Origin of the sequence: Methylobacterium sp. Leaf87 (genome assembly GCF_001422775.1) — a bacterium.
Taxonomy (GTDB): Bacteria; Pseudomonadota; Alphaproteobacteria; order Rhizobiales; family Beijerinckiaceae; genus Methylobacterium.
Window position 1 is genome coordinate 1 of the sequence record NZ_LMMI01000060.1, and the last position, 214,518, is coordinate 214,518.

At 70.3% G+C, this 214,518-nt stretch carries 169 protein-coding genes, 1 tRNA gene and 8 pseudogenes; 104 read left to right on the forward strand and 74 right to left on the reverse strand.

Features of this window, described 5'->3' with window-relative positions; all coding sequences use genetic code 11:
* Positions 1 to 112: 112 nt before the first annotated feature.
* The 3 genes and pseudogenes from ASF22_RS25095 to tnpB all read right to left on the reverse strand — a co-directional run.
* Positions 113 to 891: IS66 family transposase (locus ASF22_RS25095; protein ID WP_244474369.1), on the reverse strand; the 779-nt coding region annotated here is incomplete at its 5' end.
* Position 892: 1 nt separating this feature from the next.
* Positions 893 to 1,736: pseudogene (locus tag ASF22_RS25100) on the reverse strand (IS66 family transposase); the annotation flags it as partial.
* A gap of 28 nt (positions 1,737 to 1,764) precedes the next feature.
* On the reverse strand, positions 1,765 to 2,112 hold the full coding sequence (gene tnpB, locus ASF22_RS20940) for an IS66 family insertion sequence element accessory protein TnpB (RefSeq protein ID WP_056267967.1): 348 nt from the start codon (positions 2,110 to 2,112) through the stop codon (positions 1,765 to 1,767).
* 545 nt (positions 2,113 to 2,657) lie between these two features.
* Between tnpB and ASF22_RS25105 the strand changes: the two genes are divergently transcribed.
* The gene (locus tag ASF22_RS25105) at positions 2,658 to 2,822 is read left to right on the forward strand and encodes a hypothetical protein (protein ID WP_244474370.1); all 165 of its coding nucleotides are present in this window, start codon (positions 2,658 to 2,660) and stop codon (positions 2,820 to 2,822) included.
* 530 nt (positions 2,823 to 3,352) lie between these two features.
* Here the strand turns inward: ASF22_RS25105 and ASF22_RS20950 are convergent.
* Both ASF22_RS20950 and ASF22_RS20955 read right to left on the reverse strand, forming a co-directional pair.
* Positions 3,353 to 3,580: a diguanylate cyclase gene (locus tag ASF22_RS20950; protein WP_244474371.1), complete on the reverse strand. Its 228-nt coding sequence runs from the start codon at positions 3,578 to 3,580 to the stop codon at positions 3,353 to 3,355.
* Positions 3,581 to 3,624: 44 nt separating this feature from the next.
* Positions 3,625 to 4,813: pseudogene (locus ASF22_RS20955) on the reverse strand (IS3 family transposase).
* 168 nt (positions 4,814 to 4,981) lie between these two features.
* On the opposite strand from ASF22_RS20955, the gene ASF22_RS20965 reads away from it, so the two are divergent.
* On the forward strand, positions 4,982 to 5,947 hold the full coding sequence (locus ASF22_RS20965) for a hypothetical protein (RefSeq protein ID WP_244474381.1): 966 nt from the start codon (positions 4,982 to 4,984) through the stop codon (positions 5,945 to 5,947).
* A 229-nt stretch (positions 5,948 to 6,176) separates the two neighbouring features.
* Here ASF22_RS20965 and ASF22_RS20970 read toward each other — a convergent pair whose 3' ends face one another.
* Positions 6,177 to 6,563 (reverse strand): helix-turn-helix domain-containing protein, encoded by a 387-nt coding sequence (locus tag ASF22_RS20970; RefSeq protein ID WP_056176495.1) that lies wholly within the window; start codon positions 6,561 to 6,563, stop codon positions 6,177 to 6,179.
* A gap of 105 nt (positions 6,564 to 6,668) precedes the next feature.
* On the opposite strand from ASF22_RS20970, the gene ASF22_RS20975 reads away from it, so the two are divergent.
* The 4 genes and pseudogenes from ASF22_RS20975 to ASF22_RS20985 all read left to right on the forward strand — a co-directional run bounded on the left by ASF22_RS20975 (position 6,669) and on the right by ASF22_RS20985 (position 9,681).
* The gene (locus tag ASF22_RS20975; RefSeq protein ID WP_056267973.1) at positions 6,669 to 7,415 is read left to right on the forward strand and encodes an NAD(P)-binding domain-containing protein; all 747 of its coding nucleotides are present in this window, start codon (positions 6,669 to 6,671) and stop codon (positions 7,413 to 7,415) included.
* A 36-nt stretch (positions 7,416 to 7,451) separates the two neighbouring features.
* Complete coding sequence (locus ASF22_RS20980) at positions 7,452 to 8,444, forward strand: zinc-dependent alcohol dehydrogenase family protein (RefSeq protein WP_056267975.1); 993 nt, start codon at positions 7,452 to 7,454, stop codon at positions 8,442 to 8,444.
* 53 nt (positions 8,445 to 8,497) lie between these two features.
* Positions 8,498 to 8,644: pseudogene (locus tag ASF22_RS25110) on the forward strand (IS5/IS1182 family transposase); the annotation flags it as partial.
* A 422-nt stretch (positions 8,645 to 9,066) separates the two neighbouring features.
* Entirely contained in the window at positions 9,067 to 9,681 is a 615-nt protein-coding gene (locus tag ASF22_RS20985; protein ID WP_056267978.1) for an LpxA family transferase, read from the forward strand.
* A 59-nt stretch (positions 9,682 to 9,740) separates the two neighbouring features.
* Here ASF22_RS20985 and ASF22_RS20990 read toward each other — a convergent pair whose 3' ends face one another.
* From ASF22_RS20990 to ASF22_RS21000, 3 genes are all read right to left on the reverse strand, one after another.
* Positions 9,741 to 10,064: a YnfA family protein gene (locus ASF22_RS20990; RefSeq protein ID WP_056267980.1), complete on the reverse strand. Its 324-nt coding sequence runs from the start codon at positions 10,062 to 10,064 to the stop codon at positions 9,741 to 9,743.
* Between the two features lie 187 nt (positions 10,065 to 10,251).
* Entirely contained in the window at positions 10,252 to 10,986 is a 735-nt protein-coding gene (locus tag ASF22_RS20995) for an SDR family oxidoreductase (protein ID WP_056267983.1), read from the reverse strand.
* A gap of 83 nt (positions 10,987 to 11,069) precedes the next feature.
* Positions 11,070 to 12,308 (reverse strand): MFS transporter, encoded by a 1,239-nt coding sequence (locus ASF22_RS21000; RefSeq protein ID WP_056267986.1) that lies wholly within the window; start codon positions 12,306 to 12,308, stop codon positions 11,070 to 11,072.
* Positions 12,309 to 12,451: 143 nt separating this feature from the next.
* Here ASF22_RS21000 and ASF22_RS21005 point away from each other — a divergent pair, with 143 nt between their 5' ends.
* From ASF22_RS21005 to addA, 8 genes are all read left to right on the forward strand, one after another.
* Positions 12,452 to 13,351: a LysR substrate-binding domain-containing protein gene (locus ASF22_RS21005; RefSeq protein ID WP_056267988.1), complete on the forward strand. Its 900-nt coding sequence runs from the start codon at positions 12,452 to 12,454 to the stop codon at positions 13,349 to 13,351.
* Positions 13,352 to 13,797: 446 nt separating this feature from the next.
* Positions 13,798 to 15,198 carry an adenosylhomocysteinase gene (gene ahcY / locus ASF22_RS21010; protein WP_056176521.1) on the forward strand — a complete coding sequence of 467 codons (1,401 nt, stop codon included), beginning with the start codon at positions 13,798 to 13,800 and terminating at the stop codon, positions 15,196 to 15,198.
* A 322-nt stretch (positions 15,199 to 15,520) separates the two neighbouring features.
* Positions 15,521 to 18,016, forward strand: coding sequence for a PAS domain-containing sensor histidine kinase (locus ASF22_RS21015; protein ID WP_056267991.1), 2,496 nt, complete (start codon positions 15,521 to 15,523; stop codon positions 18,014 to 18,016).
* A gap of 189 nt (positions 18,017 to 18,205) precedes the next feature.
* Entirely contained in the window at positions 18,206 to 19,735 is a 1,530-nt protein-coding gene (gene tsaE, locus ASF22_RS21020; protein WP_056176965.1) for a tRNA (adenosine(37)-N6)-threonylcarbamoyltransferase complex ATPase subunit type 1 TsaE, read from the forward strand.
* Positions 19,736 to 19,739: 4 nt separating this feature from the next.
* Positions 19,740 to 20,165 (forward strand): VOC family protein, encoded by a 426-nt coding sequence (locus ASF22_RS21025; protein WP_056176527.1) that lies wholly within the window; start codon positions 19,740 to 19,742, stop codon positions 20,163 to 20,165.
* Positions 20,166 to 20,233: 68 nt separating this feature from the next.
* A complete protein-coding gene (locus ASF22_RS21030) occupies positions 20,234 to 20,971 on the forward strand; it encodes a nucleotidyltransferase family protein (RefSeq protein ID WP_056267992.1) in 738 nt (245 codons plus the stop codon).
* A gap of 119 nt (positions 20,972 to 21,090) precedes the next feature.
* Positions 21,091 to 24,258 (forward strand): double-strand break repair protein AddB, encoded by a 3,168-nt coding sequence (gene addB / locus ASF22_RS21035; RefSeq protein ID WP_244474372.1) that lies wholly within the window; start codon positions 21,091 to 21,093, stop codon positions 24,256 to 24,258.
* Positions 24,258 to 27,707 (forward strand): double-strand break repair helicase AddA, encoded by a 3,450-nt coding sequence (gene addA, locus ASF22_RS21040; protein ID WP_056267995.1) that lies wholly within the window; start codon positions 24,258 to 24,260, stop codon positions 27,705 to 27,707. Before addB ends, addA begins: the two co-directional genes overlap by 1 nt.
* 63 nt (positions 27,708 to 27,770) lie before the next feature.
* Here addA and ASF22_RS21045 read toward each other — a convergent pair whose 3' ends face one another.
* Positions 27,771 to 28,172, reverse strand: coding sequence for a hypothetical protein (locus ASF22_RS21045; protein WP_056176534.1), 402 nt, complete (start codon positions 28,170 to 28,172; stop codon positions 27,771 to 27,773).
* A 273-nt stretch (positions 28,173 to 28,445) separates the two neighbouring features.
* Between ASF22_RS21045 and argJ the strand changes: the two genes are divergently transcribed.
* The 4 genes from argJ (at position 28,446) to ASF22_RS21065 (ending at position 32,435) form a co-directional block, all read left to right on the forward strand.
* The gene (gene argJ, locus ASF22_RS21050) at positions 28,446 to 29,696 is read left to right on the forward strand and encodes a bifunctional glutamate N-acetyltransferase/amino-acid acetyltransferase ArgJ (RefSeq protein WP_056267998.1); all 1,251 of its coding nucleotides are present in this window, start codon (positions 28,446 to 28,448) and stop codon (positions 29,694 to 29,696) included.
* Positions 29,693 to 30,430, forward strand: a complete 738-nt coding sequence (locus tag ASF22_RS21055; RefSeq protein ID WP_244474373.1) for an SIMPL domain-containing protein — start codon at positions 29,693 to 29,695, stop codon at positions 30,428 to 30,430. Before argJ ends, ASF22_RS21055 begins: the two co-directional genes overlap by 4 nt.
* Positions 30,427 to 30,855, forward strand: coding sequence for a (deoxy)nucleoside triphosphate pyrophosphohydrolase (locus ASF22_RS21060; protein ID WP_056176544.1), 429 nt, complete (start codon positions 30,427 to 30,429; stop codon positions 30,853 to 30,855). Before ASF22_RS21055 ends, ASF22_RS21060 begins: the two co-directional genes overlap by 4 nt.
* A 74-nt stretch (positions 30,856 to 30,929) precedes the next feature.
* Positions 30,930 to 32,435, forward strand: coding sequence for a DUF6880 family protein (locus tag ASF22_RS21065; RefSeq protein ID WP_056267999.1), 1,506 nt, complete (start codon positions 30,930 to 30,932; stop codon positions 32,433 to 32,435).
* Between the two features lie 90 nt (positions 32,436 to 32,525).
* Here ASF22_RS21065 and ASF22_RS21070 read toward each other — a convergent pair whose 3' ends face one another.
* Together ASF22_RS21070 and ASF22_RS21075 are read right to left on the reverse strand one after the other, a co-directional pair.
* Complete coding sequence (locus tag ASF22_RS21070; RefSeq protein ID WP_056268002.1) at positions 32,526 to 32,888, reverse strand: DUF427 domain-containing protein; 363 nt, start codon at positions 32,886 to 32,888, stop codon at positions 32,526 to 32,528.
* On the reverse strand, positions 32,885 to 33,778 hold the full coding sequence (locus ASF22_RS21075) for a methyltransferase domain-containing protein (protein WP_056176560.1): 894 nt from the start codon (positions 33,776 to 33,778) through the stop codon (positions 32,885 to 32,887). The genes ASF22_RS21070 and ASF22_RS21075 overlap by 4 nt, the downstream gene beginning before the upstream one ends.
* A gap of 135 nt (positions 33,779 to 33,913) precedes the next feature.
* Between ASF22_RS21075 and ASF22_RS21080 the strand changes: the two genes are divergently transcribed.
* On the forward strand, positions 33,914 to 34,132 hold the full coding sequence (locus ASF22_RS21080) for a hypothetical protein (protein WP_056176563.1): 219 nt from the start codon (positions 33,914 to 33,916) through the stop codon (positions 34,130 to 34,132).
* 64 nt (positions 34,133 to 34,196) lie between these two features.
* Positions 34,197 to 34,961 (forward strand): ComF family protein, encoded by a 765-nt coding sequence (locus ASF22_RS21085; protein ID WP_056268005.1) that lies wholly within the window; start codon positions 34,197 to 34,199, stop codon positions 34,959 to 34,961.
* Positions 34,962 to 35,016: 55 nt separating this feature from the next.
* Here ASF22_RS21085 and ASF22_RS21090 read toward each other — a convergent pair whose 3' ends face one another.
* The 4 genes from ASF22_RS21090 to ASF22_RS21105 all read right to left on the reverse strand — a co-directional run bounded on the left by ASF22_RS21090 (position 35,017) and on the right by ASF22_RS21105 (position 44,727).
* The gene (locus tag ASF22_RS21090; RefSeq protein ID WP_056268009.1) at positions 35,017 to 36,273 is read right to left on the reverse strand and encodes an MFS transporter; all 1,257 of its coding nucleotides are present in this window, start codon (positions 36,271 to 36,273) and stop codon (positions 35,017 to 35,019) included.
* A gap of 245 nt (positions 36,274 to 36,518) precedes the next feature.
* Positions 36,519 to 40,265, reverse strand: coding sequence for an AAA family ATPase (locus ASF22_RS21095; protein WP_056268012.1), 3,747 nt, complete (start codon positions 40,263 to 40,265; stop codon positions 36,519 to 36,521).
* A 113-nt stretch (positions 40,266 to 40,378) separates the two neighbouring features.
* Entirely contained in the window at positions 40,379 to 43,270 is a 2,892-nt protein-coding gene (locus ASF22_RS21100; protein WP_056268015.1) for a PAS domain S-box protein, read from the reverse strand.
* Positions 43,271 to 43,461: 191 nt separating this feature from the next.
* Positions 43,462 to 44,727, reverse strand: coding sequence for an exonuclease SbcCD subunit D (locus tag ASF22_RS21105; RefSeq protein WP_056176576.1), 1,266 nt, complete (start codon positions 44,725 to 44,727; stop codon positions 43,462 to 43,464).
* Between the two features lie 793 nt (positions 44,728 to 45,520).
* Between ASF22_RS21105 and ASF22_RS21115 the strand changes: the two genes are divergently transcribed.
* The gene (locus ASF22_RS21115) at positions 45,521 to 46,438 is read left to right on the forward strand and encodes a L,D-transpeptidase (protein ID WP_056176585.1); all 918 of its coding nucleotides are present in this window, start codon (positions 45,521 to 45,523) and stop codon (positions 46,436 to 46,438) included.
* Between the two features lie 20 nt (positions 46,439 to 46,458).
* Here the strand turns inward: ASF22_RS21115 and ASF22_RS21120 are convergent, their stop codons facing one another.
* Positions 46,459 to 47,469 carry an alpha/beta fold hydrolase gene (locus ASF22_RS21120; RefSeq protein WP_056268017.1) on the reverse strand — a complete coding sequence of 337 codons (1,011 nt, stop codon included), beginning with the start codon at positions 47,467 to 47,469 and terminating at the stop codon, positions 46,459 to 46,461.
* Between the two features lie 106 nt (positions 47,470 to 47,575).
* Here ASF22_RS21120 and ASF22_RS21125 point away from each other — a divergent pair, with 106 nt between their 5' ends.
* Complete coding sequence (locus tag ASF22_RS21125; protein ID WP_056268020.1) at positions 47,576 to 48,982, forward strand: MFS transporter; 1,407 nt, start codon at positions 47,576 to 47,578, stop codon at positions 48,980 to 48,982.
* A gap of 144 nt (positions 48,983 to 49,126) precedes the next feature.
* Complete coding sequence (locus tag ASF22_RS21130; protein ID WP_056268023.1) at positions 49,127 to 49,924, forward strand: SDR family NAD(P)-dependent oxidoreductase; 798 nt, start codon at positions 49,127 to 49,129, stop codon at positions 49,922 to 49,924.
* Between the two features lie 13 nt (positions 49,925 to 49,937).
* On the opposite strand, the gene ASF22_RS21135 is transcribed toward ASF22_RS21130, so the two are convergent.
* From ASF22_RS21135 to ASF22_RS21160, 6 genes are all read right to left on the reverse strand, one after another.
* Positions 49,938 to 50,603: a TenA family protein gene (locus tag ASF22_RS21135; protein ID WP_056268026.1), complete on the reverse strand. Its 666-nt coding sequence runs from the start codon at positions 50,601 to 50,603 to the stop codon at positions 49,938 to 49,940.
* Positions 50,600 to 51,484 (reverse strand): aldose 1-epimerase family protein, encoded by an 885-nt coding sequence (locus ASF22_RS21140; RefSeq protein WP_056268028.1) that lies wholly within the window; start codon positions 51,482 to 51,484, stop codon positions 50,600 to 50,602. Before ASF22_RS21140 ends, ASF22_RS21135 begins: the two co-directional genes overlap by 4 nt.
* 20 nt (positions 51,485 to 51,504) lie before the next feature.
* Entirely contained in the window at positions 51,505 to 53,436 is a 1,932-nt protein-coding gene (gene asnB / locus ASF22_RS21145) for an asparagine synthase (glutamine-hydrolyzing) (RefSeq protein WP_056268031.1), read from the reverse strand.
* 21 nt (positions 53,437 to 53,457) lie between these two features.
* Positions 53,458 to 54,786 (reverse strand): UDP-glucose/GDP-mannose dehydrogenase family protein, encoded by a 1,329-nt coding sequence (locus ASF22_RS21150; RefSeq protein WP_056176613.1) that lies wholly within the window; start codon positions 54,784 to 54,786, stop codon positions 53,458 to 53,460.
* Positions 54,783 to 57,716: a glycosyltransferase gene (locus tag ASF22_RS21155; protein WP_056268035.1), complete on the reverse strand. Its 2,934-nt coding sequence runs from the start codon at positions 57,714 to 57,716 to the stop codon at positions 54,783 to 54,785. Before ASF22_RS21155 ends, ASF22_RS21150 begins: the two co-directional genes overlap by 4 nt.
* Before the next feature lie 82 nt (positions 57,717 to 57,798).
* Positions 57,799 to 58,863, reverse strand: a complete 1,065-nt coding sequence (locus tag ASF22_RS21160; protein ID WP_056268037.1) for an HD domain-containing phosphohydrolase — start codon at positions 58,861 to 58,863, stop codon at positions 57,799 to 57,801.
* 265 nt (positions 58,864 to 59,128) lie between these two features.
* Here ASF22_RS21160 and ASF22_RS21165 point away from each other — a divergent pair, with 265 nt between their 5' ends.
* The 5 genes from ASF22_RS21165 (at position 59,129) to ASF22_RS21185 (ending at position 62,671) form a co-directional block, all read left to right on the forward strand.
* Positions 59,129 to 59,632 carry a TIGR00645 family protein gene (locus tag ASF22_RS21165; protein WP_056268040.1) on the forward strand — a complete coding sequence of 168 codons (504 nt, stop codon included), beginning with the start codon at positions 59,129 to 59,131 and terminating at the stop codon, positions 59,630 to 59,632.
* Positions 59,633 to 59,672: 40 nt separating this feature from the next.
* Complete coding sequence (locus ASF22_RS21170; protein WP_056268043.1) at positions 59,673 to 60,008, forward strand: DUF2293 domain-containing protein; 336 nt, start codon at positions 59,673 to 59,675, stop codon at positions 60,006 to 60,008.
* A gap of 188 nt (positions 60,009 to 60,196) precedes the next feature.
* Positions 60,197 to 60,736, forward strand: a complete 540-nt coding sequence (locus tag ASF22_RS21175) for a hypothetical protein (RefSeq protein WP_056268046.1) — start codon at positions 60,197 to 60,199, stop codon at positions 60,734 to 60,736.
* A 180-nt stretch (positions 60,737 to 60,916) separates the two neighbouring features.
* Complete coding sequence (gene mepA, locus ASF22_RS21180) at positions 60,917 to 61,825, forward strand: penicillin-insensitive murein endopeptidase (protein WP_156467525.1); 909 nt, start codon at positions 60,917 to 60,919, stop codon at positions 61,823 to 61,825.
* Positions 61,826 to 61,954: 129 nt separating this feature from the next.
* Entirely contained in the window at positions 61,955 to 62,671 is a 717-nt protein-coding gene (locus ASF22_RS21185) for an endonuclease/exonuclease/phosphatase family protein (protein WP_156467524.1), read from the forward strand.
* A 10-nt stretch (positions 62,672 to 62,681) separates the two neighbouring features.
* Here the strand turns inward: ASF22_RS21185 and ASF22_RS21190 are convergent, their stop codons facing one another.
* From ASF22_RS21190 to ASF22_RS21220, 7 genes are all read right to left on the reverse strand, one after another.
* The gene (locus ASF22_RS21190) at positions 62,682 to 64,133 is read right to left on the reverse strand and encodes a phospholipase D-like domain-containing protein (protein WP_056268048.1); all 1,452 of its coding nucleotides are present in this window, start codon (positions 64,131 to 64,133) and stop codon (positions 62,682 to 62,684) included.
* 65 nt (positions 64,134 to 64,198) lie between these two features.
* Positions 64,199 to 69,055: an NAD-glutamate dehydrogenase gene (locus ASF22_RS21195; protein WP_056268051.1), complete on the reverse strand. Its 4,857-nt coding sequence runs from the start codon at positions 69,053 to 69,055 to the stop codon at positions 64,199 to 64,201.
* A gap of 177 nt (positions 69,056 to 69,232) precedes the next feature.
* Positions 69,233 to 69,799, reverse strand: a complete 567-nt coding sequence (locus ASF22_RS21200) for a DNA-3-methyladenine glycosylase (RefSeq protein WP_056268249.1) — start codon at positions 69,797 to 69,799, stop codon at positions 69,233 to 69,235.
* An 11-nt stretch (positions 69,800 to 69,810) separates the two neighbouring features.
* Positions 69,811 to 70,554 carry a ribonuclease HI gene (gene rnhA / locus ASF22_RS21205; protein WP_056268053.1) on the reverse strand — a complete coding sequence of 248 codons (744 nt, stop codon included), beginning with the start codon at positions 70,552 to 70,554 and terminating at the stop codon, positions 69,811 to 69,813.
* An 88-nt stretch (positions 70,555 to 70,642) separates the two neighbouring features.
* Positions 70,643 to 71,026 carry a hypothetical protein gene (locus ASF22_RS24275; RefSeq protein WP_156647884.1) on the reverse strand — a complete coding sequence of 128 codons (384 nt, stop codon included), beginning with the start codon at positions 71,024 to 71,026 and terminating at the stop codon, positions 70,643 to 70,645.
* Between the two features lie 197 nt (positions 71,027 to 71,223).
* On the reverse strand, positions 71,224 to 71,484 hold the full coding sequence (locus ASF22_RS21215; protein WP_244474374.1) for a hypothetical protein: 261 nt from the start codon (positions 71,482 to 71,484) through the stop codon (positions 71,224 to 71,226).
* Between the two features lie 52 nt (positions 71,485 to 71,536).
* Positions 71,537 to 72,535 (reverse strand): GTP-binding protein, encoded by a 999-nt coding sequence (locus ASF22_RS21220; RefSeq protein WP_056268056.1) that lies wholly within the window; start codon positions 72,533 to 72,535, stop codon positions 71,537 to 71,539.
* 577 nt (positions 72,536 to 73,112) lie between these two features.
* Here ASF22_RS21220 and ASF22_RS21225 point away from each other — a divergent pair.
* Together ASF22_RS21225 and ASF22_RS21230 are read left to right on the forward strand one after the other, a co-directional pair.
* Positions 73,113 to 73,799 (forward strand): YoaK family protein, encoded by a 687-nt coding sequence (locus ASF22_RS21225; protein WP_056268057.1) that lies wholly within the window; start codon positions 73,113 to 73,115, stop codon positions 73,797 to 73,799.
* Between the two features lie 279 nt (positions 73,800 to 74,078).
* Positions 74,079 to 74,453, forward strand: a complete 375-nt coding sequence (locus ASF22_RS21230; RefSeq protein WP_056176662.1) for a VOC family protein — start codon at positions 74,079 to 74,081, stop codon at positions 74,451 to 74,453.
* 175 nt (positions 74,454 to 74,628) lie between these two features.
* Here the strand turns inward: ASF22_RS21230 and ASF22_RS21235 are convergent, their stop codons facing one another.
* Positions 74,629 to 75,219, reverse strand: a complete 591-nt coding sequence (locus tag ASF22_RS21235) for a TetR/AcrR family transcriptional regulator (RefSeq protein WP_056268060.1) — start codon at positions 75,217 to 75,219, stop codon at positions 74,629 to 74,631.
* A gap of 225 nt (positions 75,220 to 75,444) precedes the next feature.
* Here ASF22_RS21235 and ASF22_RS21240 point away from each other — a divergent pair, with 225 nt between their 5' ends.
* From ASF22_RS21240 to ASF22_RS21265, 6 genes are all read left to right on the forward strand, one after another.
* Complete coding sequence (locus ASF22_RS21240; protein WP_082483907.1) at positions 75,445 to 76,437, forward strand: quinoprotein relay system zinc metallohydrolase 2; 993 nt, start codon at positions 75,445 to 75,447, stop codon at positions 76,435 to 76,437.
* A 35-nt stretch (positions 76,438 to 76,472) separates the two neighbouring features.
* On the forward strand, positions 76,473 to 77,303 hold the full coding sequence (locus ASF22_RS21245; protein WP_056268061.1) for a quinoprotein dehydrogenase-associated SoxYZ-like carrier: 831 nt from the start codon (positions 76,473 to 76,475) through the stop codon (positions 77,301 to 77,303).
* 14 nt (positions 77,304 to 77,317) lie between these two features.
* Positions 77,318 to 77,905, forward strand: coding sequence for a rhodanese-like domain-containing protein (locus ASF22_RS21250; protein ID WP_056268064.1), 588 nt, complete (start codon positions 77,318 to 77,320; stop codon positions 77,903 to 77,905).
* 96 nt (positions 77,906 to 78,001) lie between these two features.
* Positions 78,002 to 78,187 (forward strand): hypothetical protein, encoded by a 186-nt coding sequence (locus ASF22_RS21255; protein WP_056176674.1) that lies wholly within the window; start codon positions 78,002 to 78,004, stop codon positions 78,185 to 78,187.
* A 405-nt stretch (positions 78,188 to 78,592) separates the two neighbouring features.
* Complete coding sequence (gene panB / locus ASF22_RS21260; RefSeq protein ID WP_056268067.1) at positions 78,593 to 79,417, forward strand: 3-methyl-2-oxobutanoate hydroxymethyltransferase; 825 nt, start codon at positions 78,593 to 78,595, stop codon at positions 79,415 to 79,417.
* A gap of 157 nt (positions 79,418 to 79,574) precedes the next feature.
* The gene (locus tag ASF22_RS21265) at positions 79,575 to 79,874 is read left to right on the forward strand and encodes a hypothetical protein (RefSeq protein WP_056176681.1); all 300 of its coding nucleotides are present in this window, start codon (positions 79,575 to 79,577) and stop codon (positions 79,872 to 79,874) included.
* A 194-nt stretch (positions 79,875 to 80,068) separates the two neighbouring features.
* Here ASF22_RS21265 and ASF22_RS21270 read toward each other — a convergent pair whose 3' ends face one another.
* Both ASF22_RS21270 and ASF22_RS21275 read right to left on the reverse strand, forming a co-directional pair.
* On the reverse strand, positions 80,069 to 82,285 hold the full coding sequence (locus ASF22_RS21270) for a TonB-dependent siderophore receptor (RefSeq protein ID WP_056268069.1): 2,217 nt from the start codon (positions 82,283 to 82,285) through the stop codon (positions 80,069 to 80,071).
* Positions 82,286 to 82,508: 223 nt separating this feature from the next.
* Positions 82,509 to 85,793 (reverse strand): DEAD/DEAH box helicase, encoded by a 3,285-nt coding sequence (locus ASF22_RS21275; protein ID WP_056268071.1) that lies wholly within the window; start codon positions 85,791 to 85,793, stop codon positions 82,509 to 82,511.
* A 211-nt stretch (positions 85,794 to 86,004) separates the two neighbouring features.
* On the opposite strand from ASF22_RS21275, the gene ASF22_RS21280 reads away from it, so the two are divergent.
* Together ASF22_RS21280 and ASF22_RS21285 are read left to right on the forward strand one after the other, a co-directional pair.
* Positions 86,005 to 87,636 carry an alpha-D-glucose phosphate-specific phosphoglucomutase gene (locus ASF22_RS21280; RefSeq protein WP_056268261.1) on the forward strand — a complete coding sequence of 544 codons (1,632 nt, stop codon included), beginning with the start codon at positions 86,005 to 86,007 and terminating at the stop codon, positions 87,634 to 87,636.
* Between the two features lie 101 nt (positions 87,637 to 87,737).
* Positions 87,738 to 88,625, forward strand: coding sequence for a DMT family transporter (locus ASF22_RS21285; RefSeq protein ID WP_056268074.1), 888 nt, complete (start codon positions 87,738 to 87,740; stop codon positions 88,623 to 88,625).
* Here the strand turns inward: ASF22_RS21285 and ASF22_RS21290 are convergent.
* On the reverse strand, positions 88,616 to 88,876 hold the full coding sequence (locus ASF22_RS21290) for a hypothetical protein (RefSeq protein ID WP_056176693.1): 261 nt from the start codon (positions 88,874 to 88,876) through the stop codon (positions 88,616 to 88,618). The genes ASF22_RS21285 and ASF22_RS21290 overlap by 10 nt on opposite strands.
* A gap of 328 nt (positions 88,877 to 89,204) precedes the next feature.
* On the opposite strand from ASF22_RS21290, the gene ileS reads away from it, so the two are divergent.
* The 11 genes from ileS (at position 89,205) to ASF22_RS21345 (ending at position 103,589) form a co-directional block, all read left to right on the forward strand.
* Positions 89,205 to 92,180 carry an isoleucine--tRNA ligase gene (gene ileS / locus ASF22_RS21295; protein ID WP_056268076.1) on the forward strand — a complete coding sequence of 992 codons (2,976 nt, stop codon included), beginning with the start codon at positions 89,205 to 89,207 and terminating at the stop codon, positions 92,178 to 92,180.
* A 64-nt stretch (positions 92,181 to 92,244) separates the two neighbouring features.
* Positions 92,245 to 92,805: a signal peptidase II gene (lspA, locus tag ASF22_RS21300; RefSeq protein ID WP_082483930.1), complete on the forward strand. Its 561-nt coding sequence runs from the start codon at positions 92,245 to 92,247 to the stop codon at positions 92,803 to 92,805.
* Positions 92,806 to 93,034: 229 nt separating this feature from the next.
* Complete coding sequence (locus tag ASF22_RS21305) at positions 93,035 to 93,682, forward strand: hypothetical protein (protein WP_056268079.1); 648 nt, start codon at positions 93,035 to 93,037, stop codon at positions 93,680 to 93,682.
* A gap of 127 nt (positions 93,683 to 93,809) precedes the next feature.
* Positions 93,810 to 95,201 carry a pitrilysin family protein gene (locus tag ASF22_RS21310; RefSeq protein WP_056268082.1) on the forward strand — a complete coding sequence of 464 codons (1,392 nt, stop codon included), beginning with the start codon at positions 93,810 to 93,812 and terminating at the stop codon, positions 95,199 to 95,201.
* A 76-nt stretch (positions 95,202 to 95,277) separates the two neighbouring features.
* Positions 95,278 to 96,573, forward strand: a complete 1,296-nt coding sequence (locus tag ASF22_RS21315; protein ID WP_082483910.1) for a pitrilysin family protein — start codon at positions 95,278 to 95,280, stop codon at positions 96,571 to 96,573.
* A gap of 64 nt (positions 96,574 to 96,637) precedes the next feature.
* Positions 96,638 to 97,237 (forward strand): HupE/UreJ family protein, encoded by a 600-nt coding sequence (locus tag ASF22_RS21320; protein ID WP_056176706.1) that lies wholly within the window; start codon positions 96,638 to 96,640, stop codon positions 97,235 to 97,237.
* 392 nt (positions 97,238 to 97,629) lie between these two features.
* Entirely contained in the window at positions 97,630 to 98,565 is a 936-nt protein-coding gene (locus ASF22_RS21325; protein WP_056176709.1) for a ring-cleaving dioxygenase, read from the forward strand.
* Positions 98,566 to 98,743: 178 nt separating this feature from the next.
* Positions 98,744 to 99,517 (forward strand): ferredoxin--NADP reductase, encoded by a 774-nt coding sequence (locus ASF22_RS21330; protein ID WP_056176712.1) that lies wholly within the window; start codon positions 98,744 to 98,746, stop codon positions 99,515 to 99,517.
* Entirely contained in the window at positions 99,514 to 100,203 is a 690-nt protein-coding gene (gene bioD / locus ASF22_RS21335; RefSeq protein ID WP_056268085.1) for a dethiobiotin synthase, read from the forward strand. The genes ASF22_RS21330 and bioD overlap by 4 nt, the downstream gene beginning before the upstream one ends.
* Positions 100,204 to 100,326: 123 nt before the next feature.
* Positions 100,327 to 102,249, forward strand: a complete 1,923-nt coding sequence (locus tag ASF22_RS21340; RefSeq protein ID WP_056268088.1) for a KUP/HAK/KT family potassium transporter — start codon at positions 100,327 to 100,329, stop codon at positions 102,247 to 102,249.
* Between the two features lie 167 nt (positions 102,250 to 102,416).
* Positions 102,417 to 103,589, forward strand: coding sequence for a histidine kinase dimerization/phosphoacceptor domain -containing protein (locus ASF22_RS21345; protein WP_056268091.1), 1,173 nt, complete (start codon positions 102,417 to 102,419; stop codon positions 103,587 to 103,589).
* Positions 103,590 to 103,656: 67 nt separating this feature from the next.
* Here ASF22_RS21345 and ASF22_RS21350 read toward each other — a convergent pair whose 3' ends face one another.
* The 7 genes from ASF22_RS21350 to ASF22_RS21380 all read right to left on the reverse strand — a co-directional run bounded on the left by ASF22_RS21350 (position 103,657) and on the right by ASF22_RS21380 (position 114,332).
* The gene (locus ASF22_RS21350) at positions 103,657 to 105,897 is read right to left on the reverse strand and encodes an NADP-dependent malic enzyme (protein WP_082483911.1); all 2,241 of its coding nucleotides are present in this window, start codon (positions 105,895 to 105,897) and stop codon (positions 103,657 to 103,659) included.
* A 177-nt stretch (positions 105,898 to 106,074) separates the two neighbouring features.
* Positions 106,075 to 107,904 (reverse strand): dihydrolipoyl dehydrogenase, encoded by a 1,830-nt coding sequence (gene lpdA, locus ASF22_RS21355; RefSeq protein ID WP_056268092.1) that lies wholly within the window; start codon positions 107,902 to 107,904, stop codon positions 106,075 to 106,077.
* A 38-nt stretch (positions 107,905 to 107,942) separates the two neighbouring features.
* Positions 107,943 to 109,316, reverse strand: a complete 1,374-nt coding sequence (gene aceF, locus ASF22_RS21360) for a dihydrolipoyllysine-residue acetyltransferase (protein ID WP_082483913.1) — start codon at positions 109,314 to 109,316, stop codon at positions 107,943 to 107,945.
* A 62-nt stretch (positions 109,317 to 109,378) separates the two neighbouring features.
* Positions 109,379 to 112,042: a pyruvate dehydrogenase (acetyl-transferring), homodimeric type gene (gene aceE / locus ASF22_RS21365; protein ID WP_056176730.1), complete on the reverse strand. Its 2,664-nt coding sequence runs from the start codon at positions 112,040 to 112,042 to the stop codon at positions 109,379 to 109,381.
* Positions 112,043 to 112,382: 340 nt separating this feature from the next.
* Positions 112,383 to 112,754, reverse strand: a complete 372-nt coding sequence (locus ASF22_RS21370) for a response regulator (protein ID WP_056176733.1) — start codon at positions 112,752 to 112,754, stop codon at positions 112,383 to 112,385.
* Between the two features lie 159 nt (positions 112,755 to 112,913).
* Entirely contained in the window at positions 112,914 to 113,483 is a 570-nt protein-coding gene (hpt, locus tag ASF22_RS21375) for a hypoxanthine phosphoribosyltransferase (protein WP_056176735.1), read from the reverse strand.
* A gap of 12 nt (positions 113,484 to 113,495) precedes the next feature.
* Positions 113,496 to 114,332: a zinc-ribbon domain-containing protein gene (locus tag ASF22_RS21380; protein ID WP_056176738.1), complete on the reverse strand. Its 837-nt coding sequence runs from the start codon at positions 114,330 to 114,332 to the stop codon at positions 113,496 to 113,498.
* Between the two features lie 214 nt (positions 114,333 to 114,546).
* On the opposite strand from ASF22_RS21380, the gene ftsE reads away from it, so the two are divergent.
* From ftsE to ASF22_RS21395, 3 genes are all read left to right on the forward strand, one after another.
* A complete protein-coding gene (gene ftsE / locus ASF22_RS21385) occupies positions 114,547 to 115,248 on the forward strand; it encodes a cell division ATP-binding protein FtsE (protein ID WP_200918837.1) in 702 nt (233 codons plus the stop codon).
* Positions 115,245 to 116,225 carry an ABC transporter permease gene (locus tag ASF22_RS21390; RefSeq protein ID WP_056176745.1) on the forward strand — a complete coding sequence of 327 codons (981 nt, stop codon included), beginning with the start codon at positions 115,245 to 115,247 and terminating at the stop codon, positions 116,223 to 116,225. Before ftsE ends, ASF22_RS21390 begins: the two co-directional genes overlap by 4 nt.
* A 232-nt stretch (positions 116,226 to 116,457) precedes the next feature.
* Positions 116,458 to 117,123 (forward strand): YdcF family protein, encoded by a 666-nt coding sequence (locus ASF22_RS21395; RefSeq protein WP_244473041.1) that lies wholly within the window; start codon positions 116,458 to 116,460, stop codon positions 117,121 to 117,123.
* Positions 117,124 to 117,186: 63 nt separating this feature from the next.
* On the opposite strand, the gene ASF22_RS21400 is transcribed toward ASF22_RS21395, so the two are convergent.
* The 3 genes from ASF22_RS21400 to raiA form a co-directional block, all read right to left on the reverse strand.
* Positions 117,187 to 117,525 (reverse strand): hypothetical protein, encoded by a 339-nt coding sequence (locus ASF22_RS21400; protein WP_056268103.1) that lies wholly within the window; start codon positions 117,523 to 117,525, stop codon positions 117,187 to 117,189.
* A 5-nt stretch (positions 117,526 to 117,530) separates the two neighbouring features.
* Entirely contained in the window at positions 117,531 to 117,998 is a 468-nt protein-coding gene (gene ptsN / locus ASF22_RS21405; RefSeq protein ID WP_056268106.1) for a PTS IIA-like nitrogen regulatory protein PtsN, read from the reverse strand.
* A 125-nt stretch (positions 117,999 to 118,123) separates the two neighbouring features.
* Complete coding sequence (gene raiA, locus ASF22_RS21410; protein WP_056176758.1) at positions 118,124 to 118,759, reverse strand: ribosome-associated translation inhibitor RaiA; 636 nt, start codon at positions 118,757 to 118,759, stop codon at positions 118,124 to 118,126.
* A 412-nt stretch (positions 118,760 to 119,171) separates the two neighbouring features.
* Here raiA and ASF22_RS21415 point away from each other — a divergent pair, with 412 nt between their 5' ends.
* The 4 genes from ASF22_RS21415 to ASF22_RS24280 all read left to right on the forward strand — a co-directional run bounded on the left by ASF22_RS21415 (position 119,172) and on the right by ASF22_RS24280 (position 122,059).
* Positions 119,172 to 119,945: a lysophospholipid acyltransferase family protein gene (locus ASF22_RS21415; protein WP_056268108.1), complete on the forward strand. Its 774-nt coding sequence runs from the start codon at positions 119,172 to 119,174 to the stop codon at positions 119,943 to 119,945.
* A 233-nt stretch (positions 119,946 to 120,178) separates the two neighbouring features.
* The gene (locus tag ASF22_RS21420; protein ID WP_056268111.1) at positions 120,179 to 120,544 is read left to right on the forward strand and encodes a hypothetical protein; all 366 of its coding nucleotides are present in this window, start codon (positions 120,179 to 120,181) and stop codon (positions 120,542 to 120,544) included.
* A 108-nt stretch (positions 120,545 to 120,652) separates the two neighbouring features.
* Positions 120,653 to 121,750: a DUF2125 domain-containing protein gene (locus tag ASF22_RS21425; RefSeq protein ID WP_056268267.1), complete on the forward strand. Its 1,098-nt coding sequence runs from the start codon at positions 120,653 to 120,655 to the stop codon at positions 121,748 to 121,750.
* 153 nt (positions 121,751 to 121,903) lie between these two features.
* The gene (locus ASF22_RS24280; protein WP_156369003.1) at positions 121,904 to 122,059 is read left to right on the forward strand and encodes a DUF3309 domain-containing protein; all 156 of its coding nucleotides are present in this window, start codon (positions 121,904 to 121,906) and stop codon (positions 122,057 to 122,059) included.
* Between the two features lie 98 nt (positions 122,060 to 122,157).
* On the opposite strand, the gene ASF22_RS21430 is transcribed toward ASF22_RS24280, so the two are convergent.
* On the reverse strand, positions 122,158 to 123,537 hold the full coding sequence (locus ASF22_RS21430; RefSeq protein ID WP_056268113.1) for a hypothetical protein: 1,380 nt from the start codon (positions 123,535 to 123,537) through the stop codon (positions 122,158 to 122,160).
* Positions 123,538 to 123,686: 149 nt separating this feature from the next.
* Between ASF22_RS21430 and ASF22_RS21435 the strand changes: the two genes are divergently transcribed.
* Together ASF22_RS21435 and pbpC are read left to right on the forward strand one after the other, a co-directional pair.
* Positions 123,687 to 128,981, forward strand: a complete 5,295-nt coding sequence (locus ASF22_RS21435) for an alpha-2-macroglobulin (protein ID WP_056268115.1) — start codon at positions 123,687 to 123,689, stop codon at positions 128,979 to 128,981.
* A 154-nt stretch (positions 128,982 to 129,135) separates the two neighbouring features.
* Positions 129,136 to 131,316: a penicillin-binding protein 1C gene (gene pbpC, locus ASF22_RS21440; protein ID WP_082483916.1), complete on the forward strand. Its 2,181-nt coding sequence runs from the start codon at positions 129,136 to 129,138 to the stop codon at positions 131,314 to 131,316.
* Between the two features lie 54 nt (positions 131,317 to 131,370).
* Here pbpC and ASF22_RS25350 read toward each other — a convergent pair.
* From ASF22_RS25350 to ASF22_RS21460, 4 genes and pseudogenes are all read right to left on the reverse strand, one after another.
* Positions 131,371 to 132,483: pseudogene (locus tag ASF22_RS25350) on the reverse strand (GGDEF domain-containing protein); the annotation flags it as partial.
* A gap of 227 nt (positions 132,484 to 132,710) precedes the next feature.
* Positions 132,711 to 135,644: a PAS domain S-box protein gene (locus tag ASF22_RS21450; protein WP_056268117.1), complete on the reverse strand. Its 2,934-nt coding sequence runs from the start codon at positions 135,642 to 135,644 to the stop codon at positions 132,711 to 132,713.
* 4 nt (positions 135,645 to 135,648) lie between these two features.
* Positions 135,649 to 136,767: a 3-dehydroquinate synthase gene (gene aroB, locus ASF22_RS21455; protein ID WP_056268120.1), complete on the reverse strand. Its 1,119-nt coding sequence runs from the start codon at positions 136,765 to 136,767 to the stop codon at positions 135,649 to 135,651.
* Positions 136,764 to 137,396, reverse strand: a complete 633-nt coding sequence (locus ASF22_RS21460; RefSeq protein ID WP_056176774.1) for a shikimate kinase — start codon at positions 137,394 to 137,396, stop codon at positions 136,764 to 136,766. Before ASF22_RS21460 ends, aroB begins: the two co-directional genes overlap by 4 nt.
* A gap of 249 nt (positions 137,397 to 137,645) precedes the next feature.
* Here ASF22_RS21460 and ASF22_RS25120 point away from each other — a divergent pair, with 249 nt between their 5' ends.
* Positions 137,646 to 137,798, forward strand: coding sequence for a hypothetical protein (locus ASF22_RS25120; protein ID WP_056089629.1), 153 nt, complete (start codon positions 137,646 to 137,648; stop codon positions 137,796 to 137,798).
* Between the two features lie 53 nt (positions 137,799 to 137,851).
* The gene (locus tag ASF22_RS21470; protein WP_056268272.1) at positions 137,852 to 138,748 is read left to right on the forward strand and encodes a site-specific tyrosine recombinase XerD; all 897 of its coding nucleotides are present in this window, start codon (positions 137,852 to 137,854) and stop codon (positions 138,746 to 138,748) included.
* A 52-nt stretch (positions 138,749 to 138,800) separates the two neighbouring features.
* Here the strand turns inward: ASF22_RS21470 and ASF22_RS21475 are convergent, their stop codons facing one another.
* Positions 138,801 to 139,982: an AI-2E family transporter gene (locus ASF22_RS21475; RefSeq protein ID WP_056268122.1), complete on the reverse strand. Its 1,182-nt coding sequence runs from the start codon at positions 139,980 to 139,982 to the stop codon at positions 138,801 to 138,803.
* Between the two features lie 142 nt (positions 139,983 to 140,124).
* Positions 140,125 to 140,592 (reverse strand): molybdenum cofactor biosynthesis protein MoaE, encoded by a 468-nt coding sequence (locus ASF22_RS21480; protein WP_056176780.1) that lies wholly within the window; start codon positions 140,590 to 140,592, stop codon positions 140,125 to 140,127.
* A 192-nt stretch (positions 140,593 to 140,784) separates the two neighbouring features.
* Here ASF22_RS21480 and ASF22_RS21485 point away from each other — a divergent pair, with 192 nt between their 5' ends.
* On the forward strand, positions 140,785 to 141,804 hold the full coding sequence (locus ASF22_RS21485; protein ID WP_056268125.1) for a gamma carbonic anhydrase family protein: 1,020 nt from the start codon (positions 140,785 to 140,787) through the stop codon (positions 141,802 to 141,804).
* A 101-nt stretch (positions 141,805 to 141,905) separates the two neighbouring features.
* On the opposite strand, the pseudogene ASF22_RS21490 reads toward ASF22_RS21485, so the two are convergent.
* Positions 141,906 to 142,412 (reverse strand): annotated as a pseudogene (locus tag ASF22_RS21490) (MarR family transcriptional regulator); the annotation flags it as partial.
* 445 nt (positions 142,413 to 142,857) lie between these two features.
* Here ASF22_RS21490 and rfbF point away from each other — a divergent pair.
* Genes rfbF through ASF22_RS21515 form a run of 5 tightly spaced genes read left to right on the forward strand, consistent with a single transcriptional unit; the run spans position 142,858 to position 147,470 of the window.
* Positions 142,858 to 143,625: a glucose-1-phosphate cytidylyltransferase gene (gene rfbF, locus ASF22_RS21495; RefSeq protein ID WP_056176789.1), complete on the forward strand. Its 768-nt coding sequence runs from the start codon at positions 142,858 to 142,860 to the stop codon at positions 143,623 to 143,625.
* Between the two features lie 60 nt (positions 143,626 to 143,685).
* A complete protein-coding gene (gene rfbG / locus ASF22_RS21500; protein WP_244474375.1) occupies positions 143,686 to 144,792 on the forward strand; it encodes a CDP-glucose 4,6-dehydratase in 1,107 nt (368 codons plus the stop codon).
* Between the two features lie 5 nt (positions 144,793 to 144,797).
* A complete protein-coding gene (locus ASF22_RS21505) occupies positions 144,798 to 146,027 on the forward strand; it encodes a class I SAM-dependent methyltransferase (RefSeq protein ID WP_056268278.1) in 1,230 nt (409 codons plus the stop codon).
* 4 nt (positions 146,028 to 146,031) lie between these two features.
* Positions 146,032 to 146,562 carry a dTDP-4-dehydrorhamnose 3,5-epimerase family protein gene (locus ASF22_RS21510; protein WP_056268132.1) on the forward strand — a complete coding sequence of 177 codons (531 nt, stop codon included), beginning with the start codon at positions 146,032 to 146,034 and terminating at the stop codon, positions 146,560 to 146,562.
* Complete coding sequence (locus ASF22_RS21515) at positions 146,559 to 147,470, forward strand: NAD(P)-dependent oxidoreductase (protein ID WP_056268136.1); 912 nt, start codon at positions 146,559 to 146,561, stop codon at positions 147,468 to 147,470. Before ASF22_RS21510 ends, ASF22_RS21515 begins: the two co-directional genes overlap by 4 nt.
* Here ASF22_RS21515 and ASF22_RS21520 read toward each other — a convergent pair.
* From ASF22_RS21520 to ASF22_RS21540, 5 genes are all read right to left on the reverse strand, one after another.
* Positions 147,456 to 147,848 (reverse strand): response regulator, encoded by a 393-nt coding sequence (locus tag ASF22_RS21520; RefSeq protein WP_056268281.1) that lies wholly within the window; start codon positions 147,846 to 147,848, stop codon positions 147,456 to 147,458. The two genes, ASF22_RS21515 and ASF22_RS21520, sit on opposite strands and share 15 nt — an antisense overlap.
* 104 nt (positions 147,849 to 147,952) lie before the next feature.
* Entirely contained in the window at positions 147,953 to 149,209 is a 1,257-nt protein-coding gene (locus ASF22_RS21525; RefSeq protein WP_056268139.1) for an adenosylmethionine--8-amino-7-oxononanoate transaminase, read from the reverse strand.
* A 166-nt stretch (positions 149,210 to 149,375) separates the two neighbouring features.
* Positions 149,376 to 150,641: a cytochrome P450 gene (locus ASF22_RS21530; protein WP_056268142.1), complete on the reverse strand. Its 1,266-nt coding sequence runs from the start codon at positions 150,639 to 150,641 to the stop codon at positions 149,376 to 149,378.
* Between the two features lie 75 nt (positions 150,642 to 150,716).
* On the reverse strand, positions 150,717 to 150,986 hold the full coding sequence (locus tag ASF22_RS21535; RefSeq protein ID WP_056176802.1) for a hypothetical protein: 270 nt from the start codon (positions 150,984 to 150,986) through the stop codon (positions 150,717 to 150,719).
* A gap of 1 nt (position 150,987) precedes the next feature.
* Positions 150,988 to 151,701 carry a Crp/Fnr family transcriptional regulator gene (locus tag ASF22_RS21540; protein WP_056176805.1) on the reverse strand — a complete coding sequence of 238 codons (714 nt, stop codon included), beginning with the start codon at positions 151,699 to 151,701 and terminating at the stop codon, positions 150,988 to 150,990.
* 312 nt (positions 151,702 to 152,013) lie between these two features.
* Between ASF22_RS21540 and ASF22_RS21545 the strand changes: the two genes are divergently transcribed.
* Together ASF22_RS21545 and ASF22_RS21550 are read left to right on the forward strand one after the other, a co-directional pair.
* Positions 152,014 to 153,162 (forward strand): helix-turn-helix domain-containing protein, encoded by a 1,149-nt coding sequence (locus ASF22_RS21545; RefSeq protein WP_056176808.1) that lies wholly within the window; start codon positions 152,014 to 152,016, stop codon positions 153,160 to 153,162.
* On the forward strand, positions 153,159 to 153,410 hold the full coding sequence (locus ASF22_RS21550) for a hypothetical protein (RefSeq protein ID WP_056268145.1): 252 nt from the start codon (positions 153,159 to 153,161) through the stop codon (positions 153,408 to 153,410). Before ASF22_RS21545 ends, ASF22_RS21550 begins: the two co-directional genes overlap by 4 nt.
* A gap of 82 nt (positions 153,411 to 153,492) precedes the next feature.
* On the opposite strand, the gene ASF22_RS21555 is transcribed toward ASF22_RS21550, so the two are convergent.
* On the reverse strand, positions 153,493 to 153,732 hold the full coding sequence (locus ASF22_RS21555; RefSeq protein WP_056176813.1) for a hypothetical protein: 240 nt from the start codon (positions 153,730 to 153,732) through the stop codon (positions 153,493 to 153,495).
* Positions 153,733 to 153,873: 141 nt separating this feature from the next.
* On the opposite strand from ASF22_RS21555, the gene ASF22_RS21560 reads away from it, so the two are divergent.
* From ASF22_RS21560 to ASF22_RS21570, 3 genes are all read left to right on the forward strand, one after another.
* Positions 153,874 to 154,824, forward strand: coding sequence for an NAD(P)H-dependent oxidoreductase (locus tag ASF22_RS21560; protein WP_056268148.1), 951 nt, complete (start codon positions 153,874 to 153,876; stop codon positions 154,822 to 154,824).
* A gap of 259 nt (positions 154,825 to 155,083) precedes the next feature.
* Positions 155,084 to 156,178: a DUF535 family protein gene (locus ASF22_RS21565; RefSeq protein ID WP_056268151.1), complete on the forward strand. Its 1,095-nt coding sequence runs from the start codon at positions 155,084 to 155,086 to the stop codon at positions 156,176 to 156,178.
* Between the two features lie 58 nt (positions 156,179 to 156,236).
* On the forward strand, positions 156,237 to 157,406 hold the full coding sequence (locus ASF22_RS21570) for an aminotransferase class I/II-fold pyridoxal phosphate-dependent enzyme (protein WP_056176822.1): 1,170 nt from the start codon (positions 156,237 to 156,239) through the stop codon (positions 157,404 to 157,406).
* Positions 157,407 to 157,831: 425 nt separating this feature from the next.
* Here ASF22_RS21570 and ASF22_RS21575 read toward each other — a convergent pair whose 3' ends face one another.
* Together ASF22_RS21575 and ASF22_RS21580 are read right to left on the reverse strand one after the other, a co-directional pair.
* A complete protein-coding gene (locus ASF22_RS21575; protein ID WP_056268154.1) occupies positions 157,832 to 158,233 on the reverse strand; it encodes a nuclear transport factor 2 family protein in 402 nt (133 codons plus the stop codon).
* A gap of 426 nt (positions 158,234 to 158,659) precedes the next feature.
* Positions 158,660 to 158,923, reverse strand: coding sequence for a hypothetical protein (locus ASF22_RS21580; RefSeq protein WP_056177019.1), 264 nt, complete (start codon positions 158,921 to 158,923; stop codon positions 158,660 to 158,662).
* Between the two features lie 299 nt (positions 158,924 to 159,222).
* Between ASF22_RS21580 and ASF22_RS21585 the strand changes: the two genes are divergently transcribed.
* From ASF22_RS21585 to ASF22_RS21610, 6 genes are all read left to right on the forward strand, one after another.
* Complete coding sequence (locus ASF22_RS21585) at positions 159,223 to 159,753, forward strand: sigma-70 family RNA polymerase sigma factor (protein WP_056176827.1); 531 nt, start codon at positions 159,223 to 159,225, stop codon at positions 159,751 to 159,753.
* On the forward strand, positions 159,750 to 160,526 hold the full coding sequence (locus ASF22_RS21590; protein ID WP_056268157.1) for an anti-sigma factor: 777 nt from the start codon (positions 159,750 to 159,752) through the stop codon (positions 160,524 to 160,526). The genes ASF22_RS21585 and ASF22_RS21590 overlap by 4 nt, the downstream gene beginning before the upstream one ends.
* Positions 160,527 to 160,535: 9 nt before the next feature.
* The gene (locus tag ASF22_RS21595; protein WP_056268160.1) at positions 160,536 to 161,648 is read left to right on the forward strand and encodes a catalase family peroxidase; all 1,113 of its coding nucleotides are present in this window, start codon (positions 160,536 to 160,538) and stop codon (positions 161,646 to 161,648) included.
* Positions 161,645 to 162,190: a cytochrome b gene (locus tag ASF22_RS21600; RefSeq protein WP_056176837.1), complete on the forward strand. Its 546-nt coding sequence runs from the start codon at positions 161,645 to 161,647 to the stop codon at positions 162,188 to 162,190. The genes ASF22_RS21595 and ASF22_RS21600 overlap by 4 nt, the downstream gene beginning before the upstream one ends.
* A gap of 32 nt (positions 162,191 to 162,222) precedes the next feature.
* Positions 162,223 to 163,356, forward strand: a complete 1,134-nt coding sequence (locus tag ASF22_RS21605) for an NAD(P)/FAD-dependent oxidoreductase (RefSeq protein ID WP_056268163.1) — start codon at positions 162,223 to 162,225, stop codon at positions 163,354 to 163,356.
* 325 nt (positions 163,357 to 163,681) lie between these two features.
* Positions 163,682 to 164,974: an MFS transporter gene (locus tag ASF22_RS21610; RefSeq protein ID WP_082483919.1), complete on the forward strand. Its 1,293-nt coding sequence runs from the start codon at positions 163,682 to 163,684 to the stop codon at positions 164,972 to 164,974.
* A 56-nt stretch (positions 164,975 to 165,030) separates the two neighbouring features.
* On the opposite strand, the gene ASF22_RS21615 is transcribed toward ASF22_RS21610, so the two are convergent.
* Complete coding sequence (locus tag ASF22_RS21615; protein ID WP_056176846.1) at positions 165,031 to 165,474, reverse strand: DMT family transporter; 444 nt, start codon at positions 165,472 to 165,474, stop codon at positions 165,031 to 165,033.
* Positions 165,475 to 166,043: 569 nt separating this feature from the next.
* Here ASF22_RS21615 and ASF22_RS21620 point away from each other — a divergent pair.
* The 5 genes from ASF22_RS21620 to ASF22_RS21640 all read left to right on the forward strand — a co-directional run bounded on the left by ASF22_RS21620 (position 166,044) and on the right by ASF22_RS21640 (position 172,604).
* The gene (locus ASF22_RS21620; RefSeq protein ID WP_056268168.1) at positions 166,044 to 166,427 is read left to right on the forward strand and encodes a nuclear transport factor 2 family protein; all 384 of its coding nucleotides are present in this window, start codon (positions 166,044 to 166,046) and stop codon (positions 166,425 to 166,427) included.
* Between the two features lie 564 nt (positions 166,428 to 166,991).
* The gene (locus ASF22_RS21625) at positions 166,992 to 167,807 is read left to right on the forward strand and encodes an FAD binding domain-containing protein (RefSeq protein ID WP_056268171.1); all 816 of its coding nucleotides are present in this window, start codon (positions 166,992 to 166,994) and stop codon (positions 167,805 to 167,807) included.
* The gene (locus ASF22_RS21630) at positions 167,804 to 170,506 is read left to right on the forward strand and encodes a molybdopterin cofactor-binding domain-containing protein (RefSeq protein ID WP_056268174.1); all 2,703 of its coding nucleotides are present in this window, start codon (positions 167,804 to 167,806) and stop codon (positions 170,504 to 170,506) included. The genes ASF22_RS21625 and ASF22_RS21630 overlap by 4 nt, the downstream gene beginning before the upstream one ends.
* Positions 170,503 to 171,459, forward strand: coding sequence for an antibiotic biosynthesis monooxygenase (locus tag ASF22_RS21635; protein WP_056268177.1), 957 nt, complete (start codon positions 170,503 to 170,505; stop codon positions 171,457 to 171,459). The genes ASF22_RS21630 and ASF22_RS21635 overlap by 4 nt, the downstream gene beginning before the upstream one ends.
* 122 nt (positions 171,460 to 171,581) lie before the next feature.
* On the forward strand, positions 171,582 to 172,604 hold the full coding sequence (locus ASF22_RS21640) for a hypothetical protein (protein WP_156647886.1): 1,023 nt from the start codon (positions 171,582 to 171,584) through the stop codon (positions 172,602 to 172,604).
* 41 nt (positions 172,605 to 172,645) lie between these two features.
* On the opposite strand, the gene ASF22_RS21645 is transcribed toward ASF22_RS21640, so the two are convergent.
* On the reverse strand, positions 172,646 to 173,602 hold the full coding sequence (locus tag ASF22_RS21645; protein WP_056176863.1) for a helix-turn-helix domain-containing protein: 957 nt from the start codon (positions 173,600 to 173,602) through the stop codon (positions 172,646 to 172,648).
* Between the two features lie 264 nt (positions 173,603 to 173,866).
* Here ASF22_RS21645 and ASF22_RS21650 point away from each other — a divergent pair, with 264 nt between their 5' ends.
* Together ASF22_RS21650 and ASF22_RS21655 are read left to right on the forward strand one after the other, a co-directional pair.
* Positions 173,867 to 174,196, forward strand: coding sequence for a multidrug efflux SMR transporter (locus ASF22_RS21650; protein WP_056176867.1), 330 nt, complete (start codon positions 173,867 to 173,869; stop codon positions 174,194 to 174,196).
* Positions 174,197 to 174,342: 146 nt separating this feature from the next.
* The gene (locus ASF22_RS21655; RefSeq protein WP_244474377.1) at positions 174,343 to 175,611 is read left to right on the forward strand and encodes a serine hydrolase; all 1,269 of its coding nucleotides are present in this window, start codon (positions 174,343 to 174,345) and stop codon (positions 175,609 to 175,611) included.
* A 155-nt stretch (positions 175,612 to 175,766) separates the two neighbouring features.
* On the opposite strand, the gene ASF22_RS21660 is transcribed toward ASF22_RS21655, so the two are convergent.
* On the reverse strand, positions 175,767 to 176,279 hold the full coding sequence (locus ASF22_RS21660) for a TetR-like C-terminal domain-containing protein (RefSeq protein WP_056268289.1): 513 nt from the start codon (positions 176,277 to 176,279) through the stop codon (positions 175,767 to 175,769).
* Positions 176,280 to 176,670: 391 nt separating this feature from the next.
* Between ASF22_RS21660 and ASF22_RS21665 the strand changes: the two genes are divergently transcribed.
* The 4 genes from ASF22_RS21665 to ASF22_RS21680 all read left to right on the forward strand — a co-directional run bounded on the left by ASF22_RS21665 (position 176,671) and on the right by ASF22_RS21680 (position 184,340).
* Entirely contained in the window at positions 176,671 to 180,084 is a 3,414-nt protein-coding gene (locus ASF22_RS21665) for an acyl-[ACP]--phospholipid O-acyltransferase (protein WP_056268179.1), read from the forward strand.
* Positions 180,085 to 180,160: 76 nt separating this feature from the next.
* Positions 180,161 to 181,561 (forward strand): MFS transporter, encoded by a 1,401-nt coding sequence (locus ASF22_RS21670; protein WP_244474378.1) that lies wholly within the window; start codon positions 180,161 to 180,163, stop codon positions 181,559 to 181,561.
* 144 nt (positions 181,562 to 181,705) lie between these two features.
* Positions 181,706 to 182,563, forward strand: a complete 858-nt coding sequence (locus tag ASF22_RS21675) for a DUF4239 domain-containing protein (protein WP_082483938.1) — start codon at positions 181,706 to 181,708, stop codon at positions 182,561 to 182,563.
* A 283-nt stretch (positions 182,564 to 182,846) separates the two neighbouring features.
* The gene (locus ASF22_RS21680; RefSeq protein ID WP_244474379.1) at positions 182,847 to 184,340 is read left to right on the forward strand and encodes a DUF4105 domain-containing protein; all 1,494 of its coding nucleotides are present in this window, start codon (positions 182,847 to 182,849) and stop codon (positions 184,338 to 184,340) included.
* Positions 184,341 to 184,415: 75 nt separating this feature from the next.
* On the opposite strand, the gene ASF22_RS21685 is transcribed toward ASF22_RS21680, so the two are convergent.
* Both ASF22_RS21685 and ASF22_RS21690 read right to left on the reverse strand, forming a co-directional pair.
* Positions 184,416 to 185,660, reverse strand: coding sequence for a CaiB/BaiF CoA-transferase family protein (locus ASF22_RS21685; RefSeq protein ID WP_056268182.1), 1,245 nt, complete (start codon positions 185,658 to 185,660; stop codon positions 184,416 to 184,418).
* Between the two features lie 156 nt (positions 185,661 to 185,816).
* Positions 185,817 to 186,818, reverse strand: coding sequence for a catalase family peroxidase (locus ASF22_RS21690; protein ID WP_082483920.1), 1,002 nt, complete (start codon positions 186,816 to 186,818; stop codon positions 185,817 to 185,819).
* 344 nt (positions 186,819 to 187,162) lie between these two features.
* On the opposite strand from ASF22_RS21690, the gene ASF22_RS21695 reads away from it, so the two are divergent.
* The 8 genes from ASF22_RS21695 (at position 187,163) to ASF22_RS21730 (ending at position 195,435) form a co-directional block, all read left to right on the forward strand.
* A complete protein-coding gene (locus tag ASF22_RS21695; RefSeq protein WP_056268185.1) occupies positions 187,163 to 187,366 on the forward strand; it encodes a hemin uptake protein HemP in 204 nt (67 codons plus the stop codon).
* Positions 187,363 to 188,250 (forward strand): ABC transporter substrate-binding protein, encoded by an 888-nt coding sequence (locus ASF22_RS21700; protein WP_056268188.1) that lies wholly within the window; start codon positions 187,363 to 187,365, stop codon positions 188,248 to 188,250. The genes ASF22_RS21695 and ASF22_RS21700 overlap by 4 nt, the downstream gene beginning before the upstream one ends.
* Positions 188,243 to 189,292 carry an iron ABC transporter permease gene (locus ASF22_RS21705; protein WP_244474380.1) on the forward strand — a complete coding sequence of 350 codons (1,050 nt, stop codon included), beginning with the start codon at positions 188,243 to 188,245 and terminating at the stop codon, positions 189,290 to 189,292. The genes ASF22_RS21700 and ASF22_RS21705 overlap by 8 nt, the downstream gene beginning before the upstream one ends.
* Positions 189,279 to 190,115 (forward strand): heme ABC transporter ATP-binding protein, encoded by an 837-nt coding sequence (locus ASF22_RS21710; RefSeq protein WP_056268195.1) that lies wholly within the window; start codon positions 189,279 to 189,281, stop codon positions 190,113 to 190,115. Before ASF22_RS21705 ends, ASF22_RS21710 begins: the two co-directional genes overlap by 14 nt.
* A 196-nt stretch (positions 190,116 to 190,311) precedes the next feature.
* Positions 190,312 to 192,465: a TonB-dependent hemoglobin/transferrin/lactoferrin family receptor gene (locus ASF22_RS21715; protein ID WP_056268199.1), complete on the forward strand. Its 2,154-nt coding sequence runs from the start codon at positions 190,312 to 190,314 to the stop codon at positions 192,463 to 192,465.
* 280 nt (positions 192,466 to 192,745) lie between these two features.
* The gene (locus tag ASF22_RS21720) at positions 192,746 to 194,068 is read left to right on the forward strand and encodes a dicarboxylate/amino acid:cation symporter (RefSeq protein WP_056176892.1); all 1,323 of its coding nucleotides are present in this window, start codon (positions 192,746 to 192,748) and stop codon (positions 194,066 to 194,068) included.
* A gap of 33 nt (positions 194,069 to 194,101) precedes the next feature.
* Entirely contained in the window at positions 194,102 to 194,938 is an 837-nt protein-coding gene (locus ASF22_RS21725; RefSeq protein WP_056268202.1) for a bifunctional allantoicase/(S)-ureidoglycine aminohydrolase, read from the forward strand.
* Positions 194,935 to 195,435, forward strand: coding sequence for an ureidoglycolate lyase (locus ASF22_RS21730; RefSeq protein ID WP_056268206.1), 501 nt, complete (start codon positions 194,935 to 194,937; stop codon positions 195,433 to 195,435). The genes ASF22_RS21725 and ASF22_RS21730 overlap by 4 nt, the downstream gene beginning before the upstream one ends.
* A 98-nt stretch (positions 195,436 to 195,533) precedes the next feature.
* On the opposite strand, the gene ASF22_RS21735 is transcribed toward ASF22_RS21730, so the two are convergent.
* Complete coding sequence (locus ASF22_RS21735; RefSeq protein WP_056268209.1) at positions 195,534 to 196,103, reverse strand: AraC family transcriptional regulator; 570 nt, start codon at positions 196,101 to 196,103, stop codon at positions 195,534 to 195,536.
* Positions 196,104 to 196,120: 17 nt separating this feature from the next.
* On the opposite strand from ASF22_RS21735, the pseudogene ASF22_RS25125 reads away from it, so the two are divergent.
* Positions 196,121 to 199,054: pseudogene (locus ASF22_RS25125) on the forward strand (efflux RND transporter permease subunit).
* A gap of 263 nt (positions 199,055 to 199,317) precedes the next feature.
* Here ASF22_RS25125 and ASF22_RS21750 read toward each other — a convergent pair.
* From ASF22_RS21750 to ASF22_RS21765, 4 genes are all read right to left on the reverse strand, one after another.
* Positions 199,318 to 199,548, reverse strand: coding sequence for a SlyX family protein (locus ASF22_RS21750; RefSeq protein ID WP_056268299.1), 231 nt, complete (start codon positions 199,546 to 199,548; stop codon positions 199,318 to 199,320).
* A gap of 41 nt (positions 199,549 to 199,589) precedes the next feature.
* The gene (locus ASF22_RS21755) at positions 199,590 to 200,339 is read right to left on the reverse strand and encodes a rhodanese-like domain-containing protein (RefSeq protein WP_056268217.1); all 750 of its coding nucleotides are present in this window, start codon (positions 200,337 to 200,339) and stop codon (positions 199,590 to 199,592) included.
* A 90-nt stretch (positions 200,340 to 200,429) separates the two neighbouring features.
* On the reverse strand, positions 200,430 to 201,383 hold the full coding sequence (locus tag ASF22_RS21760; RefSeq protein WP_082483922.1) for an AprI/Inh family metalloprotease inhibitor: 954 nt from the start codon (positions 201,381 to 201,383) through the stop codon (positions 200,430 to 200,432).
* Positions 201,380 to 202,375 carry a 2-hydroxyacid dehydrogenase gene (locus tag ASF22_RS21765; RefSeq protein WP_056268219.1) on the reverse strand — a complete coding sequence of 332 codons (996 nt, stop codon included), beginning with the start codon at positions 202,373 to 202,375 and terminating at the stop codon, positions 201,380 to 201,382. The genes ASF22_RS21760 and ASF22_RS21765 overlap by 4 nt, the downstream gene beginning before the upstream one ends.
* Before the next feature lie 297 nt (positions 202,376 to 202,672).
* On the opposite strand from ASF22_RS21765, the gene leuC reads away from it, so the two are divergent.
* From leuC to ASF22_RS21780, 3 genes are all read left to right on the forward strand, one after another.
* Complete coding sequence (gene leuC, locus ASF22_RS21770) at positions 202,673 to 204,085, forward strand: 3-isopropylmalate dehydratase large subunit (RefSeq protein ID WP_056268222.1); 1,413 nt, start codon at positions 202,673 to 202,675, stop codon at positions 204,083 to 204,085.
* Between the two features lie 151 nt (positions 204,086 to 204,236).
* Positions 204,237 to 204,321 (forward strand) — tRNA-Leu (locus tag ASF22_RS21775).
* A 479-nt stretch (positions 204,322 to 204,800) separates the two neighbouring features.
* Complete coding sequence (locus ASF22_RS21780; RefSeq protein ID WP_082483923.1) at positions 204,801 to 205,949, forward strand: IS3 family transposase; 1,149 nt, start codon at positions 204,801 to 204,803, stop codon at positions 205,947 to 205,949.
* A 510-nt stretch (positions 205,950 to 206,459) separates the two neighbouring features.
* On the opposite strand, the pseudogene ASF22_RS24285 reads toward ASF22_RS21780, so the two are convergent.
* Both ASF22_RS24285 and ASF22_RS21790 read right to left on the reverse strand, forming a co-directional pair.
* A pseudogene (locus ASF22_RS24285) lies at positions 206,460 to 207,107 on the reverse strand (IS5 family transposase).
* A 120-nt stretch (positions 207,108 to 207,227) separates the two neighbouring features.
* A complete protein-coding gene (locus ASF22_RS21790; protein ID WP_056268225.1) occupies positions 207,228 to 207,884 on the reverse strand; it encodes a glutathione S-transferase family protein in 657 nt (218 codons plus the stop codon).
* Positions 207,885 to 208,396: 512 nt separating this feature from the next.
* On the opposite strand from ASF22_RS21790, the gene phaZ reads away from it, so the two are divergent.
* Together phaZ and rpsU are read left to right on the forward strand one after the other, a co-directional pair.
* Positions 208,397 to 209,611: a polyhydroxyalkanoate depolymerase gene (gene phaZ, locus ASF22_RS21795; RefSeq protein ID WP_056171112.1), complete on the forward strand. Its 1,215-nt coding sequence runs from the start codon at positions 208,397 to 208,399 to the stop codon at positions 209,609 to 209,611.
* Between the two features lie 229 nt (positions 209,612 to 209,840).
* The gene (gene rpsU / locus ASF22_RS21800) at positions 209,841 to 210,161 is read left to right on the forward strand and encodes a 30S ribosomal protein S21 (RefSeq protein ID WP_056171108.1); all 321 of its coding nucleotides are present in this window, start codon (positions 209,841 to 209,843) and stop codon (positions 210,159 to 210,161) included.
* Positions 210,162 to 210,285: 124 nt separating this feature from the next.
* On the opposite strand, the gene ASF22_RS21805 is transcribed toward rpsU, so the two are convergent.
* A complete protein-coding gene (locus tag ASF22_RS21805) occupies positions 210,286 to 210,678 on the reverse strand; it encodes a response regulator (RefSeq protein ID WP_056171103.1) in 393 nt (130 codons plus the stop codon).
* Between the two features lie 472 nt (positions 210,679 to 211,150).
* Between ASF22_RS21805 and ASF22_RS21810 the strand changes: the two genes are divergently transcribed.
* Positions 211,151 to 211,945: a class II glutamine amidotransferase gene (locus ASF22_RS21810; protein WP_056171100.1), complete on the forward strand. Its 795-nt coding sequence runs from the start codon at positions 211,151 to 211,153 to the stop codon at positions 211,943 to 211,945.
* 83 nt (positions 211,946 to 212,028) lie between these two features.
* Entirely contained in the window at positions 212,029 to 213,471 is a 1,443-nt protein-coding gene (locus ASF22_RS21815; protein ID WP_056268227.1) for an NAD-dependent succinate-semialdehyde dehydrogenase, read from the forward strand.
* A gap of 341 nt (positions 213,472 to 213,812) precedes the next feature.
* Here ASF22_RS21815 and ASF22_RS23530 read toward each other — a convergent pair.
* Positions 213,813 to 214,518: pseudogene (locus ASF22_RS23530) on the reverse strand (IS630 family transposase); the annotation flags it as partial.

The window sequence follows — 214,518 nt, forward strand, 5'->3', positions numbered from 1 at the left end:
ACGAAGCTTCAAGCGCGACATGCCCCGACGCGGCAACTGTATCCAGCGTGTCGCACGGTCGGTGGTAGCGTACGCCTTCGGTGAAGGCCGCGTTCGTGGTCCCGGCGGGGTGTCAGGCGGCGATCTGCCGGCGCTGAGGCTGGGTCCAGTTCCACGGCAGCAGATCGTCGATACGCCTGGCGGGATGGTCGGGTAGCCGCGTGAGTACGTCGGCGAGCCAGGCCTGGGGGTCGATGCGATTGAGCTTGGCGGTTTCGATCAGCGTGTAGAGGGCAGCGGTACGATGACCGCCCGCATCCGATCCGGCGAAGGTCCAGTTGCGGCGGCCCACCGCGATGGGACGGATGGAGCGTTCGGCAGCATTGTTCGACAGGCAGATCCGTCCGTCGTCGAGGAACCGGGCGAAGGCGGTCCAGCGCTTGAGCAGGTAGTCGATCGCCGCTGCCGTGGGAGCCTTGGCCGAGAGCTTGGCGCGGTTCTCCCGCAGCCACGCCTCCAGGTCGGCAACGAGGGCGGCCGAGCGAATGCTTCGGTGCGCGCGGCGTTCATCGGGGGCAAGACCGTTGGCGGCGCGCTCGATGGCGAAGATCGCATCGATCCGCGTCACGGCCTCGATGGCGATCGGAGCCTTCTTTAGATCGGCCAGCTCGAAGAACTTGCGTCGGGCATGGGCCCAGCAGGCCGCCTCGCGGATCGGACCCGGCTTGCGGCCTGGGTCGTACAGCCGGCCGAACCCCGAGAAGGCGTCCGCCTGCACGATGCCGTGGAAGTCGCCGAGCCAAGTCTCGGCATGCGCGCCGGAGCGGTCGGGGGAGTAGAAGTAGGCCGCGGCCGGCGGCTCGGGTCCACCGAAGGGGCGGTCGTCGCGCACCACCGTCCAGAGCCGGCCGGNGCGCGCCGGAGCGGTCGGGGGAGTAGAAGTAGGCCGCGGCCGGCGGCTCGGGTCCACCGAAGGGGCGGTCGTCGCGCACCACCGTCCAGAGCCGGCCGGTGCGGGTCTTCCCCTTGGCCAGGACCGGCACCGGCGTATCGTCGAGATGGAGGCGGTCGGCCGCCCGGACATGGGCTTCGATCCGGGCGACCAGGGGCGACAGAGCGGTGGTGACGGCCCCGACCCAACCGGCCAGAGTCGAGACTTCGATTGGCACGCCTTCATGGGCGAAGCGCTGGCTCTGGCGATGCAGCGGCAGATGCAGGCCGAACTTGGCCATCATCACCTCGGCCAGGAGGTTCGGCCCGGCCCGCCCCCGCGGGATCGGATGGAAGGGGGCCGGGTTCTGCGCGATGGTCTCGCAGTCGCGGCAGGAGAAGCGCTCGCGCACGTGCTGGATCACGACCCAGCGCGCCGGAATCCGCTCCAGAGTCTCGGTGACGTCTTCGCCGAGAGGGCGTAGGCGTGCCCCGCCACAGCAGGCGCAGGTCGTCGGGCCGGGATGGAGAATGCGCTCGCGCGGCAGATGCTCGGGCAAGGGCCTACGAGCGGGCTTGCGCTGGGAAGAGGTCGGGGTGGTATGCGGCTCGGGCTCAGCCGCTTGCGCCTCCGTCTCGGCGAGCGTCTCCTCCAGATCCTCCAACGTCAGTTCGAGCTGGTCGATCCGGGCGCTGCGTTCCGAGGAGGCCCCGAAGCGCTCCCGTCGCAGCCGGGCGACCTCCAGCTTGAGCCGTTCGACCGGGCAGCGAGATCGGTGGGAAGCGGCGGGGGCTCAGGCGCGTTCGGCACACACTGAGAAGAGCATATTCCTCAGCCTCTGTAACGCGTTATCCTCAGCCGACGGCGCTCGGACGCCAGCTCTCCTGCGGCATCCGCCAGTCGATGCCCGAGAGCAGGTAGCCGAGCTGCGCCGTCGAGATCGTCACGGCTCCGTCCGCCACCGACGGCCACAGGAAGCGGCCGCGGTCGAGCCGCTTGGTGTACAGGCACGCGCCCTGGCCATCGTGCCAGATCACCTTGATCAGGTCACCGCGCCGGCCGCGGAAGACGAACAGGTGTCCGGAGTGGGGATCGCGCTTGAGCGTTTCCTGGACGATCATCCCCAAGCTGGAAAAGCCCTTGCGCATGTCGGTGTGGCCGGTCGCCAGCCAGACCCGAACGTTGGCCGGCAGCGGGATCATCGGCCCTCCAGGGCATCGAGCACCCGACGCAGTGCCGCGGCATCGACGTCCCGGTCGACCTTGAGACGCCGACCACCCCCGAGATCGATCTCCATGATCCCGGTCTTACGCCGCGCTCGACGGGGCTGGGCCGCAACATCAAGATCATCCGACCGCAGAACTGGAACCGCCGGCGACGGCTCCGGGGTGATCGCGACGGGCACGAAGACCGGGGCCTGCTCGTCCCCGCCCAAACGGCCTTCCCGAGCCTGGCGTCGCCACGTGAACAGCAGGCCCTGGGCGATCCCGTGCCGGCGCGCCACCGAACCCGACGCAGTGCCGCGGCATCGACGTCCCGGTCGACCTTGAGACGCCGACCACCCCCGAGATCGATCTCCATGATCCCGGTCTTRCGCCGCGCTCGACGGGGCTGGGCCGCAACATCAAGATCATCCGACCGCAGAACTGGAACCGCCGGCGACGGCTCCGGGGTGATCGCGACGGGCACGAAGACCGGGGCCTGCTCGTCCCCGCCCAAACGGCCTTCCCGAGCCTGGCGTCGCCACGTGAACAGCAGGCCCTGGGCGATCCCGTGCCGGCGCGCCACCGAACACACCGACACCCCGGCCTCGTACGAGGCTTCGACGATCCGCACCTTGTCCTCGAACGACCAGCGCCGCCGTCGTTCGGCCCCCTCAAGCACCTCGACCCGCATCGCCCCGACCCGCTGACCTTAACGCCAGCATTAAGGTCAGGCCGCCGTCGTTCGGCCCCCTCAAGCACCTCGACCCGCATCGCCCCGACCCGCTGACCTTAACGCCAGCATTAAGGTCAGGCTTCAGCCGAGTGCGCGATGCCGTCGACCGCGGCCATCACCGGACGCGTACAGACTACACACCGGTGGGTTTTCTCAATAAGGCACAAGCAACTGTCCGATAGGACAGATTCCGGAGCCCCGGAATCCGTTTGAGCTTTCGGGCTATGTCTGGGAGCGTGGTGCGACCGGTCTCATGGGCACTCTCCGGGCTCTCATAGATCGGCCGCGAGCGCACGAGCAGAAAATCCCCATCGTGGATCGACCACGACCACAGAGGAGGGTCCGTGTCCGTTCGGGTGAGGCTGACATGGAGCGGTTGGGCCTGCTGGGATGACACGCTGGCCTCTTGGTTGTCGTCGATTGCAGAAGCGCGGAGGCGAGAATCTCCGTCGGCGGCGCTGGCCACCTCGGGCGGCCCGTCGTCGGACGTATGCCGCCGACGAGTCAGCTCACGATCTCGGTCGTCATGTTGCTAAACGTGAAGGCGACGCGGTTTCGCCTGACCGTCTTGGCTGCGTAGAGTGCGCTATCGCCTCGCTTGAGCAATGTGCCGATGGTATCCCCCCTTGCCCATACGCTCAGGCCTATGCTGACCGTGAACTGCAAGGGATTGGCACGGTCGAGCATCTTATGTGCCGCGCAGATCCGCCGGATGTTCTGCGCCACCGCCATGCCAGCCATCTGGCCTGCCCCCATGCGGTGGCCCAAGTTCGAAGTTAGCGCATCGTCGGTCGCGTGACGATGGCGGGGTGAGCGAGCGGCGCTGAGCCACTTGGTTCCGTTGGCCAGATGACGACCTCTGGTGCAGGTGGCTGGTAGCCCAGCGACGAGTGCGGTCGGATAGTATTGTAGTCTTTCCGCCACTGCTCGATGACGACACTGGCCTCCTTCAGTGTGTAGAACACCTCGCCGTTGAGGAGTTCATCCCGCAGCTTCGCGTTGAAGCTCTCGCAGTACCCGTTCTCCCATGGACTGCCCGGCTCGATGTAGGCGGTCACTGATCCAACCGCCGCGATCCAGTCCTGAACGGCCTTGGCGATGAACTCCGGCCCGTTGTCCGAGCGGATGTGACCGGGCCCCCGCGCAAACTGAACAGATCCGAGAGCACGTCGATCACGTCCAGCGCCTTCAGCTTACGGGCGACCCGGATGGCCAGGCACTCGCGGGTGAACTCGTCGATCACGTTCAGCATTCGGTACTTGCGCCCGTTGTGCGTGCGGTGCTCGACGAAGTCGTAGGACCAGACGTGGTCGGGGTGCTCCGGCCGTAGTCGCAGGCAGGAACCGTCGTTGAGCCAGAGACGCGCTCGCTTCGGTTGCCGAGCCGGGACCTTCAGCCCCTCACGGCGCCAAATGCGTTCGACGCGCTTCACGTTCACCGTCCAGCCGTCACGCCGGAGCAAAGCCGTGATCCGACGGTAGCCGTAGCGCCCATACTGCAGAGCCAGGGCGATGATGGCGGCTGTCAGAGTGGCCTCGTCCTCGACCATCACAGCACACTTGCGCTGGGTCGAACGATGCTGACCCAGGACACGGCAGGCAAAGCGTTGCGACACACCATGCTCGGCAACGACGGAGTCGACACAAGCCCGACGGCGAGCCGGGCTCAGAAGTTTTGCTGGCGCTGCCCTTCGGGTCCCGAAGCTGCCTCCTTCAGGATCAGCTTCTCCAAGGTCAGGTCGGAGATCGCCCGGCGGAGGCGCTGGTTCTCTGTCTCCAGGGCCTTCAGCCGCTTGACCTGGTCACCTTTCAGGCCGCCGTACTCAGAGCGCCAGCGGTAATACGTCACCTCGGTGACCTCGATGGACCGGATTGCTTCGGCAACCTTGCGACCTTGCGAGACCAAGACATCTACCTGCCGCAGCTTGGCGACAATCTCTTCAGCCGTATGCTTCTTCCGTCCCATGATGACATCCTCCACATGACTCAAAGCCATACCTCAGGGAGGACCACTTTTCAGGGGGCAGGCCAGTTTCGCGTCAGTGTTAAACGCCACGACCGGGTAGCCTGCGGACGGTCCACTATAAATCGGCTCAGATCGTAAAGCGGAACTTTGCAGCCTAGATGTCGCTTGGTGCCTGTTGCGGCAGCGCGGCGTGACCTGTACCCTGTGGTCATGTTATCCACGCCGCTGAAAGCCTACGACATCGAGATCCTGACCGATCCGTTCGACCGAGTCGTACATGACGGTTGGTGCTTCGGCCTGCCGCCCGGCATAGATCCCGAGCAATGGCCCATCGATCCCGCCAACGGTTATCCGCTACAGCACGGGTTCACATTGCTGCTTCCCGAAGACTGGCGCTGCCACGGGTCCGAGATCGTAGCCATCTCGTTCTTCGCGTCCGCAGTCGACCTTAACGACGGCGGGGCCATCGTCAAAGCACCTAAGATCGCGGAGGCAATGAAGTCCGCGAAGGCCGGCGAGCCCGAGCCGGAAGATCCCGAACTCGCGGTCTTCTGGCGAGCTGAGCGGTTGGCGCACTCACGCCTCCAGCGTTTTGAAGACGACATAGGGATGGCCTATGCCGCTATGCTGCTCACCAGGGCCGAGTTCGAGGGGCAAGCTTGCTCGCCACCGGATCTTGTTCCCAACCAGTATCGCGACCTGATCGAGTCGCCGGAATGGCTGGAGGTCGGTGCTGCCAAGAGCTACTGGAATCACGAAGGTAAATACAGATGGGTTGGCTCGCCGCCTAACGGGGGGCTATGCGAGCGTCGTGCACTGCGACTGACGACGCGGACGGGCGATCAAAACGCCGGACGAGTGCCTTGCGACAGGTTCGACAGCGAACAGACGGACTACGTCCACCCGCTTTATGAGGCACCCGATGCCCCGGACGGATCGGGTTACCGTTGGCACACTTGGGCGGAGAACAGGCCCGCCAACCATCTTGGGGGAACGATGCGACCGTCGCAGAGCGTGCCGCGGTTCAGTCCTTACTTCATCGAGTTCGAGGAAGAGCTCGGCGGCTACAATTTCGGTGGCGGCAACGCGCAGCTCGACGTGCGGGAGCTGAAGTTCGATTGGGCGTGTGGTTGACGTTAGACCGCTCCAATGCCTCGGTGACCATCCACCTAGTGCACCGACGCACTCGAAAGGTGCACGTCAGGTCAAGAATTTCTTCGCTCTGGCAGCGTGTTAGCGATGATCGGTTTGGTTCGTTAGTCGGTGTCAGTGCACTACCATCGGGCAACTTCGGCTTGGGGGTGGGAGCCGGACCCTGGCCCTTCGCCCGGAAGCGGACGTTCCGCCTACAACCCCGAATGCATCAGCCGGCGACGTCTGCGGACGCGAGGCCCATCGCCTCCCGGCGGGCGAAAGCCCAGTCGATCAGCGCCTCGATGGATGGCCCGAGCGCAACCCCCATTGCGCTGAGAGCATACTCAACCTTCGGCGGCACCTGAGGGTAGACCGTCCGGGTGACGATGCCGTCCTTCTCCAACTCCTTGAGCTGCTGGATCAGCATCTTCTGGTTCACGCCCTCGATCCGCTTCTCCAGCTCCGAGAACCGTAGCGGCACCTTTGCGGCAAAGAGCTGGACGATGATGACGATCTTCCACTTGCCCTCCAGCACCCGCAGGGTCTCGCTGGTCGCCGCCGCCCACACGAGCTGCTGCTTCGGGTCCTCGCAGAACCAATCGCGCCCCGCATTCATACTAACCTCCAGGTGGGCTACCCACCTTTTGGTAGGTTCTTGCTGATCCCTCTACCTACCCATAGTTCCTGCTGCATCGCAACCGACGCGTTCAGGGAACAGGGCATGAAGATCGGCATCATCGGTATCGGACATATCGGCAAGTCCCTGGTCACGAAGCTCAGCGCGGCCGGGCACGATGTGAAGGTGGCCAACTCACGCGGTCCCGAGACCATCGGGGCCGACATACTTTCGTCGGGCGCCCGCGCCGTCACGGCACAGGATGCCGTCGCGGATGTCGACGTCGTCATCCTCTCCATCCCGCCGACCGGTATCCGGAAGATCACCCCTCTGATCCGGGCGATACCCGACAAGACCGTCGTCATCGACACCTCGAACTACTACCCGATGCGCGACGGGGCCATCGACGCCATAGAGGCGGGCCAGGTCGAGAGCCTGTGGGTCTCCGAGCAACTCGGACGGCCCATCGTCAAGGCCTGGAACGCCATCGGTTCGGGCTCGCTGGCCGAGAAGGGTTCACCCTCCGGAACGCCGGGACGCATCGCCATCCCGGTCGCGGCCGACCGCGAGGAAGACCGCCGCGTCGGCCTGCGTCTCGTTGAGGAGACCGGCTTCGACGCCTTCGACGCGGGGTCCCTGGCGGAGTCGTGGCGCCAGCAACCCGGGGCGCCGGGCTACTGCACGGATCTGACGCGTGACGAGATGCCGGGCGCGCTCGCGGCAGCCGAAAGGGCCCGCCTGCCCAAGCGGCGCGACCTCGTGGTGGCGGTGGTCCAGGAGCGCGTCGGCGACGGCCGGACCAACCCGGATGCCGAGTTCGGCGTTCGCGTCGCGCGTGCGATCTGCCTCTGACATCTGACCGGTGCACGCAAGATAAGGAAACGACCCATGACCCGCGTTGTACGTTTTCACGAATACGGTTCCGCAGATGTGCTGCGCATCGAGGACATCGAGGTTCCCGGGCCTGCCGCCGATGAGGTGCAGATTGCGGTTCGCGCAATCGGCCTCAACCGTGCGGAGGTGATGTTCCGCAAGGGCGCCTACCTGCAGGAAGCGAACTTCCCCTCGCAGCTCGGCTACGAAGCCGCCGGTACGGTCAAGGCGACGGGCCGCGACGTGTCCGGGTTCGCCGAGGGCGATGCCGTCAGCGTCATCCCGACCCTCGATATGTCGCGTTGGCCCACCTACGGCGAGGTCATCAACATTCCCGCGTGTTCCGTCGTGAAGCATCCGGCCGCCCTTTCGTTCGAGCAGGCCGCCGCGTCCTGGATGCAGTACGTCACCGCCTGGGGCGCGCTCATCGATCAGGCGAAACTCACCGCCGGCGATGTCGTCATCGTATCGGCGGCGTCGAGCAGCGTCGGCATCGCGGCGTTCCAGATCGCCCGCAGCGTCGGGGCGACGGTGATCGCGACCACCCGCACGAACGCCAAGGCGCAGGCGCTGCTCGATGCCGGCGCGCACCATGTGATCGCCACGGACGGGGGCGATCTGGCGGCGCGCGTGAAGGACATCACCGGGGGCAAGGGGGCCCGCGTGGTGTTCGATCCGATCGGTGGCCCTGCCATCGCGCAGTTTGCCGAAGTCATGGCCGTGGGCGGCATTCTCTTGGAGTACGGTGCCCTGAGCCCGGACGAGGGTCCGTTCCCGCAGTTCTCCGTGCTCGGCAAGAGCCTGACCCTGAAGGGATACCTCTACACCGAGATCGTCGGCGACGACGCGGCGCTTGCCCGTGCGAAGGCCTTCATCCTGGCGGGACTGGAAAGCGGCAAGCTCGATCCGCTGGTGTCGCGGACCTTCCCGTTCGACCGGATCCGGGAGGCGACCCAATTCCTCGAATCCAACGAGCAGATCGGCAAGATCGTCCTCACGCTCGATTGATGGCGCGGATGCCGGGTTCCCCGGAGTTCGGCATCGCATCCCTCGCCAGCGTTCGGCTGTCCCACCGCTGCATCACGGTGGAGAATGGCCTGACGCTGCATCGGTACTGGACGAATGCACGCGCTGCCTGCCCGAAGAAGGCGTCCTGCACGACGTGCAAGGAGCGGCGGGTGACGCGGTGGGAGCATGAAGACGTGCTATGGCGCTTCAGGTCCTGGCCTAAAATTTGACGCGCGGTCTCAACATTCTGGGAAGCCGCAAACTCTCGGCGGACGATCCCCCACCTGAGCGCGGGCTTCGATCGTCCGCCGAATAGGCCGGGAAGCCGTCCAGGGGAGCTCGAACCAAAACCAGCCGTTTCCCGACCGTAGGAACCCGTTCGACGCGATGAACACCCCCTGCTCGCCAGACCGGGACGTCACCCAACCGCAAAAGCCCTCACCTCCGGAATTTGACACGGCCTTGGACCCAACCCGGACGTTCAACAATGCCGTCGCATCGCCCGGAGCCTGCCATCCGAACTCGTGGCGAACGATTGACCGAGGCTGGCACGCCGTAGACGGTACGGCACTCTCCGAGTTGTAAGGACCACGGAGCTGTAAGGAAAACGCGTGCGTGCCGAATGAACATTGTTGATGCGCATATCGCATCCTGGCGTAGTTCGCCCCTTGGCGAGCGGGCGACGGGAGAGGCGTGGGATATCGTGGCCAACGCGGCAGGTTTGGTCACAGGAATTCTGGCGACACTCGACGCGGATTACGAGATCGAGGGCGACATCGCCGTTCATCGCACGACCACGGTCGAGACCGGTGCCGTGATGAAGGGCCCCCTGATCGTCGGGCCAAATTGCCTTGTTGCAGCGGCATGCTTGATCAGGGGCGGATGCTGGATCGACAGCGACTGCATCGTTGGGCCCGGAGCTGAACTCAAGACGACCCTCATGTTCCGAGGGTCGAAGCTCGCTCATTTCAACTTCGTTGGGGACAGCATTCTCGGCAGTGATATCAATCTCGAAGCCGGCTCGATTATCGCGAATTACCGGAACGATTTGGCCGATCCTCGCCTCCGGATCAACTATAGCGGCAAGACAATAGAGTCGGACACGCTGAAGTTCGGCGCGCTCGTCGGAGATGGGTGCCGCATCGGCGCGAACGCGGTTATCGCCCCTGGTGCCATCCTTGCTCCCCGGACGGTCGTACCCCGCCTCGGATTGATCGATCAGCGCACACGCTCATGAGCGTCCCGAAAGCCAGCCGACGACGATCCAACCTCGGCGGACTCTGGCGTACGGAACGCTCATCCCCTTGGGCCGAAGAGGATCACGGCCATGCCTGCGACGCAGATAGCCCCGCCGCTCAAGTCCCAGCGGTCGGGCTGATGTCCCTCGGCAAGCCAGAGCCACAAGATCGAGGCTGCGATGTAGACGCCGCCGTAGGCGGCGTAAGTGCGCCCGGCCGCCTCGCTATCGACCAGTGTCAGCAAGTAGGCGAACAGCCCGAGCGAGACCATTCCCGGCGCGATCCACCACACCGACTTGTCGAGGCGCAGCCAAGCCCAGAAGGCGAAGCACCCGGCGATTTCAGCGAGCGCTGCGCCCGCGTAAGCGAAGAACGTGACCATACCGCCTTCTCACAGATCGTCCCGGTACGCGGTAGGTCCGCTTTCCACCCGACCCGGTCGCAGAGTGGACGGACGGGTCCCGACCCGACCCAGTCGTTCGGGTTATCTGACCCGACGCCCGGGAGCGGACGCTGAGCGAGACACCGCCTGTCCGCCATGGATCGCGGCGCTCCACAAGCGGTCGCGCTTACTTGCCGCCCGTCACGTCGAGGAAGGTACCGGTGACGAACGAGGCCTCTGGGCCGGCCAGCCAGAGGATCGCTCGCGCGACCTCCTCGGGCTCGCCACCCCCTCCCATTGGAATGCTGTCCTTCACGCGATCCACGCGCCCGGCTTCGCCGCCGCTCGCGTGCATCTTGGTGTAGATGTGGCCGGGCCGCACGCAGTTCCTCCGAATGCCATCGCGCACGACCTCCTTTGCGAAGACGATCGCCATGGTCTCGACTGCGCCCTTTGAGGACGCGTAGTCCACGGACTCGCTGGGACTGCCGAGGCGAGCGGAGGCCGAGGAGACATTGACCACCGCGCCCCCACGCCCGCCATGGCGATGCGACATGCGCTTCACGGCTTGCCGCGCGCAGAGGATCGGGCCGATTGCATTCACCGAGAAGACGCGCCGCAGGCGCTCATGGTCCAGGTCTTCGAAGCGAGATGGTCGTGCGATCATGGCGGAATTGTCGACGAGGACATCGAGCCCACCGAACCGGCGGTCGACGCGGTCGAACATCCGCGAGACCTCGGCGGGATCGGCGCTGTCGGCTCGTACGGCGATCGCGCCTCGACCCTCCATCTCGATCGCAGCGCTCAGGTCCTCAGCCGCCGCGTCGTTCGACAGGTAGCTGAAGGCGACGTCGTAGCCGCGCCGTGCCGCAAGACGCACGGTCGCGGCCCCGATGCCACGGCGGCCGCCGGTGATCGGCATCACGGGTGCAGTTCGTGCGGCGTCAGGTGCGTCAGAGGCATCCGAGCGGTCGCCATCGGTGGCATCGGGGTTTTGAACGGAGTTCATGGTTGCCGCGCGAGGTGCGGCGACAGAACGAGCATGATCGGGACGACGGCGAAGGCCGTGGCCGCGGCCGCGACGGCGGCCCAGCGCGGTCCGACCGCATCGCCCAGCGGGCCGTAGAGCAGGGGCGTCGCGACCGCGCTGCCGCCGAGCGTCCAGGTGTAGAACACCGCGAAGGCGCGCTCGACGCGACCGTGCGGCGCGAGTTCCGGCACGGTGCCGTAGAGCACGGAGGACGTTCCGTTCAGCATCAGGCCGAGGAGGGGCAGCACCGCGAGGGTTGGGGCGAGCGGGAGCGCGACGACCAGCAGGATCGCCACCGCCGTGCCCGCCTCGGAGAGGATCACGCAGCGCGTCACCCCGAAGCGCTCCCCGAGCCGGCCGAAGATCGCCTTGCCCAGCGCACCGCCGACGGCCGCGAGGCCGAACGCGACGCCCACCGTCGCCAGGACCGCCCCCTTCTCCTGCAGCAGGAACGGCAGGTAGAGGAGAAAAGCCGGGCGGGCGGCATTGTCGAGCATGCCGACGGCGACGAGGAGCCCGAAGCCGGTCCGGTCCGTCGAGCCGGCGCCGGGCACGGCCGCGTGCGGGCGCGCCGGCGCTTCCTCGCGCGGGACGGGCTCGCGGGGCAGCAGGGTGGCGACCCCGAATGCGACGACGACCCCGAGGCCGGCGGCGAGCCAGAGCACGAGGCGCCAGTCGAGGTGGGTGAGGAGAAGCCCGGCGAGTGCGGGCAGCGCCGCCTTTCCGAGATCGCCGGCGAAGTTGTAGGTGCCGAGCGGCCCCCTCGCCCCCGGCCCATAGGTCCGGGCGATCACCGCCGAGGCGAGGGGATGCTGGGTGCTGCTGCCCGCGCCGGAGAGCGCCAGGGCGACGCAGAGGCCGGTGACACCGCCCGAGGCGCCGGCCAGCGCGTAGCCGCCCGCACCCAGCAACGTGCCGAGAACCAGAACCGCGCGTGCCCCGAGCGTCCGGGCCAGGGCCGTGGCGGGAATCTGCAGGCCGGCCAGCGCGCCGACATAGAGCGAGCGCACCAGCGCAAGGGCGACGTAGCCGAGGCCGAACTCCACCTGCCAGACCGGCAGCAGCACGTAGATCAGGTCCGTGTAGCCGTCGTGCAGGGCGTGGTTGACGCCGATCGTCGCGAGGGTGCGCGTCCGCCGGGGCGCGCGGGTGTCGCCCGCCCCATCCGTCGCGCCCGTGGCCCGCCCGTCCGGTTCCGCCGTGGTCGTCGTCATCGCTCATCCTTCCACGGCCGCCCGCTTCCACGGCCGCCCGCCGCCGACGCCGTAACGGCTACACCCGTGAGGATCCGGCGATGAGGACCGTTCGACTCACGCGACCCGTGCGCTAAGCTCACGGATGCGAGCCCGGAGGTCCGATGCGCCGTCTTCCACCCCTCCATGCGCTGCGCGTCTTCGAGGTCGCCGCCCGGGCCGGCAGCCACGCCGCCGCGGCGGCCGAACTCGGGCTGACCCACGGGGCCGTCAGCCGTCAGGTCGCCGTGCTCGAGGCGTGGTTCGGCCAGCGTCTGTTCGTGCGGGTCGGGCGCAGAAGCGTCCCGACGCCCGCGGCCCGGGCCTTCGCGGAAGCGGTCAGCCTCACCTTCGATAGGCTCGACGCGGCGGCCGAGATCTGCGGCCGGCCCCTCGCCCCGCGGACCCTGCGGGTGAACACGCCCACGACCTTCGCCATGCGTTGGCTGATCCCGCGCCTGGACGGCTTCCACGCGGCGCGGCCGGAGGCGGAGGTGGTCGTCACGACGACCACGACCCTGCACAACGCCCTGCGCGGCGGCTTCGACCTCGCGGTCCGGCGCGAGCCGCGCCTCGGAACGGGAGCGCACCATCCCTGGGGCGCCTACCGTGCGGTCCCCTTCCTGCGGGAGGCCAACACCCTGGTGGCGAGCCCCACCCTGCTCGCGGCCCGCCCCCTGCGCACACCGCACGACCTCGAAGGCGCCACGCTGCTGACGAGCGAGACGCGTCCGGGTGACTGGAGCGACTGGCTCGCCGCCGCCGGCCTCTCCCCCGATACGGGCAGCCGCCGGACGTTCGACCATTATTTCGTCGCCCTGCAGGCGACGGCGGACGGGCTCGGCTACGGCCTCGGGCCCCTGCCCGTCCTGTCCGGCGACCTGGCGACCGGACGGCTCGTCGCCCCGTTTCCGGAGATCGTCGTCCCGCGCCCAGGCTACGTGGCCCTCGTTCCGAACGACGCGGACAAGACGTCGACCCTTTCGGCATTCGTCGACTGGCTCGTCGCCACGGGCGCGCAATGAGATCGGACAACCATCGGGCCGAGCCGGAGACGGCTTCTCTCCTTGCAAAAAGGGCATCTGCGTTCGGCACACTAACCGATCGGTGCGTGAAGTAGCCCCCTCGCGTTCCCTGAGCGAACGCCCGTTCCTGCGACACAGCCTCTCGAGAGCGGACCGACAAGAATCCGCCCGAATTGGTCGTGGAGCGGACGGACAGGCCCGTCCCGAAGCTGGCGTCGGCGTCCCTGAAAGGCGGCACTGACCGATCGTCGGGTGGAGCGGTGCTGGCCCGCGCCGGATCGGCGGGCGCAGCCCGGGCGGAAGGGGATACGGCGCGCCGACCGCGCGCGGCCCCGACACCGCCACCTTGGAATGCCTCGCATAAAGACATCTTTATGTCTTGATTGCCTCGCATCCCGTCCCCTGCTATAGCCCCCGCCAACACGCAGCAGAGAGACGGAACCCCCATGGCCCAGGATTACATCGTCAAGGACATCGCGCTGGCCGAGTACGGCCGCAAGGAGATCTCCATCGCCGAGACCGAAATGCCCGGCCTCATGGCGACGCGCGAGGAGTACGGCGCGAGCCAGCCCCTGAAGGGCGCCAAGATCGCCGGCTCGCTCCATATGACGATCCAGACGGCCGTGCTCATCGAGACCCTGGCGGCGCTCGGCGCCGACATCCGCTGGGTCTCGTGCAACATCTACTCGACCCAGGACCACGCCGCCGCCGCCATCGCGGCCGCCGGCATCCCGGTCTTCGCCATCAAGGGCGAGACCCTGGAGGAGTACTGGGACTACACGTCGAAGCTGTTCGACTGGCACGGCGGCGGCATGCCGAACATGATCCTCGACGACGGCGGCGACGCCACCATGTTCGTGCACCTCGGCCTGCGCGCCGAGAACGGCGACACCGCCTTCCTCGACAAGCCCGAATCGGAAGAGGAAGAGATCTTCTTCGCCCTGCTGAAGAAGAAGCTCGCCGAGAAGCCCAAGGGCTGGTTCGCCGGCCTCGCCGATTCGATCAAGGGCGTCTCGGAAGAGACCACCACGGGCGTGCACCGCCTCTACAACCTCGCCAAGGAGGGCAAGCTGCTCTTCCCGGCCATCAACGTGAACGACGCCGTCACCAAGTCGAAGTTCGACAACCTCTACGGCTGCCGCGAGTCGCTGGTGGACGGCATCCGCCGCGGCACCGACGTGATGATGGCCGGCAAGGTCGCCATGGTCGCGGGCTTCGGCGACGTCGGCAAGGGCTCGGCCTCGTCGCTCCGTCACGCCGGCTGTCGCGTGCTGGTGTCGGAGGTCGATCCGATCTGCGCCCTCCAGGCCGCCATGGAAGGCTACGAGGTCGTCACCATGGAAGACGCCGCGCCCCGCGCCGACATCTTCGTGACGGCGACGGGCAACAAGGACATCATCACCCTCGACCACATGCGGGCGATGAAGGACCGGGCCATCGTCTGCAACATCGGCCACTTCGACAACGAGATCCAGGTCGCGGGTCTCAAGAACCTCAAGTGGTCCAACATCAAGCCGCAGGTGGACGAGATCACCTTCGCGGACGGCCACCGCATCATCCTCCTGTCGGAGGGCCGCCTGGTGAACCTCGGCAACGCCACCGGCCACCCGTCCTTCGTGATGTCGGCCTCGTTCACCAACCAGACGCTCGCCCAGATCGAGCTCTGGACCAACCCGGGCAAGTACGACAAGCAGGTCTACACCCTGCCGAAAGCCCTCGACGAGAAGGTGGCGCTCCTCCACCTCGAGAAGATCGGCGTGAAGCTCTCGAAGCTCAGCCCCGAGCAGGCCGCCTATATCGGCGTCGCCGAGACCGGCCCGTTCAAGCCCGACCACTACCGCTACTGAGTCGGACGGCGCCCCCGTGCGGGGGCGCCCCCATCCCTCGCGGTTTCGTGAAAAAGCCCGGCTTTCCGCCGGGCTTTTTTCATGCCCGCCCCTCCGCGCCCGGCCGCCCGAGCTTGACCGTACTGTGACTTTTCTGCGGCCTCGGCGGCCCGCGTGCCCGAAACCGGATAAGTCCGGCTTAACCCTCTTCCGGGAGGATTCCGCCTCGCGCTAGTGTGGGGTCGATTCCTCAGGTGGGGTGATCCGCCGACGCCCTTCGGGGCCGGCGGGGAAGCGGTCGCGATGCGCGGCGCGTCAGGGATTCTTGGGGGCGGACCGGATCATGAGGGTCGATCGAACGGCGCGCGCCGTGGTGTGCGCCGGTGCTGTCGTCGTCGCAACCGCCGGTGGAACGGCGCAGGCCGCCGGTCCCGGAACGGACCCGTCCGCCTGGACGAGCGGCCTCGGACCGCATACCCACAACGCCGCCGGCCTCGCGATCCTCATCGGGCTGACGGTGTTCTCCACCATCCTCGCCCTGCTCCACATGCGCGAGCGCGCCCGCTGGAGCGCCCGGGAGGCCGAGCTCACCCACGAACTCACCCACCTGCGCGGCGCCCACGATCGCGCCGAAATGCTGCTGAATTCCGAGCGCCAGGTCATCGTCACCTGGACCGGGCGCGGCCCCGGACTCGTCGAGGGCGACACCGGCCTCGCCCTCGACGGACGGCGCGTCGCGGCCGACGATCCGGCGTACCTGCTCCAGTTCGGCACCTGGCTCCAGCCCTCCGACGCCCGCGACCTCGCCGCCGCCATCGAGGGCCTGCGCGCCCGCGGCACCGGCTTTCGCCTCAGCCTGCGCACCCAGGACGGCCGCTTCGTCGAGGCGCAGGGTCAGGCGCTCGCCGGCCGCGCCCTCCTGCGGTTGCGCGAGACCACGGAAGAACGCCGTGAACTCATAGACTTGCGCCTCACCCTCGAGGAGGCGCGGCGCGGCCTCTCGGCGCTGGGCGGCCTCCTCGACGCGATTCCCCAGCCCCTGTGGCGGCGCAACCGCGACGGGGCGCTGGCCTGGGTCAACACCGCCTACGTGGCGGCCGTGGAAGCGGACAGCCGCGAGGCGGCGCTCGGCCTCGAACTCCTCGACCGGCAGGCCCGCGACCTCATCGCCCGCGACGACGGAGCCCGGACCCCCACCGGCGCCCGCCCCGCCCTGCGCCTCTCCGCCGTGGTGGCCGGCGGCCTGCGCATCCTCGACGTGACCGAGAGCGCGGTGGAGGCCGGGCGCGTCGGCATCGCCGTCGACGTGTCCGAACTGGAGAGCGTGCGCGCCGACCTCCAGCGCCAGATGGACGCCAACGTCCGCACCCTCGACCAGCTGCCCACGGCGGTGGCGATGTTCGACGCCCGCCAGCGCCTGATCTTCCACAACGCCGCCTACCGCCAGCTCTGGGACCTCGACCAGGCCTTCCTCGAGGCCCGGCCCCTCGACGGCGAGATCCTCGACCGCCTGCGCGCGTCGCGAAAACTGCCCGAGCAGGCCGATTTCAAGTCGTGGAAGGCCGACGTGCTCGCCGCCTACCGCGCCGTGGAGGCCAGCGAGGCGTGGTGGTACCTGCCCGACGGCCGGTCCCTGCGCGTTGTCGCCGATCCCAATCCGCAGGGCGGCCTGACCTACCTGTTCGACGACGTCTCGGAGAACATGAAGCTCGAATCGCGCTACAACGCGCTCATGCGGGTCCAGGCCGAGACCCTCGACACCCTGAAGGAGCCCGTGGCGGTGTTCGGCGCCGACGGCCGCCTCACCTTCGCCAACCGCGCCTTCGCCACCCTGTGGCGCCTCGACGCCGCGACCCTGTCCGAGCGCCCCCGCGTCGATGCGGTGATCGAGGCCTGCCGCGCCCTCTCGCCCGACGAGGAGCCCTGGCTCGACATCCGCGGTGCCATCACGGGCCTGGAGAGCCGCTCCGGCCTGACCTGTCGCCTGGAAGTGGTGGACGGCACCGTCCTCGATTGCGCCGCCCAGCCCCTGCCCGAGGGCGCCACCCTGCTCACCCTCATCGACGTCACCGCGAGCGTGAACGTCGAGCGGGCGTTGACCGACAAGAACGACGCCCTGGAGCGCACCTCGCAACTGCGCGACACCTTCGTGAACCACGTCTCCTACGAGCTGCGCTCCCCGCTCACCAACATCATCGGCTTCACCCAGCTTCTCGGCGACGAGACGGTGGGCGCCCTCAACGAGCGCCAGCGCGAGTATTCCGGCCACATCATGCGCTCCTCGGGCGCGCTCCTGGTGATGATCAACGACATCCTCGATCTCGCCTCCATCGATGCCGGCTCCCTGGAGCTGTCGCGCGAGGTGGTCGATGTCCGCGCCACCGTCGAGGCGGCCGTGCGCGGTCTCGAGGATCGCCTCGCCGAGGCCGCCATCGTCCTCGACCTCGACGTACCCGAGGACATCGGCAGCTTCGTCGCCGACGGCAAGCGCGTGCGCCAGATCCTGTTCAACCTGCTGTCCAACGCGGTCGGTTTCTCCGCGCCGGGCCAGCCCGTCCGCGTCGAGGTCCGCCGCAGCGCCACCGAGCTGACCCTGGCCGTCGTCGATCACGGTCCGGGGATCCCCGAGGAGGTCGCCGCCCGGGTGTTCGACCGGTTCGAGAGCAACACCCTGGGGACGCGTCACCGCGGCGTCGGCCTCGGACTGTCCATCGTGCGCTCGTTCGTGGAGCTGCACGGCGGACGCGTCGCCCTCGAATCCGCCCCGGGCGTCGGCACCCGCGTCACCTGTACCTTCCCGATCGCCACCGGCACGACCCGCCGGGCGGCCGCCGAGTAGCGGGCACATCCGATTCGTAAGCCTTCCACGGGACCCTTCGGCCGTCCCGGGGTTTTGGTTAAGGATGCGCGTCTATGATGTTGGACGTCGTGCGGCCCCGCGACGGATCGCGGCCACGGTAGGAGTTGGGTGTTGAACGAGGACGGTGCGGACACGCTTCAGCGTGAGGCGAGATCGGCCTGGGAGATCATGCTTCCCGACGAGGGCGCCACCGAGGATCTCGGCCGCTTCCTGGCCGAACTGCTGGAGCCCGGCGACCTCGTCGCCCTGTCCGGGGGGCTCGGGGGCGGCAAGACCACCCTGGCACGCGCCCTCATTCGCGAGCTCGCCGGTACGCCCGACCTCGACGTGCCGAGCCCGACCTTCACCCTGATCCAGCCCTACGAGGCTGCGGGCGGACGCCAGATCGTCCATGCCGACCTCTACCGCCTGCGCAGCCCCGACGAACTCGTCGAACTCGGTTTCGACGAGATGACCGAGACGGCCATCACCCTGGTGGAATGGCCCGAGCGTCTGGGCCACCGTGAGGGACCGATCCTCACCGTGGATCTCTCCCTGCGGGCCGAGTTCGGCGACGGCGCGCGCTTTGCCCGGATCGACGGCTCAGGCGGCATGGCCGCCCGGCTGAAGCGGGCGCGGGCCCTGCGCATCCTGCTCGTGCGCAGCGGCTGGGACGAGGCCGTGCGCACCCCGATGCAGGGAGATGCCTCGTCGCGCGCCTACGAGCGGCTGATGAAGCCCGACGGGAGCCGCGCGGTGCTGATGGTGTCGCCGCCTCGCAGCGACGGCCCCCCCGTGCGCAACGGCAAACCCTACAGCGCCATCGTCAAGCTCGCCGAGAGCGTCCACGCATTCGTGGGCGTCGATCGCGGATTGCGGGCCCTCGGTTTTTCGGCCCCGCGCATCTACGGCGAGGATCTCGCCGAGGGCCTCCTCATCATCGAGGATCTCGGCTCCGAGCCGGTCACGGATGCGAGCGGCCCACGCCCCGAGCGCTACGCCGAAGCCGTCCGGCTCCTTGCCAAACTCCATGCCACGGAACTGCCCGGCGTGCTGCCGGTGGCGGACGGGATCGACCACGTCCTGCCGCCCTACGACCTCGAAGCCCTGGTGTTCGAGACCGAATTGCTGCCCGACTGGTACTGCCCGGCGATCCGGGGCGCGGACCTGCCCGGCCCGGCCCGCTCGGAATTCGTCGCGCTCTGGGCGGAGGTCCTGGGCAGCGTCATCCCTGAGCGGCCGACCTGGACCCTGCGTGATTATCACTCCCCGAATCTGATCTGGCTGCCCCAGCGTGAAGGTCTGGAGCGCATCGGCCTCATCGATTTCCAGGATGCCGTGCTCGGTCACCCGGCCTACGATCTCGCCTCCCTGCTCCAGGACGCCCGGGTCGACGCCACCGCCGAGTTCGAACTGCGCCTGCTCGGCCTCTACGTCCGCGAGCGCCGCAATCGCGAGCCGGACTTCGATATGCAGGGCTTCGCCCGCGCCTACGCGGTGCTGGCGGCGCAGCGCGCCACCAAGATCCTCGGCATCTTCGCCCGCCTCGACCGCCGCGACGGCAAGCCGGGCTATCTCGCCCACCTTCCGCGGATCGAAGGCTACCTCACCCGCAACCTCGCCCACCCGGCCCTGACCCGCTTGCGCCTCTGGCACATCGAGCACCTGCCCGATCTCGTACCGAAGGCCGCACCGGAGCCGGCGCCCGAGGAGGCCTGAGCCGATGGATCCGCGCCTCACCCTCGTCACCCTCGGCGTCGCGGATCTCGCCCGCGCGGTGAACTTCTACGAAGCGTTGGGCTGGACGCGCTCGGCCTACGCGTCGGAGGGTGTCGCCTTCTTCCAGCTCGGCGGCCTCGTCCTGTCCCTCTACCCCCGCGCGGCCCTGGCCGAGGATGCCGGCGTACCGCCGGACGGCAGCGGCTTTCGTGGCTTTGCGCTCGCCCACAACACCGCGAGTCGGGACGACGCCGACGCGGTGCTGGCGCATGCCGTGCGTGCCGGCGCCAGGTTGGTGAAGCCGGCTCAGGACACGTTCTGGGGCGGCTATTCGGGCTATTTCGCCGATCCCGACGGGGCGCTCTGGGAGGTGGCCTGGAACCCCGGCCTGCTTCCCCTGGCCGACGGCACGGTCCGACTGCCACCTTGACCCGGGGGACCGGATCGTCCTCATCGATTCCTCCCGCGCCCAGACGCGCCATGCGAGACCCCGCTGGAATGTCCGAAACGCCTCCCATCACCCGCGCCTTCGTCCTGGCCGCAGGCCTCGGCAAGCGCATGCGCCCGATCACCGCGACGGTGCCCAAACCCCTCGTCGAAGTGGCCGGGCGCGCCCTCCTCGACCATGCCCTCGACCGCGCGGCGGAAGGCGGGATCACCCAGGCCGTGGTCAACGTCCACTACCTCGCCGACCTCATCGAGGGGCATGTCGGCAAGCGCCGGACCGCGCCCGAGATCGTCGTCTCCGACGAGCGCGACCGGTTGCTGGAAACAGGCGGCGGCGTGAAGAAGGCCCTGCCGCTGCTCGGCGGCGATCCGTTCGTGGTCTTCAACGCGGATTCATTCTGGCTCGAAGGGCCTGACTCGAACCTCGGTCGCCTCGTCGCCGCGTGGTCGCCGCAGACCATGGACATCCTTCTCCTCGTCGCCCCCACGGCCACCAGCCTCGGCTACGAGGGGGCGGGCGATTTCGCCATGGGTTCGGGCGGTCGCCTCGAGCGGCGGGCCGAGCGCGAGGTTGCGCCCTTCATCTATGCCGGCGTCGCGATCCTGAAGCCCGGCTTGTTCGCGGACACGCCCGACGGCGCCTTCTCCCTCAACCTCCTGTTCGATCGCGCCATCGCGGCCGGCCGCCTCTACGGTCTGCGCCTCGATGGCCAATGGCTCCATGTCGGCACACCCGAGGCCATCGTCGCGGCCGAAGCCCGGGTGAAGGCCAGCGCGCCGGTGCCGTAGCGGGCTTCACGCCGCCGCATTGCAAGGGCCGGCCCCGGGTCTATGGTGACCGACGGTTTGCTGAGCGTTCCAACCGGTTGGAACGCGGAGCGAACGAGCCCGCGGCGTGAAGATCGACGGTGAATGACCTGACCCCCGTGCACGACGACGAATCGGCCGCGCCGTCCCACGTCTTCACGATTCCGCCCGGTGCGCCGTTCCTGCCGACGCTTGCCGACGCCCTGCTGTCGGGGCGGCTGGTGGGCGATCTCGGCGACGACCCCTTCGCGCTCGCCGCCGTGACTCTCTACCTGCCGACGCGCCGGGCGACGAAGGCACTCTCGGCGCTTCTGGCCCAGCGCCTGGGGCAGGCCGCCCTCCTGCCCCGGTTGATCCCGCTCGGAGAGGCCGACGAGGCCGAACTCGATCTCGCCACAACGCCGCTCCTCGAGAATGGACCGGATGTGCTCGCGCCCGCCATGCCGGCCCTGGAGCGCAGGCTGATCCTCGCCCGCCTCGTTCAGCAATGGGCGGAGGCCGTGGATCGCACCCTCCTGCCCATGGACGACGACGTGCCCTTCCTGGTGCCGTCCTCGCCCTCCGACGCCGTGGCGCTTGCGGCCGATCTCGAACGGTTGATGGATGCGCTCACCGTCGAGGGGCTGCCCTGGGAGGAGATCGCCGGCGCCGTCGAGGTCGAGTACTCGCGCTATTTCGGCCTGACCCTGAATTTCGTGAAGATCGCCGCCGAGCACTGGCCGAAGATCCTGGCCGATCGGCACATGAGCGACCCCGTGGCGCGTTCGCGCAGGCTCGTCGTCGCCGAGGCCGATCGCCTGCGCCGCGACCGCCCGTCCGACCCGGTGATCATCGCCGGGTCCACCGGCTCGGTCCCGGCGACCACCCGGCTCATCGCGGCGGTGGCCGGCCTGCCTCGCGGCGCCGTGGTGCTGCCGGGCCTCGACACCGACCTCGACGCGGCCGGGTGGGACGCCATCGAGACCGGCGCGGGGTTCTCGAAGACCATCGCCCACGGCCATCCGCAAGCGATCCTGCATCGGCTCCTCGGTCCCACCGGCCTCGACATGCCCCGCACTGCGGTCGTGGTCCTGGGCGAGCCCGGCACGGCGGCGCGCGCCCGCGCGGCGCTCCTCTCGCAGGCCCTGCGCCCGGCCGAGACCACGGAGGCGTGGGCCGACCTCGACGCGGACGCACGCCTGGCGCTGGGCGAGGCCGGCATGGCGGGCCTCGTCGTGATCGAGACCAACGACGAGCGCGAGGAGGCCCTGAGCATCGCCATCGCCCTGCGGGAAACCCTCAAGACGCCCGGCGCCACCGCCGCCCTCGTCACGCCCGATCGGAACCTCGCCGTCCGGGTCGCCGCCGAGCTCGCCCGCTGGGGTATCGTCGCCGAGGATTCCGCCGGCGAAGCCCTGTCGTGCAGCCGGGCCGGGCGCCTCGCGCGCCTCGCCGCCGAGTGCGCCGCCGATCTATGCCCGCGCCGGATCATCACCCTCCTGGCCCATCCCTTCGTCCGGCTCGGCCTGCCCCGGGGCGACGTGGTGCGGGCCGCCGCCGCCCTCGAGATCGGTGCCCTGCGCGGCCCCGCCCCCGCGCCGGGCTTCGCCGGCCTGCACCGCGCGGTCGCCGATCAGCGGAGCGCCACCGGACGCCGCCCCCGGGCCAAGCGCCGCCTCGTCGATCAGGACTGGGACCTGGCGTCGGACATCCTCACCCGCCTGGAGGCCGCCTTCGCGGGCTTCCTACCGACCGACCACGACGGCGTCGGCAACCTCGTCGCCTACGCCGCCTGTCACCGTGCCACCGTCGAGGCACTGTTGGCCCAGCCGCCCGACGGGGCGCCCGAGCCCCTCGATGATGCGTCCCTCGACGTCCTGGACACCCTGTTCGACGATCTTGGAATGGCGGAGCCCGGCGACATGCCGGGCCACTTCACCGATTATCCGGCGTTCTTCACCGCACTGGCCGGCGAGCGGCCGGTGGCCTGCGGCGACGGACGTCCACACCCACGCCTGCGCATCCTCGGCCTCCTGGAGGCCCGCCTCATGAGCGTCGACCGCATCGTGCTCGGTGGCCTCGACGAAGGCGTGTGGCCGATGAAGACCGTCACCGACGCCTTCCTCAACCGGCCCATGCGCGAGCGCGTCGGCCTCAATCCGCCCGAGCGCCGCATCGGCCAGAGCGCCCACGACTTCGTCCAGGCTTTGGGCCATCGCGACGCCGTCATCACCCGGGCGGCCAAACGCGAAGGCGCGCCGACGGTGCCGTCGCGCTTCCTCCAGCGCCTGGCAGCCTTCGTCGGGGACGCGGGCTGGGAACGGGCGGTTGCGGGCGGCAGGCGGTTCACGGCCTACGCCGCCCACCTCGACCGCGGCGGCGGTCCCGTACCGCGCCTCGGACAGCCCAAGCCACGGCCGGACCCGGCCCTCTTCCCCCGGACCCTCAGCGTCACCGAGATCGAGACCCTGGTACGCGACCCCTACGTCATCTTCGCGCGGCACGTGCTCGGCCTCGACCCCCTGGAACCCGTGGCGGCGCAGCCCGGTGCGAGCGAGCGCGGTACCCTGGTCCACGAGATCTTGGGAAAGTTCGCGCAGGCGTATCCGGAGGCCTTGCCCGAGCCCGACATCGCCCGTGATCGGCTCGGAGCCATCGCCAGGGATGAGTTCGCGACGATCTCCAAGACCTATCCGGCGCTCTATGCCGAATGGTGGCCGCGCTACGAGCGGCTCTCGACGCGGTTCCTCGATTGGGAGACCGCGCGCCGAGGCGGCCTCACCCGGGTGTACGGCGAGGTCTCGGGCAAGTGGCTGATTCCGCTGGGCAACGAGACCTTCACCCTGCGTGCCCGCGCCGACCGGATCGAACTCGGCCGCGACGGCACCGCCTGCATTGTCGACTACAAGACCGGCCAGCCGCCGAGCAACAAGGAGGTCTTCGCCGGGTTCTCGCCCCAGCTCACCCTGGAGGCGGCCATGCTCATGCACGGCGCCTTCGACGGGCTGCCCCGGACGCCCGTCACGCCGGACCTCATCTACGTGTACGCGTCCGGCGGGCGCAAACCGTTCGAGCCGCTCCCCGTGAAGCCCCCGAAGGGCGAGGACCGCGAGGTCGCCGCCATCGTGGCCGAGCACGAGGGCCGCCTGCGCGGTCTCCTCGCCCGCTTCCTCACCGGCGAGGCGGCCTACACCTCGCGCCCCTACCCGAAATTCGCCAAGTCCTACGGCGATTACGACCATCTCGCTCGGGTGCTCGAATGGTCGCTCGGTGGGGAAGAGGAAGCCTGATGACGGCGCATTCGCAAAGATCCTTCGTCGTCGACGATCTCACCCAGGCGTCGCAGCGCCGTGCCGCCGATCCGCGGGCGTCGGCCTGGGTCTCGGCCAATGCGGGGGCGGGCAAGACCAAGGTGCTCACCGACCGGGTGGTGCGCCTGCTGCTCGACGGCGCTCCTCCGGCGCGCATCCTGTGCCTCACCTTCACCAAGGCGGCGGCCGCCAACATGTCGATCCGGGTGTTCCGGGTGCTTGGCCGCTGGGTCACCCTCGATGCGGCCACCCTGACCCGTGAGCTGACGGCGCTCACCGGCGCGCCACCCTCGCGCGAGACGCTGCAGGTGGCACGCCGCCTGTTCGCCCGCGCCGTGGAGACGCCGGGCGGCCTCAAGATCGAAACCCTGCACGCCCTGTGCGAGCGCCTGCTGCACATGTTCCCGTTCGAGGCCAACGTACCGGCCCGCTTCGAGGTGTTGGACGACGATCACGCGGATGCGGCCTTCGCGGCGGCTGTGGATGCGGTCTACGCCGCGGCGATCTCGGCGCGCGCGGACCACGCCCTTTCGGCCGCATGGGCCATCGTCAGCGCCGAGGCGACGGGCGACACCCTCCGCCGCACCCTCCGCACCGCCATGCGTGCACGCGGCGTGCTCGCCGAACGCGGTGGGCTCGAACGGTCGTTCTCGGCGCTCGCCGGTGCCCTCGACCTGAAGGCGGGCGAGACCGTGGTGGATGTCGAAGCCCGCATTCTCGCGGGCGGCCTCGGCGATCTGACGGACTTCGCCGCCCGCCTGCGCACTGGCAAGTCCACGGACGAGGGACTGGCCGACAAGCTCCGCGAAGCCGAGGCGGCGGAGGGATCCGAGCGGCTCGGTGCGTACCGCGCCGTATTTTTCACCAAGGACGGCAGTCCGAAGGCCGACCGGAGCCTGGGCACCAAGGCGGTGCCGGAGGAGGTTCGACAGGCTCTCATCGAGGAGCGCGACCGGATCGCCCCCCTCGACGATGCCCTGCGCAGCGCGCGCGCGCTGGAGCGCACGCGCGCGCTGTTCACCCTGGCGGTCGAGATCCACCGCCGGGTCGAGGCCGAGAAGGCGCGCCTCGGGGCCCTCGATTTCGACGACCTGATCCACAAGACCCTCGACCTCCTGGCCCGGGTCGATTCCGCCTGGGTGCTGTACAAGCTCGATCGCGGTGTCGATCACGTCCTCGTCGACGAGGCCCAGGACACCAATCCGCTTCAGTGGGAGATCCTGCGCCGGATCACCGCCGAGTTCGCCGCCGGCGAAGGCGCCCGCGACGTGGTGCGGACGCGTTTCGCCGTGGGCGATCCCAAACAGTCGATCTACAGCTTCCAGGGCGCCGAGCCCCGTGAGTTCGAGACCACCCGCAAGGAATGGATCAAGGCGGCGGCCGCCGCCGACCTACCCTTCGAGGACGTGCATCTCACCCTGTCGTTCCGCTCGACGCGCGGCGTCCTCGGAGCCGTCGACGCCACCTTCAAGATCCCCGAGCATTATGACGGGCTGTCCTTCGAGGACGCGGCCGTGGGCACCGTCCACTCGACGGCACGGGCCACCGCGCCCGGCGCCCTGGAACTCTGGCCGGTCGCCGAACCACAGCCCGAGGTCGAACCCGATGCCTGGGCCGCGCCCGTCGATGCGCCCGAAGCCAGCGCTCCGGCGGTGGTCACCGCGCGTCGCGTTGCGCGGGCGGCCGCGACATGGACCACCGCGGGCGACGAGACCGGGCGGGTTTGGCGTCCCGGCGACATCCTCATCCTCGTGCGCAAGCGCTCCGTCGCCTTCGAGGAGGTGATCCGCGCCATGAAGGCGCTGGGCGTGCCCGTGGCCGGCCAGGATCGCCTCGACATCGCCGCCCACATCGCCGTCAACGACCTCGTGGCGGTGGGCCGCGCCGGACTGCTGCCCGCCGACGACCTGACGCTGGCGGGCGCCCTCAAGACACCTCTGGTCGGCTTCGACGACGACGATCTCGTGCGGATCGCCGCGCGGCGCGCCGAATCCGAGACCCTGGAGGACGCGCTGGCCCGCCATGCCGCCGCGGGCGACCCCGCGGCGATTCGGGGGCAGGACGCCTTGCGCCTGTGGATTCGCCTGGCCGGCTGCGAAGGCCCGTTCGGCTTCTACGCCGCCATCCTCGGTGCCCATGGGGGGCGCCGCGCCCTGGTCTCGCGGCTGGGCGGCGAGGCGGGCGACGCCATCGATGTGTTCCTTACGACCGCCGCCCAGGCGGAGCAGGCCGGCGAGGCGGCGTCGCTCGGCGGGTTCCTCGCCCGCTACGCCACGGTGCCGGGGCGGGGAGAGGCCGGACACACCGTGAAGCGCGACCTCGAATCGGGACGCGACGAGGTCCGGGTGATGACCGTTCACGGCGCCAAGGGCCTGGAAGCACCCTTGGTGGTGATCATCGACGGCAGCGAGCCGCTGGGCCGCAACGATCCCCCGCTTCTCACCCTCGCGGGGGGCCTGCCGCCGGTGTGGTCGAGCGCCAAGACCTACGACAGCGAACCCATCGGCGCGGCCCGGGCCGGCCTCCAGGCCCGGGCCCGCGAAGAGCATCATCGCCTTCTCTACGTCGCCATGACCCGGGCGGCGGACCGCCTCGTCGTCGCGCCCTATCGCGGCCATGATTCCGGGACCGAGACCCCCTGGTGCGAGATGATCCGGCGGGGCGTCGAGGCGGATATCGGACCAGGCACCACACTGGAACGGCCTTACGGCCCCGTCACCGTCTGGCACGAAGGCAGCACCGCTGTATCCCAGGCGGCGGTCGCGATCGTAGGGCCCCAGGCCGAGTCCGTACCCTCCTGGCTCGAAACCCCCGTCCCCGACGAGGCCGAGGCTCCTCCCCCCGTGAGCCCGTCCGGAGCCCTTGCGGCAGCCGATCCGAGGCGTGAGCCCGGACGGCGTCTCGGCGATGCGCAAGCGCGGCGCCGGGGCGTACTCATCCACTCGCTGATCGAGCATCTGCCGCGTCTCGATCCACGCAAACGCCGGGCCGCCGCGACCCGGTTCGTACATGCGCGTGCGCCGACCCTCGACGATGCGACGCGCAAAGCGATCGTCACCGCCACGATGCGGCTCTTCGATCATCCCGATCTGGAACCGCTCTTCGCCCACGGTGCCCGGGCGGAGGTGACCCTGTCCGGGCGCGTCGTGGTGCACGGGGTCGAGCGCCCGGTCTTCGGCCGGGTCGACCGCCTCGCCATTGGTCCCGATGCGGTGGTGGTGGCCGATTTCAAGACCGGTCGTGCCCCGGCCGAGGATGCACCCTTGCCGGAGGCCGAAACCCGCCAGATCGCCCTCTATGCCGCGCTTCTCGCCCAGATCTTTCCGGGGCGCCGCATTGTGCCGATGCTGGTCTGGACTTCGGGACCGACCCTGCGTCACCTGTCCGCGGATGAACAGGCCATGGCCCTCGGCAAGATCGCGGCTTGAAGCCGAGGCCGCTTGGACGCGACCGTCGATCGTCACGAGATCGTGGAGGTGGGGCCGACCGACTCAGGTCCGGGCCGCCAGGGCCTCGCGCACGGTGATGGCGACCGCATCGGTGCGTTCGGCAGCGACCACGTAGAGATCATCCGTATCGAGACCGGTCGTTTCCACATCGACATGCGGGGCATCGCTGGCGAAGACGATGCGCAGGTCGGGGCGCAGGGCACGCGCCTCCAGGGCGAGCTGCACGCAGCCGAGTTCGCCCGTGAGGCTGAGATCCGTGACGAGGACATCCACCGGCAGGCCGAGTGCCAGAACGGTCATGGCGTCCACACCGCAATCCACCGTCGTGGTTGCGTAGCCGGCACGGCGGATCTGAGCAGCAACGTCATCGCGCCAATGCTTCTGGCGCCCCGCTATCAGGACTTGGACGCCGTAGGCGCCACCGGATGAGGCGGCCTGTTCCATGGTCGAGACTCCCCATGCGCGCCTGGCCATACCGTGATCGACACCTCGAATGGGTTGCATTGCAACATGCTAAGCCACGCCGGGCGGGCGACACAAGCCCAACTCGCGCTTTCCAGCTGGTCACCGATGAGGCAATCCGCCAGCCGGTCGACTCGTTCCCCCAGGTACGCCGTTGACGGCGAGAGCCCCGTCGGGGCAACACCGCCCGGCCGCTCGATTCGACGCCCGGGATCACCCGCGCTCGAAGCGGCCGACAGCCGGAGACCGACCCCGATGGCATCCGCCAAGACCGTTCCCGTCTCGCCGCTGGCGCCCAAGCATCAGCCGGATCTCCCGGCCATCGCGGGCGTCGGTCTCGCCACGGCGCAGGCCGGCATCCGCTATTCCGGACGCACGGACGTGCTCTACGTCGCTCTTTCCGAGGGGACTGAGGCCGCCGGCGTGTTCACCCGCTCGCGCTGCCCCTCCGCTCCCGTGGATTGGTGCCGGCACGCCCTGGGGAGCCAAGGCGCACGCGCCCTCGTGGTGAATTCCGGCAACGCCAACGCCTTCACGGGCGCACGGGGCCGCGAGGCCGTGGAGCTGACCGCCGCCATCGCGGCGCGCGCGGCGGACTGCGCCTCCGAGGCGGTGTTCATCGCCTCGACGGGCGTCATCGGCGAGCCCCTCGACGCCACGAAGTTCGAGGGCGTGCTCGCCGATTGCGCCACCCGCACGGAGGGCGGTGCCGCCGCCTGGAGCGCGGCGGCCCAGGCGATCATGACCACCGATACGTTCCCGAAGCTCGCCACGCGCCAGGCCAGCATCGACGGCACGACGGTGACCCTCAACGGGATCGCCAAGGGCGCCGGCATGATCGCCCCCGACATGGCGACGATGCTGAGCTTCGCCTTCACCGACGCCGCCCTGCCGCAAGTGGTGCTGCAGGCGCTGCTCACCGCTGGAACCGTGAAAAGCTTCAACTGCGTGACGGTGGACGGCGACACCTCCACCTCCGACACCCTGATGCTGTTCGCGACGGGTGCTGCGGGCAACGCTGCCATCACCGACGCGGCCGACCCGCGCCTCGCCGACTTCCGGGACAAGCTCGACGATCTCCTGGTGGAACTGGCCCAGCTCGTGGCCAAGGACGGCGAGGGCGCGCGCAAGTTCGTCACCGTGCAGGTGGAAGGCGCCACCAGCGACGCCTCGGCCCATCGCATCGCCCTATCCATCGCCAACTCGCCCCTGGTGAAGACGGCGGTGGCCGGCGAGGACGCCAATTGGGGCCGGGTCGTCATGGCGGTGGGCAAGGCCGGCGAGCCGGCCGACCGCGACCGCCTCGCCATCTGGTTCGGCGATGTCCGGGTCGCCCGCGAGGGCGCCCGCGACCCGGATTACAGCGAGGATGCGGCGAGCGCCGTGATGCGCGAATCCGACATCGAGATCCGGGTCGAACTCGGCCTCGGCGACGGTACGGCCCGTGTGTGGACCTGCGATCTGACGCAGGGCTACATCGCCATCAACGGAGATTACCGCTCGTGAGCGCCCGCGTCGGCACCTTGGCGCTCGCCGCCCTCGCCGTTGCCTGGATCGCCCCTGCGGGCGCCGAGGAGGCGCCCACCCTGAAGGACGGTCGCATCCATGTCGTCGGGCGGGCCAGGGCCGAGACCGCGCCGGACTTCGCCTCCGTGGAGATCGGCGTCGAGGCCAAGGGCGCGACGCCAGCCGTCGCCCTCGATGCAGCGAGTTCCGCCGCCAAGGGGCTCGGCGCGCTCGCCGAAACGTTCAAGGTGCCGGAGGCCGATATCGGCACCACGGCGGTGACCCTCCAGCCCGTGACCCGGAGCGTGCGCCAGCCCGACGGCAGCGTCAGCGAGCGGGCCGACGGCTACCGCGCCTCCAACACCATCCGCCTGCGGCTCGCCGACATGGGCCGCCTCGGCGATCTCATGCGCCGCGCCCTCGAGACCGGGGCCAACCGGATCGAGGGCGTCAGCTTTGGCCTGCGCGATCCCGACGCCGCCGAGGCGGCCGTGCGGGTCGCCGCCATGAAGGACGCGACCATGCAGGCGACGCGTCTGGCCGAGGCCGCCGGTGTCACCCTCGGGCGCGTCGTCGCCATCCGCTCGCCGGCCGAGGCCGGTTCGTCCCCCTATGCCCCGATGCCCGCCCCGATGGCGGTGCGCTCCAAAGGCCGGGGCGCCCCCGTGCCCCTCGTCGCCGGCACCATCGAGACGGCGGCCGACGTGTCGGCCACCTTCGCCATCGCGCCATGAGCGCCCCCGCACCCACGCCGTTGCGCATCCTCCTCGTCGTCGCCGTGGCCCTCGTCGATACGGACGGCCGGGTGCTCCTGGCCCAGCGCCCGCCGGGCAAGCAGCTCGCCGGCCTGTGGGAGTTCCCCGGCGGCAAGGTCGATCCCGGCGAACGTCCGGAGGAGACCCTGATCCGCGAACTGCACGAGGAACTCGGCATCGCCGTGAAGGAGGCCTGCCTCGCGCCGCTCACCTTCGCCAGCCACGCCTATCCCGACTTCCACCTCCTCATGCCCCTCTACGTCTGCCGGCGCTGGGACGGGATCCCGCGCTCCATGGAGGGGCAGGCCCTGAAATGGGTGCGCCCGCGCGACCTGAAGGACCAGCCGATGCCGCCCGCCGACGCGCCGCTGATCCCGTTCCTCGTCGATCTCCTGGGCCCCTGAAAGGGTCCCCGGGGCCTTGATGTCACAGGCATCCCGCGACATCGTGCGGGCCTGACCGGGAGGGCGATGCGAGTATGGCGCGCAAGGCGGCGACGAAGCAGGCGGCGCCCGAGTCGGCCGTAAAGCCGGCGGCCAGACCCAAGCGCGCCGCGCGAAAGACCGCGCCCAGTTCCGAGACCCTGACCGAGCTCGGCCTGGACCGGCTGATCCGCCTCGTCCTCGACGAGACCGGGCGCAACCCGGCCTTCAAGAAGCTGGTCACGGCGGCCGTGGCCGGGCTCCAGGGACCCGAAGCGGTGGCGGCCCTCATCGACCGGCGCCTCACCGCCCTGGAGCGGGCCGCCGGCTATATCGACTGGCAGAAGCGCCGCGCCTTCGCGGCCGACCTCGACGCCACGCTGACCACCATGGTGACCGAACTCGCCCCCCTCGACGCACGGGCCGGCCTCGACCGGCTGCTGCGCTTCCTCGCCGCCGCGCCCGGCGTGCTGGAGCGGGTCGACGATTCGAACGGGCAGGTCCACGGCGTCTTCGACCGCGCAGCCGAGGCGGCGGCCGCCCTGGGCAAGAGCCTCGATCCCGCCGAAGCGGCGGCCTTCGCCCTGCGCCTCGTGCCGATGCTGGAGGCGGACGGCTACGGCCTTGTCGAGGATCTGCTCCATGGCCTGATCCCGGGGCTGCCCGAGACCGCCTGCGCCCGGCTCGACGCGGGTCTGGCCGAAGCCGTGCCGCCGCGCCAGGCCAAGGCGAAAGGCGCCCAGGCCTGGGGACAGCAGGTGGCGCGCGGCCGGACCTTACGCCTGCGCCAGATGCTGGCCGACCGGCGCGGCGACGTCGATGCCTTCGTCGCTCTGGAACGCGAAGTCGCGCCCGAGCGCCCCGATCGGACGGAGATCGCCGAACGCCTCCTCGGGGCCGGGCGCCTCGACGAGGCCCTCGACTGGGTGCGTCGCCCGCAGAAGCGCGGTCTCGTCGTCGTCACCCGCGAGCAGATCGTCACCGGCCAATTCGACCCGGAAGCGCCCGACCGCGCCCGGATCGAACTCGAAATCCGCATCCTCGACGCCCTCGGGCGGGGCGCGGAGGCGCAAGGCCTGCGCTGGGGGCAGTTCGAGCGCAGTTTGGATGCCGGGATGCTCAGGGCGCACCTCGCCAAGCTGCCGGATTTCGAGGACGAGGAGGCCCTGGAGCGCGCCTTCGCCCACGCCGCCGCCCATCCCGACCCCTACCGCGCCCTGCACTTCTTCACCCATTGGCCCAAACCCGACCGGGCTGCGCGCCTCGTGGCCGCGCACACCTGGGACGGGTGCCGCTATGAAATCCTGGTGCCGGCGGCCGAGGCCCTGGAGGCCAGCGAGCCCCTGGCCGCCGCTCGGCTCTACCGCCTCCTCGTCGACGATATCCTGGAGCGCGGGCGCTCGGCCGCCTACGGGCACGGCGCGCGCCACCTCGCGACCCTGGACGCCCTCGACGCCCGCCTCGACCCCGGCGCCCTGGTGCCGGACCACGCGGCGTATCGCGCCGCCCTGCGCAAGACCCATGGCCGCAAGGCCGCGTTCTGGTCGCAGGTGCGCGAGTGATGGTGCGCGAGTGATCCTGCGGCCGCTTGATCGAAGCCCGAATCCGCAATCCCGAAGGGATCACCCGGATTTGCTCGGAGCCGCCGGCCCTTACGGCACGACTTCGATGGCATCGACCCGGTCGGGATAGAAGGCGAGGTGATCGCGGATTGCCGCGACCGCCGGATACGGGGCCTCGTAGCTCCACACGGCGTCGGGCCGTTCGGTGCCATCGACGGACAGGCTGAAATAGCTGGCGTCGCCCTTGTACGGGCAATGGCTCCGGCGAGAACTCGGCACGAAATGGCTCCAGATCGCGTCGCCGCGCGGGATGTACAGCACAGGCGGATAGGAGGCCTCGGTCAGGACCAGGGCGGCCCCGGTCTCGGCCACGGTCACGCCGGCGACCCGCACGCGGACCCGTCCGGCATGGGGCGCGAGGGTGATGGGATGCTCGGGGCTCGGCTGCTTCATGATGGACTTCCCATGGGATCGTGTTCCGTGGTGCCGAGCGCCTCGGCCAGCCGGGTGCGCGCACTGCCGGGCTTGAGCGGCACCTGCTGGCTCGCATGCGGTGCCCAGCCGGAGAGCCACAGGATCTCGAAGGTGGCGCGCACGCGCCCGTCCGGATCCGAGAAGCGCTCGGCGTAGAGTGCCGCCGCCCGCATCAGGGTGGCCCGACGCAGGGGGGTACGACGGCGCTCGGTGAGCACGTTGGTCAGCCCCATGGCACGCAGGTCCCGCATGAGGGCGAAGGGATCACTGTAGCGCACCGTGAGCGTCTCGACGTCGGTCACCGGCAGGGCGAAGCCCGCCCGTTGCAGGAGGCTGCCCATCTCGCGCACCTCGGCGAAGGGCGCGACCCGGGGGCTGACCCCACCTTCGATCTCGCTCTCCGCTTGCCCGAAGGCTTGGCGCAGTTCCGTGAGGCTGCGCCCACCGAGGAGGCAGCCGACGAACAGCCCGTCCGGCTTCAAGGTCCGGCGCAACTGCGCCAGGGCGCCCGGCAAGTCGTTGACGTGCTGGAGGGCGAGCAGCGACACGGCGAGATCGAACGAGCCCGGCGCGAACGGCAAAGCCTCGGGATCACCCATCGAGAGCCCGACGCCCGGCACCGTCTCCGGACCGGGTGCGAGACGCAGAACCGTTTGACATCGTCCGCTCGTCCGCAAGCGCAGGGCGGCGTCCGGTGTCGGGGATCCGAGATCGAGAGCCCGGTCGAACCGGCGCAGCACCGCGCCCAGGCGGTCGTCCAAGTCGTCGATGGTTCGGGCAAGGAGGAAATCGGCGTAGCCGGCCCGTCGCGCGCGGGCGAGGCGCGTCCGGGCGAGGGCGGTGTCGAACAGGGGCGGCGGTCGCGTCATCGTATCCCGAGCATCAGGGTGATGTGCCCGAACATGGCGCTTCACCCGCCCGGGGACCAGCGCTCGCGGCGACGGAACGCCGAGGCCGCCCCGGATGTTCTCAGTCTCACACGTTCACCGGAAGGCAGTATCGCCATGAGATCCATTCTGTTCGGGACAGTTCTGACCGTCGCTGCCCTGGTCGGCACCTCCGGCGCAGAGGCGAAGGGCTGCCTCAAGGGCGCCGTCGTCGGTGGTGTCGCCGGTCATGTCGCCGGCCACGGCGTCCTTGGCGCGGCCGCCGGTTGCGCCGTCGGTCGCCATCAGGCGAACAAGCGCGACCGTCAGCAGCAGACCCCGCCGCCCGCCCGCTGAAGACCGGCCGCGACCGCCCACAAGGCGGTCGCCCTGAAAGGGAGGACGGCGTAGGCTGCACGGCATGGTTGCCGTCCTCCGCCGCGTCCTCGCTGGCCTGCGTGCCGCTCGGGGCATCGCCTTGGGCCTCGTCTATCCACCGATCTGCCCGGGTTGCGGAGCCGCCACAGCCCAGCCTCACGCCCTTTGCCCCGCTTGCTGGTCGCAGCTGAGGCTCATCGAACGGCCCTATTGCCAGCGTCTCGGCACACCTTTCGCCGTCGATCACGGGACAGGGCCGCTGCTCTCGCCCCGCGCCATGGCGGACCCACCGGTCTTCGGCCGGGTCCGGGCGGCGGTGCTCTACGATGGTATCGCCCGCGATCTCGTCCATCGCCTCAAGTACGACGACCGCCTCGATCTTGCGCCGACGCTCGCCCGGATGATGGCAGGTGCCGGCGCCGAACTCGTCCGTGAGGCCGATTGCCTCGTGCCGGTGCCGCTGCACCGCTGGCGCCTCTGGCGCCGCCGCTTCAATCAGGCGGCTCTTCTCGCCCAGGGGCTCTCCACGCTCACGGGGCTACCCGTCGAAGTGCAGGCCCTCGCCCGCGTGAAGGCGACGCGCTCTCAGGTCGGTCTCTCCCGGGCCGCCCGGGCGCGCAATCTCCAGGGTGCCTTCCGGGTGCCGGAGGCCGCCCGGCCGAGGCTCCAGGGCCGGCGCGTGCTTCTCATCGACGATGTCACCACCACCGGAGCCACGGCCAACGCCGCCTCGCGCGTGCTCCTGCGCGCCGGAGCGGCCAAGGTCGACGTGCTCACCTTCGCCCTGGTGGCGGGCGAAGCCCTCTGATCGTGAGACGAAAACGGAGGCCCGAAGGCCCCCGAATCGTGCTTCCGCCTCTGCTTCAGGCGGTGACGGGATCGAGACGCCCCGCCTTGGCGGCCTCGGGCGACGCCGGCTCCAGCACCTTGCCGCGCGGACCGACCCAGGCGCCGACCCACTTGCGCTGCCACAGGAGCAGGCAGCCGAGCACCACCGCGGCGAAGGCGGCGTAGCCGACGAAGCCGTAGGCGAACGAGCCGGTATACTGCTTCGACAGGCCCATGACGTTGGGCAGGATCGCGCCGCCGAGAGCGCCCACTTCGCCGATCATCGAGCCGGCCACGGCGGTGTTGGCCGGCCAGCGCAGGGGCACGAGCTGGAACAGGGCGCCGTTGCCGGCCCCGAGGGCGGCAAAGCACAGCATGAACAGGAGCGTGGTGACGACGAGGGACGGCGTCGCGGTCAGCAGCAGGAACGACGCGACGGCGGCGAGCAGCACCACGGACAGGACGAGGATGCCGCCCATGCGATCGGCGTAGTAGCCGCCCACCACCCGGATACCCGAGCCCATCAGGGCGGCCAGCATGGTCAGGCGCCCGGCCTCGACCTTGGTGACGCCGAACTGCTCGTAGAAGAACGTCGGTAGGAAGTTCGACAGGCCGATGAAGCCGCCGAAGGTGATGATGTAGATGAGGTTGAACGACCAGCCGTCCTTTTGGAACAGGCAGGCGATGTGCTCCTTGAACGACTGGTGCTCGGCATCCGGCGGCTCCTTGGCGAAAAGGATCATCACCACGAGGGGGATCGCCATGACGCAGCCGGCAAATCCGTAGACCGTCTGCCAGCCATAGGCCTGGGCCAGCGGCGGCGCGAACAGCACGGCGAGCACGGTGCCGGAATTGCCGGCCCCCGCGATGCCCATGGCCAAGCCCTTGTGTTCCTTGGGGAACCAGCCCGACCCCAGCGACAGGGCGACGCCGAACGAGGCGCCGGCGATGCCGAGGAGCACGCCCATGGCGAGCACGTCGTTGTAGGTGTGGACGAAGAAGAACCCGTAGGCCATCGCCGCCATGATGATCGACATCTCGGTCACCGCGGCGTTCTTGCGGCCGATATACTGGGCGAGGATGCCCAGCGGAAAACGCATGATCGCGCCGGCCAGGATCGGCAGCGAGATCATGAACCCGGTCTGGGCCGGGCTGAGCCCGTAGGTTTCGGTGATGAACGGCCCCATGGCGCCGTTCAGGACCCAGATCGCGAAGCAGAAATCGAAGTATAGGAACGCGGCGAACAGGGTCGGGGGGTGACCGGATTTCATCACGGTCTTGAAACTGGCCATGGAGTGCTCGTCTCGAGGTTCGCGGGTCCGCGCGGCGCGCGGTCACTGATGCCAAGGGATTCGGACTCGCGCCGTCCGCCTCGCGGGGCGCCGTTGCCCTGCCTGCCGCCGTGACGGCAACGGGAACGAGAAAGCATCGGCCGTGCCAGACTTGAGACGAGCGGTCGAGCGTCCACCGCGAGGGCCTCGGCCGCGCCGACCACCGGCCGCGAAGCGTTGGCGATGCGGTCCAACCCGCAGGCTGCCTAGTTCGTGGGCATCCCGCCATCCACGATCCGCACGACACTGCGGCCGTTGCCCCGCTTCTCGACCCGCACCTGCACGGCGATGCGCTCGATCATCGCCGCCACGTGGGTGATGACGCCGACCTTGCGGCCCCGTCCCTGCAGCGTTTCGAGGGCATCGACGGCGAGATCCAAGGTCTCGGCATCGAGGGAGCCGAAGCCTTCGTCGATGAACAGGGTGTCGACGAACGAATCCCGACCCTCCAGGCCCGACAGGGCGAGCGCCAGGGCGAGGGAGACGAGGAAGCGCTCGCCGCCCGACAGGCTGCGGGTGGCCCGCAGGTGGTCGCCCATGTCGCGGTCGAGGACATGGAGCGCCAGATCCGACGTGGTGCCGCGCGCAAGGCGGTAGCGTGGACTCAAGGCCGCGAGCTGCGCGTTGGCGAGGTGGACGAGGTGCTCCAGGGTCACGCCCTGAGCGAAACGCCGGAACTTGTCGCCGCCCGCGGAGCCGACGGCGTCGTTCACCGCGTCCCAGGTCTCGAAGACGGCCCGCGCCGCGCTGATCTCCTCGCCCAGGCCGGCGGCCTGGGCGCGCGCCGCGTCGTCGCGGGCGAGATCCGCCGCGATGGCGCCGAGACGCTGCTGGTGCTGCGCGATGGCTTCCGCGCCCGCTTCCGCTTCGGCCCGGGTCGCGGCGACATCGATCTCCGGCGTCGCGCCATGCGCGTCGCGGTCGGCGCGGCGGGTGGCGAGGGCGGTGGTGGCGGCCTCGACGTCCCGGTCGCGTTGATCCGCATCCCGCCGCAGGCCAGCTCGAATCGCAGGGTCCTGCGTGAGCAGGGCGACGACTGCCTCGGGCATCCGCGTCCCGCATGCCGTGGCGAAGGCGGCGCGGGCCGCCGTGTGGCGGGCGATGGCGGTCTCCCTCCGGGCGGTCACGTGTTCGGCGGAGCTGCGCGCGCCGGCAAGGTCCGCGAGGGCCGACGCATGGGCCTCCGCCGCGGCCTTGAGAGCATTCTGCGCTGCGAGCCGGTCGTTGTTGATCCGGCTGCGATGGACGCTCGTGTCCTCGCCATCGAGGAGAGGCGCGCGCCGTGCCCGGGCCTCGGCGAGGGCTGCCATCCGGCCGGTGAGGGCGGCTCGCGCGGTCTCGCGGATCGACTGGGCGCCGACGAGGGCCGATACGGCGCTGGCTTTCTTTTCCGAGAGGGTGCGGACTTTGGCCTCGAGCGCGAGGCGGCGTTCGCCGAGAGCCCGGTGCTGCGCGACCGCCGCCGCCACCCGGCGCACGGCCGCCGCGCCGTCGCGGTCGAGATCGGCCAAGGTCAAGTCGGCCGCTGCGAGGGCCGAGGCGGCCTCGCGCCCGAGGGATTCGATGCGCTCTGCCAAGCCCTCGGCACGGGTCCGCGCCCCCTCGGCGGCGAGTTCGGCCGCCTGGACGATGGTGCGCGCTTCGGTGACCGACGCCCCCGCCGTTTCCATCGACGCTCCGGCCGCCTCGGCGGCCCGGCCGAGAGTCTCGATGTCGCCGCGCAGACTTTCCGCCGCATCCAACGTCCCCCTCGACGCCTCGCGGGCTTGGCGCGCCGCCGCCGCCAGGGCCGTAAGGGCGTCCGTGGCGAGCCGCACCGGAACCGGTAGGGCGATTCCGGCGCCGGTGCTGCCTGCCACCAGGGCCGGACGCAGCACCTCGTAGGCGCTGGCGATGCCGTCGAGGTTGGTCCGCGCGGTCGCCCCCGCCCGGAGGGCTTCAGCGTGGCGGGCCGCCGCCGCCGCCGCGGCCCCGGCCGCACGCGCACGCGCAGCGCCGGCTCGCGCGAGGGCTTCCTCGAGTTCGGCACGGCGGGCGCGCAATGTTTCCGCATGTCGGCTCAAGGCATCGTCCGAATGGGCGTGCGGATGGTCGATGCCGCCGCAGACCGGGCAGGGTTCGCCCGCGGTGAGGAGACTGCGCAGCTGGGCCGCCCGCTCCGACACGCTGGCCTCGGCGCGCTCGGCCATGGCGGCGACTTCACGGCGCCCGCCCATGGCTTCGGCCTCGTCCCGTTGGGCCGAGGCTCCCTCGGTCTCCGCCATCCGCGCCGCCTGCCGGGCCGCCTCGGCCTCGGCCTCCGCCGCCGCCGCCTCTCGGACCGCTTCGGCATGGCGTCGGGCCAGGGGCAGCGCCTCGCGCAGGGCGTCCGAAACCTCGTCGAGCACGGCCGACCGCCGGCGGGCGGCCGGCTCGTCGAGGGCCGCGAGACCGGCCAAACGCTCCGCGCGCTGCGCCAGGGTCCGGGTGCGCGCCTCCCGAGCGTCGCGGATCTGCACTTCGGCTTCGGCGATCACGCGGGCTCCGCGTTCCGCCTCGGCTTTCGCCCGCTCCCGCTCCGAGATCGTCGTGGCGAGCTGTGACCGCAGGGCGGCGCGCTTCGCGAACAGGCCCGTGACCTCCTCGGCCCGGCCAGCGAGATACGCACCACCCCGATCCGCGTCGTGCCGGGCCGCCACCTCGGCGCGGGCGGCCTCCGCCGCATCGTGGCGCTGACGCAGATCGGACAGTTCGGCCTCGACGGCCTCCGCCCTACCGGTGGCGGCCTCGGCCCCGGTCTCGGCCTGCGCGGCCTCGCGGGTCGATTCGACGATCACGACGTCGAGCTGTGCCGCCTCGGTCCAGACGGGTGCGAACGCCTTGAACAAAGTCTCGGCCGCTTCGTCCGCCATCCGCGCCCGGCCTTGGACCTCCGTCGCCGCCGCGGCACGGGTCTCGGCTTCGGCGAGCCGCGCGCGCGTCATCGTCAGGGCGATGTCGGCGGCCTCCACCTCGGCCCGCGTGGTGGCGACGGCATCGGAGACCGTGCGCAAGGGCTCGACGGCATCGAGCTCCGTCAGCTGCCGCCTGTCGGCCACCGCCGCCGCCTCGGCGGCCTGGGCCTCGCTGAGCCGGGTTTCCGCGGCGGCGACCTGAAGCCGGGCCTCGGCGAGTCGGGCGGCGCCGTCGAGGGCGGCCCGGAGCGCGGCCTGGTGGTCCGACAGGTTCGCGAGGGTTTTCGCGATGGCGGCACGCTCTGTGCCGATCCGTTCCCGCGCTTCGGTGTCGAGGAGCCCGACGGCGTCGCGGCGGGTCTCAAGGATCTTCAGGGCGGCGCGCTCGGCCTCGGCGCCTGCGTGAACCCGCTTCGAGATCTCCGTGTAAATGCCCGTGCCGGTGATCTTTTCGAGGAGTTCGCCACGCTCGCCCTCGGCCGCCAGCAGGAAGGCGTCGAACTCGCCCTGCGCCAGGAGCACGGTCCGGCGGAACTGGTCGAAGGTGAGGTCCGTCAACGCCTCGACGGCGGCCGTCACGGCGGTCTTCTTGCCCCCCTCCACGGCACTGCCGTCGGCGAGGCGGTGCAGGGTGCGCCGGTCGGCCTGGAGGCGCCCGTCCGCCTTGCCCCGGGCGCGGATCGTTTCCCAGCGCACCCGATAGGCGACGCCGTCCTGGCCGACGAAATCCACTTCCGCCCAGCCCTGCGCCGCCCCGCGCCGCAGGATGGCGCGTCCATCGCTCGAACTGACGGCTTCGCCGCTGGGGTCCGGTGTATCCTCCCGCCGTCCCGAGGCGACCCGCGGATAGCGCCCGTAGAGCGCGAGGCACAGGGCGTCGAGGATGGTCGACTTGCCCGCGCCGGTCTCGCCCGTGATGGCGAAGATGCCTGTGGCGGCGATGGGGCCGCTCGCGAGATCGATGTCGAAGGGAGCCGCGAGGCTCGCGAGGTTCTCGCCCCGGATCGCGAGGATACGCAAACGCTGTCACCTGAAGCGGGGGATGGACGGCCGCTGTTCTAGGCCGCCGCGTGCGGCGTGTCCCCCCGGCGGGTCCTGCGGGCTGAGGATAACCGGGGCCGGCGGCCCCGCGTTCAGCCGTCGGCCTGGAACGCCGCCAGGGGGGCGGTGATGCCGCAGGTCACGCCGGTGGGCGGGTAGGCCAGGGCGATGGTGCCGCCGACCTGCCCGGCCAGACCCCGCTCGATGAAGCGCGAGCCGAAGCCCTTGCGGGCCGGTGGCGTCACTGCCGGTCCGCCGATCTCCTGCCAGGAAAAGGTGAGCTGGTCCGCGTCGTCCGCATACTCCACCGACCAGCGGATCGCGACATGGCCGGTCTCGCGGGAGAGGGCACCGTACTTGGCCGCGTTGGTGGCGAGTTCGTGCAGCATCAGGGCCAGCGACAGGGCGGGCTTCGCCCCGATCTCGAGGTCGGGACCGTCGAGCCGGAAGCGTCCCGGCCGGTCCTCGTGCAGTTTGAGGGCGCCGCGGACCACGGGGCCGATGAGGGTCGAGCCGAGGGCTCCGCCCATGAGCAGGTCGTGGGCCTGTCCGAGGGCGATGAGGCGGCCGGCCAGCACCTCCTTGGCCGTGTCCACGTCGACGGCCGAGCGCATGGTCTGGGTGGCGATGGACTGCACCATCGCGAGCAGGTTCTTCATCCGGTGGCTGAGTTCGCGGTTGAGGAGTTCCTGCTCCTCCTCCGCCCGCAGGCGCGCCAGTGCCACGCGGGTCCGGTCGACGATGTTGCGGGCGAAATCGACGAGATCCGCTGTCCACGCCCGGACCCGGTCGTCCTGCAGGCAGAACACCGCCACCATGCGCCCGCGCTCCATCAGCGGGATGTTGATCATGCTTCGGACGCCGAGGCTGGCCAACACGTCCGTGTGCCCCGCCGTGCGCGGGTCCGTCGTCACGTCCGTGATGACGACGTCCTGCCCGCCCTGCAGCTCCGCGAGATAGGTGCCGTAATCGGAAAAGCGATACCGGCCCTCGCGTCCGACGACGCCCGGCCGGCTCCAGTCCCGGGCGATGTCGAGGTGTTCCTGGGTCGGATCGATGGACCCGTAGGCTGCCCGGGCAAGGCCCAGGGTCCGCCCGGCGATCTCGGCGGCCGTGTACGCGATGGCGACGGGATCCTGCACGTCGCGGAGGCGGTCGCCGAGTTCGACGAAGGCGGATTGGCGCTCCTCAGCGCGCTTGCGCTCGGTGATGTCGATGGAGGCGCCCGGCAGCCGCAGGGGCGTGCCGTCGGTGTCGCGCACGAGGCGCCCGCGCGCCAGCAGCCAGCGATGCCCGCCATCGGCTTGGACGATACGATACTCGCAGGCGAAGTCGTCTCCCTGCGTGCCGGCTCCTTCGGTCGCGGATCCCCCAGCCGCGAGTCCCCCAGTCGTGAGTGCCTCACTCCCACTCGCAAGTCCCTCACGCTGAAGTCCCGCCGTATCGAGCCGCCCGGTTCCCGTGCCGGCGAGCATCCGGTCCAGTTCCGCCTGGAACGCCGGCAGGTCGTCGGGGTGGAAATTGCGTACGTAATCCTCGATCGGCGCGCCCCGAGCGGCCCGTTCCTCGTCGACGGCGTAGATGCGTGCGAAATTCGCGTCGGCGTAGACCGTGTCGGTGGCGAGATCCCAGTCCCAGGTGCCGATCAGGCCGGCGGCGTCGAGGGCGAGTGCGAGGCGCTCCTCGCTGCGGCGCAGGCGCAGGCCGGTGGCCTTGTGCTCGGTGATGTCGGTGACGGTGAGGACGGCACCACCGACCACGCCGTCCTCGACGATCGGTGCGTTGGAGGTGATCACGTCGAGGGGCGTGCCGTCGCGGCGGAAGAACACCGTCTCGCGGTGGCGCAGGGCCACGCCCGCCTCCAGGGCCTGCACCACGGCGCAATCCCCGCGGGGAAAAGGGCGGCCGTCGGCGTGGTGGTGATGGGCGGTCGCGTGGAGGTTGCGCCCGATCAGGGTGCCGGCCGGCCAGCCGAGCATCGCCTCGGCGGCCGGGTTGGCGAAGGTGATGGTGTCGTCGGCCGAGAGGCGGAACACCGCTTCGCTGAGATGATCGGTCACGGTCTGGAGCAGGGCGGTCTGCTGGCGCAGGGCCTCGTCGGCCCGGCGCTGCGCGGTGCGGTCCCGCAGGATCTTGACGTAGCCCTCGTGGGCACCGTCCTCGCCCTTGAGCGGCATCATCTCGCCCATGGCCCAGAAGCGCGAACCGTCCTTGCGCAGGTGCCAGCGCTCGTCGCTGGCCCGGCCCATCTCCCGGGCCAGACGCATCTCGCGCGCCGGCGTGTCCCTGGCCCGATCCTCGGGCACGAAGATGCGATCGGCGGCCACGCCCCGCATCTCGGCCTCGCTCCAGCCGAGGATGCGCTGCGCTCCGATGTTCCAGCTCGTGACGCGGCCGTCGAGGTCCGTGGCGAGGATGCCGTAATCGACGGCGCTCTCGATGATCGCCGCGTTGAGACGCTCCCGCGCGCGGCGTTCCTTGAGGGCCCGGCGCAATTCGAGCTGCGCCATCACTTGGCGCGCCAGGGTGGTGAGGAGGAAGCCTTGGGCCTCCGTGAGGCTGCGCGGTTGCGTATCGAGGACGCACAGGGTGCCGATGGCGACGCCCTCCGCCGTGATGAGCGGCATCCCGGCATAGAACCGCACGAAGGGCGCGCCGGTCACGAGGGGGTTTCCCGCCGTTCGCGGATCGCGCGCGGTGTCGGGAACGACGAAGAGGTCGCGCTGGCGTACGGCGTGGGCGCAGATGGATTGGGCCAGGGGCGGCTCTGGACCGTCGAAGCCGACGGCGGCCTTGAACCATTGCCGATCGGCCTCGAGCAGGACGATCAGCGAGACCGGCATGCCGAGGGCCAGGGAAGCGGCCTTGACGAGGTCGTCGAAGGCCTCCTCGGTGGGAGTGTCGAGGATGTCGTATTGAGCGAGGGCGTTGCGGCGGGCCTCGACCTCGTGCTGCTGTGCGGCCTCGTCGTTGGGCGAACTCATCGGGCTCTCATTCGCGGGCGGCAGACCGAATCAGGCATTGCCCGCATCACTCGGCGCTGGCCGATGGCGCCTTGTGCTGTCTTCCTACGCGAAAACGGTCCGTGCATGCTACCGCGCGGGGCGTGCCGCGAAAGACAATTCGGCGGCCCCTCGTCTCCTGCGAGCGCCGATGAAGCGCTCATACTCCCGTCTCAGCCGGCCGTCGCCATGCCTTCCGCCTCGGCCCGGGCGCGGTGGAACACGGCGAGATGTTCCGGGCCGGGTGCTTCGCCCCGGGTGCGGGCGAAGGCGAGGCGGAACAGTTCCTCCGGGTCGCGTTCGGCGAGACGCACGAGGTTCGGGCCCGCCGTCGCTTGAGTCTCGAGGCCCTCGGGCAGGGGCGCCACCCGCACGTCGACCACGCGAACGGGGAAGCCGTCGGCGATGCGGTCGATCTCGGCGCGGTAGCCGGCGCCGAGGCCGTGCCGCGCGAGGCGAACTTGAACGAAGGGCCGTTCATCCAAGGGGTGATCCGCCGGGAGACCGAGGTCCCGCACGAGGATGGTGAGGTGGTCGCTGAGGTCCCCGAGGCGCATGTCTCCCGAGGCCGGCACGCGTAGGAAGGGCAGGGGGCGCGGGATCGGGATGAGTTCGATGTGGGCCGGCCCGTCGCCCAAGGTCACAAGGGTGACCGCGTGGGCATAGGGCTGCTCGGCGGCCGAGAGCGGGATCAGGGAACCGGAATAGCGAACGCTGTCGCGCCCGATCCGCTGCGCCTTGTGCAGGTGCCCGAGGGCGACGTAGCGCGCGTCCTCCGGGAATACGTCGGCCGGCACGGCATGCTCGCCGCCCACGAGGATGCGCCGCTCGGCCCCTTCCGATTCGAGGCCGCCGGCCACGTGCAGATGCCCGGTGACCACGAGCGGCAGACCCGACAGGTGGGGGCGGGCCGCCGAGAACAGGTGTTCGTAGAGGGTCCGAACGGCCCCGACGATGGGCGAGCCGCCACCCTCCGTCGCCCTCTGGAGCGGGGGCAGGCAGGCCGCCGTGGGATAGGAGACCGCGAGCACCTGCGCGGCGATCTCGCCGCCGCGCCGCAGGGGTACGAGATGGTGCTGCAGGTCGACCACGCCGTCGCGGCGGCGCACGTTGCCGACCACGTGGACCCCGATGGCCTCCAGGAGCGGACGCGGCGCCTCCAAACGGCCGGCGGCATCGTGGTTGCCCGCCGTGATCACGATGGTCATCCCTGGCCGCGCCCGGTTCAGGCGCATGAGGACCTCGTAGAACAGGCGTTGGGATTCGCCCGACGGATTCTGGCTGTCGAACACGTCGCCGGCCACCACGAGGGCATCGACTTCGCGTTCGGCGACGATCCGTTCGAGATGGGCGAACGCGAGGGTATGCTCGCGCATGCGGCCGTAGCCGCGCAGGGTCTGCCCGATATGCCAGTCGCCCGTATGCAGGACGCGGATCACGCGCGAACTCCGGGGCGGGTCAGCCCACCCGATCGAGGATGGCGAGCCTACGCCCGCCGAACCGAAGGGAGGCTTGTAGCGGCACGCGCGCCCGGTTTCGAGGGGTGGGCCCGGCGTCGTCCCCACCTCGCCGCTGTTCGATGAACCCGGCGTAGCCTCAGGGGCTTCGGTGCACGCTCACCGGCACGTGGTGACGGTCCGCACCGTCCAGCCTTCGCCCGCCCGCCACAGCTTACGCCGGGCCTGGGTGCAGGCCAGGGGTTCCGGCTCGGCCGAGGTCCATGCGGTGCTCGGCCCATCCGGGCGGGCGGGGCCTGCCGGGGGATCATTTCGGCCCGGCCCAGCCGCCTCGGCCGGCAAGGTGCCGAGGAGGACGCCAAAGAGAGCGAGGAAGGAGAGCAGAAGGCGCGCAAAGGCCGGCACGGGGAGTGATCCATCATGGGAGACGGCCCGTCGCGCGAGGGTCCGGAGGGACCGCGTCGGGGATGGCCTTCCACGTCTATGTCGCAACGGCCAAGCTCGTGGCAATGGCAAAGCTCTGGGCAATCGCCGGATCCGGCGATTTGCATCGATATGGTGAAGACTGCGCTCAGAACGGTATTCGTCCGCCGGTCGAAACTTGCCCGAACGCGGGACGCAGAGCTGATAAGTCATCTGCACGGCGTGACGTGGGCGTCCGGTCTTGCTAGGCCCACGCCCAAGCCTTTCGAAGTCAGGCCTGACCCCGGGGCGAGCCAAAGCCTCGCGGTCGGCCGGCCTCCCCCAAACCCAAGAAGACGGCCCGAGCGACCCGATGTCCCGTACAGCCCCTCCGACCCGCCGCATCCTTCTCACGGGTGCCGCCACGAGCCTCGCCCTCCTCGCGGGGCCGGGCGGTGCCCTCGCGCAGGGACGTGGGCGGTTCTTCGACGACGGAATCGATGGGGATCTCCCCTTCGACGACGAGCGCCTCTACCGCGACGAGGACGGACGTCTCTACCGGCGCCGCGGCGGACGATACGAGCCCTATTCGGAGCGCGGGGTGGACCCGCGCGCCGCGCGCCGCGAGCCCGTCGATCCGGCTTACGAGGAGCCCGACCTGCGCCGTCGTCCGGCGCCGGGCCAGCCGACGCAGCCGACCCAGGCCAGCCGCCCCGTGGATGACGGTCCCATCGACCACGCCCGCGCCTACGCGGCGATCACCGACGAGCCGTTCCCGGTCAACGCCTTCAACTGGCGCAAGGCCAACCCGGCCTTTCTGCGCCAGGAGATCGCCTATACGGGCCGCGAGCCTGCCGGCACCATCGTGGTCGATCCGCGCGCCCATCACCTCACCCTGGTCCAGGCCAACGGCCGCGCCCGACGCTACGGCGTCGGTGTGGGCAAGCAGGGCTTCTCGTGGTCGGGCGTCTCGACGGTGAACTCCAAGCAGATGTGGCCGGACTGGTATCCCCCGAAGGAGATGATCGCCCGCACGCCCAAGCTCGCCCGGCAGGTGAGCCAGCTCCAGAGCGGGCTCGGCGTTCCCGGTGGCTCGCGCAATCCCTTGGGCGCCCGGGCGCATTACCTGTGGCAGGACAACAAGGACACGCTCTACCGCATCCACGGCACCCTCGAGCCGGAATCCATCGGTCGCAGCGTGTCGTCGGGCTGCATCCGCATGATCAACCAGGACGTGATCGACCTCTACGGCCGCGTCGAGATCGGCAGCCGCGTGGTGGTGCTGACCTGAGGGTCGGCACCCGGCGAGGCTCAGTGCCCGTCGAGGAAGTCCAGCACCGTCGCGTTGAAGCGCGACGGGGCTTCCATGTGGACGAGATGCCCGATGCCCGGAAAGACTTCGGCTCGGCCGTCGGGCATCCGCACCGCGAGTGCCTGAGCGTGCGCGGCGTTGTCGCCCATGCTGGCGCGCAGGGGTTCCGGTGCGAAGGCGCGGCCCGGCGCGTTTCGGTCCCTCTCGCCCATCACGAACAGGGTCGGCGCCCGCACCAATGGAATCTCGTGGACCACGGGTTGGCCCCAGATCATCTGGTAGGAATTCACGAACGACCGCAGCCAGCGCGGATATTCGCCCGAGCCCTTCACCCGCTCGCGTAGGGAGACGAACGGCTCGATGGCCGCCTCCGGCAGGGACAGGCTGTAGCTCGCCATGAGTTGGCGGCGATAGACATCAGCGGTCACATCGGCCTCGATGCGCAGGAGGCGCTCGGTCGGCACCGGCGGAACGGTGAAGCGATAATCTTCCAGGCCGATGGGCGCCTCCAGCACGAGGCTGTTGACGCGTTCGGGCGCGGTGCGGGCGAGACGCACGGCGAGCATTCCGCCCATGGAGTGGGCCACCACATCGACACGGGGCAGGCCGAGGGCATCGAGGAGCGCCGTCGTGTCGGCCGCCAGGGTATCGAACGTGAACGGGCCGACCGGCTTCGACGACTTGCCGAATCCGAGCTGGTCCGGTGCCACCACGCGGTAGCCCGCCGCCGTCAGGGCCGCGATCACGGTCTCCCAATAGCTCGACGGAAAGTTGCGCCCGTGCAGCAACAGGACCGTGCGCCCGTTGGGCGTGCCGCCCGCCGGCACGTCCATGTAGGCGAGACGCTGCGCTTCGCCGTCCCGAGTCAGGGCGAGGTAGAAGACCGGGTAGGGATAGGCGAAGCCTTCCAGGGCGATCCCGAGGGGCTCGTCGGCGGCAAGCGCAGGCAGGGGCGTGCCCGCGAGGCCGAGGGCGAGTCCGCAGGCGACGAGGAACGTGGACGCGCGCATTCGGCTGACCTCTGAGGCGACCGGGACGAATGTCATCCGCGGCGGGATCGTTGCGAGGTGACATAGAGCACTTGTCACCGGATGGGGAACCGTCACGGGTGCGCACATGACCGAGCCGGCTCCGAATCCCGTCCTCGTGGCGCTTCCCCCGGATCCGACCCAAGACGGTTTGCCCGTGCGCGCGCGCATGCTGGCACTCCTCGCCATCGGGCTCGCCATGACCATGGCGGTGCTCGACGGCGCCATCGTCAACGTCGCGCTGCCGGTGATGGCCCGGGATCTCAAGGTCGACCCTTCGGCGGCGATCTTCGTGGTCAACGCCTTCCAGATCGCGGTCACGGCCGCGCTGCTGCCCCTGGCGTCCCTCGGCGACATCCTCGGGTATCGCCGGGTCTACCTGTCGGGGCTGGTGGTGTTCACCCTCGCATCCGTCGCCTGCGCCTTCGCGCCATCCCTGCCGCTGCTGGTCGCCGCCCGGATCACCCAGGGACTGGGTGCAGCCGGGATCATGAGCGTCAACATCGCGCTGGTCCGGTTCATCTATCCGCACAAGCTCATCGGGCGCGGCGTCGGCAACGTCGCCCTCGTGGTGGCGATGGCGTCCGCCGCCGGGCCGACGGTCGGCGCCGCCATCCTGTCCGTGGCGAGCTGGCCGTGGCTGTTCCTCGTCAACCTGCCGGTGGGTCTCGTCGCCCTGGCGGTGGGGGCCCGCACCCTGCCGGCGACGCCGCGCAGTGGCGCGCGGTTCGATTATCGCAGCGCGGTACTCAACGCGCTCACCTTCGGCCTCCTGATCATCGGCGTCGACGGGCTCGGTGAGCCGGGCGGGCATTGGCTCGCCCTGGCCGAGATCGCCGCCGCCCTGGCGATTGGAGCCGTGTTCGTCCGCCACCAGCTGCGTCTCCCGGCACCGCTCCTGCCCGTCGACCTCCTGCGCATTCCGGCCTTTGCCCTGTCGATGGCGACCTCCATCGCGGCGTTCGGAGCGCAGATGATGGCCTACGTCGCCCTGCCGTTCTACTTTCAGGATGTGATGCGCTTCTCGGAAACCACGACCGGCTTCCTGATGACGCCCTGGCCCATTGCGATCGCGATCGTGGCGCCGCTGTCGGGCCGCCTGTCCGATCGCTACGCGCCCGGCCTGTTGGGAGGGATCGGTCTCGCGATCCTGGCCGCCGGCCTCGTCGCCGTCGCCCTGTTGCCGGCCGATCCCAGCGCCCTCGATATCGGTTGGCGCCTCACCCTGTGCGGTCTCGGTTTTGGTCTGTTCCAGTCACCCAACAACCGCATCATCATCACCAGCGCTCCACGCGATCGCAGCGGAGGCGCCAGCGGCATGCAATCGACGGCGCGCTTGACCGGGCAATCCCTGGGCGCGGCCGGTGTCGCTGTGGTCTTCGGCGTGTTTCATGGTGGAGCCGCGGATGCCGTGACGACGGCCCTCTGGTGTGCGGCCGGACTGGCTGCCTTCGGGGCCATCGCGAGCGTTCTGAGGCGCCAACGCAGCGAGTGAAGCCCGTATGGTCAACAGAGTGTTTCATGTGAAACACTCCCGTCCCCGATCCGTGCATGGCCGCCGTGCCGATGACGCCCACTCCCGCACACACCACCACCTTCGTGCGTTGACCCGGCATCCTCCTAAGCAAGGACACCTGCCATGAACTTGGATCTGACCGGAAAGCGCGCACTCGTCACCGGCTCGACCGGTGGCATCGGCTACGCCATCGCCAAGGCCCTCGCGGAACTCGGTGCCACTGTCGCCATCAACGGGCGGGCCCAGGACCGCGTCGCTGCCGCGATCACGCGTCTGAAGGCCGAGACCGGAACCCACGCCTTCATCGCGGCCCCGGGCGACATTTCGACGGCGGATGGAGCCAACCGCCTCGTCGCGGGCCTCCCGGATGTGGACATCCTCGTCAACAACACCGGCATCTTCGAGCCGAAGCCGTTCTTCGAGATACCGGACGAGGATTGGCAACGCTTCTTCGACACCAACGTGATGAGTGGCGTTCGCCTGTCGCGCGCCTATACCCCCCGCATGGTGACCCGCGGCTGGGGGCGGGTGGTGTTCATCGCCTCCGAATCCGCTCTGAACATCCCCGTGGAAATGGTCCATTACGGGATGACGAAGACGGCCCAGCTCGCGATTTCGCGAGGCTTGGCCGAGACCGTCTCCGGCACCGGTGTCACGGTGAACAGTGTCCTGCCCGGCCCGACCCTGTCGGAAGGCGTCGCCGACTTCATGAAGGCGATGGCGCCGGGCTCAGGCGAAGCAGACCTCGATGCGCTGGGCCGTGCTTTCGTCAGGGAGCATCGCCCGACCTCCCTCATCGGCCGCCTCGCCACGGTGGACGAAGTCGCCAACATGGTTGCGTACGTCTGCAGCCCGGCGGCGAGCGCCACGAGCGGTGCCGCCCTGCGGGTCGATGGCGGCGTGCTGCGCTCCATCGCCTGAGATACGATTCGGTTCAGACCGGCCAGACCGCCTCGCGGTAGGCCCCGTCCCAGAACAGCCATTCGAGGCGGGTCGCCTGGGCGTAGGCGTGGTGCATGCGGGCCAGGATCTTCGGCGAGGCGTCGACCGCCGCCTCGTCGGTGGCGGCGATCATCGCGGCCACCGCCTCGCCGAACTCCTCGCCCGCATAAGTATCGATCCAGGCCCGATACGGGTTGTCGGCCCCGGCCCGGGAAAAGATATCCTTGCCGACCTCGGCATAGATCCAGAAGCACGGCAGGAGCGCGCCGAGCACCACTTCGTAGGGTTCGGCGTAAGCGGTGGCGAGCAGGTAGGAGACGTAGTGATCGCAGGGCGGCGACAGGGGCGTCGCCGCGAAGGTCTCGGGTTGGATGCCGTAATCGCGAAAGAACCCGCCATGCAGGGCACGCTCGACCACGATGGCGGTCTCGGCGGCGCGGGCGAACTGGACGATGCGGTCGGGATGCGGCGCCTTGGCGGCGGCGAGGGCGAGAGCCCGACCGAAACCCATGAGATAATGCGCGTCCTGGACGATGTAATGGGTGAACCGGGCCCGGCTCAAGGTTCCGGCGGCGAGCTCGGCGTTGAACGGCATGGTGCGGATCGTCTCGTAGGCCGTCGCATTGGCGGCCCAGGCCTCTGTGGAGAACGGGGTCATGCGGTGGCCTCGCGGGTCAGGGTGACGCCGTGCCGGGTCCGGCCCTTCGGTGCCAGGAGGCGCTGGGAGTCGCGGCGCGCCAGTTCTCCGGCATAGCCGGCCCAATCGGCATGACCGGTCCAGCATTCGAGGGACAGGAACGGCGCGGTCGGTTTCGTCCACACGGCGAGATGCGGGAAATCCGAGACTTCCATACGGATTGCGCTGCCGTCGGGCGCGCTGAACCGCATCCATTCGCTGGCGGCGTCGCGCAGCACCAGGGCCTCGGTGAACAGGTCAGGGGCGAGGGGCAGGGTCGCGGCCTGGAGGGGGATCGCCCGCTCCTTGCGCAGGAGCAGGCCGCCCGCGCCGACCTCCGGCACCAGGGGGCGCTCGGGATTCTGGAAATCGACGCGGTAGCCACCGTCCGCCGCCCGCTCGCCGCCGGCGAAGGGCCACGGAAAGGCCGGGTGGAAGCCGAGTGCGTAGGGCATCGGTGCCGGGCCGGTGTTCTCGATCCAGATCTCGAAGTCGAGGATGCCGGGGCCGACCCGGGCGGTGATGTCCAGGCGAAACGGGAACGGATAATGCGTGAGCGTCGCCGCGCTCTCCTCGAGGCGCAGGGTCACGCTGTCGTCCGTGCGCTCCAGAACCGTGAAGGGCAGATCGCGGGCAAAGCCGTGCTGGGCCATGGGGTAGGATTGGCCCGCCACCGTCACCGCCCCGTTGGTCGAGGCGCCGACCACGGGAAAGAGCCAGGGGGCGTGGCGATCCCAGTGGGCCGGGTCGCCGCTCCAGAGGTACTCGGTGCCGCCGACATGCCAGGAGACCGGCTCGGCGCCGTGTGTGGCGATGACCGCCTGCGTGCCGTCCCCGGCCGTGATGGTGATCCGCTCGCCCATGGCGATCCCCGCTCGTTCCGCTATCCGTCCTTGTGGGCCGGGCGCGCGCCCGACGCCAGCCGCCATGCCTCGAAGGCGAGGATCGGCCAGAGGCCGACGGCATGGTTGCGGGTGCCCGTCTGATGCTCCGCGAACAGGGCGCGCACCCGTGCTCGGTCGAGAAGTCCGCCGCCGAGGTCGGGACTCAGCAGAAGGTCTCCGGCATAGGCCCGCAAGGGGCCGCGCAGCCAGGAGGCCAGCGGCGGAGCGAAGCCCTGCTTCGGCCGCTCGAAAAGGATGCGGGGCACGTGCCGGGCGAGCACCTCGCGCAAGAGCCATTTGCGGCGGCCATCGCGCACGAGGAGGTGCGGCGGCAGGCGCCACGCGAATTCGACCACCGAACGGTCGAGGAGGGGCACCCGGGCCTCGAGCCCCGCCGCCATGCTGGCGCGGTCGACCTTGGTCAGCACATCGTCGGGCAGGTAGGCGAGGGTGTCGAGGCGGCGCATCCGGTCGAGGAGCGAGCCCGCGCCGGGCCAGTCCATCGGACTCGGGACACCGGACACGCCATTCGCCAGAGTGCGGGCGTCCGGATCGAGGGTGAGAAGCCGGCTATAGAAGGCGAAGCCGTCGCCGGGCAGCTGTGCGGCGGCCTTGCGCAGGCGGTCGGGGGCGTCGGGGCCGCCCCACGGAGGGGGAAGGGCGCGCGCGGCGAGGGCCAGGGCGGCCTGCGGTATCCGCCCGGCGGCCCCGGCCGCCGCTCGCCGCAGGAACCTCGGAATTGGTTCGATGCGATCGGCGAAGCGGGTGGCCAGGGCGTAGCGGTCATAGCCGGCGAACAGCTCGTCGCCGCCATCCCCCGATAGGGCGACGGTGAGGCCCGCTCGCCGGGTCGCGGCGCAGAGGAGGGCGGTGGGCAGGCCCGAGGGATCGGCCAGGGGCTCGTCGTAGATCTCCGGCAGGCGGGCGACGAGGGCGAGGGCGTCGGCCTCGCGCACCGGGATGGTGGTGTGGTCCGTACCGAGATGGCGGGCGACGGCCGCCGCGTGGCCGCTCTCGTCGAAACGGGGATCGTCGGTAAAGCCCGCCGCGAAGGTTCTGGGCGCCCCTCGGGCGCCGACCATGAGGGCGGCGACGAGGGAGGAATCGATGCCCCCCGACAGGAAGGCACCGAGCGGCACGTCGCTGGCCATCTGGCGACGCACGGCACCGGTGAGCAGGCCTTCGAGTGTCTCGATGGCGTCGGCGTCCGAGCCCGCGAACGGATCGGCGCGACCGGCCGCGATGACCGCGTCGAGGCTCCAATAGGGAGCGACGGAGGGCCCCTCGCCGGGACGCCATGAGAGCAGGTGACCGGGTTCGAGCTTCCTGACGCCGAGATAGATCGACCCCGGTGCCGGCACGTAGCCGTGGCGCAGCAGGCTCGACACGGCCGCTGGATCGATGGTGAAATCCGCAGCCTCGCAGGCCGTCAGGGCCGCCAGGGTCGAGCCGAACAGCAGGCGCTCGCCCGTGGCCGCGTAGAACAGCGGCTTCACCCCCATCCGGTCGCGGGCGAGCCAGAGGCAGCCCTCCGCCCGGTCGTAGGCCGCGAAGGCGAAGATGCCCTCGACCCCGGCGAGGGCTCCGGCGACGCCGTGCCGGGCGATGAGTTCGACGAGGATCTCGGTGTCGGATTGCCCGGCGAAGGCATGTCCGGCCGAGGCCAGCGCGGCACGCGCGTCGTGCGTTCCGTAGAGTTCGCCATTGTAGGTCAGCACCCAGCGACCGTCGCGCGAGGGCATGGGCTGGGCCCCGGCGGGGCTGAGATCGCGGATGGCGAGGCGCCGATGGCCGAGCGCGACGCCACCCTCGCCCCACACACCCCGTCCGTCCGGCCCACGATGGCTGAGCGCATCGGCCATGCGGCCGGCTTCATCCGCGAGGCGGCCGGGCGAGAGGCGTGGATCGGCGATCCCGGCGATGCCGCACATGGGGTATTGTCCGAAAGACCGTCAGGGACCGGTGGCGGCCTCGGCGCCGGGCACGCCAATCCCGACGTAGCGGAAACCGTGCCGAGCGACATCGTCCGGTCGGTAGACGTTGCGCAGATCGACCACCGTGCGGCCGGGCATGCGCTCGGAGAGCAGGGCCCAGTCGAGGGCGCGAAACGCGTTCCACTCCGTCACGATGACGAGGGCGTCCGCTCCGGCCGCGCAAGCGTAGGGATCCTCGGCGTAGGCGATGTCGGGCATCAGCGCGCGGGCGCCCGCCATGCCTTCCGGATCGTAGGCCCTGACCCTGGCGCCGCCATCCTGCAACCCGGCGACGATGGCGAGGGAGGGCGCGTCGCGCATGTCGTCGGTATTGGGCTTGAAGGTCAGCCCGAGGAGCGCGATGGTCTTGCCGCGCACGGAACCGCCGCAGGCGGTCGCGATCTTGCGGGCCATGGCGCGCTTGCGCTGGTCGTTGACGGACACGACGGCTTCGACGAGGCGCAGGGGGGTGCCGCAATCCTGCGCGGTCTTGACCAGCGCCAGGGTATCCTTCGGGAAGCACGAGCCGCCGTAGCCCGGCCCGGCATGCAGGAATTTGCCGCCGATGCGGTTGTCGAGACCGATGCCGCGCGCGACCTCCTGCACATTGGCGCCCACCTGCTCGCAGAGATCCGCGATCTCGTTGATGAAGGTGATCTTGGTGGCCAGGAACGCGTTGGCGGCGTATTTCGTCAGCTCGGCTGTCCGCCGGCCGGTGACGAGGATCGGGGCCTGGTTGAGGTAGAGCGGCCGGTAGACTTCGCGCATCACCGATGCCGCGCGTTCGTCCTCGGCGCCGATGACGATGCGGTCGGGCCGCTTGAAATCCGAGATCGCCGCGCCCTCGCGGAGGAATTCCGGGTTGGAGACAACGGCGAACGCGGCGTCGGGCCGAGCTTCGCGGATGATGCGTTCGACCTCGTCGCCGGTTCCCACTGGCACCGTCGATTTCGTCACCACCACGGTGTAGCCGGAGAGCGAGCCGGCGATGTCGCGGGCGGCGGCGTGAACGTAGGACAGATCGGCGAAACCGTCGCCGCGCCGGGACGGCGTGCCGACGGCGATGAACACCACCTCTGCCTGGGCCACGGCCTGCGCGACATCCGTTGCGAAGGTCAGCCGGTTGTGGCGGACGTTGTCGGCCACGAGGGCGTCGAGGCCCGGCTCGAAGATCGGGATGCGCCCGGCCTCGAGGGCGAGGATCTTGGCCGGATCGGTGTCGACGCAGCACACGGTATGGCCGAAATCGGCAAAACAGGCCCCGGAGACGAGCCCGACATATCCGGCGCCGATCATGGCGATCTTCATGCGGTGATGTCCTTCGCCCTCGGCGGTGGCGCAGCCTTATCGTCCCCGGTGACCGAATAATAGTCCCGCAGCAGGGACCGATAGCTGGCAAATCTGATGTTGGTCGGCACTTTTGCCGACGAAGTATCGGAGAGATCGAGGGACAGCAGGCAATCGTTGAGCCGGCCTGGATCGTTGGCGAGGGCGGGATCGAGGCAATGGCCGGCGCCCGCGGCGCGCAGGCGGTCGGCCGGCGCACCAAGGTCGAACACCGCTACGGGAAGTCCCGAGACCAAGGCGATGGACAGGGTGTAGCAGTAGGTTTCCGGCCAGATCGATGGGATCAGGATCAGGTCGATCTCGTGCTGGGCGAGAAGGGCCAGGGCTTCCTCGCTGCCCGCGTAGCGCCCCGTCTCGGCGATGCCGATGGCGTCCATCTTCTGCGGAATGTCGGAATAGCCGACGATGGTGAAGTCGATGGCGAGACCTCGCCGTCTGGCGTCGCGGGCCAGAGCATGGATCACGTTCGATCCCTTGTGCGCGCCGATGGCGCCGAGCACCCCGATCCGGCGGACGGAACCACCGCGCGGTGCCGCGCGCGGGGCAGGCGTGGGCAGATCTTCCTCATGGGGGGCGACCGTGATGGCGAGCGGCCCGAAGATCGCTTCGATACGGGTCGCGACATCCTGCGACGGGGCGAGGAGACGGTTGGCCGCTCGGTAGAACGCGCCGTAGCGTGCCATCCGGTCCTGGCCCGGTCTGGCTTCGGCGCAATCGCAATCGGCGCAGGGGCGCCCGCCCGGCAATCCGCAATACAGCCCCTCGCGGGTCACGAGATGGTTGCGCAGGCAGACGCTGGAGTAATCGTGCAGGGTGACGACGGTCTGCCCGGGGGCGGCCTCGATCAGGTCCATCAGGACGGGTACGGCCGTCCCGTCGAGGCCGTAGAACGAGTGAACCTGAATGAAGAGCGGGCCAAGCCAGGAAAGGAATCGCGCAAGGATGCGGTAGTCGTCGTGCACCGACAAGGCGCGCAGGGATGGGGTGTAGGGGCCTTCCGCGCCGAAAAGCCCGACCTCGACGTAGGCTCCCTCGGTCACCGTGAGGGTGACGACGCGGACCCCCTCGTCGGCGAGGCGCCCGGCGAGGTGATCGGCATGGACCGAGGCGCCCCCACCCTTGGCGTGGACGACGAACACCGCGGCGCGCGGTCCCGCCGCCCGCGCTAGACGGTAGAGATCCAGGTTGAGACGCACGTCGGCGGCCGGATCGGTGGCGACGAAGCGCTCGATGCGCAGGGTATAATCGGGGTGCTTGGCAAGCAGCGCGGCCTGGCCCTGCGTATACTCGGAATCGTAGACCTCCGAGAACGACACCTTGCCCGAATGATAGACGAACACGTCCGCCGCGAGGATGTTGCGTCGGCCCGCCTTGAGGACGCGCATGCAGTAATCGTTCTCTTCGCCGTAGCCCTTGCCGAAGGCGTCCGCGTCGAGGGGGCCGAGCTGCACGATGAGCGATCCGCGCATGTAGAAGCAGAAGCCGACACCCGTCGGCACCTCGACCCAGCGGCCCGCATTGGCGGCCGCCGCCCCTGCGTCGAGGGCCCGGGGCGAGAGTTCAAGGGCAACCGTGTTGTTGCGGTCGGAATCGGGATAGCTGCAGATCGTCGCGTTGTTGGAAAACGGCGTGATCGTGCCGACCCGTGGATCGCGCGCCGCATGGGCGAGCAGGCGGTCGATCCAGTCGCCGAACACGATGGTATCGCTGTTGAGCAGGATCACGTCCCGCGCGCCCGTCATGTCGAGGGCGCGGTTGATGGTGCCGACGAAGCCGAGGTTGGTTGGGTTCTCGTAGTAGGTGAACAGGCCCCGCGCAGCGAGCGCCCGCAAGGCATCCGTCAGGGGCGCATCGGGACTGCGGTCGTTGAGCACGAGGAGAGCGAAGGGCGCCGCCTGCGGCTCCGCCAGCACCGCGTGGAGCGCGCGCAAGGTCTCGTCGTAGCCCTTGTAGACCGGCACCACCACGACGACCCGGGCGGCGTCGAGGGCGGCGGCGGCCGGGACCGCATCCCATTCGGCGGCACTGGGTGCCCGGGTCGGTGGCCACTTGGTGTTGCCGAGGGGGTTGGGCTTGCGCCCCTCCGCCCGGCCGAAGCGCAGGTAGTGGAAGAACGGATTGGTGCCGCTGAGGATCAGATCGGGATTGGTCCTGACGTAGTACGATGTCCAGAACAGCTCCGTCGGATCGCGGCCCTCCTTCCAGCCGTGGCTGGCATAGTGGGTCGCGGGGTCCATCCCCGAGGCCGCCACGTCGGCGTAGCTCGCCCGGTAATGGGCGGCATCGAACTCCGGTCGAATGGCCGCGACGATGTCGGAGAGGGGGGTCCGGTCGCCATGGGCCTGCCCGAAGGCCGGTGCCGTATTCGTCGAGACGTAATGATAGAAGGGACTGACGTTCAGCAGGCGGACCTGCGGGTGGGCGTGGAGATAGGCGGTCCCGTCGAAATCCGGGCGCGGGTCGAGGCCCCGCCGCCACCCCGCCGCCAGATAATCGAGGAGGGCCGTTTCGGGATCGACGATACCCGTGAGCGAGCCGTAGTACCGCGCGTCGAAATAGGGGCGGACCACATCGGCTTGCACGGCGTGGAACGCCTCGGGCGTTGCCGGCCAGGTCTGTCGGCCGGCACGGGCCGCCCCCGACTCGACATGGGCTTCGAGGGGGTTCCGCTCGATCCCGGCGGTCTTGAGGTACCTGTCCTTGTAGTACAGGGTCGAGAAGTTCGGCGCCGGGTCGCGGCCCTCGCGGAATCCGTGCCGGAGATAATGATCCAGCGGGCCACCGCCGTAATCGCTGACATCAGGGTACTGGGCAGTATAATAGCCGGGATCGAACAGCTTTTGAATACGTCGCGAGCGTATCGAGAAGAATGAATACGCTTTCTGCCTCATGGCTTACTGTGATCCTCCCACGGCAGCGTGTTCCGTACGCGCTCGCGGTCCGATCGGTCAACCCGCGCGAGGGCGCGGCCCCTCACGTGGCCGGCACTTTCGCGAGGGGCGCGACGACGGCGCTGCGGAAGGCGCGCAGGAGGTCGACGTCGAGTTTCGGACCCATGTCCCGCATGATCTCGTGCGCCTCCTCGTGAGGCAGCGGATCGCGGTAGGCCCGCCGCTCCGTCAGGGCGGAATGGATGTCGCAGATGGTGACGAGGCGCACGAGGTCGGGAATCTCGTGCGCCGACAGGCCGTCCGGATACCCGCTGCCGTCGAGCATCTCGTGGTGGTGTCGCACCACGGCGAGCATGTTCGCGTCGAACCCCCCCTGCGCTTCCAGGAGATTGGCGCCGACGGAGGGATGGGTGCGCATCACCGCCATCTCGTCGGGGCTGAGCCGGCCGGGCTTGTTGAGGATCGCCAGGGGGATCCGTGATTTTCCGATATCGTGCAGCAGGGCGGCGCGGGCCAGACGCATCTGGTCGGCCCGGGCGAGCTTCAACCCGCCCGCGAAGGCGGCGGCATAGCCGGCCACGCTCAGGGAGTGCTGGTAGAGTTGCTGGTCGTAACTGCCGATGACCTCGAGCCAGGTCCGGATGCCGCATTCGGAGATCGTTTCGAGGATCACCTCGGTGCCGGCATCGACGGCGGCAGGGGAGACGGCTTCACCGCGGCGTGCCGCATCGAAGGCCTCGCCCACGGCGCGATTGGCCAGATCGGCCTTGGCGGTAAAGCGGGCCGTGCGGTCGAAAGCCCGTGTCCGGGCGGTCTGGACGACATCCATGAGACTGAAGACCGCCGCGAGCACGGTCTTGCGCGGCGTGTCGGTGGGCAGGAACCGCGTCGGGGCCGGGCGCGTCGTCATGGGCTGGAGGGCGAGTTGCAGGCTCGGGATACGCAGGCCATGCAGGCGGGCGACCCAGGCCTCGGCCGCCGCCTCATCGCGGCTGACGTCCACCACCGCGAGCAGGGGGCGCTGCGCCGGCATTCCCGCCCCGGCCGCGATCTGCCGGCAGGCGACGACGGTGTCGATCGCCTGCACGAGGAGACCCGCCTGCTCCGGGCGGTCCGAGATGACGAGAACGGAGGATTCCTGTGTCACGCGTGCGTCCGCTCGCAATGGCGCACGTTCCAGTCCCGAAACGGGCGAACTGTCACCTCTATCAATATCATTATCGAACACTTCACTACAAAATGTTTCACGCGCCCGGGTTTTCGCGTTGGGGCAAGCGAAGGCCGGGCCAGGGCTTGTGCTGGCCCGGTCCGCTTCCCACGGCCCCCGGCGATCCGCTGCCGGCGCGGCAGGCTTGCCGGGTCCTTACCCCCATGCCACATGCCCGGCTCGATCGCGGCGGGGACGAGCACGGATGGTGGAGCGGATCTTCGAGCGGGTGCGGTTCGCGAGCCGGTGGCTTCTCGCCCCGTTCTACGCGGCCCTCGGCATCGGCATCGTGGTGTTGCTGGTCAAGCTCCTCCAGGAGCTGGCCCATTTCGTCCTGCACATGTGGGACGCCACCGAATCGCAGGTGGTGCTCGGCGTCCCGACCATGGTCGACCTCTCGCTGACGGCCTCGCTGCTCATCATCGTCATGTTCTCCGGCTACGAGAACTTCGTCTCGAAGCTCGACCATGCGGACCACAAGGACTGGCCCGCCTGGATGGGCACCATCGACTTCACCGGGCTCAAGCTGAAGCTCGTCTCCTCCATCGTGGCCATCTCGGCGATCTCGCTGCTGAAGGCGTTCATGGACCTGAAGGCGATGAGCGATCGCGACTTGTACTGGCTGGTGGGCATTCACATGGTCTTCGTGGTCTCGGGTCTGCTCATGGCCCTCACCGACCGAACCATCGCCGGGCACCACGAGTGGTGAACCGGGCGAGCGCCCCACGGACTGGTTCCTGGAGTACTTCATGGACCGGCACTTGAACCGGCGCGAGGCGGTGGCGGCCGCCCTGCTGCGCCTCGCGCCCCGCCTGCCCGAATTCGAGGCCGGCGCGATCCTCGACCGGGCACTGGCGAGTCCCGGTCTGCGCGGGGCGGCTCCGGAGACGGCCGCTTGGCTCTGCCTCTTGGCCTATGGCCGGCACGTCTTCACCGACTACGATGCCCTCCTGGACGACGGCTACGATCGCGACAGCGCGCGCCACTTCGTGCTCGACGATCTCAATGCGGCCCTGGGAGCCTGGGGCGTGCGCCGGCTGATCTCCGAGGAGGAAACCGAACGGGAAACGGACGGCGAGGGCTGACGTCGGTCGCGGGCTTGTGCCGTGCCGGCCCTCGCGGCAGTCTCGCGTGGGCAGGCGGTCTCGCGTGGGAAACGTCGGACCTGGGCCGGCGGGCGGAGGCCGGGATTCATGGGGCTTGGTGAATGCGATATTCCGGAGAACCAGATCGGCACCCGGACGAATCTGTCCGTGGCGTCGGTTTGAGGCGGATGCGCATCGCCGCCGCCGTCCTGCTCCTCGCAGCGGGCACCGCCGAGGCACAGGAGCCGGCCCGGTCCGCCGAAGTACCACCCGGCGCCTCGGCCGATTCGGCGGCCTGCACGGGCTTCGACTGGGCGCTCCTGCGCGAGCAGGCGTGGTTCGCGGCGCCCGGCCTGCCGCAGGTGGCGAGCGGCGGCACCCTGCCGGTGGGGATGCCGGGCGCCCTGCTCGGTCTGAAGCCGCAGGCGGAGGTCGTACCGCCGTTTCCGCCCTCCCGCGAAGCGAAGCCCGGGACCTATGGCGGCGTGCTGACCGTTCCGGCTCCGGTCACGCCGGGCCTGTATCAGGTCACCTTGTCCGACCGCGCCTGGATCGATGTCAGCCAGGATGGCAAGACCCCGCGGTCTCCGGTGGCCCACACCATGCGACCGGGTTGCGCGGTCCTCGCCAAGAGCGTTCGCTTCCAGCTCGGCGCCGTGCCCATCACCATCGTGGTGAGCGGGGCCGAGGCCGATACGATCCGCATCGCCGTCGCGCCCGCCGAGTGAACGTCCCGCGCCGCCCCTCGGTCGGATGTCGGTTTCCGGCCCGCGTGCCGCGGCGCGCCGAAGGTTTTGTCGCGCACACGCGGTCGCGCCGCCGCCGCCGATGGGCTAGCCTCGCGAACCCACCCTTCATTCCCGTGCCTGGAGCGTAAGCCCCTGTCCCTTCGCCGGTCCCTTCGTCCGATCCGCCTCGCGACCCTCGCGATCCTCGCCCTCGGCACGGCCGCGCAGGCTCAGGATCGGGGAACCCTCGACCCGAAGCCCCTGCCGCCCCTCGCCGATCCCGACGCGCCCGGCACCCCCGCCAAGGCCCTGTTCGGCCGGGCGACATCGCCGGCGCCCGGCCCCGCGCATGCGTACGGCTCCTATGCCAAGGGCTGTTTCTCGGGTGGCGAAGCCCTGGCGGTGGACGGGCCGACCTGGCAGGTGATGCGCCTGTCGCGCAATCGCATGTGGGGCACCCCGCCCCTGGTGGACTTCCTGGAGCGGCTGGCCGCCAAGGCGCCGCGGGTCGGCTGGCCCGGCCTCCTCGTCGGCGACATGTCGCAGCCGCGCGGCGGCCCGATGCTGACCGGCCACGCCTCGCACCAGCTCGGTCTCGATGCCGACATCTGGCTGACCCCGATGCCGGACCACCGCATGAGCCGGCGCGAGCGCGAAGAGACCTCCGCCACCAACGTCGTCCGGGCCGACCGCCTCGACATCGACCCAGGGGTGTGGGCGCCCGAGCACCTAAAGCTCATCCGCCTCACGGCGCAGCAGCCCGAGGTGGCGCGCCTGTTCGTCAATCCGGCGATCAAGAAGGCCCTGTGCCGCGAGGCCGGTGGCGACCGTGCCTGGCTGTCCAAGGTGCGGCCCATGTACGGGCACAACTACCACTACCACATCCGCCTCGCCTGCCCGGCGGGGCAGGACCAGTGCGGCGACCAGGCCCCACCGCCCGGCGGCGACGGCTGCGGCGAGGAGCTCGCCTACTGGTTCAGCGACGCAGTGCTGAACCCGCCGAAATCGACGAAGCCCGGTAAGCCCAGGCCGCCGATGACCATGGCGGCGCTGCCGGCGGCGTGCCGGGCTGTGCTCAAGGCACGCTGAGGCCTCGGTGTGGCCGTCGAACCGGCGCGCCACCTTCCCAAAGTCACGCCCCGGTCCAGTTAAGGCGCCATGCTCAACGATCGTCGCCTCGCGCAGCGCGCCCTGCGCCGCCCCGACCATCCCAGTCCGATGGTCGATCGGCCCGGCTTGCGTAAGATCCTGAGCTGGAATCTCCTGCGGCGCACGGGGGCCAACGTCGCCGTGCTCGCCACCCTGATCGAGCGCGAGAAACCCGACCTCGTGCTCATGCAGGAGGCTACGAAGGAGATCGCCGGGCTGAAGGACCGGCTGGGGGGGGATTATGCTTGGGCACCCCTGCCGGGCCGAATCCATGGACCGGCTCTTTGGAGCCCGACGCCGTTCCTCGCTCCACCGACCATCGTCGAACTGCCGTCGGGGGCGATGTTCGACCGGGTCTGCCAGATCCTCGACCTCGGCGGGTTCGGCGTCGCCAATGTGCACCTCTCCCACGGACAGATGCTGAACCGGCGTCAGTTGCGCCGGATCGCCGAGAACCTACCGGATTGCGCGGCGGTGATCGGCGACTACAACCTCGTCGGCCCGCCCATGCTGGCCGGGTTCCGGGATGTCGGGCCGCGCCTTCCGACCCATGCGATGGCTCGACTGGTTCCCTTGCGACTCGACCGCTGCCTCGTGCGTGGGCTCACCTGCCACGCCTCGGCGGTCCTGCCGCGCGGCCCCTCGGACCACCGCCCCATCATCGTCCACCTGTCGCCCACCCCCCTGCAGGCGCGGCGGCCGGACCGCGACGCCGCACGGAGCTCGTTCGATCGTTTCGCGATGCGGATCTCGGCGTCCCTCAGGGGCCGCGCGCGCCGGCCCTAGCCAGGCTGGATCACAGGTACGGCAGGGCCAACCGGACGCCCGCATCCCGCAGCCGCACGGGCAAGGCGCGCGCAGCCAGATGCTCGCGCGTGAGGCGGACCTCCATCTTGGCGCGCATGATGGCGTCGAGGGCCTCCGCGAGATCGGGATCGTACAGCTCGACGTTCACCTCGAAGTTGAGGCGAAAGCTGCGCATGTCCCAGTTGGCCGAGCCGATGAAGCACCACGTCCCGTCCACGACGAGGAGCTTCGAATGGTCGAAGGGCGGTGCGTCGAGCCAGATCCGGACCCCGCTGCGCAAGAGCGGATCGACATGCGCCCGCGTCGCCCAATCCACGAAGCGGTGGTCGCTGACCTTCGGGATGACGATGTCGACGCGGATGCCCCGGTTGGCCGCGAGGCAGAGGGCGCTGGTCAGGATCTCGTTCGGTAGGAAGTAGGGTGTCGAGAGGCGGATGCTGCGTGTGGCGCAGGCCACGGCCTGGAGGATCACGAGCTCGATCTTGCGCAGGTCCGCGTCCGGTCCCGAGGTGACGACCCGCGCCGGGATGGTACCGGCCGGTGCGAGGCGTGGGAACCATGCCTCGCCGGTCAGGTCCTCGCCCGCCACGAAGATCCAGTCGCTGGCGAACGCCGCCGCCAGCTGGTCGACCACCGGCCCTTCGAGACGGAAATGCGTGTCGCGGATCGGATGGGGCGGGGCCTGCGAAACCCGGTTGCCGTCGGCGATGTTGAGGCCGCCGGTGAAGGCGGTCCGGCCATCGAGGATGAGGAGCTTCTTGTGGGTCCGCATGTTGAGGAACGGCATGCGCCAAGGCAGGGCCGAGTGCATGAATCGGCCCGCCGGCACGCCGGCCCGTTGCAGGCGCCGGGTGATGCCGGGTGGAAAGTAGCCGCCGCCGATGCCGTCGATGATCACCCGAACGGCGATGCCGCGTCCATGCGCCTCGATGAGGGCGTCGCAGAAGGCCCGGCCCGTCGCGTCGTCGCGGAAGATGTAGCTCGAGAGCGCCACCGAGGCCCGAGCCGCGGCGATCTCCGCCAGCATGACCGGATAGGCGGCGTCGCCGTTGCGCAGCACGGTGACGGAATTGCCAGGCCGCAGGGGCAGCCGGGTGATCAGCCGTACGGCGTGGTCGAGGGGCCGGAAGGCTTGGGGCAGAGGCGGCGGTGTCGGATCGTCGTCGGACGAGACGGCGGACCCGGCGGCTTGTGTGGGCCGGATGCGCAGCTTGTGCGCCCGGCGGGTCACCCGGTTGACGCCGAACAGGACGTAGAGCCCGGCCCCGAACATCGGTGAGAGCCAGGCGAGGCCGATCCAGCCGATGGCGCCCCCGACCTCGCGCTTGCGCAGCAGCACATGCATGGTCACGACGACGGACAGGCCGAGCCCGAGGACGGCGAAGACTTCGGACCGGATCGACAGCATGTCGCCGATCCATCTCAGTAGGGCCTGTTCCAACGCCGTTCCTCATCCCACGATCGGAGGTGGGATACGAGAAACGTCCGGCCGCTCCAAACGCCCCGTCAGGGCCGGGCGAGATCGGCGAGCAGGCTCGATGCCACCGTCGCCTTGGACACCGTGAGGCCCGAGGCCGCGATGGCTTCGACGGCGCTGCGGATGCGGGTGAGGGCGGGGCCACGCGCGGCGCTCCAGGCCTCGACGGCCTCCGGCCCCGTTCCGACATCGGCCACCACCTCGGCCGTGAGGCGGCGGTGGGCGGTGGAGAGTCCGGAGATCGCCCGCTCCAGGGCGACCCGGTCGAAGGTGTCGTCCACGGGGACCTTCCGCGCGGCGGCCACGAGATCGTCGAGGCTGAAATGCCGGGCGAGGGCGAAATGCGTCGCCGCGATGCCGGCCACCGGCTGCCCGCCATCCTCTGCCACCCGGACGATGTCCGGGCCGGCGGCCATCGCTGCCAGGGAGGCGAGGCGTCGGGCGGCCTCGGGAGGTAGGCCGTGTCCGACGAGTTCCGCCTGCCGGGCGTCGAGGGCGCCCTTCGCCTCCGGGCCGAGAATCTCGGGAAGCGCGGCCATCACGGCGGCGATGCCTTCACGGTAGCGTGCCACCAGGGGGGCGACGCTGCCCGAGAGGTCGAGGTTGCGGATGAACCAGACGATGCGGCCCGTCAGCAGATCCTGCACATCGGCGTAGAGGTCGAGTTGGGCCTGTCCCGGCACGGCGCCGGCGAGACCGTCGATGGCGAGATTCAGCTCCATCAGGCCGAAGGCGTCGCGGGTCACCGCGTAGGCCTTGGCGATGGTGGCCGCGTCGGCCCCGGTCTCGTCGATGAGGCGGGTGATGAGGGAGGGACCGCCCCGGTTGACGATGATGTTCGACAGCGCCGTGGCGATGATCTCGCGGCGCAGGCGGTGGCCCTTCACCGCGTCGGGGAACTGCCGGCGCAGGGCTTGCGGGAAGTAGCGCTGCAATTCGCGGTCGAAATACGGGTCGTTCGGCACCGGGCTCGCCAGGATCGCGTCGTAGAGCGACAGCTTGGCGTAGGCCAGAATCACGGCGTATTCCGGCCGCGTCAGACCCTCGCCCCGGCGCATGCGCTCGGCGATGGCGGCATCGTCGGGCAGGAACTCCACGGCCCGGTCGAGGCGACCTTCGGCCTCCAGGGACTGGAGGGTGCGAACCGCGAAGCCGGTCTCGCCGACGCCGCGGCGCAGGGCAAGCGACAAGGCCAGGGTCTGGAGCTCGTTGTTGCGCAGGACCAGGGCCGCGACCTCGTCGGTCATGCCGACGAGGAGCGCGTTGCGGGCGGCCGCGTCGAGGCGTCCGTCGCGCTCCGGCATCATCAGGGCGATCTTGATGTTCACCTCGACGTCGGAGGTGTTCACCCCGGCCGAATTGTCGATGGCGTCGGTGTTGAGGCGGATTCCGGCCCGCGCCGCCTCGATCCGCCCGCGCTGGGTCAGGCCGAGATTGGCGCCCTCGCCGACGACCCTGGCGCGCAGGACCGAACCGGTGATGCGCACGGCGTCGTTGGCCCGGTCGCCGGCCTCCTCGTCGGTCTCGGAGCCGGCGCGGACATAGGTGCCAATGCCGCCGAACCACAGGAGGTCGACGGGGGCCTTGAGGATCGCCTGCATCACCTCGGCCGGCGTCGCCTCGGCGCGTTCGAACCCCAGCACGGCCTGGATCTCGGGCGAGAGGGGGATCGTCTTCAGGCTGCGGGAAAACACGCCGCCGCCGGTCGAGATCAGCCCGGTGTCGTAGTCGCGCCAGCTCGAACGCCCGAGGTCGAACAGACGCTGGCGCTCGGCGAAGCTCGCGGCCGGATCGGGCGCGGGGTCGAGGAAGATGTCGCGGTGGTCGAAGGCCGCGACGAGCCGGAGGCTCCGCGACAGCAGCATGCCATTGCCGAACACGTCGCCCGACATGTCGCCGACGCCCACGACGGTGACCGGGTCGGCCTGGACGTCGACATCCATCTCGCGGAAGTGGCGCTTGACCGCTTCCCAGGCGCCCCGCGCGGTGATGCCCATGCGCTTGTGGTCGTAGCCCTGGCTGCCGCCCGAGGCGAAGGCGTCGCCGAGCCAGTGGCCGCGCTCCAGGGAGAGGGCGTTGGCGATGTCCGAGAAGGTGGCGGTGCCCTTGTCGGCCGCCACCACGAGGTAGGCGTCGTCGGAATCGTGGCGTACCGTGTCGGCCGGCGGCCGGATCGCATCGTCGACGATGTTGTCGGTGAGCTCCAGCAGGGTCCGGATGAAGACGCGGTAGCTCTCGGTGCCTTCCGCGAGCCAGGCTTCGCGGTCGGAGGCCGGCGGCAGGCGCTTGGGGAAGAAGCCGCCCTTGGCGCCCACCGGCACGATGACGGCGTTCTTGACCTGCTGGGCCTTCACCAAGCCCAGGATCTCGGTCCGAAAATCCTCCGGCCGGTCGGACCAGCGCAGGCCGCCGCGGGCCACGTAGCCGTAGCGCAGGTGCACGCCCTCCAGGCGCGGCGCGTAGACGAAGATCTCGAAGAACGGGCGTGGCAGGGGCATGCCGTTCACCTTGGCGCAGGCGAACTTGAACGCGATGGTTTCGCGCATCCCGCCGTCGTCGTGGCGTTGGAAGAAGTTCGTCCGTACGGCGGCTTCGACCAGATTGACGAAGCGGCGCAGGATTCGGTCTTCGTCCAGACTGGTGACCTCGCCCAGCGCCGTCTCGATCTCCGCCCGGATGGCGGCTTCGCGTGCCGTGCGGTCCTTCCCGGCCTCCTCTTGTCCCGCCGGATCGAACCGGGCGTGGAACAGGGCGACGATCCGGCCGGCGATGGCCGGATGCAGGCTGAGGGTCGCGGCGAGGTAATCCTGCCCGTAGCGGATTCGCAGCTGGCGCAGGTAGCGCCCGAGGCCGCGCAGGAGGGCGACATCGCGCCAGCCGAGGTCGCCCTCCAGCACGAGGCGGTTGTAGCCGTCTGAGTCCGCTTCGCCCGCCGCGATGGCGAGGAGTGCGGCTTCCAGGGGGGCTTCCAGCCGGTCCCGGTCGATGGGCGCCCCGGTTGCCCGCTCCAGCAGCATGTCGTGGAGCCAGACCTGTCCACCGTCCGGCCCGTCCCCGGTGCGGACGCGGTAGGTGCGCTCGTTGATCACCCGGAAGCCGAGATTCTCCAGAGCCGGCACCCGGTCGGACAGGGAGAGCGATGCCCCCCGCGAAAACACCTTGAGGCGTATCTGGTGAGCCGGGTCGGTGTCGCGCCGGCCGATATCGACGGCGCGCGGGCGCGCTTCGCTCAGGGCTTCGAGGATGGCGATGTCGGCGATGGCGACGGCGGGCGCGAAGTTTTCGCGATACGCGGCCGAGAACGCGTCTGTGTAGCGGGCGGCCAGCGCCCGGGCCTGCCGGCCGGGCATCGCCTCCGCGAGGGCGAGACGCAGGTCGTCGCTCCAGGTTCGCACCAGGGCGCCGATCCCCGCCTCCAGGGTGGCGGGGTCGCGCTCGGCCGCGCCGTCCTCGGGCAGGCCGATGATGTAGTGGGTCCGGGCGAGCGGGCCTTCGGGGAAGTCCGGATAGGCCGCCGAGAGCCGGCCGCCGTATTCCCTGGCGAGGTAGGCGCCGACGCGCAGGCGGACTTGTGAATCGTAGCGGTCCTTCGGCACGTAGACGAGGAGCGAGACGAAGCGGCCGAAGCGGTCGGGCCGGGACAGGACGCGGATGCGCGGCCCTTCCGCGAGGCTGCCGATGGCGAGTGTGAAGCGGTGGAGGCGATCGACGGTGATCTGGAACAGGTCGTCGCGGGGATAGGTCTCCAGTACGTTGAGCAGGCTGCGTCCGGCGTGGCTCGTCGGGTCGAGGCCGGCCTTCGCGACCACGGCGGCGACCTTTTCGCGGAGGTAGGGGACTTCGCGTGCCAGGGCGGTGTAGGCGGCGGCCGTGAACAGGCCGACGAGGCGGACTTCGCCGGACAAGGTCCCGTCCGGGGAAAACAGCTTGACTCCGACATAGTCGAGATGGGCGGCGCGGTGGACCCGCGACTTCACGCTTGCCTTGGTGACGAGGAGCGCCTGCGGTTCTTCGAGGAAGGCGCGGATCTCGGGCGTGTCGTCGGCGAGCGTCCGTCCGCGCCGCAGGACTTCGACGGCGGGGTCGCGCAGGACGCCCCGGTTGGCCTCCGGCACCACCGCATGGGTGCCGCCGGTGAGGTCGTACTCGCGCAGGCCCAGCAGCGTGAAGTGGCCATCGCGCAGCCATTCGAGGAAGGCGTGCGCCTCCCGGACTTCAGCCCCCGGCAGGGATGTCCGTCCCGTCGCGTAATCCTGTGCCAGGGCGGCGAGGCGCGCCAGCATGGCGTCTCCATCGTCCGTCGCGCGGGCGACATCGCGGAACACGGCCGTGAGGCCGGCCTCGAGGCGGTCGCGGGCCTCGCCGGCATCGAGACGGTCGAGGTGGAGATGGATGAAGCTCTCGCGCGTGAAGGCCGCGTGGGCGTCCGCCGTGGTCTCGCCGACCACCCGCACGAGGTCGCCGTCCGCGTCGCGCTCCACGCCGAGGATCGGGTGGGCGACGAGGTGCGGTGTCAGCCCCTGTTCGGTCAACTCGGCGAGCGTCGAATCGAGGAGGAACGGCCGGTTGTCGTTGACCACTTCGACGACGGTGAGTTCACGTGGCCGGCCGTCCCGGTCGACGGTCAGATCGGACAGGCGCAGGTCCGACGGGGCGCCGGCCCTGCGGGGCGCGGCCAGATGCTGACGGGCGGCCAGCGCCAGATCGGCCAGGGCGTCCGGTGTATAGGGCGCCAGATCCTCCGGCGAGGTGCGCCCGAACAGGTCGCGCACGAAGCCGCCCGGACCGTCGCGGCGATCGACGATATCCGCCGCCGCGTTGAGAAGGTCATCGCGGATCGAGCGCGCCTGGGCACTGGCCAGGGCCGTGGCTGCTTCGCTGCCCATGATCGTCGATCCTTTCACGCGCTCGAACCATCCTCGCACCTCCGCGTGACAGGCGGACGGGCGTCGAGTTGCGGTCAACCGGGCCGATCTTGGCCGGAGGCGGCGGATCATGCGCAGGGTCGGCAGCCGGTATCAATCGGTCCCGGTGGGCGCCCGCATGACGTTGGGGCTACGGTGTCAGTCCCCCTGCCGGGGCCGGGGGCGGACGGGCCGGCTGACGAAGCGCGATCCCGCGACGAGGAAGCGCCAGGGCGTCTCGACGGCGCGGGTGAGGCCGATGCGGCCGCAGGCCACCACCGTGCCGTCCGGCGCGCCGAAGGCGAGGTGGAACGGCGCACGGTCCAGTGGAACGCCGTCCTGCGCGTCCGTCACGCCGAGCGCCTGGCACAAACGGCCCGGTCCGGCGCAGAGCCGGCGCGGATCGTCGAGGCCGCGCCGTGCCGCCATCGTCGCCGGATCGTACCGCGGCTCAAGGGCGCGCAGGAGCACGGCGCTGCCCGGTTCGCAGACGAGGTTGAGGCACCAGTGCAGGCCGTAGGAGCGGTAGACGTAGGCGTGGCCGGCGGGGCCGAACATGCTGGCGTTGCGCCGCGTCGGGCCGGCGAAGCTGTGCGAGGCCGGGTCGGTCCGGTCGTAGGCCTCGGTCTCCACGATGGGCCCGCCGACCCCGTCGACCCGCAACACGCAGCCGACGAGGTCGCGCGCGACCTGCACCGCCGGCCGCGCGAAGAAGGCCGCCGGCAGCGCCGCTGCGGTCACGGGAGCTTCGCGCCCTTGGCCGCTTCGCGGGCGCGGGCGAAGGCCTCGGGGCCGAGATGGAGGGCGACGCGGATCGCTTCCTCGACGAAGGCCGGCGCCGTGAGGCCGGCGGCCTTGGCGGCGCGGGAGACGTCGAGGCCGAGCGCCAGATCGACGGGAATCAGCGTGGTGCGGGGCGGGGCCGCCATGGCGGCGGCCAGCGCCGCCGTCCCGGTGAGGCGGGCCGGGGCGGGCGGGCTCGGGATCGGCGCGGCCGAAGCCGAGGCCGGAAGCGTGGTCGTGGTCGTCCCGGCGGCCGATCCGGCGGGGGCCGCCAGGGCCTGCCGACGTCCTTGCGCGGCGAGGCGGTCCGCCCGCTCGTTGCCGGCCTCGCCGGTGTGGCCGCGCACCCAGGTCCAGCGCACGTCGCGCCGGGCCGCCAGGGTGTCGAGGGTCTGCATGAGATCGACGTTCTTGACCGGGCCGGTGCTCGTGCGCCAGCCCTTGGCCTTCCAGCCCTTCATCCATTCCGTCACCGACTTGATGACGTACTGGCTGTCGCAGCGCATCTCGAGGGCGGCCCCCTCGGGGAAGTGGGAGAGCGCGCTGATGGCGGCCGTCAATTCCATGCGGTTGTTGGTGGTGGAACGCTCGCCGCCGCACAGCTCGATGGTGCCGGTCTCGGCCTGGATCACCACGCCCCAGCCGCCGGGGCCGGGATTGGGGTCGCATCCGCCGTCGGCGTAGACGATGGTTCGCATGGGGGCTCGATCCGTTGGGCGGATGGGATTGGGGCGCCGCCCATAGCACGGGCCGCCCCCGCTCCGGCACCCCCGCCGGGCGGTTCGCTCAGCGCGGATTCTGCCAGGTGGTGGCGGGCTGGGTGGTGGCGGGCTGGCGCGGGGCCGTCACCGATCCCGTGGTCGCCGCGGCCGGGATCGGCCGGCGGGTCTCCTCGCCACGCTCGGCGACGTTCACGGGCCGGGCCTGCGCCGCCTGGCGCCGTGTGCGCACGGCCTTGGCCCGGCGGACGCGGCGGGGCCGAGCCCGCTCGGAATTGGAGCCGACGACGCCGCCCACCACCGCGCCGACCACGGCCCCGATGGGACCGCCGACCACGGCACCCGCGACGGCGCCCGTGCCGACGCCGACTACTGTGTTGCTCGCCGCCTGCACGGTCGCCGGCACCGCCAGCAGGCTGAGGAGCATCCCGCCCAAAACACGTTTCTTCATTGCTCGGACCTCTCCGACGGGGGCTGCCAGCGTCCGCCCCGGGGGGCGAGGCGGCGCGAAGAGGGCGCGTCGCCGGATGTGTCCCGATGTGGGACATCGGGTTCGAGAGGCTCGTGTGGCGCCTCACCGTGACCAAATCGGGGCCGGGTTCGGATGGGCGTCACGCTCGAATCCCTCCCGAAGCGTCGCCGGGTCGCTCAGTCGCCCATGCGCTGGAAGCTACAGGTGCCCAGGCCGGTATCGCGATAGCCCGCCGGGCAGTCCCGGACGCAGGTGCCGGCCGCGAACTTGAGCGGCGGCTCGCACAGATGGGCGAAGCCGTCGTTCCGCCGCGCGGCCGGCGCCGAGTCCCGGTGCGCGCCCTGCGCGGGCGTGCCGGCCGGCAACGCCGCCGCCAGTGTCAGGAGGGACGCGAGGGCGAGGCGACGGGTCAGCGGGCGCTCCCTCCGGTCGGGCAACCGGCCGCGGTGCGTGGGCGGAGCCCTCCGACTTCGCCCGGCCCATGGTGCCTCAGGCGGCGCAGTCGAGGAAGCCGGCGCGGATCGCCTCCGGGTCGAGCTTGCGCCCGATGAACACCACCCGCGACACGCGGGCCTCGCCGTCCTTCCACGGACCCTGGAGGTCGCCGTCGAGGATCTGGTGGACGCCCTGGAATACGAAGCGCTGGGGCTCCTCCGGGAACGCGACGATGCCCTTGCAGCGCAGGATGTCCGGCCCCTGCACCTGGGTCAGGGTCGAGATCCACGGCATGAACTTTTCGGGGTCCACCGGGCCGTCGATGCGGGCGGAGACCGACTGCATCTCGTCGTCGTGGTGGTGATGGTGGCCCTCCTCGAGGAAGTCGGGCTCGATGTCGAGGATGCGCGACAGGTCGAAGGCGTTGCGGTCCAGCACCTGATCGAGGGGCACGTCGCAGCGGCTGGTGCGGTGAACCTTGGCGTAGGGGTTGATCGACCGGATCAGCCCCTCGACGCGGTCGAGGTCGGCCGGCTCGACGAGATCGGCCTTGTTCAACAGGATCACGTCCGCGAAGGCGATCTGGTTCTTGGCCTCGGGGGCGTCCTTGAGCCGGTCGGCGAGCCATTTGGCGTCCGCCACCGTCACCACGGCGTCGAGGCGGGCGGCGCCGCCGACATCCTCGTCGATGAAGAAGGTCTGGGCCACGGGGGCTGGGTCGGCGAGGCCCGTGGTCTCGACGATGATCGCGTCGAACTTGCCGCGCCGCTTCACCAGGCCGTCCATGATGCGGATGAGGTCGCCGCGCACGGTGCAGCAGACGCAGCCGTTGTTCATCTCGAACACTTCCTCGTCGGCGCCGATGACGAGGTCGTTGTCGATGCCGATCTCGCCGAACTCGTTGACGATCACCGCGTAGCGCTTGCCGTGGTTCTCCGTGAGGATGCGGTTGAGGAGCGTGGTCTTGCCGGCCCCGAGATAGCCCGTGAGCACGGTCACGGGGATTTTTTGGGCGCCGGCGTTCGGGCTGTCGGAGTTCGGGCTTTCGGACATGGCGGCTCTTTTCGGGTTTCCGGGGACGGCTTTGGCCGGGTGTCGGGGTGTTATATTGTATCATCGCCTTGCGATGGAAGGCCGTCCCGGCTCGGCCGGCGCATTACTCCAGCCTTCGCTTCCTCGCTGCGGGCTGGTGGATCCATACATCGGCGAGAGCGTCGATCGCTCCGAGCGAGGTACGGGCTCCTCCTTCTCCCTTGTGGAGCGGGGGCGATGGGGTTCCGCCGGCCTCCGCCGGGAGACAGGCACACGCGGTCGCTCCCCACCGGCGAGGAGGGCCGCGTCACGTTGGAATCAAGGAATGCGATCGTCTGCGAGGAGGTGAGGGAGCGCGCGAGGGCGGTATCCCGCCGTGCGAGGTCCGTAGCCTGGAGGAGGGACTGGAGGTGGAGCCCGCACTGTCGACGCGCCGTGTGGCGACGTTCGTCGCGGACATCCGAGGCTCGCTACTCCGCTGCCGAGGCCGCATGCGACCCGTGTCAGGCATGCTGAAGTTCGCTAGCATTCCTTCGAAGCCGACATTTACCGGTCGCTGTTCGACGTTGGCTCGGAGCGGCGAGGGGACCGAAGCACCATGCCCATTCGTGCCGGGAAAGACGCTTTGATTGGGGTCGGGCTCGCGTTCACCGCGGGGTTCGTGGACGCTGCCGCCTTCATCGCCCTGACCGGCCTCTTCACGGCTCATGTGACAGGCAACTTCGTTCTGATCGGTGCGGAATTGGTCTCCACCTCGACGGGCGTCCTCGCCAAGCTGCTCGCCCTACCGATGTTCATCCTCGCCGTGGCTGTGACGCGCCTGATCGCCTTGGCCCTGGAGAGAAGAGGATCGCCGCCGCTGCGCCCCTTGCTGGCGCTCGAAGCCACCGTCCTGATCGCCTTCGCCATCGCGGGCGTGGCCATGTCGCCGCTCGGCTCACCGGATGGCGCGAAGGCGATCGGCGTCGGCATGCTCGGTGTTGCCGCGATGGGCATTCAGAACGGCATCGGGCGTCTCGTGATCGGCCACCTGGCGGCGACGACGGTGATGACCGTGAACGTCACGCAGGCCGTGATCGACGTGACCGACCGCCTGTGCGGGGCGAAGCTCGATGAGCAGGTCAGCAGCCGCCTGCGGCGTACGCTGTCCGCCGTGGCGGCCTTCGCGGCGGGCGCACTGGCGGGGGCCTTCGGGATCGCCGCCTTGTCCTTCTGGTGCGTGCTCGTGCCGGCCTTCGTCCTCATCGGGCTGCTGATGGTTCCCGACCGAAAATCAGGTTCGTGAGCAGATGTTTCGGGGCCGGACGTGTCGAACGGCCTTCGGCATGGCGCCCATCCGGGCATTTCAGATGACGTTCCATGCACCGCGGATGGCGGGTCGCCCGCGCGAACCGGGGGGCTGGAAAACCCTTTCCCACCCTATGACGACCTCGAGGTTTCCACACAGCCCGGATCGGGAAGTACTGGTTCGGCAGACCCATAGGGGTGCATCGGCACGCGGCGAACGTTCGTCTCGGCCATTCGAGCACAGCGATCGCGTGCCGCCCCTTCCCGGAGAGAACGTATGTTCACGCACGTCATGATCGGCAGCAACGATCTGGAGCAGGCCCGTCGCTTCTACGACGCCACATTCGCCGCGCTGGGAGGCAAGCCCGGCGAGATGGATGCCAGGGGCAGGCTGATCTACGCCCATGAGGGGGGTCGACTGATGATCACGAAACCCATCGACGGCAAGCCGGCGACCGCGGCCAATGGCGGGACGATCGGTCTCGCCGCAGCGAGCCGCGAGCATGTTCTCGCGTGGCACCGGGCCGGCACCGAGCATGGCGGTGCCGCGATCGAGAGCCCGCCCGCAGAGCGCCCGAACGGGGCGTTCGTCGCTTACCTTCGCGATCCGGACGGAAACAAGCTCACTGCACGGACCCGGCGGGTGACGTGACGGAAACCGCGGTCATCCTTGCCCGTTTCGGCCTAGGGGCGGGGGCTGACGTTGCGCCTCCGACAAGGGTCGGCAGTCGGTGCGGCGACCTCGGCTGCTGCTTCCCTCCCCTCTCGCTCGGGCCCGGACAGTCACGACCCCGCCCGTCTCGAACGCTTCGAGCGCGTGCCATCCGTCAGGTTCGCGCCACTCGACCGGCACGGGGCGGCCGCAAGGCGTCGCACAGGGCGCCGAGGGTTTCCCGGAATCCCGTCGTGCCGGCGAGCACGCGTTCCAGGAGAAGCGCGCCCTCCAGGGTCGCCACCACCAGCCGGGCCGATGAGGCGGGGATCACGTCCGCCCGCACGCCGCCGTCGCGGAGCCCGTCGGCGAGGACAGCCTCCAGCCAAGCGATGTGCTTGTCGAAGAACCGGGTGACGGCGATGCGGACGGGCTCCGGCAGGGTGTCGCGCTCCACCGCCAGCACGGCGCACAGGCAGCCGAGGTCATCTTCGACGCCCCCGAGATAGAGCCGGCCATAGGCCTCGATCCGCGCGACCCCGTCGGTCGTCTGGGCCAGGATCGCCGCGAGGGCCGCATCGTAGCGGGCGTCGTAGGCCCCCACCAGGGCGAGGGCGAGATCGGCCTTGGTCGGGAAATGGTGGTGGATGCTCGCCTTGCGGATACCCACCACCGCGGCCAGGTCGGCGTAGCTGAAGCCAGAATACCCCCGGCCCCGGATCAGGGACTCGGCCTGAAGCAGCAGTTCCGCACGCGTGTCTCTCATGGACGGGGCAAATCTCCTGGGCGAGCCGAATTTCCTGAGCGAGCCAAGTTCCAGCGCGGCTCGAATTCCAGCGCGGCAATGGGACGAGGAATAATTCCGGTTTCGGGGGTGCGTGAGGAACGTATTCGCAGGCAGGAAAGGAAAGGTCGCGAAAATGTGCCATTGACGGCAGAATAAATCTACCTACTAAATGGTAGTCAAGAAAACAAGCGGAGGACGTCTCGTATGCCGGCCCAGGATGGCCTCGTGGATCCGCGCCCCATTGCGCGAAGCCTTCGATCGAACCGGCGCCAGGCCCTGCGCGGCGGGCTGGCCCTGTTCGGCGGCCTGTGCCTGTGCTGCCTGCCGACCCTCGGGCGCTCGGCGGAGGGGTTCGCCCTGGACGAGGTCGGTCCCGGCATCTTCATCCGGCGCGGGCCCGACGCCGAGGCCTCGCCCGACAACGACGACGCCATCGCCAATATCGGTTTCATCGTCGGCGAGACCTCCGTGCTGGTCACCGAATCCGGCGGGAGTCTCGCCGACGGGCAGTGGCTGCGCGGGCAGATCAGAGCCTGCACGGACAAGCCCATCAGCCACGTGGTGCTCACCCACGTCCATCCCGACCATTGCTTCGGGGCCGAGGCGTTTGCGGCGGACAAGCCGGTCTTCATCGGCCATCATGCCCTGCGCGCGGCCCTGGATGCGCGCGGCGACTATTACCGCACCCGCCTCGTCGAGATTCTGGGGCCCGAGAAGGCCGGGCGAGTGGTGTATCCGACCCTCGAAGTCGCGGGTCGCGCCGAGATCGATCTCGGCGGGCGCCGGCTCACCTTCCACGCCCACGGGGTGGCGCACACCAATTGCGACCTCTCCATGCGGGATTCGGCCTCCGGCATCCTGTTTCCCGCCGACCTCCTGTTCGTCACCCGCATTCCGTCCCTCGACGGCAGCCTCGTCGGCTGGCTGAAGGAGGCGGAGGTGCTCAAAGCCATGGGGGCGACGAAGGCGGTGCCGGGCCACGGCCCGACCCTGGTGGAGTTCGCGCCCGCCCTGGCCGACCTGACCCGCTACCTCGCCACCCTGCGCGACGAGACCCGCAAGGCGCTGGCCGGCGACATACCCATCGAGAAGGCGGTGGCCACCATCGGCCGGTCTGAGGCCGACAAGTGGGCGCTGTTCGACCTCTACAACGGCCGCAACGTGACCCAGGCCTTCAAGGAACTCGAATGGGAGTGATCCCACCCCATGTTACCCTCAAGAGGAGACACGCCATGAAGCCGTGCACCGCCGCCCTCGCCCTGTCGCTCGCCGCGTCGCTCCCGGCCGCCGCCCTGTTGACCGGTCCCGTTCTCGCCGCCGGCGCCTCGGACACGGACGCCGAGCGTCAAGCGCGCTGGAACGAGATCCGCACCTCGATCTTCGGCGACAAGGCCGTGCAGCACACCGACACCCTGGTGAAAGTCGACGCCCCGGTCCGGGCGTTGGACGCCGCCCTGGTGCCCATCACCCTGACCATGCCGGAGAAGGACAAGGTCGCGGGCGTGTCCCTGGTGATCGACGACAACCCGTCGCCCTACGCGGCCAACATCACCTTCGGCCCCGCCGCCGATCCGGGCGAGATTAAGCTCCGGGTGCGGGTGAACAACTACACCAACGTCCACGCCGTGGTGCGGACCAAGGATGGCGGGCTGTTCGAGACGACGAAGTTCGTCAAAGCCTCCGGCGGCTGCTCGGCCCCCATGGGGATGAGCGACGAGGAGGCGATGAAGGGCATGGGCGACATGCGGATGAAGTTCGCCGAAGGGGCTCCCGGGGCCAAATCCACGGAGGCGACGCTGATGATCCGCCATCCGAACTTTTCCGGCATGCAGATGAACCAGGTGACCCGCGACTACACTCCGGCGCGCTACATCCAGAAGGTCGTGGTCTCGCAGGGCGGGCGCAACATCCTGACCCTGGACGGCGACATCTCCATCGCGTCGAACCCGGTGATCAACTTCGCGTTCCTGCCCGAGGGCCAAGCGCCCGTGACGGTGGTCGCCTCCGACAACCAGGACGGTCGCTGGGAGCACAGCTTCCCCGTGCCGGCCCCGAGCAACTGAGCGGGAGGCCCGGCATGATGTTCCTTCCTCGCCTCGCCGCCGCTGCCTTCCTCGCCCTCGGGACCATGGCGGCGGCCCCGGCCGATTCGCCCGTCAACGTGCCCGAGCCCGAGGGCTTCCACACCGGGCCGCAGCAGGGCTACACGCCGCCGACCCTGAAGGGCGCGGTGGTGCTCGACATCGACGGCCTCGACCGGGTGGTGGCCGAGGCCAAGCCCGTGCTGATCGACGTGGCCCTGGCGGACCGGCGCCCCGACGGCATGGCCGCCGACAAGCCGTGGCTCCCGGCCCATCGCAGCATCCCCGGCGCCGTATGGATGCCCAGCGCCGGGGCCGCCCCCCTCGACCCCGCGCACGAAGCCCTGTTCCTCGCCCGCGTCGCGGAGCTGACGGGGGGCGACAAGGCAAAGGCCATCGTCACCTTCTGCCGCCCCGATTGCTGGGGCAGCTGGAACGCCGGCAAGCGCCTCGTCCAGGCCGGCTACACCGGCGTGCACTGGTTCCCCACGGGGATCGAGGGCTGGCAGGAGACGCACGAGACGACCGTGGTGAAGGAGGACCCGGCCTGGGCGGCGCGGGGCCGCGGCGAGGCCCAGCGCTAGGGCCTCGGCCCGTTCGACGGCGGGGGATCGTTCAGGCCGCTCGTGCGATGCCGCCGGCTGGCGTATGCTGCGCGCCAGGCACACGGGAGACCGGATTTGTACAAGGTCAAGGCGAACGATCACCTCGGACGGAGCGCGACCTTCGCGTGCGGCACCGCCGATCAGGCCCTCGAGAAGACATGGGAACTGGCCCGGCGCGGCTTCAAGGACATCCTCGTCATCGATCCCAAGGGACAGGAATCGAGCGCCAGCGCCTTCGAGCGGACCATGGACCTCGATTGAGGGCCCACCGTCTTGAAGCGGTCCAGGGCTTCCGGACGTGGGTCATGGCTTCGAACGGACGGATTTCAAGCCGGGACCCTGTTCGCAGTTGACACCGGCCGGGTTGTGGCGGAAGAAAGGCGCGCACACGGCGCCCCAAGTCTAGGGAGGGAACGCCCACCGAAGAGTGCGGGACGGCGACGCCATCGCCCGTCACCGCAGCGGGTGAGGCTCAGTGTTGTCCAAGTAATTTACATCACAAAGACCTTTCAAACTCTGCGCTTCGTTCGCGCGGGAGCGCGCGTTTCGTGCCGCGCGGGTGTATGACTCGTTCCACCTGTGCCCGCTTCCTTCTGGCGGGTGCCCTGCACCCGCGAGGGGTGCCCTGCGCCCGCCCTGCGGGGGCCGTGAGCCCGGTGGAGTCCGATGTCCCAAGTTGTCCAGTCGCGCCGCATCCGTGCCGTCGATCTCGCCAAGCGCAAGGCGGCGGGCGTCAAGATCATCGCGCTCACGGCCTATCACGCCCACACCGCCGGCATCCTCGATCCGCATTGCGACTTCATCCTGGTCGGCGATTCCCTCGGCATGGTGATGCACGGGATGGAATCGACCCTGCCGGTGACCCTGGAGATGATGATCGTCCAGGCCCAAGCCGTGATCCGGGGGACGTCGCGCGCCCTCGTGGTGGTGGACATGCCGTTCGGCTCCTACGAGGCGAGCCGCGAGCAGGCCTTCCTCAACGCCGCCCGCGTGCTGAAGGAGACGGGCGCCGGCGCCATCAAGATGGAAGGCGGCGCCAAGTTCGCCGACACGGTGGCCTTCCTGGTCGAGCGCGGCGTGCCCGTCATGGGCCATATCGGCCTCACGCCCCAATCGGTGAACACCATGGGGGGCTTCAAGGTGCAGGGCCGCGAGGCCGACGGCGAGCAGCGCCTCCTGGCGGATGCCCGGGCCATCAGCGAGGCCGGCGCCTTCGCCATCGTTCTCGAAGGCATCGTCGAGCCCGTGGCCCGCGCCATCGCCACGGCGCCCGGCATCACGGCGGCCACCATCGGCATCGGCGCCAGCACGGCCTGCGACGGTCAGATCCTGGTGCTGGAGGACATGCTGGGCCTGAGCGACCGCGTCCCGAAATTCGTCAAGCAGTTCGGCTCCCTGCGCGCCCAGATCGAGGGCGCCGTGGCGGCCTATGCCGAGGAGGTCCGCGCCGGGCGCTTCCCCGCCGACGAGCACACCTACCCGCCAGCGTGACTCTACCCGCTTGCATGCCTCCGCCCGCGTGTCCCCGTTGCGACACCGCACGGGATCACCCCCGGGCGGACGCCGCGCGCTTACCATTCATCAACCGTTCGGTGTCCAGATTTCACCCTGACGCCCGATGCTTGAGAATCACGAAGGACACGACGTCATGAAGCGGACCCTCCTCGGCGTGGCCATGGCCGGCACGCTCCTCGTCACGATGACGCCCGGGGCGCAGGCCCGTGACGGCATCGGCCCCGGCGGCGCCGCGGCCCTCGGCGTGCTCGGCGGTCTCGCCATCGGGGGCGCCATCGCCTCCTCGCAGAACAACGGCTACTACCCCGGCCGCCCGGTCTACCGCGAGCCGCGCCCGGTCTATGTCGAGGAAGAGGTCTGCCACACGGAACGCCGTGGCTACATCGACGCCTACGGCGACGAGCACATCCGCCGCGTCCGCGTCTGCGAATGATTTTTGCGGGGCGGCGGGACCGGGGGTGAGCCCGGTCCACGCCCCGAACGGCTCATGCGACAGCCGCGAAAGCGGGCTCCGGCGTTCCCATCGGGGAAATCCGGCGCCCGCCTTCGCGGCTGTCGTCGTTTGGCGCCCTGTCTCAGGAAGACTGCGGAAGGGGCGAAGGCCCGTGCCTTCGCCCGCGGCCCCCTCTACCAGCGGTAGCCGAGGCTGGCGACGACCCGGCGCTGGGTGCCGTAGAAGCACGAATTCGCGTTCGAGCACGAGGCGACGAAGCGTTTGTCGCCCGCGTTCTGGATGTTGACCGCCGCGCGCCAGCCGTCGCGCTCGTAATGAACGGCCGCGTCGAAGGTGACGTATTCGGGCACCGTGAGATTGTTGGCGACGTCAGCGTAGGAGCGGCCGACGTAGTTCACGCCGCCACCGAATCCGAAGCCCTTCCAGTCGCCGACGGGGATCGTGTAGTCGGCCCAGAGCGAGGCGAAGGTCTCGGGGATGCCCACCGGCACCCGGCCGACGCCTTCGCCCGTGCCCTCGATCGTGCGCAGGCCGTAGACGGTATAGGACGCGATGAGGTTGAGGCCCTCGGCGAGGCTGGTCGTGGCCGAGGCCTCGAAGCCCTGCGAGCGGACCTTGCCGAGCTGAACGTTCTGGAAGGCGAAGTTTGGGTCGGGCGTCAGCACGTTGGCGCGCACGAGGTCGAAGGCCGCCACCGTGAAGAAGGTGTTCCAGCCCACCGGCTGCCACTTGGCGCCGACCTCGATCTGCTCGCCCCTGTCGGCCTTGAACGGCCGGTTGGCCGCATCGACGCCCGGCGTCGGGTTGAACGAGGTGCCGTAAGTGACGTAGGGCGCCAGCCCGTTGTCGAAGTTGTAGATCAGTCCCAGGCGCCCGGTGAAGGCGCTCTCGTTCTGGGTCGTGGAATTGCCCGGCACGAGCTTGTCCTGGAGATCGCTGGTCACGAAGTCCTGGCGGCCGCCGATGAGGAACGTCAGCCGCTCCGTGAGCGCCACTTGATCCTGGGCGTAGAGGCCGACCTGCTGGAGTTGCTGGTCGATGACGCGGTAGGGCAGGGGCCGCGCGCTGGCCTGGAAGTAGCGCGGCGACAGGATGTTCAGGGAGGCGACCGGGAAGGTGGTCCCCTGATTGTCCGACAGGCTGTAGCGCTTGTAGTCGACGCCCATCAGCACGGTGTGGCCGAAAGTTCCATCGTTGAACCGGGCCTCGGCCTGGTTGTCGACGGTGAACAGCCCGGCGCGCGGCGTGGTGAGGAAGCCGTAGCGGGCGAGTTCGGTCTGGGCGGTGTCGGCGTAGCCGTTGCCGACGTAGCGCTGGTCGCGCACCTCCGTGAACGAGAACCGGAAGTTCTGGCGCACGGTCCACACGTCGTCGACGTGGTGCTCGAACTCGTAGCCGAGATTGGCCTGGTTGCGGGTGTATCCGTCGATCAGGGGATCGCTGGCGTTGAGCTTGCGGTTGATGCGCAGGCCGGACGCATTGGGGCGCACCGTGCCGGAATACGGCAGGAACTGGCCTGCGCCGCCGGTCTCGTCGCGCTGGAAGCTCGTCAGCACCGTGAAGGTGGTGGCCCCGTCCGGCTTATAAGTGAAGCTCGGCGCGATGTAGTAGCGATCCTCGGGCGCGAACCGGACCTGGGCGTCGCTGTTCTGCAGCTTGCCCGTCAGGCGGTAGAACCAGTGGCCGGAACTGTCGGCCGGGCCGCCGACGTCGAAGGCGGCGTAGCGCTGGTTGAACGAGCCGCCGCCGAGTTCGACGTAGCGGAACGGCTCCGCCGTGGGACGCTTCGACACGATGTTGACGAGGCCACCCACCGGCGAGCCGCCGAACAGGGTCGCGGCCGGACCGCGCAGGACTTCGATGCGCTCGGCGCCGAACGGATCGACGCGGTAATTCGCGAACGACGTCTGGAACAGCTGCAGCCCATCGCGGAACAGGCCCGTCTCCGTGGCCGAGAAGCCCCGGATGAGGAACCAGTCGAGGCGGGTGTCGGGACCGAACTGGTTGGCGTAGATGCCCGGCGTGTAGCGCACGGCCTCCGAGATCGTCTGCGAGCGCTGCGCCTCTATCTGCTGGGCGCCGATGACGCTGATGGATTGCGGCGTGCGGATGAGGGGCGTGTCGGTCTTCGTCGCCGTGGCGCTTCGGCTGGCGACGTAGCCGGGCACGGGGCCCCGCGCGGTCTCGGGCTGGCTCCGCCCGGGCGCGCCGCCGCCACCGGGGCCGGCGCCGCTGCCCTCGACGCTCAGAGTCTCGAGGGTGACGGCGGTCTGTTGGGCCTCGGCCACGCCGGCGAGGGCGAGGAGCGAGACACCCGCGAGGGCGAGGCGGGCGATGGCGGAGGCCGCAGGGGCAAAGGCTATAAGGGCAGGTGTCACGAGGGCGGACATGGCGAACTCTCCGTCGCGCAGGCACGCGTCATCGCGTGCGCCTTAGGGCGCGCGGGAGGGCACAGCGTGTTGTTTAGAATTATGATAAACTGTTGTTTTTCAACGGCTTATCGAGCACCGCTAAGCCCCGGCCTGCCGCCATGCAAGACCTCCCCGATCGTCTTTCGACAACCGTGGCGGTGGGATCACAGGCAATCGCCCGGCTGACGCAACCGTTGGGTATTCAACCGCGCTGACGCGTCTCTCCAAGGCGTTCGAGGAAGCCGATGGCGAGGCGACCGCGCTCGGCTGCGCATTCGCTCCCGCGACGCAGCAGAACCCGGCGATCCTTGCGCATCAAGTCATCGGCCACGGGCACGAGCAGGGCTGGGGCATCCGCATGGAGGTCGGCCGCCAGTCCCTGGGGGCCGCCGCTGAGCCGCGCGATCCCGAGGGCGCAGCAGCCGACCCGCAGCCGGGCGAGGGTGAAGAGATCGTCCACCGCCGCGGGCAGGGGGCCGAACCGGTCCTCGACCTCGCCGCGCAGGGCCTCCACCTCTTCGAGGGACCGCAGGCGCAGGAGCCGAGTGTAGAGGCTTAGGCGCAGCTCGGGTTCCGGCACGTAGTCGGCCGGCACGCTGCCGGTGAGTCCGAGGCGGATCTCGGGCGTCCAATCCTCGGCGGTTTCGCCTTTGGCGGCCCGCAGGGCGAGCTGGAGCAGATGCTGGTAGAGGCCGAGTCCGATGAGCTTCACGTGCCCGGCCTGGTTCTCGCCGACGAGGTCGCCGGCCCCGCGCAGATCGAGGTCTCGGGCGCTGATGGCGAAGCCCGCTCCCAGGCGGTCGAGGGCCTCCAGGGTGCGCAGGCGCTTCTCCGTCGCCGGGGTCAGGGGCTTCTCGGGCCGGCTCAGAAGGTAGGCCACCCCGCGCCGCTGCCCGCGCCCGACCCGGCCGCGGAGCTGATGGAGCTGGGCCAGCCCGAAGCGTTCGGCCTCCCACACCAGCATCGTGTTGGCGCGCGGAACGTCGAGGCCGCTCTCGATGATGCTGGTGGCGAGCAGCACGTCGCCTTCGCCGTCGGCGAAACGGACCATGACGTCGTCCATCTCGGCGGCCTTGAGGTCGCCGTGGGCGACCAGGGTCTCGAGTTCGGGCACCAGGGCAGCGAGACGCCTGGCCATGGGGGCGATGTCCTCGACGCGCGGGCACACGACGAAGCTCTGGCCGCCGCGCCGATGCTCGCGCATCAGCGCGGCCCGCACGGCGCCGTCGTCGAACGGCATGAGCACGGTGCGGATGGGCTGGCGCACGCTCGGCGGGGTCGCGATGACGCTCAGCGATTGCAGGCCGACGAGGGCCGATTGCAGGGTGCGGGGGATCGGGGTCGCCGTGAGGGTCATCACGTGGCCGTCGCCGGCCGCCTGGCGCAGGCTCTGCTTGAGCTTGGCCCCGAAGCGCTGCTCCTCGTCGATGACCATGAGGCCGAGATCGGCGAAGGCGACGCCCTTGGCGGCCAGACCCTGCGTGCCGACGACGAGGCGGATGGCGCCGGAGGCGAGCCCCGCCTTCACCCGCTTGGCCTCCGCCGGGGAGACGAGCCGCGACAGATGGGCGACCTCGATGCCGAAGCGAGCGAAGCGGCGCTGGAAGGTCTGGACGTGCTGGCGCACCAACACGGTGGTGGGGGCCACGACGGCGACCTGCTTGCCGGCAAACAGGGCGGCCGCCACGGCGCGCAACGCGACCTCGGTCTTGCCGAAACCGACATCGCCGCAAACGAGCCGATCCATGGGGCGGCCCGAGGCGAGGTCGGCGAGCGCGCCCTCGACGGCGCTGGCCTGGTCGGCCGTGAGATTAAAGCCGAAGCCGGCGGCGAAGCGCTCCATCTCGCGCTCGGGTGGGGCCAGCACCGGAGCCGTGACGGCGCTCCGCGCCTCGGCATCCTTCAGCATCTGGCGCGCGGCCTTGGCGAGGGTCGCCTCGGTTTCGAGGCGCCGGCGTCCCCACGAGCCGCCGTCGAGGCGGTCGAGGGTCACGGCGTCGGGCTCGGAGCCATAGCGCCAGATGCGGTCGGCCTGGCTCACCGGCACCATCAGGACGGTGTCGCCCGCGAATCGCAGGCGCAGGGCGTCCTCCGTGCCCTCGCCCGTGCCGACGGATTCCAGACCCTCGAACACGCACAGGCCATTGTCCCGGTCGACGGCGACGTCGCCCACCCGCAGATCGACCTCGCCCATGGGGAGGATCGCGGCCTGCCCGCCGCTCGCCGCGGCCGCCCGGCTGCCGAAGAGATCGGCCGCCGCGATCACCACGATGCCCTGGTCGGGTACGCGGAATCCCGCTTCGATGGGCGCGGCGAGGACGAGCAGGTCGCCGGCCGGCGCAGCGTCCACATCGGCCCAGCCCGCGACCTTGCGGGCCTTGCGGGACAGCGCCTTTTCGGCGGCGCGCACGAGGCGGGGCAGGGCCTCCGTCGGTCCCGTGAGCAGCACGCGCTCCCCCGCCGCGACGTGGCCGCGCAACGCCTCTGCGAAGGCCGGGCCGGGCCGCGCCTTCGTGACGAAGGTCGGCAGGGCGATGGACTCGGCATCTGCCGCGGAGGCGGTCGCGACGGGGCGCGCACTCTGAAGGGCGGTCCATTCGTCGGGGGTGAGATAGAGGTCGTAGGGCAGGGGGGCCGCACGGCCCGCACCCTCGCGCCCTTCCGCGATCTGCTCGAAGAACGCGGCGGCGCGGTCCTGTGCTCCGGCCTCGATCACCAGGCGTGCGCCGGGCACGTAATCGAGGGGCGTGACGAGGTGCGGGTACAGGCGGGGCAGCCCATGCTCCTGGCCGGTGAACGGGCGCAGGGCCGTGCCGGTGTCGCGGGGCAGGACGATCTCGGTGGCCGGATCGATGACCAGGACCGCCGCATCCGCGAGCGACCGTTGCGACACGGGATCGTAGGAGCGGATGGCGGTGACGCGGGCGTCGTCGTGCTCGATCCGGCACGGGCGCTCGGCGGCGGCCGGAAACACGTCGACGGTGCGTCCCCGCACGGCCACCTCGCCGGGCTCGTCGACCCGGTCGTCGAGGATGTAGCCGAGGCGCTGGAGGTCCGTCGTCAAGGCTTGCGGATCGAGGCGGTCGCCGACGCGGATCTCCAGATGGGCGTCGGCCCAGGTCTCCGGCGGCGGCACCCGTTGGATCAGCGCCGGCGCGGTGGTGAGCACGATGTCGGGCAGGTTCGTCGCGTCGGTGAGCCAGCGCAGGACGCCCGTGCGGGCCCCCATGGTGCCGCGGGAGGGCGAGGCGCGGTCGAATGGCAGGCAATCCCATTCGGGGTAGATCGCGACGCTGCGCTCGGGCGCCAGCGCGCGCAGGATGTCGGCCAGCGCGCCTAGGCGATGGCGTTCCCGGGCGATGTGCACGAGGGGACGGGCATCGGCCTCGCGGTCGAGGAGCGATACCGCCAGGGCGCCCGTGGGGACGAGGGGGGCGACGTCGGAATCGTGGTGGGCGGGGGCCGTCTTGGTCCTGCGCTTAGCCATCGAGGATGCGTCCGCCCTGTTCTTTTTGCCTTGGGCTGGAGAAACGCGCCGGTCCGCGCCGGGCTCCCGATCGAATCGGGTTGTCCCCTGTTTGCCGCAGGCCGGGGACGGGCCCGCGCGATGGTGCCGCAGGCCCTTTGAACTCGGGAACGGTTCGGCTTTAAGCTCCTGTCCGATCCGGCCCCGCGGCCGGCGCAGAGAGATGAGCACGATGACGCCGAACACCGTGGCGACGACCCCGTTCCTCGACCAGAAGCCGGGCACCTCCGGCCTGCGCAAGAAGGTCGTGGTGTTCCGTCAGCCCCGCTACGTCGAGAACTTCGTCCAGGCGATCTTCGACGCCATCCCCGAGCGAGCCGGTGCCACCCTGGTGATCGGCGGCGACGGCCGCTTCTTCAATCGCGAGGTGGTGCAGACCGCCCTGAAGATGGCGGCGGCCAACGGCTTTAGCCGGGTGCTCGTGGGGCAGGGCGGCCTGCTCTCGACGCCCGCCGCCTCCTGCGTCATCCGGAAATACGGCGCCATCGGCGGCCTCGTCCTGTCGGCGAGCCACAATCCCGGCGGGCCGGACGGCGATTTCGGCATCAAGTTCAACACTACCAACGGCGGGCCGGCGCCGGAGGACGTCACGGCGGCGATCTTCGCCCGGACCCTCACGATCGACACGTACCGCATCGTCGAGGTGCCGGACCTCGACCTCGACGCCGTCGGCGAGGCCCGCATCGGCGACATGGTCGTGTCCATCCTCGATCCCGTGGCCGACTACGCCGAGCTCATGCGGACGCTGGTTGATTTCGATGCAATCCGCGCCCTGTTCGCCGGCGGCTTCCGCATGCGCTTCGACGCCATGAGCGCGGTGACGGGTCCCTACGCCCACGCCATCCTCGAAGGCGAACTCGGCGCGGCGCCCGGCACCGTGGTCAACGGCACGCCGCAGCCGGATTTCGGCGGGCATCATCCCGATCCGAACCCGGTGCATTGCCACGACCTCTACGACCTCATGCTCGGCCCCGATGCGCCGGATTTCGGCGCGGCCTCGGACGGCGACGGCGACCGCAACATGATCGTGGCGCAGGGCCTGTTCGTGACCCCGAGCGACAGCCTCGCGATCCTGGCCGCCCACGCCCACCGAGCGCCGGGCTACGCATCGGGCCTTGCCGGCGTCGCCCGCTCCATGCCGACGAGCCGGGCCGTGGACCGGGTGGCAGCGTCGCTCGGCATCCCCGCCTACGAGACGCCGACCGGCTGGAAGTTCTTTGGCACCCTGCTGGATGCCGGCCGCATCACCCTATGCGGCGAGGAAAGCGCCGGCACCGGCTCCGACCACGTGCGGGAGAAGGACGGGCTCTGGGCGGTGCTCCTGTGGCTCAACGTACTCGCCGCCACGGGCCGGCCGGCCCACGAACTCGTGCACGCGCACTGGGCCCGCTTCGGGCGGGACTACTACACCCGACACGATTATGAGGAGATCGACGCAGAGGCCGCCAAGACCCTGATGGAGGGTTTGCGGGGCAAGCTCAGTACCCTGCCGGGGCAAACGTTCGGTGACCTGACCGTCGCGACGGCGGACGACTTCCGCTACGTCGATCCCGTCGACGGCTCGGTAACGGCCCAGCAGGGCGTGCGCATCGGTTTCGCCGAGGACGCGCGCGTGGTCTACCGCCTGTCGGGCACCGGCACTGCGGGGGCGACCCTTCGGGTCTATGTCGAGCGATTCGAGGCAGTCCCCGACCGTCTCGACCGCCCCGTTGCCGAGGTGCTGGCCTCGGCGGTGGCCGCTGCCGAGGCCATCGCGGACATCGCCCGGCTCACCGGCCGGGACGCCCCCAGCGTCGTGACCTGATCGTGTCCTCGGGCATGGCATGCCAGCCGTGCCCGAAGGCCCCTATCCCGAGCCGATGGGTGGCGTACGGGAGGGCGCAGGCAGGGACGGGGCAGACGCGGGTGACGGATCAGGAAGCGGCGCGCCGGCGCGTCGGCATCGCGCTGATGTGCGGGACCCTGGCGTTCTTCGCCTGCCTCGACGCATCGGCGAAAAGCCTCGCCCGCCTCGGCGTCGATCCCCTGCTCACCACCTTCATGCGCTACGCCGTCAGCGTCGTGGCGATCTCCCTCGTCATCAACCCCGTGACCTCGCCGGGGGTGATGCGCACCAGCCGGCTCCGGCTGCAGATCCTGCGCTCGCTGCTGTTGTTCGGCTCCACCGCCCTGAATTTTCTGGCCCTGCGCCATCTGCAACTCGCCGAGACCCTGTCGATCCAGTTCGCCGCGCCCCTGACCGTGGCCCTGCTCGCCGGGCCGGTGCTGGGGGAATGGACCTCGCCCCGGCGCCTCGTCGCCATCGGCATCGGCTTTCTCGGCGTACTCGTCATCGTTCGGCCGGGTGTCGGGCCGGTGCAGCCGGCGGTGCTGCTGAGCCTCGGCAACATGCTGTGCTACGCCCTCTACATCCTCACCACCCGCAAGCTCGCCGCCCACGATTCGACGGCGACCACCATGGTGTATTCGGGGCTCGCCGGCCTCGCCCTGATGACGCCCCTGCTGCCGTGGATCTGGACCGCACCGGCGACGTGGCTCGCCTGGGCGCTCCTCGTCGGGGTCGGCCTGTTCGGCACCCTGGGGCACTGGCTCCTCGTGCTGGCCCATGCGCGGGCACCGGCCAACGTGCTGGCGCCCTTCATCTACACCCAGCTCCTGTGGTCGGTGATCCTCGGCTACCTCGTCTTCGGCGACGTGCCGAACCGATGGACGCTCGTTGGTGCGTCCATCGTCGTGGGCTCCGGGCTCTATCTGCTCATGCAGGACCGCCGCAGGACGCAGCCTCAGCGGTGATGGCGGTGGTGCCGGCGCGACTTCAGCCGCGTGCGGTAGGCGCGCCGGCCAGGATCGATGCCGAGTGCCCCGTTCACGGTGCCGACGGCGCCGCCGACCGCACCGCCTACGATGCCGCCCACGGGTCCGGCGACCCGGTCGCCCTCGGCCGCACCGCGGCGGACGCCGCCCGGAAGTCCCTGGGCCTCGGCGGCGCCGGAGACGGCAAAGGCGGACAGGACGAGGGTGGCGGCGAGCAGGGCTTGTCTCATGGCGGGTCTCTCCGTTGATGCGATCGCCTTTCGGCGGGTGTTGTCAACGGCCGAGCTTGGAAAAGGTCCCCGGCACGATCCCCCGCGAAAGCTCGCTGGTCTCGCGCACCCGGCGCTGCTAGAAGCCGGCGCATGTGCGCTGAGGCCGATCCGCGCGGCCCGGACTCCGTGCGAGTCCCCGGCCGCCTGCGAATTACAGGCCCGGCCTCCGTCTGAGGGCCGCCGCGGCGCGCGCCTCGGCGGAGGCCGGGAGGGCTATCGATCGCCCCTTCCGCCACCGGTCCCCACGGACCGCCCCCGCTTGAAGCGCCCAGACCGACAGAGACCCATGAGCGATCCCACAGAGTCCGCCGGCGCCCCCGTCCGCGACTATTCCAAGACCCTGTTCCTGCCGCAGACCGACTTTCCCATGCGGGCCGGCCTGCCCGTGCGCGAGCCCGTATTGCTGGAGCGCTGGGCGGCGACGGACCTCTACGGGCAGATCCGGGCCCAGGCCGCCGGCCGGCCGAAATTCGTGCTGCACGATGGCCCCCCCTACGCCAACGGCAACATCCACATCGGCACGGCCCTCAACAAGATCCTCAAGGATTGCATCGTCCGGGCGCAGGGCGCGCTCGGCTTCGACGCCAACTATGTGCCGGGCTGGGACTGCCACGGCCTGCCCATCGAGTGGAAGATCGAGGAAGCCTACCGCGCCAAGGGCCGGAACAAGGACGACGTGCCCGTCCTCGAGTTCCGCCAGGAATGCCGGGCGTTTGCCGGCCAATGGCTCGACACCCAGCGCGCCGAGTTCAAGCGCCTCGGCGTCACCGGCGACTGGGACCATCCCTACGCCACCATGACGTTCCCGGCCGAAGCCACCATCGCCCGCGAACTGATGACCTTCGCCACCACCGGCCAGCTCTATCGCGGCTCGAAGCCGGTGATGTGGTCCGTGGTCGAGAAGACGGCTTTGGCCGAGGCCGAGGTCGAGTACGAGGATGTGGTCAGCGACACCATTTTCGCGGCGTTCCGGCCCACCGCCGGGGCGGCGGAGGATCTCGCCTCGGCCCGCGTGGTGATCTGGACCACCACGCCCTGGACCATGCCGGGCAACCGCGCCGTGGCCTACTCGAAGCGCGTCGCCTACGGCCTCTACCGCGTCACCGCGGCGGCGGCCGAGAACTGGGCCAAGGTCGGCGATACCTATCTCCTGGCCGACACCCTCGCGGGTTCGGTGTTCGCCGCCGCGCGCGTCGAGAGCTTCGAACGCCTCCGCGACGTGACGCCGGCGGAGCTTGCCGGCCTCACCCTGGCGCATCCCCTCGCCGGCCATATCCCCGGCTACGAGTTCGCCGTCCCGCTCCTCGACGGCGATCATGTCACCGACGAGGCCGGCACCGGCTTCGTCCACACTGCGCCGGGCCATGGCCGCGAGGACTTCGAGGTCTGGATGGCCAATGGCCGGGCGCTCGCCGAGCGCGGCATCGACACCCGCATCCCCTACACCGTGGATGCCGACGGGTCCCTCACCGGGGACGCGCCCGGTTTCACGGGAAAACTCGTTCTTAACCACAAGGGCGAGAAGGGCGACGCCAACAAGGCGGTCATCGCGGCTCTGACGGAGGCCGGCACCCTGGTGGCGCGCGGCACCCTCAAGCACAGCTATCCGCATTCCTGGCGCTCGAAGAAGCCGGTCATCTTCCGCAACACGCCGCAATGGTTCATCGCCATGGACCGGCCGGTGGAGTCGCTGGGCAACCGCACCCTGCGCGAGACGGCCCTCCAGGCCATCGACGACACCCAGTGGGTGCCGCCACAAGGAAAGAACCGCATCAACGGCATGGTCGGCAACCGCCCCGATTGGGTGGTGTCGCGCCAGCGCGCCTGGGGCGTGCCCATCACGGTGTTCGTGAAGAAGGGCACCCATGAGGTCCTGCGCGACGAGCGCGTGAACGCCCGCATCGTCGCGGCCTTCGAGGCGGAAGGCGCGGATGCCTGGTTCACCGATGCGGACGGCGCCCGCTTCCTCGCGCCCGACCACGATCCGGCGAACTACGAAAAAGTCACGGACGTTCTCGACGTGTGGTTCGATTCCGGCTCGACCCACGCCTTCGTGCTCGACGATCCCGAACAGTTTCCGGGCTTGGCCGGCGTGGTGCGCAAGCGCGACGGCGGCGCCGACACGGTGATGTATCTCGAAGGCTCCGACCAGCATCGCGGCTGGTTCCAGTCCTCCCTGCTCGAATCCTCGGGCACGCGCGGCCGTGCGCCCTACGACATCGTTCTCACCCACGGGTTCGTCCTCGACCCCAAGGGGTTGAAAATGTCGAAGTCGAAGGGCAACGTCGTCGCGCCCCAGAACATCATCAAGGATTCCGGCGCCGACATCCTGCGCCTGTGGGTGGCGGCGTCCGACTATACGGACGATCTCCGCATCGGCCCCGAGATCATCAAGACCTTCGCCGAGACCTATCGCAAGCTGCGCAACTCGCTTCGCTGGATGCTCGGCTCCCTCGCGCATTTCGAGCCCGGCCCCGAGATCCCGCACGCCGAGCTGCCCGAACTCGAGCGTCTGATCCGGCACCGCCTGTCGGAACTCGACGGCGAGATCCGCGAGGCCTACGCGAGCTTCGACCTCAAGCGCGTCGTGGCCCTGCTCAACGGCTTCATGACCGGCGACCTCTCGGCGTTCTACTTCGACGTGCGGAAGGACGCGCTCTACTGCGACCCGATCTCGTCGCCCGTCCGGCGCGCCGCCCTGCAGGTCATCGACGAGACGCTCCGGCGCTGCACCATCTGGCTCAGCCCCGTCCTCGCCTTCACGGCGGAGGAGGCGTGGCTCGACCGGTATCCCTCGGAGACCGGCTCCGTGCATCTTCAGACCCTGCCGGAGACGCCGTCCGCGTGGCGCGACGAAGCCCTGGCCGCGCGCTGGCACAAGGTGCGCCGCGTGCGCCGGGTCGTCACCGGCGCCCTGGAGATCGAGCGCGCCGCCAAGCGCATCGGTGCGAGCCTGGAAGCCGCGCCGACGGTGTACGTGGCCGACGCGGACCTGCTGGCTGCCCTCGACGGGGTCGATTTTGCGCAGGTGTGCATCACCTCCGACATCCGCATCGCGTCGGGCGAGGGCTCGTCCGACGCCTTCCGCCTCGACGACGTGCGCGGCGTCGCGGTGGTCCCGGCCCCGGCGGAGGGACGCAAATGCGCCCGCTCCTGGCGGGTCGCCCCGGATGTCGGCACCGATGCGGCCTATCCCGACGTGACGCCCCGCGACGCCCAGGCCCTGCGCGAATGGGATGCCGCCCACGGCACCGCCGCGTGAGGCCACGACGATCATCGACCCTCACGTCCCCACAACGGGGGCGAACGCCGCGGCGGAGCCGACCATGACCCCGTTCCGCCTCGGCCTCCTCGGGCTCCTCGTCACCCTGGGCCTCGATCAGGCATCGAAGCTCTGGCTCTATCTCGGCACCGATCTGGTGCTGACGCAGCCCTGGCAGGTGGCGCCGTTCGCCGAGTTCCTCGTGGTGTGGAACCGGGGCGTGTCCTACGGGCTGTTCCAGCAGGACGGCGGAATCGGGCGCTGGCTCCTCGTCGCCGTCTCGGTCGTGGCGGCTGCGGGTCTCGCGGTGTGGATGTCCCGGACCCAGACCCGGCTGCTGGCCCTGTCCCTCGGCCTCGTCGCCGGGGGCGCCATCGGCAACGCCATCGACCGTGCCATGTACGGGGCGGTGTTCGACTTCGTGCACCTGCACTGGCGCACCTGGTCCTGGTATGTCTTCAACGTGGCCGACGCGGCCATCGTCGCGGGCGTCGTCGGCCTCGTCCTCGATAGCCTGCTGCCGGACCTGCGCGGCGAGGCCCCCAGCAACACCAAAGCCTCCGACAAGACCACGATCCCCAACGAGACCACGCCCCCCAACGGGACCACCACGCCGCATCCTTAAGGCCGACGTTCCACCACCCGGCAACATCTCCGACCGTGTGATGTGTAAACCACATCGGGGATCGTTGGGGGATGGTCGAGGGCCCGAGACTGGCGCCCTGCGGTCAAGGCGCCATACGATCGCCCGAAACCGGGATCAGGCGTTCGAGGCCGGATCAGGATCGCTCCTTGAACGCGACCATTCGAGCCCGGACACGGGGCGCGAAGACCGGGCAGGCATCGGGGGCGGCATGATCGGACAGCGCGGGTTCCTCTACTCCGTGACGGGCATCCTGGTAGGCTTCAGCGCGAGCGTCGGCGGCGCGCAGGCGCAGCAGGGCGTGTTCATGCGGGATGCGCTCAGCAACATCGGCCTGATCGAGCCCGAGAAGCCGGCCATCACCTATCGCGAGCGCGCACCCCTGGTGATGCCGCCGAAGCTCGACGGCAAGGCCCTGCCGCAGCCGCGCAAGGCGGAAGCCTCGCCGCAATGGCCCAAGGACCCAGAGATCGCCCAGCGCGAGCGTGAGCGCGTCGAGGCGCGCAAGCCCATCGTGCGCGGTGCGCAGGGGCGCACGGACGACAACAACATGACCCTGTCCATCGACGAGATGCGCGGTGGACGCCGCGCCGACGCGCAGGTGCGGACGGAGACGGGCCGGCCCGAGGGCGAGACCGCCGACCGCAACTCGTTCTGGTCGAACCCTTTCGGCCTGCGGTCCGACGCGGTGGCCGAGCCGTCCCTGGCGGAGCCGGACCGCGACGTGCTGACCGATCCGCCGACCGGCTACCGCAAGCCGCCCCGCAAGGTCGCCAAGACCAACGGCGACCCCGTCAACAATCCCTCGCGCGAGCGTGAGGAAGCCGATCCGGGTGCCTATATCCGTAGCCGGAACTGAATTTCGCGCCGGCCACTGGCCGGCCCATGGGACTGGCCCCGCCGTTGCGGCGGATGCCTGAGCCCCGTGTGACGCGCAACGAGACGGACGGTTCCGTGCGGACCGAACGCTGAAGGAAAGCTCTTCGATGCATCTGTTCCGCAAGGACGTGCCCCTCCTCGGCCCCACCCGCCGCCATGCCAGCGCGGGCCGGGCCGAAGCCGCCCCGTTCGGGCGCTCGGAGGCCGGCGGTCCCGATGTCGGCGCCTTCACCCTCGACAACGGCCTCGACGTGGTCGTGGTGCCCGATCACCGCGCCCCCGTGGTCACCCACATGGTGTGGTACCGCAACGGCTCGGCCGATGATCCGTTGGGCCAGTCCGGCATCGCCCACTTCCTCGAGCATCTGATGTTCAAGGGCACCGAGCAGCACCCCGTCGGCGCCTTCTCGAAGGCCGTGTCCGGCCTCGGCGGCCAAGAGAACGCCTTCACCAGCTACGACTACACCGCCTATTTCCAGCGCGTGGCCCGCGATCATCTCGAGACCATGATGGCGTTCGAGGCCGACCGGATGACCGGCCTCGTCCTCGACGACGCCGTAGTCGCGCCGGAGCGCGACGTGGTGTTGGAGGAGCGCCGCATGCGGGTCGAGACCGACCCCTCCGCCCAGCTCTCCGAGGCCATGGCCGCCTCCCTGTTCGTGCACCACCCCTACGGCACGCCGATCATCGGCTGGATGCACGAGATCGAGGACCTGAACCGCACCCACGCCCTCGACTATTACAAGCGCTTCTACACCCCCGAGAACGCCATCCTGGTGGTGGCCGGCGACGTGACGCCCGACGACGTCCGCCGCATGGCCGACAAGACCTATGGCCGCGTCACGCCCCAGGGTGCCCGGCCCGTGCGGGTGCGGGCCCGGGAGCCCGAGCCGAAGGCGCTCCGCCGTCTCGCCGTCGCCGATCCGAAGGTCGAGCAGCCGACCCTGCAGCGGCTCTACCTCACGCCTTCCTGCATCACCGCGAAGGACGGCGAGTGCCACGCCCTCGAACTGCTCGCCGAGGTGATGGGCGGCGGCTCGACGTCCTACCTCTACCGCAAGCTCGTCATGGAGCTCGGCGTCGCCGTGAATGCCGGCGCCTGGTACATGGGCTCGGCCATCGACGACACCCGCTTCTCCGTCTACGCCATCCCCGCCGAGGGGATCAGCCTGGAGAAGCTCGAGGAGGAGGTCGACCGCGTCCTGCGGCGCGCGCCGTCCGAGGCCCTCACCCCCGAGGCCATCGAGCGGGCCAAGACCCGCCTCGTGGCCGAGACGGTCTATTCGTCGGACAGCCAGTCGTCGCTCGCTCGCATCTACGGCTCGGCGCTCGCCATCGGCGAGACCATCGAGGAGGTGCGCCGCTGGCCGTCCGACATCGAGGGCGTGACCCAGGCCCGCCTCGCGGCGGTGGCCGAGCGCTACCTCGTCCCGCAGCGTTCCGTCACCGGCTATCTCACCAAGTCCCGCGATACCGAGTCCCGCGACGCCGACGCCTGAACAAGGCGTCCCGCCCGGATTTCAGGGCCGTGGCGCGACGCGCGCGCCGGGCCCGACCCAGCACAACGAGGTTTCCATGACCATGGCTCCCCAACTGGTCGACACCGCCATCCGCTCGGCCAACTCGCCGACGCAGGCCGTGCCCGTCGCCACCGCCGCCGGCATCGAGGCCTGGCACGTCGAATCCCAGGTGGTGCCGCTCATCGCCATCGCCTTCACCTTCGAGGGCGGCGCGGCCCAGGACCCGGAGGGCAAGGCCGGCGTCGCCCAGATGCTGGCCCGCCTCCTCGACGAGGGCGCCGGGGACCTCGTCTCCGATGCGTTCCAGGAGCGCCTCGCGGCGCGTGCCATCGAGCTGTCGTTCCATGCTGGGGCCGATGCGCTGGGCGGCTCCCTCAAGATGCTGGTCAAGCACGCCGACGAGGCCATCGACCTCCTGGCCCTGGCGCTGGCGAAGCCCCGCCTCGACCCCGACGCCATCGAGCGCGTGCGGGCCCAGACCCTCGCCGGCCTGCGCTACCAGCAGAACGACCCCGGCGTGATGGCCTCGCGCCGCTTCTTCGCCGAGGCTTATCGCGGCCATCCCTACGCCCGGCCGTCCTCCGGCACGGCCGAGAGCATCGCCGCCATTACCCGCGACGACCTCGTGGCCATGCACCGCAAGCTCGTCGGCCGCGGCGCCGTGAAGGTCGCGGCAGTGGGCGCCATCGACGCCGCGCGCCTCGCCGATGCCCTGGAGCGTGCCTTCGGCCGTCTCGATCTCGCCGAGCCCCTCACGGCGGTGCCGCAGACCGAGGTGCAGAACCTCGGCCAGCGCCACGTCGTCGATATCGACGTGCCGCAATCGGTCCTGCGCTTCGGCATGGGCGGCGTACCGTGGCGCGACCCCGACTTCATCCCGGCCTACGTGCTGAACCATATCCTCGGCGGCGGCTCCTTCACCTCCCGCCTGTTCCAGGAAGTGCGCGAGAAGCGCGGCCTCGCCTATTCGGTGGGCACCTCCCTCGTCAGCCACCGCGCTTCCGCCATGACCTGGGGCTACACCGCCACCAAGAACGAGCGCGTGGCCGAGGCCCTGTCGGTGATCGGCGACGAGATCGGCCGGCTCATCGCCGAGGGGCCGTCCGACGAGGAATTGCAGAAGGCCAAGGATTACCTCACCGGCTCATACGCGCTGGGCTTCGACACCTCGACGAAGATCGCCCACCAGCTCGCCCAGATCGCCTTCGAGGGCTTGGGCATGGACTATATCGCCCGCCGCAACGACCTCGTCGCCAACGTGACCCAGGCGGACATCCGCCGCGCCGGCGCACGCACCTTCGCCGACGGAAAGATGCTGGTCGTGGCCGCCGGCCGGCCTACAGACTTCTAGGATGGCGCCGGAGGCATGGCGGTTGCTACACTGCGCTCGCCTGCCACTGCTCCCCGGATCCGCGATGCTCTTTGCCCTGCCGACGCTCTTCGCCCGCGCGGCGATCCTACCCCTGGCCCTGGTGATCGCCACACCCGCCCTGGCTCATCCGGGGCACGAGGCGACGACCCTGCAGCAGGGCTTCCTCCATCCCCTCGGCGGCCTCGACCATGTCCTCGCCATGGTGGCCGTAGGGCTCATCGCGGCGCGGATCGGCGGGCGGGCATGCCTCCTCGTGCCGGCGGCGTTCCTCGCCATGATGGCGGTCGGCGGCGCGGCCGGTGCCGCCGGCCTGAGCCTTCCCTACGTGGAGACCGGCATCGCCCTCTCGGTCGTCGTCCTTGGGGCGGTCCTGGCCCTGGGCGCCGTGCCGCCCGTCGCTGGCGCCATGGCGCTGGTTGGGGCGTTCGCGGTGTTTCACGGTTTCGCGCACGGGGCCGAGATGCCCGGCGCCGCCTCGGGGCTGGCCTACGGCCTCGGCTTCCTCATCGCCACCGCGCTTCTCCATGCCGCCGGGCTCGGCCTCGGCTTTACGGTCACGCACCATAAGACTCGCCCGGCGCTTCGGGTTGCCGGGGCAGGCCTTGCCGCCGCTGGCCTGGGTCTCCTCGTCGGGGCGTTCTGAGGGCGCTACACCACGGAATCACGGCCAGGGAATCCGCTTCGGCGCGCCCCCTGAACGGGTCTTGCCGGGCGCCGCCGCCAGCCTCCCGTGGAACAGCAGGCTTCCCGGCGATATGGGAGCGAGCCGGTGGTCGCGCCTGTGCGGGGTCGTAGATGTGAGATGCTGTGCCTGTGCGGGTTCTGCCTGTGCGAAGTCGTGCCGTTCCGTGGGTTCGCGCCGGATCCCGCGGGATCCGCCGCCAGCACAGGCGTGGCGCGGATTCCAGGGGATGGGATCGCCCACCAGCCGAGATAAGGGGATCGCCGTCCAGGCCACCCCGCGGCTTTGTCATTCGCGGCGGCCGGCCCCATCTGATCCCCAACTCTCCTCGCGCCACAGGCCGGACCCGCCCGATGCAACTCACCGGAATCCACCACCTCACCGCCGTCACCGCGCGGGCCGCCGACAACGCGGCGTTCTACACCCGGACGCTGGGCCTGCGGCTGGTGAAGAAGACGGTGAACCAGGACGACGTCTCGGCCTACCACCTGTTCTACGCCGACGGCCTCGCGTCGCCCGGCACGGACCTGACCTTCTTCGATTGGCCGGCGGCGCCCGAGCGGCGCGGCACCAACAGCATCACCCGCACGGGCCTGCGCGTGGCAGGGACGGCATCGGTCGAATGGTGGCGTGCGCACCTCGCCCGGCAGGGCGTCGCCCATGCGGTGCCGGTGGAGCGCGACGGGCGCCTTAGCCTCGATTTCGAGGACGCGGAGGGGCAGCGCTTCCTGCTCGTCGACGATGGCGGCGAGGGCCCGGCCCACCCCTGGGAGCACAGCCCCGTGCCGGCCGAGCACCAGATCCGCGGCCTCGGCCCGATCCGCCTCACCGTGGCACAGGGCGAGCGCACGGAAGCGGTGCTGGCCGACGTTCTGGGGATGAGTCACGACCGCACCTACGAACTGCCGGAGGGCGCCGTCCGTGTCTGGCGCATGGGGGAGGGGGGACCGGCCGCCGAACTCCATCTCCTGTCGCAGCCGGACCTGCCGCCCGCGCGCCAGGGGGCGGGCAGCGTCCACCACGTCGCCTTCCGAATCCCGGATGCGGATTACGCAGCCTGGGCCGACCGCCTGAAGGTGAAGCGCATGCCGACGAGCGGCCCCATCGACCGGTTCTATTTCCAGAGCCTGTATTTCCGCGAGCCCAACGGCATCCTGTTCGAGATCGCCACGGACGGCCCCGGCTTCACCGCCGACGAGCCCCTGGAGACCCTGGGGCAGCATCTGGCACTGCCGCCCTTCCTCGAAGGGCGCCGCGCCGAGATCGAGGCGGGGCTGAAGCCGCTCTGACCCGGCACCCGGGCGCATCCGGAGCCTTTGGATTAATTCAGAGCGATTCCAAACGGTTGCAGCCAAACTGTCCGCACTCGGGTGGTGCGGGGCACCTGCGCGCCCGGACCGTCTTGACGCGGGCGCCGCAGGTGCGAGAAGACCCCGCAAAGCTTCGAGATTCGAGACGGACCCGGCGATGAGTAAGTTCAACGAGGAGCGCGTGCTCTCCGTCCACCACTGGACGGACACCCTGTTCTCCTTCCGCACCACCCGTGATCCCGCCTTCCGCTTCCGCAACGGCGAGTTCGTGATGATGGGCCTCGAGGTCGAGGGCCGTCCGCTGCTGCGCGCCTACAGCGTCGTGTCGGCCAATTACGAGGAGGAGCTGGAGTTCTTCTCCATCAAGGTGCCGAACGGCCCGCTCACCTCGAAGCTGCAGCACCTCAAGGTCGGCGACCCGATCATCGTCGGCAAGAAGCCCACCGGCACCCTGGTGCTCGACAACCTGATGCCGGGCAAGAATCTCTACCTGCTCGGCACCGGCACCGGGCTCGCCCCGTTCATGTCGATCATCAAGGACCCGGAGACCTACGAGCGCTTCGAGAAGGTCGTCCTCGTTCACGGCTGTCGGCAGGTCCAGGAACTCGCCTACGGCGAGACCATCACGCAGGATCTGCCGAACCACGAGTTCCTCGGCGAGGTGATCAGCGCCGGTCTGATCTACTATCCGACGGTGACGCGCGAGCCTTTCCGCAACCGCGGCCGCATCACCGACCTGATGACCTCCGGCAAGCTGTTCGAGGATATCGGCCTGCCGCCGATGTCGGTGGAGAACGACCGCTTCATGCTCTGCGGCTCGCCCGACATGATCCGCGACACCCGCCAGCTCCTCACCGATGGGGGCTACGAGGAGGGAAATCACGGCGAGGCCGGCCACTACGTCATCGAGAAGGCGTTCGTGGAGAAGTGAGCGGCCGCGCCGTCTTCGTCGCCGGCGCCGGGACCGAGATCGGCAAGACCTACGTCACCGCGGCCCTGACCCGGTGCCTGCGGGCGCAGGGGCACGGAATCCGCACCCTCAAGCCCGTGGCGAGCGGGGTGCCGCCCGTCGATGATCCGGCGTTTCGGCAAAGCGACACGGCGATCCTCCTGGAGGCGCAGGGGCTCGGCCTCACGCCCGGCAGCGTCGCCGCCTGCTCGCCCTGGCGCTTCACCGCGCCCCTCGCCCCCGATCTCGCCGCCGCGCGCGAAGGCCGGACCCTGGCCCTGGCCGATCTCGTCGCCTGGTGCCGGACCGAGATGAGCGCGGCGCCGCCGGGCACGACACTGCTGATCGAGGGCGTCGGCGGCCTCATGAGTCCGGTGACGGACGACCACACCGGCCTCGACTGGCTCAAGGCCCTGTCCGTGCCCGCCCTCCTCGTCTCCGGCTCCTATCTCGGCGCCATCAGTCATGCGCTGACGGCCGCCGAGACCCTGCGCGGCCATGGGGTGGCCTTGCGCGGGGTCGTCGTGTGCGAGAGTCCGGACGCCCCGACGGGTCTGGAGACGGTGGCGTCGGCCATCCGCCGGCACGTCGCCGTTCCGGTCCACGGGATCGCGCGCGGTGGCATCTGTTCCGACGATCTCGCCGCGCTGATCCGGACGGACGCGTAAGAGGCTCAGCCGGACCTGCGTGACACGTCCGGATGCTCGCTCTCATCCCTGGACGCAGGCCCTCGATCCTCCTACCTCGGCGGGGAAGAGGCGTCGCCGAGGCGCCCTGCCGGAGATCCGAACTTGTCCCAAGATCAGACCCGGTCGCGAGATCGGACCCGGACGGGGCAGGCGGGGCTCGCGCGCCCGGCCGCGCTCGTCGGCGCCCTCGGCATCGTCTACGGCGATATCGGCACGAGCCCGCTCTACGCCTTCAAGGAGGCGGTGCGGGCGGCGAGCGCCGGCGCCCCGCCGACCCCCATCGCCGTCACGGGCGCGGTGTCGCTGATCCTGTGGGCGCTGATCCTCATCGTCTCCATCAAGTACGCGGTGCTGATCCTGCGGGCCGACAACCGGGGCGAGGGCGGCATCGTCGCCATGCTGGCGCTCCTCGGGGCGCGCCACGCGAAACCGGGCTCGTGGGCCGGCGTGCTCCTCGTCGTCGGCCTCGTCGGCGCGGCGCTTCTGTATGGCGATGGGGCGATCACGCCGGCCATCTCGGTGCTGAGCGCCGTCGAGGGCCTGAAGGTCGATGCGCCCGGCCTGTCGCGCTTCGTCGTCCCCATCACCCTGGCGATCCTGGTCGGGCTGTTCCTCGTCCAGAGCAAGGGGGTGGCCTTCATCGGGCGCATCTTCGGGCCCGTCATGCTGGTCTGGTTCCTCGTCCTCGCGCTCATGGGACTCGGCGGCATCGTGCACGCGCCGCAGATCCTCGGCGCGGTGAACCCCCTGCGCGCCGTCGATTTCCTGCTGCATGCCGGCTGGCACGTCAGCTTCGCCATGCTGGGCGCGGCGTTCCTGGCGGTGACCGGCGGCGAGGCGATGTACGCCGATCTCGGGCATTTCGGCGCCGGCCCGATCCGGGTCTCGTGGTTCGGCCTCGTGCTGCCGGCCCTCGTCATCCACTATTTCGGGCAGGGCGCGCTCCTGCTCGCCGAGCCCGACGCCCTCGAGAACCCGTTCTACCGGCTTGCCCCCGACTGGGCGCATTATCCGCTCATCGGGCTCGCGACGCTCGCCACCGTCATCGCCTCGCAGGCGATCATCTCGGGCGCGTTCTCACTGACCCAGCAATCGATCCAGCTCGGATTCCTGCCGCCCATGCGGGTGGTGCACACCGCCCGGCACGAGCGCGGGCAGATCTACGTGCCGGTGGTGAACTGGCTGCTCGCGGCCGCCACCATCAGCGCCGTGCTGATCTTCGGCTCGTCCGATGCCCTGGCGGGGGCCTACGGCATCGCCGTGTCCTCGCTCATGGCCATTACCACCCTGCTGGCCGCCCTCGTGGCGTTGAAGTGGGGCTACAACCCCGTGGCGGTCTTCGCCGTCAACGGGTTCTTCCTCGCCATCGATCTCGTGTTCCTCAGCGCCAACAGCGTGAAGCTGTTCGAGGGCGGCTGGTTTCCGCTCCTACTGGCCGGCCTCGTCGCGTTCCTGATGCTGACCTGGCGCAAGGGCACCCAACTGGTGGAGGCGGCGCGGGTCCATCTGCGCCAGCCCGAGGCCGAGTTCCTTGAGCAGCTGCGCCGCGATCCCCCGCTCATCCTGCCGGGCCGCGCCGCCTTCCTGTCCTCGGCGACGAGCGGCATCCCGCTCCACATGTCCCGCTTCGTCGAGCGGTCCCACGCCCTGCACAAGCGCATCCTCATCATCACCGCCCTCTACGAGGAGGCGCCGGTGGTGCCCCGCGACGGGCGGGCCGAGGTCTCGGCAGTGACGCCGGACATCACCCGGCTGACCCTGCGGTACGGCTTCATGGAGGATGCGTCGATCCCCGAGGGGCTGGCCTGCGCCGTCGAGGCCGGCAAGCTGCCGGCCGAATGGGTGGAGGATATCACGATCTTCATCGGCCACGAGACCATCATCCCGAAGAGCGACCATCGCGGCATGGCCGATTGGCGCGAGGGCCTGTTCGCGTTCCTCCTGCGCAACGCCGAGCGCACGGGCGCGCATTTCTGCGTGCCGACCCGCCAGCTCGTGGAAGTCGGGACCGAGATCGAGATCTGATGCGGCGCCCGGTCGAGGGGCGATGAGAATCGAAGCTGCGCGCCCGGGATTTGCGCCGAAGCAGGGGCACCGCCGCGGCGGGCACGGGTTTGTGCCCTTGCGAGGCGCCGCCAAGGGCCGCAAGAAGAAGCCTGAACGCCCCATCTCAAGTCCGGACCCGTGATCGTATGCCCGAACTCGCCCCCAAGGCCCTGGCGATCCGCCTGCGCCAGCAGGCGATCCTGTCCGATTTCGGCGTCGAGGCCCTGCGGGCCACGGAGTTGCTGCCCCTACTCCAGCGGGCCACGGAACTCTGCGCCGAAGGCATGGAGGCCCAGTTCTGCAAGGCGCTGGAATACAAGCCGTATCAGGATTGCCTCCTCGTCTGCGCCGGCGTCGGCTGGGCGGCGGATGCCGTCGGCACGGCCATCATCGGGGCGGACCTCGCCTCGCCGGCCGGCTACGCCCTCAAGACCGGCCGGCCGGTGATCTCGAATCACCTCCAGGACGAGACGCGGTTCCGTACGCCGAAGCTCATGGCCGACCACGGCATCCGCCGGGCCATCAACGTGCTCATCGCCAACCGCGACGGCAATTACGGCGTCCTGGAAGTCGACGACACCCGCGAGGGCCAGTTCGAGGAGGCGGACATCGCCTTCATGCAGGGCTTCGCCAACCTCGTCGGCGGCGCCATCGAGCGCCAGCGCGCCGAGGCCCGGCTCAAGGCCGCCGTGGAGCGTCAGGAACTCCTGTCCCGGGAGATGAGCCACCGAGTGAAGAACAGCCTCGCGGTGGTGGCGGGCTTCCTCGGGCTCCAGGCGCGGGGCTCCGACAACGAGGACGTGAAGGCGGCGCTCGCCGACGCCCGCACCCGGGTCGAGGCGGTGGCCCAGGTTCACGACCAGCTCTGGCGCCAGCCGAGCCTGGAGGCCATCGACGTCGCGGGGTTCCTCGAGGCGCTCTGCGCCCGCCTGCAGGAGAGCGCACCGCACCACACCCTGGTCTGCCGGGCGCAGACGGTGAACATCCCGGCGGACCTCGCGATCCCGCTCGGCCTGTTCGTCAACGAGCTCGTGACCAACGCCATCAAGTACGCCTACCCGGAGGGTGCCGGCGAGATCCGCATCACGGTCCGCGACGTCGGCGCGGACGACGGTGCTGCGGGCGGCCTCCACCTCTCCGTCTGCGACGACGGCGTCGGCCTGCCGGATGGGTTCGACCCGACGGCGCCGCGCCGCGCCAGCCTCGGCATGCGGATCGTCAACAGCCTCGCGCGCCAACTCGGCGGCCCCCTCGAAATCGCCACCGATCGCCCGGGCGCGCATTTCTCCCTACGGATCGCTCCCACCATGGCCGACTGACGGCCCGGCGAGTCGCCTTCGCCGCCCGGTTCCGGGCGGCGAAAGTCGGGTCTCGGTTCGCCCCCGGTCAGTCGTCCGACGCAGCCGAGGCGGCCGTCAGGGCCGTCATGTTGACGATGCCCCGCACGGTGGTGGTGGGCGTGAGAATGTGCACGGGTTTCGCCGCGCCGAGCAGGATCGGGCCGATGGAGACGCCCTGGCCGGACACAACCTTGAGGGCGTTGAAGGTGATGTTGGCGGCCCCGAGATTGGGCATGATCAGCAGGTTGGCCTCGGCACTCAAGGTGGTCTCCGGCTTGAGCCGGGTGAGGATCGTCCGGCTCAGGGCCGCGTCGGCCGGCATCTCTCCGTCGATCTCGAGGTCGGGCGCGCGGGCGCGGATGAGCGCGAGGGCGTCCCGCATCTTGCGGGCTTCCGCGTCGTCGGCGCTGCCGAAGCTCGAATGCGACACCAGGGCGACGCGCGGGGTCTGGCCGAAGCGGCGCATCTCGGCCGCCGCCAGCACCGTCATCCCGGCGATTTCCTCCGCGCTCGGATCGGCGTGGATGTAGGGATCGCAGATGAAGACCGTGTGGCGCGGCAGCTGCAGCAGGCCCATGGCGGCCAGGTGTTCGGCACCCGCTGCCCGGCCGATCACCTCGGAGACCTGGGTCAGGTGTCCGGCATAGGGGCCGAGGGTGCCGCAGAGCAGGCCATCCACCCGGCCCTCGCGGAGCATGGTCGCGGCGGCGCGGGTGGCGTTCCCCTCCGCTCCCACCACCTCGACGGTCTCGCCGACCTTGAGGCGCAGGCTCAGGGACTTGATCCGGGCCGCGATGACATCGGAGCGGCCGACGAGCACAGGGAACGCCAGGCGCTCGTCGACCACCACCTGCGCGGCGCGCAGCACCCGGTCGTCCTCGCCCTCGGCGAAGGCGACCCGCTTGAGGCCGGATTCGGAGGCCGCCGCGAAGACCGGCTGCATCACCGTGCCGGAGGTGTAGACGAAGCGCTGGAGCGAGCGGCGGTAGGCGTCGAGATCGGCGATGGGCCGGGCAGCGACGCCGCTGTCCATGGCGGCCTTGGCGACGGCGGGCGCGACGGAGGTGATGAGGCGCGGATCGAACGGGCGCGGGATGAGGTAGTCCGGGCCGAAGCTCAGGTCCTGCGCGCCGTAGGCGGCGCTGACCACGTCGGAGGATTCGGCGTGGACGAGGTCCGCGATGGCGCGCACGGCGGCGAGCTTCATCGCCTCGTTGATCTCGGTGGCGCCGACATCGAGGGCGCCGCGGAAGATGAACGGGAAGCACAGGACGTTGTTGACCTGGTTCGGGTAGTCCGAGCGGCCTGTGGCCATGAGGCAGTCCGGCCGCACGGAGCGGGCGAGATCGGGCAGGATCTCCGGATCGGGGTTGGCGAGCGCCAGGATGATGGGCCTCTCCGCCATGCCGGCGACCATCTCGGGCTTCAGCACGCCGCCCTGCGACACGCCGAGGAAGATGTCCGCCCCCACGATGGCGTCACCCAGGGTGCGGGCCTGGGTGTCCCGCGCGTAGGCCGCCTTCTGCTCGTCGAGGGCGCCGAGGCGGTCCGTGGAGATCACCCCGCGGCTGTCGCAGACGAGGATGTTCTCACGGGCCAGTCCGAGGCCGACGAGGATGTTGAGGCAGGCGATGGCCGCCGCACCGGCGCCCGAACAGACGAGGCGGACCTGCTCGATGGGTTTGCCCACCACCTGCAGGGCGTTGAGCAGGGCGGCGGCCGCCACGATGGCGGTGCCGTGCTGGTCGTCGTGGAACACCGGGATCTTCATCCGCTCGCGCAGGCGGGTCTCGATGGTGAAGCACTCGGGGGCCTTGATGTCCTCGAGGTTGATGCCGCCGAAGGTCGGCTCCAGCTTGGCGATGATCTCGATGAGCTTCTCGGGATCGGTCTCGTCGATCTCGATGTCGAACACGTCGATGCCGGCGAACTTCTTGAACAGGCAGCCCTTGCCCTCCATCACGGGCTTGCCGGCGAGCGCACCGATGTTGCCCAGGCCCAGCACGGCGGTGCCGTTGGTGATCACGGCGACGAGGTTGCCGCGCGAGGTCAGGCTGTAGGCCTCCTCCGGGTCGTGCTTGATCGCCATGCAGGCGGCCGCGACGCCGGGCGAGTAGGCGAGCGCGAGGTCGCGCTGGGTCGACATGTCCTTGGTCGGCTGGACCGAGATCTTACCGGGCGTGGGAAAGCGGTGATAGTCGAGGGCGGCGCGCTCCAGGGCGGCCTCGGTGCCCGCATCGGCATTGGCGACGGCGCCGGGCGCCCGCAGGTCTGCTTCGTTGCTCATGATCTCGTACGGTCCACGCGTCGGTTGCTGATGGGGGACGCGAGGAGGCCGGTCGCGGGCCACACCCCCTGTCCGTGCTCGGCACGGCCGTCCCCGTCCCCCGTGCCACATGGCACGGAGGCTGGGTCGTCCTGTCGGCGCGGCCCCCAAATGGGTCGCCGCGCCGGTTCGATAAGGTCAGTGGGCCTTCTTGGGCCCGTCCTTCCTGGGCATGTAGAGGTCGGTGATGGTGCCCTCGAAAGCTTCGGCCGCCAGCCCGATCGTCTCCGACAGGGTCGGGTGCGGGTGGATGGTCAGGCCGATATCCTCGGCATCCGCACCCATCTCGATGGCGAGGGCCGCCTCCGCGATGAGGTCGCCGGCCGACGGGCCGACGATGCCGCAGCCGAGGATGCGGTCGGTCTCGGGGTCGAACAGCACCTTGGTCAGGCCCTCTTCGCGGCCGAGCGCCAGGGAGCGCCCGGAGGCCGCCCACGGGAACACGCCCTTGCCGACCTTGATGCCCTTCGCCTTGGCCTCGTTCTCCGTCATGCCGACCCAGGCCACCTCCGGGTCGGTGTAGGCCACCGAGGGGATCACCTTGGCGTCGAAGACGCTGCTCTTGCCCGCCGCCACCTCGGCCGCGACCTTGCCCTCGTGCGTCGCCTTGTGGGCCAGCATCGGCTGGCCGACCACGTCGCCGATGGCGAAGATGTGGGGCACGTTGGTGCGCATCTGCTTGTCGACGGCGATGAAGCCGCGCTCGTCCACGGCGACGCCCGCCGCCTCCGCGCCGATGCGCTTGCCGTTCGGGCGCCGCCCCACCGAGACCAGCACTTTGTCGAAGATGTCGGTCGCCGGCGCGGTACCGCCCTCGAACGACACCTTCAGGCCCTCCGGCGTCGCCGCGACGGCCGTGACCTTGGCCTTGAGGTGGATGGCCTCGTACTGCTTCTGGATCCGCTTCATCAGCGGCGTGACCATATCCTTGTCGGCACCGGGGATGATCTGGTCCATCAGCTCGACGATGGTCACCTTGGAGCCGAGCGCGTGGTAGACGGTGGCCATCTCCAGCCCGATGATGCCGCCGCCGATCACGAGCAGGCGGGCCGGCACGCCGTCGAGTTCGAGCGCCCCCGTCGAGTCGATGACGCGCGGGTCGTCGTGCGGGATGAACGGCATCTGCACCGGCTCGGAGCCGGCGGCGATGATGGCGTGGTCGAAGCCGATCACGCGGGTCCGGCCCTCGTGCTCCACCGCGACCTGGTTCGGACTGACGAAGCGGGCCTCGCCCGTCACCACCGTGACCTTGCGCTGCTTGGCGAGACCCGAGAGGCCGCCGGTGAGGCGCTTGACCACGCCGTCCTTCCATTCGCGCAGCTTGTCGATGTCGATCTGCGGCGCGGTGAAGGAGATGCCGTGCGCCGCCATGGCGTGGCTCTCGTCGATGACCTTCGCGGCGTGCAGCAGGGCCTTCGACGGAATGCAGCCGACGTTGAGGCAGACGCCGCCGAGACTGGGCCAGCGCTCGACGAGCACCACCGACTGGCCGAGATCGGCCGCCCGGAACGCGGCGGTGTAGCCGCCGGGCCCGGCGCCGATGACGAGCACCTGCGCCCGCATCTCCTCGCCGGAGACCGGCGCCGCGCCCTTCGGTGCGGCGGCCTCGGCGGCACCGTGGCCGCCCTGGGTCGCGGCCGAGCCGTAGCCGGCCTGGCCTTCGCCCGGTGCGTGGGCTGCGGCGGCGCCCGTGCCGGCCGGGCTCGGCTTCGGCGTGCCCGTCGCGGCGGCGGCCTCGGCCATCACCAGGATCAGGTCGCCCTGGCTGACCGTGTCGCCCGCCTTGATCCGCACCTCGGCCACCGTGCCGGCAACCGGGGACGGGATGTCCATGGTGGCCTTGTCGGATTCCAGCACGACGATGACGTCGTCGACGGAAATCACGTCGCCGGGGCTGACGCTGACCTCGATGACGGGCACGTTCTTGAAGTCGCCGATATCCGGCAGATGGATGCTGTTGCTGCTCATCGTGTCACCTCACTTGAGTTCGCGCTGGCCGGGTCTCGTCAGACGACGAGGCGCCGGACGTCCTCGAGGACGTGGGCGAGGTGGCGGGCGAAGCGCGCGGCGAGCGCGCCGTCGATGACGCGGTGGTCGTAGGAGAGGGAGAGCGGCACGATCAGGCGCGGCTTGAACTCCGTGCCGTTCCAGACCGGCGTCATCTTGGAGCGGGCGACGCCCAGGATGGCGACCTCGGGGGCGTTGACGAGCGGCGTGAAGGACGTGCCGCCGATGCCGCCGAGGCTGGAGATCGAGAAGGTCGCGCCCTGCATGTCGGCGGCGCTGAGCTTGCCGTCGCGGGCTTTCGCCGAGATCGCGCCGAGATCGCGGCTGATCTCGACGATGCCCTTGCGGTCGGCATCCTTGATCACCGGGACCACGAGGCCTTCCGGCGTGTCCACCGCCACGCCGATGTTGTAGTATTGCTTGAGGATCAGCGCGTCCTTCTCGGGCGAGAGCGAGGCGTTGAACTCGGGGTGCTTGCGTAAGCCAGAGACCGCCGCCTTGATCAGGAAAGCCAGCAGGGTAACGCGGTAGCCCTTGTCCTTGAGTTCCTTGCCCGCGTTGTCGAGTTCCTTGCGGTAGGCGTCAGTCTCGGTGATGTCCGATTCGTCCTGGTGGGTGACGAGCGGCACGTTGAGCCAGGACCGGTGCAGGTGCGCGCCGGAGATCTTCTTGATCCGCGACAGGGGCCGGGTCTCGGTGGGGCCGAACTTCGAGAAGTCCACGGCCGGGATCTCGGGGATGCCCATCCCGCCGCCCGAGAACGCGGCCGTGCCTGAGGCGCCGGGCGCCTGCGCGGCGGAGCGCGTGAGGTGACCCTTCACGTCCTCCTTGGTCACCCGACCCTTCTCGCCGGTGCCCTTGATGGTGGTGAGGTCGATCCCGAGTTCGCGCGCCAGGCGGCGGACGCCCGGGCTGGCATGGACCTGGGAGAAGTCCGGAATGCTGCCGGCGGGGGCTGCCGGGGCGGGGCTCGGAGCGGCGTTCGGGGCCGGCTCCTGCTTGGCGAGCAGTGCGGCGCTGTCGGCGCCCGCGGGCGCGTCGGCGGCCTTCTCGGCCGCGGCGGTGTCGCCCTTGGCGCCCTCGCCCTTGAACACGAGGAGCGGCGAACCCTCGCTCACCTTGTCGCCGAGCTTGACCAGGATCCGCTCCACCACGCCCGCGCTCGGCGAGGGCACGTCCATGGTCGCCTTGTCGGATTCGAGCGAGACCAGCGGATCGTCGGGCCCGATCGTGTCGCCCTCCTTCACGTGGATCTCGATGATCGGGATGTCCTTGAAGTCGCCGATGTCCGGAATCTGGATCTCGATACCCACTGCGCAATCTCCCTGGTTGAGTCGGAGCCTCTCGCGGGCTCCCTCGTGCGGTCCGTCGATGGAAAGGGTCGGGAAGTCTCAAGGCGTCGGCCGCCGGGATGCGGCGGCCGACGGGGCGCGGATCAGACGGTCCAGGGTGCCGGCCGGTCCGTGTCGATGCCGTACTTGGCGATGGCGTCGGCCACCGTCTGGGCCGGGATCACACCCTCCTCGGCGAGGCTGTGCAGGGCCGCCACCACGACCCAGTGCCGGTTGACCTCGAAGAAGTCGCGCAGGCGGGCCCGGTAATCCGAACGGCCGAAGCCGTCGGTGCCGAGCACTCGGTAGCGTCCCGGAACCCAGGTGCGGATCTGGTCGGCGAACAGGCGCATGTAGTCGGTGGCGGCGACCACCGGGCCGGTGCGACCCGAGAGGCAGGTCTCGACGTGCGAGAGGCGCTTGCCCTCCAGGGGGTGGAGCAGGTTCCAGCGCTCCGCCGCCATGGCGTCGCGGCGCAGCTCCGTGAAGCTCGGGCAGCTCCAGATGTCGGATGCGATCCCGAAATCCTGCTCCAGCAGGTCTGCCGCCGCGATGACCTCGCGCAGGATGGTGCCCGAGCCCAGCAGCTGCACCCGGTGGCCCTTGGTCTTTTCCGCAGGGCCTTCCTTGAACAGGTACATCCCCTTGATGATGCCGGCCTCCGCGCCCTCGGGCATGCCCGGGTGCTCGTAGTTCTCGTTCATCACGGTGATGTAGTAGAACACGTCCTCCTGCTCGGCATACATCCGGCGCAGGCCGTCCTGCACGATCACGGCGACTTCGTAGGAGAAGGTCGGGTCGTAGGAGACGCAGTTCGGGATGGTCGACGAGATGAGGTGGCTGTGGCCGTCCTCGTGCTGCAGGCCCTCGCCGTTCAGGGTGGTGCGCCCGGCGGTGCCACCGATGAGGAAGCCGCGCGCGCGCATGTCGCCCGCCGCCCAGGCCAGATCGCCGACCCGCTGGAAGCCGAACATCGAGTAGTAGACGTAGAACGGGATCGTCGGCGCGTCGGAGTGCGAGTAAGAGGTCGCGGCCGCGATCCAGGACGACATCGCGCCCGGCTCGTTGATGCCCTCTTGGAGCATCTGACCGTTCTTGTCCTCCTTGTAGTACATCAGTTGGTTGGCATCTTCCGGCCGGTAGAGTTGGCCCACCTGGGAGAAGATGCCGAACTGGCGGAACATGCCCTCCATGCCGAAGGTGCGGCTCTCGTCGGGCACGATCGGCACGATGCGCTTGCCGATGTTCTTGTCGCGCAGCAGCGTGTTGAGGATACGCACGAACGCCATGGTGGTGGAGATCTCGCGGCCCGCGGTCTCCTTGAGCTGGGCCGAGAACGCCGAGAGTGGCGGGATCTCCAGGGCATGCGACTTCCGACGCCGCAGGGGGAGGGGACCACCCAGTGCCTCGCGCCGGGCCATGAGGTAGCGGTGCTCGGGGCTGCCTTCGGGGAACCGGATGAAGGGGATCTCCTTCAGCTGGTCGTCGGTGAGGTCGATTTGGAAGCGGTCGCGGAACTGGCGGAGCACCGCCTCGCCCATCTTCTTCTGCTGGTGGGTGATGTTCTGAGCCTCGCCCGACTCGCCCATGCCGTAGCCCTTGACGGTCTTGGCGAGGATGAGGGTCGGTTGGCCCTTGTGCTTGGAGGCGGCGCTGTAGGCCGCGAACACCTTGCGCGGGTCGTGGCCGCCGCGGGTCAGGCGCCAGATGTCGTCGTCGGTCCAGTCGGCCACCAGGGCCGCCGTCTCCGGATACTTGCCGAAGAAGTGCTCGCGCACGTAGGCGCCGCTCTTCGACTTGAAGTCCTGATACTGGCCGTCGACGCATTCCTCCATGAGGCGCGCCAGCATGCCGGTGCTGTCCTTCTGGATCAGGGCGTCCCAGCCCGAACCCCACAGCACCTTGATGACGTTCCAGCCGGCCCCCCGGAAATCGGCCTCGAGTTCCTGGACGATCTTGCCGTTGCCGCGCACCGGCCCGTCGAGGCGCTGCAGGTTGCAGTTGATGACGAAGACGAGGTTGTCGAGTTTTTCACGCGCGGCCAGGGCAATCGCACCCAGGCTCTCGGGCTCGTCCATCTCGCCGTCGCCCATGAAGGCCCAGACCTTGCGGCCGTCGGTCTTGGCGAGGTCGCGGTGGTGCAGGTAGCGCAGGAAGCGGGCCTGGTAGATCGCCATCAGGGGGCCGAGGCCCATGGAGACCGTGGGGAACTGCCAGAAATCCGGCATCAGCCAGGGATGCGGATAGGAGGAGAGACCCTTGCCGCCGACTTCCTGGCGGAACCCGAGGAGCTGCTCCTCGGTCAGGCGCCCTTCGAGGAAGGCGCGGGCGTAGACGCCGGGCGAGGAATGACCCTGCACGTAGATGAGGTCGCCGCCGTGGTCGGCGTTGGCCCCGCGCCAGAAATGCATGAAGCCGGTGTCGTAGAGGGTGGCGGCCGACTGGAAGCTGGCGATATGGCCGCCGAGCTCCGAGGAATCCTTGTTGGCCCGCAGGATGATCGCGATGGCGTTCCAGCGGATCGCCGAGCGGATGCGGTGCTCGATGGCCCGGTCGCCCGGATGCGGATCCTGGTTCTGGGGCAGAATCGTGTTCAGATACGCAGTGTTGGCCGAGTACGGGACCGGGGCGCCCTTCTTGCGGGCTCCGTCGATGACTTGCTCGATCAGGTAATGCGCCCGCTCCGGCCCGTCGACGTCGAGGACGCCATCGAGTGAGTCGAGCCATTCCTGCGTCTCGACGGGATCGAGGTCGCGGCTACGCTCCATGGTATCCTCCCTAGTGTTTCTTGAGCGGATCAGACGCGTTTGCCCGCTCTTTGTCAGTATGATTTTGCAGGAAGTGGACCAAGTCCAGTCCATTTAAATTAAATCACTGAAACAATGACTTGAATGATTTTTGGGTTTTGCGGCAGTGCGGCATCCCGCACGTATTGTCCGGCCCCTGTCCGAAACTTCGGACAGGGGCGTGCGTCACGCAGAATGGAGGGCGCGCAATCGCGGAGCCGCGGAATTCGGCTGTTTTGATCGAATCGGGCACGTGCGAGCCCAGCCGGAGGTGGGTGCTCCCGAAAGACCGGCGCGTGGTCGGCGCCTCAGCGCCGCATGGTCAGGCGGCGAGGGCCAGGGCCCGGGTCACGGTGGAGCGCAGATCCGCGAGGGAGAAAGGCTTGGTGAGCACATCGGTGACGATGGCGTCGAGGCCGCGCGCGCGCTCGCGCTGATCGGCGAAGCCCGTCATCAGCAGGATGGTGAGGTTGGGAAAATCGCGCTTGGCCGCCAGTGCCAGGGCGATCCCGTCCATCAGCGGCATGCGGATGTCCGTGAGCATCAGATCGAAGGCGCCGTCGGCTTCGATGAGACGGTCGAGCCCGTCGCTGCCATCGGTGGCGGTGACCACGGCATGGCCATCGATCTCCAGGCCCCGCTTGAGGAATCCCCGGACCGTCTCTTCGTCATCCACGAGCAGGATGCGCGCCATCGTTCGTCAGGTTCTCTCGCAAGGGAAGGGATTTCAGTCACGCAAGCGAGTGGGCGCCCTGTCAAGGGACAGAGCGCCACACGGATGCGCCTGCGGACTTTTTTTCGTGCCGGGACCGTAGTCTTCGCCGGGTGGTCCGCTCCGGCGACCGTCCCTCGATCAGGTGCCGCCGAACAGGTCCGCTTCGGGGCTGTCGTAATCCACGAGGCCGACGAAGGGCAATTGCCGGTAGGCGTGCGCCACGTCCATGCCGTAGCCGACCACGAAGACGTCGGGGCAGGTGAAACCGACGAAGTCGGCGTCGATGGTGACGGCGCGCTTGCCCGGCTTCTCGAGGAGCACGGCCGTGAGCACCCGCTTGGCCCCGCGCGCCATCAGCAGATCCTTGGCGAACACGATGGTCCGGCCGGATTCGAGGATGTCGTCGATGAGCAGCACGTCGCGCCCGCGCACCTCGCTCTCGACGTCGCGCAGGATCTCGACCTGTCCCGACGAGACCGTGGCGGTGCGGTAGCTCGACAGATGGACGAACTCCGCCTGCGGCTCCAGACCGGCCCGGTGCAGGGCGCGCAGGAGATCGGCGGCGAACATGAAGCTGCCCTTGAGCACCGCCACCACCAGGAGGTTCTGGGGCTTGGCCGCCGCGATGGCGGCGGCGAGTTCCTCGGTGCGCCGGGCGATGGCGGCTTCGTCGAACAGGACGCGGACGCGTCGGGAAGGAGTCGTCATGGACACCTCATATCACGGGTGGCCGCGGGTGCCATCGGTTTTGGCGACCGCGTCGGCCCGTTGCACCGAAGGGGCTTGCGAGAAACGCACGTGGATCGCGCGCGCCTCGGCGGGCGGCGCCGACAGGCTGGCCCGGAACCGCGCGGTCTCGCGGTTCTCGAGGCTGCGGCGCGGCGGGACCACGCTCCAGCGATACAGGGGCTGGTCGCGCCCGTCCCGCACCTCGATCTCGATGGGGGGGACCGCCGCGCCGTCCGCCGCCACCCCGACCACGTCGCCCTCGACCACGAGCTGGGCGCCGTCGCCTTGCGTCTGAAAAGCGACCACGTCGCGCAGGTCGAGGCCGCGGAGATTCACCGGCAGGCCGATGCGGGCGTAGAGCCCGGCGGTCTGGGGCATCGCCCGCACCACGGTCGTGCGTCCGAGAACCGCGAGGCCGAGCCCGGCCACCACGGACAGGCCGATGGCGGCGGTGGGCGAGAAGCGTGGCCGCCCGACGGACTTGACCGGGGCCTTCGGTCTCGGGCGAGCGCGTGGCTCGGAGGGGAGCGCCTCCGCCGTGGCCGATGCGGGCCCGGAATCGGATGCCCCTGTCTCTTCCGCCATCGCCGCCTCCCAGGCGTCGAGGGAGGCCTGGGCCTCGGCCCGCGCCTTGGCGTCCTCCGGGCCGGCCTGGACCGCCTCCATCATGGCGGCCGTCATCTCGGCCTCGAGGGCGGCCGCGACATCGTCCGGGGAGATGAACCAGGTCTCGCGGCAGGCCGCGCAACGCACGGAGCGTCCCTCCGCGCCGACGCGATCGGTGTCGATCACATATTCGCTTGCACAGGATGGGCAGACGATCAGCATGGCGAATCGGCGCCCCGGGGTCTCGATCGGCAGTTGCCGGCTCGGTCAAAAAGACTCACACGGTTCTGCGCGAACGCGGTTAACCATCCGTGAAGCGGTGGCGCCGGACGCGTGCGCCGCGTTCCCGAGGGGATGCGCGACCGCAATCGGGCAAGCGTGATGAGGCAAGAGCGCGTGATGGGGCAAGAGTGATGGGGTGCGCGTGGCGGATCGGGTGAACACGGGCAGCCTGCTGTCCGGGGCGGAAGAGCCGGTGGTCCAGTTCGAGAATGTCGGGATGCGCTACGGCCTCGGTCCGGAGGTGCTCAGCGACGTGAGCTTCCAGATCGCGCCGCGCTCGTTCCAGTTCCTCACGGGGCCGTCGGGGGCGGGCAAGACCACGCTCCTGCGCCTCATCCTCCTGTCGGTGCGCCCGACGCGGGGACTGGTCTCGGTGTTCGGCGAGGAGGTCAGCGGCATCTCCAGCGAGGCGCTGACGGGCCTGCGCCGGCGCATGGGCGTGGTGTTCCAGGATTTCCGCCTCCTCGACCATCTCACCACCTACGAGAACGTCGCGCTCCCCCTGCGCGTCCAGGGCCGGGCCGAGACGAGCTACCGGGCCGAGGTGGTCGAATTGCTGCGCTGGGTCGGCCTCGGCGAGCGCATGCACGTGTTGCCGCCGCTCCTGTCGGGCGGCGAGAAGCAGCGCGCCGCCATCGCGCGCGCCCTCATCGCGCGACCCGAACTGCTCCTCGCCGACGAGCCCACGGGCAACGTCGATCCGGGGCTGGGACGGCGCCTCTTGCGCCTGTTCATCGAGCTCAACCGCCTCGGGACCTCCGTGCTCATCGCCACCCACGATTTCGCCCTGATGGATCTCGTCGATGCCCGCCGGCTGGTGCTCGGCGACGGCCGCCTCGCCGTGGAGCGTCCATGAGCCGATCCGTCGCCCCCGCCGCCAGCCGACCCGTTTCCCCGCCGCGCACGGCGTCGCCTCCGCCGAGCCCGCTGCCCGCGACCCTGCGGCGCAACGCCCCCCTCGTCCCGACGGATTCCTCGGCGAGCCGGGCGCTCGCCGCCGTCATCGCCATCCTCACCTTCCTCGCCGCCCTGTGCGCGGGGGCCGCCGAGATCGTGGCCTCCAGCGCCGACCAGTGGCAGGGCGCGGTCGCCCAGGAAGTGACGATCCAGGTCCGCCCGAGCCCCGGGCGCGACCTCGACGCCGACGTCGCCCGGGCGGAAAGCCTGGCCAAGGCAACGCCCGGCATCGCCGCCGCCCGGGTGTTCTCGAAGGCCGAGGCCGAGCGGCTGCTCGAGCCCTGGCTCGGCAGCGGCCTCGATCTGTCCGACCTGCCGGTGCCGCGCCTCGTCACCCTGCGCCTCGCCGAATCCGCCCGGCCCGACCTGAAGCCCCTGCGCGCGTCGCTCGCGGAGGCGCTCCCCGGCGTCGCGAGCCTCGACGATCACGCCCTGTGGCTGCGCCGGCTCTCGACCATGGCCAACACCTTCGTGGGCGTCGGCGTCGGCCTCGTCGCCCTCGTCCTCGTCGCCACGGGCCTCGCGGTGGTCTTCGCCACCCGGGGTGCCATGGCGGGCAATCGCGAGGTGGTGGAAGTGCTGCACTTCGTCGGCGCCGACGACGATTTCATCGCCCGCGCGTTTCAGCGGCGGTTCTTCCGCCTCGGCCTGCGCGGCGGCATCATCGGCTCCGTGGCGGCCCTGATCGCCTTCGCGATCGCCGGCTTCGCCGCCGGCGCCTGGCGCTCCGGACCGGCCGGCGAGGAGATCGAGGCCCTGTTCGGCGCCTTCCACATCGGCTGGCGCGGCTATGCCAGCGTGCTCCTCATCGGTGTGATCGCCTCCGTGGTCACCGGCATCGTCTCGCGCCTCACCGTGCGGCGCTTCCTGGCCTGACCATGTCCGGGGCGCACCTCACGGGATCGCGTTAACCCTCCGTGAACCTTTCCGGGAGGAGATACTTGCCTCGTCACGGCCTCAATCGGGGCTATCTTCACGGAGAATGACAACGCGGATGTCAGGCAGCCACACCATGAGGCCCTCCGAGGCTTTCGGCTGGGCCTGGACCGACGCACCCCGGCGTGCGGAGCCCGCCCTTCGCCTATCGGTGCGATCCCCCGGGCGCACGATGAAGGCGGTCCTGGGGCTCGCCGGTCTCGGCGGAGCGGTCCTGTTCGGTGGTTTCCTCACCTTCGTCGCCTGCGTCGAGCGCGACCAGCGTGCGCCGGAAGGCCGGGCCGACGGCATCGTGGCCCTGACGGGAGGCGCCCAGCGCATCGGCGATGCCATCGATCTCCTGGCCAACGGTTACGGTCGGCGCCTGCTCATCACCGGCGTCAACGAGCGCACCAGCCGCGACGAGATCGCCCGCCTCAATCCCAATCAGCGCCACTGGATCGATTGCTGCGTCGATCTCGACTACCGGGCGCGCAACACCATCGGCAACGCCATCGAGACCCGGCGCTGGATGCGCCTGCACCGCTTCAGCACCGTGGCGGTGGTGACGTCGAACTACCACATGCCCCGCACCCTGGTGGAGCTCGATCATGCCCTGCCGGGCATCGACCGCGTGGTGCCGTATCCGGTCGTGACCGAGGGGTTCGATGCCGGTCGCTGGTGGCAGCAACCGTCCGCGGCCCGGCTCCTCGCTTCCGAATACCTGAAGTTCCTGGTGGCCTGGGTCCGCACTCGCTTCGAGGACGACCCCGAGCGGTCCCGCGCGGCGATCCTCATCGGGCGCGGCAAACCGATCAAGGTCGTGGCCGAACCGCTTCTCCTGCGCGGCCAGCACTGAATCGTCCGGGGCCCCTGGGCAATCGGTTCGTCCCGCGGCCCCGCCAGAGCGTGGCGCGTCGGCTCACACGCCTTTGCAGCGGCTCTTGATCAGCCCCGAGAACTCCTTCTCGGAGCCCACCACCTGGGCCAGCCGCTCGCTGCGCTCGGCCCCGGACAGGCAGCGGCCGTAGACGCCGGCCACCCGGCGCATGGTCTCGACGTGGCGACGCCAGATTCGGCACAGTTCGGCCTCGTCGCTGCCCGTCTGTTCGAGCTGGTCGATGGCTTGGCGCTGCATCGAACTCGCCACGAGGACGTCGCGCGCACAGGCGGTGTCCGTCGGACCGGCCGCGGCCGGGACGCCCAGGGCCAGGAGACAGCCAGCGGCGGCGGCCGACTGGAATCGCGAAAGGAACGGCATCGGGATCACGCCGCCTGGGACGCCGACGTGTGGGTCAGGAGGGCATAGAGGGCGCTGGCGTCGCGGGCGGCGCGGATGCGCTCGAGGATGCCGGGTTCGCGCAGGAGCCGGGCCACCTGGGCCAGGGCCTTGAGGTGATCGGCGCCCGCTCCCTCGGGAGCGAGGAGCAGGAAGGCGATGTCCACGGGCTGGCCGTCCAGGGAATCGAAATCCACCGGCCGTTCCAGGCGGGCCACGAGGCCGAACAGGCGGTCCAGGCCCGGCAGCTTGCCGTGCGGGATCGCCACCCCGTCGCCGATGCCCGTCGAGCCGAGTCGTTCCCGCTGCAGCAGGGTCTCGAACACCTCGCGCTCGTCCAAAGCCGGCAGGTGCCGCGCGGCGTGGGCGCTCAACTCCTGCAGGATCTGCTTCTTGGCGCGGGCGCGCAGCGAAGGCACCACGGAATCCGGATTGAGGAATTCCAGCACTGGCATGAAGGACCGCCGCCCCTTCGGCGGTGACCGGAACGGCCACCGCGGAGTAAAAGGTCGGACCGCGCACGGTCCAAGATCACCTAAGGATCAATCGCTGGGTTCCGATGTCAGTTCCGGTCAGGCGCTCAAGCGTTGGCGTCCGCCGGATCGACCCAGCCGATCGCTCCGTCACTGCGGCGGTATACGACGTTGATGCGCCCGGTGCCAGCATGAACGAACACGATCACCGGCGCCCCCGTCAGATCGAGGGCGGTGACCGCCTCGCTCACCGAATGGCGCTTGAGCGTCTTGGTGCTCTCGGCCACCACGGGGGGATGATCCGTTCCATCGTCGGGCTGATCGCCGTCGAGATCCTCCGCGTCGCGGTCGTCGTCGTCCGCCGACTCGGCCTCGCTCGGGGACGCGAACACGGCGTAGGCGGCCTGCACGGTGGCGCCCTCGTGGGCGGCCGCACCGTGGTCCTTGAGCCGGTGCTTGTAGCGGCGCAGGCGCTTCTCGAGGCGGTCGGCCGTCTGCTCGAAGCTCGCATGGGCATCGTGTGCGGCCCCCGAGGCTTCCAGGGTCAGGCCGGAGACGAGGTGCAGCACGCAATCCGTCCGGTAGGCCGTCCCGTCCCGCCGCAGGGTGACGTGGCCCGAGCAGGTCCCGTTCATGTGGCTGTCGAGGTATTTCGAGAGGGTCGCCGCCATCCGCTCTTCGACCCGGCCCCGCAGGGCTTCGCCGAGGTCCAGGCCATGGCCCGTGACGCGTAGTGACCCCATGTTCCCTCCGGTTTTTGTCGCCGTTGCGGGTCGAGTTAAGGAGCCTGCGCGAGAGAAGTCAACGAACTCGGTCGCGTCGGCGAGCCGGGCCGGTCCGGCGTTCGGGAGCCAGGGCGGGCCCGATTCCGGTCCGCATGCGCCGGGGCGAATGTTTCCCCCGTGGGCAGAGGTTTTCACCCCGATCGGGCGTTTTCTGCTCGGGTGGGCGTTTTCCCCGGCGGCCGATGGGTTCAAGCTGCGAGAATCGCCCGCGGGAGCGTCCGCCCGGTTGGCCGTCCCCTCGTTTTTATCGGCGATCGGTTCTTGCCACGCCGCCGTTCTTGTCATTCAGCGTTCTTGCCGCCAGCTGTTTTTGCCGCCAGCCGTTCTTCCCGTCCCATAACTCTTGCCGTCCCATAAGTTTTGAGTCCCGATGGTCATTCTCCGCTCGATCGCCTTCAGCCTCGCCTTCTACCTCGCCACGACGCTCATCGCGGTGCTCGGCCTGCCCGCCCTCGTCTCCCGCCGGGCCGTCATCCGCCTCGCTCAAGCCTGGGCGAACGTCACCCTGTGGCTCCTGCGGGTGATCGGCGGCGTGGCCGTGGAGTTCCGGGGCCTGTCCAACATTCCGCAGGGCCCCGTCCTCGTCGCGGCCAAGCACCAGTCCGCTCTGGAGACCCTGGCGCTCGTCACGGTGTTCCCGGACTTCGCCTACATCCTCAAGCGTGAGCTCCTCTGGATTCCCCTGATCGGCTGGTTCCTGTCGCGCTCCGGCATGGTCGCCATCGACCGCTCGAAGGGCACGCGCGCCATGGCAGCGATGAACGAGGCCGCCGCCGGCGTGATCCGCGCGGGACGCCAGCTCATCATCTTCCCCGAAGGAACGCGCCGCCCACCCGGCGCCCCGCCGGCCTACAAGCTCGGGCTGACCCACCTCTACGCGACCCTGGGCGTGCCCTGCCTTCCCGTGGCCCTCGACACCGGCCTGTACTGGCCGCGCCGCAGCCTGATGCGCCGGCCCGGAACCACGGTGATCGAGTTCCTTCCCCCGATCCCGCCCGGCCTCGACCGCGCCCGGTTCCTCGACACGGTCCAGGCGCACATCGAGGGCGCCTCCGACGCCCTTCTCAGCGCCGGACGGGCCGACCTCGCGGCCCGGGGCCACACCGTACCGGCCCCGGTGCAAAGCGCGTCGCCCACCGCCTGAGGCGTTGCAGGGCGCGCTCCGGCATCGGCGGACACCCGGGCGAAACCTTCGTGGGGTCGCGGGCATGGAATCGCGGGGATGGGGTCGCCGGTGCCCGAACGTTCTCGCCCGGGAACGGTGGCCTTGACGGTAACCCTTTGTTAGGAATATTTTGGAACAAACAGCGAACGAAGGGTCCTGTCCCGGTCCGCTCCCAGCGGAACTTCGCGGATGCCCGAGCACGGAGACGACCGATGCGCGAAGAACGCCTCAGAACGACCGCCGGTCTGCGTGGAACCCCCGCCCTGCTGCTGAGTGCATGGCGTGGCCGGTCCGGCCGTCGCTACATCGTCGGCATCCACGATCTCGTCGAGCCTGAACTCGACGACATGGACGACGCGGTGATCCTGGCGGTGCGCCGCGACGCGGACGGGCATGGCGAGCTCGTCAGCGTCACCTCCGCCGGGGAAAGCCCGCGGGAGCGTCTGACCCGCGGCTGGCTGGCCCGCGCCCGGCATCGCGGCGCCAACGAGATGCACGTCCACCGCCTCGCCGAGACCGAGGCCGAGCGCCGCGCCATCGTGGCCGACTTCGACGCCGACGCGATGGCCGACGCCTGAACCCATCGGCCATGCTTTCGCCGCCAAGACCCTGATAGGCCATGCCGGACGAACGTGGCGGGCCTGCAGAGGGGCCGCCTCCGAAAGATCGACGGCGGCGGGGACCCGATGACAACGACGACAACGCCGGCCGCGCCCCGCGCGCATTCGCGAAAAGGCCTGTTCGTCCCCTTCATCCTGCTCGCCACCCTCGTGGTCCTGTGGTCCGCCGCATGGGTCTGGGTCCGCGACCGGGCGGGCCGCGAGATGGATGCCTGGCTCGGCCGGGAGGCGGCGGCTGGCCGGACCTGGACCTGTGCCGACCGGTCGATCTCCGGCTATCCGTTCCGCATCGAACTCCGCTGCGCGTCCCTCGCCTTCGCCCGTGCCGACAGCCGCTTCACCCTGGGGCCGATCACCGCCGTGGTTCAGGTCTATCAGCCGCGCCAGGGCATCCTGCAGGTGGCCGGGCCGTTCCACGTGGAGCAGGGCGATCTCACCGGCGACGTGACATGGACGTCCCTGGAGGCGAGCTTCCACGGCGCCTCCGAGGCGTTCGTGCGCGCCTCCGTGGTGGTCGACGCCCTGAAGGGCACCGTGCGCGGACCCGGGCAGCCCGACATCGCCTTCGACGCCCAGCACCTTGAGGCCCATGGCCGGCCGACCCCCGGCCGCTTCGCCGCCGAGGGAGCCGTCGACCTCAGCCTGCGCGTCGCCAAGGCGGCGGTGCCGTTCATCGATCCCTACGTCGGCAACGCCGACCCGACCGACATCGCCCTCGACGCCACTGTGAACCGGGCCGCGACCCTGCACACGGGAACGGTGGCGCGGGAACTGGAGGCCTGGCGCCAAGCCGGCGGCAGCCTCGACATCGCCCTCCTGTCGCTCGCCAAGGGCAATCGTCGGGCCCAGGCCCACGGCAGCCTGAGTCTCGATCCGAGCCATCGTCCGGAAGGCCAGATCGACGTGCGCGCCGCCGGCGTCGAAGCCATCGTCGGCCAAGTCATGGGCCAGCGCTTCGGCGCCGAGAAGGGCGCCCTCATCGGCAACCTCGTCGGCCAGTTCCTCGGCGGCGGCCGCCGTGCCCGGGCGGAGGCGGCGGCACCCGACGCGGTGCCCCCGGCCGACCCGGCCCTGAAGGCCCTCCCACCCCTGCGGATCGCCGACGGTCGCCTGATGCTCGGCCCGTTCCCAATCCCGAATGTCGAGCTTCCGCCGCTCTATTGAGGCGGGGTGGGGCCGGTCGGCGGACGGGATTAAGTGAAAATCGGCGGGTTCGAGAAAATCTCGGTCCCGTCCGGTTGAACGGAATCCGATGCGGGGCGTTTGAACGGTCAAGCTCAAGCCGAAGCGGTTGAGCGCGCCCCGGAGTTCCGTTCCATGACCTTGACCACCATCCTTCTCATCATCCTCATCATCGCGGTTCTCGGCGGCGGCAACTTCCTCGGCGGCGGCGCCTATCGCGGACAGAGCTTCGGCCTCGGCGGTATCCTCGTGATCATCCTCATCGTGCTGCTGGTGACCGGACGACTCTGAGCTTCCGAACCTCGTCTTGAGACACTAGCCAAGCGAGATCTTTGGGACTTGTCGGCGTATCGGCCCGAACGCGAAGCTCGCCGTTCGGGTCGCTGCGTTCAAGGCTGGCAGGTGATTCCGACCACGGCGCCTGCCAGCCGCGCAACGACGGTTCCGGACGGGCTGCTCCCAGCGGTCGCGGTCGTCACGCCGGCCGAAGTCAGGAACGCGCCGATCCGGTCGGCCGCAACCGTTCCGTACCGCGCTGGCGGCACCACCCCCGCCACCTTGCGCGGCGCGCTCGGATAGCTGGCAACGAGTCCGGAGAGCGCCCCGCTGGCGTCCAGGATCGGTGCCCCCCCGGCGCCCGGCTGAAGAGGCGCCTCGATTCGCCCGTCGCTCGCGAGAAAGCCGGGCGCCGCCGCCACGGCGCCGTTCCCCTCCGCCCCCATCACCAGCACGGATCTCGAGGCCGTCGCGCCCGCCCACTGCAGGGCCGGCGGAGCACCCGACTTCGACGGGCCCGACACATCCAGAAGCATCAGGCCGCCGTCGCGCATCGCGATGCGGGCGGCCCCACCGTTGACCCTTGGGATGGCGCAGCCGTCGAGGGCGGCGGCACTCGTGAGCACACGACCCGGCGCCACCAGCAGCCCCGTCGCGAAGGGCGCGGCGGGACGGTCGATCAGGGGGGGCGGGATTGGAGCGGCGCGGGCGACCGGAGCCGCGGGCGCCGCGTCCGGGAACGGCACGAAGCTGTTGGCGATGGCGATGACGAGGCGGTCGAACGTCTCCGAGAGCGCTTTGTCGTAGCCCAGGGTCAGACCGCGCAGGCCGGCTTCCCCGGCGGCGTAGCGGATGTAGGACTTGCCCGCGGGTGTCTCGGCGGTGACCACGAGGAAGTCCGGCCGCTGAAGCTTGTACGTCACGCGGCGCTCGGGGGTCGGCGCGGTGAGGCGGGCGAACATCGCTTCGAGGCTCGACTCGCCGGGGGCGAACGACTTCGTCTCCACGGTGATGCGGCCATCCGCGCTTTGCCAGCGGGTGCCGCCCGGGATCGCTCCGCGCTTGGGCAGCAACCGCTCGGGCAGGCCCAGAACCGTGCCGCTCGCCGGATCGGGCTTGATGAGGAAGCCGGCCGCCGCGCGCGCGGCCGCACCGGCCTTGAGCAGTCCCGCGCGGCCGGTCGCGTCGAGGAGGCCGCCCCCGCCGCCCGTCCGGGCCCGGTAGGCGTTCAAGGCGTCGTAGGTGCGCTTCCCGAACGTGCCGGTGACGACGGCGTTGGAATCCCCCGTCCAGACCAGGGCGTCCTGGAGGGCCTTGCGTTCGGCTTCCGGCAACGCCTCGTACGCCGCCTTGGCCGCTTCGAAGGCCGGGTCGGGCGCAGCCGCCCGCGGAGGCGGCCCGGCGGGCCTCGGTGCCTGGGCCAGGGCCAGCGCCGGGGCGAGACCCAACACGACGCAGCCCATTCCCAAACCGGCCCGAACCCGTCGCACCATCGATCCGTGCCTCCGAAACGCGGGATGGAGCTTGGCAGAGGCGCCGCGTGAATTCCAGGGCGTCGATCCCGGATTGCGGGCGGGAGGCGAAGTGCTACGGTCCCGGCCCGGAGCGCCGTGCGGGCGGGGTCGAGTCGATGGGGTTGGCGATGGCGGGATCGACGGGGCACAGGCGCACGGCGCTCGTGGCAGCGGGCGCGTTCCTCCTCGCCGGCCTGTTCGACCCGCCTGCGCAGGCGCAGGCACCCCTGGGCCAACCCACCAGGACGGGCCTGAAGGCCCCGGCCCCCAAAGCCTTTCAGCGTGAAACCCTCGCCAGCGACGGCGTACGCCTCGAGGCCGCCCTCAAGGCCGAGGCCGGCCCGCCGCGCCCGGCCGCTCGGGCACGGGCCGAGGGCGCGGCCCTGATGGAGGCCGAAAAACCCATCGAGGCGCTCAAGCCCCTCGGGGCCGCCGTCGCCGCCGAGCCGGGCAACCCCGAGAACTGGCTCGCCTACGCCCGTGCCGCGAGCGCCGTCGGCACCGGTGAGACCGGCGATTACAGCAGCCGGATGCGTCTGCGCCGCAACGCCCGGGCCGCCGCCTACGTGGCTTACCTGCGCGCGGCCACCGCCGCCGCCGAGGCCGAGGCGCTCGCCACCCTCGGCGAAGTCCAGGCCGCCGAATCCGAGTGGCGCCCGTCCCTGGAAGCCTACCGCGCCAGCCTCGCGCTCGCCGACGACGCGCAGGTGCGCGAGACCTACGAGGGGCTGCGGGCCGAGCACGGCTTCCGTGTCCTCGACTACAAGATCGATTCCGATGCCGCCGCCCCGCGCGTCTGCTTCCAGTTCTCCGAAGGGCTGGCCGCGAAGACCGATTTCACCCCCTTCGTCGCCGTCTCGGGCGCGGCCAACGCCGCCGTCACGGGGAGCGGCCAGCAGGTCTGCGTCGACGGACTCAAGCATGGTGAGCGCTACGCCTTCGTCCTGCGCCAGGGGATTCCGTCTGCGGCCGGCGAGACCCTGCTGAAGTCGTTCGACTACGAGGTCTATGTCCGGGACCGCTCGCCCCAGGTGCGGTTCACCGGGCGCAACTACGTCCTGCCGCGCACGGGTCAGGCCGGGGTGCCCCTGATCTCGGTGAACGCAGCGAAGCTCGACGTCGAGGTCCTGCGCATCGGCGATCGCGGCCTGCTGCCGTCGCTGCGCTCGGAAGATTTCCTCTCCCAGCTCAACGGCTCGACGGCGAAGACCATCGCCGAGCAGAAGGGCCAGCGGGTCTGGAAGGGCGTGCTCGACACGGCCAAGGCCGAGCCGAACGCGGAAGCCGTCACGGCCTTCCCCGTGCTTCAGGCGGTGGGCAAGTTGGAACCCGGTCTCTACGTCATGCTGGCCCAGCCCACGGGCGTCGCCGGCGCGACGGACGAGGAGGGCGGCTACGAGCAACAGGCGACGCAGTGGTTCGTGGTCTCGGACCTCGGGCTGACGGTGTTCAAGGGCCGCGACGGGGTCCACGTCTTCGCCCGGTCCCTCGCTTCGGCGGCCGTGGTGGCGGGCGCCGAAATCCGGCTGGTGGCCCGCAACAACGAGGTCCTGGCGACCGCCAAGACCGACGCGCAGGGCCACGCCGCCTTCGCGGCCGGTCTCGCGCGCGGGGAGGGCGGGATCGCGCCGGGTCTCGTCGTGGCCCAGATGGGCGACGATTACGGCTTCCTCGACCTGAACCAATCCGCCTTCGACCTGACGGATCGCGGCGTGAAGGGCCGGCCCCAGCCCGGGGCCGTCGAGGCCTACGTGTTCCCCGAGCGCGGCGTCTACCGCTCGGGCGAGACCGTGAACCTCACCGCCCTCCTGCGCGACGCCGTGGGCGTCGCCGTGCCCGACCTGCCCCTGACGCTCGTGCTCAAGCGCCCCGACGGCGTCGAGGCCCGCCGCGTCGCCGTGCCGGATGCCGGCCTCGGCGGGCGCTCGCTCGCGGTGCCCCTCCTGGCTGGGGCCATGCACGGCACCTGGCGGGTCTCGGCCTATACCGACCCCAAGGCGCCCGCCATCGGCGAGGCGAGCTTCCTCGTCGAGGATTACGTGCCCGAGCGCCTGGATGTGACGCTGTCGAGCGCGACCCCGAGCCTCGTCCGGGACGCGCCGGCCACCATCGATGTCGCGGCGCGCTACCTCTACGGCGCGCCGGGCTCGGGGCTCGAAGTCTCCGGCACCGTGCTGGTGCAGCAGGCGGCGGGCAGCGGCATCAAGGGGTTGGAGGGCTTCTCCGTCGGCCTCGACGACGAGCGGGTCGAAGCCGTCTCCCAGGAGATCGAGGCGCGGGCCACCACGGACGCGCAGGGGGCCGCCCGCCTCACCGTGCCGGTGCCGGCGCTTGCCGCCCCGCGCCCCACGGAGGCCCGCATCACCCTTCAGGTCGGCGAGCCGGGCGGCCGGGCGCTCTCGCGCACCCTCACCCTGCCGATCCTGCCCGCCGGCCCGGTGCTGGCGATCCGCAAGACCTTCTCGGGCGACCTGCCCGAGGGCGGCACCGCCGGCTTCGAGGTCGCCATGGCGGCGCCCGATGGCCGGCGCTTGTCCCAAGCGGGCGTCGCCTGGACCCTGCAGAAGGTCGAGAAGACCTACCAATGGTACCGCGAGGGCGGGCGTTGGTCGTTCGAGCCCGTCACCAGCACCCGGCGCATCGCCGACGGGAAACTCGATCTCGCGTCCGACACCCTCGGGCGGATCAATTCCGTGGTGAGCTACGGCACCTATCGCCTGGAGGCGAGCGTGCCGGGCCGGCCGCAGGCCACCGCGAGCGTCACCTTCACGGTCGGCTGGGGCGGGGGCGAGACGGCGGACGTGCCGGACCTCCTCGATCTGCGCCTCGACAAACCGTCCTATGCCACCGGCGAAACCCTGCGGGCCCGCCTTCAGCCGCGCTTTGCCGGTCAGGCGACCCTGGCGGTGGTGAGCGACAAGGTCCACGCCGTGCTGACCGTGGCGGTGCCGAGCGGCGGCACCACCGTCGACATCCCGGTCAAGCCCGAATGGGGTGCCGGCGCCTATCTCGTCGCCACCGCCTACCGGCCCCTCGACCAGGCGGCCAAGCGCCTGCCGGGCCGGGCCCTCGGGGTGGCGTGGTTCGCCGTCGATCCGGCGAGCCGCAGCCTCGCCGTCACCGTGGAGGCGCCCGCCAAGGTGCGGCCCCGCGAGACCCTCACGCTTCCGATCCGCCTCGCGGGCCTCGGCTCCGGAGAGACGGCCCGAGTCAGCGTGGCGCTCGTCGATGTCGGCATCCTCAACCTGACGCGCTACGAATCCCCCGATCCGTTCCGGCACTTCTTCGGTCAGAAGGCCCTCGGCCCCGAGATCCGCGACGTCTACGGCTACCTCATCGACGGCATGCAGGGGACGCTCGGCGCCATCCGCTCCGGCGGCGACGGCGGTGCGGCCGAACTCGCCGACACGCCCCCGACCCAGGCGCCCCTGGCGCTGTATTCCGGCCCCGTCACCGTCGGGCCCGACGGCCGGGCCAGCGTCAGCTTCCCGCTCCCGGCCTTCAACGGCACCGGCCGGGTCATGGTCACGGCCTGGAGCCGGTCGAAGGTCGGCGCGGCCCAGGCCGACGTGATCATCCGCGATCCCGTCATCCTCACCGGCACCCTGCCGCGCTTCCTCAACGTCGGCGACCGTTCGCGCTTCCACATCGCCATCGACAACGTCGAGGGGCCGGCGGGCGACTACACCGTCGATCTCGGCCTGACCGGTTCCGTGGTGGTGGGGGCCGAGGCCCTCCACAAGACCCTGCGACTGGAGGCGGGGGCCAAGGGGGCCCTGGTGATTCCCATCACCGCCGCCGGTCCAGGCACGACGCGCCTCGACGTGACACTCACTGGCCCCGGCCTGCCGCCCGGCATCGGCCAGAGCTTCGCGCTCGGGATCGGCGCCGGCACCGGGCCCCTCGCGCGCCGCACGGTGCAGCCGCTCGCGCCCGGCGCGACCCTGCGGGTGACGGACGAACTCCTCGCCGACATCCTGCCCGGCACCGGGGCCGTCTCGGTCACGGCCTCGACGCTCGCCGGCCTCGACGTGCCGGCCCTGCTCCAGGCCCTGGAGCGCTACCCCTACGCCTGCTCCGAGCAGACCGTGAGCCGGGCGATGCCGCTTCTGGCCCTCAGCCGCGCGGCGCCCGGGGACCGGATGGGCGTCGACGACGCCGTGGACATCCGCATCCGCGAGGCCATCGACCGGGTGCTCGCCCGCCAGGGCTCGTCGGGCGAGTTCGGCCTGTGGTCCGTCGGCGGCCAGACCGATGTCTGGCTCAACGCCTACGTCACCGACTTCCTCACCCGGGCGCGCGACCGAGGCTTTGCCGTGCCACCCACCGCCTTCGCCAGCGCCCTCGACAGCCTGCGCAACGCGGTGGCCAACACGAGCGAGGTCCGGGACGGCGGCATGGACATCGCCTATGCGGCCTACGTGCTCGCCCGCAACGGCCGACCGGTGATGGGGGATCTGCGCTACCTCGCCGACACCAAGCTCGACGCCTTCGCCACCCCCCTCGGGCGCGGCCAGATCGCGGCGGCCCTCGCCCTGCTGGGCGACCGGGGCCGGGCGGCCAAGGCCTTCGCCTCGGCGGTGACGGCACTCAAGGGGCCGGGACCCACGGACCGGCCGGATTACGGCTCGCGCCTGCGCGACGGCGCCGGCCTCCTGACACTGGCCGCCGAGACCGGGCTCGCCCGCGACGCGGTCCAGCCCCTGGCGACCGTCATCGCCGAGGAGCGCCAGGCGGGGCGCCCGACGAGCACCCAGGAGAACGCCTGGATGGTCATGGCTGCGCAGGGGCTGGCCAAGGATTCCGACGCCCTGCGCTTCACCATCGACGGCGCATCCGCGACCGGTGCCCTCGCGCGGCTCTATCGCGGCGATGCGCTGGCGGAAAAGCCCGTCGCCATCGTCAACGCCGGCACCACGACGGCGCAGATGGTGGTGAGCGTGATCGGCAACCCCATCGCGCCCGAGCCCGCCGAATCGCGGGGCTACGCCATCGAGCGGACCTATCACCGCCTCGACGGCAGCCCCGTCGATCTCGCGCAGGGCATTCGCCAGAACGACCGCCTCGTAGTCGTTCTCAAGGTGACGGAGGCCAAGTCCAGTCCCGGCCGCCTGTTGCTGGTGGATCGCCTGCCGGCCGGCCTGGAGATCGACAACCCGAAGCTCCTCGACGCCGATGCGCTCACCGGCCTCGCCTTCGCCAAGTCCGACGTGGCACCGGTGTACACGGCGTTCCGCGACGACCGGTTCGTCGCCGCCTACGAGCGGACGACCGAGCAGTCGGCGTTCTTCCGCGTCGCCTACACCGTGCGCGCCGTCTCGCCCGGCACCTACGTCCACCCGGCCGCCACCATCGAGGACATGTACCGGCCCGAGCGCTTCGGGCGCACGGGCTTCGGGTCCGTGGTCGTGAGCGCGAAGTAGGGCGATGACGCGCGAGGGTCCGCCCTTCGGTTCCTCGGCCGTCGAGGACGCTCACGCCTCCTCCACGGCGGGCGATGGCCGTCATGTCGAGGCCGGCGCGGGTCCCCTCTCCTGGAAGGAGAGGGACAGGGTGAGGTGTGTGACCTCTCCGGGGATGGACCACACCTCACCCCAACCCTCTCCTTCCAGGAGAGAGGGCCTGTCGCGGTCCAGGCGATCGACGAGGACAGTTGTCGCGGGGCTGTTCGTCTTCTTTCTGACGACGGTCGCCATCGTCACCCTCGCCCTCTGGCGATTCGTCGCCATCCTCCCGCCCCTCGATCTGACGCAAGCCGGCTTGCGCTCCACCGTGGTCCTCGACCGCGACGGCGGACTCCTGCGCCCGTTCGCCACCGTGGATGGGCGCTGGCGCCTGCCGCTCTCCGCAGGGCAGGTCGATCCGCGCCTACTCGCCATGCTGACGGCCTACGAGGACAAGGGGTTCGACACCCATCCGGGCATCGACCCGGCCGCCACGCTCCGCGCCGCCGGGCAATGGCTGCGGCACGGCCGAATCGTCTCGGGCGGCTCGACCCTGTCGATGCAGGTGGCCCGCCTCGTCGAGCCCCGCGCCGCGCGCTCGCTTACCGCCAAGCTGCGCCAGATGGTACGGGCGGTGGAACTGGAGCGCCGCCTCGGCAAGGCGGGGGTGCTCGACCTCTACCTCGCGCTCGCCCCCTATGGCGGCCCGGTGGAGGGCCTGCGGGCGGCGAGTCTGGCCTATTTCGGGCGCGACCCGGCCCGGCTTTCCTTCGCCGAGGCGGCTTTGCTCGTCGCCCTGCCGCAGGCCCCCGAAGCGCGTCGGCCCGACCGCTTCCCCATGGCCGCCCGGCATGCCCGCGACCGGGTCCTCGACCGTGTGGCCGCGCAAGGGATCATCACGCCGGCCGAGGCGAAGGCGGCCAAGGCCGAACCCGTGCCGCAGAGGCGAAGGCCCTTCCCGATGCTGGCGGCCCACGCGGCGGAGGCGGCGGTCGCGGCCGATCCCACTTCGAGGAGCATCCGCCTCACCGTCGACGGGCGCCTGCAGGCGAGTCTCGAGGCACTGGCCACGGAGCGTGCCGCCGCCCTGGGCCCAAGCCTGTCCGTCTCCATCCTAGCCCTCGACAACCGCACGGGCGCGGTGCTGGCCCAGGTCGGCAGCCCGGGCCACGGCGATGCCTCACGGTCGGGTGCCATCGACATGACGGTGGCGATCCGGTCGCCGGGCTCGGCCTTGAAGCCCTTCATCTACGCGCTGGCCTTCGAGCAGGGGATCGCCCATCCAGAGACCCAGCTCGACGACCGGCCCGTGCGCTTTTCCGGCGCCTACGCCCCCGAGAATTTCGACCTCGGCTACCAGGGTACGGTGACGGCGCGGCGCGGCCTCCAGCTCTCCCTCAACGTGCCGGCGGTGGAGCTGCTTCAGGCCGTCGGGGCGGCCCGCTTCATCGCCCGCCTGCGGGCGGCGGGGGCGCGCATCGAGCTGCCGCGCGACACCGCCCCGGGCCTGCCCGTGGCCCTCGGTGGCCTGGGCATTACCCTCACCGACCTCGCGCGGCTCTTTTCCGGGATGGCGCGCGGCGGTCTGGTGCCGCCCCTCCTGCGCCGCCTCGACGGTCCCGCCCTCGGCTCTCCCGATGCCCGCATCGCCGAACCCGTGGCGGCTTGGTACGTGGCCGATACCCTGCGGGGAGCCCCCCCGCCCGAGAACGCTCTTCCCTACCGCATCGCCTACAAGACGGGCACGTCCTACGGCTATCGCGATGCCTGGGCCGTGGGGTTCGACCGGCGCGTCACCCTGGCGGTCTGGGCCGGGCGCCCGGACGGCAACGCCGTGCCGGGCCTCGTCGGGCGGGTTGTGGCCGCCCCGGTCCTGTTCGACGCCTTCGCGCGCTTCGGTGGCGAGCCCGAGCCCGTGCCGCGTCCGGCCGACGCCTTGGTGACCACCAATGCCGGCCTGCCGCCGCCGCTGCGCCACCTCCGCCGCGACGCGGCGAAGACCGTCTCGGCCGCCCTGGGGGCCACCCTCAAGATCGCCTACCCGCCCGATGGCGCCCGGATCGATCTCGGTGTGCCGGACACCGGTTTGGAGGGCGATCTAGCGGGCAGCGCGCCTGACACGGAACTCCGTGCGAGCCTCGCCCTCAAGGCTCTGGGCGGTGTTCCACCCCTGACCTGGATGGTCGACGGCCTGCCCGTCGCCGGCGGTGCCCGGCGCCAGGCCGCGTGGCGCCCCGAAGGCGCCGGCTTCGCTCGCATCTCGGTGATGGACGCCAGCGGGGCTTCCGATTCCGTCATGGTGCGGATCGAGTAGGCCACCGTCGGGGGCCGGCGCGCTTCCGCCGGGACCACCGCTCTCGACCCGGTTCCGGCCGTTGCGCTTGGCCGCGTAGAGGGCCGCGTCGGCCGCTCGCATGAGTCCGTCGAGGTCGTGGCCGCAGGCCTCCGTCGTCGCCAACCCCACGCTGACGCTGACGTGCAGGTCCGGCAGGGTCGGCACGGCGAGGCTCGCGACGGCCCGGCGCACCATCTCGGCGCGGGCACGCGCATCCTCGGTTCCGGTCAGCAGGCAGGCGAACTCCTCTCCGCCCATGCGGCCGAAGATCGTGCCGGGGGGCACCAGGGCACCGGCGGTGTGGCAGAATCCGACGAGCACGGCGTCGCCGACGGCATGGCCGTAGGTGTCGTTGATGCGCTTGAAATGATCGAGATCGAACAGCAGCAGGGTCGCGGTCCGGTTCGAGCGGCTCAACGCCGACTGGGCTTCTGCCACGAAGGCCCGTCGGCTGGCGATGCCCGTGAGCGGATCCGTGTCGGCGGCGAGGCGCTGCAGCCGCTCCGCGCGTTCCTTCGTGAGTGCCATGAACACGAAGGCCAAGGCCAGGGTGAACAGCATCCCGAGGCAGGCGAGGATGGCGAACGCACTCGTCTGCAGGGGATGCACCCCCACGGGTTGGGGCGGGATGAGGAGGGCCATGGGAACGCGCACGGCGTACATCCCCCCATAGGCCAACAGCAGAAAGACGGCCGGGTAGCGGGAAACCAGGGGCTCGGTTCGCTTCTTCCAGATCAGGGCCGCCATGGCGAAGCAGAAGCTCGCGGCCATGCCGGAGGCCAGGACGATGCGCGCCGGAACGGAGGCGAAGAAATCCGGCACCAGGCATGCGCCGCTCCACAGGGCGACGCAGAGGATGACCGGCCGGGGGCGCAGGCGCCGCCCTTCGAAGGCGAGGATGCCGTTCCAGATCATCCCATACGCGCCGATGATCAGGGCGTTGGCGAGCCCGATGGACAGCGGATCCGAGATCAGTCCGCGCAGGGCGAGGAGGGCCGAGCCCACGCCGCCGACGAGGTGGGCGAGCCCCCAGATCGCCAGGGCGTGCATCCGTCGGGCCTGGCTCCACGACAGAAGAAACAGGATCCCGACCGTGAAAGTCAGGATGACCGTTACCAGGAGCAAGGTCGGGGCATCGAGCCGCATCGATCAGTTCCAAGCCGCAAGGCCTTCGCCTCCAAGCCACGAGGCTTTCGACTGCCTTCGCATGCACGAGCAGGTTGCGCAGCGCAATCGTGAAGACGCTCGATCTACCTTCGCGAAAACAAAGCAACGGTGCCGACTCGGCTCCTTTCCCGAGAGATCACGAGAATGTCATGCCGATACGGTGAATGCGCTTTCCGTGGCGAAACACGCAGGCATCGAATGCCGCCTCATGCCTGGACTTCGGTGATCAGGTCCCGGATCCGAACGGCCAGGGACTCCATGACGAAAGGCTTGGTCAGCACCTGCATGCCCGGTTCCAGGGTGCCGTTGCCCAGCACGGCGTTCTCGGCGTAGCCGGTGATGAACAGCACCTTGAGGCCGGGGCGGACGGCGCGGCCGGCATCGGCCATCTGCCGGCCGTTCATGCCGCCTGGCAGGCCGACATCGGTGACGAGGAGGTCGAGGCGCACGTCCGAGCGCAGGACCTTCAGGCCCGCCGCCCCGTCCACCGCCTCGATGGCCGTGTAGCCGAGATCCTCCAGGACTTCGGTGACCAGCATGCGCACGGTGGGTTCGTCGTCGACGATGAGCACCGTTTGGCCCTGCTCGGCCCGGGGCGCATCGGCGAGATCGGCCGGCGTCTCGGCAGCCTCGGCCTGTCCGTAATGCCGCGGCAGGTAGAGGCACAGGGTCGTGCCCTGTCCAACTTCCGAATAGATTCGGACCTGCCCCCCCGACTGGCGGACGAAACCGTAGATCATCGACAGGCCGAGACCGGTGCCCTCGCCCAGGGGCTTCGTCGTGAAGAACGGGTCGAAGGCGCGCGCCGCCACCTCGGGCGTCATGCCCGTGCCCGTGTCGGTGACGCACAGGGACAGGTACTGGCCGGGCTCGAGATCGCGCTCCCGGGCGCCGCGGGTGTCCACCCACGTGTTGGCGGTCTCGATGGTGATGCGCCCGCCCGCCGGCATGGCGTCGCGGGCGTTGATGCACAGGTTGAGGAGGGCGTTCTCGAGCTGGTTCGGGTCGACGAGCGCCGTCCACAGGCCGGCTGCGCCCACCACCTCGATGGTGACGGCCGGGCCGACGGTGCGGCGGATGAGCTCCTCCATGCCGGCGACGAGGCCGTTGATGTTGGTCGGCTTCGGGTCGAGGGTCTGGCGGCGCGAGAAGGCCAGCAGGCGGTGCGTCAGGGCGGCCGCGCGCTTCGAGGCGCCCTGGGCCGCGTTGATGTAGCGGTCGAGATCCGTCAGCCGCCCCTGGCTCATCCGGGTCTGCAGCAGTTCGAGGCTGCCGGAGATGCCGGTCAGCAGGTTGTTGAAGTCGTGCGCGAGGCCGCCGGTGAGCTGTCCCACGGCCTCCATCTTCTGGGCTTGGCGCAGGGCTTCCTCGGTCTGGCGCTGCTCGGTGATGTCGCGCCCGACGATGTAGAAGTGGTCGCCGCCGGGGGCCGCATTCCACATGACCAAGCGCTGGCGGCCGTCCTTGCAGAAGATCCGGTCGACGAAGCCCGTGACCGTTTCGCCCGCGGCGAGGCGCCGGACCACGGTCGCGGTCTCGGCGTGGTCCGCCGGATCGATGAGGACGAGGAAAGGCTGCGCGAGAAGCTCCGTCTCGGACCAGCCGAGGGTCCGGCTCCAGGCCGGATTCACGGCCTTGAGGTAGCCGTCGAGGCCGGCCGTGCCCATCAGATCGTGGGTGGTCTCCCAGATGCGGTCGCGCTCGCGCGTGCGGTGCTCGACCTGATCGGCGAGGCGGGCGTTGAGGCGGGTGAGTTCGGCCGATGCGGTGCGCTGATCGTCGATGTCGGTGTTGGTGCCGACCCAGCGGACGATGCTTCCGTCATCGGCGCGGATCGGTTCGGCGCGCACCAGGAACCAGCGATGGACCCCGTCCCCGCGGCGGATGCGGAACGAGGTCTCGTAGGGCGTACCCGAAGCGAGCGCCGCGCCCCAGCTCACGACCACGCCACCGAGATCGTCGGGATGGATGATGCTGCCCCAGGCCGCCCCGTCGAGCTCGCCCGGCCCCGCGCCGCTATAGGCGTAGACCTGCGCGTTGAACCAATCGAGGTGTCCTTCCGCCGTCGCCGCCCAGACGTGGTTGGGCACGGCCTGGGCGAAGGCGTGGAACTGCGCATCGCTGGCGCGGCGGGCGGCTTCGGCACGCACGCGCTCCGTCGCGGCCCGGACACGCTCGGCGACCTGGCGGATGAACGCCAGTTCTTCCGCCGGCCAGGCGCGCTCGGTGGCGTGGTTGAGATAGAGCAGGGCGACGAAGCCGCCATGCTCCGTCAGAGGCATGTTGACGAAGGACCGGGCCGAGATCGCCTTGAGCGCCTCGGCCGTGGCGGCGGTACGCGGATCGGTCTCCGCATCGACGCAGATGACGGTCTCGCCGCGCTTGAGGTCCTCGATATACGAGCCGTAATCGCGAAACCGCAGGATGCCGGCGAGGCTGGTGATGCCGGGTGCATTCCAGTCGCGCTCGATGGCGATGGTTTCGGTGGCCCGGTCGATGGTGCCGTAGCCGGCGCGGCTCACCCCGAGGGTTCGCCCCAAAATCTCCGCCGCCACGAATGCCATCTGGGCCGTATCGTCGAGGTCGCGCAGGCGGTCGCCGAGGTCGGACAGCGCCAGGCGCCGGCTCTCCGCGGCGTGGCCCTCGCCGATATCGACCACGATGACGAAGAAAGTCTCGACCGTTCCGGCCGCGTTCCGGCGCGGCACGTAGTCGATGGTACAGGGCCGGCGCCGGCCGCCGCCATCCGGCAGAAACCCGGAGACGGTGATGGCCTCGCCCGCGAGCGCCCGGTCCATGAAGGGACGACGCTCGGCGAACGCCGCCTCGCCGAGGACGTCGCGGACGTGGGCCCCCGTGAGACCCTCGGCACGGCGCCCGAACCACGTCTCGTAGTGCCGGTTGTTGAAGCGGTACCGGTAATCGGGCCCGATCTGGGCGACCAGGGCGGGAAGGGCGTCGGACAGGAGCCGGAGATCCCCCGTCTCCTGTCCGAGGGGCGACTCGCTCACGCGTGTCACCTCGGCCTCGAGTTCGCGCACGCGGCGGCGCAGGGCCTCGATCTCCGTGTCGCCCCGCGCCGAGGCGGCTTGTCCGGATGGATACGCGTGCGGAAGATCTGCGCCCGAAGCCGTGGTCACCGGCTCAACCGGCGCGCAGTTCGTCGGCGAGGAAGGCCCGCACGTCGCCGGCGTCGATGCCGGGCGCGATGAAGCTCTGGCCGATCCCGCGGGCGAGGATGAAGGTCAGGGCCCCGTCGCGGACTTTCTTGTCCTGGGCCATGGCGTCGAGGAGGGCATCGGCGTCGCCGCAACCGCCCGGCACCGCCCCGAGGGTGGTGGGCAGGCCTGCGAGCGCGAGGTGGTTGGCGACGCGGCCCGCATCCTGGCCCGGACACAGGCCGAGGCGGGCCGAGAACCGGAACGCGAGGGCGAGGCCGATGGCGACGCCCTCGCCGTGGACGAGGCGGGCGGACTCGTACCCCGTCAGGCGTTCGAGAGCGTGGCCGAAGGTGTGGCCGAGGTTCAACAGGGCGCGTTCGCCGTCCTCGCGCTCGTCGCGCACCACCACGCCGGCCTTCGCCCGGCAGCAGATCGCCACGGCTTCGTCGCGCTCCGGGCCGCCGGAGAAGAGACCGGCCCAGTTCGCCTCGCACCAGTCGAAGAACCCCGCATCGGCGATGAGGCCGTATTTGGCCACCTCCGCGTAGCCGGCGCGCATCTCGCGCTCCGAGAGCGTGTCGAGGGTACCGGTGTCGGCCAGCACTAGGCGCGGCTGATGAAAGGCCCCGATGAGGTTCTTGCCGAGGGGCGAATTGATGCCGGTCTTGCCGCCCACGGACGAATCGACCTGGGCGAGGAGCGAGGTCGGGGCCTGAACGAAGCGGACGCCGCGCCGGAGGGTGGCGGCGGCGAAGCCCGCGAGATCGCCGACGACCCCCCCGCCCAGGGCCACGACGATGTCGCCGCGCTCGACCTTGTGAGCGAGGAGCCCGTCGCAGACCTCCGCGTAGGTGGCGTAGCTCTTCGAGGCTTCGCCCGGCGCCACGGTGACGAGGCCCGCGCGCAGGCCCGCCGCCTCTAGGCTCGCGCGCAGGCGGTCCGCGTAGAGAGCGGCGACGTTGGAATCCGTGACGATCACGGCAGCGCGTGCGCCGAGGGCCGCGATGCGCGTTCCGGCTTCGTCCAGGAGGCCCCGGCCGATGAGGATGCTGTAGGCACGGCCCTGGTCGAGGGGGACGTCCACCGTCAGGCGATCGGTCACTGGGCGGCGATTCCTTGCGGGTCGTGTCTTTGGGCGGGGCGCCCGCTCAGATGGGCGTCGAGGGCTTCCATCACGTCCTGCACCACCCGATCGTGGGCGACGTCGCGGGAGAGGACCACCACGTCGGCACCGGCGTAGACCGGATGCCGGAGTTCCATCAATCCGCGCAGGGTCTCCTCGGGGTCTTCGGTCTGGAGGAGGGGGCGGCCGCCGCGCTTGCGCACCCGGCGCATGAGCACGTCGAGCTCGGCCTTGAGCCACACGGAGACGCCGCGCTCCGCGATCCGCTCGCGCGTGCTCGCCCGCATGAAAGCGCCCCCGCCCGTGGCGAGAACGAGGGGCCCCTCGCGCATGAGCCGGGCGATCACCCGCTCCTCGCCATCGCGAAAGCTCGGCTCGCCGTAGATGGCGAAGATGTCCGGAATCGTGAGCTTGGCCGCCGTCTCGATCTCGATGTCGGCATCCCGGAACATCAAGCCGAGGCGCGAGGCCAAGCGTCGCCCGACCGTGCTCTTGCCGGCTCCCATGAGGCCGACGAGCACGATGGATCGATCGCCCAGGGCACGGCGCAGGCGCAGTTCGATGGGGTCGCCCGGGGGCGGGGTGCCCTGAGGCTCGGCTTCGGTCATCGGTTTCTTCGCATCGTTGCGCCGGTCTTAGCGCGTTTTGCGAGGCGGGCGAAGCGGTGCGCGTGCGCGCCGCACGAAAACCCTGGGGCTGGTCCGGTCCCGCCCCGGTGCGCCGGCTCCGGCGAATGCGGCGCACCCTGTGGCCGGGAAGTCATTGCCACGGCGCGTCCTGCATGGTGCAACCGATGACTTTCATTGCGCACTCCGCGCCGCATTTCCCCTCACGCCCCGCGACCGAGGTTCGTCCGAGTGCCGACCCTGTTCCGTTTCCTCGCCACCCTCGCCATCCTGGGTGGGCTCGCCTTTGCGGGCCTGTTCGCCCTGGCGACTCTGGTGGTGCCGACACCGCGCGAGATGAGCGTGACGATCCCCGCCTCGAAGCTCCAGCCGCCGGGCCGGTGAGCGCGGCGTCATCCCCGGAAGAGTCCTCGCCGGAAGACCCGTCGGGCGAGGCGCTGATCCAGGGCTACCTCGACATGCTCGCCGCCGAGCGTGGGGCGGCGGCCAACACCGTGAGCGCTTACCGCCGCGACCTCATCGATTACATCGCCGCCCTGGCACGGGACGGGCACGATCCCGTCCGCCTCGAGGCCGGCCCCGTGCGGACCTACATGGCGGATCTGGAGACGCGGGGATTGTCCGCGGCGTCCGCCGCGCGGCGGCTGTCCTGCATCCGGGGCTTTCACCGGTTTCTCTACGCGGAAGGCTTCGCCGAAGGCGACCCGAGCGCGCCCGTGGCCGCACCCCGCAAGGGCCGGACGCTGCCCAAGGTGCTGTCGGTCTCCGAGGTCGATACCCTTCTGGCCACGGCCCGAAATCTGGCCGAGGCGGACGGGACGGGGCGGAGCCGGCGGATGCTGTGCCTCATCGAACTCCTGTACGCCACGGGCCTGCGCGTTTCCGAACTCATCGCCCTGCCGCGTGCGGCGGGATCGACGCGGGAACGCTACCTCGTGGTCAAGGGCAAGGGCGGGCGCGAGCGTCTGGTCCCGCTGACCGACATGGCGCGGGGCGCCATGCGCGACCACCTTGCCCACCTTGCTCCCGGGGGCACGTGGTTGTTTCCCGCCGACAGCGAGAGCGGCCACCTGACCCGGCAGGCCTTCGCGCGCGACCTCAAGAACGTCGCCACCCTCGCCGGACTGCGTTCAGACCGGGTCAGCCCGCACGTCCTGCGCCACGCCTTCGCCAGTCACCTCCTGCAGAACGGCGCGGACCTGCGCATCGTGCAGGAACTCCTCGGGCACGCCGACATCGCCACGACCCAGATCTACACCCACGTCCTCGACGAGCGCCTGAAGGGGATGGTCCGCGACCTCCACCCCCTGTCGGACGCCGAGGACGCGGAGTGATCGCGAGGTTTGGCCAGCAGGCGGCTTGCCCCGGCGAGGACGCTCGCCCGGCTCAGGCCTCGGCGTCCTCGTGCAGGGTGTCCTCGATGTAGAGCTGGGCGAGCAGCACCTTGATCACCGCCATGAGGGGCAGGGCGAGCGCGATGCCCCACAGGCCGAACAGCACGCCGAGGATGAGCTGCCCGGCGAAGATGGTGGCGGGCGGGATGTCCAGCGCCCGCTTCTGGATGTACGGCGTCAGGCCGTAGCTCTCCAGGGTCTGCACGGCGAGGTAGACGCCGACGGCGCCGAGCAGAGCCGTGAGGCCCGAAGCCAGGGCCGCCAGCACGATCACCACGCCCGCGATGAGCGGCCCGATGGTCGGGATGAAGGCGAGGAGGCCGGCCTGGAGTCCGAGGATCAGCGCGCCCCCGATCCCGAGGAAGCTCAGGCCCGCCCAGGTGCACAGGAAGATCACCGCCATGGTGATGAGCTGGCCGAACAGCCAGTGCCGTAGGGTCTCGCCCATGCCGTCGAGGAGGGCCCTGGCCCGTTCCCGGTGGCGGGGCGGCACGAAGCGCACGGCCCCGTCGCGGTAGGCCGCCGGATCGGCGGCGCACGAGAGGCCGAGGAACACGATGACCAGGACGTTGCCCAGGGCGCTGAACAGGGCGATCACCACACTGGCCGCGGGACCGAGGACGCTGCCGGCATCGGAGAGGATCGAGCCCGGACTCTCCATCGCACCCGAGGCGAGGCCGGCGAGGCCACCGGTCTTCTGGCCCTTCGGTTCGGTGGAATCCTTGTCGCCCTCAGGCGCGGCCTGTCCCTCCGGCGCCTTCTTGGGTGCGGAGAGGCCCGGCACGTCGATGCCGTAATCCTTGAGACGATCGCGCACGGTGCCGGCCTGCGAGGCCACGGTCTGACCGAGTTCGCGGCCCTGCTGCATCACCGTGGCGCCGCCGAACGCGATCATCGCCAGGCTCAAGCCCGCGAGCGCGAGACTGACGAGGCTGAGGCGCAGGCCGCGGCCGGCGGGCATTACCTTGCCGAGGAGCTGCGTGAGCCCATCGAGGAACACCCCGAGCAGGATGCCGGCGAAGACGAGGAACAGGGTCGAGACCGCACTCCAGGCCAGCGCCAGAAAGGCGGCGAACGCCACGATGGCGATGCCCGAGACGGCATGAGACCAGCCCCGCGGCTGCGGGCCGGCACCCTGGGGAGCCGCTTGGGAATCGGGCCTGAGGCTGGGCATGGAAATCGGGTGAACTCCTTCGGATCGGGCGCAACCCGGCGCATGCGGGGCCGGCGGGCACAAGGTCCATCCGTCGGGTTGCCTGTGGATGCTCAGAGCAGGCCGCGCGAAAGCGGGTTCCGGTTCTGCGACAAAAACCGGTTCAGGCCCATCGCGCGGCGGCGGCGTCGTCGGCCTGCGTCGCCTCGACCCAGCCGCCGATTGCGCCGCCGACGAGGTGCTCGCGCTTCCAGAACGGCGCCTGCGTCTTGAGGTAGTCCATGAGAAAGCTCGCCGCCTCGAAGGCCGCGATCCGATGACCGGCGGCCGCCACTACGAGGACAATGCCGCCGCCCGGCGCCACGAGGCCGTGGCGGTGGATCACCCGAACCGCCTGGAGCGGCCAGCGGGCGCGGGCGGCCTCGACCACCCGGCCGATCTCCGCCTCGGCCATGCCGGGGTAATGTTCGAGTTCGAGGCCTGCGAGGCGCCCGTCCTCGTCGCGGCACAGGCCGGTGAAGGTCACGATGGCCCCGGCCCGGCCGTGGAGGTCGCGGGTCAGAACCGCGATCTCGTGCGCCACGTCGAAGGGCTCGGCCTGGATGCTGACGTCGGGGATCTGTGCAGTCATGGAAGCTCGCTGCGGCATGACGGTTGATCGAGGCGCGGCGACAGGAGCTTGCTAAAGCCCGCGCGTCACGCGACCCGTGTCCCGAACGCCCTTATCCGCCGCTTCGTGGCCGGGCATGTCCGCCCGGTCCCAAAGGACCTATATGCCCCTCGTCCCGGTCCGCGCCACCGGGCTTCGAAGGAGACCGTCCGCGTGACCCCCGACCTGATCCTGCCCCATGACGGGGTCCTCCCGGTCTTCTCCGCCCGTCCGGTCTGGTGCGGACGCGGCAGTACGGTGATCGGCACCGCCACCCTCGGGGCGCAGGCCTGGCTCGGGGACGACAGCGTGATTCGTGCCGACGGCCAGGTGGTGACCGTCGGTGAACGCTTCTGGCTCGGCCACCGCTCCACCGTCCACATCGCCACCAACACCTACGCGACCGTCGTCGGCGACCGGGTCACCGTGGGCCGCAATGCCGTGGTGCATGCCTGTACGGTCGGCTCGGACGTTGTGATCGAGGACGACGTCATCGTCCTCGACGGGGCCACGGTAGAGGACGGCGTGCTCATCGAGGCCGGCGCGACGGTGTTCCCGCGCGCGCATCTTGCGGCGGGGTTTGCCTATGCGGGGAGCCCGGCCAAGCCTCTCCGCCCCATCTCCCTGCCGGAGATCGCCGAACGGGCCGAGCGTCTGCGCGAGGCGTCCGGCGACCTTCCTCCTCTGCCCGAGGCCGACACCCCCGAGATCGAGGCGAGCGTGTTCGTCGCCCGCACGGCCCGCCTGCGCGGCCGCATTGCTCTGGGGGCTGGGTCGAGCGTGTTCTTCTCGTGCGATCTGCAGGCCGAGGGCGGTGCCATCGTGGTCGGCGCCGACACCAATATTCAGGACAACACGGTGATCCGTGCCCGATCCGAAGGCGTCGTCATCGGCCGCGACACCACCATCGGCCACAACGTGCGGCTCGCCGATTGCCGCATCGGCGCCCGTAGCCTGATCGGGATCGGCTGCGTCGTCGCGCCCGGCACCGTGGTGGCCGACGACGTGCTCCTGGCGGCCGGTGCCACCACCGAGCCGGGCCAATTGCTGGAGGGCGGCCACCTCTGGGGCGGCCGACCTGCCCGGGTTCTAGGCCCCCTCGACGAGGACAAGCGCGCGATGATGACCCGCGTCGTCGAGGGGTACCGCGAGCACGGGCGTGCGTATCGCCTGGCGCAGGACGCGATGCAGTAGGGCGGCTCGGACCAAATCCGTTCGATCCCTTCGGAATGGCGGATGCGGGCGTCGCGCGGGCCTGCCGATCCGGGCTCCGCTTTGATCGAGTGGAGCCCCTCTCAGAGCGCCGGGGCGATCGCGTCGGCGTCCGCCTCGTCCTCGTCGATCTCTGCGTCGCCTTCGACCTCGTGGCCGAGGGCGCCGGAGATTTCGGCGAGATTGCGCGCGGCCTTGCGCAGGAGCTTGCGCAAGCGGCGGCGCTCCTTGCCGTCGAACCCGGCGAGCAGCTCCGCTTCGACCTCGTCTCCGATCCGCTCGATGGCCTCGGCCTTGGCAAGCCCCATCTCGGTCAGCCGGACACGTACGATCCGCCCGTCGCCAGCCTCGGCCCGCCGCTCGACGAAGCCGAGGGCAGCGAGGCGCGAAATCGTCTTCGACGCCGTCGGCGGGCGCACCCGGAGGGTGGCGGCCAAGTCGCCCATGGTCATGGTGCCGGAGGCCGCGAGTGCCTGGACCACCTGCTCCTGGCCCGCGAACAGATCGAGGGCCGCCAGCCGGTCGCCGACCCGAGAACGGTGAAGTCGGGCCGCCTGGACCAGGGCCCAGCCGACACTCTTGGATCCAGGGACGCTCTTGGATCCAGGGACGCTTTTGGATCCAGGGACGCTTTTGGATCCAGGGACGCTTTTGGACCCGGGCGCGGTCTTTTCGGGGCCGTTCTTCGAACCCGGCGGGCGGATGCGCTTGTCCGACTTGCTCATGGTCCGCTCGGTAGCCTTGGGGAGGTGAAGGGAAGGAGAGAGGCCGGCGGGGGATGGCGCGCGGTCCAGGACCGCCTCCGTTCGCTCGTCAGCCGCCTGCATTGCCGCGTCCTCTTCACATCATAGCGCGCAATCGGCGGTCGGGCGCCGGGGTTTCCAGACGCGTCCACCGCCGAACCGGCATCTGCCAGGGGAGTCGTGACGCCGATGTGACACGAGCCACGGTTTCCGCCCGCGTCCGACTTGCCTGGACGGGTAAGCCCCCCTCGACTAATCGTGGGCCGCGGAACGAGGGCGGACGCGGGAAACCATGAAGGCAGTGATCCTCGCGGGCGGTCTCGGGACGCGCCTGTCGGAAGAGACCGTGACGCGGCCCAAACCCATGCTGGAGATCGGCGGACGCCCGATCCTGTGGCACATCATGCAGATCTTCGCCGCCCACGGCGTGCGCGAGTTCGTGATCTGCCTCGGCTACAAGGGCTACGTCATCAAGGAGTTCTTCCTGAACTACCGCCTGCATCTCTCCGACGTCACCATCGACGTCGGGGCGGGCCATGTCGATTTCCACCGCAGCGCCGCCGAGGACTGGCGCGTCTCCCTCATCGAGACCGGCGAGACCACCATGACGGGCGGGCGCCTCAAGCGGGTGCGCGAGTATCTGGGCGACGACGACTTCTTCATGACCTACGGCGACGGCGTCGCCGATGTCGACCTCACGGCGCTCGCCGCCTTCCACAAGTCCCACGGGCGTCTGGCCACCCTCACGGCGGTGACGCCACCGGGCCGCTTCGGCGCCCTCGAACTCGACGATGGTGTGGTTCGGAGTTTTCGCGAAAAGCCGGCGGGCGACGGGGCGACCATCAACGGCGGCTTCTTCGTGCTGTCGCCGCGCGTCCTCGATCACATCGCCGGTGATTCCACCGTCTGGGAGGCCGAGCCCCTGGAGCGCCTCGCCCATGACGGGCAACTCTCGGCCTATGTCCACACGGGCTTCTGGCAGGCGATGGACACCCTGCGCGACAAGAACCACCTCGAGGCCCTCTGGGCCGGGGGCCACGCGCCGTGGAAGTGCTGGTAGGCGCGAACTGACACCGGCGCCGTCCCGGTGTAGGGAGGCGCGATCCGGAGACACGACGGCTTGCAGACTCCTATCCATACGCCGCCGAACGCGGGCGCCCGCAACCCCGACCCCGCCTTCTGGGCCGGACGCTCGGTGCTCGTCACCGGGCACACGGGCTTCAAGGGCGCATGGCTGAGCCTGTGGCTCGAGCGCCTCGGCGCGCGGGTGAGCGGCCTCGCCCTGCCGCCCGAGACGAGCCCGAACCTGTTCGACCTCGCGGGCCTCTCCGGGCGGATGGATTCCCGGCTCGGCGACATCCGGTCCGCCGACACCGTGCGCGACGCCCTCGCGGCCACGCGCCCCGAGATCGTGATCCACATGGCCGCCCAGGCGCTGGTGCGTCCGTCCTACCGCGATCCCCTCGCCACCTACGCCACCAACGTGATGGGCACCGCCCACGTGCTGGAGGCCGTGCGCACCACTCCGTCCGTGCGCGCCGTGGTGGTGGTGACGAGCGACAAAGCCTACGCCAACCGCGAATGGCCCTACGGCTACCGCGAGACCGAGGCGCTCGGCGGCCACGACCCCTACAGCAGCTCCAAGGCCTGCGCCGAGCTGGTCACGAGCGCCTACCGCGCCTCGTTCCTCGCCGAGCGGGATTGCCGCGTGGCGACCGCCCGGGCCGGCAACGTCATCGGCGGCGGCGACTGGTCCGAGGACCGGTTGATCCCCGACATCGTGCAGGCCTTCCTGGAAGGCCGCTCCGTCGAGATCCGCGCGCCCCACGCCACCCGGCCGTGGCAGCACGTCCTCGAACCCCTGAGCGGCTACCTGCGCCTCGCCGAAGCCCTGTGCGCGCAAGACGGCGCGGCCGTCGCCGAGGCCTGGAATTTCGGCCCGGCCGACGAGGATTGCCGCCCTGTGTCGTCCATCGTCGAGACCCTGGCGCGGGAATGGGGCGAGGGCGCCGCGTGGCATCTCTCGGAGAAGACCCACCCGCACGAGGCGACCTTCCTCAAGGTCGATGCCTCCAAGGCACGCGCCTATCTCGGATGGGACCGGCGCCTGCGCCTCGACGCGGCGCTCGCCTGGACCACGGCCTGGCACCGGGCCCAGGCGCAGGGGGCTTCGGCCCTCGACCTCACCCTGGCGCAGATCGGCGCCTACGAGACCCTGGGAGCGTGAGCACCGTGACCCGACCCGCCTGCCGCGCCTGCGGCGCGCCTCTCTCCCGCACCGTGGCCGATCTCGGCCTGTCGCCGCTGGCCAACGCCTACGTGCCGGCAGACCGTGCCGGAAGGGGCGAGATGTTCCACCCGCTCCACGCCTTCGTGTGCGACGTCTGCTTCCTCGTGCAGCTCGAAGCGTTCGAGACGCCGGAGGCGATTTTCTCGGATTACGCCTACTTCTCGGGCTTTTCCGCGGGCTGGCTGGCGCATGCCGAGGCCTATGTCGCTCGCATGCAGGCGCGCTTCGGCCTCGGACCCGACAGCAAGGTCGTGGAGGTGGCGAGCAACGACGGCTACCTCCTGCAATACGCCGTCGCGCGCGGCATCCCAGCGCTCGGCGTCGAGCCGGCGGCCAATGTCGCCAAGGTCGCCGTCTCGCGCGGCGTGCCGACCGAGGTCGCGTTCTTCGGCGCCGAGACCGCCCGGCGCCTCGTGGCGCAGGGTCATTCCGCCGATCTCACGGCGGCCAACAACGTTCTCGCCCACGTGCCCGATATCCACGATTTCGTGGAGGGGTTCCGCATCCTGCTGAAAGCGGAGGGCGCCGGCACCTTCGAGTTCCCGCACCTCCTGCGGATGATCGAGGAGCGCCAGTTCGACACCATCTACCACGAGCACTTTTCGTACCTCTCCCTCGGCGTCGTCTCGGGCATCCTGGAGCGACACGGCCTGCGGGTGTTCGACGTCGAGGAACTGCCGACCCATGGCGGCTCCCTCAGGGTGTTCTTCTGCCATGCCGGGGCCGCTCACCCGACCGCCCCGGCGGTCGAGCGCGTGCGGGCGGCCGAGCGCGACGGTGGCCTGTTCGCAGCGGACGGCTATGCGGCCTTCGCCGAGGACGTGGTGGCGATCAAATGCGCGACGCTCACATTCCTGGCGGATCTGCGCCTGAAGGGCGCGAAGGTCTGCGCCTACGGGGCGGCGGCCAAGGGCAACACCTTCCTCAACTACTGCGGCATCGGCCCCGAACTCGTGGCAGCGGTGGCCGACCGGTCCCCGCACAAGCAGGGCACCCTGCTGCCCGGCAGCCGGATTCCCGTGGTCTCGCCGGAAGACCTGCTGGCGCTACGGCCGGACTACGTCCTGATCTTGCCCTGGAACCTCAAGGACGAGATCGCCCGCGAGATGGCCGCCATCCGCGATTGGGGCGGCCGCTTTGTCACGGCGATCCCGCACCTGACCGTGACCTGACGCCATGCGGTTCGAGGAAACGCCGCTGGCCGGGGCCTACCGCGTGTGGCCCGAACCCATCGCCGACGATCGCGGGTTCTTCGCCCGCACCACCTGCACGGACGAGTTCGCCGCCCGGGGTCTCGTGGGGGGCTTCGCGCAGTCGAGCGTGTCGTTCAACGCCCGGCGCGGCACCGTCCGGGGGATGCACTTCTCGGTTCCGCCCCACGCCGAGACCAAGCTCGTGCGCTGCACGGGGGGCGCCATCCGCGATGTCATCGTCGATCTGCGGCAGGATTCTCCGAGCTATCTCAAGAGCTTCGCCGCCGATTTGACGGCGGGCAACCGTTGCGCCCTCTACATCCCGGCCGGCTTCGCCCACGGTTTCCAGGCCCTGACCGACGCGGCCGAGGTGCTCTACATGATCGACCGCGCCTACGTCGCCGGAAGCGCCCGAGGCCTGCGCTGGAACGACCCGGCCCTCGACGTGACCTGGCCCGAGCCCGTCACGGTGATCGCCGAGCGCGATCTCGCCTATCCGGACTGGAGCGCGTGAAGGTCCTCGTCACCGGCGCGTCCGGCTTCGTCGGGCAGCACGCGCTGCCGGCCCTGGCGGCGCGCGGGTTCGAGGTCCACGCCGTGGCGCGCAGTCCCATTCCGGGGGCCGTGGTTCATGCGGCCGACCTGCTCGACGCGGCCGAGCGGCGGGCCCTCCTCGCCGACGTGGCGCCGAGCCACCTCCTGCATCTGGCCTGGGACGCCGAACCCGGTCGATACTGGACGTCGCCGAGCAACCTCGACTGGGTCGCAGCCAGCCTCGACCTCGCCCGAAGCTTTCACGACATTGGCGGGCGTCGCTTCGTCGGCGTCGGCACCTGCGCCGAGTACACCTGGGGCGATCCCCGCTTCGACGAGGCGACGAGCCCTTGCCGCCCCGCGACCCTCTACGGGGCCGCCAAGGATGGGACCCGGAGAATACTCGCGGCCTACGCCGAGAGCGTCGGTCTGTCCTTCGCGTGGGGACGCCTGTTCTACCTCTACGGTCCCGGCGAGCGGCGCGGCCGCCTCGTCTCCGACGCCGCCCACGCCCTCCTGACGGGTGCAGAGTTCCCCACCTCGCCGGGCCACCAGCGCCGTGATTTCCTGCATGTCGTTGATGCGGCGGGCGCTTTGGCCGCGCTTCTCGACGGTCCGGTGACGGGGGCCGTCAATATCGGCTCGGGGGAAGCGGTCCCGGTGCGGACCCTTCTCGATGGTCTGGCCACCCGCACCGGCCGGTTCGATCTCGTGCGTTACGGGGCCCGGACGCTGGGTCCGTCCGAGCCGGCCGCGATCGAAGCCGCCGTTGCGCGCCTTTCCGGAGAGGTCGGGTTCCGGCCGCGCTTCACCCTTGAGACCGGCCTCGACGACACCCTGAGTTGGTGGCGGAACCGTCTCGGGGCAGCCGGCTCAGCAGGGGAGTAACCCCTTGAGCTGACTGAGGATGTCTTCGCCGGAGCACGGTCGGGCGATGAAGCGGGCGCCCGGCGGCATCCGCTCGGGGTCCGGCGCGGCCCGTCCCGAGACGATGACGATGGGCAGTTGCGGACGCGCTGCCGCGACCGCGTTGGCAAGCTCGAACCCGTTGGTTTTGCCCGACAATTCCACGTCGGTGACCAGGCCGCAGATGTCGGGCCGGGCCTTGAGGATGCCGAGCGCCCGCTCGGCGGAGGCGCATTGCACCGTCTCGTAGCCACCGTTCTCCAGGACGTCGCCGAGGTCCATGATGGTCAGCGCCTCGTCCTCGACCAGAAGGATCACCGGCCGATCGTCGCCTGGGCCCGTTGTCTCATCCACCACGATGCACCCTCCGCCCGTTCCATGGGATGCGGCCCGTAACGTTCCACGGGGTCGTGCGCCGCTCCCGACCCTGGTCCAACGAGAAAGCGCGCCGGGAGTTGCAGCGCTCAGGTCCGTGTCACGTCGCACACCACCGCGACGACCGCCTCGACGAGCCGGTCGAGGTCGGTCGAATCGATGGTGAGAGCCGGGGTGAGGTAGACGATGTCGCCGAACGGGCGGACCCAGACGCCGCGCGCGAGGAGGCGCCGCTTCAGGTCGGCGAGGTCCGGCACCTGCGTCCACTGCACCGCCCCGATGGCCCCGAGTACCCGGACGTCGGCGAGGCCAGGTCGGCCGCGCAAGGGGGCGAGGCCCGCCGCCAGGCGCGCCCCGATGGTCCGGACCTGGGCGAGGCGGGGTTCGGTCTCGAACAGGTCGAGGCTGGCATTGGCGGCCGCGCAGGCGAGGGGGTTCGCCATGAAGGTCGGCCCGTGCATGAGGGCGGCGGCGGGGTCGTCGGAGAGGAAGGCCTCGAACACCGCGCCCGTCGCCACCGTGGCGGCGAGCGGCAGGGTGCCGCCGGTGAGCGCCTTCGACAGGCACAGGATGTCGGGCACGAGGCCGGCCTGCTCGCAGGCGAACAGGGTGCCGGTGCGGGCGAAGCCGGTGAAGATCTCGTCGACGATGAGGGGCAGGCCGTGGGCCCGAGCGAGGCGCGCCACCTCGGCCAGCACGTCGGGGGCGTGCATCCGCATGCCGCCGGCGCCCTGGACCAGGGGCTCGACGATCACCGCCGCGAGGGTTTCGCGGTGTCGGGCGAGGCAGGCGTCGAGGGCCGCGATCCGTTCGGCATCGGTCGGGAGGTCACAGAAGATCTGCTCCGGCAGGTAGGCGCCGAAGCGCCGGTGCATGCCGTCTTCGGGGTCGCACACCGACATCGCCCCCATCGTGTCGCCGTGGTAGCCGCCCCGGAAGGCGAGGAAGCGGGTGCGCCCCTCCACCCCCCGGTTGAGCCACATCTGGGCGGCCATCTTCAGGGCGACTTCGACGGCCACCGACCCGGAATCGGTGAAGAACACGTGGTCGAGGTCGCCCGGCAGCAGGGCGGCGAGGCGGGCGGCGAGGCGTTCGGCCGGCGCGTGGGTGAGGCCGCCGAACATCACGTGCGGCATCGCCTCCAGCTGGGCGGCGACGGCGGCGCGGATGTGGGGATGGTTGTAGCCGTGCGCCGCGGTCCACCACGAGGCGATGCCGTCCACGAGTTCGCGCCCGTCGGCGAGCACGATGCGGGTCCCGTGGGTTCGCACCGCCTCCAGGGGCGGCGCCGCCGTCTTCATCTGCGTGTAGGGCCGCCAGAGGTGGTCGCGCCGGGGTTCGCTCATGCGGCTTCGATGGAAGCCGGACGCGCTCGGGTCAAGGCGGTGCGTTCGCGCCCGATCCTGCCACGACCCTGCCGGCACGGCTCCGGCGGCACCGGCCCTCCGACGGTCCACCGGCGGATCTGTCGGGACCGGGTGTACCTGTCGGGACCGGGGGTGCGCCGGCGCCTCAGACGGGGCGTACGGCGCGCAGGACGAAGCCGCTCCTCGGGCGCGCCGGAATGTCGGCGAGGTCGATCCCGAGATCCTGGGGCGGGACCTCGTAGCGCATCGACGTCGCCAGCAGGCCGGCCGCCGTGATCAGCAGGGTCTGGGTGATGCCCTCGCCGGGGCACCGGTGTCCGTCCATCGCCGCGCCGCCGCCATGGGAGATCAGGTCGAACGGATCGAGGGCTTCGGTGCCGAAACGGTCCGGATCGAAGCGCTCCGGCGTCGGCCATCGGCTCGGGTCGTGATTGGTGCCGTAGAGGTCCATGAGAGCCCAGTCGCCGACTTCGAACGCATGGTCTCGCCAGGCGAAGGGCTCGCGGACCCGCCCGCCGATGAACGGGATGAACGGAAAGGCGCGCCGCACTTCCCAGGCGAAACGCTGGCGCGTGCCCGCGTCCGCGTCGGCGAGTGCCGCGACCCAGTGCGGGTTCTCGTGGAGCGCCAGGGCGGCGAACACCACGTAGCGCGCGTTCGCGACCGTCGGGCGCAGCAGGTTGATGAGTTCGACGCCGGCCGTCCTGACGTCGAGACGACGCCCATCGGCGTCGCGGTGGGTCGCGACGGTCCGGGCGGCGCCCGGGGGCACGTCGCGGCGACCGCTCCGGATGTCTTCGATCATGCGCCGGGCCCAGCGCTCGGTGCGGGCGCGAAGGAGATGCCCCCGCCAGTTGCGCGGTCCGATCGCCCCCGTGCCGGCGACCATGGCGCCGAACTCGGCCGCCCGTGCCTCGATCTCGTCCGGGGGCAGGGCGAGGCCCACCCACGCGCACACCGTGGCCGTGATGACGCGGTGCGCCTCGTCGAGGAGCACCACGCTGTCCATCGTCGCCCAGCGCAGCACGGCGCGGCGCCAATGCTCGGCAAGCAGGTCGGAGAAGCGCCGGAGGGCGTCCGGCCCGACGAGCGACAGGAACATCTCCTTGCGGTGGCGATGGGCGTCGCCGTCGAGGACCATCACGCTCCCATGGTCCTGGATCAGCGCGAAGGTGGTCGGCGGCAGCGCGTGTCGTCGGGTGAAGCGATCGCCGTCGTAGAAGTGCGACGCCGCCTCCCGGCCGGACATGCAGATCACGGGACTCAACATGAGCCGGGCCGCGAACACATCCGATCCGTACCGTCGGCAACGGTTCGGGATAAAGGCATAGCCTTCGGAGAGAAGCGACAGCGTACTGTCCGGTGCCCGGTCCCGGGGAATCGCGGAGCCGTTCAGCCGCTTGGTCTTCATGGGGGATCCACTCATGTGGCTGATACAGGTCATGTCCTGGCACCGACTGCCGGCACCGACGCCGAGCGCGCGGGGTCAGCCCGTCCGGTCCTCGTCGTCCTCCTCCGGGACGATGTCGCCGAACGGCACCATCAGAACCCGCCGCGCCCGCTCGTCCTCGATCTCGAACGAGCAGGCGAACCAGTCGCGCACCGCGAAGGAGGGGGACCCGGCGACCAGGTCGCGGGCGCATTGCAGGGCGTGCCGGCGGGCCGCCTCGTCGTCGGCGAGCTCATCGCCCTCGGGGTCGACGGCCAGTTTTTCGGTCCCGCGCCCGTACCGGAGGTGGAAGAAGTAGCGCGGCATCTCAGGCCCCCTCGATCAGGCGGGCATACTCGGCCTCGGGCGTGCCATAGCCGCCATCCGCCATCTCCTCCAGGAGTTCGCGGTTCACCACGGTGATGCGCCCGCGTCTGGCTCGGATGCGGCCGGCCCCTTCGAGCTGCTGCATCGCCAGGGTCACGCCCGAGCGTCGCACGCCGAGCATCATCGACAGGAAATCGTGCTTGAGCAGGATCTCGTCGCCGTCCACCCGGTCGTGGCACATCAGCAGCCAGCGCGCGAGGCGCGCTTCGATCTCATGGGTGGCGTTGATGAAGGCCGTCTGCCGCACCTGGATCATCTCGGTCAGAACGTAGCGCAGGAGCAGCTTGCGCAGTGTCGGGCTCTCCTCCACCGCGGCGGTGAGGGCATCGGTTCGGATTTGCAGGGCACTGCCCGGCATCTGGATGAAGTGGTTGTGCGGGATCCGATCGGAGCCGAGCAGCACCGGGGTGATGCCCACCGCACCCTCCCGCCCAATGATCCCGACTTCGACCCGGCCGTTGGCCCCCTCGGCGGTGATGGACGCGATGCCGGTCTCGATGAAATGGATGTGTTCGGTCCGCGCGTTCGGAGCGAGCAGGATCTGTCCCGTCAGGAGATCCACCGGCTCCAGGTGCGGTCGGAGGCGGGCGAAATCCTCGGGCGGCATGACCTTCAGCAGGCGATTGTGGGCATCGCAGTGTCGACCGTGAGTCATGAGCCCTCGTCTCCACCTCGGAGCAAGAGCGCGCGCTGTCTCCCAAGCGCCCGCGCTCTGATCCGTATGCGGACGATGGGAAGAAGATAGGATCGTCTCTGACAAGTGATAATACGGATTTTTGGAGAATAAAAACGAATTAACATAAGTTATTGACGAATAAATCGGGGTTATACCCAGATATTGTGGAGGTTCGATAGCGCACCGGACGTGAGAGTAGACTTTCGTGCGGCATAAAAGCTGCCTATAGCTGGGGCATCCAGCCTTGCCCGCGCCCGTGGCGTTCAAGTGCCACAAATTCTGGAGCCTTGAATGCATCTCACCGCACAGCAGCCCCTCGTGCTGCTTGCCGAAGCCAACGCCCTGGTCGGCGTGGACCTCGGCGACGCTTTGGTGCAGGCGGGCTACCGTGTGATCGGTCCCTACGCGACGGCCCTCGACGCCTTGGATGCCCTGGAGCGCGAAAGTCCCGTCCTCGCCGTCGTGGACGTCGAACTCAAGGACGGCGTCTGCACCGCCCTCGGGCAGGAGTTGCGCCACCGTGGCATTCCCTGCCTCGTCCACTCGAGCCTGCTGCCGAACGAGCCCCAGGCCATCGGCTTTCAGGGCGTGCCCTGGATCTGCAAGCCGGCGTTCCCGGAGGATCTGATCGCCCTCCTGGACGAGTTGGCGTTCCTGCCGCCTCCGTCGGCGCGGATCGAGGCCCTGCCCGTCGGGTTCGCCCGGCCGGCGGAGACAAGGGGCAATCCCCTCGTGCGCAAGCTCGAGGGCTTCGTCGCGCTCTCGGAGGCGGACCGGGCGATCCTGGAACGGATCAGCGCCGCTCCGCGCATCGTCGGACCGCGGACGGACCTGATCCGGGAAGGCGATACCCCCAGGGGCGTGTTCCTGATCATGGACGGCATGGCCTGCCGCTACAAACAGCGCAGGGACGGGGCGCGCCAGATTCTGGCCTACCTGCTCCCGGGGGATTTCTGCGACCTGGACGCGGCGCTCTTGAGCGCGATGGATCACACCATCAGCACCCTGTCCGGGTGCCGGGTGGTTCATATCGCGCCGGACCTCATCGCCGAGCTGATGCGCAACCATCCGCAACTCGCGCGGGCGATGCGCATGACGACCCTCGTGGACGAGGCGACCCTGCGCGAATGGCTGTTGAACGTCGGCCGCCGGTCCGCCCTGGAGCGGCTGGCGCACCTGTTCTGCGAGCTCTACCTGCGCATGAAAGTGGTCGGGTTCGTCCATGACGAAAGTTACGGTCTGCCGATTACGCAGTCGGAGCTGGCCGACACCGCCGGCATCACGATCGTTCACGCCAATCGCAGCTTGCAGGAACTCCGCCGGCGCGGCCTCATCGAAATGAGGGGTCGGTCCCTGAAGATCCTGAACTTCGATCGGTTGAAGCAGCTTGCGGAGTTCCGGTCCGCGTACCTGCACCTGGACGGTCGTGCCGCCGCATGAGTCTCCTCTTCCAGCCCGTGCAGGTTGCGACGGGGAGTTCCGACAGCGAGAGCCGCCTCGTCTTCGACGACGGTTTCCTCGTCGCGATCCTGGTGCAGCTGTGCGCGCAGCATGGCGATCAGGCGGGCCGGTGGTTCCTGGAGGCCGGTTTCGGTCGCGTCGAGCATGCGAACCCGCCCACCTTCGCCGATCTCGACGTGGCGCAGGACTGGATCGAACGGCAACTCGCCAGTGCCGAGGACGTCTGATCCCGACGCCACGGTCCAGGGGACGGCCGGACCCTCGGCAGGTTTCGCGAAAGTGGTCACCGGTCTTGCGTCGAAGACCTGCTTAGCGGATGAGCCAGTTTCCGACGAAGGACAGCACGCCCGAATAGACCACGTGTCCGTCCTCGTCCGAGACGAGAACCGTGACCGCATGGTGCTCTCCGTCGGCCGGAACTTCGTCCAGCGCGATGACGGGCAGCAGCTTCTTGGCCTCGCGCACGGCGCTCTGAAGATCGGCGCAGATCACGCCCTCGTCGTCGCGCTCGTGATGGCAGCCTTTGAGGTCGAAGAAATAACGCGGCATCGCAATCTTCGTGCACCCGAAACGGGAAGCCGCAGCATTCTTCAGCACGGGGTGGCGGTCAAGGGACGCTCGGGTGCCGCGCCGATATGACGAACGTCCGATAACCTGATCGCGCGGGAGTGCGGTGCGGGTCTGGGCCGAATGAAGTCTGCGATCCGGAGGCGGACGATCTTGGGAAACCTGGTAGCCGAAACAGAGACCTTGCCGCTGGAGACACGCCCGCTCCAGGTTTTGGTGATCGCCGGATCGGCGAGGCGGCTCGACGGATGCCCCGGCATGGACGGCAAGGCCCGGTTCCTGATGCACCGGATGCTCGGGCGCCTGCCGCCCCGCTGGCAGGTCGACCACGTCGACATCGGCAACGCGCACGGCAAGCCGAAGATCCAGGGCTGCAACGGCTGCGTCGGCTCCTCGATGGCGCTCTGCGTCTGGCCCTGCAACTGCTACGGTCCGGACAGCGACCACCAGCCCGACCTGATGTGGAACGAGAAGCTCTACCAGCGTCTCGCCCGGGCCGACGCTTGGGCGATCATCGGCCCTGTCTGGTGGTACGGGCCCTCGACCAACCTCAAGGCGATGTTCGACCGGCTCGTCTGCATGAGCGGCGGCAACCCGCGCCCCGACCTCATCGACAAGAAGAGCACCCTGAAGGCCCAGGCCCTGGAGAAGAGCCCGCTCTGGAAGGAGCTGACCCGGAACCACCTGGAAGGGCGCACCGCCGGGTTCTTCTGCTACGGCAACGAAGGCGGCAACGAACTCGACGACGACCGTCGTCCGCGCATCCTCCGCCACAAGGCGTGGTTCGACCCGGCCCGGGAGCCGTACCAGGGCGACGAGCGGAACGCCTACCAGGGCCTCGTCTGGCAATGCCGCTACAGCGGGATCGAGGTGCCGGACGACCTCTGGCGCCACGCCTCCGTCGGCCTCGGCCAGCCCTACGCCGACGATCAGGCCGACGACATGGTTCGCGAGCCCGAGGCCATGGCCTGCTTCGACGGGTGGGTCGATGCCTTCGTGGGGCACGTGACGGCCAAGGGCATCGTGCCCGGGACGACCGAGGCCGAACGGGGCGCGCAATCCACGACGGATTGACGGCCCGAGCCCCGGGTCCTCTCCGCGATGCGGCCGCGGATGCGCGGCGCGAGCATCCCCGGTCATCCGCACCGTCTTTCGGAGAATGCGGGCGTCGGCCGGCCGGGGGAGCCATCCACCGAAGGCGTTAGGGCAAACGTCGAATGGCATAGGGATTAAAGCGGGCCGGTCGCCGGTACACGGTTGGGCGTGCCTCGGGGTTCGGTGCGCGCCCGCTTGCCCGGCCCCCGCTCCCCCGACCTCACCGGAGAGATCGCCCATGACGCTCGTCCTGCGTCACCCCTTCTGGGAACGCCTGCTCGCGAGTTCCCCCCGGGGCATCGCCCTGGCGGTGTCCGGCCTCCTCCGGCATCCCGTCGCCCTGCGGCCGCTGCGCGAAGCCCGGCCGAACAGCGCCCTGGGCCGGCTCCTGAGGGGCCGCCCGGAGGTCTGGGGCATGGTCGCCACGCCCTACCTCTGCGCCCGCTGGAGCGCGGCCGAACGCCTGACCCGCATCGCCGGGCATTGCGCGGCGGTCGAGCGGCTCGGCCCCCTGCTCGATACGCCCCTCGACGCCTTCGTCGACCTGCTCGACCTGCCTGAGATCGATTCCGCCCATCGCATCGTCCTCGACCAGCCGCACTGGCTCCTGCGCGACGGGCAGGCCACCTTCAGCCTGTGGGACGGCGCGGACCGGCTGATCTCGCTGTCGTACTGCCTGTCCTTCGACGGCGACGGTCTCACGGCCTATGTCGGCGGCCTGCAGGGGCGCAGCGAGGCGGGCGTGCTCGACCGCTACCGCCGCTTCACGAAGCAGGCCGATGGCCTGCGGCCGACCGACTTCACCATCGACCTGTTCCGGGTGTTCTGTCGCGGCCTCGGCGTGACGCGCCTTCTCGCGGTCTCGGACGCGATCCATCATCGCCGCAGCGCCTACTTCGCGCGCCGGTCGGATTCGACGGCGGCCCATCTGAGCTACGATGCGCTCTGGCACGGACGCGGCGGGGCGCTGCGGCCGGATGGCTTCTACGCCCTGCCCCTGGCCGATGCGCGGCGGCCCGCGGGCGCGATCCCGGCCAACAAGCGCGCGATGTATCGCCGTCGCTACGCCATGCTCGACGGCCTGGCGGTCCGCCTCGATCGGATCACCCGCGACGGCGCCGATCCCGTGCGGGTGGGGTTTCACGGACGCGTCGGCCCGGCGAGTCCCGGCCCGTTCGGCCGCGGCCCCGGCCGCCCGGGGTTGCGTCCTTTCGCGGGTTCGGGTTCCGCAGCGGGCGCCGTCCCGGCCGCAGGGCGAGGGCGGCACTTGGAGTGGGGCTTGGGACCAGACTTCGGGACGGACCTGAGGCGCCCGCGGCTGGGGCCGCCTTGACAAGGCTTGGGCCGGTGCGGCCTTGACAAGGCGTGGGCCGGGGGTGCCATCAGCCCCCATGTTGCGCCCCCAGACACCCGGCCCGGACCCGTCCAGCCTCGACGCCTTCGCGGAGGCCGGCCTCGCCGAGCTCGACGCCAAGGCCCTGCGCCGGCGCCTCGTCGCGACGGCGCGGGCGCCGGAGGCCGGGGCGGAGCGGGACGGGCGCCGCCTCGTATCGTTCTCGTGCAACGACTATCTCGGCCTCAGCCAGGATCCCCGGGTGATCGCGGCGGGGCAGGCGGCGCTCGCGCGCCACGGCGCCGGGGCGGGGGCCTCGCGCCTCGTCACCGGCAACCACCCGCCGCTCGCCGCCCTCGAAGCGCGCCTTGCCGCCCACAAGGGCAAGGCGGCGGCCCTGGTCTTCGGCAGCGGCTACCTCGCCAATCTGGGGATCGTGCCGGCCCTGGCGGGGGCGGGCGACCTCGTCCTCGTCGATGCCCTCGGGCATTCCTGCCTGTTCGCCGGGGCGCAGCTCTCCGGCGCGACGCTGCTGCGGTTCCGCCACAACGACGTCGCCCACCTGCGCGCGATCCTGGCGGCGCGCCGCGCCCGGCACGGGCGGGTGCTGGTGCTCACCGAGCGGGTGTTCAGCATGGACGGCGACCGGGCGCCGCTCCCCGAGATCCTGGCTCTCGCGGCCGCGTACGACGCTTGGACCCTGGTCGACGACGCCCACGGCCTCGGGGTGGTCGAGGCGGGCGCCCGCGCGCCCCTCGAAATGGGCACCCTGTCGAAGACGCTCGGCTCCTACGGCGGCTACGTCTGCGCCTCGCGCGCCGTCGTCGACCTCCTCACGAGCCGGGCCCGCAGCTTCGTCTACACCACCGGCCTGCCCCCGGCCTCCGTCGCGGCGGCGCTGGCCGCCCTCGACATCGTGGAGACCGAGCCCGCGCGGGCCGCCCGGCCCCTCGCCCTCGCGCGCCGCTTCACCGCCCGCCTCGGGTTGCCGGAGGCCCAGAGCCCCATCGTGCCGATCCACGTCGGCGAGGCCCCGGCGGCCCTGGCCCTCTCGGCGGCCCTGGAGGCGCGCGGCTACCTCGTCGTCGCCATCCGCCCACCGACGGTGCCGGCCGGCACCGCCCGCCTGCGGGTGGCGTTCTCGGCCGCGCACGACGCGGCGCAGGTCGACGGCCTCGCCGACGCGATCCTGTCCCTGCGGGCGGACGCCGACGCGCGGTCCGCCTGAACGGAGCCGGGCGGCGCGCCCTGCACCGGGAGAGCTTCGTTCATGGGCGGCAGACGTGCGCTCCCGCCTTCCGGAGTATCGCCGGGGGGCGTGATCGTCTGGCCCATCCTCATACGGTGCTGCCTCATACCGGTGCCGCTCGGCAGCATCGCTTCCGGGCAGTGGCTCCGCCACCGCGCCTATCGGCAGGCGGCGCTGAACGCTCGCTCGCAAAGGCAGGCCACCGGCGGCCGGTCCACTCGCGGCGGGCCGTATGAAAACGGCCGCCGTTCGCCCGGGCCGCGGAGGTCCGCAGCGTTGCGCTCATCCGGGACCTCGACTGTCGCCGCCCCTATGCCGCTCGCTGCCCCGTCCCGCGCATCGGTCCGAGGGGCGAGGTCCCGGCGGTCGCGACATCCGGATCGCGCCAGCCCCGCAGGACGACCTCAAACCGCGGGTGGATCGAGGAGCACCCAAAGGCGCGCGATCCGACCATCCACGATCTCGGCAACATCCGCTCCGGTCACGAGGACGGGCTCGCCTTCCGGACCTGCCTGCCATTGCAGCGAACCCAAACCGTGATGGCCGACGGCCTTGCGGGTGGGCGTGAACCGGAACGTCGGACCGAACTGATCCAGGAGCTTGCCCGCCACGGTCGCGATGGCCGCGCGTCCCCGAACGACGCCCGTCGGTTCGTACATGACCGGCTCCTCCACGAAGAGGTCGGTCAGCGCCGAGGCCCGGCGGAGCGGGTCGCGCTCGTTGAAGACACGCTCCAGGTTCGCGCGGAGCAGCGCGTCGTGATCGGGTTCTCCCGCGGCTCCCATCGTCTGCTCGGACTCGGGCATGGGGGCCTCCTTCCGTCGGGATGCGACTGCGCGGCCTATCGGATCCGCCGCGGCGGAGCGCCGGCAGAGGGCTTCCGGGAAACTGCACGAACCGGCATCCGAGCGCGAGTGGTCCGAGGCCGGAAACCCGGGCCGGATCGTCGGCGCTCCGACCTTCGCCCACGTCGCGTCGCAATCGCCCGAGCGCACGGGGGTCTCGAGGCCAGCAGCGACAACCCTCCGCGCTGCCGTTCGCGGCAAGGGGCGCTCGGCCCGGCTGTCATCCGCACGTCGAACTCCACCGCGGCGGTCTCGACGACGGAGGTTTCACGAACCGGATGGCATGCCGTTCACGCGGCCAGGCCATCGTGCCTGTGCCCTGCCGGTGGGCTCGATGTCGCCGAGAACTCCCGAGCGCGGGCGTTTGCGCGCTCGGGGCGTGCCGAGCTAGTTCGGGATCAGCTCACGGGCTGGCCCCCCGGTCTCCTCGCCCCGCCCCTGGGCATAGCCCGGCAGGGCCGGGTTCCGGGCGTTGCCGCTGTCGAGGTCCGGGCCGCCGAGCCAGTCCGCGGACCGAGCCTGCGGCCGGATCGAGCCGGTGATCGCCGGGCTCTCCAGCGAATGCGTGACGGTTCGGGCCTGGGAGACCCCGGTCAGAGCAGCGAGGGTGCAGGCGGACGCGAAAGCGACGGCAGAGACGGTCTTGAGCATCGTCATGTCGGATCTCCGGTGTTTCCCGCCCGATCGAACGGCGCCGAGCAGGGATGCCGGACAGACGACGTCTTCGGCCGCTTATTCCCCATGCCGTCGAAGAATTCGGTTCTCGTCTTGAGCACCGTCCCGCAGAGACTCGGTGTCCGGTGCGCGCGTGAGAAAGTTTGGTGCGAGCGTGGAATAATCCCGGACCGGCGGCGTCCATGCCTCTGTCGTCGGCTGTCGTCGGCCGCGGATCAGGCTCGCACCGGTCGGCCTGCACACGGAGGAGCCCCGGCCATGCCAGGAGATCGGACATGACGGACATGATGCGCCTCATCGCGCCGCTGATCCCGGCCCTGCGCCGCTACGCCCGCGCCCTCCTGCGCAATCCCGCCGATGCCGACGACCTCGTGCAGGACTGCCTGGAGCGCGCCGTCGGCCGCTGGCACCAGCGTCAGGCGGGCGGAGACGCGCGGACCTGGCTCTTCGCCATCCTCCACAACCTGGCGGTGACGCAGATGCGCCAGCGTGCCCGCCGCGGTGCCCACATGCCGATCGAGGACATGGCGGAGGCCACCCTGGCGGTGGCGCCGACGCAGGAGAGCGCCCTGCGCCACCGCGACCTGATGTGCGCGCTCGACGCCCTGCCGGAGGAGCAGCGCAGCGTCCTGCTGCTCGTGACGGTGGAGGGTCTGTCCTATTCCGAGACCGCCGAGATCCTCGCCATCCCGACCGGGACCGTGATGTCCCGCCTGTCCCGGGCCCGGGACCGGATGATCCAGTCGATGGACGGTGCCGAGGCGGCCGTTCCGGCCAAGCGCCCGCTCCTGCGGAGGGTGAAATGACCATGCGTCCGATCGGCGAAGACGACCTCCAGGGCCTCGTGGACGAACGGCTCGATGCCGCTCGGAGGCGCGAGGTCGAAGCGTATCTCGCCGACCATCCCGAAGCGCGGGCGCGCGTCGACCGCCTCGTCGACATGGGCGACGCGATGCGGGCCACCTTCGCCCCCATCGCCGCCGAGCCGGTTCCGGCGCGGCTGAACCTGACGCGGATCGTCGAGGCACGCCGTCGCCCGCAACGTCCAGTCTGGCAGGTGATGGCGGCCGGGCTGCTTCTACTTCTCGGCGGGGCCGCAGGCTGGGGACTGCGCGACGTGGTCTCGCCGGTGCCGACCGGCATCGCGGCGCTGGCCCAGGCGGCGAGCATGAACTACGCGGTCTATGCCCCCGATCACACCCGGCCCGTCGAACTCGCTGCCGCCGACCGGGACGAACTCGCCGGCTGGTTCTCGGCCCGGCTGAAGCGAACGGTCGGCGTGCCGGACCTGAGCGGCGCCGGCTATCGCCTCATGGGCGGGCGCCTCGTCGCGACGCAGCAGGGGCCCGCTGGCCTCCTGATGTACGACGACGGGCACGGCGCCCGCTTCGTGATGCTCATGCGGCCCATGTCCGTGCCCGGGGACGCACCGATGCAGCCGCACACCTCCGGGACGTCGAACGGCTACGCCTGGGCCCAGGACGGGCTCGGCTACAGCCTGGTGGGAGCGGCCGACCCGGCCGTCCTGCACCCGCTCGCCGACGCGATCCGCCGCGCCACCAGCCCCAAAGCCATCTGAAGGCCCGCCATGTCCCTCCTCGACGACCTCGCCGGCGCCGGTCCGGCGATGAGACCGCGCGCCGTCATCCTGCGGCTCGGTGCCATCGCGGCTCTGGTCGCCGGCACCGCCGGGGCCTTCGCGTATGCCGGCGGCTGGCTCTCGCCGCATGACCTGACCCCGGCGCGGATCGTCGACCGCTTCGAGCGGGTCAACGGACCGCATCCGGGGTTCCGGCGCAACCACGCCAAGGGGCTCTGCCTCGCCGGCCGCTTCGAGAGCAGCGGCCGGGGCGAGCGCCTGTCGAAGGCGTCGCTGTTCGCCCCGGGCCAGATCACCCCAGTCACCGGGCGCATCGCCCTCGCGGGCGGGCGGCCCTACGCGGCCGATGCGGCCACCACGGTGCGCAGCCTCGCGCTCCGCTTCCACCTCCCAGACGGCGAGGAATGGCGCACCGGCAACAACGACATCCCGGTCTTCCCGGTGCGGACCCCGGAGGCGTTCTACGCCCAGCTCCTCGCCGCCAAACCCGATCCGGCCACGGGCAAGCCCGATCCCGAGGCGCTCGCAGCCTTCTTCGCCGCGAACCCCGACAGCGTGAAGGCGGCGGCCCTGATCAAGGCGCGGACCCTCACCGCCGGGTTCGCCGACGACACCTTCCGGGGCCTGAACGCGTTCCGGTTCGTCGCCAGGGACGGCAGGCAGACGCCGGTGCGCTGGGCGTTCGTGCCGGAGCACGCCGCAACGGCGGAGAGCCCGGCCCAGGGGGGCCGCGCGGACGAGAACTTTCTGTTCGACGGTTTCGCGTCCGCGGTCCGTCGCGCGCCCGTGCGCTGGCACCTCGTCGTCACGCTCGGCGAGCCTGGCGACCCCACGGCGGATGCGACGCGGGCCTGGCCATCCGAGAGACCGAGCCTCGATGCCGGGACGGTGATCGTTTCGGAGACGGAGGCCGAGGCGGACGGCAATTGCCGCGACGTCAATTTCGATCCCCTGGTTCTGCCCGCCGGCATCGAAGGCGGGGACGACCCGCTGCTCGGCGCCCGCTCGGCGGCGTACGCGCAGTCCTTCACGCGCCGCGCCGGTGAACCGAAGTCGCCGAGCGCCGTCCACGATGCCCCCGTTGCAGGAGCCGGATTATGAGCAACACCACGCACTTCAACCGGCCGGCCCGGCTGCTGCACTGGACCATGGCCGGCATGATCCTGGCCATGCTGTTCATCGGCGTGGCGATGGTGACCTCCCTCGCGCACTATGACGCGCTCGTGGCGCTGCACCGCCCCCTCGGCATCGGCATCCTGATCCTCGCGGTGCTGCGCCTCGTCAACCGCTGGCGCCATCCGCCGCCGGCATTGCCGCCAGACCTTCCGGGCTGGCAGCGGCAGGCGGCACACGCCTCGCACCGCCTGCTCTACGGCCTGATGCTCGGGCTGCCGCTGATCGGCTGGGCGATGCTGTCGGCGGCCGGCTATCCCATCGGGCTCGGCGGCTCGGTGGTGCTCCCGCCGATCCTGCCGCGCGATCCCGCGATCTATGCCTGGCTGCGTCCGGTCCACTCGGTGCTGGCCTACGCCCTGTTCGGCCTCATCCTCGCTCATCTCGGCGCCGCCCTGATGCATGGGCTGATCCGCCGGGATGGCGTCTTCTCCAGCATGGCCCTGCGCGCGACGGCGCCGCGCTCTTGACGACGACGATCCGGGCAACGAGGCGAGACGGCATGGACGACAGCGCAACACGCCGGGTGCTCATCGCCGGGGGCGGCATCGCCGGCCTTGCCATGCGGCGAGCGCTGCAGCGACGCGGCCTTCCCTCGCTGACCCTGGAGCGACGACGGACGCCGGCCGATGCGGGCCTCGCCATCAATCTGCCGGGAAACGCGGTCCAAGCCCTGCGGCAGCTCGGCCTGAGCGACGCCCTGCGCAGGGTCGGCTCCCCCATCCGCCGGCGCGAATACCGCACCGGGAGCGGGCGCCTCCTCTTCGCCATCGACGAGACGGCGTTCTGGGGGGAAGAGGCATGCCCGCATTGCCTGCGTCGCGCCGACCTGCTGCGCCTCCTGACCCGCGACCTTCCCCCGGCCGATCTCCGGCACGGATCCGGGATTCACACCGTCCGGCAGGTGCCGAAGGGCGTCGCGATCGAGACCCGGGAGGGGATGGTCGAGACCGGCGGATTCCTCGTCGGCGCCGACGGCGTCCACTCGCGGGTTCGACGCGAGACGTTCGGTGATTCCGTGCTCGGCGCGGCGATGTTGGCCCCGGCGAGCTGGCGCTTCATGGCACCGAACCCGGGCCTCGACGCCTGGACGCTGTGGGCGGGATCGGACGGATTGTTCCTGCTCATCCCCGTCGACCACGGCGAGGTCTACGGGTGGGTCTCGTTGGGCGCGGCCGCCGGACGGGGGCGGGATCTGGCCGCTTTCCGGACGGCCTTCGCGTCGTTCCCGCGCCTCGTCCGCGACACCCTCGCGTCGGTTTCGTCCGAGCCGGGCGCGCTCCATCACTCGCCCCTCGAAGAGGTCCGCATTCCGACCTGGACCCGGGACCGGGTGGTGCTGGTCGGGGATGCCGCGCACGCGACGGCGCCGGTCTGGGCCCAGGGCGCCGCCATGGCTCTCGAGGATGCCCTCGTGCTGAGCTCACTGCTCGCCGGGAGGGCGGACTGGGGCACGGTCGGTCCGGACTACGAAGCCCTGCGCCGGCCCCGCGTGGCCCATGTCCAGGCCATGACCGATCGCCTGTCCCGCACCGCACGGATGCCGAATTGGGCCAGAAGCCTCTTGCTCCCCGTGATCGGGCCGCGCAGCTACCGCGCCACTTACGCTCCCCTGCGCACACCGGTCCCGGCCTGAGCACCGGGCCACGGCGATCCCGTGCATTCCCGACGGTCCCGGACGGGGCCGGACACGGAACCAGGATACTTCCCCGACGACGACAGCCGGATCCGTCCCTCGACGTCCGGCCGCGTCCTCGAATGTCGCGAGGCGGCTCCGACGGTGGATCGGCGCGCCGGATGTCGCGCCTGTCCATCATGCGGGCGACGTCTTTCGGGCGACGTCTTGGGGTGCCACGTCTTGGGGTGCCACGTCTTGGGGGGCGACGTCTTGGGGGGCGACGCTGGTTGCGTCGGACTCGGGGGCCGGCGATACCATGGGGCGGTGACCGAGGATCGAACCGATGCGCCGAAGGCCACCGAGCCTCACGTCGTTGGGCTGGCGGTTCAGCCTCTTCACGCTCCTCTACCTCTACCAAGGCGTCGTCGCGGGCTTCGCGCTGACGGCCCTGGTCAACCACTTCGCCACGGCCGGTGCCTCCACGGCGGAGGTCGGCCGGCACCTTGCGATCGTCGGCCTGCCCTGGGTGCTGCAGCCGCTGCTCTGGGGGCCGGTGATCGATCGCGCGACCCCCGCCCGGATGGGGCCTCGCCGCTTCTGGCTCGTCCTGTCTCTGGCCTGCGCGCAGGTGGCTCTCGCGGGCCTTCTCCTGCTCGGCGCGGCCCCGAGCTTGACGGCTGTCAGCGCCGTGCTGTTCCTGCACAGCCTCGCGGCCTCCCTCGCCGATACGGCAACGGACCGCATGATCGCCGGCAGCGTACCGACCGGCGAACTGGGACGCACCAGCGGCGCGACGCGGGCGGGCTTCGTCACCGGCGGTGCGGCGGGGGCTGCGATCTTCGCCTGGCTGCTCGCCGCGAACGGCTTGCCCGCAGCGGCCGGCATGCTCCTCGCCCTGACGACTCCGCTCGCCCTGGTGTCCGTTCTCGTGCGCGAGGCGCCGACCGACCGGCTTCTCTCCCTTCGCCGCGGACCCCCATCGCGGGCGCCGGACCGGGGTCGGGCGTCCGAGGCGGTCGCCTTCGCGCGTCGGCTCCTGACTGCGTTCCGGACGCGCGACGCGGCGACCCTCCTGGCGATGTGCTTCGCGATCGATCTCGGTCTCGCGGTGTTCCAGGTGCCCTTCGCCGTCGCGCTCGTGCAGGTCCACGGCTGGAACGCGGTCGATCTCTCGCGCCTTCAGGCGGGACTGGCTCTCCTCGGCGGGACCCTCGGCGCGGCGGGCCTCGGCACCGCCGTCGACCGCTTCGGGCCGCACCGTGCCCTCCGTGCCCTCCTCGTCGCCTGCGCGGGAGCGTTCGGGATCGCTGGATTGCTGATCGTGGCCGGATTGGAGGCTGCGGCGGGTCCGGTCATCCTCGGGCTGGCGAGCGTGGTGCCGGCCCTGCTCTACGTCGCCCTGCTGCCGACCGTCCTGCTGGCGAGCCGCACCGGACAGGCGTCGGCGACGCAGTTCCAGGTCTACATGGCGGCCCTGAACTTCGGCGACGTCGTCGGTTCGGCGCTGGCCGGCGCGCTCGCCGCGGTGACGGCCCCGACGATCGTCGCCCTCGGCGTCGCGGTCGTGTTCCTGATCTGCGCACGCGTCGCCCCGACCTTCGGCCGGGGGCGGTTCCGGCCGGCCGGCGCCGCGTAGATCGGTCCCGCCGAGGCGTGCTGCGACGTCGCCGCATGATCGCTCGACCGAGCGTCCTAGAACATCGCCACGATGGCGACGCCCACGACCATGATCAGAGCCCCGAGGACGCGCCATAGGCTCGCCGGATGAACCTCGAAGCCGACCCAGCCGTAATGGTCGAGCACCAGCGAGGCGACGACGCCCACGGTGACGATGATGCCGAGGAACGAGGCGGCCCCGATGGCCGGGGATGCGTAGAGCTGGGCCAGGATCAGGAGGACGCTGAGGCAGCCGCCCAACCATCCCCACCACGGGACCTGGGCGAGTTGCTGCCCGGACGGAATTTCCAGTTTGCCGAGGGCAAGGCCGCCCACGAGCATCGTCCCCGTGCTCACGAAGAGGATGATGAGCGCGGCCGTGACCGGCATGGCCAGCGACTTCGAGAGAGTTGCGTTCTGGCCGGGTTGGATCGCATTCGCGAGACCGGCGAGGACCGTCAGACCATAGAGATACCACATGCTGTGACAGCGCCTCGGCAGGCCGCCAAGTTTCCCCGTTTTCGCTCCATGCGGCGTTTTGTAAGACCCGTTTGCGCGATCGGGGGGCGTCCAGGGGCGCTCGAAACGAGCCGCTCCTCCGAGCGGGCGCGCCCGCGGCGGTGGCGGGGCCGGCACTACGGCGACCGGTTCACGCTCGATCACGGCACCGGCGCGGGCGCGTCCGTCCGTGTGCCGCCGACCGGGACGCACGCGATGGTGCGACGGCGAGGAACATCGACGGGCGGCGCGTGGAGACCATCACCGATTGCCGTCGCGTCCGGGTCCCGCGCCGGCTCGGTGGCGATGGCGTGGAAAGCACCTCCGATCCGCCCGGTGCGCCGACGGGACAGCCTCGGCGGTCGCGATCCGCCGAGACTGTCCCGGCATGCGGCGGGGAGGGGCGGTCGGTCCATGCCGAGCCGACGCCGAACACCGCTCCGCTGTGCCGTTGTGGTCCATTGCCCTTAGGTTCGTCTCGGACGGCCACGCACGACCGCTTCCACCGGCCGTTGCCCGGCATGGGCCGGCCTACCCGATCGGGGGACAGCATGACGGACCTTTCGCGAAACAAGGCCACGGTGATCGCCTTCTACGAGCTGATGTTCAACGAAGGCCGGCCGCGCGAGGCCATCGCGCGCTATGCCGGCGACGTGTACATCCAGCACAACCCGCACGTGGCCACCGGCAAGGACGGCTTCATCGCGTATTTCGAGCGCATGGCGCGGGCGTGGCCGGGCAAGCGGGTCACGGTGAAGCGCGCCCTCGCGGAGGGCGATTTCGTCGTGCTGCATTGCCTCCAGCACTGGCCGGCCGACCACGATTACGCCGCCATGGACATCTTCCGCCTCGATGCCTCCGGCCGCATCGTCGAACACTGGGACGTGCTCCAGATCCTGCCCGAAACGTCGGCGCACGAGAACGGGATGTTCTGACGAACGACCCGCCCGAAGAACGACCCGCCCGAAGAACGACCCGCCCGAAGAACGACCCGCCCGAAGAACGGCCCGCCCGAAGTACGACCCGCCCGAAGTACGGCGCGGTCCGGGCGGGCCGCCGTGCCGGCTCCCGTGCCGGTCGGGGAAGTTCCCGCGCCGCCGCTGAAATTTTTTGTTGCCGATCCGTCTCATGGCGGCGCGCGTACGACAGTGATGGCGAAACATTCCGCGTTGTCGTGACGGTCCGATCCCATCGAGGCTCTCTATTCCTCAAGTCGAAATTTTTCGGTCAGATGTTTTCGGTAGATGGGGTCCATATTTACAATTCTCGTCGCGCCGACTGAAGAAATGGCGCCGACGCATATTTTGTTTACCTGATGAACCCAAGAATGAGCCGAACGTCCTCCGGGGCAAAGCCAGGATAACGGCCGTGGGATTTCGGCGCGACGCTCCCGAGGGCGCCGTCGCGACGGGCCGTCCCGCGATCCTCGGTCGAGGGCGATGCGTGGGGGCACGGGGCATCCTGTCGGCCGCCACGATCGATTGGGTTGAGGGTCTACGATGAACATTTCGACCGTCGTCGAAGTCAAGCGGCCGACTTCGTTGAACGAACTCTCGGGCTGGCAAGATGGCTATTCCTGGCTGGCCGGCGGAACCTGGCTGTTCGCCGAGCCGCAGACTGCCGTCGACACGCTCATCGATCTCGAAAGCCTGGGCTGGGCGCCGCTGACCGCGACGGAATCCGGCATCGAGATCGCCGCGACCTGCCGGATCGTCGACCTGCACGGGTTCGAGGGTCCGCCGGCCTGGCGCGCGGTGCCGCTGTTTCGGCAGTGCATCGACTCGTTTCTGATGTCGTTCAAGATCTGGAACGCCGCCACCATCGGGGGCAACGTCTGCATGTCGCTGCCCGCCGGCGCGATGATCTCGCTGACCGCCGCCCTCGAAGGGGTCTGCACCCTGTGGCCGCGCGACGGCGCGCCCCGCACGGTCACGGTGGCCGAGTTCGTGACCGGCAACCACGCGAACGTGCTCGCCAAGGGCGAACTGCTGCGCAGCATCCACCTGCCCGCCGCGGCGCTCGCGAAGCGCACGGCCATGCGCCAGGTCTCGCTCACCCGCTACGGGCGCTCGGCCGCCCTGATCATCGCCACCGTGGGCGACGACGGCGCCGACTTCCTCCTCACCATCACGGCGGCGACCCCGCGGCCGGTGCAGCTGCGCTTCGCCACCCTTCCCTCCGCCGACGACCTGCGCCGCGCCATCGACGCGCGCCTGGCGCCGGACGCCTACTTCCCCGACGTGCACGGATCGGCGCCCTACAAGCGTCACGTCACGCAGTACCTGGCCGAACAGATCCGTACGGAGCTCGCGTGACTCAGTATTCCATCAACGGCCGCGCCTACGCCGCCGAGCCGGCGCCGGGCCAGTGCCTGCGCACCATGCTGCGCGACCTCGAGGTGTTCGGGGTCAAGAAGGGATGCGATTCCGGCGATTGCGGCGCCTGTACGGTGCACATCGACGGCAAGCCGTTCCATTCCTGCCTCGTCCCGGCCTTCCGGGCCGAGGGACGCGAGGTCACCACCATCGAGGGGCTGGCGCCCTGCGGCGAGCGCCATCCGCTGCAGCAGGCGTTCCACGACGCGCAGGGATTCCAGTGCGGCTTCTGCACCGCCGGCATGATCATGACGGCCGTGACCTTCACGGACGCGCAGAAGGCCGACCTGCCGCACGCCCTCAAGGGCAACCTCTGCCGCTGCACCGGCTACCGCTCGATCAAGGACGCCCTGAACGGAGTGTGCAACATCGAGGCGGACGTCGCCGGCAAGGCCCTCGGGGCGAGCCTGCCCAACCCCTTTACCGACACCATCCTGAACGGCACCGCCCGCTACACCATGGACCTCGCCGTCGAGGACCTGCTGCACCTCAAGGTGCTGCGCTCGCCCCACGCCCACGCGCGCCTCGTGTCCATCGACCGCCAGGCGGCGCTCGCCGTGCCGGGCGTCGTCGCCGTCTACACCTGGGAGGACGTGCCCAAACGCCGGTTCAGCTCGGCCCTGCACGAGGACCACCTCGTCGATCCCGACGACATCCTGCTGCTCGACAACGTCGCCCGCTTCGCCGGCCAGCGCATCGCCGCCGTGGTGGCCGAAACGGAGGCCGCCGCCGAGGCCGGCTGCCGGGCCCTGCGGGTGGACTACGAGGTTCTGCCGGCGGTGTTCGACCCCGTCCTGGCCATGCGGCCCGACGCGCCGGTGCTGCACGACAAGGACGGGCTCACCGCGAGCACCAACATCTTCTGCACCCTCCAGGGTGAGATCGGCGATGTGGCCCGGGGATTCGCCGAGGCCGACGCCGTGCACGAGCAGACCTACTCGACCTCGCGCGTCCAGCACGTGCACCTCGAGACGCACGGCTCCATCGCCTGGAAGGGCGAGGACGGGCGCTGGCACGTCCGCACGAGCTCGCAGGGGCCGTTCGCCGTGCGCCAGAAGCTCGCCTACATCATGGGGATCCCGCACCGCGACCTCCACGTGTTCACGGAACGGGTCGGCGGCGGGTTCGGCGGCAAGCAGGAGATGGTCTCGGAGGACCTCGTCCTGTTCGCCACGATGAAGCTCGGCCGCCCGGTCAAGTGGGAATGGACCCGCGAGGAGGAGTTCATCGGCGCGACCACGCGCCACCAGATGACCACCCGGGTGAAGATCGGCGCCCGCAAGGACGGGACCCTGACGGCCCTCGACGTCGCGGTGTTCTCCAACACCGGAGCCTATGGCGGCCACGGCAGCGAGACCCTGGCGGCCGCCATGGCGAGCCCGATAGCGGCCTACCGCTGCGCCAACAAGAAGGGCATCGGCCACGCCGTCTACACGAACATGACGCCGGGCGGCGGCTTTCGCGGCTACGGCGCCTCGCAGACCACCTTCGCGGTGGAATGCGCCATCGACGCCCTGGCCCGGCAACTCGGCATCGATCCCTTCACCATGCGGCGCCGGAACGTGGTGCAGCCGGGCGATAACATCGAATCCATCTGGAAGGAGCCGAGCGACGCCAGCTTCGGCAGCCACGGCATCGTCGAGTGCCTCGACATCGTCGAGCGCGAACTCGCCAAGGGCAATGGGGTCGCCAAGCCCGAGGGGGCGGACTGGGAAGAGGGCCGGGGCGTGGCGCTCGCCATGCTCGAATGCGGACCGCCGACCGAGCACCGCTCGGGCGCCGAACTCCACCTCAAGGCCGACGGCACCTACTTCCTCGCCTGCGGCTCGACGGAGATGGGCAACGGCATCACCACGGCGCACAAGCAGATCGCCGCCGCGATCCTGGGGACCCGCGCCGACGATGTCGGCATCATCAACGCCGACACCGACCGCACCCCCTACGACACCGGCACCTTCGCCAGCACCGGCGTCGTGGTCGGCGGCAAGGCGGTCCACCTCACGGCCGAGGCCATGGTCGAGGACATCCTGGACTTCGCCAGCAGGCACACGGGGGTGCCCCTGGAGCAGTGCCGCCTCGACGCCGACGGGGTCGTCTGCGGCAACCAGCGCATCACCCTGGTGGATCTGCACGCGGCGGGCACGAAGGTCGACCACCGCTTCACCGTGAGCCGCCGGGCCTACCTCTCGCCCCGGACCATCGCGTTCAACGTGCAGGGCGTGCGCCTCGCCGTGCACCGCGTCACCGGCGAGATCCGGGTGCTGCACAGCGTCCATGCCGCCGATATCGGCCTGCCGATCAACCCGATGCAGTGCCGGGGCCAGCTCGATGGCGCCGTCTCCATGGGGTACGGCTGGGCGTTGGTAGAGAACATGGTCCACGACGACGAGGGCCGGATGGTCAACGCGCAGCTGCGCAACTGCCGCATCCCGACCTTCGCCGACACCCCGCGCACGGACATCTTCTTCGCCGACACCACGGACCGGATCGGCCCCCTCGGGGCGAAATCGCAAGGGGAGTGCGGCATCAACCCCGTGGCCCCGGCGGTCTCGAACGCGCTGGCCGACGCCACCGGCGTCCGCTTCGCCCACCTGCCGTTCACGCCCGACCGCCTGTTCACGCAGCTCGCCGCCCGATGAGCGACGCGGCCCACAGCGTCAGCATCGTGACGCAGACCTCCGTCCGGCCCGAGAGCGCCGAGGCGTTCGCCCAGTGGCAGGGCGGCACCAGCGCGGTGATCTCGGGGTTTCCCGGCTTCATCGAACAGCGCCTGATGCCGCCCCACCCCCCGCTCCAGGTGGATTGGGTGATCCTGCAGCGCTTCGGCAGCCTCGCCGACGCCAAGGGCTGGCTCGCCTCGCCCGAGCGGCAGGCCCGCATCGTCGGCGCCTCTCCGATGCTGGTGGGGCGCGACGATGTCCACATCGTCACGGACGACGCCAGCGCGGCCCGCACCGCGCCGGCCTCGGCGGTCATCAGCACCCGGGTGAAGCCCGGGATGGAGGCCGCCTACCGCAAGTGGGAGCAGAAGGTCGCCGCCGCGCAGTCGAAGGCCGCCGGCCTGCAGGGCTATCGCTTCGAGCCGGCGGTGCCGGGCGTGCAGGAGGATTACGTCGCGATCCTGCGCTTCGACAGCGATGCCAACCTGAGGGCCTGGCTCGACTCGCCCCAGCGCCGGGAACTGATCGAGGAGGCGGTTCCGCTGACGGCGGAATTCCACACCCGGACGGTGCAGAGCGGGTTCGAGCAGTGGTTCCGCGACGCCACGCCGGAGGGCGCCCCGCCGCCCGCCGCTTGGAAGATGAACATGATCGTCCTCCTGACGCTCTATCCCACGGTGTTCCTGTGGGGTCTGTTCGTCGGAACGCCGTTCCTCGGCCGCGTGCTGAACCTCGATTTCCCCGTCGCCCTGTTCATCGGCAACGTCTTCAGCGTGCTGGTGACGGCGCGGCTGGTGCCCTGGACCGCCAACCGGCTCGGCTGGTGGCTGTCGCCGCCGCCGGAGCGGCGCGCCGACACCGACCGCCGGGGCGCGGCCCTGCTGATCGCCGCCTACGCGATCATGATCCTGGTGTTCTGGAAGGTTCTCTGAGCCGCCCTCAGAGGTGACCGTGTTCACACATCGGGCAGGCAGCGCGGGTCACCTGGTCTCTCGGCGTTTCGCCGGTTCGACCGAACTGACCCGTCGCGAAGACACGTTTGGGAAACTCGCACATGCTCGCGTTCGCGCCTCGCGCCGGCCGCCCGGTCCTGACGGCCCTCGGCTTCTCGGCGGCCCTCCTCGTCGCGGACGCCACCGGGGCGCACCCCATCGGGGCCGCCCGCGCGGCCGAGCCCCTAGCGGCAGCCACTGCGCTCGTCGCGCCGCCGTCCCCGCCGGGGTTCTTCAGCTTCTCCGACACCATCGTCAGCTACCGCTTCCAGGCGCCCTCGGCGGAGCCCGGCATCGGCGTGCAGCGCCCCGACGGCACGCCGACGGGCCGGCGGGAGCCCCGCGAGATCCCGAAGAACGTCGTCAACCTGTTCCATACCAACGCGTGGACCTACGGCACCAACCTCGTGTCCCTCGATCTCCTGCGCTCGGGCTCGCAGGACCCGGCCGGCAACGCCTTCGGCAGTTTCCCGGACATCGGCGCGACGGAACTGTACCTCATCTACCGGGGCACCCTGAGCCCGAACCGGATCTTCGACACCGACGTGTTCGCCATTCCGGGCCTCGTCAAGGATATCGGCCTCGCCTTCGGCGTCGACGCCAACGCCAAGAACACCACCTTCAACTCGCAGAAGCGCGCCGGCACCTTCGGCCTCAACTTCGCCTTCGACGTGCCGGCCGGATTCCTCAACCTGAAGGTCCAGGGCTACAAGGAATTCGCCCATAACGGCTTCGCCGCCGGCCGCTTCCGCAGCGTCGAGTTCCAGATGACGCCCGAGTTCGAGCTCACCTACGCGATTCCCCTGCCGTTCACGGGCCTGCCCCTCTCGCTCTCGGGCTTCAACACCATCATCCTGCCCAAGGGCCGCTACGGCCGCACCAACGAGTACGAGACGCAGCTCGAATTCGTATCGCAGACCAATCTGGTCCTCGATGTCGGGCAGCTCGCGGGCGGCCCGGCCCACCGGCTCGAAGTGTTCGCCGGGTTCCAGTACTGGCACAACAAGTTCGGCGCCGACCCCCGGCGGACCGTCAACACCGAGGAGAAGGCCCTGATCGCGGGCGTCTCCTACCACCTCCCGTAGTAGAGGCAGCCCGCCGTAGAGACGGTCCGGGCGCCTCCGCCTCAGCTCCGTCCGGCGCGCAGGTCGCCGGGGGCGAGGCCGAAGCGCCGGCGGAACGCGCGATTGAAGGTCGGCACGTCGGCAAAGCCGCACGCATACGCGATGGTGGCGATCTTCAGCCCGTCGTAGCGCGACGCGGCGAGGCGGTGGTGCGCCAGGGCGAGGCGCGCCTCCCGGATGGCCGCCGCGATGCCGTCGGTCTCCGAGAACGCCCGGTAGAGATGGGCGCGGGACACGCCCAGCACCGCCTGGATCTCGTCGGGGCCGAGGGCCGGGTCGTGCAGCCGGCGCTCGATATGGGCGCGGGCGAGGGAAACCACCGCCGCGTGCGAGACGGGCACGGTCGACCGGTCGGCCGGGGCGCGGGGGAGGCCGCGCAGCATGTGGAGCACGCCCTCGACGGCGACCTGCGCCTCGCCCTCGGTCATCCACGCGACGGAGCGGGCGAAGCTGCGAAAGCATGCCTCGAACGCCGCGTTGGCGGGTTCGCCCGCGATGCAGAGGCCGGCGAAGCGGTCGACGTCGCCGATCCAGGCCTCGAAGGTCCGGCGCGGCACCGCGAGGCGGATCTCCTCGTAATCGGTCTGGGTGCCGGCGAGGAGGGGACGGCCGCGCGACAGGAAGCTGATGCCGCCGGTCGCGATCCGGGCGCCGCGATCGAGCTGCTCCTGATACCCGATCCCCTCGAGGGCGAGGCCGATCACCACCATCTCGGGGGCACTTCGATCGACATGGCGCGACCCGACCTTCAGGCTCACCGGACTGCTCACCGTATGGGTGAGGGCCCAGTCCGCGGTGCCCACACCGAGGCGCCGGGCCCGGAACGGCCCGCGCGGCTGCACGCGGGAGACGTCGCCGAAGGGCGCCAGGGCGGTGGAGCGCCAGAAATCGAAGGCCCATTTCGATTCGACGTGATCCGTCGTTTCGACCACGCTGGGGACGATCGCCAGTCGAGACACGTTGCAAGCTCCGGTGTCCCGCCGCCGGCCGATCGCGGGTGTTCGGGATGGGATCGCGTAGCACACATTACGCCGTGCGATTTCATCCGGGCGATTTCATCCGGTCGCGAGAGGGGACGACGGTCCCGGCGGCATCGGGCGGTGCGCGGAGCGGGGTTCGTGCGCCGCGCCCACACGGGACATTAACGGCCCCGGTGGTCTTAATCCGGGCGCACGCGACATCCGGCGCTCCGTCGGCCGACCGCGTCCACGGACGCCCCAGGCATGAACCCCTACCTGCTCCTCGCCTTCGCGATCACCGCCGAAGTCACCGCGACCCTCGCCCTGAAGGCCGCCGACGGGCTGACCCGCCCGGTGCCGACGATCATCACGGTGCTGGGCTACGGCACCGCCTTCTGGCTGATGTCGCACAGCATGAACATGCTGCCGATCGGCGTGGTCTACGCGATCTGGGCCGGGGTCGGCATGGTCGGCGCGGCCCTCGGCGGCGCGCTCCTGTTCGGCGAACCGATCACCCTCCCGATGATGGTCGGCATCGGCGTGATCGCCGTCGGCGTCACGATCCTGGCCTCGGGCCAGACCGCACCCCACTGACGAGGGTTCGCAGGAGCCGCCACCGGTTCTGCGCCGAGACCCTGCGTCGTGAGCCTGCGCCGGACCCGGGACCCGAGCGGGTCCGTCGTGGTACCGCCCGTCCGCATCGATAGCGCAGGGGTAGATGCGGCGGGATTCCTCTCCTGGTGATCCTTGGCCTCGTGATCCTCCCCTTTGCGCTCCTTCCCTTCGCGCTTCTCGCCATCGAAAAGGGTTGCCTTCAGGTGTCTGCGAAACCCGGCCCGCGCGCGCGGCTCCGCCCCCGGCTCGTCGGCGCGGCCCTCGCCCTCGGCCTCCTCGCCGGGGCGGCCTGGGCGGCGACCGCGCTCCTCGCCGTGCCGAACCCCGTCACCCTGGCGGCCCTGGCCGTCGTCGAGCCCTCCGCCGTGGGGACCTGGTTCGCGAGCCGGCCGGTGGCGGCGTCGGCAACACCGCGCATCCTGACGGTGCAGCCCCGCCCGCTGCCCGACCGGGTCCCTTGGAAGGGCGCCCTCGTGCCGATCGCCACCGTGCTGGAGGCGACGCGGACCAACGCGTTCCTGGTGTCCCAGAACGGCGTCCTCGTCCACGAATGGTACCGGCCGGGCTTCGAGGCGGCGACGCTGTTCCCGTCCTGGTCCGTGGCGAAGTCCGTGGTGTCGCTGCTCGTCGGGCAGGCCATCGCGGGCGGCCGCCTCAAGGAGACCGACCCCGTCTCGACCCTGCTGCCCGACCTGCACGGGGTGCCGGTCTTCGGCCGCATCACGGTCCGCGACCTCCTCGACATGACGAGCGGCCTCGCGGTGCCGGAGAACTACGACCCCTGGAACCCCCTCGTCGGCACCGCCGGGATGTACCTCACCCGCGACCTGCCGGCCTTCGTCCGCGCGCATGCCGCCCTGACCTCGAAGCCCGGCAGCAAGGGCGAGTACCGCAGCATCGACACGGAGGTGCTCGGCCTGATCCTCGCCCGGGTGCACGGCAAGCCGCTGGCCGACATCCTGTCGGAGCAGATCTGGACACCCATGGGGGCGGGGGCCGACGCCACCTGGAACCTCGACGCGCAGGGCGGGACCGAGAAGGCGTTCTGCTGCCTCAACGCCGTCGCCCGCGACTTCGTCCGCCTGGGGCTGATGGTGGCCGATCGCGGCCGGGTCGGCGCGGTCGACGTCGTTCCGCCGCACTGGATCGAGCGGATCGAGACGCCGGCGCGGCGGGCCGTCGACGGCTGGCCCTACTCGGCCCAGTGGTGGCACGTGCCGGCCGGCGACGACGACATCTCGGCCATCGGGGTCTACGGCCAGTACATCTACATCAACCGCGACACCGGAACGGTGATCGTCAAGCTCAGCGACCATGGCGCCGAGCAGGACGAGGCCGACACCCTCGCGGCGATGCTGTCCCTCGCCCGCGGCCTCGCCCCGCCGCACCGGTGACGCGCGCCCGCGCCTTCCCCTTGGCCGCCGGGCTCACGGGTCTGCCCGCCGACTCGTTCAGGGGCCGCGCCCGGCCGGCGTGGACCATCACGGCGCTCCCGCTCCACGCGGGCAGGGCGATCGTATCCGAATCGCCGCTATCCCAGCAATCGCCGCTATCCGAGGAACCGGCGCACGAGGAGCCGGGCGAGGTCGCGCGGGGGTTCGGGGGTCAGCACCGCGAGCTTGCGCGAGGTCGAGAGGGACGCGAGGCCGTGCAGGCCGGCCCACAGGGTCGCCACCGCCTGCCGGCGCTCTTCCTCCTCCGGGATCATCGGCTGCAGCACCCGGTCGACGAGGTCGGTGGTGCGCGCCAGGGCTTGGGCGTACCAGTCGGGAAACGCCGAGTCCGGCGCCAGGCTGTGCTCGAACACCAGACTCCACACCTGCGGGTCCGCCTGCACGAAGGCCAGGTAGGCATCCGCCAGGGCCACCGCGTTGTCGCGCGGCGGCGCATCAGGCGAGATCGCCGTCACCAGGGCATCGTGCAGGCGCTCCAGGGTGCGGGCGTTGACCCGCATCACCACCGTGTCGAGATCGCCCACCGCGTTGTAGATCGAGTTCGGGGCGTAGCCGATCACTGCCGCGAGGCGGCGCATGCCGAGGCCGCGCAGCCCCTCCTGGCGCACCAGCCCCTCGGCGGCCTTGGTGACGAGGCTCTGGAACTCCTCCCGGTTGTGGTCGCCGCGCGGCCCCGTTCCGCGTCGTACCGTCTTGGCCAAGCCCCTGCGCTCCCCGTGTCTGTGTTGGACCCACAAAGGTTAGTCTGGCACAGAACGCCCGCTCAACCGTCGGGTTCAGGGCGGGAGCCGGCAAGGATCGGTGCGTTTTGTAAGGGCTTCCCCCTCAAGACGTACGTCCGCGTCTCGCCCGTGCGCCGGCGCACGGGCGAGACGCGGACGGTCACGGAGCGGATTGCGCGCCCCGATTTTTTGAACGACGTTCAATAAGCACGGGTCGTGGCGGGATTTGACGCTTCGCCGACCGCCGGGCAGTCATGGTGCCGCCAAGGAGACACCCATGTTCCGTACGTTGATGACCACGCGCCGGTTCGCGCCACTGTTCTGGTGCCAGTTCTTCTCGGCCTTCAACGACAATTTCCTCAAGAACGCCCTCGTGTTCCTGATCCTGTTCAAGGTCGGCGGCACCGGCGAGGGCTCGGGCATGCTCGTCACCCTGGCGGGCGCGGTGTTCATCGGGCCGTTCTTCATCCTGTCGGGGCTCGGCGGCGAGATGGCCGACCGCTACGACAAGGCGCTCATCGCCAAGCGGCTGAAATTCGCCGAGATCTTCGGCGCCGCCGCCGCCGCCGCGGGGTTCTGGCTGCATTCGGTGCCGGTGCTGTTCGTGGCGCTCGGCCTGTTCGGTACCATCGCGGCCCTGTTCGGCCCGATCAAGTACGGCATCCTGCCCGACCACCTGAAGCGCGAGGAGCTCACCGCCGGCAACGCGCTCGTGGAGGCCGCGACCTTCCTCGCCATCCTGCTCGGCACCATCGTGGCCGGCCTCGCCACCGCCATGGGCGGCGACGCCCTCGCGTTCAGCGCCCTCATCATGGTGTTCGCGGTCCTGTGCTGGCTCTCGGCCCGGGCGATCCCCGCCACGGGCGAGGCGGCGCCGGGCCTGCGGGTCGATCCCAACGTGGCGCGCTCCACCGCCGCCCTCCTGCGCGACCTCTGGCGCGACACGCGGATGTGGCGCGGCGCCGTCATCGTCAGCTGGTTCTGGCTCGTCGGCGCCGTGATCCTGGCCCTGCTGCCGGTGCTCGTGCGGACCAGCCTCAACGGCTCCGAGACCGTGGTGACCCTGCTGCTCGCCGTGTTCTCGGTGGGCATCGCGGTGGGCTCCGGCCTCGCCTCGTGGCTGGCGAGCGGGCGCATCGTACTGCTGCCGACCCCCATCGGCGCCCTGCTCATGGGCGTGTTCGCCCTCGATCTGGCCTGGACCGTCGCCCATCTGCCTCCCATCTCGGGCGCTGTCCTGGGTGCAAGCGACTTCCTCGCCACGGGCACGGGCCTGCGCATCACGGTCGCGTTCGCCGGGCTCGCGGTGGCGGGCGGCCTCTACATCGTGCCGTCCTTCGCCGCCGTGCAGGCCTGGACCGACAAGGACCGGCGCGCCCGGGTCATCGGCGCCGTGAACGTGCTCACCGCCGCCTTCATGGTGGCGGGCGCGCTCGGCCTCGCCGCCCTGCAGGGGGCCGGCTGGTCCATGGCCGCCCTCCTCACCCTCATCGGCGTGCTCAACCTCGTGGCCGGCGTGGTGATCCTCCTCGTCCTGCCCACGAGCCCGTTCCGCGACTTCCTCTCCATCGTGTTCCGGGCGTTCTACCGCCTGGAGGTGCGCGGCCTCGACAACGTCGACAAGGCCGGCCCCAACGCGATCATCGCCCTCAATCACGTCTCGTTCCTCGATGCGCCGCTGGCCCTCTCACTCCTCGACCGGGAGCCGGTCTTCGCCGTCGATCACGGCATCGCCCAGCGCTGGTGGGTGAAGCCGTTCCTCGCCATGACCAAGGCGATGCCCCTCGACCCGACCCGGCCGCTCGCCACCCGCACCCTGATCAAGGCCGTGCGCGACGGCGAGACCCTGATCATCTTCCCCGAGGGCCGGCTCACGGTCACGGGCAGCCTGATGAAGGTCTACGACGGCGCCGGCCTCATCGCCGACAAGTCCGACGCCATGGTGGTGCCGGTGAAGATCGAGGGACTGGAGAAGACCGCGTTCTCGCGCCTGTCGAAGGATCAGGTGAAGCGCCGCTGGTGGCCGAAGGTCACCGTGACGATCCTGGCCCCGGTCAAGCTCGCCATCGACCCGGACCTGAAGGGCAAGCACCGCCGCCGGGCGGCGGGCGCCGCCCTCTACGACGTGATGTCGGACCTCGTGTTCGAGACCGCCGACATCGACCGCAACGTCATGAGCGCCCTCATCCAGGCCGGCAACGACCACGGCTGGCGCCGCAACGCCCTCGAAGACCCGGTCACCGGCAAGCTCAGCTACGCCCGCCTGGTGATGGGCGCCAACATCCTCGGCCGCAAGCTCATGCCGCTCGCCCCCGAGGGCAGGCCCATCGGGCTGATGCTGCCCAACGCCAACGGCGCGGCGGTGACGTTCTTCGCGCTCGCCAGCGCCGGCCGGGTGCCGGCGATGATCAACTTCTCCGCCGGCCCCGCCAACGTGCTGTCGGCGTGCCGGGCGGCGCAAGTCGAGACGATCCTGACCTCCCGCGCCTTCATCGAGAAGGGCCGCCTCGGCCCCCTCGTCGAGGCGATCCAGGGCTCCGTGAAGCTCGTCTACCTCGAGGACGTGCGCGCCACCGTGACCACGGGCGACAAGATCCGGGGCTTCCTCGCCCCTCGCAAGCCCCTGGTGGCCCGCCGCGGCGACGACCCGGCCGCGATCCTGTTCACGTCGGGCTCGGAGGGCGCGCCTAAGGGCGTGGTGCTGGCCCATCGCTGCATGCTCGCCAACACCGCCCAGGTGGCCGCCCGCATCGATTTCGGGCCGACCGACAAGGTGTTCAACGTGCTGCCGGTGTTCCACGCCTTCGGCCTCACGGCGGGCCTGATCCTGCCCCTCGTCTCCGGGGTCCCGGTCTACCTCTACCCCTCGCCGCTGCATTACCGGATCGTGCCGGAACTCGTGTACGGCTCGAACGCCACGGTCCTGTTCGGCACCGACACCTTCCTCACGGGCTACGCCCGGATGGCCCATTCGTACGACCTGCGCTCCTTGCGCTACATCGTGGCCGGCGCCGAGCCGGTGAAGCAGACGACCCGCAAGACCTATTCCGAAAAATTCGGCCTGCGCATCCTGGAGGGCTACGGCGTCACGGAATGCGGGCCGGTGGTGGCCCTCAACACGCCGATGTTCAACCTCTTCGGCTCCGTCGGCCGCCTGCTGCCCGGCATCCAGTATCGCCTGGAGCCGGTCCCCGGCATCGACGAGGGCGGACGCCTCCACGTGAAGGGGCCGAACATCATGCTCGGCTACCTGCGGGCGGAGAAACCCGGCGTGCTGGAGGCCCCCGTGGACGGCTGGCACGACACCGGCGACATCGTTGCCATCGACGCCATGGGCTTCGTCACCATCAAGGGCCGGGCCAAGCGCTTCGCCAAGATCGGCGGCGAGATGGTGTCGCTCGCCGCCGTCGAGTCCCTCGCCGCCGAGCTCTGGCCCGACACGCCCAGCGCCGTCGCCGCCGTGCCGGATGCCCGCAAGGGCGAGCGCCTGATCCTGTTCACCGAGCAGGCGGACGCCACGCGCGCCGCCTACCTCACCTACGCCAAGTCCCGGGGCGCCACGGAGATCGCGATCCCCGCCGAGGTGGTGGTCGGCAAGGTGCCGATGCTCGGCACCGGCAAGGTCGACGCGGTGAGCGTGAGCCGGATGGCCCGCGAGCGCGCGGGCAGCGACGCCACCGCGGCGGCCTGAGGCCGTCGTCGCCGGTTCGGGCCCCTCGTACGGGCCGGAACCGGCGCCCCCCAGGAGCCCCCCCCGGAGCCGCCCGTTGAGCCAAGCCCACGTCGACACCGTCGTGCCCGATGCGGGCCGGCGCGTTCCCACGGGCGAATCCGTCGCCACGGTGGCCCAGCGCCTCGACGGCCTGCCGCTCACCCGGCTCCACGGGGCGATCCTCGCCGTCTGCACCTTCGGCCTGTTCACGGACATCGCCGAAGTCGCCCTGAGCAACGCGCTCGCGGCGATCTTCAGCGCGCCGCCCCACGACATGCCGCGCGGCGGCCTCGCCCTGCTCCTGGCTTCCGTCTTCGCCGGCGGGGCGGTGGGCGCGCCCGTGTTCGGCCTGCTCGGCGACCGGATCGGGCGTCGGCGCGCCCTCCAGGCCTCGCTCGCGCTGATGGCCGTGGGATCGCTCGCCGCCGCCCTCAGCCCCGGCCCCGCGTCGCTCACCCTGGCGCGCGCCCTGTCGGGCTTCGCCATCGGCGGCTTCCCGCCCCTCGCCGCCACCTACCTCACCGACGTGATGCCGCCGCGCCGGCGCGGGGCGATGCTGCTGGTCTGCACCGGCCTCGGTTCCCTCGGCGGTGCCGCCGTCCTCGGGCTGGTCTACGCCCTGGCGCCGGAGCCTCCCCTCGGCGTCGAGCCCTGGCGGTGGGCGCTCGGCCTCGGCGCGGTCCTGGCGCTCCTCGGGGCCGGGCTGTTCGGGCTGATGCCGGAATCGCCGCGCTGGCTCGCCCTGGTCGGCCGCAGGGCGGAGGCCGACCACGCCTGCCGGCGCTTCGAGCGCGCGGCCCGGATCACGCCGCCGCCCGTGGCGGACGGGACCGGACCGGCACCGGCGCCCCCCGTGCGGGCGGGGTTCGCCGCGCTCCTGGCCGACCCCGGCCACCGGCGCAGGACCGGCCGGTTCCTGGCCCTCTACGCCATCGCCCCCTGGGCGACCCTGGGGTTTCCCCTGCTCAGTACGGTGGTGATGCTGCAGAAGGGGTTCCGGATCCACGAATCCCTCGTCTTCGGTGCCCTGTCGCTCCTGGGGCCGCCCCTCGGCACCACCCTCACGGCCCTCGTCGTCGACCGCCTGGAGCGGCGCGCCTGCCTCGTCGCCCTGGCGGCCGCCATGGCGGCCTTCGGCACGGTCTTCGCCGGGGCGAGCACCTTCCCGGTCCTGGTGGGGGCCGGCATCGCGTTCAACACCGCCGCGTCGATCTACGGCGGCATCCTGGCGATCTACGCGACGGAACTCCTGCCGACGCCCGTGCGGGCCACGGCCCTCGCCTGTGCCTGGGCCGCGGGGCGGGTCTCGGCCGCCCTGGCGCCCATCGTCCTGCTGCCGATCCTGGCGGCCTTCGGGGCCCACGCCATGTTCGGCGCGATCACCGTCGCCCTGGCGCTCAGCGGCCTGCTGCTGCTGCGCGGGCCGGGTGGCCTGTCCGGCCGGGCGGTGACCTGAGCGGGCCGAAGCGCCGGCGCAAACCCACCGTGTTCGGCGCGACCCCGCCGCGTCCGGCGGGGCCTCGGGGATTCACCAGCCGTTGGCGTCTTTGCCCTAAGGGTCGATCCGGTGACGCGTCGCGCGGCCGGTTGGGAGACGAACATGCTCTTGGGGCTCTGGCTCGATCAGCCGATGTGGCTGATGGTGGGCCTGATCATCCTGTTCTTCGTGATCGTCTCGGGGATCATGATCGCGATCACCGCCCTGCCGTTCACCCGGCCGACGTTCCTGCGCGTCGTCGACGGGGTCGTGCCGGCCTTCTTCAGCTCGATCAGCATCCTGCTCGCCCTGCTCACCGGCTTCGTCGCCAACGACGCCTGGGAGCGCCAGAAGCAGGGCGCCCACGTGGTGGAGAAGGAGCGCGCGAACCTCATCGCGGCCTTCGACCTCAGCATCGAGACAGCCTCGAACATGGCCGGCATCCGCCAGGCGCTGCTCACCTACACCGAGCGGGTCATCGACGACGAGTGGGCGAAGATGGCGAATGGCGGCCAGAGTTCGGAATCCGCCGGCGCGGCCTTGAGCGGCCTCATGCGGATCCTCGCCGATCCCGCTCTCACGAGGGAGGCGGGAACCGTCGCCCACACGGCCCTGATGACCGTGGCCATGACCCTGCGCGACGCGCGCGGCGAGCGCCTGGCCCTGAGCGCCTCCAAGGAGGACGATTCGAAGTGGCTGACCCTGCTCTTCCTCGCCGCCCTCACCCTGGTGTCCATCGGGATGGTGCACGGCGACAAGCACCGCGCGCAGGTCCTGACGCTGTTCCTGTTCTCGGCGGCGATGGTCGTCACCCTGTGCGTGATCGCCCTGCACGAACGTCCGTTCGACGGACCCCTGGCCATCGGGCCCGGGGCGCTCGCGCGGGCCATGCAGGTGATGCTCGCGCACCAGGCCGGCCAGATCGGCGGCCTCGCCCCGGCGCCGCTCCCCGGGAGCGGCGGCCCGCCGGTGCCGCGTTGACCGTCGTGTTCCGAACCTGCGCGTCCCGAACCTGCGCGTCCCCAACCCGCGCGCGCCAGATCGGCGCGCCCACGCCGACACCGGCGGAGATGGGACAGGGTGGACAACACTCCCGCTTGCCCGGACAAGATCCCGGCAGGACATCATTCCGTCGGCGCGGGACACCGGCGGCCGCGACCCCTTCGCCGAGGGATCCGTCGCGGCGGTGTTTCTTTGCTGCGTCGCGGCGGCGTGTCCTTCGTCCGTCACGTCCGGTGGCCGGCGCGCCCGGGGGAGTGTTCGCGTGACCCACCCGTCGAATCCGAGCCGCCGGAGCGAGGCCGCGCCCGGCCCGGCCCCCCTCAGCCCGCCGCCCCTCAGCCCAAAGGAGCAGGGCCTCCTGGGCCTCGCCGCGGGGGCCCCCGCCGCCGCGGGTGTTCCGGCGGGCCGGTCCGGGGCCTGGACGCCGCGGGCCCTCCCGCTCTGGCTGCTGCTGGTCGGACGCGAGGCGGTCCACCGGCGCTGGGGGTTCGTCGCCGGCGTCGGGCTGGTGTGGACCGGGCTCGGCGGCGCCCTGGTGATCGATGCCCTCGACGGCGCCACCCACGTCCCCGATCGCTGGTTCGGCCTGCTCCTCGTGGTCGAGGCGGTGACTTCCCTCGTGCGCGGCCTCGTCGCCACCGGGGCCGCGCGCCGCCTGCGCCTGCTCAAGGCCGGCATGCTCCTCGTGGTGGCGGTGCTGACGATGCTGGCCTCGGCCTCGAGCACCTTCCTCCTCGCGATGCTGTTCGGCACCGCCTTCCTGTTCGACGGCCTGTCGCGGATCGTCCTCGCGCACGTCCTGCGCTTTCCCGGCTGGCGCTGGTCGGTGGCGTACGGGGGCCTCGGCGCGGTCCTCGGACTCCTGACCCTGCAGCCCTACCCGACCTGGTACGCCGGCACCGTCGGCTTCAGCATCGGCGCCTTCCTGGTGCTGTCCGGGATCAAGGTCACCGTCCTCGGCCTGCGCCTGCGCCGTCCGCCGGACACCCTCGGGGCCGCCGCGTCGGGGGCGGGCTCCGACACGCTCACGGTCCATGTCTGGACGCCGACCGGAACGGCGACGATCCCGGCCCGGCAACGCCTCGTCCACCGCTACGTCGTCTCGGTGAACGGGGTCGGGCACGTCTCCACCGGCCACGCCGCCCTGGAACTCGCGGGCGCGCCCGGGGAAAGCCCCCTCTATCTCAGCCACTATCCCGCCGTGGAGATCGACCGCTCGCCCGACAACCTGCGGGCGATCCTGCGCGCCGGCCCCGAGAACGACGTGCCGGGCCGCTTCCTGCCGAGCTACCGCGCGGAGGCGGACGATTGGTGCGAGGCGACCGTGACGGTCACCCTCCAGGGGGTCGACGGGGCCCGCCTGCGCGCGTTCTGGGACGGGTATCGCCGGGACGCCACCTACAATCTCGTCGGCCGGAACTGCTCGACGGGGGTCGCCAACGCCCTCGACGCCGCCGTCGAGGGCAGCTTCGCCCGCGACGGCACCCCCTGGCGCCGGCTGGCCCGGGCGGTGCTGAGCCCGGAGTTCTGGGCGGCCGCCCTCATGCGCAACGGCGCCGGCGCGATGACGTGGACCCCCGGACTCGTGCTGGACTACGCCCGCGCCCTCAGCGCCCTCATCGATCCGGTCTCGCCGGTGCCGGCCATCCGCTGGCAGGGGGTCCGGCGGCGCCTGCTGCGCAACTGGCGGGCCGAGACCGTTGCGCGCAAGCGCGGATTGGTGGCCAGGACCGAGCCGGCCACCCGCGCGGCCTGAGGCGGTGGCCGCCGCGACCCGCGACCGATCCGATCCCCCGGACGCCGCGTGGGTCCCGGCGCGGTGCCGGCACCCTCAGCCGATGGCCCCGGCCGCGCGCAGGGCCGCCACGGCCGGGGCGTCGAGGCCGAGCCAGTCGGCCAGCACCGCCCCGGTGTGTTCCCCCAGGGCCGGGGGCGGACTCGCATAGGTGACGGGCGTGCCCGAGAGGTTGAGGGGGTTCGCCACCAGCGCCACGGTGCCGGCCCGGGGATGGGGGAGATCGACGCGCAGGCCGCGGGCGATCACCTGGGGATCGGCGAACACGTCCGCCAGGGTGTTCACCGGCCCGCACGGCACGCCGACGCGCTCCAGGGCCGCCACCCATGCGGCGGTGCTCCGCTGCCGGGTCGCGGCCCCCATGAGGGGCACCAGCAGGGTGCGGTGTTCCACCCGCGCCCGGTTGGTGGAAAAGCGCGGGTCCGTGCCCCATTCGGGAAAGCCCAGCACCGCGCAGGCCCGCGCGAACTGCCCGTCGTTGCCCACCGCCAGGATCATGGCGCCGTCCTGCGTCGGGAAGTCCTGATAGGGCACGATGTTGGGATGCGCGTTGCCGAGTCGCCCCGGCGCCACCCCGGTGGTGAGGTAGTTCATCGCCTGGTTGGCGAGGCTCGCCACCTGGGTGTCGAGGAGGGCGAGGTCGATGTGCTGGCCCGTGCCCGTGCGGGCGCGGGCGGCGAGCGCCGCCAGGATGCCGATGGTGGCGTAGAGGCCCGTCACGATGTCGGTGATGGCGACGCCGGCCTTCTGCGGTCCGGCGCCCTCCGCGTCCCCCGGTGCGCCCGTGATGCTCATGAGCCCGCCCATGGCCTGGATCAGGAAATCGTAGCCGGCCCGCGCCGCATACGGGCCGGTCTGGCCGAAGCCCGTGATGGAGCAGACGACGAGGCGCGGGTTCAGGGCCCTGAGGGCGGCGTGGTCGAGGCCGTACTGCGCCAGGCCCCCGACCTTGAAGTTCTCGATGAGCACGTCGGCGTGCGACGCCAGCGCCCGGATCAGGTCCTGGCCCTCCGGCGTGGCGATGTCGACGGCCACGGATTTCTTGTTGCGGTTGGCGCAGAGGTAATAGGCGGCGACATCGGTCTCGCGGCCCTCCGCGTCGCGCAGGTAGGGCGGCCCCCAGCGGCGGGTGTCGTCGCCCTCGCCCGGCCGCTCGACCTTGACCACCTCGGCCCCGAGGTCGCCCAGGACCTGACCGGCAAAGGGACCGGCCAGGATGCGCGACAGGTCGAGGACCCGAAGCCCCGCGAGCGCCCCGCCGGGGGCCGGAATGCTGGTCATGTGCGTCGCCCCGCGAGCCGGTGTCGTCGAGGGGGCGCGCCGGCCCCCGAACGGAGGCTCGCCGGAGCCCCGAAAGCGCACCGACCGTAGCGAAGTTTCGCGCGGTCCACGACAGCGGGATGCCGTCGTGGACCGGCCGAGCCCATGCGACCCGGGTCAGTTCGCCCGGCGCGACAGGGACACGGCGTAGGCGGGCGAGCGGACCGCGAACATCGGATCGGTGGCCGGTCCGGCGACGCCCTCGGGCAGGTCGACCACGGGATCGAAGGTGGCCGCGTCGCAGGTGGCGTCGGGCTCGATCGCCGCGATGGCGACGGTGCCGAGCTTGACCGCCTTGCGGTTCTCCTCCGGCCACGCGACGGTGGGGTCGTTCACCGGATCGTTCGGCTCGCCGAGCAGTGCCACGAGGTCGAAGCTGGCCGGACCCTTCGCCAGACGCTCCTTCAACTCGTCGGCGTAGAAGCTATCGGGCTTGGCCTTCAGCTCGTCGTCCGTGAGGCCGAGCTGGCCGGCGCTCGCGACCCATTTCAGCTTCGCCACCGTGGCCGCGCCCTTGGCGTTCGTCAGGGTGTAGGCGTGCACGCCCCAGTAATCGACGCCGGCGAAGCTCGCCGGCACCGGACGCGCGTTGAGCCACGCGCCCTGGCGCGTCGTCTCGGGGTTGGCGGCGGCGAACGCCTTGATCTTCTCGGCATCCGGCTTCCCGTCCGGGCCCGGCGCCCGCACGGTGGCGAAATCGAGGAGCTGCTGCGGGGTCTTCGTCGAGAACACCGGCGCGGAGATCACGACGAAGACCATGTCGCCCGACGGGTCGGTCATCCGCATGGCGAAGCCGCGGGTGACGGGCTTGGCCTTGTCTGAGATCTTCGCGTTGCTGCCGCCCATGGAGAAGCGGGCCGTGACCGGCACGGTCTTGGTGAAGTGCGGGGCCTTCGACAGGCCGGGCGCCTCGGCGGACGGCGTGAAGCTGCCCTTCACGCAGACGCCCTTGGCGCCGCTCGCGCGCACCTTCGGCTGGTTGCCGCCCGCCGTGACCAGGGCGTTCACGATCGCGCCCGGATCGGCGTCCTGGGCCTGCGCCGCCCCGGTGACGCCGCCGCCGGTGAGCAGGCCACCGGCCAGTACGACGACACCGAGATGGGAATACGATCGTGACATGAAATGCCTTTCCGCGACGGGATTCTGGACGCGGCCCTTCCGTTCGGGCTCGGCGCACGCGTCACCATGGAGTGATTCTAGATTGTGCGCAATTCTTCTCTGCGCGTCCGGACCGTGATTTCGTCGGACCTGGCAGGGGCGCGCCGGATCCCCTCGCTCGGGCCGCGCCGCTCGAGGCGTCCCGGTGGGACCGCAGGGCATTCCCGACGCCGATCTGCCGCCATACTGTTCGAAAAAGTCTTCGTTGCTTGTCGTCATGGGCGCGGAAAGGTTTTATGGTGGCGTGACTATGAAAGCTCTTTAGATCGATTGAAAAATAGGTTCGAACTTGGAATGATGACAGTATGTCCGACGTGAGCGACGCCGGCCGTGGCGACCCCGGCGCTTCGGGCCGGACGGGGGTGCAGCCCGGACAGCCGTCCCTGCCGGAGGGCGGCATCCCGTCGGCGGCCCTCCTGCAGGGCCGGCGCGAGATCGTCATTCTCCACGCCGGCTCCCTCTACCGCCTGCGGGTGACCGCCAACGACAAGCTGATCCTCACCAAATGACCGGGCCGCACCTCATCCCCCCGTCCCGCCGCGCGGTGCTCGCGGGCGCCTTCGGCTGCGCCCTGGCGGGCCGGCCCGCCATGGCTGCGACGCCGGCCACCCGCATCGCTTCCCTCGGCGGCGCCGTGACGGAGATCCTGTGGCGCCTCGGTGCCGGGCCGCGCATCGCCATCGTCGACACCACCAGCGTCTACCCGGCCGAGGTCCTGCGCGAACGGCCGAATGCCGGCTATCTCCGCGCCCTCTCGGCGGAAGGCCTGCTTTCCGTCGGACCCGATCTCGTGCTCGCCGCCGAGGGTGCCGGGCCGCCGGCGGTGCTGGCCCTGCTGCGGGAGGCCGGCGTGCCTGTGGAGACGATCCACGAGCCGTCGACCGCCGAGGGCGTCCTCGACAAGATCGCCACGGTCGGCCGCCTCGCCGGGCTCGAGGCGCCGGCCGAGACCTTGAGCCGGGCGGTCGCCGCCCGCTTCGCGACCCTCGCCGGGCAGCGCGCCCGGGTGACCCGGCCGGCCCGGGCCCTCGTGGTGCTGTCGCAGACCGGCGGGCGCGTCATGGTCGGCGGGCGCGGCAGCACGGCGGGCGGCATCCTGGCCCTCGCCGGCCTCGTCAATGCCGCCGAGGGCATCGAGGGCTTCAAGCCCATCACCGACGAGGCCATCGTCGGGGCCGCCCCGGACGCCGTGATCATGATGGTGACCGGAGGGCGCACGCCGACGCCCGAGGGGGTGTTCGCGAGCGGCACGGCGCTGGCCCAGACGCCGGCCGCCGCCCGCCGCGCCCTCGTGACCATGGACGGCCTCGCGCTGCTCGGCTTCGGCCCGAGGACTCCGGAGGCTGCCGCAGACCTCATGCGGGCGATCTATCCCGACCTGCCGCGTGACTGAGTCCGCCGTGCCGAATCGGCCCGGTGCTCTCGTGTTCGCCGGCCTCGGCGTTCTCGTGCTCGTGGCGATCCTGCTCTCGCTGGGGCTCGGGGCGGTGCGGATGGCGCCGGCCCGGGTTCTCGAGATCCTGACGTCCGGCGCGGCGGAGGCGGGGCGGGATGGCCTGGTGGTGCTCAACATCCGCCTGCCCCGCACCCTGCTGGGCCTGATGGTCGGCGCCGGCCTCGCCGTCTCGGGCGCCCTGATGCAGGGCCTGTTCCGCAATCCCCTGGCCGATCCGGCCCTCGTCGGCGTCTCGGCGGGCTCGGGCCTCGCCGCCGCCGCCGTCATCGTTCTCGGCGACCGCCTCCTCGCCGAGGCGGGGCTGCCGGGGCCGCTGCCCTACGCGGCCCTGCCCGTCGCGGCCTTCCTCGGGGGCCTCGGCGCCACCCTCGGGCTCTACCGGATCGCCACGCGGGCGGGCCGCACCTCGGTGGCCACCCTGCTGCTCGCCGGCATCGCGCTGGGCGCCCTCAGCGGGGCGCTGACGGGCCTCCTCGTCTACGCCAGCGACGACCGGCAATTGCGCGACCTCACCTTCTGGTCCCTGGGCAGCCTCGGCGGGGCGACCTGGACCAAGGTCTGGGCCACGGCGCCCGCCGTGCTGCCGGTCCTCGTCCTTGTGCCGTTCCTGGGGCGCGGCCTCAACGCCTTGGTGCTGGGCGAGGCGGAGGCGTTCCACCTCGGCGTGCCGGTCGAGCGCCTGAAGCACCTCGCCATCCTCCTCGTCGCCGTGGCGGTGGGGGCCGGGGTCGCGGCGAGCGGGGTGATCGGCTTCGTCGGCCTCGTGGTGCCGCACGCCCTGCGCCTCGTTGTCGGCCCGGACCACCGGCGCCTGCTGCCGGCCAGCGCACTCCTGGGGGGCGCCTTCCTCGTCCTGGCGGATGTGGCCGCCCGCCTCGTCGTCGCCCCGGCCGAACTGCCCATCGGCATCGTCACCGCCTTCGTCGGCGCGCCGGTCTTCCTGTGGCTGCTGCTGGGGCGGCGACATGGCGTTGCCTGACGTCGCCTCCAGGGATGAGCCTGCGCTTCTGGCCGCCCGCGACCTCGCCTACGTCACGGGCGGTCGCCGCCTCATCGACGGTGTCTCCCTCGACGCCACGCCCGGGACCCTCCAGGTGATCGTCGGCCCGAACGGGGCCGGCATGTCCACCTTCCTGAAGCTCCTGAGCGGGGAGCTCAAACCCACCCACGGCACCGTCGCGTATGCGGGCGAGGCCGTGGCGGCGATTCCGCCCTGGCGGCTCGCTGGCTTACGCGCCGTGCTGCCGCAGGCCGCGCACCTCGCCTTTCCCTTCACCGCCGCGGAGGTGGCCCGGATCGGCCTCGACGGCATCGGCCGGGGTCTCGGGCCGCGCGACCGCGCCGCGATCCTGGCCGAGGCCCTGGCGCGCGCCGACGCCACGCATCTCGGGCCCCGCGCCTACCCGACCCTCTCGGGTGGCGAGCAGGCCAGGGTGCAGTTCGCCCGGGTGCTGTGCCAGCTCGCCGCCGGGCGCACCCTCGCGCCCGCGCAGGTGCTGCTCCTCGACGAACCGACGGCCAGCCTGGATCTGCGCCACCAGGGCGCGCTCCTCGACGCCGCCCGCGACCTCGCCCGGCGGGGCACCGCCGTGATCGCGATCCTGCACGACCTGAACCTCGCCGCCGCCTATGCCGACGCGATGCTGGTGCTGGAGGACGGCCGCCGCGTCGCCCACGGGCCCCCGGCCGCGGTGATGCGGGACGACCTCATCGCGCGGGTGTTCGGCGTGTCCTGGCCCGTCGGCCGGGTGCCGGAGGGCGACCAGCCCTTCCTGTTGCCGCGCCGGACTGTTGCGGGCTAGCAACGTCCTCGCGTCTCGTCTTGCCAAGTCTGGAACTGCTTCAGGTCAGCGCGACGCTAGATTGGATTTCCGACAATCTGGACCTCCGCCGAGGCCGTTGACCCCGCACCCTCGCGCGCGGCACCTGCGGATCAGCCAGCCAGCCCCATCGCCAGCCAGCCACTCGTCTCGACTGTGCTCTCTGGCGGATGCGTCCATGTCCCGATCGTCCCACCGCGCCTGGCTGGCGCTCGGCTGCTCCCTCCTCACCCTGTCGGTCGCGCAGGCCCAGACGCAGCCCCGGACCGCGTCGCCGGTGCGCCCGGCCGCGCCCGACGCCGATGTCAGCCTCGACACCATCTCGGTGACCTCGACCAAGACCCCGGGCAGCGCCGTCGACGCGCTCTCGGGCACGAGCGTGGTCACCCGCGAGCAAATCGAGCGCCTCCAGCCGAGCCGCCTCTCGGACGTGCTGCGCGACGTGCCGGGCGTGACCACCCAGGAAAACCAGAACGATCCGGCGCAAGCCATCAACATCCGCGGCCTTCAGGATTTCGGACGCGTCAACGTCCTCGTCGACGGGGCGCGCCAGGACTTCCAGACCTCGGGCCACAGCGCCAACGGGGTGTTCTACCTCGACCCCGAACTCGTCGGTGGCGTCGACATCACCCGCGGCCCCACGGCCACCATCTACGGCTCGGGCGCCATCGGCGGTGTGGCGGCCTTCCGCACCCGCTCCATCGACGACATCCTGGCCCCCGACGAGGTGGCGGGCGCCGTGCAGAAGCAGGGCTTCGGCACCAACGGCCAGCGCTTGCTCAACTCCACGGCGCTCGGCGCCCGCATCGGCACGGCGGCGGACGTGTTCGGGCAGTTCGTGTTCCGCAACAACGGCCCCTACCGCGACGGCCTCGGGACCCTGGTGCGCGACACCGGCAACGAGCTCACCTCGGGCCTCGCCAAGATCAACGTCAGGCCCGCCGACGGGCACGAACTCAGTGGCACGGCCCTCGTGCAGCGCTTCGACTTCGCCAATGCAGGCACCAGCAACGCGGGCGCGGGCTTCGCCAACGCGGTGCAGGCCGACACCTACACCCTGGGCTACCGGTTCAGTCGGCCGGACGTGCCGCTCGTGGATTTCAGCATCAAGGGCTATTCCACCACCACGCACAACGACCTGACGTTCCTGCAGGACACGGCGAGCGGCCTCTACGGCCGCCTCGGCACCCGGGCGGGCGACCGGCTCACCTACGACATCGGGACCACGGGCTTCGACAGCCACAACACCGCCCGCTTCGACACGGGGGCGCTGGGCCACGCGCTCACCGTCGGCGGCGATGTCGTCCGCAACGATGTCCGCACCACCGACAATGCCGGCGGCTTCGGCGGCGCCTTCACGCCGTCCGGGCAGCGCTCGCTGGCCGGCGCCTTCGTGCAGGACGAGATCCGCTACGCCGGCTGGCTCCGTGTCATCGGGGCGCTGCGCTACGACACCTACGATCTCTCGGGTGGGGCCTTCCGGTCGAGCGGCGACCGGCTCTCGCCGAAGATCACCGTGGGCGTGTCGCCCTTCGCCGGCATCGAACTCTACGGCACCTACGCCGAGGGCTACCGCGCGCCCTCCATCACCGAGACCCTGGTGCAGGGCATCCACCCGTTCCCGGCCTTCACGATCCTGCCGAACCCGACCCTGCGCCCCGAGGTGGCCCGCACCGTGGAGGGCGGCATCAATCTCAAGGTCAACGAGGTTCTCGTTCCCGGGGACGTGTTCCGCGCCAAGCTCAACGTCTTCCAGAACGAGATCGACGACTTCATCAACATCCAGGCCGTGGGGCCGACCTTCTTCGTGCCGGCGATCCCCGGCATCCCGGCCTCGATCTGCGCCCGCATTCCCGGGCGCTTCCCGTGCGTGATCCCGGTCCAGTCGTTCCAGTACCTCAACATCGCCCGGGCCGAGCTGTCGGGCGTCGAGCTGGAGGGGGCCTACGATTGGGGCGGCGGCTTCGTCTCGCTGGCCGCCACCCACACGCAAGGCCGCGACCGGGCCACGCGCCAGAGCCTGATCACCGTGCCGCCGGACCGGATCAGCACCACCCTGGGTCTGCGCTTCCTCGACGACCGCCTTACGGTCGGAACCCGCCTCAACCTCGTCGACGCCCGCACCGACGTGCCGCCCGGCGCCACCATCCTGGCGACCAAGGCCTACGCGTTGGTGGACCTCTTCGCCTCCTACCGCGTCAACGACCGGATCAAGGCGGACTTCATCCTCCAGAACGCTTTCGACAAGCGCTACACCCAGTATCTCAACGCCCTGCCGAACCCGGGCCTCGTCGCCAAGGCGGCGATCAGCATCAAGTTCGCCACGCGTTGAGGAGCCGTGGAGCGGGGGACATCGCCAAGGCAGGGCGCGATCCGATGCCGCTCCGACATCGGGCCCGCCTGTTCATACGAATTTCGTATCGATCGAGACCCAGGAAATATTTGACGTCTCAATATGCCTGACGGATCGTGCGAGCCGGTCCCACGAGCTCGGCTCGTCGCACCGCGCAGGAAGCGTGGCGCGGCATTTGCTGATCCCGACGGGACTGCCGACGCACCAGGGCCGGGCGTTCGGGCAGGATCGTGGCCTTCATAACCAGTGGGAGGTTCGCATGAGACGCTTCTTCGCGTCCCTGTTCGGGCAAGTCGTGGCCGCCCTCGTGCTGGGCGTCGTGCTCGGCATGGTCTGGCCGACCTTCGCGGTGCAGCTGAAGCCGCTCGGCGACGCCTTCATCAAGCTCATCAAGATGGCGATCGCGCCCCTGGTCTTCGGCGTCGTGGTGCACGGCATCGTGGGCGCCGGGGATCTGCGCAAGGTCGGCCGGGTCGGGCTCAAGTCCCTGATCTACTTCGAGGCCGTCACCACCCTGGCCCTCGTGCTCGGCATCGTGCTGGCCTACGCGTTCGAGCCCGGGCGCGGCATGAACGTCGATCCGGCCAGCCTCGATGCCAAGGCCCTGGCCGGCTACACCGACCGGGTCGGCCAGGTCACTGGCACCGTCGACTTCCTGATGAAGATCATCCCCACCACGGTGTTCGACGCCTTCGCCAAGGGCGACATCCTGCAGGTGCTGATCATCGCCATCCTGTTCGGCTCCGGCCTCGCGCTCCTGGGCGACCAGGGCAAGCCGCTGGCCGACAGCATCGAGCGCATCACCAACGTGCTGTTCAAGGTGATCGGCTTCATCGTGCGCCTCGCGCCGCTGGGCGTGCTGGGCGCCGTCGCCTTCACGGTGGGCAAGTACGGCGTCGGCTCCCTGAAGCAGCTCGGGATGCTGGTGGCTTTGTTCTACGCGGGCGTCGCGTTCTTCGTGTTCGTGGTGCTCGGCGCCATCCTGAAGGCGGCGGGCTTCAGCATCCTCAAGCTCCTCGCCTACCTGCGCGAGGAGCTCATGGTGGTGGCCGGCACCGCCTCCTCCGACAGCGTGCTGCCGCAGGTGATGCGCAAGCTCGAACGCCTCGGCATCAAGGATTCCACCGTGGGTCTCGTGATCCCGACGGGCTACTCGTTCAACCTCGACGCCTTCTCGCTCTACCTGACCCTGGCCACGGTGTTCATCGCCCAGGCGACCAACACCGACCTGTCCTTCGGCCATTTGCTCCTCATCCTCGGCATCGCGCTGCTGACGTCGAAGGGCGCCCACGGGATTCCGGGCTCGGCCATCGTGGTGCTGGCCGCGACCCTCTCGGCGGTGCCCGACATCCCGGTGATCGGCCTCGTCTTGGTGCTCTCCATCGACTGGTTCGTCGGCATCGCCCGGGCGCTCGGCAACCTCATCGGCAACTGCGTGGCCACCGTGGTCATCGCCGCCTGGGAGGGCGATATCGACCGGGCGCAGGCCCACCGGGTGCTGGACGGCGATGTCGCCGTCGACACGAAGACGGCCCTCGATGCCCCCATCGCGGCCCCCCGGGCGGCCCCTCGGGCCGCCTGACGCCATACGCCCGCGACACATCGGAGACACGCCATGAGCGCATCCGCCTACAACCCGCCCTGCGGCGGCCTTCCGCCCCAGACCGCGCTGATGACCGGGCGGGCGGTGTTCACCGAGGCCTACGCCGTGATTCCCCGGGGGGTGATGAGCGACATCGTGACCTCCGTGCTGCCGTTCTGGGAGGGCGCGCGGGCCTGGATGCTGTCGCGCCCGCTCTCGGGCTTCTCCGAGACCTTCGCGCAATACCTCATGGAGGTGGCGCCGGGCGGCGGCAGCGACCGGCCCGAGCCCGACGCGCAGGCCGAGGGTGTCCTGTTCGTGGTGGAGGGGCGCCCGAGCCTCGTCCTGGAGGGGCAGAACCACGGCCTGCGGCCCGGCTCCTACGTCTACCTCGCGCCCGGCGCCGCCTGGTCCCTGCGCAACGGGGAGGCCACCGCCGCGCGCTTCCACTGGATCCGCAAGGCCTACGAGCGGGTGCCGGGCCTCGACGCCCCCGACTCCTTCGTCACCCACGAGAGCCGGGAGGATCCCGTCGCCATGCCGGGCACGGACGGGGCCTGGGCAACCACCCGGTTCGTCGCCGGGGACGACATGCGCCACGACATGCACGTCAACATCGTCGCCATGCGCCCCGGCGCCTCGATCCCGTTCGAGGAGACCCACGTCATGGAGCACGGCCTGTTCGTGCTGGAGGGCAAGGCGGTCTACCGGCTCAACCGCGACTGGGTCGAGGTCGAGGCCGGCGACTTCATGTGGCTGCGCGCCTTCTGTCCGCAGGCCTGCTACGCGGGCGGCCCCGGGCCGTTCCGCTACCTGCTCTACAAGGACGTGAACCGCCATGCCGGCCTGACGCTCCGGGGCGCCCGGTGAGCGAACGCCACGTCGTCGCCGAGGCCCTCACGGCCGAGGCCTTCGCGCCCTTCGGCTCGGTCATCGACCGAAGCCAGGCGGCGGCGCGGCCCATGAACGCCGGCAAGGCGCGCCGCTTCCACGACCTGGCGGAGATTCCCGTCGCGGGGGAGGGCGCCCGCGTCGTCGTCGGCCTCGTCGAGGCCGAGCCCTACCCGATGCCCCTCGCCGTGAGCCTCGTCGAGCGCCATCCCCTGGGGGGGCAGGCCTTCGTGCCCCTGAACGCCAGCCCGTTCCTCGTGGTGGTCTGCCCGGACGAGGACGGCCGCCCGGGCCGGCCCCGGGCCTTCGTCACGGCGCCGGGCCAGGGCGTGAGCTACGCCCCCGGCACCTGGCACGGGGTGCTCACCCCGTTCGGCGCCCCCCAGGATTTCGTGGTGATCGACCGCGGCGGTCCGGGCGTGAACCTCGAAGAGCACGGGTTCGACGCGCCGTGGACGATCCACCTGCCCGGGTGAGCTCGAAGCCCGGCGGCGTCCGCACACGCCGTCGCCCCCGCCCGCCAGGATGACGTTGACGAAGACGTGGTCCATCGGCGGTCCTGTCGAGGGCCGTATCATTGGCGATCTCGACCGCGGTACGAGCCCGAGGGGTTGTAGCCCGTGAGGCGTCGCATCTGGCCGGCGAGCCGGCTCGGACTCCTGATCCCGACCCGGAGGGCGGCTTGCGCGATCGTCACGGGCTCGTTCTGCAGAATCGCGATCGCGCGGCGAATGCGTCGCTCGCTGATGAAGGCGGAGGGCGTCAGCCCGGTCGCCGCGCGAAAAGCCCGGTGGAGATGCCCGGTCGATACGGCCGCGACATCCGCAAGATCCTGGACGCGGATGCCGTCGGTCATGTGCGCCTCGACGTACTCCTCGATCCGTCTGAGCTGCCAGGCCGAGAGGGGGATCGAGCGTGTCTCGGCGGCCGTGCCGTAGCGTTTGCCGATGTAACGGCCCATCGCGTGCGCCATGTCCTCGCAATAGACCGGCTCCAGCGCGTCCGCCGAATATTGACGAAAGAATTCGGCGGCCAGACCGTGAAGGAACGGATCCTCGCCGTTCGTGAAAGGACGGATGCCGAGATTCTTCCCCGAGGTCGGGGTCCAGCCGATCGAGGCCCACAAGGCCGCGACCCCCTTCATCCGCAAGCGTCGCTCGCATGCAGTCGCAGTCGACGCAGGACGGCAGCTTCAGCCTCACCGTGACGTTCCGCGTCGGCGCCGATCTCGATAAGGCGCAGGTCCTGGTGCAGAACCGGGTGGCCCTCGCCCAGCCACGCCTCCCGGAGGTCGTCCGCCGCATCGGCGTGACCGTGGCGAAGAACGCCCCCGACTTCCTGCTCGTCGTGCAACTCGTTTCGCCCGATCGGAGCCGGGATCGGCTCTATCTGTCGAACTATGCGCTTCAACGCGTCGTGCCGGTGCTGAGCCGGCTGCCCACCGTCGGCAGCGTTCAGCCGGTGGGCGCGCGCGAATACGCCATGCGGATATGGCTCGATCCGAACAAGGTCTCGGAGATGGGCATGTCCGCAATGGAGGTCGTGGACGCGCTCCGCGCGCAGAACGTCCAGGTCGCCGGCGGCGTGCTCGCGCAGCCTCCCGCGCCCTCCGGCCGGGCGTTCCAGCCCTCGATCACCGTGCAGGGCCGGTTCCGGAAGGTGGAGGAATTCGAGAATCTCATCATCCGCAACACCGACGGCGGCCGCGTCGTCCGGCTGAGGGATGTCGGCCGCGCCGAACTCGGCGCACGGAACTACGGCACCAACGCCTACATCAACGACTCGGCCGCCGTCGCCCTGCTCGTCTTCCAGCGCCCGGGCACGAACGCGCTCCAGGGCTCCGAAACGATCCAGGCCACGGTGGCGGCGCTGGAGCGCGATCGGCCCTCGGGCGTCGAATTCCGGATGACCTACAATCCGACCGAGTTCTTCGTACGCACGTCGATCAAGGCGCTCGAAGTGACGATCTACGAAGCCATCGCCCTCGTCGTCCTCGTGGTCATCGTCTTCCTGCAGAACGTGCGCGCCACCGTCATTCCGCTGCTCGCGATCCCGGTGTCGCTCGTCGGCACGTTCGCCGCCATGGCGATGCTCGGCTACACCATCAACACGCTGACCCTGTTCGCCCTGGTTCTGGCCGTCGGCATCGTCGTCGACGACGCCATCGTCGTGGTCGAGAACGTCGAGCGCTAGATCGTCGAAGGCCTGTCGCCGAAGGACGCCGCCCGAAAGACCATGGACGAGGTCGGGGGAGCCCTCATCTCCATCGCGCTCGTGCTGACCTCGGTCTTCGTGCCGACGATGTTCATCGTCGGCATCTCGGGCGAATTCTTCCGGCAGTTCGCCGTCGTGATCTCGGTCGCGACGCTGATCTCGGCGTTCAACTCGCTCTCGCTCAGTCCGGCCCTGGCCGGCCTCCTTCTCAAGCCGCATCACCCCCACACCGGCGGCAAGGCCACTGTCTTCGCGAGACTGCTCCGGCCCGGCATCGACGGTTTCAATCGCTTCTTCGACGCCCTGTCGCGGGGTTACGCGCGGCTCATCCGAGGGGTGATCCGTCTGCGGATCGGCATGCAGGTCGTGTACGCGGGCCTCGTCGCCGCGGCCGCATGGGTGTTCGTCGTGGTCCCGCGCGGCTTCGTCCCCGCCGCCGACCAGGGCTTCGTGATCACGCTCGTGCAATTGCCGGTCGGATCGTCGCTGGAACGGACCGACGCCGTCACACGGGAGGTCGGATCGCGGGTGCGCGCCATTCCGGGCGTGGAATATGCCCACATGTTCCCCGGCCGCAGCGTGGTGACGGGCACCCAGAGCAGCAGCGCCGGCGTGGTGTTCGTCCAGTTCGAGGCGTTCGAGAAGCGCACCGGTCCGGCTAAGTCCGCGGCGTCGATCCGTGCCGAAGTGAACAGACGCGTCGCCGACATCACCGGCGCGCAGATCACCGTCGTCGCCCCACCGACCATCCGGGGGATCGGAGCCTCGGGCGGCTTCTCGCTCCGAGTTCAGGACCTGAACAACAACGGCCCCGTCGCGCTGGCGCGCGCGACCGACGACCTGCTGGCGGCGCTGAAGGCGGATCCCCGCATCCTACTCGCGTTCACGCCGTTCTCGACCAACGCGCCGCAATTCTTCGTCGACGTCGATCGCACCAAGGCCGAAATGCTGAACATGCCGGTTCAGAACGTTCATTCGACCCTCGAGGCCTATCTCGGCAGCGCCTACGTCAACGACTTCAATCTGTCCGGGCGGACGTATCAGGTGATCGCCCAGGCCGAGGGACTGGGCCGCCTCGACGTCGAACAGATCGGCCGTCTCAAGGCCAGAAGCGACACCGGCGCCATGGTGCCGCTCGACTCGGTCGCGTCGTTCAGCACGCAGAGTGCGCCGGATCGCGTGCCGCGGTACAATCTGTTCCTGACCGCCGAGATCATCGGCTCGGCCGTCCCGGCGGTCAGTTCCGATGCGGCGCTCACCCTCGTCGACGAGATCGCCGCCCGAACGTTGCCGGAAGGGTTCGCGATCGAGTGGACGGAGCTGTCCTATCAGCAACGCCTCGCCGGCGACGGCATCGTCACCTTCCTGTTGAGCGTCGTCTTCGTCTACCTCGTCCTCGCGTCGCAGTACGAAAGCTGGACGTTGCCGTTCGCCGTCGTCCTCATCGTGCCGATGTGCTTGCTGTCGGCCATCAGCGGCGTCCTGTGGATGGGACAGGACAACAACATCCTGACCCAGAACATCCTGACCCAGGTCGTCCTCGTCGTCCTCGTGGGTCTCGCCGCCAAGAACGCCATCCTCATCGTCGAGTTCGCCCGCGACCTGGAGAACCAGGGGCGATCGATCGTCGACGCCGTCGTCGAAGCCGGCCGCCTGAGATTGCGACCGATCCTGATGACGTCCCTCGCCTTCATCCTCGGCGTCGTCCCCCTGATGATCGCCAAGGGCGCCGGAGCTGAACTGCGCCACGCCATCGGAACGACCGTGTTCTTCGGCATGGTCTGCGTCACCGTCTTCGGACTGATCTTCACCCCGATCTTCTACGTGTGCCTTCGCGACCTGGCGAAATCGAAACTGACGGCTCGCATCTTCGGCCCCTGAGACGACCTCCGTCGCGATCGATCGAGGCCGGTGCCCGTCCCCTCCGGGGTGGGGGGCTCTGCCCGGCGATCGGCGCGCGCAGGACCGCCCATGTGGATCGCGCCTCGTACGGCGTGCCCGCCCTCGCGGACGGGCGGCCATGGAATCCGTCACCGAGCATGGGGTCCGTCATCGGGAAGGTGTCGCCCGTACGCATGAGCATGGGTTCGGGCCCAATCGACGAAGGGATCCGTATCGCGAAGGACCGGTGCGGGAAGGCGCGCTCAATAATGCGGCGGCGGTGGTTCCGGCGCGTTCGAACCGGGACGGTGGCCCGCCTCCTCGACCTCCTCGACGAGTTTCGCCATCCGCCGCGACAGGGCATCGATCTGACGCCACTGCGCCGTGATGGTGGCGTTGAGGTCGTCGATGACGGCGTCTTGCTCGGTCAGGCGCATCTCGAGGGCGTCGATGCGGGTGCCGAGATCGGGCTCGCTCGTCGCCGGGTCGCGCATCGCCGGGTCGCTCATCGCCGGGTCGCTCATCGCCGGGTCGATCATCGCAGTGTCTCCGGAGCGTGGTCTGGCCTTTCGACCAGGGCGGGGCCGAGGGCGATGCGACCGTCGAAGACGAAGCAGTCGCCCGTCCAGCGGTTCTGCGCATCCGGCACCGTTTCGAGGTAGCGCAGGATCCCGCCCGCCAGGGTGTGGACTTCGGAAAAGCCGCGCGCCCGCATGTAGGCTCCGGCCTTCTCGCAGCGGATGCCGCCGGTGCAGAACATCGCCACCTTCGGGTGCGCCGCCGGGTCGAGACCGTCCACGTAGGCGCGAAACTCGCTGAACCGCCTCGTGCCGGGATCGACGGCCCCGGGAAAGCTTCCCAGGGCCACCTCGAAGGCGTTGCGGGTGTCGATGAGCAGCAGCCCCGGCGTGTCCAGGAGCGCATTCCAGGCCTCGGGGGCCACGGGACTCGCCGGCGCCAGGGCCGGATGGGTGGCTCCGCCGTCGAAGGTCACGATCTCGGGTTTCACCCGCACCTTGAGGCGCCCGAACGGTGGGGCCTCGGCCGAGGACATCTTGACCTCGACGGCGCCGAAATGCGCGCCGAACGGCGCTCGGGTGCGCAGGGCGTCGAGGAAGGCTTCGATGGCCGGCGCCGCCCCCGCCACCGTGCCGTTGATGCCCTCGCGGGCGAGCACGAGGGTGCCGGTGATCCCGAGGCTACCGCACAGGGCTTCCAGGGGGGCACGCAGCGCCAGCGGATCGGGCAGATCGACGAAGCGATAGAGGGCGGCGACGGTGAGCATCGCGTCGGCATAATCCGGGGCCGCGCACGGGGCAAACCCGTGCGGCCTCCTCACGGGGCCGCGACCCGGCTCACGGGGCCGCGACCCAGCTCACGGGGCCACGACCCGGCGCAGGATGAAGGTGGTGCCGACTTCCGGGTCGCGGCGCCAGCGCCCGTCGCCCGTGGGGATCAGCGTGACCGTATGCCCGCGCCGGGCGGTGAGGGTGAGCCGCCCCCGCGCGAACTGCCAGGACACGGGATCGAACACGCCGAGCCCGGTGTCGCGGCATCCCTCGAGGATGCGGACCGGGGCGGGCGGCTGGGCCGGCGTCAGCTCCAGCCGGCAGGTATCGGGGTCGCGGTACCGGTCGAGGGTATAGATCCCGGCCGGCGGCGGCTCGCCGCCCAGGTCCGTCTCCGGTGCCGCCGGACGCTGGGCGTCCGACCGGGACGCGGCAGATTCCGGTCTCGCCGGCTCCGGCACGGCCGGCACCGGCACGGCCGGCACCGGCACGGCCGGCAGCATGGCGAGGATCTGGAGGGGGACGAGGCTGTACTGCTCGCCGGATTCGGAGGTGGCGGCGAGGCTGCGCGCGTCGGGCCGGCGGGTGAAGGGCAGGACCGGCCGCACGTTCCTGTCGACGAAGCGCAGGGTGCCGTCGGTGAACAGCCAGCCGGCGACGCCGTTGAGCACCGGCAGGGCCCGGCGGCACCCGGCGGGGAAGGACAGCCGCCGCCCCGCCTCGCCGCTCTCGCTCGACAGGGTGATGACGCAGCGCCGGGTGCTGCCGTCCCGCGACAGGTCCCAGGTGCCCGGCACCCCGGCGATGTCCTTCGGCAGGCTCTCGACGAAGGGCGCGGCGGGCGCGACCTCGGGCGCGGCCACGCCCTGCGGATTCTGAGGGGGGGAGGCCTCTAGCGGCGGCTGCGGCGGTTGTGGAGCCTGCGGCGGTTGCTGAACCTGCGGTGCTTGCTGAACCTGCGGTGCTTGCGCGAACACCGCGCCGCCCACCGTGAGGACCGAGAGGAAACCGAGGATGCGGGCCGGCGCGCGGGGGCTCACGCGCCCGCGCTCCGAAACGTCTCCCGCCCCGGTGTCTCCCGCACTGGCGTCTCAGGCACCGGCGTCAGCGGTCCCCGGCCGTCGAACCAGTGGAGCAGGTTGTCGACGACGAGGCGACCCATGGCCTCTCGGGTGTGGACGGAGCCCGAGCCGACATGGGGCAGGAGCACCACGTGATCCAGGGCGACGAGGTCGGCCGGCACGTGCGGCTCGCGTGCGAAGACGTCGAGCCCGGCCCCGAGGATCGTCCCGTCGCGCAGGGCCGCGATGAGGGCGGCCTCGTCCACCACGCTGCCGCGGGCCACGTTGATTAGGATCCCCTCCGGACCGAGGGCGGCCAGCACGGCGGCGTCGACGAGGCCGTCCGTCTCCGGTCCGCCGGGCGCCACTACGAGGAGCACGTCGACGGCCCGGGCCATGCCGAGCAGCGTGGCGTGATAGGTGTAGGACACCTCCGGCTGCCGGCGGCGGCCGTGATAGGCGAGGGCGACGCCGAAGCCTTCGAGCCGCGTCGCGATGGCCCGGCCGATGCGCCCGAGGCCGAGAATGCCGATTGTGCGCCCGCGCAGGGTGGGGGTGAGGGGGTAGGGCCGGGTCGGCCAGTGGCCCGCGCGCAGGTAGCGGTCCGCCTGGGGGATCTGGCGCAGGGTGGCGAGCAGCAGGCCCATCGCGAGGTCGGCGACCTCGTCCGACAGCACGTCGGGCGTGTTCGTCACCACCACGCCCCGCGCGGCGGCCGAGGCGGTGTCGATGGTATCGTAGCCGACGCCGAAGCTCGCCACGATCTCGAGGTTGGGCAGGCGCGCCAGGAGGGCGTCGTCCACGGGCGCCTGCGCGCCCGTCGCCATGGCGCGGATGCGCGGGCCGATCTCGGCATAGAACGCCTCCGCGTCCGGAGCCGTGTCGGCCCGGTGCAGGGTGAAGCGCGTCGCGAGGGCTTCCATCACGCTCGGCTGCATGGGTTTGAGCAGCAGCAGATCGACGGGCGTCATGGCGGACCTTCGGGACTCCGGTGCGCGACCCCGGCGGGGTGCCCTTCCGCTTTAGGACTTGGGCCGGGACCGGTCCAGTGAGCCGGCGCGGGTCCCCACAGCCGACGCCCGCCGCCCCACCCCGGCATCGTCCGGGCCGATATGCGAAAACCGCGCCGCAGCCATCCGCCAGAGGGGACGGGCGCCCCACTTTCGCCGGACGGTCTGGAATACTACTAAAGGGAGAACCGGGTGCCCAAGCCCGTCTTCCAAGCCCGTCTCCCAAGCCCGTTCAGAAAACGCGAAGACAGCCCGATCATGACCGCGCCGCGCACCCTCTACGATAAGATCTGGGACGACCACGTCGTCGATGTCGAGCCGGATGGCACCAGCCTCCTCTACATCGACCGCCACCTCGTCCACGAGGTGACGAGCCCGCAGGCGTTCGAGGGGCTTCGCGTCGCCGGGCGCCGGGTGCGCCACCCGGAGAAGACCCTGGCGGTGGTGGACCACAACGTCCAGACCTCCGACCGCAGCTTCGGCATCGAGGACCCGGAGAGCCGCATCCAGCTGGAGGCGCTCGCCGAGAACGTGCGCGACTTCGGCATCGAGTTCTACGACGCCCTCGACCGGCGCCAGGGCATCGTCCACGTCATCGGCCCCGAGCAGGGCTTCACCCTGCCGGGCCAGACCATCGTGTGCGGTGACAGCCACACCTCGACGCACGGCGCCTTCGGGGCGCTCGCCCACGGCATCGGTACCTCGGAGGTGGAGCACGTGCTCGCCACCCAGACGCTGCTGCAGAAGAAGGCGAAGAACATGCGCGTCACCGTGGACGGCGCCCTGCCGCCCGGCGTGACGGCCAAGGACATCATCCTGGCGATCATCGGCGAGATCGGCACCGCCGGCGGGACCGGCTACGTCATCGAGTATGCGGGCTCGGCCATCCGCGCCCTCTCGATGGAGGGCCGGATGACCATCTGCAACATGTCCATCGAGGGCGGCGCGCGCGCCGGCCTCGTCGCGCCCGACGCCACCACCTTCGCGTATGTCGAGGGGCGTCCGAAGGCCCCGCGGGGCGAGGCGTTCGCGCGTGCGCGCGCCTATTGGGAGACCCTGGTCTCGGACGAAGGCGCGCATTTCGACCGCGAAGTGCGGCTCGACGCGGCGAACCTCCCCCCCATCGTCAGCTGGGGAACGAGCCCGGAGGACGTGGTCTCGATCTCCGGCGCCGTGCCGGACCCGGCGACGATTCTCGACGAGAACAAGCGCCAGTCGAAGGAGAAGGCCCTCGACTACATGGGGCTGGTTCCGGGCACGAAGATCACCGACATCGCCATCGACCGGGTGTTCATCGGCTCCTGCACCAACGGCCGCATCGAGGATCTGCGGGCCGTGGCGAAGGTGGTGGAGGGCCGCCAGGTCCACGCCAGCGTCTCCGCCATGGTGGTGCCGGGGTCCGGCATCGTGAAGGCCCAAGCCGAGGCGGAAGGCCTTGACCGCATCCTCAAGGCGGCGGGGTTCGACTGGCGCGAGCCGGGCTGCTCCATGTGCCTCGGCATGAACGCCGACCGCCTCAGCCCCAACGAGCGTTGCGCCTCGACCTCCAACCGCAACTTCGAGGGCCGTCAGGGCCACCGGGGCCGCACCCACCTCGTCTCCCCCGCCATGGCGGCGGCGGCGGCGGTGGCGGGTCACTTCGTCGATATCCGCGACTGGCCGAGCGCCTGAGGGCAGGCGACACGGCGCGGCGTCCGCAGGGACGCCGCGCCCCGACGCGGACCGGACCGACCGTTTCGTGCGCCACCCCAAAATCACGATTGACGGGTGCCCCCGCGCCGCCTAAACGAACCCACGTCGGCGCCGCACGCGGCCCCGACAGGCCCAGGTGGCGGAATTGGTAGACGCGCTGGTTTCAGGTACCAGTCTTGCAAGAGGTGAAGGTTCGAGTCCTTTCCTGGGCACCATCAGCCGGCTAAGCTGCTGATCCGCAAAAAGCATTTGATCTTGAAGGGTTTTCTCCGCATCTGACTGTTCAACAGATGCGTTCAACATGCCCCTTCGGATGCCGCGCCCCATGAAGCGGCAAGGCAGCACCACCCACCAACTCATCCAGCGCATCCCGGCTGACGTGCTGCCGAAGGTTCGCGGACGGCTTCTCGCTATTCCAATGGGGGATAGCGTGGTCGAGAAGACCATCACGGCCAAGGATGCGGATGTTCGCACCTCCCTGCGGACTCGAGACCCTCAAGAGGCGAAGGCTCGTCAGGCGGTAGCCGTTGCGTATCCGGAGGGTGTTTGGCGTTCCATGCGCGAGGGACCAAAGCGGCTCACCCACAAGGAGACGGTGGCGCTCGCTGGGGAGGCGTATCGAACCCTCGTAGTGGCCTGCCGCCGGTTCCGTGGACACCCAGTCTGGGTGTCATGATGGAAGCGGAGGTGTGGGATGCAGCCTCGCAAGTTTGTTCGAGAGTTCAAGGTCGAGGCGGTGCGGCTGATCAAGCAGCGGGGCGTTTCGGTTGCGCAAGCTGCCCGTGATCTGGACGTGCGCGAGAACGTCCTGCGCAAATGGATGAAGGAGTTCTCGTCCGATCCGGCCGAGGCGTTTCCCGGTCCTTGGCAGATGAAGGCCGAGCAGGTCGAGATCGAGCGCCTGCGTAAAGAGGTCGCCCGTCTGAAGGCGGAGCGCGATAGCCTAAAAAAAGGCCCCGGCGTACTTCGCGAGGGATGCGATATGAAGTTCGCCTCCGTGGTCAAGCATCGCTCGATCTGGCCAGTTGCGTGGATGTGCAACGCCCTCGACGTCTCCCGGTCCGGCTCCCATGCTTGGCTTACCCGGCGGGCAAGCCGGCGAGTCCAGGACGACGCCACGATCCTGTCGAAGGTGCGGGCGAGCTTCGCGGCAAGCGACCGCACCTATGGAGCGCGTCGGATCTGGCACGACGTGCTCGCGGACGGCATCAACTGCGGGCTACATGGGATTAAGCGGCTCATGCGAGAGAACGCCTTGCGGGCCCGGCCACGACGGCGCTGCCTGCCCAAGGATGATGGTGAGCGCTCCGTCGTCTCCCCCAACATCCTGGATCGACAGTTCGAACCGGATCGGCCGAACCAAAAGTGGATCGCCGACTTCACATACATCTGGACGGCGGAAGGTTGGCTTTACGTGGCGGCCGTCATCGACCTGTTCTCACGTCGGGTCGTGGGCTGGTCGGTGCAGGCCAGCATGACAGCCCAACTCGTCACCGACGCTAGGCTGATGGCTGTCTGGCGCAGGGGCAAGCCGAATCCCCTGCTGCATCACTCGGATCAGGGCAGCCAGTATACGAGCGAACCGTTCCAGCGCCTCATGGCGGATCACGGCATCACCTGCTCCATGAGCCGATCCGGAAACGTCTGGGATAATGCCGCGATGGAGAGCTTCTTCTCGTCGCTGAAAACCGAACGGACGGCTCGAAAGACATACCGCTCGCGGGACCAGGCTCGGGCCGACGTGTTCGACTGCATCGAACGCTTCTGCAATCCGGCCCGCCGGCACTCGCCCCTCGGCTACGTCAGCCCGATCGAGTTCGAAAAACAGGCCCAATTAGCTTAGGAGCGCGTCCACGGAACCGGCAGCAGGCCAGTCCTACTCCGGCCGGAGGAACCGGCCACAAGCCTTCCAGCCCTCGCGAGAGGATGACCATCAGGATTCCCCGCCGGAACCTGCCTGTTTCGCCCCGCTCGGCTCCGGCCGGGCGGGGCTTTTTGCGTTTCTGGTCACCCGTGGTGGGAGCGGTCCGGTGTCATGCGCGCCCGTGAACAGAGAGACCTTGAACGGACTCACACAGGGAACGTCGCCCTTGAAAATCAGAGACCTATCAGGGCTTCCCAAGCTGAATATGCGGGTTCGATTCTCGCCGACCGCTCCAAGCTATCGCGTTGAAGCATCAGCTATTCTTGCGTGCTGCTTCTGATCGCGAGTTCCCCAATGACTTGGCCGGTATTTTGGACCGAGCCGACTGAGAGGCTACTGCATCGTGTCGGCAATGGGTAGCCGGAAGGTTAGTAGGGGACTCATTGTGGCCTGTGCGACGAAGTAGGACACGAGCGCAACGGCCGCCAGTTAGTTGCAGGACAAGCGATCATAGCGGGTTGCGACACGCCGCCAACTCTTGAGATGTCCAAACAAGCGCTCGATCCGAGTGCGCTGCAGGCAGGCGATCCGATTGAACTCGAAGGCCATGGTTCGGGTGGCCGTTGCAGGATGGCGGCACTCACCCGGTGGCGCTTCAGCCAATCCCTCGGGCTCCGTGTGTCGTAAGCTTTGTCGGCGATCAGACGTCTGGGTGGGACGACAGCCCGAAGCAGCGGCAGCGTTCCACTGATGTCGGACACGTTGCCGAGCGTCAGGGAGACCGCTCGGCCAAGCATTGGACTTTACTCCTCGAACCGCCGCGCGAGCGGGCGATCGTCTGGCTCCGGTCTTAACCTTTTCGCCGGATGCCGAGCGGTCTGCCTTCGCGTGCACGGCATCGAGCATCCGCTCGTCGGACATGCGGCCTTTGGCACTGTTCTGAGAAACAGGCACTGCCGGACCCTGCGCTGCGAGCCCCCGTTGTAGTGATCGTGGACCGTCGTGTCGCGAGCCGTAAACCGAGGGCGTAACCTGCCACCGGTACCCATCTTCAGGACGTGCAGGTTACTGACCGATGACTTGTCTTTCATTGACCCGAGTTTTACCCGGTTGACCGTGGGGCAGGTGCGGTTCGATCCACGCCCAAACGTCATCCGAGCGTCGACAGCCCTTGCCGCCCCGATTCTCCGGGACCGGAAACTTCGAACCGAAGACAGAGTGCCCGAGCAGCGGTACCCGGTTGTATGAGCTGCCTCCCTAGAACTCCATGTCGAGTTCTTCGATCTCGTCGGGCTCGGCCAGGGCCGAATCCAGCCATTCCTGCATCAGGGGCCAGGCGAGGATGATGTCGCGGTAGGCCGCGGTCGCGCCAGAGACCGGGACGTCGTAGGTCACGAACCGGGTGCAGACGGGGGCCAGCATCGCGTCGGCCAGGCTCGGCGTCTCCCCGAACAGGTAGGGGCCGGAATAGCGCGACAGGCACTCGTCCACGATGGTGACGATCCGGTCGATGTCGCCGCGCGCGCCGTTGAAGATCTTGAACCCGGTGTGGCGGGCCTTGAGATTCATCGGCAGGGCCGAACGCAGGTTGATGAAGCCGCCATGCATCTCGCCCGCGATGGACCGGCAATGCGCCCGCGCCACGGCGTCCTTCGGCAAGAACCCGGCCTCCGGTCGAATCTCGTTGAGGTATTGGGCGATGGCCAGGGTGTCCCACACGACGATCTCGCCGTGGCACAGGCGCGGCACCAGGAAGGACGGCGAGAGGTGGAGCAGCTCCGCCCGGGTCGAAGCATCGTTGCCCGAGAGCAGTTCCGTCTCGAAGTCGAGGCTGGCCATCCGGCAGACGAGCCAGCCGCGCAGGGACCACGACGAATAGTTGCGACTCGAGATGGTAAGTGTCGCCGCTGGCATGGGGGTCCCCCGGTGTTTCTGGTCGACCGCGTGCGGAGCACACGGGCCGAGGCTGGTGGCGATCCAAGACTCGTGCCGAACCGCGAGAACGGCAAGCCGATTGGGCCACGGAGTGGAGATCGTGCCTCGCCGGCCCCGATCCGGGCAAAAGCGTGAGCGCTTCGGCAGGGTGAGCCGCCGAGATGTCATGCCGGAACCGAGATGTCATGCCGGAACCGAGACGTCATGGCGGATCCGCGCTGCGCCGCCGTGCAATGCTCGCACAATCGAACGGGCACTATGGTGCGGGAGTGCACTATTTTTCTGCCCGGGCGTCGAGGGGCGGGATCGGTTCGGACCGGAGGGCGTCGGTGATGCAGGTGTACAACAGCCCCGGGGGATCGCTCGGCAGGCCCGTTGCGTTGATCGCTCGCCTGGCTCAGCCTAGCGCCCCATCGGTGGCGGGCCTTTTGCCTGGTCCGTCCTCTGCGGACGTTCCGCGATCCGGTCGTTCGTGTAGGAGTTCAGGCTTCATGCTTTATCGTGCCTTCGATGCCCAGACGGATCTGGCCGAGCAGACCCGTGCGTGGGGTCGACTCGTCCACGACGCGGTCTCACCCTGGACCGCCGCCGGATACCGCGAGCCGATGAATTGGTGGTCGGCTGGCGCCCGCATGATGATGCGCGCGGGCTTGACCTTCACGCGTCCCGCTTACGGCATCGACACCGTCACGGTGGGCAACCGCGAGGTCGCCGTGACCGAGGAGGCCGTCTTCGCCACGCCGTTCGGCACCCTGTTGCGCTTCCGCAAGGACGTCGACACGCCGCAACCGCCGGTCCTCGTTGTGGCGCCCCTGTCGGGCCACTTCGCCACCCTCCTGCGCGGCACCGTGCGGACGTTGCTCGCCGACCACGACGTCTACATCACCGACTGGCACAACGCCCGAGACGTGCCCCTCGAAGCCGGTGCCTTCGGCTTCGACGACTACGTCGATCACCTCGTGCAGTTCCTCGGCGCCATCGGCGAGGGCGCCCACCTCGTCGCCGTGTGCCAGCCGGCCGTGCAGGCTCTGGCCGCCGCCGCCGTGATGGCCCAGTCGAAGGATGTCGCGCACCCGCGCAGCATGACCCTCATGGCCGGACCGGTGGATTGCCGCATCAGTCCGACTTCGGTGAACCACCTCGCCACTTCGAAGCCCATCGCGTGGTTCGAGAAGAATCTCATCGCCACCGTGCCCCAGCGCCACAAGGGGGCGGGCCGACGGGTCTATCCCGGCTTCATGCAGGTCTCGGCCTTCGTCTCCATGAACGCCAAGCGCCACATGCAGGGTCACGCCGATCTGTTCTGGCATCTCGCCAACGGCGAGACCGAGAAGGCGCAGCAGATCGAAACGTTCTACGACGAGTATTTCGCGGTCCTCGATTTGGCCGCGGAGTTCTATATCGAGACCGTCCGGACAGTGTTCCAGGATTACACCCTGGCCAAGAACGAGCTCACCTACCGGGGCAACCCCATCGACATGCGGTCGATCCGGCGCACCGCGCTGATGACCGTCGAGGGCGAGCGCGACGACATCTGCGCGGTCGGCCAGACAATGGCGGCTCACGATCTGTGTACGGGTCTGCCGCCGCACATGAAGAGCCATCACCTCCAGGCGGGCGTCGGCCATTACGGCGTGTTCTCGGGCCGGAAGTGGGAGAGCCAGACCTATCCGCTGGTGCGCAACTTCATCCAGTCGCACGCCTGACACATCGGCGTCGGAATCGCGTGCCGGCGGTTGGAAGTGGCGGAGGCTTCGTGTATGAGCCTCACCCAAGTGCAGTTTCTGCGCCGATTCGAGGCCGTCCGACCGACGTCCCGCCCGGAAGAGAATTCCGGGTCCGGGGCATTTGTCGGTTCCATCCTCCTTCCAGGACCGCGATTGGCCCCGGGATCGGCGCTGTTCAACAAACCTATGTCTCAGAGGATCTAGACCGTTGCAGGTACTCGTTCGCGACAACAACGTTGATCAGGCTCTCCGCGTCCTCAAGAAGAAGATGCAGCGCGAGGGCATCTTCCGCGAGATGAAGCAGCGCAAGGCTTACGAGAAGCCCTCCGTGCGCAAGGCTCGCGAGAAGGCAGAGGCCGTCCGCCGCGCCCGCAAGCAGGCGCGCAAGACTGCCATCCGCGAGGGCCTGATCGCCGCTCCGAAGCCGAAGCCCCGTTTCGGTGCCGGTGCGCCGCGTCGCCCGGGTGGTTCGCCGTTCGCCCCGACCGCCCCGACCGTGCTGCCCCCCGTCGGCGGCGCCGCATCCTGAGATCCCGTCGGTCCGATCCCTTCAGGATCGGACCCGGTCACGAAAAAGCCCGGCCGCCTCGCGGTCGGGCTTTTTCGTTGTCGGAACGATGCCGCCGCAGGGATGCGCGGCGGTGCGTGAGAACTCAGGCTGCGCGGACCGCCACGGTGGCGTGCTCGGCCTGGACCAGGACGTCGAGGGCGCGCCAGGGCTTCTGCATGTAGACCGCCCGGCTCGGGATACGCCCGGCACCCTTGGCGTCGCCGCCGGAGGTCAGCACCACCCGCACGTCCGGCCACCGGCGCCCGACGGCCGTGGCGAGGTCGATTCCGTCCATGCCGGCGCCGAGGCGTACATCTGCGAACAACAGGGCGACGTTGCCGCCGGAGCGTTCGAGCACGGAGATCGCCGCCTCGGCGCTGTCACAGGCGATGACATCGAGGTCGCTCTCTTCGAGCACGGCCGTCGCGAGGTCGCGCACGGCAGCGTCGTCCTCGACCACGAGGGCGATCGGACAATCCGGCAGGGGCTGGGCCATGAAGTCTCCTTCTCTGTTGAAGCGAAGTCGGGCTCTGTTGAAGCGAAGTCGGGGTTGAATCGAAGGCAGGTCTTCGGCGCGACGGCGTGCGTTGGTACCGATCGAGGAGACAATCGGTTCGAGCGCTGATTCTCTGTGAGTGATGCTGCGCTGCCACGTCTTGTTGGACAAGGGTCGCAAGTGCGAATTCGGCTATGCGGTTCCCGCAACCCTCGATCCCGGTCGGGCATCCGTGGTCCTTCGCGCCGCCGTCATCGTCTTCTCGCCACGGTGTGGGTCCATCGCAGGGATGCGGTGCGTCTCTTGCATCGAAGCGGCACAGCCTCGGTCCGGCGGCGGGTTAACGTTCTGTTCACCACGATCGCCCGAGTGTCGGGGCTTCGATGACGAAACGGCAGGTGCGCGAAGCGGGGTCGCTCACCGGCGGATGGGAGGCGCCCCGCCCGAATCCCACAGGAGGTGTCTGCCTGCCATGTGCCGTTTTCTCGCCTATTCCGGTGACCCCGTCTTCCTGACCGACCTCGTCTGCGCGCCGACGCATTCGCTGGTCCACCAGTCGCTGCACGCGACGGAGGCGAAGACCGAGACCAACGGCGACGGTTTCGGCATCGGCTGGTACGGCGAGCGGGCCGAGCCCGGCCTCTACCGCGACGTCTGCCCGGCCTGGTCCGACGAGAACCTCGTCAACCTGTGCCAACAGGTGCGGGCGCGGATGTTCTTCGCCCATGTCCGTGCCTCGACGGGCACGGCGACGACGCGGGCGAACTGCCACCCCTTCGCCCATGGCCGGCACCTGTTCATGCACAACGGGCAGATCGGCGGCTACCACAAGATCAAGCGCCGCCTCGAAGCCCTCATCCCCGACGATCTCTACGACGTCCGGCGCGGCACCACGGATTCGGAAGCGATCTTCCTCCTGGCCCTCGCCAACGGCCTCGCCGAGGACCCCGTCGGTGCGATGGCCCGCACCCTCTCGATCGTGCGCGATCTCATGCAGGCCGCCGAAGCGGCCGAGCCCCTGCGCTTCACCGCCGTGGTCACGGACGGCGAGACCCTCACCGCCTACCGCTGGGCCTGCGACGGACGACCCCCGAGCCTGTATTACCGCCAGACCGAGACCGGCCTCGTGGTGGTCTCCGAGCCCATCGACGGGTGCCGCGAAGGCTGGAACGTGGTGCCGAAGGGCGGTACCCTCCAGGCGACGCGCGGGGGCAGCGTGGTTCTGCGCGGACCCGATCAGGCCGTGGCCGAGCGCATGGCGGCCTGACGTCCGGCTCGGCGCCGCACGGGTTGCGGGCGGCGCGCGAAGGGCGGACAACCCGCGCAGGTCCAACTGCGCGGGAGCCGACGATGACGTATCCGAACGTGAGCCTGCACATCGCTGGTGCCTGGGCCCAGGGCGCCGGCGGCGAGACCCTGCCGGTCCTCAACCCGGCCACCGGCGAGACGCTCGGCACCTGCGCCGTCGCCACCCCGGCCGATCTCGACCGCGCGCTCGCGGCCGCCGCACGCGGCTTTGCAGCCTGGCGTCGGGTCTCGGCGTTCGAGCGCGGCAAGACCATGCGCAGGGCCGCCGATTTCCTGCGTCAGCGCGCCGACGGCATCGCCCGCATCATGACCCTGGAGCAGGGCAAGCCCCTGGCCGAGGCGCGGATGGAAACCCTGGCGGCCGCCGATGTCGTCGACTGGTTCGCGGCGGAGGGGCAGCGCGCCTACGGCCGCATCATCCCGGCCCGCGCCGACGGCGTCGTCCAGATGGTCCTGCGCCAGCCCGTGGGGCCGGTGGCGGCCTTCACCCCCTGGAACTTCCCCATCAACCAGGCCGTCCGCAAGGTCTCGGCCGCCCTCTGCACCGGCTGTCCGGTGATCCTGAAGGGACCGGAGGACACCCCGGCGAGCTGCGCCGAACTCGTGCGCGCCTTCCTCGATGCCGGCGTGCCGGGCGACGTGCTCTCGCTCGTCTATGGTGATCCGGCTGCGATCTCGGGTTATCTCATCCCGCACCCGGTCATCGCAAAGATCTCGTTCACGGGCTCGACCGCGGTCGGCAAGGAACTCGCGGCCCTGGCCGGGCGCCACATGAAGCGGGTGACGATGGAGCTCGGCGGCCATGCCCCGGCCCTCGTCTTCGCCGACGCCGACATCGAGCAGGCGGTGGCCGTCCTCGGCGCCAACAAGTTCCGCAACGCCGGACAGGTCTGCGTCGCACCGACCCGCTTCCTCGTCCACGATTCGATCTATGAAGTGTTCCGCGATCGCTTCGTCGCCTTCAGCGAGGCACGCAAGGTCGGCGACGGTCTCGATCCCGAGACCACCATGGGGCCGCTGATCCATGCCCGGCGCCTGGAGGCGATGGAATCCCTCTGCGCCGACGCCGTCGCCCGCGGGGCGGACCTGCGGACCGGGGGGCACCGCATCGGCAACCGCGGCAACTTCTTCGCCCCCACGGTGCTCTGCGACGTGCCGGTCGAGGCCCGCATCATGAACGAGGAGCCGTTCGGGCCCGTCGCGCTGATCCAGCGGTTTTCCGACGACGAAGCGGCTTACGCCGAGGCCAACCGCCTGCCCTACGGTCTCGCGGCTTATGCCTACACCCGCTCTGGCACACGGGCGACCGAGGTCTCCGCACGGGTTCACAGCGGGATGATCGGCATCAACCACCACGGTCTGGCCCTGCCCGAGACGCCGTTCGGCGGCGTCGGCGATTCGGGCTACGGCAGCGAAGGCGGCTCGGAGGCCATCGAGGCCTACCTCACCACGAAGTTCGTGAGCCAAGCGAGCGTAGGGGGCTGAGGGCGGGACTTCGGAGCTGCGCGTCCCTCCGCTGGGTCGGTCGGATGATACGTAATACCAACTCCCATTGATCAGCACGCATGTGCCCATTGGCGCAATCCGATGGAGGTGATGCGCCAGGGCTGGGCGATAATCCTGTTCCAGGCGTCGCAACAGTGGTCGAGGATGTCGGCATAGGATCGGAAGATGCGATTGCCGACCCAGTTGTCCTGCATGAACTGCCAGAGGTTTTCGACGGGGTTGAGTTCGGGTGAGCGCGCCGGCAGGGGCAGTAGGATGATCTTGTCGGGGACGGGCAGCGTCCTGGTGGTGTGCCAGCCGGCCTGATCGAGCAGGAGCANACAGTGGTCGAGGATGTCGGCATAGGATCGGAAGATGCGATTGCCGACCCAGTTGTCCTGCATGAACTGCCAGAGGTTTTCGACGGGGTTGAGTTCGGGTGAGCGCGCCGGCAGGGGCAGTAGGATGATCTTGTCGGGGACGGGCAGCKTCCTGGTGGTGTGCCAGCCGGCCTGATCGAGCAGGAGCACGGCGTGGGCACCCGGAGCGACGGTCGCAGCGATCTCTTCGMGGTGATGGGCCATGGCTTCGGTGGTGCAGCGGGGCATGACCAAGCCTGCGCCGACGCCCGGGCCGGACAGATCGCTCCGACGATGTAGGCCGAGGCCGTGCGCTGATCCTTTGGGGCCGAGGGACGCGTTCCACGCTTGGCCCAGCGTCGGGTGAGCGTGTTCTTCTGGCCGACACGGGCCTCGTCGCAGAACCAGATCTCTACGGGCTTGGCCCCGACAGCCTGCGCGATCTGCGCCAGACGSTCGGGGAAGCCTTTTTGAAAACGGCGGCGGCCTCGGGGGCCTGGGCATGATGGCGCGGGCGAGCCGAGAGTTTGCGGTAGCCCATCGCCCGCAAGACCCGGCTCAAGGTCTGCTCGGAGACCGATACGCCGTGATCCTCGCACAGGATCTGGGTCAGATCGCACAAGCGCCAGCGGACCACGCCGTGGGCGGCGGGTGTCGGCCCCTGTTCGACCAGGGCCCTGAGAACCTC

What these genes read in the sequence shown, in the direction of transcription:
- ASF22_RS21690 (WP_082483920.1), bottom strand. Translation starts at nt 186,818, where the DNA reads ATGTCACGATCGTATTCCCATCTCGGTGTCGTCGTACTGGCCGGTGGC.
- ASF22_RS21715 (WP_056268199.1), top strand. Translation starts at nt 190,312, where the DNA reads ATGTCCCGATCGTCCCACCGCGCCTGGCTGGCGCTCGGCTGCTCCCTC.
- ASF22_RS21580 (WP_056177019.1), bottom strand. Translation starts at nt 158,923, where the DNA reads ATGCTCAAGACCGTCTCTGCCGTCGCTTTCGCGTCCGCCTGCACCCTC.
- ASF22_RS21065 (WP_056267999.1), top strand. Translation starts at nt 30,930, where the DNA reads ATGGCGCGCAAGGCGGCGACGAAGCAGGCGGCGCCCGAGTCGGCCGTA.
- ASF22_RS21270 (WP_056268069.1), bottom strand. Translation starts at nt 82,285, where the DNA reads ATGTCCGCCCTCGTGACACCTGCCCTTATAGCCTTTGCCCCTGCGGCC.
- ASF22_RS21435 (WP_056268115.1), top strand. Translation starts at nt 123,687, where the DNA reads ATGGCGGGATCGACGGGGCACAGGCGCACGGCGCTCGTGGCAGCGGGC.
- ASF22_RS21725 (WP_056268202.1), top strand. Translation starts at nt 194,102, where the DNA reads ATGAGCGCATCCGCCTACAACCCGCCCTGCGGCGGCCTTCCGCCCCAG.
- ASF22_RS20985 (WP_056267978.1), top strand. Translation starts at nt 9,067, where the DNA reads ATGAACATTGTTGATGCGCATATCGCATCCTGGCGTAGTTCGCCCCTT.
- ASF22_RS21615 (WP_056176846.1), bottom strand. Translation starts at nt 165,474, where the DNA reads ATGTGGTATCTCTATGGTCTGACGGTCCTCGCCGGTCTCGCGAATGCG.
- ASF22_RS20970 (WP_056176495.1), bottom strand. Translation starts at nt 6,563, where the DNA reads ATGAATGCGGGGCGCGATTGGTTCTGCGAGGACCCGAAGCAGCAGCTC.
- ASF22_RS21755 (WP_056268217.1), bottom strand. Translation starts at nt 200,339, where the DNA reads ATGCTCACCGTCGCCGCCCTCTATCGCTTCGTCGATCTGCCCGATCCG.
- tsaE (WP_056176965.1), top strand. Translation starts at nt 18,206, where the DNA reads ATGCTTCCCGACGAGGGCGCCACCGAGGATCTCGGCCGCTTCCTGGCC.
- ASF22_RS21480 (WP_056176780.1), bottom strand. Translation starts at nt 140,592, where the DNA reads ATGACTGCACAGATCCCCGACGTCAGCATCCAGGCCGAGCCCTTCGAC.
- ASF22_RS21080 (WP_056176563.1), top strand. Translation starts at nt 33,914, where the DNA reads ATGAGATCCATTCTGTTCGGGACAGTTCTGACCGTCGCTGCCCTGGTC.
- ASF22_RS21280 (WP_056268261.1), top strand. Translation starts at nt 86,005, where the DNA reads ATGACGCCGAACACCGTGGCGACGACCCCGTTCCTCGACCAGAAGCCG.
- ASF22_RS21135 (WP_056268026.1), bottom strand. Translation starts at nt 50,603, where the DNA reads ATGACCCCGTTCTCCACAGAGGCCTGGGCCGCCAATGCGACGGCCTAC.
- argJ (WP_056267998.1), top strand. Translation starts at nt 28,446, where the DNA reads ATGGCATCCGCCAAGACCGTTCCCGTCTCGCCGCTGGCGCCCAAGCAT.
- ASF22_RS21330 (WP_056176712.1), top strand. Translation starts at nt 98,744, where the DNA reads ATGAGTAAGTTCAACGAGGAGCGCGTGCTCTCCGTCCACCACTGGACG.
- ASF22_RS21045 (WP_056176534.1), bottom strand. Translation starts at nt 28,172, where the DNA reads ATGGAACAGGCCGCCTCATCCGGTGGCGCCTACGGCGTCCAAGTCCTG.
- ASF22_RS20950 (WP_244474371.1), bottom strand. Translation starts at nt 3,580, where the DNA reads ATGGCGGTGGCGCAGAACATCCGGCGGATCTGCGCGGCACATAAGATG.
- ASF22_RS21005 (WP_056267988.1), top strand. Translation starts at nt 12,452, where the DNA reads ATGCGCCGTCTTCCACCCCTCCATGCGCTGCGCGTCTTCGAGGTCGCC.
- ASF22_RS21070 (WP_056268002.1), bottom strand. Translation starts at nt 32,888, where the DNA reads ATGAAGCAGCCGAGCCCCGAGCATCCCATCACCCTCGCGCCCCATGCC.
- ASF22_RS21815 (WP_056268227.1), top strand. Translation starts at nt 212,029, where the DNA reads ATGACGTATCCGAACGTGAGCCTGCACATCGCTGGTGCCTGGGCCCAG.
- ASF22_RS21570 (WP_056176822.1), top strand. Translation starts at nt 156,237, where the DNA reads ATGTTGCGCCCCCAGACACCCGGCCCGGACCCGTCCAGCCTCGACGCC.
- ASF22_RS24280 (WP_156369003.1), top strand. Translation starts at nt 121,904, where the DNA reads ATGACCTTGACCACCATCCTTCTCATCATCCTCATCATCGCGGTTCTC.
- addA (WP_056267995.1), top strand. Translation starts at nt 24,258, where the DNA reads ATGACGGCGCATTCGCAAAGATCCTTCGTCGTCGACGATCTCACCCAG.
- ASF22_RS21650 (WP_056176867.1), top strand. Translation starts at nt 173,867, where the DNA reads ATGAACCCCTACCTGCTCCTCGCCTTCGCGATCACCGCCGAAGTCACC.
- ASF22_RS21320 (WP_056176706.1), top strand. Translation starts at nt 96,638, where the DNA reads ATGCTCTTTGCCCTGCCGACGCTCTTCGCCCGCGCGGCGATCCTACCC.
- ileS (WP_056268076.1), top strand. Translation starts at nt 89,205, where the DNA reads ATGAGCGATCCCACAGAGTCCGCCGGCGCCCCCGTCCGCGACTATTCC.
- ASF22_RS21790 (WP_056268225.1), bottom strand. Translation starts at nt 207,884, where the DNA reads ATGCCAGCGGCGACACTTACCATCTCGAGTCGCAACTATTCGTCGTGG.
- ASF22_RS21060 (WP_056176544.1), top strand. Translation starts at nt 30,427, where the DNA reads ATGAGCGCCCCCGCACCCACGCCGTTGCGCATCCTCCTCGTCGTCGCC.
- ASF22_RS21030 (WP_056267992.1), top strand. Translation starts at nt 20,234, where the DNA reads ATGTCCGAAACGCCTCCCATCACCCGCGCCTTCGTCCTGGCCGCAGGC.
- ASF22_RS21195 (WP_056268051.1), bottom strand. Translation starts at nt 69,055, where the DNA reads ATGGGCAGCGAAGCAGCCACGGCCCTGGCCAGTGCCCAGGCGCGCTCG.
- ASF22_RS21085 (WP_056268005.1), top strand. Translation starts at nt 34,197, where the DNA reads ATGGTTGCCGTCCTCCGCCGCGTCCTCGCTGGCCTGCGTGCCGCTCGG.
- ASF22_RS21610 (WP_082483919.1), top strand. Translation starts at nt 163,682, where the DNA reads ATGCGCCGAAGGCCACCGAGCCTCACGTCGTTGGGCTGGCGGTTCAGC.
- rfbF (WP_056176789.1), top strand. Translation starts at nt 142,858, where the DNA reads ATGAAGGCAGTGATCCTCGCGGGCGGTCTCGGGACGCGCCTGTCGGAA.
- ptsN (WP_056268106.1), bottom strand. Translation starts at nt 117,998, where the DNA reads ATGCCAGTGCTGGAATTCCTCAATCCGGATTCCGTGGTGCCTTCGCTG.
- lpdA (WP_056268092.1), bottom strand. Translation starts at nt 107,904, where the DNA reads ATGAGCAGCAACAGCATCCATCTGCCGGATATCGGCGACTTCAAGAAC.
- ASF22_RS21170 (WP_056268043.1), top strand. Translation starts at nt 59,673, where the DNA reads ATGGACCGGCACTTGAACCGGCGCGAGGCGGTGGCGGCCGCCCTGCTG.
- ASF22_RS21415 (WP_056268108.1), top strand. Translation starts at nt 119,172, where the DNA reads ATGGTCATTCTCCGCTCGATCGCCTTCAGCCTCGCCTTCTACCTCGCC.
- ASF22_RS21390 (WP_056176745.1), top strand. Translation starts at nt 115,245, where the DNA reads ATGAGCCGATCCGTCGCCCCCGCCGCCAGCCGACCCGTTTCCCCGCCG.
- ASF22_RS21395 (WP_244473041.1), top strand. Translation starts at nt 116,458, where the DNA reads ATGAAGGCGGTCCTGGGGCTCGCCGGTCTCGGCGGAGCGGTCCTGTTC.
- ASF22_RS21245 (WP_056268061.1), top strand. Translation starts at nt 76,473, where the DNA reads ATGAAGCCGTGCACCGCCGCCCTCGCCCTGTCGCTCGCCGCGTCGCTC.
- pbpC (WP_082483916.1), top strand. Translation starts at nt 129,136, where the DNA reads ATGGACCACACCTCACCCCAACCCTCTCCTTCCAGGAGAGAGGGCCTG.
- ASF22_RS21710 (WP_056268195.1), top strand. Translation starts at nt 189,279, where the DNA reads ATGGCGTTGCCTGACGTCGCCTCCAGGGATGAGCCTGCGCTTCTGGCC.
- ASF22_RS21560 (WP_056268148.1), top strand. Translation starts at nt 153,874, where the DNA reads ATGAAGTCTGCGATCCGGAGGCGGACGATCTTGGGAAACCTGGTAGCC.
- ASF22_RS21430 (WP_056268113.1), bottom strand. Translation starts at nt 123,537, where the DNA reads ATGGTGCGACGGGTTCGGGCCGGTTTGGGAATGGGCTGCGTCGTGTTG.
- ASF22_RS21475 (WP_056268122.1), bottom strand. Translation starts at nt 139,982, where the DNA reads ATGCCCAGCCTCAGGCCCGATTCCCAAGCGGCTCCCCAGGGTGCCGGC.
- ASF22_RS21555 (WP_056176813.1), bottom strand. Translation starts at nt 153,732, where the DNA reads ATGCCGCGTTATTTCTTCGACCTCAAAGGCTGCCATCACGAGCGCGAC.
- ASF22_RS21635 (WP_056268177.1), top strand. Translation starts at nt 170,503, where the DNA reads ATGAGCGACGCGGCCCACAGCGTCAGCATCGTGACGCAGACCTCCGTC.
- ASF22_RS21585 (WP_056176827.1), top strand. Translation starts at nt 159,223, where the DNA reads ATGACGGACATGATGCGCCTCATCGCGCCGCTGATCCCGGCCCTGCGC.
- ASF22_RS21240 (WP_082483907.1), top strand. Translation starts at nt 75,445, where the DNA reads ATGCCGGCCCAGGATGGCCTCGTGGATCCGCGCCCCATTGCGCGAAGC.
- ASF22_RS21535 (WP_056176802.1), bottom strand. Translation starts at nt 150,986, where the DNA reads ATGCCGCGCTACTTCTTCCACCTCCGGTACGGGCGCGGGACCGAAAAA.
- rnhA (WP_056268053.1), bottom strand. Translation starts at nt 70,554, where the DNA reads ATGCGAACCATCGTCTACGCCGACGGCGGATGCGACCCCAATCCCGGC.
- ASF22_RS21225 (WP_056268057.1), top strand. Translation starts at nt 73,113, where the DNA reads ATGCCCATTCGTGCCGGGAAAGACGCTTTGATTGGGGTCGGGCTCGCG.
- tnpB (WP_056267967.1), bottom strand. Translation starts at nt 2,112, where the DNA reads ATGATCCCGCTGCCGGCCAACGTTCGGGTCTGGCTGGCGACCGGCCAC.
- ASF22_RS21810 (WP_056171100.1), top strand. Translation starts at nt 211,151, where the DNA reads ATGTGCCGTTTTCTCGCCTATTCCGGTGACCCCGTCTTCCTGACCGAC.
- ASF22_RS21420 (WP_056268111.1), top strand. Translation starts at nt 120,179, where the DNA reads ATGCGCGAAGAACGCCTCAGAACGACCGCCGGTCTGCGTGGAACCCCC.
- ASF22_RS21090 (WP_056268009.1), bottom strand. Translation starts at nt 36,273, where the DNA reads ATGGCCAGTTTCAAGACCGTGATGAAATCCGGTCACCCCCCGACCCTG.
- ASF22_RS21765 (WP_056268219.1), bottom strand. Translation starts at nt 202,375, where the DNA reads ATGACGCCCGTCGATCTGCTGCTGCTCAAACCCATGCAGCCGAGCGTG.
- ASF22_RS21235 (WP_056268060.1), bottom strand. Translation starts at nt 75,219, where the DNA reads ATGAGAGACACGCGTGCGGAACTGCTGCTTCAGGCCGAGTCCCTGATC.
- ASF22_RS21540 (WP_056176805.1), bottom strand. Translation starts at nt 151,701, where the DNA reads ATGACTCACGGTCGACACTGCGATGCCCACAATCGCCTGCTGAAGGTC.
- ASF22_RS21310 (WP_056268082.1), top strand. Translation starts at nt 93,810, where the DNA reads ATGCATCTGTTCCGCAAGGACGTGCCCCTCCTCGGCCCCACCCGCCGC.
- ASF22_RS21525 (WP_056268139.1), bottom strand. Translation starts at nt 149,209, where the DNA reads ATGAGCGAACCCCGGCGCGACCACCTCTGGCGGCCCTACACGCAGATG.
- ASF22_RS21015 (WP_056267991.1), top strand. Translation starts at nt 15,521, where the DNA reads ATGAGGGTCGATCGAACGGCGCGCGCCGTGGTGTGCGCCGGTGCTGTC.
- ASF22_RS21805 (WP_056171103.1), bottom strand. Translation starts at nt 210,678, where the DNA reads ATGGCCCAGCCCCTGCCGGATTGTCCGATCGCCCTCGTGGTCGAGGAC.
- ASF22_RS21695 (WP_056268185.1), top strand. Translation starts at nt 187,163, where the DNA reads ATGTCCGACGTGAGCGACGCCGGCCGTGGCGACCCCGGCGCTTCGGGC.
- ASF22_RS21530 (WP_056268142.1), bottom strand. Translation starts at nt 150,641, where the DNA reads ATGAAGACCAAGCGGCTGAACGGCTCCGCGATTCCCCGGGACCGGGCA.
- ASF22_RS21185 (WP_156467524.1), top strand. Translation starts at nt 61,955, where the DNA reads ATGGTCGATCGGCCCGGCTTGCGTAAGATCCTGAGCTGGAATCTCCTG.
- panB (WP_056268067.1), top strand. Translation starts at nt 78,593, where the DNA reads ATGTCCCAAGTTGTCCAGTCGCGCCGCATCCGTGCCGTCGATCTCGCC.
- phaZ (WP_056171112.1), top strand. Translation starts at nt 208,397, where the DNA reads ATGCTTTATCGTGCCTTCGATGCCCAGACGGATCTGGCCGAGCAGACC.
- ASF22_RS21075 (WP_056176560.1), bottom strand. Translation starts at nt 33,778, where the DNA reads ATGACGCGACCGCCGCCCCTGTTCGACACCGCCCTCGCCCGGACGCGC.
- ASF22_RS21380 (WP_056176738.1), bottom strand. Translation starts at nt 114,332, where the DNA reads ATGCTGATCGTCTGCCCATCCTGTGCAAGCGAATATGTGATCGACACC.
- ASF22_RS21275 (WP_056268071.1), bottom strand. Translation starts at nt 85,793, where the DNA reads ATGGCTAAGCGCAGGACCAAGACGGCCCCCGCCCACCACGATTCCGAC.
- ASF22_RS21460 (WP_056176774.1), bottom strand. Translation starts at nt 137,396, where the DNA reads ATGACCGAAGCCGAGCCTCAGGGCACCCCGCCCCCGGGCGACCCCATC.
- ASF22_RS20990 (WP_056267980.1), bottom strand. Translation starts at nt 10,064, where the DNA reads ATGGTCACGTTCTTCGCTTACGCGGGCGCAGCGCTCGCTGAAATCGCC.
- asnB (WP_056268031.1), bottom strand. Translation starts at nt 53,436, where the DNA reads ATGTGCGGCATCGCCGGGATCGCCGATCCACGCCTCTCGCCCGGCCGC.
- ASF22_RS21750 (WP_056268299.1), bottom strand. Translation starts at nt 199,548, where the DNA reads ATGCGCGACCCGGCGACGAGCGAGCCCGATCTCGGCACCCGCATCGAC.
- ASF22_RS21150 (WP_056176613.1), bottom strand. Translation starts at nt 54,786, where the DNA reads ATGAAGATCGCCATGATCGGCGCCGGATATGTCGGGCTCGTCTCCGGG.
- ASF22_RS21565 (WP_056268151.1), top strand. Translation starts at nt 155,084, where the DNA reads ATGACGCTCGTCCTGCGTCACCCCTTCTGGGAACGCCTGCTCGCGAGT.
- ASF22_RS21220 (WP_056268056.1), bottom strand. Translation starts at nt 72,535, where the DNA reads ATGTCCGAAAGCCCGAACTCCGACAGCCCGAACGCCGGCGCCCAAAAA.
- ahcY (WP_056176521.1), top strand. Translation starts at nt 13,798, where the DNA reads ATGGCCCAGGATTACATCGTCAAGGACATCGCGCTGGCCGAGTACGGC.
- ASF22_RS21345 (WP_056268091.1), top strand. Translation starts at nt 102,417, where the DNA reads ATGCCCGAACTCGCCCCCAAGGCCCTGGCGATCCGCCTGCGCCAGCAG.
- ASF22_RS21665 (WP_056268179.1), top strand. Translation starts at nt 176,671, where the DNA reads ATGTTCCGTACGTTGATGACCACGCGCCGGTTCGCGCCACTGTTCTGG.
- ASF22_RS21250 (WP_056268064.1), top strand. Translation starts at nt 77,318, where the DNA reads ATGATGTTCCTTCCTCGCCTCGCCGCCGCTGCCTTCCTCGCCCTCGGG.
- ASF22_RS21625 (WP_056268171.1), top strand. Translation starts at nt 166,992, where the DNA reads ATGAACATTTCGACCGTCGTCGAAGTCAAGCGGCCGACTTCGTTGAAC.
- ASF22_RS21400 (WP_056268103.1), bottom strand. Translation starts at nt 117,525, where the DNA reads ATGCCGTTCCTTTCGCGATTCCAGTCGGCCGCCGCCGCTGGCTGTCTC.
- ASF22_RS21780 (WP_082483923.1), top strand. Translation starts at nt 204,801, where the DNA reads ATGCAGCCTCGCAAGTTTGTTCGAGAGTTCAAGGTCGAGGCGGTGCGG.
- ASF22_RS21685 (WP_056268182.1), bottom strand. Translation starts at nt 185,660, where the DNA reads ATGACCAGCATTCCGGCCCCCGGCGGGGCGCTCGCGGGGCTTCGGGTC.
- ASF22_RS20995 (WP_056267983.1), bottom strand. Translation starts at nt 10,986, where the DNA reads ATGCCGATCACCGGCGGCCGCCGTGGCATCGGGGCCGCGACCGTGCGT.
- lspA (WP_082483930.1), top strand. Translation starts at nt 92,245, where the DNA reads ATGACCCCGTTCCGCCTCGGCCTCCTCGGGCTCCTCGTCACCCTGGGC.
- ASF22_RS21720 (WP_056176892.1), top strand. Translation starts at nt 192,746, where the DNA reads ATGAGACGCTTCTTCGCGTCCCTGTTCGGGCAAGTCGTGGCCGCCCTC.
- ASF22_RS21290 (WP_056176693.1), bottom strand. Translation starts at nt 88,876, where the DNA reads ATGAGACAAGCCCTGCTCGCCGCCACCCTCGTCCTGTCCGCCTTTGCC.
- ASF22_RS21265 (WP_056176681.1), top strand. Translation starts at nt 79,575, where the DNA reads ATGAAGCGGACCCTCCTCGGCGTGGCCATGGCCGGCACGCTCCTCGTC.
- ASF22_RS20980 (WP_056267975.1), top strand. Translation starts at nt 7,452, where the DNA reads ATGACCCGCGTTGTACGTTTTCACGAATACGGTTCCGCAGATGTGCTG.
- ASF22_RS21550 (WP_056268145.1), top strand. Translation starts at nt 153,159, where the DNA reads ATGAGTCTCCTCTTCCAGCCCGTGCAGGTTGCGACGGGGAGTTCCGAC.
- ASF22_RS21590 (WP_056268157.1), top strand. Translation starts at nt 159,750, where the DNA reads ATGACCATGCGTCCGATCGGCGAAGACGACCTCCAGGGCCTCGTGGAC.
- ASF22_RS21230 (WP_056176662.1), top strand. Translation starts at nt 74,079, where the DNA reads ATGTTCACGCACGTCATGATCGGCAGCAACGATCTGGAGCAGGCCCGT.
- ASF22_RS21575 (WP_056268154.1), bottom strand. Translation starts at nt 158,233, where the DNA reads ATGCCCGAGTCCGAGCAGACGATGGGAGCCGCGGGAGAACCCGATCAC.
- ASF22_RS21620 (WP_056268168.1), top strand. Translation starts at nt 166,044, where the DNA reads ATGACGGACCTTTCGCGAAACAAGGCCACGGTGATCGCCTTCTACGAG.
- ASF22_RS21325 (WP_056176709.1), top strand. Translation starts at nt 97,630, where the DNA reads ATGCAACTCACCGGAATCCACCACCTCACCGCCGTCACCGCGCGGGCC.
- ASF22_RS21120 (WP_056268017.1), bottom strand. Translation starts at nt 47,469, where the DNA reads ATGCGCGCGTCCACGTTCCTCGTCGCCTGCGGACTCGCCCTCGGCCTC.
- ASF22_RS21025 (WP_056176527.1), top strand. Translation starts at nt 19,740, where the DNA reads ATGGATCCGCGCCTCACCCTCGTCACCCTCGGCGTCGCGGATCTCGCC.
- ASF22_RS21675 (WP_082483938.1), top strand. Translation starts at nt 181,706, where the DNA reads ATGCTCTTGGGGCTCTGGCTCGATCAGCCGATGTGGCTGATGGTGGGC.
- leuC (WP_056268222.1), top strand. Translation starts at nt 202,673, where the DNA reads ATGACCGCGCCGCGCACCCTCTACGATAAGATCTGGGACGACCACGTC.
- ASF22_RS21605 (WP_056268163.1), top strand. Translation starts at nt 162,223, where the DNA reads ATGGACGACAGCGCAACACGCCGGGTGCTCATCGCCGGGGGCGGCATC.
- ASF22_RS24275 (WP_156647884.1), bottom strand. Translation starts at nt 71,026, where the DNA reads ATGAAGAAACGTGTTTTGGGCGGGATGCTCCTCAGCCTGCTGGCGGTG.
- ASF22_RS21595 (WP_056268160.1), top strand. Translation starts at nt 160,536, where the DNA reads ATGTCCCTCCTCGACGACCTCGCCGGCGCCGGTCCGGCGATGAGACCG.
- ASF22_RS21510 (WP_056268132.1), top strand. Translation starts at nt 146,032, where the DNA reads ATGCGGTTCGAGGAAACGCCGCTGGCCGGGGCCTACCGCGTGTGGCCC.
- hpt (WP_056176735.1), bottom strand. Translation starts at nt 113,483, where the DNA reads ATGACGACTCCTTCCCGACGCGTCCGCGTCCTGTTCGACGAAGCCGCC.
- ASF22_RS21155 (WP_056268035.1), bottom strand. Translation starts at nt 57,716, where the DNA reads ATGAGGCAGAAAGCGTATTCATTCTTCTCGATACGCTCGCGACGTATT.
- raiA (WP_056176758.1), bottom strand. Translation starts at nt 118,759, where the DNA reads ATGGGGTCACTACGCGTCACGGGCCATGGCCTGGACCTCGGCGAAGCC.
- ASF22_RS21425 (WP_056268267.1), top strand. Translation starts at nt 120,653, where the DNA reads ATGACAACGACGACAACGCCGGCCGCGCCCCGCGCGCATTCGCGAAAA.
- ASF22_RS21140 (WP_056268028.1), bottom strand. Translation starts at nt 51,484, where the DNA reads ATGGGCGAGCGGATCACCATCACGGCCGGGGACGGCACGCAGGCGGTC.
- ASF22_RS21115 (WP_056176585.1), top strand. Translation starts at nt 45,521, where the DNA reads ATGTCCCGTACAGCCCCTCCGACCCGCCGCATCCTTCTCACGGGTGCC.
- ASF22_RS21165 (WP_056268040.1), top strand. Translation starts at nt 59,129, where the DNA reads ATGGTGGAGCGGATCTTCGAGCGGGTGCGGTTCGCGAGCCGGTGGCTT.
- ASF22_RS20975 (WP_056267973.1), top strand. Translation starts at nt 6,669, where the DNA reads ATGAAGATCGGCATCATCGGTATCGGACATATCGGCAAGTCCCTGGTC.
- ASF22_RS21370 (WP_056176733.1), bottom strand. Translation starts at nt 112,754, where the DNA reads ATGGCGCGCATCCTGCTCGTGGATGACGAAGAGACGGTCCGGGGATTC.
- ASF22_RS21130 (WP_056268023.1), top strand. Translation starts at nt 49,127, where the DNA reads ATGAACTTGGATCTGACCGGAAAGCGCGCACTCGTCACCGGCTCGACC.
- ASF22_RS21350 (WP_082483911.1), bottom strand. Translation starts at nt 105,897, where the DNA reads ATGAGCAACGAAGCAGACCTGCGGGCGCCCGGCGCCGTCGCCAATGCC.
- aceE (WP_056176730.1), bottom strand. Translation starts at nt 112,042, where the DNA reads ATGGAGCGTAGCCGCGACCTCGATCCCGTCGAGACGCAGGAATGGCTC.
- ASF22_RS21735 (WP_056268209.1), bottom strand. Translation starts at nt 196,103, where the DNA reads ATGAAGGGGGTCGCGGCCTTGTGGGCCTCGATCGGCTGGACCCCGACC.
- ASF22_RS21125 (WP_056268020.1), top strand. Translation starts at nt 47,576, where the DNA reads ATGACCGAGCCGGCTCCGAATCCCGTCCTCGTGGCGCTTCCCCCGGAT.
- ASF22_RS21545 (WP_056176808.1), top strand. Translation starts at nt 152,014, where the DNA reads ATGCATCTCACCGCACAGCAGCCCCTCGTGCTGCTTGCCGAAGCCAAC.
- ASF22_RS21700 (WP_056268188.1), top strand. Translation starts at nt 187,363, where the DNA reads ATGACCGGGCCGCACCTCATCCCCCCGTCCCGCCGCGCGGTGCTCGCG.
- ASF22_RS21175 (WP_056268046.1), top strand. Translation starts at nt 60,197, where the DNA reads ATGCGCATCGCCGCCGCCGTCCTGCTCCTCGCAGCGGGCACCGCCGAG.
- ASF22_RS21000 (WP_056267986.1), bottom strand. Translation starts at nt 12,308, where the DNA reads ATGACGACGACCACGGCGGAACCGGACGGGCGGGCCACGGGCGCGACG.
- ASF22_RS21600 (WP_056176837.1), top strand. Translation starts at nt 161,645, where the DNA reads ATGAGCAACACCACGCACTTCAACCGGCCGGCCCGGCTGCTGCACTGG.
- ASF22_RS21305 (WP_056268079.1), top strand. Translation starts at nt 93,035, where the DNA reads ATGATCGGACAGCGCGGGTTCCTCTACTCCGTGACGGGCATCCTGGTA.
- ASF22_RS21640 (WP_156647886.1), top strand. Translation starts at nt 171,582, where the DNA reads ATGCTCGCGTTCGCGCCTCGCGCCGGCCGCCCGGTCCTGACGGCCCTC.
- ASF22_RS21100 (WP_056268015.1), bottom strand. Translation starts at nt 43,270, where the DNA reads ATGAGTTCGCCCAACGACGAGGCCGCACAGCAGCACGAGGTCGAGGCC.
- ASF22_RS21315 (WP_082483910.1), top strand. Translation starts at nt 95,278, where the DNA reads ATGACCATGGCTCCCCAACTGGTCGACACCGCCATCCGCTCGGCCAAC.